This window comes from Micromonospora sp. NPDC020750, from assembly GCF_044334565.1.
Classification (GTDB): domain Bacteria; phylum Actinomycetota; class Actinomycetes; order Mycobacteriales; family Micromonosporaceae; genus Micromonospora.
Map to the genome: position 1 here is coordinate 1 of NZ_JBIRTH010000011.1, position 230,686 is coordinate 230,686.

The following is a 230,686-nucleotide window of genomic DNA, read 5'->3' on the forward strand; positions in this document are numbered from 1 at the left end:
GAGGAAGTTCGTCAGGTTGTCGTGTGACAGGACGACGCCTTTGGGGGTGCCGGTCGATCCTGACGTGTAGATGACGAACGCCGCCGCCGTGGCGTCCACCACCGGCAGGCCGACCGGTTCGCAGGCCTCCACGGTCGGCCAGTCGTTGTCGAGTGCGACGACTCGGACGCTGTCAGGTGCGGGGATGCGGGGGGCGACCTCACCGACGGTCAACACCACCCGCGCGCCGTGGTCGGCGAGGAGCATCCGCATCCGCTCGGCCGGCCACGACACGTCCATCGGCGTGTAAGCCGCGCCGGCCCGCAACACGGCCAGGGTGGCGACCAGGGTCCACATGCTGCGGTCCAACGCCAGTGACACCACATCACCGACACCGACACCGGCTGACCGCAGGTAGCGGGCCAGCACCCCCGACCGGCGTGCCAGTTCCCCGTACGTCAGCACCTCGCCGTCGGCGACACCCGCGACCGCGTCCGGCGTGCGGCGTGCCCACTCCAACACCAGTTCGTGGATCGGCTCGTTCGGCACCGGACGCACCGGACCCCGACCCCACGCGAGTAGCCGCTCCCGCTCGACCACACCCAACAACGGCAACCGAGACAGCGGAACACCCGGCTCCCGCACACCCGCCCCGGCCAACAACACAACCTGATCCACCAGGCCCCGCACCCACTCCGCCGAAAACCCCTCCACCGCATAATCCACCCGCAGCCCGGAGCCATCCAAGGCCACGGTCACCACCACATCAACATCCACCACCGCCGGCCCCACCTCAGCCACCGGACCATCCACCAAGCCCACCACCACCGGACCCACCACACCCGCACCCGCCACCGGCGCACCCCACGCCACCGGACCCGCCACCGGCGCGGCCCACGCCGCACCCACCCGAGACACCAACTCGGGGAACCCCGGATCACCCGCCACACCCACCCGCACCAACCCGCCACCCGGCAGACCCAGCGCCACCTCCTCCTGACCCGTATACCGGGCCAACACCCCAACCAGGCCCGCCACCACCACCACACCAACCGGCCCCACACCCGCCAGGTCGGGCAACTCCAGCGTCCGCGCCACCGACGCCGCCCGAGCCGGCCACACCAACGGCCGCCGTAGATCCCCGACCAGGTCAAGACCTTCGGCTGATCCGGCCGGTCCGATGTCAATCGCAGCGCCCACGGACTGAGCACCAGCGGACCCGACAGACATGATCAACCTCCGATCGAAAGGGGTGACCGGGAGGCGCGTGGCCGGAGCGGCCGGTCAGCCGATGTTCCGTTTGGCGGACGGCACGATGTGGCGCGATGAATGCCGCGCGGCGTCGAACGCCGCCACCACCCGTCCGGGTGGCCGACCGGGGCCTCTTCGCGGCGGGCCCCGTCGTGTCGGCGGTGCGGCACCTCCCGTTCCACTCGGGCGCCGCGCACCCACGTGCGTCCCACTCCGGTGCGGTGGAGGGGAACGACGACCCGACGGGGCCCGACCCTACGAAGCCCGGTGGAGCGTCGTACACCCCTAGATTCACACGTCGACCCCCTAGGGAGTCTGCGTCGGGCCGACGACCCTTCAGCTCAAAAATGTGCAAAGTAAGCTGACTGCGCACCCCAGATCAGCACTCGACGATCACGCGGTCGGTGACTGGTTAATCACACACCGGCTGTTGGTGTGCACCGCGCCAACGCAGCGCTGACCAAAAGCCAGCCGCGACCTGGTCGGTCCAGCCTGGAACCGCGCTGTTTTCGGTGCACGCGGCACGCCCGACTCTCGCGGCCGAGCGGCCTTCATCAGAACCGGGACGCCACCCGTTCGCCCGCGTTCTCCGCATGATCGTGGCGGCGGTGCTCCCAGGCTTCGTGCCATCCCGAGGCCCTCCATGGGCCGGCATGTCAGGAGATTCAATGTATACGCCTATCCAGGTACAGGTGTTCGCTCACGACGGGGTGGTCCTGGCCCGGCCACCAAGTCCGGTGACGACTGCCAGCAGCCGTTATCTGGCCGGCGCGGGCGCCGGCTTGGACAACGGGCTGGACATGATCACTGGCCTTCACCTCACCCTTCCGCACCAGGCGGCGGCCATCGCCAGCGCCGGCGCCTGCGCGGACAAGTCGCTACGGCTGCTCAGCCGGAGCGGTCTCAAGACGCCGAGCGACCTGCGTGAATTCCGCAACAGCGAGCAGGCGGTACAGCTCGCCCGGGAAGCCGCCGAGCGGGGCGAGCTGCTGGAGTTCCAGTTCCCCCCGCACGACCCACAGCTGCGGGCCGCGCCGGCCCGGGTCTCGCCGGACCTGCTGGCCCGACTCAACAACAAGACCGTCCTGGAGAGCCTGGTCGCACCGGAGTACCTGCCCCGCCGGCAGGTCGCCACCCCCGCGGAGGTGCGACGGATCGTGCAGCAGGACCGCCGGCCGGCGGTCATCAAACCGGCCGGTGCCGAGGTGTACAGCGGGATCGCGATCTTCACCAGACGGTTGCGCGACCGGCTCAACCGGTCACTGTTCAACCAACTGGAGCAGGTGAGCGATCAGTGGATCGTCGAGGAGGAGGTCCCCTTCCGGACAGTCTGGGGACTCCAGTTCGGCGTGACCGAGAGCGGATCGGTGGAATACTTCGGTGCGTCCGTGCACCTGCCGCAGCCCACCTCGACGTGGGTCGGTTGTGTGATGGACGACGACCAACCGCCGGCGGAGCTGATCGAAGCGCTGACCACAGGGGTCCGAAAGGCCAGTGCTCTCGGGTACCGGGGGTACTGCTCGTTCGACGCAGGGATCAGCCGGAACGACGAACTGCGGATCATCGACCCGAACTTTCGGGTCAGCGGAGCCACCTCGTCGCTGCTGCACCGCAGCTCGTTGCTGCGCCAGCATCCGTGTGCCATCACGACGTTCTTCTCCCTCGCGCCCGGTGTCGACGCCGAGCCGATCCTCGCCCCGTTCATCGATCGTGGGCAGCTCGTCGTGTTCATGCACTACGACCCGGCGGAGACGGACAACGGCCCGCACCCGGCGACCATCGTCGGCATGGTCGGCGCCTCGGACCGGTACGCCTGCGGCGTGCTGATCGCGCAGGTCCAACGAGCGCTGAACAGCTGACGGATCACCCCCGCACCGGGCCGCGCCGGTGGACCGGCGACGGCGGGGGTGTGCGCCTGCGGGTGTGGTTGTCGCTGCCCGGGCGACAACAACGCACCCGCAGGCGACGACAGAAAGGGTGCCGGTGCGCTACATCCCGGCGAGGGCGGCGCGGACGGCCGGTTCCGGGACGTCGGCGACCAGGTCGGGGCCGGCCGGCCCGTCCAGGACGAGGGACAGGCCGTCGGTGGCCTTCTTGTCCCGCCGCATCAGCGCGATCAGCTCGTCGTGGTCGACCCCGGCCGGCAGCGCGGTGTCGAGGCCGTAGCCGGCCACCACGTCGTGGTGCTCGGCCACCCGGTCGGCCCCGATCCGGCCGAGGACGCCGGCCAGCCGGCCCGCGAAGACCGTGCCGACGCCGACCGCCTCGCCGTGCCGCAGCGCGAAGTCGGTGGCCCGCTCCAGCGCGTGCCCGAGGGTGTGGCCGTAGTTGAGGATGTGCCGCAGCCCGGCGTCGCGCTCGTCGGCGGCCACCACCCGGGCCTTCAGCGCCACACAGGCGGCGATCTGCTCGGCCACGGGCCGGTCGCGCAGCTCGCCCGCGCCGATGAAGTGGGCCCGGGCGATCTCACCGTAGCCGTTGCGCAGTTCCCGCTCCGGCAGCGTCGTCAGGTGCTCGGTGTCGCAGAGCACGGCGCGCGGCTGCCAGTACACCCCGACCAGGTTCTTGCCCTCCGGCAGGTTCACCGCCGTCTTCCCGCCGACGCTGGCGTCCACCTGGGCGAGCAGCGAGGTCGGCAGGTGGATCACCGCGATCCCCCGGTGGTAGAGGCCGGCGGCCAGCCCGACCACGTCCGTGGTGGTGCCGCCGCCGCAGGACACCACCGCGTCGGCGCGGGTCAGCCCGAACTCGGCGAACGCCCGGCAGAGCTGCTCCACCGTGGCCAGGTTCTTGTCGTGCTCGCCGTCGCGGGCCGGCACCACGCGGTGCGGCACGCCCGGGTCGGGCGTCCACTGCGCCGGCCGGGCCGAGACCACCACGACCCGCCGCGCGCCGATCCGCGCCACCTCCGCCGGCAGCCGGTGGCGCACCCCGGGGCCGATCAGCACCGGGTACGCGCGTTCGCCGAGCGGCACGTTGATCCGGGTCGGCGCGGCGGCGTCGGGAGCGGGACGGCCGGTGTGGGTCGGGCGCATGCGGCTGCTGTCTCCTCTGGGGGCCGGCGGGCGGGGCGAACGGGGGGCGGGCGTCGGCGGCGTCGCCACAACCGTGCCGGCCAACGGGCGTTCCCGGACCATCGACAGCCGCAGCGCCAGCGCGGCCAGCGCGTCGACGTCCGGCCCGATGCCCCACCGCTCGTGGGTGAGCTGGGCGTGGTGCGCCAGCAGGAAGCCGGGCGGCGTCACCGGATGGTCCCGGTCGACCACGGCCGTCACCCGGTCCAGGTACTGCCGCCAGGCGGCGGCCACCTCCCCGGTCAGCGGCAGGTCACCGGCCGTCAGGGCGATCTTCTCCGCCCCGGCGTCCGCCTGCGCGGCCAGGTCCCGCCGCTGCGTGCCGGTGAGCAGCCGGCCACGGTCCTGCCAGTGCAGGAACAGGAAGGTCAGCCGGTCGGCCGCCGGCACCAGCCCGGTCAGGTGCCGCAGGTGCGCCACGGCCAGCGGCAACTCGACCCCGGCCAGCCAGGGGGCGTCCCCGCCGAGCAGGGCCAGGGCCAGGTCGCTGCCCGCGTGCGCTAGCGGGCCGCCCCGGGCGGCGTCGCGCACCGCGTACGGGTCGGCGCGGCAGGCGTCCCGGTCGGCCGCCGGCAGCCGCCGCCGTACCTCGTCGAGCCCGGCGCCGGTCGTGTGGAAGCCGAGGCTCAGCCGCGGCCCGGCCGGAGCGTCGACCCGGTCGAAGAACCAGTCCGCCCGCGGGTCGGCCCGGCGGGCGGCGGCGACCAGTTCGGCGACCACCGTCCCGAGCAGCTCGGACGTCCGCGCGTCCGGGCACCCGCCGGCCGGCACGGCCAGGTGGGTGAACAACCACGAGCGTTCCAACGACGGCACCTCGACTGACGGAGCACGGGCACGACGGTCTGCGGGGGTCGCCCCATCATCGGTCTGCGGCGCGTCCCGCCAGCGGATCGGCCCTGGAACTGGGGACGACTTAGGGGGCGACAGGGGTAGGTCGTCGGCAGGGTGCTCGGAAGACTTGGGCCGTTACGGCGAGCGAGGTCTACGCCGCGGACGAGGAGTCTCGCCGACGGACGGAATGTGGTGACATGCTTCGGAGCGACCTGGTCCAGCCGTTGCCCGATCTGCTGAGGGCCCACGCCGACAGGTTCGGGGACAAGGTCGCCTTCCGTGACGACCGCCGCGCGGTCGGGTACGCCGACCTGGAGGCGCGGACCCGTCGGCTCGCCGGGCACCTGGCGGCGGCCGGGGTCGGGCGCGGCGAGCGGGTGGCCTTCTGCCTCGGCAACCGGGTGGAGACGGTGGAGACGTGGCTCGCCGTCACCCGGGCCGCCGCGGTGGGCGTACCGCTGAACCCGCGCAGTACCGACGCCGAGCTGGCCCACCTGCTCGACGACTCCGGCGCGGTGCTGGTGGTCGTCGGCCCGGAGCACCTCGACCAGCTCGTACGGCTGCGCGCGGACCGCCCCGACCTGCGGGTCTGGGTCATCGGGGACGACCCGGCGCCCGACGGCGTCGCCGCCTGGCGGGACCTGGTCGACGCCGAGCCCGCCGTCGACGCCCGGGACGACCTGGGCCTCGACGAGGTCGCCTGGATGCTCTACACCTCCGGCACCACCGGCCGGCCCAAGGGCGTGCTGTCCACCCAGCGCACCTGCCTGTGGTCGGTCGCCTCCTGCTACGTGCCGATCCCCGGCCTGACCCCCGACGACCGGGTGGTGTGGCCGCTGCCGCTGTTCCACAGCCTCTCCCACATCGGCTGCGTGCTGAGCGTGACCGCCGTCGGGGCCACCGCCCGGCTCATCGACGGGTTCTCCGCCGACGACGTGCTGCGCGCCGTCGACTCCGACACGGCGACCGTGCTGGCCGGGGTGCCGGCCATGTACCACCACCTGGTCGCCGCCGCCCGGGGCACCGGTTTCCGGGCCCCGGCCCTGCGGATGTGCCTGGTGGGCGGGGCGATCACCACGGGCGCGCTGCGCCGGGCGTTCGACGAGGTGTTCGACGCGCCGCTGCTCGACGCGTACGGCAGCACCGAGACCTGCGGTTCGATCGCCATCACCCGGCCGGACTCGCCCCGGGTCGAGGGCTCCTGCGGGCAGCCCGTGCCCGGCGTCGAGGTGCGCCTGGTCAGCCCGCAGACCGGAGTGGACGTCCCGGTCGACGCCGAGGGCGAGGTGTGGGTACGCGGGCCGAGCGTGATGCTCGGGTACCACGGCCTGCCCGACGTGACCGCCGCCGCGCTGCGCGACGGCTGGTACCGCACCGGTGACCTGGCCCGCCGGGACGTCGACGGCAACCTGTTCGTCACCGGTCGGCACCAGGAGCTGATCATCCGGGGCGGGGAGAAGATCCACCCGTCGGAGGTGGAGGAGGCGCTGCGCTCGGTGCCCGGCGTCGCCGACGTGGCCGTCACCGGCCGGCCGCACGAGGTGCTCGGCGAGGTGCCGGTGGCGTTCGTCGTCCCCGGGCCGGAGGGCTTCGACCCCGCCGCCGGGTACGCGGCCTGCCGGGAGCGGCTCTCCTACTACAAGGTGCCCGACGAGCTGTACGAGATCGGCCAGGTGCCGCGCACCGCCTCCGGGAAGGTCACCCGGCGGCTGCTGCTGGACCGGCCGGCCCGGCTGCGCGCCGTCAACGGCAGCCACCACGACCCGCTGAGCACCGTGACCTGGCGACCGCTGGACCTGACCGCCGTGCCGCCGGCCGCTTCCGCCGCGACGGTGGACCCGGCTGCGGACCCGGCCGGCCCCGCGCCGGCACGCCGTTGGGCGGTCGTCGGCACGGGCGGCGAGGCGCTGGTCGAGCCGCTGCGTGCGGCGTCGGCGGGGGACCGGTTCGCCGCGTACCCCGACCTCGCCGCCCTGCGCCGGGACCCGGACGTGCCGGACGTGACGCTGCTGCTCGCCGACGCCGCCCCGGTGGACCTCGCCGACCCCGGCGCCGTGCTGGGCCTCGCCGACCGGCTGCGCGACCGGCTCGACGACGACCGGTCCGCCACCGCCCGGCTGGTGCTGCTGACCACCGGAGCAGTGGACGCGTCCACCCCGGAGCTGGCCGACGACCCGGACCTCGTCCCGGCCGCCGCCGTCGCCTGGGCGGTGGGCCGCTGCCTCCAGGCCGCGTACCCGGGCCGGGTCGTGCTGGTCGACGCCGACGCCCACTCGCTGGCCCTGCTGCCCGCCGCCGTGGACGCCGGCGCCGCGCAGGTGGCGCTGCGCGCCGGCGCGGCCCGGCACCCGGTCCTCGGGCCGGCCCCCGTGCGGATCCCCGCGCGGCCGGCGCGGGTCGTCGACCCGGCAGCCCCGGCCCTGGTCGCCGGGGCCGACACCCCGACCGGTGCGGCGCTGGCCCGGCACCTGGTCGGCGCGTACGGCGCCGGCCGGCTGGTGCTGCTGCCCGCCGGCTCCCCGGACGACGCCGCCCTGGTCGAGCTGGTCGCGGAGCTGACCGCGGCCGGCGCGACGGTCACCGTGCAGCGCCGCTCCGGCGCCGGCCGGCACCGGGCCGACGCCGCCGCGCCCCCCGCCGGCGACGAGCCGGTCGGCGCGGTCTTCCTCTGCCCGTCCGACGCCGACCTCGCGGACCCCGCCGGAACCGCGCGGCTGGTCGCCCTCGCCGAGGCGCTGGACGCCCACGCCCGGCACGCCGCCGTCACCGCGTTCACCGTCCTCGTCCCGGCGGCCCCGCTGCTCGGCGGAGCCGACCGGGAGCGGGCGGCGGCTGCCGTCGGCGCCCTGCACACCCTGGTCGCCCGCCGCCGCGCGGCCGGCCTGCCCGCCCGGATGGTCGGCACGGCGGCCGACCAGGACCGCGCGGCCAGCGCCACCGCCCGGATCGACCTCGCCGCGTTCGACGTCGCGCACGACGGCGACGACCTCGTCCTGCTCGCCCACCCGGCCGCCGCCGCGCACCCCGCCTGGCGGGGCCCCGCCGGGACCGACCCGGCCGACGAGCGGGACGCCGCCGAGCTGCGCCGCCGGGTAACCGCGCTGGCCACCGTGGAGGGCGACCGGCTCCTGCTCGGCCTGGTCCGCGCCGCCACCGCCGAGGTCGCCGGCCTGCCCGGTCCGGGCGCGGTCCGCCCGGGTCGGGCCTTCAAGGAACTCGGCTTCACCTCCGTCGGCGCGGTCGCGCTGCGCGACCGGCTGGCCCGCGCCACCGGGGTACGGCTCTCCGCCACCGCAGCCTTCGACCACCCGAGCCCGGACGCCCTCGCCCGGCACCTCGCCGCCCGGCTGCGCGGCGCCACCCCGGCAGCCGCCGCCCCGGGCGGACCGGCCGGCGGGGCCCCGTCGGACGACCCGGTGGTCGTCGTCGCAATGGCCTGCCGGCTGCCCGGCGGGGTCGCCTCCCCCGAGGAGCTGTGGGACCTCGTCGCCCAGGGCCGGGAGGGGCTCACCGGGTTCCCCGCCGAACGGGGCTGGGACCTCGCCCACCTGTTCTCCGACGACCCCGACCAGCCCGGCACCTCGTACGTGCGGGTCGGCGGGTTCCTGCCCGACGCGGCGGACTTCGACGCCGCCCTGTTCGCGATCAGCCCCCGCGAGGCGCTGGCGATGGACCCGCAGCAGCGGCTGCTGCTGGAGACCTCCTGGGAGCTGTTCGAGCGGGCCGGTATCGACCCCACCTCGCTGCGCGGCAGTGCCACCGGCGTCTTCGCCGGCGTCATGCATCACGACTACGCCGCCAACCTGCGCCAGGCCCCACCCGGCACCGAGGGGTACCTCGGCGTCGGCACCGCCGGCAGCGTGGTCACCGGTCGGGTCGCGTACGCGCTCGGGCTGGAGGGCCCCGCCGTCACCGTCGACACGGCCTGCTCGTCGTCGCTGGTGTCGCTGCACCTGGCCGCTCAGGCGCTGCGCGCCGGGGACTGCACCCTCGCGGTGGCCGGCGGCGTGGCGGTGATGGGCACCCCGCAGGCGTTCGTCGAGTTCAGCCGGCAGCGCGGGCTCGCCCCCGACGGCCGGTGCAAGGCGTTCGCCGAGGGCGCCGACGGCACCGGCTGGTCCGAGGGCGTCGCCGTGCTGCTGCTGGAACGCCTCTCCGACGCCCGCCGCAACGGGCACCCCGTCCTCGCCGTGCTGCGCGGCAGCGCGATCAACTCCGACGGCGCGTCCAACGGGCTCACCGCCCCCAACGGGCCCGCCCAGGAGCGGGTGATCCGCCGGGCGCTGGCCGCCGCCGGGCTCACCGCCGCCGACGTGGACGCCGTCGAGGCGCACGGCACCGGCACCCGACTCGGCGACCCGATCGAGGCGCAGGCGCTGCTCGCCACGTACGGCGCGGGCCGGGGCAACGCCGGTCCGCTGCGGCTGGGCTCGCTGAAGTCCAACCTCGGCCACACCCAGGCCGCCGCCGGCGCAGCCGGGGTGATCAAGATGGTGCTGGCCATGCGGCACGGGACACTGCCGGCCACCCTGCACGTGGACGCCCCGACGTCCGAGGTGGACTGGTCCGCCGGCGCGGTCGAGCTGCTCACCGAGGCCCGCCCCTGGCCGGCGGTGGACCGGCCCCGGCGGGCCGGCATCTCCTCGTTCGGCATCAGCGGCACCAACGCCCACGTCATCGTCGAGGCGCCCCCCGCCGACCCGGAGCCCACGCCCGCCGGCCGCTCGGCCGGGGAGCCCGCGCCCGCCGCGTGCTCGACCGGGGAGCCCTCGTCCGTCGCGCACCGGGCCGGGGAGCCCGCGCCGAGCGGCGCCGGGGACCGCCGCGGGCCGGTGCCGTGGCTGCTCTCCGGGGCCACCGGCGAGGCCCTGCGCGACCAGGCGGCCCGGCTGCTGGGCTGGCTCGACGGCCCCGGCGCGGACGCCGACCCGGCCGACGTCGGGCACGCCCTGGCCACCACCCGTGCCGCCCTGGAGCACCGGGCCGTGGTGCTGGCCGGCGACCCGGCGGCCACCCGGTCCGGGCTGACCGCGCTGACCCGGGGCGACGCGGACCCCGACACCGTCGGCGTGCTGACCGGCCGGGTAGTCGACGGCCAGCTCGGACTGCTCTTCGGCGGGCAGGGCGGCCAGCGCCCCGGCATGGGCCGGGGACTGCGCGCGACGTACCCGGTCTTCGCCGACGCGTTCGACGCGGCCTGCGCCGAACTCGACCGCGCCCTCGCCGGCCACGCCCCGCACCCCGTCGCGGACGTCACCCTCGCCGAGGCCGGCGGGGAACTGGCCGGCCTGCTCGACCAGACCCTGTACACCCAGCCGGCCCTGTTCGCGTTCGAGGTGGCGCTGTACCGGCTGCTGGAGTCCTGGGGCGTGCGCCCCGACGCGGTGCTCGGCCACTCCGTCGGCGAGCTGACCGCCGCGCACGTGGCCGGGGTGTTCTCCCTCGCCGACGCGGCGGCGCTGGTCGCCGCCCGGGCCCGGCTGATGCAGCAGCTCCCCGACGGGGGCGCGATGGTCGCCGTCGAGGCCGGGGAGGCCGAGGTGGCCCCCCACCTCACCGACCGGGTCGGGCTGGCCGCCGTCAACGGGCCGACCAGCGTGGTCCTCTCCGGTGACGCCGACGCCGTGCTGGCCGTCGCGGCCACCCTGCGCGCCGCCGGCCGGCGGACCAGCCGGCTGCGGGTGTCGCACGCGTTCCACTCGCCGCGCATGGAGCCGATGCTCGACGCGTTCCGCGCGGTGGCCGCCGGCCTCACCTACCGCACCCCGCACCTGCCGGTGGTGTCCAATCTGACCGGCGGGCCGGTCGACCCGGCCCGGCTCTGCTCGCCCGACTACTGGGTGGCGCACGTGCGCGGCACCGTCCGCTTCCTCGACGGGATGCGCGCCCTGCACCGGCAGGGGATCAGCACGTTCCTGGAGGTCGGGCCCGGCGGCGTGCTCACCGCCATGGCCCAGGACTGCCTCGCCGCCGACGCCGACGAGCTGGCCTTCGTCCCCGCCGTGCGGACCGTCGACGACGAGCCGGACGCGCTGCTGGCCGCCGTGGCGCGGCTGCACGTGCGCGGCGCCGCCGTGGACCTGGCCGCCCTCGCCGGCCCCGGCCCGCACCGCCGGGTCGAGCTGCCCACGTACGCCTTCCAGCGCCGGCACTACTGGCTGCCCTACTCGGCGGTGGCCGGCGGCCCGGCCGACGTCGGGCTGACCGACGCAGGGCACCCGCTGCTCGGCACGGTGCTGCCGGTCGCCGGCACCGGGCAGGTCGTCTGCACCGGCCGGATCGCCGCGGCCACCCACCCGTGGCTGGCCGCGCCCGCCGACGGCGTACCGCTGCTGCCCGCCACCGCCCTGCTGGACCTGCTCACCCACCTCGGCGAACTCCTCGACCTGCCCACCGTGGCGCGGCTGCGGATCCCCGAGCCGGTGCCGCTGCCCGCCGAGCTGACCGTCGACGTGCAGGTCATCGTCGCGGGGCCGGACGAGCACCTGCGTCGGGTGGCACGCTGCCACGTACGGGCCGCCGACGGCCAGCCGTGGCGGGAGGTCGCCGAGGCGGTGCTCGCCCCGGCGGACCCCGCCGCCGGCCCGGTCACCGCCGTACCGGCGTGGCCGCCCACCGGTGCCCGCCCCGTGGACCTGGACGCCCCGGAGCACCGGGCACTCGCCGGCGAGCTGGCCCGGGGCGCGTGGGTCGCCGCCGACCGGCTCTTCGTCGACGTACGCCTGCCCGAGGACGCCCGGGACTCCGACGCCGACCGGTACGGCGTGCACCCGCTGGTGCTGGACGCGGCCCTGCGGCTGCTCCCGCTCGCCGACTTCGCCACCGCCGGAGCGGACGCCGGAGCCGACGCGGGCGCGGGGGCCGCCGGTCCCGCCGCTCGGCCGATGGCCGTCGACTGGGCCGGGGTGCGCCTGCGCGCCACCGGAGCCCACGCGCTGCGGGTCTGCCTCGCCCCCGCCGGGGCGGACGCGGTCACCCTCAGTGCCGTCGACGACTCCGGGGCGTCGGTGCTCGACGTCGACCGGGTGGTGCTGCGCGTCGTGACGCCGCCGCCCGCCGACGGCCCGCCCCCGCCGGCCGCCCCCGCCGGCCTGTACGCCGTCGACCGGTTGCCCGCCGCCGCCCCGGCGACTCCGGTGCCCGCCTGGACCCTCGCCGATGGCAGCCCTCCGGACGGGCCGCTGCCGCCGGTGCTGGTGCTGCGGGTCGGCGACGGCGACCCGGGACGGCCGGTGCCCGACCGGGCGCACGCCGTCGGCCTCGACACCCTCGCCGTGCTGCGGCGCTGGCTGGACGACCCGCGCGCCGAGACCACCCGGCTCGCCCTCGCCGTGCGCGACGGCGACCCGGTGCACGCCCCGGTCGCCGGGCTGGTCCGGGTCGCCCAGGCCGAGCATCCCGACCGGTTCCTGCTGCTCAGCCTCGACGCGGGCGACGACGCGGCCGTCCGGGTGGCCCTGTCCGCCGGCCCCGACGAGCCCGAGGTGGCCGTCCGCGACGGCCGGGCCCTGCTGCCCCGGCTCCGCCCCGTCGAGCACCCCGCCGCCGGGCCCCTGCCGGCGCTGGCCGGTGGCACCGTGCTCGTCACCGGCGGCACCGGCGGCGTCGGCCGGCACGTCGCCACCCACCTCGCCACCGCGCACGGCGTCACCGAGCTGGTGCTGCTCAGCCGCGCCGGCCGGTACGCCGACTGGATGACCGCGCTCACCGACGCCGGGGTGACCGTCCGGGTGGTCGCCGCCGACGTCGCCGACCGAGCCGAGCTCGCCGAGGTGGTCGCCCCGCTCGCCGACCGCCTCGTGGCCGTCGTGCACGCCGCCGGGGTCACCGACGACGCCCTGCTCACCGGCCTCGACGCGGCCCGCTGGGAGCGGGTTCTGCGGTCCAAGGTGCACGGCGCGTGGCACCTGCACGAGTTGACCGCCGGCCTCGACCTGGCCGCGTTCGTGCTGTTCTCCTCGGCGTCGGCCACCTTCGGCAGCCCCGGCCAGGGCAACTACGCCGCCGGCAACGCGTTCCTCGACGCGCTCGCCGGGCACCGCCGCGCCCACGGCCTGCCCGCCACCGCCCTGGCCTGGGGCCTGTGGGCCGAGGAGGCCGGGATGGCCGGCCGGCTCACCCCCGCCGACCTGGCCCGCCTCGCCCGGGGCGGCACCCGCCCCCTGGACACCGCCGCCGGACTGGCCCTGTTCGACGCCGCCCTGCACTCCGACCGGCCCGCGCTGGTGCCGATCGGGCTGGACCTGGCCGCCGTCCGGGCCTCCGGGGAGGTGCCCGCCCTGCTGCGGGCGCTGCTGCCCCCGCCGCTCCGCCGCCGGGCCGTCAACGCCGACCCCGCCCCCGCGTCCGCCGCCGGGTTCGCCGACCGGCTGGCCGGGCTCGGCGAGCCGGAGCGGGCCGCGCTGCTGCTGGCTCTGGTCCGCGCCCGCAGCGCCACCGTCGTCGGGCACGCCGGCCCGGAGCAGGTCGAACCGCGCCGCCCGTTCAAGGAACTCGGCTTCGACTCGCTGATGGCCGTGGAGCTGAGCAACCGGCTCTCCGCCGTCACCGGCGTCCGGCTCGCCCCGCACGCCGTGTTCAACCACCCCACCCCGGAGCTGCTCGCCGCGCACCTGCACGCCCGGCTGCTCGGCACCGCCGCCACCGAGGTCGCCGACGCGAGCACCGTCGCCCTCGACGAACCCGTCGCGATCGTCGCCATGGCCTGCCGGTTCCCCGGCGGCATCGGCTCACCGGACGAGCTGTGGCGGCTGCTCGACGGCGGCGGCGACGTCATCGGCGACCTGCCCACCGACCGGGGCTGGCCCGACCTGTACGACCCCGTCCACGGCACCCCCGGGCGGACGTACGTGCGCTCCGGCGGATTCCTCACCGGCATCGCCGACTTCGACGCCGCGTTCTTCGGCATCAGCCCCCGCGAGGCCCTGGCCATGGACCCGCAGCACCGGCTGCTGCTGGAGACCTCCTGGGAGGCGCTGGAGGGCGCCGGCATCGACCCGGGGACGCTGCGCGGCAGCCGCACCGGCGTGTTCGCCGGCACCCACGGCCAGGACTACGCCGACCAGATCGCCCCGGGCGCCGTCGCCGACGACGGGGAGACCATCGCCGACGAGGGCCACCTGCTCACCGGCACCGCCGGCAGCGTGCTGTCCGGCCGGGTCGCGTACTCCCTCGGGCTGGAGGGACCGGCGGTCACCGTCGACACGGCCTGCTCGGCGTCCCTGGTGGCGTTGCACCTGGCCGCCCAGGCACTGCGCCAGGGCGACTGCGACCTGGCCCTGGCCGGTGGCGTGTCGGTGCTGTCCAGCCCGGCCGGGCTGACCGGGTTCAGCCGCCAGCGCGGCCTCGCCGCCGACGGCCGGTGCAAGCCGTTCGCCGAGGACGCCGACGGGTTCGGCATGTCCGAGGGCGTCGGGGTGCTGGTGGTGGAGCGCCTGTCCGACGCCCGCCGCCGGGGCCACCCCGTCCTCGCGCTGGTCCGCGGCACCGCGGTCAATCAGGACGGCGCGTCCAACGGGCTGACCGCCCCGAACGGGCCGTCCCAGGAACGGGTGATCCGGGCCGCGCTGGGCGCCGCCGGGCTCACCCCCGCCGACGTGGACGCCGTCGAGGCGCACGGCACCGGCACCGCGCTCGGCGACCCGATCGAGGCCGAGGCGATCCTCGCCACGTACGGCCAGCGTCCCGCCGACGCCCCGCCGCTGCTGCTCGGCTCCGTCAAGTCCAACCTCGGCCACACCCAGGCCGCGGCCGGCGTCGCCGGGGTGCTCAAGATGGTCCTCGCCATGCGCCACGGGCGGCTGCCCCGCACCCTGCACGCCGAGCGGCGCACGTCCCGCGTCGACTGGGACTCCGGGTCGGTGCAGCTGCTCACCGAGGCCCGCCCGTGGCCCCGCGCCGACCGGCCCGCCCGGGCCGGGGTGTCCTCGTTCGGCATCAGCGGCACCAACGCCCACGTCGTCGTCGAGGCCGTGCCCGCGCCGGAGCCGGTCGGGGCGTCGGAGTCCACCGCCGACCTGACCGGGGATCCCGGGGCGCTGCCGTGGCTGCTGTCCGCGCGTACCCCCGAGGCGCTGGCCGGGCAGGCCCGGCGGCTGCGGGACCACCTGGCCGGACGGCCCGACCAGCGCCCGCTCGACGTGGCCTGGTCGCTGGCCACCACCCGGGCCGCGTTCGACTCCCGGGCGGTGCTCGTCGGCGGGGACCCGGACCGGATCGCCGCCGCCCTCGACGCGCTCGCCGACGGCCGGCCCGCCCCCGAACTGGTCCGCGGCGAGGCCGGGACCACCGGCAGGGTTGTCTTCGTCTTCCCCGGCCAGGGCTCCCAGTGGCTCGGCATGGGGCTGGAGCTGCTCGACCAGGCCCCCGTGTTCGCCGAGCGGATGGCCGCCTGCGACGCCGCGCTGCGGCCGTACCTGAACTGGTCGCTGCTGGACGTGCTGCGCCAGGCCCCGGGCGCGCCGAGCCTCGACCAGGTCGACGTGGTGCAGCCGGCCCTGTTCGCGATGATGGTGTCGCTGGCCGAGCTGTGGCGCTCGTACGGCGTGCGACCCGACGCCGTGGTCGGCCACTCGCAGGGCGAGATCGCCGCCGCCTGCGTCGCCGGGGTGCTCTCGCTGCCCGACGCCGCCCGGGTGGTGGCGCTGCGCAGCCGCGCGATCCGGGCCCTGGCCGGGCACGGGGCAATGGCCTCCGTGGCGCTGCCCGCCGACGTGGTCCGCGAGCGGACCGCCCGGTACGGCGACCGGGTGGCGGTGGCCGCCGTCAACGGCCCGGCCGCCGTGGTGGTCTCCGGCGAGGAGGCCGCCGTGGAGGGGCTCCTCGCGGAACTGGCCGCCGAGCAGGCCCGGGTCCGCCGGATCGCCGTGGACTACGCCTCCCACTCCGCCCAGGTGGAGCGGATCCGCGACGAGCTGGCCGAGCTGCTGGCCGGCATCGCCCCCGGCCCGGCCGCCGTGCCGCTGTTCTCCACCACCGACCTGCGCTGGCTCGACGGCGAGGAGATGGGCCCCGACTACTGGTACCGCAACCTGCGCCAGCCGGTCGAGCTGCACCGGGCGGTGCTGGAGCTGGCCGCCCAGGGCCACGACACGTACGTCGAGTGCAGCCCCCACCCGGTGCTCACCGTGGGCATCTCCGAGACCCTCGCCGACGGCGACGGCCCAGCCCTGGTGGTCGGCTCGGTGCAGCGCGACCAGGGCGACCGGGGCCGGTTCCTGCTCTCGGTGGCCCAGCTCCACGTGCGCGGCGTCGGTGTGGACTGGCAGCCCGCCCTGGCCGGCGGCCGGCACGTCGACCTGCCCACGTACGCGTTCGCCCACCGCCGCTACTGGCCCCGGCCGAGCGCCGGCCCCGGCGACGTCGGCGCGGCCGGCCTGGACGCCGCCGGGCACCCGCTGCTCGGCGCGTCCGTGGCGCTGGCCGAGGCGAAGGGGCACCTGTTCACCGGCCGGCTCTCGGCCGCCGCCCAGCCCTGGCTGGCCGACCACCGGGTGCTGGACGCGGTGCTGGTGCCCGGCACCGGCCTGGTGGAACTCTGCCTGCGGGCCGGCGACGAGGTCGGCTGTCCCGTCCTCGACGAGCTGGTCATCGAGGCCCCGCTGGCCCTGCCGGCCGACGGTGCCACCCAGGTCCAGGTGGCCCTCGGCCCAGCCGACGACGACGGCCGCCGCCCGGCCACCCTGCACTCCCGGCCCGCCGGCGGGCCGGCCGACGCGCCGTGGACCCGGCACGCCAGCGCCACCCTGTCCGCCGACCGGACCGCCGGGTCGGACGCGGCGGGGGAGCTGGCCGAGTGGCCGCCGCCGCACGCCCGCCCCGTCGACCTGTCCGGCTTCTACGCCGGGCTGGCCGCCGACGGGTACGCGTACGGGCCGGCGTTCCAGGGGCTGCGCGCCGTGTGGACCAGCGGCGACGAGGTGTACGCCGACGTGGAGCTGCCCGCCGCGCAGCGTGCCGACGCCGACCGGTACGGCCTGCACCCGGCCCTGTTCGACGCCGCCCTGCACGCCGCGCACTTCGGCGGGCTCGCCGAGGCCGGTGCGGGACAGCTGCTGCTGCCGTTCGCCTGGAACGGCGTCACCCTGCACGCCTCCGGCGCCACCGCGCTGCGGGTCCGCCTGACCCAGGTCGCCCCGTACGCCGTCGCGCTGACCGTCGCCGACCCGACGGGCGCTCCGGTCGCCGACGTGGACGCCCTGACGATGCGGCCGATCGCCGCCGGCGAGCTGACCCGCACCGACGACCGGGCCACCCGGGACGCCCTGTTCCGCCTCGACTGGACCCCCCTGCCGCCCGCCGACGACGCCCCGCCGGTCACCGCCGTGGCGCTCACCGCCGGCTCCCCCGGCACCGAGGGCTTCGCCGGTCATGCCGGCACCGAGGGCTTCGCCGGTCATGCCGGCACCGAGGGCTTCGCCGGTCATGCCGGCACCGAGGGCTTCGCCGGGTGGGCCGGCCTTGACGGCTTCGCCGGATATCCCGGGCTGGACGCCCTCGCCGCCGCCGTCGACGCGGGCCTCGACCTGCCCTCGGCGGTCCTCGCGCCGCTGTCCACGGCACCCGCCGCGCCCGCGCCCGAGGCGGCCCGACACGCCACCGTCCGGGCCCTTGACCTGGTCCGGCGCTGGCTCACCGAGCCGCGCTGGGCGGCGGCCCGGCTGGTGCTGGTCACCCACGGAGCGGTCGCCGTGCACAGCACCGCCGAACTGGTCGATCCGGCCGCCGCCGCGGCGTGGGGCTTGGTCCGCTCGGCCCAGTCGGAGCACCCCGACCGGCTGGTGATCGTCGACGTCGACCGGGACGGGCTCGGGGCCGACCAGCTCGCCGCCGTGCTCGCGGCCGGCGAGCCGCAGGCGGCGCTGCGCGGCGGCGTCGGGTACGTCCCCCGGCTGGCGCGCGCCGGCTCGACGGGCGAACTGACCCCGCCCGCCGCGCCCGCCTGGCGGCTGGACGCGCCGGTGCGCGGCAGCCTGGAGAACCTCACCCTGGTCCCGACGGACGCCGCCGACGCCGTCCTCGGCCCTCTCGACGTGCGGGTCCGCGTCCGCGCCGCCGGCCTGAACTTCCGCGACGTGCTCAACGCGCTCGGGCTCTACCCGGGTGACGCCGGGCCGCTCGGTGGCGAGGGCGCGGGCGAGGTGGTCGAGGTGGGCGCCGAGGTCACCGACCTGCTCCCCGGCGACGCCGTGTTCGGGGTGTTCGTCGGCTGCTTCGGGCCGCTCGCCGTCACCGACCGCCGGCTGCTCGCCCCGATGCCGGCCGGCTGGTCGTACGTGCAGGCCGCCTCCGTGCCGGTGGTGTTCCTGACCGCGTACCACGGGCTGGTGAACCTGGCCGGGCTCCGCCCCGGCGAGTCCGTGCTGGTGCACGCCGCCGCCGGTGGGGTCGGCATGGCCGCCGTGCAGCTCGCCCGCCATCTCGGCGCCGAGGTGTACGCCACCGCCAGCCCCGCCAAGTGGGACGCGCTGCGCGCGCTCGGCCTCGACGACGACCACCTGGCGTCGTCGCGCACCCTCGACTTCGAGGCCCGGTTCCGCGCCGCCACCGGCGGCCGGGGCGTCGACGTGGTGCTGGACTCGCTGGCCCGCGAGTTCGTCGACGCGTCGCTGCGGCTGCTGCCGCGCGGCGGCCGGTTCGTCGAGATGGGCAAGACCGACATCCGCGACCCGCAGACGGTCGCGGCCGACCACCCGGGCGTCGACTACACGGCGTTCGACCTGACCCTGTCCGACCCCGACGAACTCCAGCGGATGCTCGTCGACCTGCTCGGGCTCTTCGAACAGGGCGCGCTCGCCCCGCTGCCCACCCAGGTCTGGGACGTGCGCCAGGCGCCGGAGGCGTTCCGGTACGTCAGCCAGGCGCGGCACGTCGGCAAGGTGGTGCTCACCACGCCCCGCCGGTGGGACCCCGACGGCACCGTGCTGCTCACCGGCGGCACCGGCACCCTGGGCCGGCTCGTCGCCCGCCGGCTCGTCGAGACCCACGGCGCGCGGCGGCTGCTGCTGGTCAGCCGGCGCGGCGCAGACGCGCCGGGTGCGGCCGACGCGGCCGACGAGCTGCGCGCGCTGGGCGCCGACGTCACCCTCGCCGCCGCCGACGTGGCCGACCGGGACAGCCTGGCCCGGGTGCTGGACGCGGTGCCGCCCCGGCACCCACTGACCGCCGTCGTGCACCTCGCCGGGGTGCTCGACGACGGGGTGGTCACCGCCCTCACCCCGCAACGCGTCGACACCGTCTTCGCGCCCAAGCTCGACGCCGCCTGGCACCTGCACGAACTCACCCGCCACCTCGACCTGGCCGGGTTCGTGCTGTTCTCCTCCGGGGCCGGGGTGTTCGGCGTGCCCGGCCAGGGCAACTACGCCGCCGCCAACGCGTTCCTCGACGCCCTCGCGCAGGCCCGCCGCGCCGCCGGACTGCCCGGCCGGTCGCTGGCCTGGGGACTGTGGGAAGAGGCCAGCGAGATGACCGCGAAGCTGGACCGCGCCGACCCCCGGATCACCGCCCGCGACGGGCAGCTCGCCATCCCCTCGGACCTGGGGATGGCCCTGTTCGACGCGGCGCTGCGGACGGCCGAGCCGGTGCTGGTGCCGACCCGCATCGACGTCGCCGCCCTCACCGAGCGGGTCGCCCGACCCCCGGCCCTGCTGCGCGGGCTGGTGCGGCGGGAGCGGCGCAGCGCCCGGTCGGCCACCCCGGCGACGGGCGGCCGGACCCTCGCCGACGAGCTGGCGGCGCTGCCCGCCGACGACCGCCCCGGCCTGCTCGTCGACCTGGTGCGCGAGCAGGCGGCGAGCGTGCTGGGGCACGGCAGCCGGGCGGCGGTCGCCCCCGACCGGGCGTTCAGCCAGATCGGCTTCGACTCGCTGACCGCCGTCGAGCTGCGCAACCGGCTCGGCGAGGCGAGCGGCCTGCGGCTGCCCGCCACGCTGATCTTCGACTATCCCGACCCGACCGCTCTGGCCGGCTACCTGCTCGCCCAGCTCGTCCCGGACAGCGGCCCGGCGCTGCCGCCGGTCCTCACCGACCTGGAGAACCTGGAACGGTCGCTGGCCGAGGCGACCCTGGAGGCAGAGCTGCACGCCCAGATCGGCTCCCGGCTGGAGGTGCTGATGGCCAAGTGGCGGACCATGCGCACCGGGCCGGGGGGAGACCTCGGCCCCGACCTGGACATCGACGGCGCCAGCGACGACGAGATCTTCGACCTCATCGACTCCGAACTCGGACTCTGACGACCGGCCGGCGGCCCGCCCGTTCCGCCGACCGGCCGGAGTCCCGCCCCGACACCCGACCCCCACGCGAGGAACCGATACCGATGCTGATGACCGACGTCCTGATCGTGGGCTACGGCCCGGTGGGCGAGATGCTCACGATCCTGCTGGCGCAGCGAGGTCTCACCGTCACGGCGGTCGAACGGTGGGAGACCCCGTACAACTTCCCGCGCGCCGTCTCCTACGACGGCGAGGCGAGCCGGATCCTGGCCGCCGCCGGGGTCGCCGCCCGCCTCGGCCCGGTCGTCGAGTCGTCCGGGGAGTACACGTTCCGCAACGGCTTCGGCCGGACCCTGCTGCACGTCAAGGTCGCCGGCGACGGGCCGATGGGCTGGCCCGACTCGGTCTCCTTCTACCAGCCCGGCCTGGAGGCGGTGCTCGCCGAGCGTGGCACGGAGCTGCCCGGGGTCACCGTGCTGCGCCCGTACGTGGTGACGGCGCTGACTGAGCACGACGACCGGGTCGAAGTCACCATCGACGGGCCGGAGGGCCCACAGGTCCGGGCGGCCCGCTGGGTGGTGGGCTGCGACGGCGCCAACAGCTTCGTCCGGGAACACCTCGGCAGCACCGTGACCGACCTCGGCTTCACCCACGACTGGCTGGTCTGCGACGTGGTGCCGAACGAGGCCCGCGAGTTCAAGCCCAACAACCTCCAGGTCTGCGACCCGGCCCGGCCCCGCACCGCCGTGTCCGCCGGCCCCGGGCACCGGCGGTGGGAGTTCATGCGGGTGCCCGGCGAGAGCCGGGAGGAGTTCGAGAGCGTCGACAGCGTCTGGCGGCTGCTCGGGCTCTTCGACATCACCCCGGACAACGCCACGCTGGAGCGGTACGGCGTCTACACCACCCAGGCGTGCTCCGCCGACCGGTGGCGCTCCGGCCGGACCCTCCTCGCCGGCGACGCGGCGCACGTCATGCCCCCGTTCATGGGGCAGGGGATGAGTTCCGGGTTCCGCGACGCGCTCAACCTCGCCTGGAAGCTGGACCTGGTGCACCGAGGGCTGTCCGACGAGGCGCTGCTCGACACGTACCAGCAGGAACGCTGCGCGCACGTGCAGCACGCCATCAAGATGTCGATGGACTCCGGAACGGTGATCTGCGAGACGGACCGCACCGCCGCGGCCGGCCGGGACTCGATCATGCTGGCCGAGCTGCGCCGCCGTACCACCCGCGCCCGGACCCGGTCCCTGCTGGAGGCCCTGGTCAGCGGCGTGCTGCACCGGCCGGACGGCTCCGTCGGCCCCGGCGCCGGCGAGCCGATGCCACAGGGCCACGTCGAGGTCGACGGCCGCGCCGGGCTCTTCGACGACGTCGTCGGCACCGGCTTCGCCCTGATCTGCGCCGAGGATCCCGCGGAACTGCTCGACGCTGACGCCCGGGCGTTCCTGGACTCCCTCGGCGCCCGGCTGGTGCGGGTCGTCCCCGCCGGCGCCCCCGCTCCCGCGGCCGGCGCCGGGACGACGGTCGAGGACCTCGATGACGTCTACCTGTCCCACCTGAAGCGGCACGACGCGGCAGCGGTGCTCGTCCGGCCCGACTTCTACGTCTTCGGCACGGCGGCCGACCCGGCCGCCGTGCCCGCTCTCGTCGACGACCTGCGTCAGCAGGTCCGACGCGGCTGATCGACAGCCGACCCATTCCGGAAGGAGCACCATGCTCGACAACCTGAAGATCGCGGCGAGGGCCATCCGAACCGTCTTCACCGCCGACCCCGTCACCCGGGTCCGGCGCTTCTACGAGATCCAGGCCCCCGACGTGGAGTTCGCGGCCCGCCGCACCCACTACATGAACGTCGGCTACTGGGAGGACGGTGTCACAGACATCGACGAGGCCGCCGAGGCGCTGGCCGGCAAGCTCGCCGACGCCGCCGGCCTGAAGCCGGACGACACCATCCTCGACGTCGGGTTCGGCTACGCCGACCAGGACTTCAGCTGGCTGCGCTCGGGCCGCGTCGGCAAGGTCGTCGGGCTCAACATCACCCCGCACCACATCGAGGCGGCCCAGCGCCGGGCGCAGGAGGAGGGGCTCGCCGACCGGACCGACTTCCGGCTGGGCAGCGCCACCGAGCTGCCGTTCCCCGACGCCACCTTCGACCGGGTCGTCGCCCTGGAGTCGGCCTTCCACTTCTACCCGCGCAGCGCGTTCTTCGCCGAGGCGCTGCGGGTGCTCAAGCCGGGCGGCGTCCTCGCCACCGCCGACATCATCCCGGTCAGCGAGAACGTGGTCCGGGCCGCCATCCAGTCGGGCCCGCTGAGCTTCGTCAAGTTCAGCATCCCCAAGGAGAACTGGCACGACCGCGAGACGTACGCCCAGCAGCTCGCCGACGCCGGCTTCGACCGGCCCGAGGTGCAGTCCATCAAGGACCACACCTGGGAGGGCTGGCGGCGCTACATGGCCGACCGGACCAACGACCCGGACTTCCAGGCCGCCGTCAAGCCGGCCGTGCGCAAGAGCATGGCCTCGCACTGGAAGAACCAGGACCTGATGAAGCGCGAGCTGGCCAACCTCGACTACGTGATCGCGGTCGCCCACAAGCGCTGAGCGCGCACCGGGCCGAGGGCCCGCCGACCGGTCGACGGTCGACGGGCCCTCGCCTGACTGAGCAGCATGAGGGCTGACGCCTGATGTCGGACAGCGCGGGTTGCTTCAGCGCACTCACCTGCCGCTGATCGCGCGGTCATGCCGAGAAGCTCGTGTCCAGTTGTGGTCAGGCTCGACGCTCGCCAAGAACCTTGCTGAACATCGCAAGGTAGCTGTCATGAGCCAGGGACAGTTCTCCAAGCGCATCTTCGGTGAACCACGCGATGGCATCGTGTTCGTCCGGCGCGACGTTGACCGGAGACCCCGTCCACGCTTCGATCAGCCAGATCTGCATGTCGAACGTGTCGGCACGAACTTCTTGCACGGGCGGACCCGACGGTGCCGAAATGTCGATGCCCAGCTCCTCTCGAAGCTCTCGAGCAAGTGCCGCGCCGGGCCGTTCCCCGGGCTCCACGTGCCCACCGGGCAGGTCCCAGACGTCGGGATACCAACGGCGCTGGGGAGATCGGTGACAAAGCAGTACTCGGTTGCCGTCCCGCAGCAACGCCGTGACGATGCGAGCCTTGGGAGAGTCTTCCGCGGAGAGCGACACGGGCGCATTCTGCCACCCCCGTAAGCCGACATTGTGCCGTGCCGAACGGCGGCCGACATACTGATCTGCCGCCGAGCGGGCGTCAGGGGCCGCACCTGCGAGACCGACAAGTCAGCCGACCGCTCGTGTCGATGTCCGCTAGTTGCTCCTGGGCGACGGTCTGGAATGCTTCGCCCATGCCTTCCTACCCGCCTACCTTCGCCGACCAGGTCGTCGCACAGCCAGCCCGTGTCCAGTTCGAGGCGTTCCTCGACGAGCACCGCGGCGCGCTCAATGGCTGCTTGGACGGGCTGACAGAGCAACAGGTGCGCCGACCGTTGGTGGCCTCCCGCACCACGCTGCTGGGTCTTGTTAAGCACGCGACTTTCGTCGAGAAGGTCTGGTTCAACGAAGCCGTCACGTGCCGGTCGCGTGCTGAGATCGGCATCCCTGCGACGTCGGACGAGTCGTTCATCCTCGATGACGACGACACAATTGCCACCGTCCAGCACGCACACCGCGAAGCCTGCGAAGCATCACGCCATGCGACGTCATTCCTGGGTCTGGACGACATCCTTCAGGGGCACCGGCGGGGCCCGCTTCCGCTGCGGTGGGTGTATCTCCACGTGCTGCGCGAGCTAGCCCAGCACTGCGGGCACGCAGACATCCTTCGAGAGCAACTCATCAACGAGTAGTGCGCGGACGTCCGCTCATGCCGCTGGCAACGCTCGGAGACGACCGGATTTGCCGATGTGCGTACGTCGGATGTCCGCTGGCAGTCATTGACGTGCTGGTCATAGGCTCGAAGGAGCGGAGCACCAGTTAACTGGGAAGTTCATGTGCACGTGCTCGACGACCCCGACGGTCTGTCACCAAGGGCTCAGGCGTTCCTGTGCCGCGCCGGGACCCGGCAGCCGGATCAGCCTCGACTGCTGACCGACCTTATGCAAGTGCCGGACCGGTCGGGACGGCTGATTGCGGCACCTCTTGAGTTGACCGTTAGGAGGGAAGGCTTCGCCGCTCGTTTCGGCGGGTTGCGCTACGACGTGCGCCGCAGCGTCCGCATTGGCGACGAGCGCCTCGACACCCTCCGCCGCTGGCAATTCGACCTGCTCGACATGGTTCGGGCGGAGCGCAGGGGATGGTCATTTGCGTGGTACGGCGAGCGCGTGTCGTCACCCGTGCTCTACCTCGCGCACACTGACGGCCGATTCGGGGTGAGCGCGGACGGTGCCTTCCTGGAGGTCTGTCCCTCGATCAATCACCTGATCGAGGGACACGCGCTCATGGACGAGCTGTACGACTGGGAGCCTGTGCCGCCCAGTTCGCTGGAGGCGTGGGTCCCCAGCGATATGACCAATGCACACCTTGGCGAGCTCCTCGCCGCACTGCCGCCTGTCCCAGAGACATCGGGACCGTGTGATCGATGGTGGCGCTCCGACGAAGTCGCTATCCGTCTGTTCCAGGGATGGACCGGTAGTCAACCGCGCCCCACCTGGGTCATGATCTGGAGCCGGAACGGCCAGATTTGATGAGCCGGCGACAGTACGCGCTTGATTCGACAGCGGACTTCCGCAACCCCGTCCGCTCACGCCGCTGGTCGGGGGTTCAGTCTGAGGAGCTGTCGCTGGAATGATGTTGCCGTGGCTGACCAGCGAGCAAGTGTCGAACTGCTGGGCAACGACGCCTTGGAGCAGTCGGCGGTGGTGGCCAACTGCACCATGAACCGCGAGCGGCAGCTGTCCGGGGTCAACAGCTACACCCGGGAGCTGGGGTTCAACCCTCTCGACGTTCTCGCCGCCGGTTTTGTCGGCGCCGGCCGGGCCGAACCTTCGGCAGCCGCCGGCTGGTTGGATCTGTGCTGTGGCACTGGTCGGGCGCTGATCCAGGCCGCCGGGGAGCTGCGCCTGGCAGGGCTGACCGAGCGGACAGTCCTCGTCGGGGTCGACCTGGTCGACGCCTTCGATCCCGTACCGGCACCGCCCCTGAACCTGGAGCTGATCTGCGCCTCCGTCGCCAACTGGGCACCAACGCGGACGTTCGACATGATCACCTGTCTGCACGGACTGCACTATCTCGGCGACAAGCTCGCCGTCCTGACCCGGGCGGCCGGCTGGCTAACTCCCACCGGCCGGCTCGTGGCCGACCTGGACCTGTCCAGCATCCGGCTTCCTGACGGGCGACCCGCGCCTCACCGCCCGACTCCGCGCCGCCGGGTTTCCTACAACCCCCGTCGCCGCCGGATCAGTTGCTGTGCCCGGAGGCCCTGGCTGAGCGGCTGCTATCGGGGATCTACGTGCCCGGCGCCAAGACCGGCATTCGGGCGGTCGCCGGATCCGCCGGGCACGATCACGGCGAGGACGACGTCCGCCCGCGCCCGTGTGGTGTCCGGCTGCGGCGCCTGTCCGCAGACGGGCGCCGCGGGTCAGGTAGCGCGATGGTGGCGGATAGCCGCCGGGCGGTCGCCTGCTTTCAGTGCGCTACCGCCGGGCGGCGGCGGCCCGCTGGCGTGCCGATTCGTACAGCACGACAGTCGCGGCGGTCGCCGCGTTCAGGGAGCTGGCGGACCCGAACATGGGGATCCGGACGAGCTGGTCGCATGCCTCGCGCCAGCCGGAGCTGAGGCCGGTGGTCTCGTTGCCGATCAACGTCAGGGTGGGTTGTGTGAAGTCGTACTCGGCGGCGTCCAGGATGCCGCGCTCATCGGTTCCCATGATGCCGATGCCGATGCCGTTGGCGCGGACGTCAGCGACCCAGGACAGAACGGCCTGGTGGGAGGGCACCCGGACCACAGGCAAGGCGAACAGCGAGCCGGTGCTCGCCCGGACCGCCTTCGGGTCGTACACGTCGGCGGCGTGGCCGGTGACGATGACGCCGCCGGCACCGAAGGCGTCCGCCGACCGAACGAGGGTCCCGATATTGCCGGGGCTGGTGGGCCGATCGAACACGACGGTGAGCATGGTCGGACCGACCGGGATACGGCGCAGGTTGTCCTCCGGCAGCGCGACCACGGCCAGCAGCTCTGGAACCGTGTCTGCCTTACCTCCCAGTTCGTGCATCAGTTCACGCGAGACGGCGAACTTCTCGGCCCGGACTGTGTCCAGGGCCTCGCATGCCCAGCCGGACAGCTGAGCGCTGGTGTCGTAGAGCAGCTCCCGGATCTGCCAGCCGTGTTCGACGGCCATGGTGATCGGACGCACGCCCTGCACGAGGAACTCGCCGCGTCGCTGCCGCTTGGTCCGATTGCCGAGGAGAGCTTTCCATTGCTGGAACCGCGCATTGCGGCCACTCACTCGCAGAACCACTACCAACCCCGCCTCCGTCGCACGTAGCCCGCCCATGCCCTGCCTGCCACACTTCACCGGTCTCGGGGCGCTGTGCTGGATGCCGGCCGGGATCCGCCACGTACGCCTTCTTCCGGCACCGCACTGACGACGGCAACCTCACCGGCGCCGCGCCTTGGACCTGACCCTGGCTCCCCGAGGTTCCCGACAAGACCTTCGGCCAGGCGCTCAGGAACGGACGGAGCAAGTCGCCCCGGCGCGGCGGTCGGTGCCGTCCCCGTCCGGACCGAGGGCGTCCTGTCCGAGGCCCCGACGGATCGCGATCTCTACGGGCGAGTACGCGCCGTCGGCCCGCTCCAGTTCGTACGGTGCGGCTGGCATCAGCGGCGGTTGGGCCATGAAGCGAGGCCGCGCTCCGTGGTGCGGTTGCGCCGCGTGCACCAGGAATGGATGGCACAGGAAGACGTCGCCCGGAGATCCGGTGGCGAGGGCGATCGGCCGGTGCTCGGACGCCGCCACCAGGTCGGGCGCAAGGGCCAGTCCGCTCGCTCCGTCCTCCCCGTACTTCTCCAGCACCTTCGGCACGTCGAGGTGTGAGCCGACCCGGATCCGGGTCGGGGCGTCCTTCTCACCGACCTCACTGAACAGGAACAGCATCAGCAGTGCCCGGCCCCGGGAGCGCACATTGGTGAAGTACCAGCTCTCGCCCTCCGGCAGATAGCTGCCCTCGATGTGCCAGCCCGCGTCGTCCGGCTCCTCTTCGTGCGGGAAGCGCAGCGGGAACGTGCCCAGCGAGTAGCGCGGCTCCCAGCGTCCCGCGCCGACGAGCAGGTCGTACGCGTGATGGAGGAACGGGGAGTTGGGAGCGGCGGCGAACGGCCCCTGCGCCATGCCGGGCACCCAGCGCACGGGCTGCGTCCACGTCGCTGGATCGTCCGGGTCGCAGCCCGTCTCCCGCCACAGCAGCCCCGCGCAGTCCGCTGCCACGCGCGGCGCGACGGCGCCCTCCAGCTTCACGAAGCCGTCGCGAAGAAAGCGGGATACCAAGGTCGTGTCATCCATGCCCCCATCGTGCGGCGGCGCCGGTCTCGATCACCCGACATTCTCCGCGCCGCTTTTGTCGGGTGCCCACCGGTGCGCTGCGACCAAGGTTGACGTCGGACGGGGCTTGACGATCTCGGCACTTCGTCTGACCGTCGAAGGGAGCGAACACGTGGACACCCGCATCGTCGACCATCCCGAGTTCCGGCTCGTGGGGCACGCGGCCCGCGTTCGGCTGGTCCGTCAAGGCATCAACCCGCACATCCAGCGGCACGTCACCGCACTGCCGAGGGAGGAGCACCTGCGCTTGAAGGCTCTCGGCAACACTGAGCCGAGCGGCCTGCTCGCGGTCAGCGACGACCTTGACCCCGACTACGCCGAGGGCAGCGAGCTGACCTACCTTCACGGGGTCGCCGTGTCCCCGGGTACGCCGGTCCCCGGCGGCCTCGACATCATCGAAGTTCCGGCCGGCAGATGGGTGGTCATCCGGACCACGGGGCCGCATCCGCAGACCCTGCAGAAGGCCTGGGCCACGGCCGCAGCCGCGTGGTTCCCGTCCAACCCGTGGCGTTTGCGGCCAGGTCCGGAAATCGTCGCGGTGTTTGAGCCTACGAACGACTTCAGCACCGCGACCTGTGAACTCTGGCTGCCCGTCGAACCGGCGTGACGATCTGGCGAGCATCCAGACAGCATCAGGGGTCCGGCCCGGCGGCCAACAGGATGGCCCGGCCGCGGCAAACGAGCGCGAAGATCCGGATCTGCCGCCGATTGGGCGTTGGCATTCGTTGATCAGGTCGGACGGGGTTGCCTAGCCGGTTGCAGACGGTGGGCCGACATGCCTTCGTCTGATGTGTCAGGATTCCGCTGTGGCAGTGATCGAGGTGGTCATGGGTGACATCACGCGGGAGAACGTGGACGTCATCGTCACCGCCGCGAATGAGTCCCTTCTGGGCGGCGGTGGTGTCGACGGCGCGGTCCACCGCGCTGCCGGACCTCGTCTGGCCCAGGCTGGGGGTGCGGTCGGCCCTTGTGATCCGGGTGACGCGATGGCGACCCCGGCGTTCGACCTCGACCCACCGGTGCGGCACGTCATCCACACCGTCGGGCCGGTCTGGGAAGGCGGCGGCCACGGTGAAGCCGAGGTTCTGGCCTCCTGCTACCGCAGGAGCCTGCAGATCGCCGATGAACTCGACGCCCGGATCGTGGCCTTCCCCGCGATCGCGACCGGCGTGTATGGGTTCCCTCCCGACCAGGCCGCCCGGATCGCCGTAGCGACGATCAGGTCCGCACCGACGAACGTTCAACGGGTACGACTCGTCGCATTCGACGAAGAAGCCCGAAAGCACCTACAGGCCGCGATGGCAGCCACAGGCTGAGCCGTCCGGATCTGCCGCGACCCGCGCTCTCGCCGAGCTACACAACCTCGTCGGCTGGGTGGCGCACGATCTCGACGATCACGACATGGCGCGCCGGCACCTCACCCAGAGCCTCGTCCTGGCCCGGTGGACTGCCTGCTGCCGCTGCTGGTTAACACGCTGTATCGCCTCGGGCGGGTCAGTCTGCACCAGGAGCAGCCGGCCGAAGCGCTTCAGCTGTTCGGCCTTGGGCAGCTCGCGGCGCAGCAAGTACCCGCCGTCGAGCAGCTCAGTAGCCAGCTGGACCGAACGTCGTGTGCTGGCCGGGGCCATCCACGGATACCGAGGCTTCGGTCAGTGGGCCGGAGTGGCCGCCAGGGCCGTCGAGATGGCCCGCAGCACCGCGGCCTGCTGGTCGGCCAGGAAGAAGTGGCCGCCGGGGTAGACCTTCAGGTCGAACGGGCCGGTGGTGTGGGTCGACCAGGCGCGGGCCTCGTCGACCGTGGTCTTCGGGTCGTTGTCGCCGGTGAAGGCGGTGATCGGGCAGCTCAGCGGTGGCCCGGGCCGGTAGGCGTACGTCTCGGCGGCCCGGTAGTCGCTGCGGATGGCCGGCAGCGCGGCGCGCAGCAGCTCCTGGTCGCCGAGGATGGCGGCGTTGGTGCCGCTCAGCTTGCGCACGTCCGCCAGCAGGCCCTCGTCGTTGAGCAGGTGCACCGTCTCGTCCCGGGGGCAGGACGGCGCGCGGCGGCCGGAGGCGAACAGGTGGGCGGCCGAACCGCCGTCCCGCTCGATCAGCCGGGCCAGCTCGAAGCCGACGCTCGCACCCATGCTGTGACCGAAGATCGCCACCGGCTCGTCGAGCCACGGCCGCAGCACGGAGTGAACCTCCCGGGCCAACTCGTGGATGTCGTCGATGCACTTCTCCTGGCGCCGGTCCTGCCGCCCCGGATACTGGATCGACAGCACCTCCACTGTGGGGGAGAGGCTGCGGGACACGGGGAAGTAGAAACTGGCCGAGCCGCCGGCGTGGGGCAGGCACACCAGCCGCCTGGTGCCGCTCGGCGCCGGGTGGAAGCGTCGCACCCACAGGCCGTTGTCGGTGTCTGGAGTGGTCATCCTTCTGTGGTCCTTCCGGCGGTGAGATCGCTGACCCGATCGGCACGGACCCGGTCGAGGCGACGCTAATGCGACGGACCGGGGCCGGCCACCCCTAGCTGCCGCTACGCACGGTTAGGGGTTGTCCCACCTTACGCGCACCCAATAACTTCTCCCCGCAGATGGGGATCCTCGTGGCTCTCGGCCGAGCGAGCCGAACGACAGATACAGGTGTCGCCTGAGAACGACTGCGCATTCGTACCGTCGCCTACGTCGAGGCTCCGCCGTGCATCGCGATGGGCTGGGTTGATGGACACCGAAGACAAGCTCCGGGAGTACCTGAAGAGAGTCACCGCCGATCTGCGGCGAACCCGGCAACGCCTACGCGATGTCGAGGCCGAGGCGCAGCAGCCGATCGCCATCGTCGGCATCGGGTGCCGGTTCCCCGGCGGGGTGCGCTCGGCCGAACAGCTCTGGGACCTCGTCGCCGCAGGCGGCGACGCGATCACCTCGTTTCCCGCCGACCGGGGCTGGGACCTCGGGACGCTGTACGACCCCGAGCGCTCCCGGCAGGGCACCTCCTCCGTCCGGGAGGGAGGCTTCCTCCCCGACGCCGCCGAGTTCGACGCCCGGCTGTTCGGGGTGTCGCCCCGCGAGGCCCTCGCGATGGACCCGCAGCAGCGCCTGCTGCTGGAGACGTCCTGGGAGGCCGTCGAGTCGGCGGGTATCGATCCCACCAGCCTCAAGGGCGGCCGGGTCGGCGTCTTCGCCGGCATGACCCACAGCGGGTACGCCCAGCCGCCCGACGCGCCGCCCGCCGGAGTGGTGGACTACCTCGGCCTCGGGAACGTGGGCAGCATCGCCTCCGGCCGGGTGGCGTACACGTTCGGCTTCGAGGGACCGGCGGTGACGCTCGACACCGCCTGCTCGTCCTCCCTCGTCGCGCTGCACCTCGCGGTGCGGGCGCTGCGTTCCGGGGAGTGCGACCTGGCGCTCGCCGGCGGCGTGACGGTCATGCCGACCCCGGCGGTGTTCGTCGACTTCTCCCGGCAGGGCAACCTCTCCCCGGTGGCCCGGTGCCGGGCCTTCGCCGAGGCCGCCGACGGCACGGCGCTCGCCGAGGGCGTCGGCGTACTGCTCGTGCAGCGGTTGTCGGACGCGCGGCGGGAGGGCCGGCGGATCCTCGCGGTGGTGCGGGCCACGGCCGTGAACCAGGACGGCGCGTCGAACGGGCTCACCGCGCCGAATGGTCCGTCGCAGCAGCGGGTGATCCGGCAGGCCCTCGACAGCGCAGGGCTGTCCCCGGGGGACGTGGATGTGGTGGAGGCGCACGGCACGGGCACCACGCTGGGTGACCCGATCGAGGCGCAGGCCCTGCTGGCGACGTACGGGCAGGGCCGGGACGTTCCGTTGTTGTTGGGGTCGGTGAAGTCGAACATCGGGCACACGCAGGCGGCGGCGGGTGTTGCGGGCATCATCAAGATGATCATGGCGATGCGGCACGGCGTGGTGCCGGCGTCGCTGCATGTCGACGAGCCGTCGTCGCACGTGGACTGGTCGTCGGGCGCGGTGGAGCTGGCGACCCGGGCGAGGCCGTGGCCGGGGGTGGACCGGCCGCGCCGGGCGGGGGTGTCGTCGTTCGGCATCTCCGGCACCAACGCGCACGTGATCCTCGAACAGCCCGAGGACGAGCCCGAGCCCGTGGAGGAGTCGGTCCCGCCGGCGCGGCCGGTTCCCGGGCTGCCGGTGCCGTGGGTGGTGTCGGGTCGTTCCGAGCTGGCGTTGGTGGGTCAGGCGGCGCGGTTGGCGTCGTTCGCGCGGAACCGCTCTGATCTGGTGGCGGTGGATGTGGCGTGGTCGTTGGTGTCGTCGCGGGCGGCGTTGGAGCACCGTGCGGTGGTGTGGGGCGCCGGTGTGGACGAGCTGGTGGCGGGGCTGGACGCGGTGGCGGCCGGTGGATCGGCGTCGGGTGTGGTGTCGTCGGGTCGTCGGGCGGTGTTGTTCACGGGTCAGGGTTCGCAGCGGGTGGGGATGGGTCGGGAGCTGTATGACCGGTTCCCGGTGTTCGCGGTGTCCTTCGACCGGGTGTGCGGGCTGATCGACGCCGAGCTGCCGGGCTCGTTGCGGGACGTGGTGTGGTCCGGCGGGCAGTCGGCCACGCTCGACCGGACGGTGTTCGCGCAGGCGGGGTTGTTCGCGGTGGAGGTGGCGTTGTGGGACCTGCTGCGGTCGTGGGGGGTGCGGGCTGATTTCTTTGCGGGGCATTCGGTCGGTGAGGTGACGGCGGCGTACGCGGCGGGGATGTTGTCGCTGGAGGACGCGTGTGTCCTGGTGGCGGCGCGGGGCCGGCTGATGCAGGCGCTGCCGGCCGGCGGGGGCATGCTCGCGGTGGGCGCGCCCGAGGAACGGGTGCGCGGGCTGATCGACGAGCTGGGCGCGGCCGTCGACGTGGCGGCGGTGAACGGCCCGGCGGCGGTGGTGGTGTCCGGCGCGCTCGACGAGGTCGAGACGGTGGCTGCGGCCTGCCGGGACCGGGAGTGGCGCACCAAGCCCCTCGCCGTGTCGCACGCGTTCCACTCCCGGCTGATGGAGCCGATGCTCGACGGGTTCGCGTCCGTGCTGGCCGGGCTGACCTGGCGGCCACCGGCCGTGCCGATCGTGTCGAACCTGACCGGCGTCGTGGCGGACCCGGCGGAGATCGCCGACCCCGGCTACTGGGTGCGTCACGTCCGGCAGCCGGTGCGGTTCGCCGACGCGGTCCGCTGCCTGCGGGAACAGGACGTCACGCTGTTCCTGGAGGTCGGCCCCGACTCCGTGCTCACCACGATGGCGCGGGACTGCGTCGAGGCGACGGACGACGTCCGGTTCGTCCCCACGATGCGGGCCGGGCGGCCCGAGGTCGACACGATGCTCGCCGCGCTGGCCGACCTGCACGTCGCGGGCGCGCCCGTCGACTGGGCCGCATACCTGACCGGGACGGGGGGCCGTCCCCGGCGGACCGAGTTGCCCACGTACGCCTTCGACCACCAGCGGTACTGGCTGAACACCACCGACCCCGCCGACGTCGGAGCACCCGGCCTCGGCGTACGCGCCGTGGACCACCCGCTGCTCGGCGCCGCCGTCACGGTGGCCGCCGACGACGCCCGGATCTTCGGCACGGAACTGTCCGCCCAGACCCACCCGTGGCTCACCGAACACGTCGTCTGGGACTCCGTGGTGGTCCCCGGCGCCGCCCTGGTCGAGCTGGCGATGCACGCCGGCGCCCGGGCCGGCTGCGACGCGCTGGACGAGCTGACCCTCGAAGCGCCGCTGGTCCTGCCCGAGCAGGGCGCCCGGGCCGTGCAGGTGCACCTCGGACCCGCCGACGACGAGGGTCGCCGGCCGGTCACCGTCCACTCCCGGGCCGCCGAGGACCCCGACGCGCAGTGGACCCGGCACGCCACCGGCTTCGTCGTCCCCGCGCCGCCGGACCGGGCCGACGACCCGTCGCCCTGGCCGCCGGCCGACGCCACGGGCGTCCCCGTCGACTCCGTGTACGCCGAGTTGTCCCGGCTCGGCGTCGAGTACGGCCCGCTGTTCCGGGGCCTCCGGTCGATCCGGCGCGCCGCCGACGAGGTGTACGCCGAGGTGGCGCTGCCCGACGGCACGGAGGTCACCGGATTCGGCGTACACCCGGCGCTGCTGGACGCCGCGCTGCACGTCGTCGGCCTGCTCGACGACGACCTCGACGCGACCGGGGTCCGGCTGCCGTTCGCCTGGACCGGCGTCACCCTCTCGGCGGTCGGCGCGACGGCCCTGCGGGTCCGCGCCCGCCGCAGCGGCGGCGGGGTGACCCTGACCCTCACCGACCCGTCCGGCGCCCGGGTCGCCCGCATCGCCTCGCTGGTGTCCCGCCCGGTCACCGCCGACCAGGTCCGCGCCGCCGGCCCGACCACCGACGCGCTGTTCGACCTCGCCTGGCGGGACGTCCCGCCGGCCGACGCCGCGCCGCGCCGGGCGGTGTTGCTCGGCGTCGGCACGACCGGCCCCGCCGGCCTGCCCCGGTACGGCCTCGGCGAACTGGCCGCGGCGGTGGCCGACGGCCGGCTCGACCCGGACCTGGTGCTGCTGCCCGCGTACCGGGACGACGCGCCCGCCCCGGTCCCGGCCGCCACCCGGGCCCTGCTGGCCGACGTGCTGGCCGCCGTGCAGGGCTGGCTCGCCGACGACCGCCTCGCCGACCGGCGGCTGGTCGTGCTGACCCGCGGCGCCGTCCCCGCCGGCGAACCCGGCCGGGTGACCGACCTCGCCGGCTCGGCGGTGTGGGGCCTGCTCCGCTCGGCGCAGGCCGAACACCCCGACCGCTTCGTCCTCGTCGACGTCGACGTCGACGTCCCGGTCGAGGTGCTGGCCCGCGCCGTGGCCACCGGCGAACCCCAGCTCGCCGCGCGCGGCGACCGGGTGCTGGTGCCCCGGCTCGCGCCCGCCGAGCTCGACCCGGCGCTGGGCGCCGAACTCCACCCCGACGGGACGGTCCTGGTCACCGGCGCGACCGGTGCCCTGGGCGGCCTGCTGGCCCGCCACCTCGTCGCCACCCACAAGGCGCGCCACCTGCTGCTGGTCGGCCGGCGGGGTCCCGCCGCGCCCGGCGCGGCGGAGCTGCTCGCCGACCTGGCCGGGATGGGCGCTCAGGCCCGGCTGGTGGCCGGCGACGTGGCCGACCGGGACACCCTCGCCGCGCTGCTCGCCGCCGTGCCCGCCGAGCACCCGCTCACCGGGGTGGTGCACGCCGCCGGGGTGCTCGACGACGCGGTGGTGTCCGCGTTGACCGCCGACCGGATCGCGACCGTGCTGTCCGCGAAGGCCGACGCCGCCTGGCACCTGCACGAGCTGACCCGGCACCTGGACCTGCCGGTGTTCGTGCTGTTCTCCTCGGTCGCCGGCACCCTCGGCGGCCCGGGGCAGGGCAACTACGCCGCCGCGAACGCGTTCCTCGACGGCCTCGCCCACCACCGTCGGGCCGCCGGTCTCGCCGCGACCTCCCTGGCCTGGGGGCTCTGGGCCGAGGCCAGCGGGATGACCGGGAACCTCGACGCCGCCCAGCGCCAGCGGCTCAGCCGCAACGGCCTCAACCCCCTCGGCACCGGCCAGGCGCTCGCCCTGTTCGACGCCGGCCTGCGCGGCGGCCGACCCCACCTGGTGCCCGCGCTGCTCGACGTCGCCGCGCTGCGCCGCCAGTCCGACACCGGCAACCTGCCCGCGCCGCTGCGGGGGCTGGTCCGCGCTCCCCGCCGGGCGACCGGCGCCACCGGCTCCGGCGGCACCGGGCCGTCCTTCGCCGAGCGGCTCGCCGGCACGCCCGACGCCGACCGCGGGCGGCTCGTCGAGGATCTGGTCAAGGGGCAGGTCATCGAGGTGCTCGGTTACCCGTCGTCGACCGTCATCCCGTCCGGGCAGACGTTCACCGGCCTCGGCTTCGACTCGCTCACCGCCGTCGAGCTGCGCAACCGGCTCACCGCCGCCACCGGCGTCCGGCTGCCCGCCAGCCTGATCTTCGACTGCCCCACCCCGGCGGCCCTGGCGGACTTCCTGCTCGCCGACGTCGCGCCGGCCGGCCCGGCGTCGACGCTGCTGGCCGAACTGGACCGGCTGGAGGCCGCGTTCGCCGCCGCCGGACCCGCCGACCTGGAACGGCTCGCCACCGACGAGGAGACCCGCACCGCCGTCGCGAACCGGCTCAAGGTCCTGGCCACCCGCTGGAGCGACGCCACCGGGGGACCCGGCGACGTCACCCAGGCCATCGACGACGCCTCGGACGACGAACTGTTCGACCTCATCGACCAGAAGTTCGGGCGCTCCTGACCACGAATCCGCCGCTTGCCCATTAGCGACAGGTGATCTACCGATGGCGAACGAAGCCAAGCTCCGCGAGTACCTCAAGCGCGTCACCGCTGACCTGCACGAGACCAGCGAGCGCCTGAGGGCCGCCGACGAGCAGAACCACGAGCCCATCGCGATCGTGGGGATGGCCTGTCGCTACCCGGGCGGGGTGCACAGCCCCGAGGCGCTGTGGCGGCTGGTCGAGGCCGGCGGGGACGCGGTGACGCCGTTCCCCGCCGACCGGGGCTGGGACGTGGAGAACCTCTACGACCCCGACCCGGAGGCGCACGGCAAGTCGTACACCCGCGAGGGCGGTTTCCTGCTCGACGCGGGTGAGTTCGACGCCGGCTTCTTCGGCATCTCGCCCCGCGAGGCCCTGGCGATGGACCCGCAGCAGCGGCTGCTGCTGGAGGTCGCCTGGGAGGCCGTCGAGCGGGCCGGCATCGCCGCCGAGTCCCTGAAGGGCAGCCGGACCGGCGTCTTCACCGGCGTCATGTACCACGACTACGTCTCCCGCCTCAACGGCGTGCCCGACGAGGTCGAGGCGTTCGTCGGCACCGGCAACCACGGCAGCGTCGTGTCCGGCCGGATCGCCTACACCTTCGGCTTCGAGGGCCCGGCCGTCACCGTCGACACCGCCTGCTCGTCGTCCCTGGTCGCCCTGCACCTCGCCGCGCAGGCGCTGCGCTCCGGCGAGTGCACCCTCGCCCTGGCCGGCGGCGTCACCGTGATGTCCAGCCCGGACACGTTCGTCGGCTTCAGCCGGCAGCGGGGCCTGTCCCCGGACGGCCGGTGCAAGTCCTTCTCCGCCACCGCCGACGGCACCGGATGGAGCGAGGGCGCCGGCCTGCTCCTGCTCGAACGGCTCTCCGAGGCCCGGCGCAACGGCCACCCCGTGCTCGCCGTGGTCCGCGGCACCGCCGTCAACCAGGACGGGGCCAGCAACGGCCTCACCGCCCCGCACGGCCCCTCCCAGCAGCGGGTGATCCGCCAGGCCCTCGCGAACGCCCGGCTCACCCCCGCCGACGTGGACGCCGTCGAGGCGCACGGCACCGGCACCCGGCTCGGCGACCCGATCGAGGCGCAGGCGGTCATCGCCACGTACGGCCGCGAGCGGCCCGCCGACCGGCCCCTGTGGCTCGGCTCGATCAAGTCCAACCTCGGGCACACCCAGGCCGCCGCCGGGGTCGCCGGCGTGATCAAGATGGTCATGGCGATGCGGCAGGGCGTCCTGCCCCGCAGCCTGCACCTCGACGAGCCGTCCCCGCACGTCGACTGGACGGCCGGCGCGGTCAGCCTGCTCCGCGAGGCCCAACCCTGGCCGACCGCCGCCCGCCCGGCGCGGGCCGGCGTCTCCTCCTTCGGGGTGAGCGGCACCAACGCCCACGTCATCGTCGAGGCCGCCCCCGTGGCGGAGTCACCAGCCGCCCCCGTGGCGGAGCCCTCGGCCGGTTCCGAGGCCGAGCCGCCGGCCGGCGACGTCACCGGCCCCGACCCGCTGCCCTGGGTCCTGTCCGCCCGCAGCGCCGCCGCGCTGACCGCCCAGGCGCGGCGGCTGCGGTCCTGGCTCGCCGAGCACCCCGACGTCCCGCCGGCCACGCTGGGCCGGGCCCTCGCCACCGGCCGGTCCGCCCTCGAACACCGGGCCGTGCTGCTCGGCGCCGACTCCGACGACCTCCTCGCCGAGCTGTCCGCGCTGGCCGACACCGTCCCCGCCGCCACCGTGCGGCGCGGCGTCGCCAGCCCCACCCGCCTCGCCGTGCTCTGCACCGGCCAGGGTGCCCAGCGCGTCGGCATGGGCCGCCGGCTGTACGCCGCGTTCCCCGCCTTCGCCGTTGCCTTCGACGCCGCGCGCACCGAACTGGACCGGCACCTCGACCGGCCCCTCGACGCCGTCCTCGACGGCCCCGCCGAGCTGCTCGACCGCACCGGGTACGCGCAGGCGGCCCTGTTCGCCGTCGAGGTGGCCGCCTACCGGCTCGTCGAGTCCTGGGGCGTCGTCCCGGACTTCCTCACCGGCCACTCCGTCGGCGAGGTCACCGCCGCGCACCTGGCCGGCGTGCTGTCCCTGCCCGACGCCGCCCGGCTGGTCGCCGCCCGGGGCGCCCTCATGCAGGCGTTGCCCTCCGGCGGGGCCATGGTGTCCGTACGGGCCGGCGAGGCGGAGCTGCGCGCCCACCTGGCCGCCGCGCCCGACGCGGCCGGGGCGGAACTGGCCGCCGTGAACGGCCCCGACTCCGTCGTCGTCTCCGGCGCCGAGGACGCGGTGCTCGCCGTCGCCGGGCACTTCGCCGCCCTGGGCCGGTCCACCCGGCGGCTGCGGGTCAGCCACGCGTTCCACTCCGCCCGGATGGACCCGATGCGCGACGCGTTCGCCGCCGTGCTCGGGCAGCTCACCTTCGCCGCGCCCCGGATCCCGGTGGTCTCCACCGTCACCGGCACGGTGCTCACCCCGGAGGAGATCTGCTCCCCGGCGTACTGGCTGCGCAACGTCCGCGACACCGTCCGGTTCGACGCCGCCGTGGCCACCCTGCGCGAACACGGCGTCGGCGCGTTCGTGGAGGTCGGCCCCGGCGGCGTACTGTCCGCTCTGGCCCAGGAGATCACCGGCGACGACCAGGCCGCGTACGCGCCGGTGCTGCGCGCAGACCAGGACGAGGCCGCCACCGCCCTCGCCGCCGCCGCGACCCTGTGGACCCGTGGCGTGCCGGTGCGCTGGACCGCCCTGTTCGCCGGCCCGGCCGCGCCGGTGGACCTGCCCACGTACGCGTTCCAGCGCGACCGCTACTGGCTGCTGCCGCTGCCGCAACCCGCCGACGTGACCGCCGCCGGGCTGACCCCCACCGGTCACCCGCTGCTCGGCGCGGTGTTCCGCTCGGCAGACGGCGACGAGGTCACCCTCACCGGCCGGCTGTCCGTCGAGACGAACCCCTGGTTGGCCGAGCACGCGGTGCGCGGCACCGTGCTGTTCCCCGGCACCGGCCTCGTCGAGCTGGCGCTGCGCGCCGGCGCTGAGGTCGGCGCCGACGTGCTCACCGAGCTGACCCTCCAGGCCCCGCTCACGCTCCCCGACACCGGCGGCGTCGACGTGCAGGTCGCCGTCGAACGCGCCGGCGACTCCGGCGACGCGTGGCAGGTCACCGTGCACGGCCGCCGGTCCGGCACCGACGACCTGTGGGTCCGGCACGCCACCGGCCTGCTCGCCCCGGCCGACGGCACGCCGGCCGCCGACGAACTGCCCGCCCCGGCCGACGGCACGGGGGCCGCCGACGGCCTGCGCACCCCGGTCGACGGCGCGCGGACCGGCCAGGGACTGGCCGACTGGCCGCCGGCCGGCGCGACGCCCCTGGACGTGGCCGAGCCGGCCGCGCGGGCCGCCGAGGCCGGCTTCGCCTACGGCCCGGCGTTCCAGGGGCTGCGCGCCGCCTGGCGGGTCGGCGCCGACGTGTACGCCGAGGTGGCGCTCCCCGAGCCGGCCGCCGGCGAGGCCGACGCGTACGGCCTGCACCCCGCCCTGCTCGACGCCGCCGTGCAGGCCGTCGGGCTGGGAATCGTCGAGGCCGGCGAGGCCCGGCTGCCGTTCACCTTCACCGACGTCACGGTGTACGCCCACGGCGCGGACACCCTGCGGGTCCGGCTCACCCCGACCGCCCCGGACACCGTCACCATGCTGGTCGCGGACGCCGCCGGCGTACCCGTCGCGCGGGTCGGCTCGCTGGCCCTGCGGCCCCTGCCGGCCGGCGACCTGACCCCCGCCGGGTCGCCGTGGCGCAACTCCCTGTTCCGCCTCGACTGGCCCCGGCACCCGCAGACCGGCGGTACCGCCGACGGCCCCGCCTGGGCGGTGCTCGGCGACCGCCCCGCGCCGCTGCCGGCCGGCGCCGCCGCCACCCGCCACCCCGACCTGGGCGCGCTCCTCGACGCCGGGGTGCCGGACGTCGTCCTGCTCCCGGTGACCGGCCCCGCCGACGCCGACGCGGCCGGGACGCACGAGCTGCTCGCCGACACCCTCGCCGTCCTTCAGGGCTGGCTGGCCGGGGACCGGCACACCGACGGCTCCCGGCTGGTGGTCCTGACCAGCGGGGCCGTCGCCGTGGACCACGACGGGGACATCGCCGACCCGGCCGCCGCCGCCGTGTGGGGCCTGGTGCGCTCCGCGCAGGCCGAACACCCCGGCCGGTTCCTGCTCGTCGACGTCGACGACGACGAACGGTCCGCGTCCGCCCTCGCCGGCCTGCTCCGCGGCGACGAGCCGCAGGTGGCGGTGCGTGCCGGGGAGGTCCGGGTGCCCCGCCTCGTGGCCGCCGACCCGGAACCGGCGGTTCCCGCGCCGGCACTCGACCCGGCCGGCACCGTCCTCGTCACCGGCGGCACCGGCGCGCTGGGCGCGCTGCTCGCCCGCCACCTGGTCACCCGGTACGGGGTCCGGCACCTGCTGCTCACCGGCCGGCGCGGCGCCGACGCCGCCGGCGTCGCGGAGCTGCTCGCCGACCTGGCCGACCTGGGCGCGACGGCCCGGGTCGAGGCGTGCGACGCGGCCGACCGCGCCGCCCTCGCCGCGCTTTTGGACGGGATCGACCCCGCCCACCCGCTGACCGGGATCGTGCACACCGCCGGGGTGCTGGCCGACCGCACCCTCACCTCGCTCACCCCCGACACCCTGGCGCAGGTGCTGCGGCCGAAGGTGGACGCCGTCCGGCACCTGCACGAGCTGACCGCCGGCCGGGACCTCGCCCTGTTCGTCACGTACTCCTCGGCCGCCGGGGTGACCGGCAGCCCCGGGCAGGCCAACTACGCCGCCGCCAACGCCTTCCTCGACGCCCTCGCCCACCGCCGGCGGGCCGCCGGCCTGCCCGCACTCTCCCTGGCCTGGGGGCCGTGGGCCGAGTCGGGTGGCGGCATGACCGCCGCCCTCGGCCGCGCCGAGACCGACCGGCTCGCCCGCTCCGGCGCCCGCCCCATCGCCCCGGCCGACGGCCTCGCCCTCTTCGACGCCGCCCTGCGCACCGGCCTGCCGGTCGCGGTCCCCGTGGCGTTGAACGGCCCGGCGCTGCGCACGCAGGCCGAGGCCGGCACCCTGCCCGTGGTGCTCCGTGGCCTGGTCCGTCCGCCCCGGCGGCGGGCCGCCCGGTCCGGTTCCGCCGAGCCGGTCACCCTGGCCGGGCGGCTGGCCGGGCTGGACCGCGCCGAGCGCGCCGCCGCCCTGCTGCGGCTCGTCCTGGACCAGGTCGCGGCGGTCCTCGGGTACGCCGACGCCGCCGCCGTCGAGGCCGGCCGCCCGTTCACCGAACTGGGGTTCGACTCGCTCACCGCCGTCGAGCTGCGCAACCGGCTCGGCGCGGAGACCGGACTGCGGCTCCCCGCGACCCTCGTGTTCGACCACCCCACCCCGCTCCGGCTCGCCGACCACCTGGACGCCGAGACCGGGGGCGGCGCCGACCCGCTGCCGGTGCTGCCCGGCACCGCCGCCACACCCGACGACCCGATCGCGATCATCGGCCTGAGCTGCCGGTTCCCCGGCGGCGTGCGCTCACCGGAACAGCTGTGGGACCTCCTCACCGCCGGCGGGGACGGCATCACCGACTTCCCGACCGACCGTGGCTGGGACCTCGGCGAGCTCTACGACCCGTCCGGCGCTCGCCGTGGCAGCAGCTACGCCCGGGAGGGCGGCTTCCTGGTCGACGCCGGTGACTTCGACGCCGGCCTGTTCAAGATCTCCCCGCACGAGGCGCTCGCCATGGACCCGCAGCAGCGACTGCTGCTGGAGACGTCCTGGGAGGCGATCGAGGACGCCAGGATCGACCCGCTCGCCCTGCGCGGTCGCCCGGTCGGGGTGTTCGCCGGCATGATGTACCACCACCACGCCTCCAGCCTGGTCGACGTCCCCGAGGCCCTCGACGGTTACCTCGGCGTCGGTACGGCCAGCAGCGTGCTGTCGGGTCGGGTGGCGTACTCGTTCGGTTTCGAGGGGCCGGCGGTGACGGTGGACACGGCGTGTTCGTCGTCGCTGGTGGCGTTGCACCTGGCGGTGCAGGCGCTGCGGTCCGGCGAGTGCGACCTGGCCCTGGCCGGCGGCGTGACCGTCATGGCCACCCCCGACACCTTCGTCGACTTCTCCCGCCAGCGCGGCATGGCCCCCGACGGGCGGTGTAAGTCCTTCGCTGAGGCGGCCGACGGGACGGGCTGGTCCGAGGGCGTCGGTGTGCTGCTCGTGCAGCGGTTGTCGGATGCGCGGCGGGATGGTCGTCGGGTTCTGGCGGTGGTGCGGGGTTCGGCGGTGAATCAGGACGGTGCGTCGAACGGTCTCACTGCGCCGAATGGTCCGTCGCAGCAGCGGGTGATCCGGCAGGCCCTTGCCAGTGCGGGGTTGTCGCCGGTGGATGTGGATGTGGTGGAGGCGCACGGTACGGGTACGACGTTGGGTGATCCGATCGAGGCGCAGGCTCTGCTGGCGACGTACGGGCAGGGTCGGGACGAGCCGTTGTTGTTGGGGTCGGTGAAGTCGAACATCGGTCACACGCAGGCGGCGGCGGGTGTTGCGGGCATCATCAAGATGGTCCTCGCCATGCGCGCGGGTGTCGTGCCGGCGTCGCTGCACGTGGACGAGCCGTCGTCGCACGTGGACTGGTCGGCGGGCGCGGTGACCCTGGTGACGGAACCATGCGGGTGGCCGGGCGCGGACCGGCCGCGCCGGGCGGCCGTGTCGTCGTTCGGCATCTCCGGCACGAACGCGCACGTCGTCCTGGAGCAGGGCGACGACGAGCCGGTCCCCGCGACCGCCGGGGACGCGCCCGTCGGTGTGCCGGTGCCGTGGGTGGTGTCGGGTCGCTCCGAGCGGGCCCTGCTGGGTCAGGCGGCGCGACTGGCGTCGTTCGCGCGCGGCCGGTCCGACCTGGCGGCGGCCGACGTGGCGTGGTCGTCGGTGTCGTCGCGGGCGGCGTTGGAGCACCGTGCGGTGGTGTGGGGTTCGGGTGTGGACGAGCTGGTGGCGGGCCTGGACACGGTGGCGGCCGGCGACGCGGCGTCGGGTGTGGTGTCGTCGGGTCGTCGGGCGGTGTTGTTCACCGGTCAGGGTTCGCAGCGGGTCGGGATGGGTCGGGAGTTGTACGACCGGTTCCCGGTGTTCGCGGAGTCCTTCGACCGGGTGTGCGAGCTGATCGACACCGAGTCCGACGGCGAGCTCCCGCCGCTGCGGGAGGTGGTGTTGGCGCCCTCCGCCGAGGCGGGTCTGTTGGACCGGACGGTGTTCGCGCAGGCAGGGCTGTTCGCCGTCGAGGTGGCGTTGTGGGACCTGCTGCGGTCGTGGGGCGTGCGGGCCGACTTCCTCGCGGGGCATTCGGTCGGTGAGGTGACGGCGGCGTACGCGGCGGGGATGTTGTCGCTGGAGGACGCGTGCGTTCTCGTGGCGGCGCGGGGCCGGCTGATGCAGGCCCTGCCGGCCGGCGGGGGAATGCTGGCGGTGGCCGCGCCCGAGGCCGAGGTGCTGGCCGCCCTGGAGGGGCTGGCCGACCGCGTCGGGATCGCCGCAGTCAACGGGCCCACGGCCGTCGTCGTCTCCGGAGCGGTCGAGGCGCTGGACGAGGTGGAACGAACCTGGCGCGAGCGGGGCGTGCGCACCCGCTGGCTGGCGGTGAGCCACGCGTTCCACAGCCCGTTGATGGAGCCGATGCTCGACGAGTTCGCCGCTGTGGTGGCGGGGTTGTCGTGGCGGGCTCCGGCTGTGCCGGTGGTGTCGAACGTGTCGGGGGCGGTGGCGGACCCCCTGGAAATCGCTGATCCGGCGTATTGGGTGCGGCATGTGCGGCAGCCGGTGCGGTTCGCCGACGGGGTGGGCGCCCTGCGGGCGGCCGGGGTGGACACGTTCCTGGAGGTGGGTCCGGACGCGGTTTTGACGGCGATGGTGGCCGATGTCGCCGCCGGTGACGGGGTGCGTCGGGTGGCGGCGTTGCGTCGGGACCGTCCGGAGGTGGAGTCGCTGCTGGCGGCGGTGGGGCAGTTGCACGCGGCCGGAGTGCCGGTGGACTGGGCCGCGTACCTCGCACAGGCGGGGGCGCGGCCGAGGGCCATCGACCTGCCCACCTACGCCTTCGACCACCAGCGCTACTGGCTCAACGCAGCCACCCGATCCCACCGCCCCGCCGGCACCCGGCGTACCGCCGAGGACGACGCCTTCTGGCGCGCCATCGACGCGGAGGACGTGGCAGCCCTCGCCGAGAGCCTGGCCGTCGACGCGGACACCCCGCTCGCCGAGGTGCTCCCGGCGCTGTCCACCTGGCGGCGGCGTCGGGAGACCGAGGCGACCCTCGACTCCTGGCGGTACCGGGTGGCCTGGCAGCCGGTCGTGGACGACCCCACCCGGCCCGAGGCCACGGACTTCCTGCTGGTCGTACCCGCCGACGCCGACCCGTCCGTGGGCGGCTGGGTGGCCGCGCTCGACCCCGCCCGGACCCGCACCGTTCAGGTCGAGGCCGGCTGCGACCGCAAGCGCCTCGCCCGGGACCTGACCGACGCACTGCCGGACCGGGACCGCGCCGGCACCGCCGTCCTGTCCCTCCTCGCGCTCGACGACCGGCCGTACGGGGAGACCGGGACCGTGCCCGCCGGCCTCGCCGGCACGGTCGTGCTCGCGCAGGCCCTCGGCGACGCCGGGGTGGCCGCCCGGCTCTGGATCGCCACCCGGGGCGCGGTCTCCGTCGGCTCCCGCGACCGGCACGTCGACCCCACCCAGGCGATGACGTGGGGCTTCGGCGGCGTGCTGCGCGCCGAGCACCCGCACCGCTGGGGCGGACTCGTGGACCTGCCCGAACGCCCCGACCGGGGTGCCGTCCGGACCCTCCGTACGCTGCTCGCCGGCCCCGGCGCGGAGGATCAGGTCGCCCTGCGCCCCGGCGGCTGCCACGCCCGCCGGCTCGTCCGGGCCACCTACGGCGACGGCGGCCCCCGCGACCCGTGGACGCCGCGCGGCACCGTGCTGATCACCGGAGGCACCGGTGCCCTCGGTGGCCACGTCGCCCGCGCCCTGGCCGCCGCCGGCGCCGAACACCTCCTGCTCGTCAGCCGCCGGGGCCCGCAGGCACCGGACGCCGGGGCACTCATCGACGAGCTGACCGCGCTCGGCAGCCGGGTCACCGTGGCGTCCTGCGACGTGGCCGACCGCGCCGCCCTCGCCGACCTGCTGCGATCGGTCCCCGACGACCTTCCCCTGACCGCCGTCGTGCACACCGCCGCCGGGCTCGACGACAACGTGATCGACGCGGTGACCGTCGACCAGATGGCCGCCGCGCTCCGGGCCAAGGTGACCGCCGCCACCAACCTCGACGAGCTGACCCGCGGCACGGACCTGTCGGCCTTCGTGCTCTTCTCCTCCCTCGCCGGCATCATGGGCGGGGCCGGCCAGGCCACCTACGCGCCGGGCAACGCCTTCCTCGACGCGCTGGCCCAGCGGCGCCGCGCCGAGGGACTCCCGGCGACCTCGCTCGCCTGGGGCCTCTGGGCCGACGGCGGGGTGAGCGCCGGTGAGTTCGAACAGCGCCTGGCCCGGGACGGATTCGGGGCCATGGCACCCCGGACCGCCGTCGAGGCCCTGCCCGCGGCGCTCGGGCGCGACGAGACGTACCTCGTGGTGGCCGACATCGACTGGGCCCGGGTGGCCGCCGCAGGCACCCGGCCCGACCCGCTCACCCGGGACCTGGTGGCCGAGGCCGCGCCGGCCGCGCTCGCCGCCGCCGGCCCGGCGCCGACGTCCGCGCTGCTCGCCCGGCTCGCGGCGATGTCCGGCACGGAGCAGGCGCACACACTGCGTGACCTGGTACGCGGCGAGGTCGCCGCCGTGCTCGGCCACGACTCCGCGGACCGGGTGGCACCCGACCGGGCGTTCCAGGACCTCGGCTTCACCTCCCTGGCCGCCGTGGAACTGCGCAACCGGCTGGACGCGGCCACCGGCCTCACGCTGTCCAGCACCCTGGCGTTCGACTACCCGAACCCGACCGCCCTCGCCGGTCACATCCACGCCGAACTGCTCGGCGGGCGGGCCCTGCCCGCACCGACCGTGGTCGGCGGCCCGGTCGTCGCCGACGACCCGATCGTCATCGTCGGCATGGGCTGTCGCTTCCCGGCCGGCGCCGGATCCCCGGCCGAGCTGTGGGACCTGCTGGTCGGCGGCGTCGACGCGATGTCGGAGTTCCCGACCAACCGGCACTGGGACCTGGCGTCCCTGCGTGACTCCGTTGAGTCGTCGTACGTCAGCCGGGGGGCGTTCCTGCACGGGGCGGGAGCGTTCGACGCGGAGTTCTTCGGCATCTCGCCGCGCGAGGCCCTCGCCATGGACCCGCAGCAGCGGCTGCTGCTGGAAACGTCGTGGGAGGCGTTCGAGGACGCCCGGATCGACCCGCTGGCCCTGCGTGGGGCCCGGGTCGGGGTGTTCGCCGGCACCAACGGCCAGGACTACGGGACCGTGGTGCGCCAGGCCGGTGAGGAGCTGACCGGGTACGGGGCCACGGGCGCTTCCGCCAGCGTGCTGTCGGGTCGGGTGTCGTACTCGTTCGGTTTCGAGGGGCCGGCGGTGACGGTGGACACGGCGTGCTCGTCGTCGCTGGTCGCGTTGCACCTCGCGGCCCAGGCGCTGCGGTCCGGCGAGTGCGACCTCGCGCTGGCCGGCGGCGTCACCGTCATGGCTACCCCGGGCGCGTTCATCGAGTTCTCCCGGCAGGGCGGGCTGTCGGCCGACGGGCGGTGCAAGGCGTTCGCCGAGGACGCGGACGGCACCGCGTGGGGCGAGGGCGTTGGCGTCCTCGTCGTGCAGCGGTTGTCGGATGCGCGGCGGGAGGGTCGGCGGGTTCTGGCGGTGGTGCGGGGTTCGGCGGTGAATCAGGACGGTGCGTCGAACGGGTTGACGGCGCCGAATGGTCCGTCGCAGCAGCGGGTGATCCGGCAGGCTCTCGCCAGTGCGGGGTTGTCGCCGGTGGATGTGGATGTGGTGGAGGCGCACGGTACGGGTACGACGTTGGGTGATCCGATCGAGGCGCAGGCTCTGCTGGCGACGTACGGGCAGGGTCGGGATGTGCCGTTGTTGTTGGGGTCGGTGAAGTCGAACATCGGGCACACGCAGGCGGCGGCGGGTGTCGCCGGGATCATCAAGATGGTCCTCGCCATGCGGGAGGGGGTCGTTCCGGCGACCCTGCACGTCGATGAGCCGTCGTCGCACATCGACTGGTCGGCGGGGACCGTCGAGCTGGCGACCGAGTCGCGGGGGTGGCCGGAGGTGGGCCGGCCACGTCGGGCGGGGGTGTCGTCGTTCGGCATCTCGGGGACGAACGCGCACGTGATCCTGGAGCAGCCGGAATCGGAGCCGGAGCCGCAGCCGCAGTCCGGGGTGGAGCCTGTTCCAGGGGTGGAGTCTGTGCCGGTGCCGTGGGTGGTGTCGGGTCGTTCGGGGAGGGCGTTGGTGGGTCAGGCGGCGCGGTTGGCGTCGTTCGTGCGGGGCCGCGCTGATCTGGCGGCGGTGGATGTGGCGTGGTCGTTGGTGTCGTCGCGGGCGGCGTTGGAGCACCGTGCGGTGGTGTGGGGTTCGGGTGTGGACGAGCTGGTGGCGGGCCTGGAGGCGGTGGCGGCCGGGGATGCGGCGTCGGGTGTGGTGTCGTCGGGTCGTCGGGCGGTGTTGTTCACGGGTCAGGGTTCGCAGCGGGTGGGGATGGGTCGGGAGTTGTATGACCGGTTCCCGGTGTTCGCGGAGTCCTTCGACCGGGTGTGCGGGCTGATCGATGCCGAGTTCGACGGCGGTCTCCCGTTGCGGGGGGTGGTTTTCGAGGCTTCCGTCGAGGCGGGTGTGTTGGATCGGACGGTGTTCGCGCAGGCGGGGTTGTTCGCGGTGGAGGTGGCGTTGTGGGACCTGCTGCGGTCGTGGGGGGTGCGGGCTGATTTCTTTGCGGGGCATTCGGTGGGTGAGGTGACGGCGGCGTATGCGGCGGGGATGTTGTCGCTGGAGGACGCGTGTGTCCTGGTGGCGGCGCGGGGCCGGTTGATGCAGGCCCTGCCGGCCGGTGGGGGCATGTTGGCGGTGGCCGCGCCCGAGGCTGAGGTGCTGGCCGTCCTGGAGGGACTGGCCGACCGGGTGGGGATCGCTGCGGTCAACGGGCCCACGGCCGTCGTCGTCTCGGGAGCGGTCGAGGCGCTGGATGAGGTGGAACGAACCTGGCGCGAGCGGGGCGTGCGCACCCGCCGGCTGGCGGTGAGCCACGCGTTCCACAGCCCGTTGATGGAGCCGATGCTCGACGAGTTCGCCGCTGTGGTGGCGGGGTTGTCGTGGCGGGCCCCGACCGTGCCGGTGGTGTCGAACGTGACCGGTGCTGTGGCGGACCCCCTGGAGCTGGTTGATCCGGTGTACTGGGTGCGGCATGTGCGGCAGCCGGTGCGGTTCGCCGACGGGGTAGCGGCGCTGCGGGCGGCCGGGGTGGACGTGTTCCTGGAGGTGGGGCCGGATGCGGTTTTGACGGCGATGGTCGCTGATGTCGCCGCCGGTGACGGGGTGCGTCGGGTGGCGGCGTTGCGTCGGGACCGTCCGGAGGTGGAGTCGCTGTTGGCGGCGGTGGGGCAGTTGCACGCGGCCGGAGTGCCGGTGGACTGGGCCGCGTACCTCGCACAGACGGGTGCCCGGCCGGGGATCGTCGACCTGCCCAGCTACGCCTTCGACCGCGCCTGGTACTGGGCCGAGCCGTCGGCGTCGACCGACCTCGCCACCCGCGACGACGCGCTCGACGGGCGGTTCTGGGCGGCGGTGGAATCGGGCGACCCGGCTCTGCTCGGCGACGAGCTGGGCGCGGGCGCGGACGAGCCGTTCGGCGCGGTGCTGCCGAAGCTCGCCCGGTGGCGTCGGGACGCCCAGCGCCGGTCGACGGTCGACTCGTGGCGGTACCACGTCGTGTGGCGGTCGCACGCGGTCGACGGCCGTACCACCGTGACGGGCACGTGGCTGGTGCCGATGCTGCCCGGCCAGGAGGACCACCCGGCCGTCGCCGCGCTGGCGGCCCGGGGCGCCCGGGTCGTACCCGTGGTGATCGACGGTGTGGACCGGGGCCGGATCGCGCGGCAGCTCGCCGGCGCGGTGCGGACCGGCGAACCCGTCGCCGGTCTGCTCTGCGTGATGTCCCTCGCCGGTGCCGGGGTGGCCGAGGCGCTGACCGTGGCCCAGGCGCTGACCGATGCCGGCGTCGAGGGTCGCCTGTGGTGGCTGACCAGCGGTGCGGTCTCGGTGGACGGCTCCGACGCCACGGCCCTCGACGCCACGGCCGGTGCCATCTGGGGGCTGGGTCGGGTGGTGGCGTTGGAGGAGCCGGCCCGTTGGGGTGGCCTGGTGGACGTGCCGGGTGTGGCGGACGGGCGGGTGTGGGACCGGTTGTGTGGGGTGTTGGCGGGTGGTGGTGAGGACCAGGTGGCGGTGCGGCCGTCGGGTGTGTTCGTGCGGCGGCTGGTGCGCGCCGGTGCCGGTGGCGGTGCCGGGGTGCGGTTGTCGGGGACGGTCCTGGTGACGGGCGGCACCGGTGCGCTGGGGCTGCGGGTGGCGCGGTGGGCGGTCGGTACCGGTGCGGAGCACGTGGTGCTGGTGTCCCGGCGGGGCGACGGCGCGCCGGGGGTCGCCGGTGTGGTGGAGGAACTGCGGGGGCTGGGCGCGCGGGTGTCGGTGGTGGGGTGTGACGTGGCCGACCGGGGGGCGGTGGCCGGGCTGCTGGCGGGCCTGGCGGAGGGTGGTGACCCGGTACGGGCGGTGGTGCACGCGGCGGGGGTGGCGCAGATGACCCCGTTGGGCGAGGTCGGTGCGGAGGAGCTGGGGGAGGTGCTGCGGGCCAAGGTGGACGGTGCGGTGGTGCTGGACGAGTTGCTGTCCGGTGCGGAGTTGGACGCGTTCGTGGTCTTCTCGTCGATCGCGGGGGTGTGGGGTTCGGCGGGTCAGGTGGCGTACGCCGCGGGGAACGCGTTCGTGGACGGCGTGGTGGCGTCCCGGCGGGCGCGGGGGCTGGTGGGTACGTCGGTGGCGTGGGGTCCGTGGGGCGAGGCCGGCATGGCGGTGGGCGAGGCTGGGGAGCAGCTGAGCCGGCGCGGTCTGCCGGCGATGGCGCCGGAGCTGGCGGTGGCGGGGTTGGAGCGGGCGTTGGAGGTGGGCGACGTGTCGGTGGTGGTGGCGGATGTGCGGTGGGACAGGTTCGCGTCGTCGTTCACCGCGCTGCGGCCGAGCCCGCTGCTCGCCGAGATCCCCGAGGCCCAGGCGGCGCTCGCGGCGGCCACCCCGACCGTTGCCGGCCCGACCGACCAGGCGTCCGCGCTGCGCGAGCGGCTCGTGGCCCTGCCGGCCACCGACGCCGAGGCGTTCCTGCTCGATCTCGTACGCTCCCAGGTCGCCTCGGTGCTCGGTCACGCCGGCGTGGAGTCCGTCCCGGCGGACCGGGCGTTCCAGCGCCTCGGGTTCGACTCGCTCACCGCGGTCGAGCTGCGCAACCGGCTGATCGCCGAGACCGGCCTGGCGCTGCCCAGCACCCTCGTCTTCGACCACCCGACGCCGGCGGCCCTGGTCGCTTTGCTCCGCGACACCCTGATCGGGGCGTCGGCCGACTCACCGGCCGAGATCCGCCCCGCCGCGTTGGACGACGACCCCATCGTCATCGTCGGCATGGGTTGCCGACTTCCCGGTGGCGTCGGCACGCCCGACGAGCTGTGGCAACTGCTCGCCGACGGCCGCGACGGCATCTCCGAGTTCCCGCTCGACCGGGGCTGGGACAACGTCCTGGGCAGCGGCATGTCCGACACGTCGTTCGCCCGCAGGGGTGGCTTCGTCTACGACGCGGGCGAGTTCGACGCCGAGTTCTTCGGCATCTCGCCGCGTGAGGCCCTCGCCATGGACCCGCAGCAGCGGCTGCTGCTGGAGACGTCCTGGGAGGCGATCGAGTCGGCGGGCATCGACCCGACCAGCCTCAAGGGTGGCGCAGTCGGCGTCTTCGCCGGAGCCAGCTTCCAGGGGTACGCGAGCGGCTCCGTCGGCCGCGCCCAGGAGGTCGGCGGTCACCTGCTCACCGGCAACGCGACCAGCGTGCTGTCGGGTCGGGTGTCGTACTCGTTCGGGTTCGAGGGCCCGGCGGTGACGGTGGACACGGCGTGCTCGTCGTCGCTGGTCGCGTTGCACCTCGCGGCCCAGGCGCTGCGGTCCGGCGAGTGCGACCTCGCGCTGGCCGGCGGCGTCTGCGTGATGGCCTCCCCGGCCACCTTCGCCGAGTTCTCGATCCAGGGCGGCCTCTCGGCCGACGGACGGTGCAGGTCCTTCGCCGAGGCGGCCGACGGGACGGGCTGGTCCGAGGGCGTCGGCGTCATCCTCGTGCAGCGGTTGTCGGATGCGCGGCGGGATGGTCGTCGGGTTCTTGCGGTGGTGCGGGGTTCGGCGGTGAATCAGGACGGTGCGTCGAACGGGTTGACGGCGCCGAATGGTCCGTCGCAGCAGCGGGTGATCCGGCAGGCCCTTGCCAGTGCGGGGTTGTCCCCGGCTGACGTGGATGTGGTGGAGGCGCACGGCACGGGCACCACGCTGGGTGATCCGATCGAGGCGCAGGCTCTGCTGGCGACGTACGGGCAGGGTCGAGATGTTCCGTTGTTGTTGGGGTCGGTGAAGTCGAACATCGGTCACACCCAGGCCGCCGCAGGTGTCGCGGGAATCATCAAGATGATCATGGCGATGCGGCACGGCGTGGTGCCGGCGTCGCTGCATGTCGACGTGCCGTCGTCGCACGTGGACTGGTCGTCGGGCGCGGTGGAGCTGGTGACGGAGTCGCGGGGGTGGCCGGGGGTGGGCCGGCCGCGTCGGGCAGGGGTGTCGTCGTTCGGCATCTCGGGGACGAACGCGCACGTCATCCTGGAACAGCCGGCTCCGGCTCCGGCTCCGTCTCCGGACCCGGACCCGGAGTCGGAGTCGGAGCCGGGGGTGGGGTCTGTCCCGGGGTTGCCGGTGCCATGGGTGGTGTCGGGTCGTTCGGAGCGGGCGTTGGTGGGTCAGGCGGCGCGGTTGGCGTCGTTCGTGCGGGGTCGCTCTGATCTGGTGGCGGTGGATGTGGCGTGGTCGTTGGTATCGTCGCGGGCGGCGTTGGAGCACCGTGCGGTGGTGTGGGGCTCCGGCGTGGACGAGCTGGTGGCGGGGCTGGACGCGGTAACGGCCGGTGGATCGGCGTCGGGTGTGGTGTCGTCGGGTCGCCGGGCGGTGTTGTTCACCGGTCAGGGTTCGCAGCGGGTGGGAATGGGTCGGGAGCTGTACGACCGGTTCCCGGTGTTCGCGGCGGCGCTGGACGAGGTGTGCGGGCACCTGGACGGGATGTTGCCGCAGCCCCTGATGTCGGTGGTGTTCGCCGAGCCGGGGTCCGCCGAGGCGGGTCTGTTGGATCGGACGGTGTTCGCGCAGGCGGGGTTGTTCGCCGTCGAGGTGGCATTGTGGGAGTTGTTGCGGTCGTGGGGGGTGCGGGCCGACTTCTTCGCGGGGCACTCGTTGGGTGAGGTGACGGCTGCGTACGCGGCGGGGGTGCTGTCGCTGGAGGACGCGTGTGTGCTGGTGGCGGCGCGGGGCCGGCTGATGCAGGCCCTGCCGGCCGGCGGGGTGATGGCGGCGGTCGCGGCGTCCGAGGCCGACGTGCGTCTGATCATCGAGGTGACCGGCGCGGCGGTGGACGTGGCGGCGGTGAACGGTCCGGCGGCGGTGGTCCTCTCCGGTGCGGCTGACGAGGTCGAACTCGTGGTGGACACCTGCCGGGCCCGTGGCTGGCGGACCAAGCCCCTGTCCGTGTCCCACGCGTTCCACTCCGGGTTGATGGAGCCGATGCTCGACGGGTTCCGTGCGGTGGTCGCGGGGCTGGACTGGCGGGTGCCGTCAGTGGCGGTGGTGTCGAACGTGTCGGGTGCGGTGGCGGATCCGTTGGAGGTGGCGGACCCCGAGTACTGGGTGCGGCATGTGCGGCGACCGGTGCGGTTCGCCGACGGGGTGACGGCGCTGCGGGCGGCCGGGGTGGACACGTTCCTGGAGGTGGGTCCGGACGCGGTGCTGACGGCGATGGTGGCCGAGGTCGCCGATGGCGAGGTGTGTCGGGTGGCGACGTTGCGGCGGGATCGCCCGGAGGTGGAGTGTCTGCTGGCGGCGGTGGGTCAGCTGCACGTGGCCGGGGTGTCGGTGGACTGGTCGGCCTACCTGGCGCAGGCGGGCGTCCGGCCACGAGCGGTGGACCTGCCCACCTACGCCTTCGACCGCCGGCGCTACTGGCTGGAGGACCCGGCGCCGGCACCCGCTTCCGCCCCCGCGAGCGGGCCGGCGGACGAGCAGTTCTGGGCGGCGGTCGAGTCCGGTGACCTCGGCGTGCTGGGCGAGGAACTGGCGGCCGGCGTGGACGGGTCCTCGGCGGCGCTGCTGCCGAAGCTCGCCCGGTGGCGTCGGGACGCGCAGCGGCGGTCGACGGTCGACTCGTGGCGCTACCGCGTCGAGTGGCGCACGGCTGCCGTGCCGGCCACCGGCACGCTCACCGGAACCTGGCTGGTGCTGACCGCGCCGGGGCAGGAGGACCACCCGGCCCTCGCCGCCCTGGCGGCCCGGGGGGCACGGGTCGCCCCCGTCCTGGTCGAGGGCGCGGACCGGGACGCGGTGGCGGGTCGGCTGAGCGATGCGGCCGGGCCCGACGGCAGGGTCGCCGGCGTGCTGTCCCTGCTGTCGCTGGCCGCCCCGGCGGGCCCGGACGATCTTCCGGCCGCCGCCGCCCTGTCTACGGCGCTGACGGCGGTCCAGGCGCTGACCGACTCCGGGATCGAGGGTCGGCTGTGGTGGCTGACCAGTGGCGCGGTGTCGGTGAGCGGGTCGGACGTGCTCGACGACGTCGAGGGCGCGGCGCTGTGGGGTCTTGGCCGGGTCGCGGGGCTGGAGCTGCCGGGGTCGTGGGGCGGCCTGGTGGATGTGCCGGGTGCGGCGGACGGATGGGTGTGGGACCGGCTGTCCGGGGTCCTGGCGAGCGGCGTGGAGGACCAGGTGGCGGTGCGGTCGTCGGGGGTGTTCGGCCGGCGGCTGGTACGGGCGGCCGTGGGTTCGGCTTCGAGCGGCGGCGTGCGGTTGTCGGGGACGGTGCTGGTGACCGGCGGCACGGGCGCGTTGGGTCTGCGGGTGGCGCAGTGGGCGGTGGGTGTGGGGGCGGAGCACGTGGTGCTGCTGTCGCGCAGCGGCGAGGGCGGGCTGGGTTCGGAAGGCGCAGGCGTGGTGGCGGGGTTGCGGGGGTCGGGCGCGCGGGTGTCGGTGATGCCCTGCGACGTGGCCGACCGGGCGGCGGTGGCCGGGTTGCTGGCGGGTCTGACGGAGAGTGGCGATCGGGTGCGGGCGGTGGTGCACGCGGCGGGGGTGGCGCAGATGGCCCCGTTGGGCGAGGTGGGGTTGGCGGACCTGGGGGAGGTGCTGCGGGCGAAGGTCGGCGGTGCGGTGGTGCTGGACGAGTTGCTGTCCGGTGCGGAGTTGGACGCGTTCGTGGTCTTCTCGTCGATCGCGGGGGTGTGGGGTTCGGCGGGTCAGGTGGGGTACGCGGCGGGGAACGCGTTCGTGGAGGGGCTGATGGTGTCCCGGCGGGCGCGGGGGTTGGTGGGCACGTCGGTGGCGTGGGGTCCGTGGGGCGAGGCGGGAATGGCGGTGGGCGCGGTCGGGGACGAGCTGTCCCGGCGCGGCCTGGTGGCGATGGCGCCGGAGCTGGCGGTGGTGGGGTTGGAGCGGGCGTTGGAGGTGGGTGACGTGTCGGTGGTGGTGGCGGATGTGCGGTGGGACAGGTTCGCGTCGTCGTTCACCGCGCTGCGGCCGAGCCCGCTGCTCGCCGAGATCCCCGAGGCGCAGCCCGCCCCGCAGGAGACGCCGTCCGCCGACGCCGACGGCGCCCCCTCGGCCCTGCGGGGGCGGCTGGCCGCCGCCTCGGCGTCCGAGCGCGACCGCATCCTGCTCGACCTGGTACGCGGCACCGCCGCGACGGTGCTCGGGCACGCCACGCCCGCCGCGATCAGGCCGGCTCGCGGCTTCCTCGAGCTGGGCTTCGACTCCCTCACCGCGGTCGAGCTGCGCAACCGGCTGACCGCCGAGACCGGCCTCGGCCTGCCCGCGACCCTGATCTTCGACCACCCCACCCCCGGGGCCCTCGCCGCGCACCTGCGTGCCGGGCTGGCGCCGGAGCAGCCGGCGCTGCCGATCGCCGCCGAGGTCGAACGGCTCGACCAGCTCCTCGGCGAGGCGCCGGCCGAGCAGGTCGACGAGGCGGTCATCGGCCGCCTGGAGAACATGCTGGCCAGGTGGCGGGCCCGCCGGCCCGCCCCCGCCGCCGTCCCCGCACCGGCGGCGGAGACCTCGGAGCAACTCGACACGGCCAGCCGGGAGGAGCTGTTCGACATCATCCAGCGGGAGTTCGGCAAGTCCTGAGAGCAGGGCCACGGACCAGAACCGCCCCGGGACGGCGGCGCGAGCGGACCGGCACGCCAGGCCGGCCCGGCGTCGCCCCGTGTCAGCCCTAGGGGTCCGACCTGCCGTCTAGGGGTGTGCCTGGCCGGGTCGGGCTTCGTAGGGTCGGAGCCCGTCAGGCCGTCTCGTCCTGCCTTGCCGGCGGCCGATCGGCACGAGTGGTGGGTGCGCGCGGTACCCGGGATGGACGGAGGTCCGGGTGGCCGGATCGGGCCTGCCTCAGTTGCTCGCCATCAGTGACCTGCACGTGGTCTACAAGGAGAACCGGGCCGTCGTCGAAGGGCTGCGGCCGGAGACCGACGACGACTGGCTGATCGTCGCCGGTGACGTCGGCGAGTTCGTCAGCGACATCGAGTGGGCGCTGGCCCTGCTCAGCCGCCGCTTCACCAAGGTGATCTGGGCACCGGGAAACCACGAGCTGTGGACGCCCCGCGACGACCCGAACCAGCTCCGGGGCGAGGCCCGCTACCGGCACCTGGTGCAGCTGTGCCGGGGCCTCGGCGTCGTCACCCCGGAGGATCCCTACCCGATCTGGGACCCGCAGGGCGATCCGGTGCTCGTCGCTCCGCTCTTCCTGCTGTACGACTACACCTTCCGGCCGCCCGGGACGTACACCAAGGAGCAGGCCCTCGAACGGGCCCACGAGGTCGGCGTGGTCTGCACCGACGAGATCCTGCTGCACCCCGACCCGTACCCGACGCGCGACGCGTGGTGCCGGGCCCGGCTGACCCACACCGAGCGGCGGCTCACCGAGGAGCGGAACGGGCTGCCCACCATTCTGGTCAACCACTTTCCCCTCGTCCGGGAACCCACCCGGATTCTGCGGTATCCGGAGTTCGCGCAATGGTGCGGCACCGAGGCCACGGCCGACTGGCACGTGCGCTTCGACGCCCGCGTGGCGGTGTACGGACACCTGCACATCCCGCGGACCACCTGGTACGACGGGGTCCGCTTCGAGGAGGTCTCGGTCGGCTATCCACGGGAGTGGCGGCGTCGCGCCACGCCGCCCGGACGGCTCCGCCAGATTCTGCCGCAGACCGTCCAACACCGCGTCTGACCGGCCCCGTTCGTATCGATCGTCGCGCTGCGACGACCACCGCGACGGCCCGTCAGGACCGCCCGATCAGGGGTCCGTTAGGGGTTGGGGGCGAGGTCGGCGCTCAGTACCGTCCACTCACGGTGGCGGGCATGGGTCGGCAGGGTGGTCGGCGCGGTGTCGCGGCGGGCGCTTGAACAGGTACCGGAAACAGAAACTGAAATTGAAATAGGAATTGCGTCCATGCGCCGAATGGTCATGTCTCCACCGAAATGTGCGCGGAGTCGGGCCGCCGGTGGTGGTGTGGTCAGCGAATCGGCAGATTCTGATCGATAGCAAGCTCTGGGCGGGTGGGTCATGGCGGACGAAGACAAGCTCCTCGAACACCTGAAGTGGGTGACCTCCGAGCTCCGCCTGGCGCGTCGGCGCCTGAGCGAGCTGGAGAACGAGGATTCGGAGCCGATCGCGATCGTCGGCATGGCCTGCCGGTTCCCCGGCGGGGTCGCCTCGCCCGAGGACCTGTGGGACCTGGTCGCCGGGGGCGTGGACGCCACCGGCACGTTCCCCGAGGATCGGGGCTGGGACCTGGACCGGCTGTACGACCCGGACCCGGACCACCAGGGCACCACCTACAGCAACCGGGGCGGCTTCCTGGCCGACGCCGGGCTGTTCGACCCGTCCCTGTTCGGGATCTCGCCGCGCGAGGCGCTGGCCATGGACCCGCAGCAGCGGCTCCTGCTGGAGGTGACCTGGGAGGTCTTCGAGCGGGCCGGCCTCGACACCGCGTCGCTGCGGGGCAGCCGCACCGGCGTCTTCGTCGGCACGGCCGGCCAGGACTACACCAGCGTCCTGCGGCAACTGCCCGAGGGCACCGAGGGGTACGTCCTCACCGGCACCGCGGCGAGCGTCATGTCGGGCCGGCTGGCGTACTCCTTCGGACTGGAGGGGCCGGCCGTCACGATCGACACCGCCTGCTCGTCCTCGCTCGTCGCCCTGCACCTGGCCGGCCAGGCGCTGCGCGACGGCGAGTGCTCCCTCGCGGTGGCCGGCGGCGTGACCGTGCTGGCCACCCCCGGCGCCTTCGTCGAGTTCTCCCGGCAGCGCGGGCTCGCCTCCGACGGCCGGTGCAAGGCGTTCTCGGCCGACGCCGACGGCACCGGCTGGTCCGAGGGCGTCGCCATGCTGCTCGTCGAGAAGCTCTCCGACGCCCGGCGCAACGGCCACCCCGTCCTCGCGGTGATCCGCGGCAGCGCCGTCAACCAGGACGGCGCCAGCAGTGGGCTGACCGCCCCGAACGGCCCCGCCCAGCAGCGGGTCATCCGGCAGGCCCTCGAAAACGCCCGGCTGACGCCGGCCGACATCGACGTCGTGGAGGCGCACGGCACCGGCACCCGGCTCGGCGACCCGATCGAGGCGCAGGCGCTGCTGGCCACGTACGGCCAGGGCCGGACGGCCGACCGCCCGCTGTGGCTGGGGTCCCTGAAGTCGAACATCGGCCACCCCCAGGCCGCCGCCGGCGCCGGCGGCGTCATCAAGATGGTGATGGCGATGCGGCACGGTGTGCTGCCGCCCACCCTGCACGTGGCGCAGCCGTCCCCGCACATCGACTGGTCGACGGGGGCGGTGTCCCTGCTCGACGCGGCCCGCCCGTGGGCCGGCGGCGAACACGTCCGGCGGGCGGCCGTGTCGTCCTTCGGCATGAGCGGCACCAACGCGCACCTCGTCCTGGAGCAGGCCCCGACCCCCGAGACGCCGGAGGACGCCCCCGCGCCGTCCCGCCGGCTCCCGGCCGCGCCGGTGCTGCTGTCCGCCGCGCACCCCGCCGCGCTCGCCGGTCAGGCCGGCCGCTGGGCCGCCTGGCTGGCCGCCGACGGGGACCTGCGCCCCCTGGACGTCGCCTGGTCGTCGGTCGCGTCCCGGTCGACCCTGGACAGCCGGGCCGTGCTGGCCGCGACCGACCGGGACGGCCTGCTGGCCGGGCTTCGCGCCGTGGCGGCGGGTGAGTCGTCGGGTGTGGCGGTCACCGGCACCGCCGGGGACCGGGGTCCGCTGGCGGTGTTGTTCTCCGGTCAGGGGGCGCAGCGGGCCGGGATGGGCCGCGAGTTGTATCACGGGTTCCCCGTGTTCGCGTCGGCCCTGGACGAGGTGTGTGGGCTGCTGGATGGGCTGTTGCCGCAGCCGTTGAGGCCGGTGCTGTTCGCGGCGGTGGGCAGCGTCGAGGCGGGCCTGTTGGATCAGACCGTGTTCACCCAGGCGGGTTTGTTCGCGGTCGAGGTGGCGTTGTTCCGGTTGGTGGAGTCGTTCGGTGTGGTGCCGGACTTCGTGGGTGGGCATTCGGTGGGTGAGATCACGGCCGCGTATGTGGCGGGGGTGTTGTCGCTGGCGGACGCGTGTGTGCTGGTGGCGGCTCGTGGCCGGTTGATGCAGGCGTTGCCGGCCGGTGGGGGAATGTTGGCGGTGGGCGCGTCCGAGGTGGACGTGGCGGAGAGCCTCGACGGCCTTGCCGGCCGGGTTGGTGTCGCGGCGGTGAACGGGCCGGCGTCTGTGGTGGTGTCCGGTGCGGTGGAGGCCCTCGACGGGATCGAGCGGACCTGGCGGGACCGGGGTGTCCGGACCCGCCGGTTGTCGGTGAGTCACGCGTTCCACAGTCCGTTGATGGAGCCGATGCTGGCCGAGTTCCGGTCGGTGTTGGCCGGGCTCACGTTCGCGGCGCCGCGGTTGCCGGTGGTGTCGAACGTGACCGGTGCGATCGCCGACGACGAGATCCGTACTCCGGGGTACTGGGCGCGGCATGTGCGGGAGGCGGTGCGGTTCGCTGACGGGGTCAGCGCGTTGCGTGATGCCGGGGTGGACACGTTCCTGGAGGTCGGGCCGCAGAGTGTCCTGACGGCGATGGCGGCTGATGTGTTGCCTGCTGGTGGGGACGTGTTGGCGGTGGCGGTGCAGCGTCGGGACCGGTCGGAGGCGCAGGGGCTGCTGGCGGCTCTGGGCGAGTTGCACGTGCACGGGGTGCCGGTGACGTGGCAGCCGTGGTTCGCCGGGGCCGGTGCGCGGCGGGTCGACCTGCCGACGTACGCGTTCCAGCGGGAGCGGTTCTGGCCCGACGCGGTGTCGTGGCAGGTCGGCGACGTGTCCGGCGCCGGGCTGGGTGTCGCGGGCCATCCGCTGCTCGGCGCGGCGGTGCGCCTCGCCGGGGACGACGAGGTGTTGTTGACGGGGCGGTTGTCGGCTGGCACTCATCCGTGGTTGGCGGAGCATGTGGTCGCTGGTTCGGTGGTGGTGCCGGGTACGGCGTTGGTGGAGTTGGCGGTGCGGGCCGGTGACGAGGTGGGCGCGTCGCGGGTGCGGGAGTTGACCGTCCTGACGCCGTTGGCGTTGCCGGCGTCGGCCGGGGTGCGGGTGCAGGTGCGCGTCGGCGCGGCCGATCCGTCCGGCTCCCGTTCGGTGACCGTGCACTCGCAGCCGGACGAGGAGGCCGACGGGGCCTGGGTCCGGCACGCCGAGGGTGCGCTGGAGCCGGTGTCGGCCGACGAGCCGGTGCTGGGGGAGTGGCCGCCGGTCGGTGCGGCCGAGGTGGATCTGACCGGGTGGTACGCGGCTCTGGCGGGGCATGGTCTGGCGTACGGGCCGGTGTTCCAGGGCCTGCGTCGGGCGTGGACGGCGGCCGGTGAGGCGTACGCGGAGGTGGTCCTGCCAGAGCAGGCGGCGGGCGACGCGGCGGCTTTCGGGGTGCACCCGGCGCTGCTGGACGCGGCGTTGCATCCGGTGGCGTCGCTGCTGGCCGGTGAGGGTGGCGGGGCGCGGGTGCCGTTCGCGTTCGAGGGCGTTCAGGTGCACGCCTCGGGTGCGCGGGCGCTGCGGGTCCGGCTGACCCGTGCGGGATCCGGCGTGCGCGTGGTGGCGGTGGACGAGTCCGGCGCGGCCGTGGTGTCGGTGGACTCGCTGGTGCTGCGGGAGATGACGGCGGTGGCCGCCCCGGGCGCGGCGGCGCGGTCGCTGTTCGAGGTGACGTGGCTGCCGGAGGAGATCATCCCGGCCGACGGCCTGTCCGGCTGGGCGCTGCTCGGGCCGTCGATCGCCGGGCTCGACCTGCCGGGCTTCGCCGACGTCGACGCGCTCGCCACGGCGCTCGCCGACGCGCGGGCCGGGTCCCCCCGGGCCCTGCTGTGGACGCCCGACGCGACCCCCGGCGTCGACGTGCCCGGCGCGGTGCGCGCGACCACGAACGACGCCCTGACCGTGGTGCGGTCCTGGCTCGCCGCCGACGCGCTCGCCGACGCGAAGCTCGTCGTGGTCACCCGGGGTGCGGTCGTCGCCCGGGACGAGGACCAGGTGACCGACCTGGCGGGTGCCGCCGTGTGGGGCCTGCTGCGCTCGGCGCAGTCGGAGCACCCCGACCGGATCGTCCTCGCCGACGTCGAGGGTCCGCTCGACCCGGCGACCCTCGCGGTGCTGGCCGGCGTCGTAGCCGACCCGACGGCGACCGGCGGTCAGCTCGCCGTCCGCGCCGACGGGACGTTCGTGCCCCGGCTGGTCCGGCCCACGGCCGACGAGCTGACCCCGCCGTCCGGGGCGTGGCACCTGGCCGCCGTCGCCCCGGGCACCCTCGACGGGGTCGCGCTGGTGCCGGCCGCCACCCCCGCCCCCCTCGACGCGGGGCAGGTGCGCATCGCGGTGCGGGCGGCCGGGGTGAACTTCCGGGATGTGTTGATCGCGTTGGGGATGTATCCGGATCCGTCGGCGGTGATGGGTAGTGAGGGTGCGGGTGTGGTGGTGGAGGTCGGTCCGGGGGTGACCGACCTGGCCCCCGGCGACCGGGTGATGGGCATGTTCGAGCTGGGCTTCGGCCCGCTCGCGGTCGCCCCCCGGGAGCGCCTCGCCCGGATGCCCGCCGGCTGGTCGTTCGCGCAGGCCGCCTCCGTGCCCCTCGTCTTCCTGACGGCGTGGTACGCGTTGCGGGATCTGGCGGGGTTGCGGGCGGGTGAGTCGGTGTTGGTCCACTCGGGTGCGGGTGGGGTCGGTATGGCGGCGATTCAGTTGGCGCGGCATCTGGGTGCGACGGTGTATGCGACGGCGAGTCCTGGTAAGTGGGGGGTGTTGCGGGGTCTGGGGGTGGATGCGGAGCGGATCGCGTCGTCGCGGACCACGGAGTTCGAGCGGGTGTTCGGTTCGGTGTCGGGTGGTGCCGGGGTGGATGTGGTGCTCGATGCCCTGGCGGGTGAGTTCGTCGACGCGTCGTTGCGGTTGCTGCCTCGTGGTGGCCGGTTCGTCGAGATGGGCAAGGCCGACGTCCGCGACCCGGAGGCGGTGGCGGCCGGATACCCGGGCGTCGCGTACCGGTCGTTCGACCTGAACGAGGCCGGCAGCGCCCGGATCGGCGAGATGCTGACGGAGTTGCTGGCGCTGTTCGAGCAGGGCGTGTTGCGTCCGTTGCCGGTGCGGGTGTGGGACGTGCGGCACGCCCGGCGGGCGTTGCGGCACATGAGTCAGGCCCGGCACGTGGGCAAGGTGGTGCTGCGCATCCCCGCCCCGATGGACCCGGACGGCACCACGCTGATCACCGGCGCGGGCGGAACGCTGGCCGGGGTGGTGGCCCGGCACCTCGTGGCCACCGGACAGTCCCGGAACCTGCTGCTCGCCTCCCGCCGGCACCCCGACGACGACGGTCGGGACGACTACGCCGCCCTGGTCCGCGAGCTGACCGACGCGGGCGCGCGGGTGTCCGCCGTCGCGGTCGACGTCAGCGACCCCGCGCAGGTCAGGGAGCTGATCGGCCGGGTCGACCCGGCGCGCCCGCTGACCGCGGTGGTGCACGCCGCCGGGGTGCTCGCCGACGCCACCGTCACCTCGCTCGACGAGCGGGCCGTCGCCACGGTGATGGCGCCGAAGGTCGACGCCGGGTGGGCGCTGCACGAGGCCACGGCCGACCTGGACCTTGCCGCGTTCGTGACGTTCTCCTCCCTCGCGGCCACCCTCGGCTCGCCCGGGCAGGGCAACTACGCGGCGGCGAACGCGTTCCTCGACGCCCTGGCCGGGCAACGCCGGCAGCGGGGCCTGGCCGCGACGAGCGTCGCCTGGGGCCTGTGGGCCACCACCAGCGGGATGACCGCGCACCTCGACGGCGACGACCAGCAGCGGCAGCGGCGGGTCGGGATGACCGGACTCTCCGCGACCGAGGGCGTCGAACTGTTCGACGCGGCCCTGCCGGTGGTGTCGCCGGTGGTCGTGGCGGCCCGGTTGCAGGTCACCGGCGACCCGTCACAGGTGCCGCCGCTGCTGCGGCAGCTCGTGCGCGCCGGCGGCCGGCGGCGGGCCGGCGGTGCCCCCACGGCGGGGGCCTCCTGGCGGGACCGGCTCGTCGGCCTGCCCGAGGCGGACGCCCGGCGGCTGCTGGTGGAGCTGGTCTGCGGGCAGGCCGCGGCCGTGCTGGGCCACGCCTCCGCACAGGCCGTGCCGGCCGCCCGCGCGTTCAAGGAACTGGGCTTCGACTCGCTCACCTCGGTGGAGCTGCGCAACCGGCTGGGCTCGGCGACCGGGCTGCGGCTGCCCGCCACGCTGGCTTTCGACCACCCCACCCCGGCCCGGCTCGCCGACTACCTGTTCGGGCAGCTCGGCCTCGCCGCGACCGACGCCGCCGTGGCCGTCCGCCCGGTCGGCGTCGGCGCGACCGACGAGCCGGTGGCGATCATCGGGATGGCCTGCCGCTACCCGGGCGGGGTGGCCAGCCCGGAGCAGTTGTGGCAGCTCGTCACCTCCGGCGCCGACGCGATCGGCGGGTTCCCCACCGACCGGGGCTGGGACCTGGACCGCCTGTACGACACCGGCAGCACCGTCACCGACCAGGGCGGCTTCCTCTACGACGCCGCCGACTTCGACGCCGGCTTCTTCAACATCAGCCCCCGTGAGGCCCTCGCCATGGACCCCCAGCAGCGGCTGCTGCTGGAGACCGCCTGGGAGGCATTCGAGTACGCCGGTGTCGACCCCGACGGCGTGACCGGCACCGCCACCGGCGTCTTCGTCGGTGCGGCCTCCTCCGGCTACGCCACGGGCGGGAACGAGGATCTGGACGGCCTCGAGGGGCACCTGCTGACCGGCACGGCCGGCAGCGTCGCCTCCGGACGGGTCTCCTACACCTTCGGGTTGGAGGGCCCCGCCGTCACCGTCGACACCGCCTGCTCGTCGTCCCTGGTCGCCCTGCACCTCGCCGCCCAGGCGCTGCGTGGCGGCGAGTGCGACCTGGCGCTGGCCGGCGGCGTCGCCCTGATGGCGCTGCCGGGCATGTTCTCGGAGTTCTCCCGCCAGGGCGGCCTGGCCCCCGACGGCCGGTGCAAGGCGTTCGCCGCGTCCGCCGACGGCACCGGCTGGTCCGAGGGCGTGGGCATGCTGCTCGTGGAGCGGCTGTCGGACGCCCGGCGCAACGGGCACCGGGTGCTGGCGGTGCTGCGCGGCAGCGCCGTGAACCAGGACGGCGCGTCCAACGGCCTCACCGCGCCGAACGGGCCGTCGCAGCAGCGGGTGATCCGGCAGGCCCTGGCCAACGCCCGGCTCGGCGCCTCCGACGTGGACGCCGTCGAGGCGCACGGGACCGGCACCATGCTGGGCGACCCGATCGAGGCGCAGGCGCTGCTGGCCACGTACGGGCAGGACCGGCCGGTGGACCGGCCGCTGTTCCTCGGGTCGATCAAGTCGAACATCGGGCACTCCCAGGCCGCGGCCGGGGTGGCCGGCGTGATCAAGATGATCATGGCAATCCGGCACGGTCTGCTGCCGTCCACCCTGCACGTGGACCAGCCGTCCCCGCACGTCGACTGGGACTCCGGCGCGGTGGCGCTGCTCACCGCGCCGCGGCCGTGGCCCGCCGTCGACCGGCCCCGCCGCGCCGCCGTGTCCTCGTTCGGGATCAGCGGCACCAACGTGCACACCATCATCGAGCAGGCGCCCGACGACAGCGCCCCCGCCGCCCGGCCGACCCCCGCCCCGGAGCGGCCCGGCCTGGCCGGCCCGACCGGCGTGCCCCTGACGGTGTCCGGGCGCAGCCCGCAGGCCCTGCGGGAGCAGGCCTCCCGGATCCGTGGGCAGTTGGCCGAGGACGCCGACCTGACCCTCGCCGACCTGGGGCTCTCCCTCGCCACCCGACGGGCCCACCACCCGTACCGGGCGGTCGTGGTCGCCGCTGACCGGGAAGCCGCCCTCGCCGAGCTGGCCGCGCTCGCCGGCTCCGAGGCCGCGCCGACCCCCGTCGACGGCACGCCGAAGGTCGCCTACGTCTTCCCCGGCCAGGGCTCGCAGTGGGTCGGGATGGCGCTGGACCTGCTGGAGTCGTCCCCGGCCTTCCGGGAGCGGATGCGGCAGTGCGCCGAGGAGCTGTCCCGGCTGGTGGACTGGTCACTGGAGGACGTGCTGCGGCAGGCGCCCGGCGCGCCGCCGCTGGACCGGGTCGACGTGGTCCAGCCCGCCCTGTTCTCCGTCATGGTGTCCCTCGCGCGGCTGTGGAAGGCGTGCGGGATCGCCCCGGACGCCGTCGTCGGCCACTCGCAGGGCGAGATCGCCGCCGCGTGCGCCGCCGGCGCCCTCACCCTCCCGGACGCGATGCGGCTGGTCGTGGCGCGCAGCCGCGGCCTGCTGGCGATCTCGGGCCGGGGCGGCATGCTCTCCGTGCCCCTGTCGGCCGCCGACACCGAGCAGCTCATCGCGCCGTGGGCGGACACCCTGTCGATCGCCGCCATCAACGGCGCCGCCGTGACCGTCGTCTCCGGCGCCGCGGAGTCCGTCGACGCGCTGCTCGCGCACTGCGCCGAGCGCGACCTGCGGGCCCGGCGGATCGCCGTCGACTACGCCTCGCACAGCGCGCACGTCGAGGCGGTCCGCGACGACCTGTCGGCCGCGCTCGGCGCCGTCGACGCCGAGCCGACCGCCGTGTCCTTCTACTCGACGGTGACCGGCGACCTCATCGACACCGCCCAGCTCGACGCCGACTACTGGTACCGCAACCTGCGCGAACCGGTCCGGCTCGCGCCGGTGGTCGACCGGCTGATCGCCGAGGGCTTCCGGGTCTTCGTGGAGGTCAGTCCCCACCCGGTGCTCAAGGTGGTGGTCCAGGACGCGCTCGACCGGGCCGCCGACCCGGCCGGCCCCGGCGTGGTGGTGGGCTCCCTGCGCCGCGACGAGAGCGGCCCCGCGCAGATGCTGTCTGGCCTGGCGGAGCTGTACGTCGCGGGCGTCGGCGTCGACTGGGCGAGGGTGTACGCCGGGTCCGGCGCCGCCCCGGTCGACCTGCCCACGTACCCGTTCCAGCGGGAGCGGTTCTGGCCGGCGGTGGACCGCTCGTTCGGCGGTGACGTCTCCGGCGCGGGACTCGGCGCGGCCGGCCACGGCCTGCTCGGCGCGGCGGTGCGCCTCGCCGGCGGCGACGAGGTGTTGTTGACGGGGCGGTTGTCGGCTGGCACTCATCCGTGGTTGGCGGAGCATGTGGTCGCTGGTTCGGTGGTGGTGCCGGGTACGGCGTTGGTGGAGTTGGCGGTGCGGGCCGGTGACGAGGTGGGCGCGTCGCGGGTGCGGGAGTTGACCGTCCTGACGCCGTTGGCGTTGCCGGCGTCGGCCGGGGTGCGGGTGCAGGTGCGCGTCGGCGCGGCCGGCCCGTCCGGCGCCCGGCTGGTGACCGTGCACTCGCAGCCGGAGGAGGACGACGACGCGGGCTGGGTCCGGCACGCGGAGGGCGTCCTGGAGGCCGCCTCCCCGGACGAGCCCGGCGTGGGCGACTGGCCGCCGGTCGGTGCGGCCGAGGTGGATCTGACCGGGTGGTACGCGGCTCTGGCGGGGCATGGTCTGGCGTACGGGCCGGTGTTCCAGGGCCTGCGTCGGGCGTGGACCGCGGCCGGTGAGGCGTACGCGGAGGTGGTCCTGCCGGAACACGCGGCGGGCGACGCGGCGGCTTTCGGGGTGCACCCGGCGCTGCTCGACGCCGCCCTGCACCCGATCGGCCTGCTGCTGACCGAGGGCTCCGGTGGGCCGCGGGTGCCGTTCGCGTTCGAGGGCGTGCAGGTGCACGCGTCGGGCGCCTCGGTGCTGCGGGTCCGGCTGACCCGGGCGGGCAGCGGTGTGCGGTTGGTCGCGGTCGACGGCACGGGCGCCCCGGTCGTGTCGGTGGACTCGCTCGTGCTGCGGGAGATGACCGGGGTCGCGGCCTCGGGCGCCGCGGCCCGGTCGTTGTTCGAGGTGAGCTGGCAGGCCGAGGACGTCACCCCCGCCACCGACCCCACCGGCCGGGTGCTGCTGGGCGACGCGGCCGGGACCACCGGGCCGGGAGTGGCCGGATACCCCACCGTGGCCGACCTGGCCGCGGCCATGGCCGCCGGAACGGACGGCCGGCCGCGCGTGCTGCTCCTGCCGGTGACGATCCCGCAGCCGGCGGACGCCGACGTGCCGGCGGCCGTGCGGACGGCCACGGCGCACGTGCTCGGCGTGCTCCAGTCCTGGCTGGCTGCCGGGGAACTGGCGGACACCCGGCTCGTCGTGGTGACCCGGGGCGCCGTGGCGGCCGTCCCCGCCGACGAGCTGCGCGACCCGGTGGGCGCGGCGGTGTGGGGCATGCTGCGCTCGGCGCAGTCGGAGCACCCCGACCGGATCGTCCTCGCCGACGTCGACCGGGACCTCTCACCCGAGCTGTGGGACCTGCTGGCCGGCGTCGCCGAGGATCCGTCGCCCACGGGCGGGCAGGTCGCGGTGCGCGGCGGCGAGGTCCGCTCCCCGCGCCTGACCCGCACCGGCGCCTCGGCCGGCGACGACCTGACCCCGCCGGACGGGCTGTGGCACCTCGCTGCGACCGCCCCCGGCACCCTCGACGGGATCAGTCTCACGCCGGCCACCCCCGCCCCCCTCGACGCGGGGCAGGTGCGCATCGCGGTGCGGGCGGCCGGGGTGAACTTCCGGGATGTGTTGATCGCGTTGGGGATGTATCCGGATCCGTCGGCGGTGATGGGTAGTGAGGGTGCGGGTGTGGTGGTGGAGGTCGGTCCGGGGGTGACCGGCCTGGCCCCCGGCGACCGGGTGATGGGCATGTTCGAACCCGCCTTCGGCCCCCAGGTCACCGCCACGCGGGAACTGGTCGCGAGGATTCCGGCCGGCTGGACCTTCGCCGAGGCGGCGTCCGTGCCGGTGGTGTTCCTGACGGCGTGGTACGCGTTGCGGGATCTGGCGGGGTTGCGGGCGGGTGAGTCGGTGTTGGTCCACTCGGGTGCGGGTGGGGTTGGTATGGCGGCGATTCAGTTGGCGCGGCATTTGGGTGCGACGGTGTATGCGACGGCGAGTCCTGGTAAGTGGGGGGTGTTGCGGGGTCTGGGGGTGGATGCGGAGCGGATCGCGTCGTCGCGGACCACGGAGTTCGAGCGGGTGTTCGGTTCGGTGTCGGGTGGTGCCGGGGTGGATGTGGTGCTCGACGCCCTGGCGGGTGAGTTCGTCGACGCGTCGTTGCGGTTGCTGCCTCGTGGTGGCCGGTTCGTCGAGATGGGCAAGACCGACATCCGCGACCCCCGCCAGGTCGCCGAGCGCCACCCTGGCGTGACCTACCGGGCGTTCGACCTCAACGAGGCCGGGCACGCCCGCATCAGCGAGATGCTGGCCGAGTTGCTGGCGCTGTTCGAGCAGGGCGTGTTGCGCCCGCTGCCGGTGCGGGTGTGGGACGTCCAGCACGCCCGGCGGGCGTTGCGGCACATGAGTCAGGCCCGGCACGTGGGCAAGGTGGTGCTGCGCATCCCCACCCCGATGGACCCGGACGGCACCACGCTGATCACCGGCGCCGGCGGCGCACTGGCCGGGGTGTTCGCCCGGCATCTGGTGACCACCGGCCAGTCCCGGCACCTGCTGCTCGCCTCCCGCCGCGGCCCCGAGGCCTACCGCGACCTGGTGGCGGAGCTGACCCGCCACGGCGCCCACGTCACCACCGCCACCGCCGACGTCGCCGACCCCGACCAGGTCGCCGGCCTGCTGGCGCAGGTGGACCCGGCGCACCCGCTGACCGCCGTGGTGCACACCGCCGGCGTGATCGCGGACGCCACCATCGGCTCCCTCGACGAGCAGGCCCTCGACGCGGTGCTGACCCCGAAGGTCGACGCCGGCTGGGCGCTGCACCGGGCCACCCGCGACGCCGACCTGGCCACCTTCGCGATGTTCTCCTCGGTGGCGGCCACCCTCGGCTCGCCCGGGCAGGGCAACTACGCGGCGGCGAACGGGTTCCTCGACGCCCTCGCCCGCCTCCGCCAGCAGCAGGGGCTGCCCGCCACGAGCCTCGCCTGGGGACTGTGGGACACCGCCAGCGCGATGACCGCCCACCTCGGCGGCAACGCCCACCGCCGGGCGATCCGGGCCACCAGCGCCCCGCTGACCGAGGTCGAGGGCACCGCCCTGTTCGACCTGGCCCGGCAGTACGGCGGCGTGCACCTCGTACTCATGAACCTGCCGCCGGCCACGGCCCGGCCGACGGCCGGCGCGGTGCCCGGCATGCTGCGCGAGCTGGTCCGCCCCACCGGCCCCGTCCGGCGGACCGCCGGGCAGGGGCTTGCCGACACCGCCTCGGAACGCGGGCGGCTGGCCACGCTCAGCTCCGCGCAGCGGCGCAGCCACCTGCTCGACCTGGTCGCCGCGAGCGTGGCCGCCGTGCTGGGGCACCGCTCCGCCGACCGCGTCGACGCCCAGCGCGGCTTCAAGGAGCTGGGCTTCGACTCGCTGACCTCGGTGGAACTGCGCAACCGGCTGGCCACCGCCACCGGGCTGCGGCTGCCCGCCACCGTGGCGTTCGACTACCCCACCCCGGTCGTCCTCGCCGACTTCCTCGACCGGGAGCTCGGCGGCGTCGAGGCGCCCGCCGCCGGCAAGGCAGCCGGCGCGGCCACCGCCCTCGACGAGCCCATCGCGATCATCGGCATGGCCTGCCGGTTCCCCGGCGACGTGCAGACCCCCGAGCAGCTCTGGGACCTGGTCACGGCCGGGGCCGACGTCATCGCGCCGTTCCCCACCGACCGCGGCTGGGATCCGGACGACCTGCGCACCGGCGACGACGGCAACGGCCCCCGCCAGGGCGGCTTCCTGCACGACGCGGCCGAGTTCGACGCCGGCTTCTTCGGGATCTCCCCCCGGGAGGCGCTGGCCATGGACCCGCAGCAGCGGCTGCTGCTGGAGACCTCCTGGGAGGCCTTCGAGCGGGCGGGCATCGACCCCCACACGGCCCGGGGCAGCAGCACCGGCGTCTACGTCGGGCTCATCTACCACGACTACGCGTCCCAGGCCGCCGACACCACCGACGAGCTGGACGGCTACGTCGGCAACGGCAGCGCCGGCAGCGTCGCATCGGGCCGGATCTCGTACCTGTTCGGCCTGGAGGGCCCCGCCGTCACCGTCGACACCGCCTGCTCCTCCTCGCTGGTCGCCCTGCACCTGGCCACCCAGGCGCTGCGCCAGGACGAGTGCCGGCTCGCGCTCGCCGGCGGCGTCAGCGTGATGTCCACCCCCGGCATGCTCACCGAGTTCTCCCGGCAGCGCGGCCTCTCGCCCGACGGCCGGTGCAAGGCCTTCGGCGCGGGCGCCGACGGCACCGGCTTCGCCGAGGGCATCGGCATGCTGCTGCTGGAACGCCTCTCCGACGCACAGCGCAACGGGCACCGCGTCCTCGCCGTGGTCCGGGGCAGCGCGGTCAACCAGGACGGCGCGAGCAGCGGCCTGACCGCCCCGAACGGCCCCGCCCAGCAGCGGGTGATCCGGCAGGCCCTGGCCAACGCCCGCCTCACGGCGGCGGACGTGGACGCCGTCGAGGCGCACGGCACCGGCACCCCCCTCGGCGACCCGATCGAGGCACAGGCGCTGCTGGCCACGTACGGCCAGGACCGGCCCGCCGACCGGCCGCTGCTGCTCGGCTCGATCAAGTCCAACATCGGGCACGCGCAGGCCGCCGCCGGTGTCGCCGGTGTGATCAAGATGGTGCTGGCGATGCGGCACGGGCTGCTGCCGTCGACCCTGCACGTCGACGAGCCGTCCCCGCACATCGACTGGGACGCCGGGGCGGTGGAACTGCTCACCGAGACCCGCCGCTGGCCGGCCCTGGACCGGCCCCGCCGCGCCGCCGTGTCCTCCTTCGGGATCAGCGGCACCAACGCGCACACCATCATCGAGCAGGCGCCGGCGGCGGCCCCCGCGACCACCCCGGCGGTGGTCGGGGAGGTCCCCGGCGGCCTTGTACCCTGCGTCCTGTCGGCGCGCGGCGACGCCGCCCTGCGCGGGCAGGCCCGCCGGCTGCACGGCCTGGCGGCCGACCGGTCGGACCTGACCGTCGCCGGGATCGGTCGGGCGCTGGCCACCGGCCGGTCCGTCTTCGAACACCGCGCCGTCCTGCTGGCAGCCGACCGGGGCGGCCTGCTGTCCGCCCTGGACGCGTTCGCCGACGGGCAGCCCACGCCCGCCGTCGTCCAGGGCACCGCCCGGGGCGGGCGCACCGCCGTCGTCTTCTCCGGCCAGGGCGCGCAGCGCGCCGGCATGGGCCGGGAGCTGTACGCCGCGTACCCCGTCTTCGCCGCCGCGCTGGACGAGGCGTGCGCCCATCTCGACCCGCACCTGCCCCGCCCGCTGCGGGACGTGCTGAACGCCCCGGCGGGCTCGGCCGACGCCGAGCTGCTGGACCAGACCGCCTTCACCCAGGCCGGCCTGTTCGCCGTCGAGGTGGCCCTGTTCCGCCTCGTCGAGTCGTACGGGATCGTGCCGGACTTCGTCGCCGGCCACTCGATCGGCGAGGTGACCGCCGCGTACGTGGCCGGGGTGCTCTCCCTCGACGACGCGTGCGCCCTGGTGGGCGCGCGGGGCCGGCTGATGCAGGCCCTACCGGCCGGCGGCGGGATGCTCGCCGTCGCCGCCGACGAGGCGGCGGTCACCGGGGACCTGGCCGGCCTGACCGACCGCGTCGGGATCGCGGCGGTCAACGGGCCGACCGCGGTGGTGGTCTCCGGGGTGCTCGACGCGTTGGACGCCCTGGAGCGGACGTGGTCCGCCCGGGGGATGCGCACCCGCCGGCTGCGGGTCAGCCACGCCTTCCACAGCCCCCTGGTGGAACCGATGCTGGCCGAGTTCCGGGCGGTCCTCGACGGGCTGACCTTCCGCCCGCCGCTGCTGCCGGTGGTCTCCAACCTCACCGGCGGGATCGCCGACGCCGAGGAGATCGGCACCCCCGACTACTGGGTGCGGCACGTCCGGGAGGCCGTCCGCTTCGCCGACGGCGTCGCCTGCCTGCGGCAGCGCAACGTCGGCATGTTCCTCGAAATCGGCCCGGACGCGGTCCTCGCCGGCATGGTCCGCACCTGCCTGCCGGACGACGACTCGGTCGCGGTCGTCGCGGCGCTGCGCCCCGGCCGGCCGGAACCCGTCTCGCTGCTGCACGCGCTGGCGGAACTGCACGTCCACGGCGTGCCCGTGACCTGGTCCGCCCTGCTGCCGGGCGCAAACCCCGTCGACCTGCCGACGTACGCGTTCCAGCGGCAGCGGTACTGGCCCAACGTCGGCCGGCTGCGCGCCGGTGACGTGGCCGGCGCGGGCCTCGGCGCGGCCGGGCACGGGCTGCTCGGCGCCGCCGTCGACCTGGCCGGCGACGGCGAGGTCGTGCTGACCGGCCGGCTGGCGCTCGCCACCCGGCCGTGGCTCGCCGACCACGCGGTGTCGGGCGCGGTGCTGCTGCCGGGCACCGCGCTGGTGGAACTCGCGGTGCGGGCCGGCGACGAGGTGGGCGCGTCCCGGGTACGGGAGCTGACCATCGCCGCGCCGCTGGTGCTGCCGCCCTCCGGCGGCGTGCGCATCCAGGTCCGGGTGTCGGCGCCGGGGTACGCGCCGCAGCGCACCGTCACCATCCACTCCCGACCCGATGACGCCCCCGACGCGGGCTGGACCCGGCACGCCGACGGGGTGCTGGAACCGGCGTCCGCCGCCGAGCCGGGCGTCGGCCCGTGGCCGCCCGTGGGCGCCGACGAGGTCGACCTGACCGGCTGGTACGACGCGTTCGCCGAGCGCGGCCTGGCGTACGGGCCGGCGTTCCAGGGGCTGCGCCGGGTCTGGACGGGCGGCGGCGAGGTCTTCGCCGAGGTAGCCCTGCCCGACGACGCGGCCGGCGACGTCGCGCGGTTCGGCGTGCACCCGGCGCTGCTGGACGCCGCCCTGCACCCCGTCGCCCTGCTGTTCGAGGAGTCCGCCGCGCCCCGGGTGCCGTTCGCGTTCTCCGGTGTGCAGGTGCACGCCTCGGGCGCGCGGGTGCTGCGGGTGCGGCTGACCCGCGAGGGCACCGGCGTGCGGCTGGTCGCCGGTGACGAGGCCGGCACGCCGGTGGTGTCCGTGGACTCGCTGACCCTGCGGGAGCTGATCGGCCGGGCCGCCCCGGCCGTGGCAGCCCGGTCGCTGTTCGAGGTCGCCTGGCGGGCCGCCGAGGTCGTCCCGGCCGACGTACCGGCTTGGGTGACCCTCGGCGAGCCTCGGGACGTCGCCACCGGGCGCGCCCACCGGACCGTCGCCGACCTGCTCGCCGCGCTCGACGGCGGCACCGAGACGCCCGCCCTGCTGCTGCTCCCGGCCACCGCCCCGCAGGATGGTGCGGTGCCCGACGCGGTCGGGGCCCTCGCCTCGACGGTACTGGCGGAGCTGCGGTCCTGGCTGGCCGCCGACGCCCTGGCGGACTCGAAGCTGGTGGTGGTGACCCGGGGCGCGGTGGCGGCCCGGGACGGCGACGCCGTGGCCGATCTGGCGGGTGCGGCGGTGTGGGGCCTGCTGCGGTCGGCGCAGTCCGAGCATCCCGGCCGGATCGTGCTGGCCGACGTCGACGGCGACGTCGACGCGGGTCTGGTGGCCGTCCTGGCGCGGGTCGCCGAGGACGCCGCGGGCGCTCAGGTGGCCCTCCGCGCGGGCCGGGTGTTCGTGCCACGGCTGGTGCGCGCGTCGGGGCCGTCGTCGCACGCCCCGATCGTGGCGGACGCCGGCGCAGTCCTGGTGACCGGCGGCACCGGCGCGCTGGGCGCCCTCGTCGCGGAGCATCTGGTCCGGGCACACGGGCTCCGGGCGCTGGTGCTGGCGTCCCGGCGGGGCCCGGCGGCCGCCGGCGCCGACGAGCTGGTCGAACGGCTGGCCGGGCTGGGCGCGTCCGCCCGGGTGGTGGCGTGCGACGTCACCGACCGGGCGCAGGTGGCCGGGCTGGTCGCGGACGTCACCTCGACGGGCCGACTGGCGGGCGTCGTCCACCTGGCCGGTGTGCTCGACGACGGCCTCGTCGAGGGGCTGACGGCCGACCAACTCGCGGGCGTCCTGGCGCCGAAGGTGTCGGCGGGCTGGCACCTGCACGAGGCGACGGCCGATCTGGACCTGGACCTGTTCGTGCTGTTCTCCTCGATCGCGGGGGTGCTCGGCTCGCCCGGCCAGGCGGCGTACGCGGCGGGCAACGCGTTCCTGGACGCCCTGGCGGCGCACCGCGGGCAGGCCGGTCTGCCGGCGGTCAGCCTCGCGTGGGGGATGTGGGACACGGCCGGGATGGCGGCGTCCCTCGGCGGCGTCGACCGGGCCCGGTCGGAGCGGGCCGGCCTGACCGCGATGAGCGCCGACACCGGCCTGGCGCTGTTCGACGCGGCGCTGGCCGTGGACCGGCCGACCCTGGTGCCGGCGGTGATCGACGTGCCCGCGCTGCGGGCCGCCGCCGCCGGCGGCGTGGTGCCGCCGATGCTGCGGGCGCTGGTCGGCACGACCACGACGCGCCGCCAGGCGGGACAGGGCGGCGACAGCCTGGCCGGCCGGCTCGCCCGGCTCACCGAGGACGAGGGTCGGGCGCAGGTCGCCCTGCTCGTCCGGGGCCTGGCCGCGCAGGTGCTGGGGCACGACGGTGTGGAGGCGGTGCCGGCGGACCGGGCCTTCCGGGACCTCGGATTCGACTCGCTGAGCGCGGTCGAGCTGCGCAACCGGGTCAACGCCGCGACGGGACTGCGCCTCGGCTCGACCCTGGTCTTCGACTACCCCACCCCGCAGGCGCTGGCTGAGCACGTGCTCGCCGACCTGCTGGGTACCGAGGTCGTCGAGGTTGGGCCGGATCTGCCGGTGACGGTCGGCGGCGACGAGCCGATCGCGATCGTGGGCATGGCGTGCCGGTACCCGGGCGGGGTGGAGACGCCCGAGCAGCTGTGGGCGTTGCTGGCCGGCGGCGGCGAGGGGATCGGGGAGTTCCCCGCGGACCGGGGTTGGGACCTGGAGTCGTTGTTCGACGCGGACCCGGACCGGCCGGGCACCTCGTACACCCGGCACGGCGGCTTCCTGTACGGGGCGGGGGAGTTCGATCCGGCCTTCTTCGGGATCAGCCCGCGTGAGGCCCTGGCGATGGATCCGCAGCAGCGTCTGCTGTTGGAGGCGTCGTGGGAGTCGTTGGAGTCGGCCGGGGTGGATCCGCAGCGGGTTCGGGGCAGTCGGACCGGTGTGTTCGCGGGCGTGATGTACCACGACTACGCCTCCGTGCTGATGGATGTGCCGGGCGAGGTCGAGGGGTACATCGGCACCGGCAACTCCGGCAGCGTCCTCTCGGGTCGGGTGGCGTACACGTTCGGCTTGGAGGGGCCGGCCGTCACCGTGGACACGGCGTGTTCGTCGTCGTTGGTGGCGTTGCATCTGGCGGTTCAGGCGTTGCGGTCTGGTGAGTGTGATCTGGCTCTTGCTGGTGGTGTGACGGTGATGGCAACGCCGGGGACGTTCATCGAGTTCTCGCGTCAGCGTGGTCTGTCGCAGGACGGTCGGTGCAAGTCGTTCGCGGCGTCGGCCGATGGCACGGGCTGGTCGGAGGGCGTCGGGGTTCTGCTGGTGCAGCGGCTGTCGGACGCGCAGCGTGAGGGTCGGAACATTCTGGCCGTCGTCAGGGGTACGGCGGTGAATCAGGACGGTGCGTCGAATGGGTTGACGGCGCCGAATGGTCCGTCGCAGCAGCGGGTGATCCGGCAGGCGCTGGCCAACGCCCGGCTCAGCTCGCAGCAGGTCGACGTGGTGGAGGCGCACGGCACGGGCACCACGCTGGGCGATCCGATCGAGGCGCAGGCGCTGCTCGCCACCTATGGGCAGGACCGGCAGGCGGATCGGCCGTTGCTTCTCGGGTCGGTGAAGTCGAACATCGGTCACACGCAGGCCGCGGCCGGGGTGGCCGGTGTGATCAAGATGATCATGGCGATGCGGCACGGTGTGGTGCCGGCGACGTTGCACGTCGACGAGCCGTCCCCGCACATCGACTGGACGGCGGGTGCGGTCACCCTGGCCACCGAGGCGACGCCGTGGCCGGCGGTGAACCGGCCCCGTCGGGCGGCCGTCTCCTCGTTCGGGATCTCGGGCACCAACGCGCACGTCATCATCGAGCAGCCGCCCGCCGAGGCGATCGAGGGCGGGACGGTCGGCGACGCCTTGCCTCCGTTGGTGCCGGTGCTGCTGTCGGCGCGCACCGACGTGGCGCTGGCCGCGCAGGCGGACCGGTGGACCCGGTGGCTCTCCGCCGACCAGGGCCTCGGGGCCGTCGAGGTCGCCTGGTCCTCGGTCACCACCCGACCGGCCCTGACCCGCCGGGCCGTCGTCGTCGCGGCGCACCGCGACGACCTGCTGGCGGGGCTGACCGCCCTCGCCGGCGGTGAGCCGTCCGGCGCGGTGGTCACCGGCTCCGCTGTCGAACGCGGACCGCTGGCGGTGCTGTTCTCCGGCCAGGGCGCGCAGCGCGCCGGGATGGGCCGCGAGTTGTACGACGGATTCCCCGTCTTCGCGTCGGCGCTGAACGAGGTGTGCGCCGAGTTGGACGGGTTGCTGCCAGGTCCGTTGAAGCCGGTGCTGTTCGCCGAGCCGGGCACGTCGGACGCCGATCTCCTCGATCAGACCGTGTTCACGCAGGCGGGTTTGTTCGCGGTCGAGGTGGCGTTGTTCCGGTTGGTGGAGTCGTTCGGTGTGGTGCCGGACTTCGTGGGCGGTCATTCGGTGGGTGAGATCACGGCCGCGTACGTGGCGGGGGTGTTGTCGCTGGCGGACGCGTGTGTGCTGGTGGCGGCGCGTGGTCGCCTGATGCAGGCGTTGCCGGCCGGTGGCGGGATGTTGGCGGTGGGCGCGTCAGAGGTGGACGTGGCGGAGAGCCTGGACGGTCTCGCCGGCCGGGTCGGTGTCGCGGCGGTGAACGGGCCGGCGTCGGTGGTGGTCTCGGGCGAGATCGCCGCCTTGGACGGGTTGGCGGAGTTGTGGCGGGGCCGGGGGGTGCGGACTCGTCGGTTGTCGGTGAGTCACGCGTTCCACAGTCCGTTGATGGAGCCGATGCTGGCCGAGTTCCGGTCGGTGTTGGCCGGGCTCACGTTCGCGGCGCCGCGGTTGCCGGTGGTGTCGAACCTGACCGGTGCGATCGCCGACGACGAGATCCGTACCCCGGGGTACTGGGTGCGGCATGTGCGGGAGGCGGTGCGGTTCGCTGACGGGGTCGCCGCGTTGCGTGATGCCGGGGTGGACACGTTCCTGGAGGTCGGGCCGCAGAGTGTCCTGACGGCGATGGCGGCTGATGTGTTGCCTGCTGGTGGGGACGTGTTGGCGGTGGCGGTGCAGCGTCGGGACCGGTCGGAGGCGCAGGGGCTGCTGGCGGCTCTGGGCGAGTTGCACGTGCACGGGGTGCCGGTGACGTGGCAGCCGTGGTTCGCCGGGGCCGGTGCGCGGCGGGTCGACCTGCCGACGTACGCGTTCCAGCGGGAGCGGTACTGGCCCGAGCCCGCCCGCCCGGCCCGCCGGCCGGTCGGCGACGGCGGCGACGCCGAGTTCTGGACGGCCGTGGAGAGCGGCGACCTCACCGCCCTCGCGACCCAGTTCGGCGCCGGCGGTGACCTCGACGCCCTCGCCCCGGCCCTGCCGGTGCTGTCGACGTGGCACCGGGCCCGCCGGCAACGCGTCCTGGTCGACGGCTGGTCGTACCGGATCATGTGGAAGCGGACCGACCTCGCCGCCATCCCGGCGGGCACCTGGCTGCTGGTGTCGCCGCAGGACGACGACCCGGTCACCGGCGCGCGGACCGAGGAGGCCGCCAAGGCCCTGGCCTCGGCCGGCGCCGACGTGCTCCGGCTGACCGTCGACCCCGCCCGCACCGACCGGGACGACCTCGCGCGGCAGCTCGCCGAGACGCTGGCCGACCGGCCGGTCACCGGCGTGCTCTCCCTGCTCGGCCTCCGCGACCAGCCGCACCCGGACAGCCCGGCCGTGCCCGTCGGCACGGCGGCCACCCTGCTGCTGCTCCAGGGGCTGCACGACACCGGTACGAAGACCCGGCTGTGGTGCCTGACCCAGGGCGCGGTCGGCACCGGGGACGGCGACGCGGTCCGGCGGGTCGCCCAGAGTGGACTGTGGGGCCTCGGGCTGGTCGCCGGACTGGAACACCCGCACCTGTGGGGCGGCCTCATGGACCTGCCCGACGACGTCGACCCCGCCGGCTGGGACCGGCTGGTCCGGGTGGTCGCCGGCGCCGGGGACGAGGACCAGATCGCCGTACGGCCCACCGGCGTTTTCGTCCGGCGGCTCGCGCGGGCGGCAGCCTCCGCCCCGGCCGCCGGGGAACGCTGGCAGCCGTCGGGCACGGTGCTGATCACCGGCGGAACGGGGGCGCTCGGCACCCACGTGGCCCGCTGGGCGGTCACCAACGGCGCCGCGCACGTGGTGCTGACCAGCCGCCGCGGCGAGCGGGCCGCGGGTGCCGGTGAGCTGCGGGAGGAACTGGCCGCGCACGGCGCCCGGGTCTCGATCGTGGCGTGCGACGTCGCCGAGCGGGACCAGGTCGCGGCCCTGCTGGCGACCCTGGACGAGGACCCGGCGCCGCTGACGGCGGTGGTGCACGCCGCCGGGGCCGGCGATGTCGGCCTGCTCGCCGAGACCGACCTCGCCGGCTTCGCCGCCGTCCTCGCCGGAAAGGTGGCCGGCGCGGTGCACCTGGACGACCTGCTCGGCGACCGGCCGCTGGACGCGTTCGTGCTGTTCTCCTCGATCGCCGGGGTGTGGGGCAGCGGCGGGCAGGGCGCCTACGCGGCGGGCAACGCGTTCCTCGACGCGCTGGCCGACCAGCGGCGGGCCCGGGGCCTCGCGGCGACGTCGGTGGCGTGGGGGCCGTGGGCCGACGGTGGCATGGCCGGCGTCGAGGCCCAGCAGGCCCTGGCCCGGCGCGGCCTCGGCGCGATGGCGCCGGACGACGCCGTGCACGCCATGCGGTACGCCGTCGGCCAGCCCCGACCCGCCCTGACCGTGGCCGACGTCGACTGGGCGGTGTTCGCCCCCGCGTACGCCTCGGCCCGCCCCCGGCCGTTGCTCGACGACCTCGCCGAGGCCCGGGAGGCGCTGCGCGCCCCCGCCGACGAGCAGCCGGGCGGTGCCGCCGACGGGCTCCGGGAGCACCTGCGCACCCTGCCCCGCGCCGAGCAGCTCCGGCACCTGGTCGACCTGGTCCGCACCCACGCCTCGGCGGTGCTCGGTCACCCGGGCACGGACCGGGTCAAGCCCCGGCTGGCGTTCAAGGAGCTCGGGTTCGACTCGCTGACCGCGGTGGAGCTGCGCAACCGGCTCACCGCCGCGAGCGGGCTGCCGCTGCCGGCGACCCTCGTCTTCGACTACCCGAACCCCACCACCCTCGCGGAGCACCTGCTCGACGGGCTGCTCCCCGAGGCACGGCGGTCGGACGGCCCGGACCCGTCGGAGTCGACGGTCCGCCAGGCCCTCGCGACCATCCCGCTGGCCCGGCTCCGGGACGCGGGCCTGCTGGAACTGCTGCTGAACCTCACCGACGCCGAGACCGACGCCGCCGAGTCCACCGACGAGAGCATCGACCTCATCGACGAGATGGACGCCGACACCCTCGTCAAGCTGGCGCTTGACGGATCCGATTCCTGACCGTTGTCCCCAGTACGGAGCTTGTGATGTCTACGTCCGCAGACAAGGTCGTCGAGGCGCTCCGCGCCTCGCTCAAGGAGACGGGCCGCCTCCGTCAGCTCAACCAGCAGCTCACCGCCGCCGCGCGCGAACCGATCGCGATCGTGGCGATGTCCTGCCGCTACCCCGGGGGCGTCTCCACCCCGGAGCAGCTGTGGGACCTGGTCGCGTCGGGCAGCGACGCCGTCGGCGGCTTCCCCACCGACCGGGGCTGGGACCTGGACAACCTGTACGACGCCGACGCCGACCGGGCGGGCCGCTCCACCACCCGCGAGGGCGGCTTCCTCTACGACGCGGCCGAGTTCGACGCCGGCTTCTTCGGCATCTCGCCCCGCGAGGCGGTCGCCATGGACCCCCAGCAGCGGCTGCTGCTGGAGACGTCGTGGGAGGCGTTCGAATACGCGGGAATCGCGCCCGCGTCCATGCGCGGCCAGAAGGTCGGCGTCTTCGTCGGCACCGCTGCCAACGGGTACGGGATGGGCCCGCAGACCGAGATGGAGGGCACCGACGAGGGCTACCTGCTGACCGGCACGGCCACGAGCGTCGTCTCCGGCCGGATCGCGTACGCCCTCGGCCTGGAGGGGCCGGCGGTCACCGTCGACACCGCCTGCTCGTCGTCGCTGGTGGCCCTGCACCTCGCCGCCCAGGCCCTGCGCCAGGGCGACTTCGACCTCGCCCTGGCCGGCGGCGTGTGCATCATGGCCACCCCCAGCCCGTTCGTCGGCTTCTCCCGGCAACGCGGCCTGGCCCCGGACGGCCGGTGCAAGTCCTTCGCCGCCGCCGCCGACGGCACCGGCTGGGCGGAGGGCGTCGGCCTGCTGCTGGTGGAGCGGCTGTCGGACGCCCAGCGCAAGGGGCACCGCGTGCTGGCCGTGATCCGGGGCAGCGCCGTCAACCAGGACGGCGCGTCGAACGGGCTCACCGCCCCGAACGGCCCCGCCCAGCAGCGGGTGATCCGGCAGGCCCTGGCCAACGCCCGGCTCACCACCGCCGACGTGGACGCCGTCGAGGCGCACGGCACCGGCACCGTCCTCGGCGACCCGATCGAGGCGCAGGCCGTGCTGGCCACGTACGGGCAGGACCGGCCCGCCGACCGGCCGCTGCTGCTCGGCTCGATCAAGTCGAATTTCGGGCACAGCCAGTCGGCCGCGGGCGTCGCCGGGATCATCAAGATGGTGATGGCGATGCGGCACGGCGTCGTCCCGTCGACCCTGCACGTGGACTCCCCGACGCCGAAGGTCGACTGGTCGGCGGGCGCCGTGTCGCTGGTGACCGAGGCGCGGCCCTGGCCGGCGACCGGACGGCCCCGGCGGGCCGCCGTCTCGTCCTTCGGCATCTCCGGGACCAACGCGCACACCATCATCGAGGAACCCCCCGCCCCGGAAGCCGACGCCGACGCCCCGGAACCGGCCGCCACCCTCCCGGTGGTGCCGGTGCTGCTGTCCGCCCGCTCCGACGCCGCGCTCGCCGGCCAGGCCGGCCGCTGGGCCAGGTGGCTGGCGGCCGACGGGGACCTGCGTCCCCTGGACGTCGGCTGGTCGTCGGCGGTGTCGCGGTCGGCGCTGGACAGCCGGGCCGTGCTGACCGCGACCGACCGGGACGAGCTGCTGGCCGGGCTGCGTGCCCTGGCCTCGGGGCAGTCGTCGGGTGCGGTGGTGGCGGGTCGGGCGGCGGACCGGGGTCCGCTGGCGGTGCTGTTCTCCGGCCAGGGGGCGCAGCGCGCCGGGATGGGCCGGGAGTTGTACGACGGGTTCCCCGTGTTCGCGTCGGCCCTGGACGAGGTGTGTGGGCTGCTGGATGGGCTGTTGCCGCAGCCGTTGAAGCCGGTGCTGTTCGCGGTGGAGGGCACGGTCGAGGCGGGCCTGCTGGATCAGACCGTATTCACCCAGGCCGGTCTGTTCGCGGTCGAGGTGGCGTTGTTCCGGCTGGTCGAGTCGTTCGGTGTGGTGCCGGACTTCGTGGGCGGTCATTCGGTCGGTGAGATCACGGCCGCGCACGTCGCCGGGGTGTTGTCCCTGCCCGACGCGTGTGTTCTGGTGGCGGCTCGTGGCCGGTTGATGCAGGCGTTGCCGGCCGGTGGGGGAATGTTGGCGGTGGGCGCGTCCGAGGTGGACGTGGCGGAGAGCCTCGACGGCCTTGCCGGCCGGGTTGGTGTCGCGGCGGTGAACGGGCCGGCGTCTGTGGTGGTGTCCGGTGCGGTGGAGGCCCTCGACGGGATCGAGCGGACCTGGCGGGACCGGGGCGTCCGGACCCGCCGGTTGTCGGTGAGTCACGCGTTCCACAGTCCGTTGATGGAGCCGATGCTCGACGAGTTCCGGTCTGTGCTGGCCGGGCTCACGTTCGCCGCGCCCCGGCTGCCGGTGGTGTCGAACGTGACCGGCGCGCTGGCCGTCGGCGACGAGTTGCGCACCCCGCAGTACTGGGTGCGACACGTCCGGGAGGCCGTGCGGTTCGCCGACGGGATCACCGCGCTCCGCGCCGCCGGGGTCGACACGTTCCTGGAGATCGGGCCCCGCAGCGTCCTCACCGCGATGACCCAGGACGTCCTCGGCCCGCAGCCGGTCGACCCGGCCGCCGACGACGCGACCCCGGTCGTCGCGGTTCCCCTGCTGCGGGCCGACCGTCCCGAGCCCCGGGCGCTGCTCGCCGCCCTCGCCGAACTGCACGTCAACGGCGCGGCCGTCGACTGGCCCACGATGTACGCCGACACGGGCGCGACCACGGTCGGCCTGCCCACGTACGCGTTCCAGCGGCAGCGTTACTGGCCGGAGCAGCTTCCGGCCTCCGTCACCGGCCCGGTCAGCCCCGACGTCCTCGACGTCGAGTTCTGGTCCGCGGTGGAACGCTCCGACGTGGCGGCGCTGGCCGCGCAGCTCGGCGACGACGGCGCGGACGTCCTCGCCCCGGCGCTGCCGGTCCTGTCGTCCTGGCGCCGGGCGCGGCTGCGCGACGCCGTCGTCGACGGCTGGTCGTACCGGGTGGTGTGGAAGCGCGCGGCGACGCCCGCCGCCGCCGCGCCGATCGGCGACTGGCTGCTGCTCGAACCGGCCGGCGACCCGGCGGTGGCGCAGTGGGCCGACGCGCTGACGGCGGCGCTCCGCGCCGTCGGCGGGACGGTCCACCGCCTGCCGGTGGACCCGCTGACCGGCCGGGACGAGCTGGCGGCCTGGCTGGCCGCGCTGCCGGCGGACCGCCGGTTCGCGGCGGCGGTCTCCCTGCTCGGCCTGCTGGACCGGCCGCACCCCGGCCACCCGGCGGTGTCGACCGGCACCGCCGCGACGGCGACCCTGATGCAGGCCCTGCACGACGCCGACGTCACGCTGCCGGTGTGGACCCTCACCCAGGGCGCGGTCGGCACCGGCGACGCCGACGGCGTCCGCAGCGTCGCCCAGGGCGGACTGTGGGGCCTGGCCCGGGTAGCCGGGCTGGAACACCCCCAGCTCTGGGGCGGCCTGGCCGACCTGCCGGAGCGCCCCGACGCGGCCGGCTGGGACCGGCTCGTGGGCGTGCTGGCCGGGGCCGGCGACGAGGACCAGATCGCCGTACGCCCCTCCGGCGTCTTCGTGCGCCGGCTGGTCCGCGCCGACCCCGCCGGCGTGGGAACCGTCGAACGCTGGCAGCCCTCCGGGACGGTGCTGATCACCGGCGGCACCGGGGCGCTCGGCGCCCACGTGGCCCGCTGGGTGGCGGCCAACGGCGCCGCGCACGTCGTGCTGACCAGCCGCCGTGGCGAGCGGGCGCCGGGCGCGGCGGAGCTGCGGGACGAACTGGCCGGGCTCGGCGCGCGGGTGTCGCTGGTCGCCTGCGACGCGGCCGACCGGGCGCAGGTCGAGGCGGTGCTGCGCGACATCGACGCGGACGACGCCCCGCTGACGGCGGTCGTGCACGCCGCCGGCGTGGGTCAGCTCGCCAGGCTGGTGGACACCGACCTGGCCGCGCTCGCCGCCGTCCTCGATGGCAAGATCGCCGGCGCGGTCCACCTGGACGAGCTGCTGGGCGACCGGCCGCTGGACGCGTTCGTGCTGTTCTCCTCGATCGCCGGGATCTGGGGCAGCGGCGGCCAGGCCGCCTACGCCGCCGGCAACGCCTTCCTGGACGCGCTCGCGGAGCGGCGGCGCGCCCGCGGTCTCGCCGCCACGGCGGTCGCCTGGGGCCCCTGGGCGGACGGCGGCATGGCCAGCGGGGAGGGCCAGGAACTGCTGGCCCGGCGCGGCCTCACCGCGATGTCCCCGGCCCAGGCCGTGTACGCCCTGCGCAGCGCCGTCGGCCGGTCCGCGCCGTCGCTGACCGTGGCGGACGTCGACTGGTCCCTGTTCACCCCGGCGTTCGCCGCCGCGCGGCCCCGGCCGCTGCTCGACGACATCGCCGAGGCCCGGGACGCCCTGCGGGCCACCGACGAGGAGCCGGCCGACGGGGCCGGCGGCGGCCTGCGGCAGCAACTGCTCACCCTGCCCCGCGCTGAGCAGGACCGGCACCTCACCGACCTGGTCCGCACGGTCGCCGCCACCGTGCTCGGGCACACCGGCCCGGAGCTGGTCAAGGCGAACCGGGCGTTCAAGGAGCTGGGCTTCGACTCGCTGACCGCGGTGGAGCTGCGCAACCGGCTCAGCGCCGCCACCGGCCTCTCCCTGCCCACCACCCTCGTCTTCGACTACCCGAACCCGGCCACCCTCGCCGACCACCTGTCGTCCGCGCTGCGCCTGCACGAGGTCGACACCGTGACCACCTGGGGCCCCGCCGGGCCGGTCGACGACGACCCGATCGTCATCGTGGGCATGAGCTGCCGGTACCCCGGCGGCGTGAGCAGCCCCGGCGAGCTGTGGGACCTCGTCGCCACCGGCCGCGACGGCATCAGCGGGTTCCCCGAGGACCGCAACTGGGACATCGCCCGGCTGCTGGCCGTCGACGCCGAGGGCCGGCCGGTGTCGCACACCCGCGAGGGTGGCTTCGTCCCCGGCGCCACCGCCTTCGACCCGGGCTTCTTCGGCATCTCGCCGCGCGAGGCCCTGGCCATGGACCCGCAGCAGCGGCTGCTGCTGGAGGCGTCCTGGGAGGCCCTGGAGCAGGCGGGCGTCGACCCGGACCGGCTGCGCGGCAGCCGTACCGGCGTCTTCGTCGGCGCCTCCCCGTCGGGCTACGGCACCACCGACACCCCGGAGGAGCTGGCCGGCTACCAGCTCACCGGGGGAGCGCACAGCGTCATCTCCGGCCGGGTCTCCTACACCCTCGGTCTGGAGGGGCCTGCGGTCACCATCGACACCGCCTGCTCGTCGTCGCTGGTGGCGGTGCACCTCGCCGCCCAGGCGCTGCGCGGCGGCGAGTGCGATCTGGCCCTGGCCGGCGGCGTGACCGTCATGGTCACCCCCGGCGCGTTCGTGGAGTTCTCCCGGCAGGGTGGCCTCGCCCCCGACGGGCGGTGCAAGTCCTTCGCCGCGTCCGCCGACGGCACCGGCTGGTCCGAGGGCGTCGGCGTCCTGCTGGTCCAGCGCCTGTCCGACGCGCGACGGGACGGCCGGCAGGTGCTCGCCGTGCTCGCCGGCAGCGCCGTCAACCAGGACGGCGCGTCCAACGGCCTCACCGCGCCGAACGGCCCCGCGCAGCAGCGGGTCATCCGGGCCGCGCTGGCCAACGCCCGGCTCACCGTCGCCGACGTGGACGCCGTCGAGGCGCACGGCACCGGCACCACGCTGGGTGACCCGATTGAGGCGCAGGCCGTGCTGGCCACGTACGGCCAGGACCGGCCGGCGGACCGGCCGCTGTTCCTCGGGTCGATCAAGTCGAACATCGGGCACGCGCAGGCCGCCGCCGGGGTCGCCGGCATCATCAAGATGATCATGGCGATGCGGCACGGGCTGCTCCCGTCGACCCTGCACCTCGACGAGCCCACCCCGCACGTGGACTGGTCGGCCGGCGCCGTGTCGCTGCTGACCGAGGCGCGCCCCTGGCCCGAGGTGGACCGCCCCCGCCGGGCCGCCGTGTCCTCGTTCGGCATCAGCGGCACCAACGTCCACCTGATCCTCGAACAGCCCCCCGCCCCGCCGGCCGGGGACGAGGCGGACGCCGAGCAGCCGACCCCCGTCGCCGCGCGGTCGCTGGCCCCGGTGCTCCTGTCCGCCCGCGACAGCGCGGCGCTGGCGGCCCAGGCGGACCGCTGGGCGGCCTGGCTCACGGCCGACGAGGACAGTAGCCCGCTCGACGTGGCACTCTCCTCGGTGGTGTCCCGCGCGACGCTGGACGAGCGCGCGGTGATCGCCGCGACCGATCGGGACGACCTGATCGCTGCGCTGATCGCTCTCGCCGCCGGGGACCCCTCCGGCGCGGTGGTCACCGGCACCGCCGGCCAGCGGGGCCAGCTCGCGCTGCTGTTCTCCGGTCAGGGCGCGCAGCGCGCCGGCATGGGCCGGCACCTGTACGCCGAATTCCCCGTGTTCGCCGCCGCGTTGGACGAGGTGTGCGGGCACCTGGACCCGTTGTTGCCGCGTCCGCTTCGTGAGGTGCTGCACGCCGCCGAGGGTTCGGTGGAGGCGAGTCTCCTCGACCAGACCGTGTTCACCCAGGCGGGTCTGTTCGCCGTCGAGGTGGCGTTGTTCCGGTTGGTGGAGTCGTTCGGGGTGGTGCCGGACTTCGTGGCGGGTCACTCGGTCGGTGAGATCACGGCCGCGTACGTCGCCGGGGTGCTGTCCCTGGCGGACGCGTGTGTCCTGGTGGCGGCGCGCGGTCGGTTGATGCAGGCGTTGCCGACCGGCGGCGGGATGCTCGCCGTCGCCGCAGCCGAGGCGGATGTCCTGTCCAGCTTGGACGGGTTCACCGACCGGGTCGGTGTTGCGGCTGTGAATGGTCCGTCGGCTGTCGTCGTGTCCGGGGCGGTCGACGCTCTCGACGAGCTGGAGCAGGCGTGGCGGGGCCGGGGTGTGCGGACGCGCCGGTTGACGGTGAGTCATGCGTTCCACAGTCCGTTGATGGAGCCGATGCTGGCCGAGTTCCGTACGGTGCTGGCCGGGCTCACGTTTGCCGCGCCGTTGCTGCCGGTGGTGTCGAACCTGACCGGCGGGCTGGCCGAGGGCGACGAGCTGCGTACTCCGGGGTACTGGGTGCGGCACGTGCGGGAGGCGGTCCGGTTCGCCGACGGGGTCACCGCGCTACGCAGCGCCGGGGTGGACACGTTCCTGGAAATCGGCCCGCAGAGCGTGCTGACCGCGATGGCCGGCGACGTCCTGCCCGGTGACGACGGTGTGTTGGCCGTCGCCGCCCAGCGCCGGGACCGGCCGGAGGGTCACGCGCTGCTGGCCGCCCTGGCGGAGCTGCACGTGCACGGCGTGCCGGTGACCTGGACCCAGTGGTTCACCGACACTGGCGCAACCCGGGTCGAGCTGCCGACGTACGCGTTCCAGCACCAGCGGTACTGGCTGTCGCCCGTCGGGCAGGCGGCCGACGTGTCCGGCGCGGGCCTCGGCGTGGCCCGTCACCCGCTGCTCGGCGCGACGGTGTCGGTGGCCGGCGAGGACATGGTGGTGCTGACCGGCCGGCTGTCGCTGTCGTCCCACCCTTGGCTGGGCGACCACGTCGTCTCCGGTGCCGTGGTGGTGCCGGGCACCGCCCTGCTCGACCTCGTCGTCCGGGCCGGCGACGAGGTGGGCGCGTCCCGCGTCCGCGATCTCACCGTGCTCGCCCCGCTGGTGCTGCCCGCCGGCGGCGGCGGAATGCGGGTACAGGTCCGGGTCGGCCCGGTCGACGCGACGGGCGCCCGGCCGGTAACCGTGCACTCCCAGTCCGAGGAGGACCCGGAGGCCGGCTGGACCCGGCACGCCGACGGCGTCGTCGGCCTCCCCACCGCCGAGGAGCCCACCGTGGGCGCCTGGCCCCCGGCCGGCGCGGCCGAGGTGGACCTCACCGGCTGGTACCCGGCCGTCGCCGGGCACGGGCTCGCCTACGGGCCGGTCTTCCAGGGCCTGCGGCGCGCGTGGACCGCCGACGGCACGGTGTACGCCGAGGTGACCCTCCCCGACACGGTGGTCGGGGACCCGGCCGGATTCGGCGTGCACCCGGCGCTGCTGGACGCCGCGCTGCACCCCGTCGGGCTGTTGCCCGCCGAGGCCACGGGCGACGGCCCCCGGGTGCCGTTCTCCTTCGAGGGGGTGCAGGTCCACACGATCGGCGCGCGGACCCTCCGGGTGCGCCTGACCGCGAGCGGGTCCTCGGTGCGGCTGGTCGCCGTCGACGAGGCCGGCACGCCGGTGGTGTCGGTGGACTCCCTGACGCTGCGCGAGATGACCGCGGCGAGCACGCCGAACCAGGCGAACCGCTCGCTGTTCGAGGTGTCGTGGCAGCCGGAGCAGGTCGCCCCGGCCGACGCCGGGTACGGCTGGGCGGTGCTCGGCGGCGACGCCACCGACGGCGCGGCGGCGTACCCGGACGTGGCGGCCGTGGTCGAGGCGGTGACGGGCGCGACGGCCCCCGCCCCGGCGGCGCTGCTGCTGCCCGTGCACACGGCGACCGAGACCGATGCGGCCGAGGCCGACGTGCCAGACGCCGACGTGCCCGAGGCCGGCGTGCCCGAGGCGGTGCGCGCCGCGACCGGGGCCGTGCTGCGCGAGGCGCAGGGGTGGCTGGCCGCCGACGCCCTCGCGGACTGCCGCCTGGTCGTCGTCACCCGTGGGGCGGTCGCCGCCCACCCCGACGACCGGGTCACCGACGTGGCGGGGGCCGCCGTCTGGGGCCTGCTGCGGTCCGCGCAGTCGGAACACCCCGGCCGGATCGTGCTGGCCGACCTCGAACCCGACGCCGACCTCGGCCCGGAGCTGCTGGCCCTGCTGGCCGGATTCGCCGCCGACCCAGGGGCAGGCGGGCAGCTCGCGGTGCGCGCCGGCACGGCGTACGTCCCACGGCTGGCCCGCGCGGCCGGCGGTGCGCAGGCCGCGCCGGTGGTCGGCGCGGGCACCGTCCTGGTGACCGGCGGAACCGGCTCGCTGGGCGCCCTGGTGGCCGAGCACCTCGTCACGGCGTACGGGGTGCGGTCGCTGGTGCTGGCCTCCCGCCAGGGCCCGGCGGCCCCGGGCGCGGCCGACCTGGCGGAGCGGCTGACCGGCCTCGGCGCCGCCGTCCAGATCGCCACGGCCGACGTGACCGACCGGACGCAGGTCGACGCGCTGGTCCGCCGGATCACCGCCGACGGCCGGCTGGCCGGCGTGGTGCACACCGCTGGCGTCCTCGACGACGGCGTCGTCACCGGGATCACCGCCGACCGGCTGGCGGACGTGCTGGCGCCCAAGGTCACCGCGGGCTGGTGGCTGCACGAGGCGACGGCGGAGCTGGATCTCGACCTGTTCGTGCTGTTCTCGTCCATCGCCGGCGTGCTCGGTTCCCCCGGCCAGGCCGCGTACGCCGCAGGCAACGCCTTCCTGGACGCCCTCGCCCAGCTCCGCGCCCAGCGGGGCCTGCCGGCGGTGAGCCTCGCATGGGGCATGTGGGACACCGACGGCATGGCCAGCTCGATCAACGACACCGACCGGGCCCGGGTCAGCCGTGCCGGCCTCACCCCGATGACCGCCCCCGTCGGCCTCGGGCTGTGGGACGCCGCGCTGGCCCACGGGGGTGCCGCGCTGGTGCCGGCCGTGGTCGACCTGCCGGCCATGCGGGCGCAGACCACCGCCGGGCGGGTGCCGCCGATGCTGCGGACCCTGATCGGCTCGACCGCCAGCCGGCGGCGACCCGCCGCCGGAGGCTGGGCCGACCGGCTCGCCGGCCTCGACCCGCAGGAGGCGCGCACCCAGGTCGCCCTGCTCGTCCGGGGCCTGATCGCGCAGGTCCTCGGGCACAGCGGCGCCGACCAGGTGCCCGCCGACCGGGCGTTCCGGGAGCTGGGCTTCGACTCGCTGACCGCCGTGGAGCTGCGGAACCGGATCAACACCGCGACCGGGCTACGGCTGACCTCTACCCTCGTCTTCGACTATCCGACCCCCGGCGCGCTGTCGGACCACCTCTACGAGCAGCTGTCCGGGCAGGTCGCCGAGCAGCGCGACGCCGTGGCGAACACGAACGTCGACGAGCCGATCGCGATCGTGGGCATGGCCTGCCGGTACCCGGGCGGCGTGACGAGCCCCGAGCAGCTCTGGCAGCTCGTCGCCACCGGCGCCGACGGGATCGGGGAGTTCCCGGCCGACCGGGGCTGGGAGCTCGACCGGATCTTCCACCCCGACCCGGACAACCCCGGGACGTCGTACACCCGGCACGGCGGGTTCCTGTACGGGGCGGCCGAGTTCGACCCGGCCTTCTTCGGCATCAGCCCGCGCGAGGCGGTCGCGATGGATCCGCAGCAGCGTCTGTTGTTGGAGGCGTCGTGGGAGACGTTCGAGTCCGCCGGGCTGGACCCCGTGCGGTTGCGGGGCAGCCGGACGGGCGTGTTCGCCGGCCTGATGTACCACGACTACGCCTCGCAGGTGCAGGAGCTGCCCGAGGGGGTGGGCGGCTACATCGGCACCGGCACGTCGGGCAGTGTGCTGTCGGGTCGGGTGGCGTACACGTTCGGCCTGGAGGGGCCGGCGGTGACGGTGGATACGGCGTGTTCGTCGTCGCTGGTGGCGTTGCACTTGGCGGTGCAGGCGTTGCGGTCGGGTGAGTGTGATCTGGCGTTGGCCGGTGGTGTGACGGTGATGGCGACGCCGGGGACGTTCATCGAGTTCTCGCGTCAGCGTGGTCTGTCGCAGGACGGTCGGTGTAAGTCGTTCGCAGCGTCGGCCGATGGCACGGGCTGGTCGGAGGGCGTCGGGGTTCTGCTGGTGCAGCGGCTGTCGGACGCCCGGCGGGACGGCCGGCGGATCCTGGCCGTCGTCAGGGGTACGGCGGTGAACCAGGACGGTGCGTCGAACGGGCTCACCGCGCCGAATGGTCCGTCGCAGCAGCGGGTGATCCGGCAGGCGTTGGCCAACGCGCGCCTGACGACGGTCGATGTGGACGCGGTGGAGGCGCACGGCACCGGCACCACGCTGGGTGACCCGATCGAGGCGCAGGCGCTGCTGGCGACGTACGGGCAGGACCGGCCGGTAGACAGTCCGCTCTGGCTGGGGTCGATCAAGTCGAACATCGGTCACACGCAGGCCGCCGCCGGGGTGGCCGGTGTGATCAAGATGATCATGGCGATGCGGCACGGGACGATGCCACGCACCCTGCACGTGGACGAGCCGTCGCCGCACATCGACTGGTCAGCGGGCGCGGTCGAGCTGCTCACCGAGGCCCGCGAGTGGCCCGCCCCGGGCCGGCCGCGCCGCGCCGCCGTCTCCTCCTTCGGGGTCAGCGGCACGAACGCCCACGTGATCATCGAGCAGCCGCCCACCGAGACCCGGACGGAACCGGCGGACGACGCCGTACCGCCGCTGGTGCCGGTGCTGCTCTCGGCCCGGACCGAGGCAGCCGTGGCGGCCCAGGCCGACCGCTGGGCCCACTGGCTCGCCGCCGACGAGGCCCCGCGCCCGGCGGACGTCGCCTGGTCCTCGCTGGTCAGCCGGTCGACGCTGGAGCACCGCGCGATGGTCGCGGCCACCGACCGGGACGAGCTGCTGGCCGGGCTGCGCGCCCTCGCCGCCGGCTCGCCGGCCGGTGGGGTCGTCACCGGTACGGGTGCGGCGCGCGGCCCCCTCGCCGTGCTCTACTCCGGCCAGGGCGCGCAGCGTGCCGGGATGGGTCGGGAGTTGGCGGAGGCGTTCCCCGTGTTCGCCGCCGCGTTGGACGAGGTGTGTGGGCACCTGGACCCGTTGTTGCCGCGTCCGCTTCGTGAGGTGCTGTTCGCCGCCGAGGGCTCGGTGGAGGCGGAGCTGCTGGATCAGACCGTGTTCACGCAGGCGGGTCTGTTCGCGGTCGAGGTGGCGTTGTTCAGGCTCGTGGAGTCGTTCGGGGTGGTGCCGGACTTCGTGGCCGGGCATTCGGTCGGTGAGATCACGGCCGCGTACGTGGCGGGGGTGTTGTCGCTGGCGGACGCGTGTGTCCTGGTGGCGGCGCGTGGTCGCCTGATGCAGGCGCTGCCGGCCGGCGGCGGGATGCTGGCCGTCAACGCGTCCGAGGCCGACGTGACGTCCAGCCTGGACGGTCACACCGACCGGCTCGGGATCGCGGCCGTGAACGGCCCGTCCGCCGTGGTGGTCTCCGGTGCCGTCGACGCCCTCGACGAGCTGGAGCAGGTCTGGACGGACCGGGGCGTACGCACCCGCCGGCTCGCCGTCAGCCACGCGTTCCACAGCCCGCTGATGGAACCGATGCTCGACGACTTCCGGACTGCCCTGGAGGCGCTGACGTTCCGCGCGCCGCTGCTGCCGGTGGTGTCGAACCTGACCGGGGCGGTCGTCGACCCGCAGGAGATCACCCGCCCGGACTACTGGGTGCGGCACGTCCGCGCAGCCGTCCGGTACGCCGACGGGATCACCGCCCTGCGCGACGCCGGGGTGGACACGTTCCTGGAGGTCGGCCCGCAGAGCGTGCTGACCGCCATGAACGCCGAACTGCTGCCCGAGGGAACGCTGACGCTCGCGACGCAGCGACGGGACCGTCCCGCCCCGCAGGCGCTGCTGCACGCGCTGGCGGAGTTGCACGTCAACGGCGTGCCGGTGACCTGGCAGCAGTGGTACGCCGAGTCCCGCCCGACGCTGGTCGACCTGCCCACGTACGCCTTCGAGCACGAGCGGTACTGGCTCGGCGCAGGCCGCCCGCGCGCCGGGGACGTCTCCGGCGCAGGGCTGGGCGTCGCCGGGCACCCGCTGCTCGGCGCGGCCGTGTCGGTGGCCGGCGAGGACATGGTGGTGCTGACCGGTCGGTTGTCGGTGTCGACGCACGCCTGGTTGGCCGATCATGTGGTCGCCGGTGTGGTGGTGGTGCCGGGTACGGCGTTGGTGGAGTTGGCGGTGCGGGCCGGTGACGAGGTGGGTGCGTCGCGGGTGCGGGAGTTGACCGTGGCGGCGCCGTTGGTGTTGCCCGCGTCGGGTGGGGTTCGGGTGCAGGTGCGCGTCGGCGCGTCCGACGCCTCCGGCTCCCGGGCCGTGACGGTGCACTCCCAGACCGAGGGCGACCCGGAGGCGGAGTGGGTCCGGCACGCCGAGGGCGTGCTCGAAGCGACCGGCGCGGCGGAGCCGGGCATCGGCGCGTGGCCGCCGGCCGGCGCAGACGAGGTGGACCTGACCGACTGGTACGGCGTGCTCGCCACCCACGGCCTGGCGTACGGGCCGGTGTTCCAGGGGTTGCGGCGGGCGTGGGCTTCCGGCGGTGAGGTGTTCGCCGAGGTGGCGTTGCCGGACGAGGTGGCGGGGGAGGCGGCGGCGTTCGGGCTGCACCCGGCGCTGCTGGACGCGGCCCTGCACCCGGTCGGGTTGCTGCTGGCCGGTGAGGCCGGTGGCCCCCGGGTGCCGTTCGCGTTCTCCGGTGTGCAGGTGCACGCCTCGGGGGCATCGGTGCTGCGGGTACGACTGACCCGCGAGGGCTCCGGCGTGCGGCTGGTCGCGGTGGACTCCTCGGGTGCGGCTGTGGTGTCGGTGGACTCGCTGGTGCTGCGGGAGATGACCGGGGTGGTCGCTCCGAACCCGGCGGCGCGGTCGTTGTTCGAGGTGGCGTGGCAGGCGGAGGAGGCTGTCTCCGTCGGCGACGCGGCCGGTTGGGCGCTGCTGGTGGCGCCGACGGGGCAGCTCCACAGTGTCGGCTATGAGGGTGCTGTCGGGCTGGCCGGCGATGAGGGTGCTGCCGGGCTGGCCGGTGAGTTGGTGGTCCGGGGTGGGCTGGTGGCGTACCCGGATGTGGCTGCGGTGGTGGATGCGGTCGCGGCGGGTGCGGCGGTGCCGCCCGCGCTGGTGCTGCCGGTGCCTGCCGGTGCCCCTGGCATGGCAGTGCCGGAGTCGGTGCGCGAGGTGACGTCCGGCGTGCTGTCGTCCGTGCGGTCGTGGTTGGCCGCGGATGCTCTGGCGGGTTCGAGGCTGGTGGTGGTGACCCGGGGTGCGGTGGCGGCTCGGGATGGTGACGAGGTGACGGACCTGGCGGGCGCTGCGGTGTGGGGTCTGCTGCGGTCGGCGCAGTCGGAGCACCCCGGTCGGATCGTGCTGGCCGATGTCGACGATGACGTGGACGCGGGCGTGGTGGCCGTCCTGGCGCGGGTCGCCGAGGACGCCGCGGGTGCCCAGGTGGCCGTTCGGGCTGGTCGGGTGTTCGTGCCGCGTCTGGTGCGGGCGTCGTCGTCGGATTCCTCGCTTGTGGTGGGTGAGGGTTCGGTGCTGGTGACCGGCGGCACCGGCTCGCTGGGCGCGCTGGTGGCCGAGCACCTGGTCCGGGCCCACGGGGTGCGGTCGTTGGTGCTGGTGTCGCGGCGGGGCCCTGACGCTGCGGGTGCGGCCGAGCTGGTGGAGCGGCTGGCAGGTCTGGGTGCTGCCGCCCGGGTGGTGGCGTGTGACGTGACGGACCGGGAGCAGGTGTTCGGGCTGGTCGGTGAGGTCGTCGCGGCGGGTCGGTTGGCGGGTGTGGTGCACACGGCTGGCGTGCTCGACGACGGTGTGGTGTCGGGGATCAGCGCGGAGCGGTTGGCGGGTGTGTTGGCGCCGAAGGTGTCGGCGGGTTGGTTCCTGCACGAGGCGACGGCCGACCTCGATCTGGATCTGTTCGTGCTGTTCTCGTCCATTGCTGGGGTGTTGGGTTCGCCGGGTCAGGCGGCGTATGCGGCGGGCAACGGGTTCCTGGACGCCCTTGCGGTGTATCGGCGGCAGGGGGGTCTGCCGGCGGTGTCGTTGGCGTGGGGGATGTGGGACACGGCGGGTATGGCGGCGTCGATCGGTGAGGTGGATCGGGTGCGGTCGGCGCGGTCGGGTCTGCCGCCGATGAGTGCCGAGACTGGTCTTGAGTTGTTTGATGCGGCGGTGGTGGCGGGGCGTTCGGTGTTGGTGCCGGCGGTGGTTGATGTGTCGGCGTTGCGGGCTGCGTTGTCGGGTGGTGTGGTGCCGCCGATGCTGCGGGCGCTGGTCGGCACGACCAACACGCGCCGCCAGGCGGGACAGGGCGGCGACTGGGCCAACCAGTTGGCGAGCCTGACCCCCGAGGAGGCCCGCACCCAGATCGACGTGCTGATCCGGGGTCTCGTCGCACAGGTGCTCGGGCATGGTGGGGCGGAGTCGGTGCCGGCCGACCGGGCGTTCCGGGAACTCGGGTTCGACTCGTTGACGGCGGTGGACCTGCGGAACCGGTTGAACGCGGCGACGGGGCTGCGGTTGGCGTCGACGCTGGTGTTCGACTACCCCACCCCGGCGGTGCTCGCCGACCACCTCTACGAGCTGGTCTCCGGTCAGATCACCGCCCGGCGGTCGGCGGTGGTGACCGCGGGCACTGACGAGCCGATCGCGATCGTGGGCATGGCGTGCCGGTACCCGGGCGGGGTGGAGACGCCGGAGCAGTTGTGGACCCTGCTGTCCGCCGGAGGCGACGGCATCTCCGAGTTCCCGACCGACCGCGGCTGGGACCTCGACGGCCTCTTCGACCCGGACCCGGACCGCAGCGGCACCTCGTACACCCGGCACGGCGGGTTCCTGCACGGCGCGGCGGACTTCGACCCGGCCTTCTTCGGCATCAGCCCCCGCGAGGCGATCGCCATGGACCCGCAGCAGCGTCTGCTGTTGGAGGCGTCGTGGGAGACGTTCGAGTCGGCGGGGGTGGACCCGCAGTGGTTGCGGGGCAGCCGGACCGGCGTCTTCGCGGGCGTCATGTACCACGACTACGCCTCCCGGTTGGAGGACCTTCCGCCGGACGCCGAGGGCTACGTCGGGACCGGCACGTCGGGCAGTGTGCTGTCGGGTCGGGTGGCGTACACGTTCGGCCTGGAGGGGCCGGCCGTCACCGTGGACACGGCGTGTTCGTCGTCGCTGGTTGCCCTGCACCTGGCGGCGCAGGCGTTGCGCTCCGGCGAGTGTGATCTGGCTCTTGCGGGTGGTGTGACGGTGATGGCGACGCCGGGGACGTTCATCGAGTTCTCGCGTCAGCGTGGTCTGTCGCAGGACGGGCGGTGCAAGTCTTTCGCCGGGTCGGCCGACGGCACGGGCTGGTCGGAGGGCGTCGGTGTGCTGCTGGTGCAGCGGCTGTCGGATGCGCAGCGTGAGGGGCGGCGGATCCTGGCGGTGGTGCGGGGCACGGCGGTGAACCAGGACGGTGCGTCGAACGGGTTGACGGCGCCGAATGGTCCGTCGCAGCAGCGGGTGATCCGGCAGGCGCTGGCCAACGCCCGGCTCACGCCGGCCGACGTGGACGCGGTGGAGGCGCACGGCACGGGCACGACGCTGGGCGACCCGATCGAGGCGCAGGCCCTGTTGGCGACGTATGGGCAGGACCGGTCCGAGGGTCGGCCGCTTCTTCTCGGGTCGGTGAAGTCGAACATCGGTCACACGCAGGCCGCGGCGGGTGTGGCGGGCATCATCAAGATGATCATGGCGATGCGGCACGGCCTCGTCCCGGCGACCCTGCATGTGGATGAGCCGTCTCCGCACATCGACTGGACGGCGGGTGCGGTGGCCCTGGCCACGGAGGCGACGCCGTGGCCGGCGGTGAACCGGCCGCGTCGGGCCGCCGTCTCCTCGTTCGGGATCTCGGGCACGAACGCGCATGTGATCATCGAGCAGCCTGCGGTGATTGAGGGTGTGGTTGTCGGTCGGGTGGTGCCGTCGGTGGTGCCGGTGGTGTTGTCGGGGCGTACGGATGGTGCGTTGGCGGCGCAGGCGGGCCGGTGGGCGCGTTGGCTGTCGGCCGACGAGGCCCTGCGTCCGGTGGACGTGGCCTGGTCATCGATCACCACCCGGCCCGCCCTGGATCACCGTGCCGTGGTCACGGCCACCGGCCGCGACGACCTGATCACGGCGCTGACCGCTCTCGCCGCCGGTGACCCCTCCGGCACGGTGGTCACCGGCGCAGCCGACCAGCGCGGTCAGTTGGCCCTGCTCTTCTCGGGTCAGGGCGCGCAGCGCGCCGGGATGGGTCGGGAGTTGGCGGAGGCGTTCCCCGGGTTCGCCGCCGCGTTGGACGAGGTGGCTGGGCACCTGGACCCGTTGTTGCCCCGGCCGCTTCGTGAGGTGCTGTTCGCCGCCGAGGGTTCGGTGGAGGCCGATCTCCTGGATCAGACCGTGTTCACTCAGGCGGGTCTGTTCGCGGTCGAGGTGGCGTTGTTCCGCCTCGTGGAGTCGTTCGGTGTGGTGCCGGACTTCGTGGCCGGGCATTCGGTCGGTGAGATCACGGCCGCGTACGTGGCGGGGGTGTTGTCGCTGGCGGACGCGTGTGTCCTGGTGGCGGCGCGGGGTCGGTTGATGCAGGCGTTGCCGGTCGGCGGCGGGATGTTGGCGGTGGCTGCGTCGGAGGTCGAGGTGCTGTCGACGCTGGACGGGTTCACCGACCGGGTCGGTGTCGCGGCTGTGAACGGTCCGTCGGCCGTGGTGGTGTCCGGTGCGGTCGACGCCCTCGACGAGGTCGAGCAGGCGTGGCGGGGCCGGGGTGTGCGTACCCGCCGGTTGACGGTGAGTCATGCGTTCCACAGCCCGTTGATGGAGCCGATGCTCGACGAGTTCCGTACGGTGCTGGCCGGGTTGACCTTCGCCGCGCCGCTCCTGCCGGTGGTGTCGAACCTGACCGGTGCGTTGGCCGACGGCGACGAGCTGCGTACCCCGGACTATTGGGTGCGGCACGTGCGGGAGGCGGTTCGGTTCGCCGACGGGGTTACCGCCCTGAAGACCGCCGGGGTGGACACGTTCCTGGAGATCGGGCCGCAGAGCGTGCTGACCGCGATGGCCGCAGACGTCCTGCCGGCCGACGACGGCGTGTTGGCCGTCGCCGCCCAGCGCCGGGACCGGCCCGAGACCCACATTCTGCTCGCCGCCCTGGCCGAGCTGCACGTGCACGGCGTGCCGGTGAACTGGGCGCAGTGGTTCGCCGACACCGGCGCGACCCGGGTCGACCTGCCCACGTACGCGTTCCAGCGGGAGCGGTACTGGCCGGCGGCCGGCCGCCCGAGGTCCGGTGACGTCTCCCGGGCCGGTCTGGGCGACGCCGAACACCCGATGCTGGGCGCGGCGGTGGACCTGGCCGGCGACGACGAAATGGTGCTGACCGGCCGGCTGTCGCTGGCCACCCACCCGTGGCTGGCGGACCACGCGGTCTCCGGCGTGACGCTCGTCCCCGGCGCCGCCCTCGTCGAACTGGCGGTACGCGCCGGCGACGAGGTCGGCCTCTCCCGGCTGCGGGAGCTGAGCGTGGCCGCCCCGCTGATGGTCCCCGACTCCGGCGGCGTGCGGATCCAGGTACGGGTCGACGGGTCCGCCGGCTCCCCGGAGCGCGCCGTGGCCATCTACTCGCGCCGCGACGACGACGCCGAGGCGGGCTGGACCCGGCACGCGGACGGCGTGCTCGAAGCCTCCTCCCCGGAGGAGCCGGGCATCGGGGCGTGGCCGCCGGCCGGCGCGTCCGAGGTGGACCTGACCGACTGGTACGCAGCCCTGGCCGGGCACGGCCTGGCGTACGGGCCGATGTTCCAGGGCCTGCGACGCGCCTGGACGGCCGACGGTGCGGCGTACGCCGAGGTGGCCCTGCCGGACGACGCGGCGGGCGACGCGGCGCGTTTCGGCGTCCACCCGGCGCTGCTGGACGCCGCCCTGCACCCGATCGCGCTGCTGCTTTCCGGCGCGGCGTCGGACGGCCCCCGGGTGCCGTTCGCGTTCTCCGGCGTGCAGGTGCACGCCTCGGGGGCGCGGGTGCTGCGGGTGCGGCTGACCCGTGAGGGTTCCGGGGTGCGGCTGGTCGCGGTGGACTCCTCGGGTGCGGCTGTGGTGTCGGTGGACTCGTTGGTGCTGCGGGAGATGAGCGGGGTGGTCGCTCCGAACCCGGCCACCCGGTCGTTGTTCGAGGTGGTGTGGCAGGCGGAGGAGGTCGTTTCCGCTGGTGATGCGGCCGGGTGGGCGCTGCTGGTAGCGCAGCCGGGGCAGCTCCACAGTGTCGGCGGCGAGGGTGTTGTCGGGCTGGTCGGCGGTGAGGGTGTTGTCGGGTTGGCCGGCGATGAGGGTGTTGTCGGGCTGGCCGGTGGGTTGGTGGTCCGGGGTGGGCTGGCGTCGTATCCGGATGTGGCTGCGGTGGTGGATGTGGTTGCGGCGGGTGCGGCGGTGCCGGCGGCGTTGGTGTTGCCGGTGTCCGCTGGTGTCCCTGGCGTGGCGGTTCCCGACGTGGTGCGGGCGGTGACGTCCGGCGTGTTGTCGGTGGTGCGGTCGTGGCTGGCTGCCGATGCCCTCGCGGAGTCGCGGCTGGTGGTGGTGACCCGGGGCGCGGTGGCGGCTCGGGATGGTGACGAGGTGACGGACCTGGCAGGCGCTGCGGTGTGGGGCCTGCTGCGGTCGGCGCAGTCGGAACACCCTGGCCGGATCGTCCTCGCGGACCTGGAAGCCGGCGACGTGGAACCCGGGCTGCTCGCCACGCTCGCCGGTGCCACGGGCACGGGTGCCCAGGTTGCCGTTCGGGCGGGTCGGGTGTTCGTGCCGCGTCTGGTGCGGGCGTCGTTGTCGGAGTTCTCAGCGTCGGGGTCCTCGGCGTCGGAGTCCTCGCTCGTGGTGGGTGAGGGTTCGGTGCTGGTGACCGGTGGCACGGGTGCGCTGGGCGCGTTGGTGGCGGAGCACCTGGTGGTGGCGCACGGGGTGCGGTCGTTGGTGTTGGTGTCGCGGCGTGGTCCTGATGCTGCGGGTGCGGCTGAGTTGGTGGGGCGGCTGGTCGGGTTGGGTGCGTCGGCTCGGGTGGTGGCGTGTGATGTGACGGACCGGGAGCAGGTGTCCGGGCTGGTCGCCGAGGTCGCTTCGGTGGGTCGGTTGGCGGGTGTGGTGCACACGGCCGGCGTGCTGGACGACGGGGTCGTCGAGACGCTGACGGCGGAGCGGTTGGCGGGGGTGTTGGCGCCGAAGGTGTCGGCGGGTTGGTTCCTGCACGAGGCCACCGCCGGGCTGGACCTGGACCTGTTCGTGTTGTTCTCGTCCATTGCCGGGGTGTTGGGTTCGCCTGGTCAGGCGGCGTATGCGGGGGGGAATGCATTCCTGGACGCCCTCGCGGTGCACCGGCGGCAGGTGGGTCTGCCTGCGGTCAGCTTGGCGTGGGGGATGTGGGACACGGCGGGTATGGCGGCGTCGATCGGTGAGGTGGATCGGGTGCGGTCGGCGCGGTCGGGTCTGCCGCCGATGAGTGCCGAGACTGGTCTTGAGTTGTTCGACGCGGCGATGGCCGTGGGGCGGCCGGTGTTGGTGCCGATGGTGGTCGACGTGCCGGCGTTGCGGGCTGCTGCTGCCGGTGGTGTGGTGCCGCCGATGCTGCGGGCGTTGGTCGGCACTACGGCGACGCGCCGCCAGGCGGGACAGGGCGGCGACGGTTGGGCCGGACGGCTCGCCGGGCTCACCGAGGACGAGGGCCTGGCCCAGGTCGCCCTGCTCGTCCGGGGCTTGGTCGCGCAGGTGCTCGGGCATGGTGGGGCGGAGTCGGTGCCGGCCGAACGGGCGTTCCGGGAACTCGGGTTCGACTCGTTGACGGCGGTGGACCTGCGGAACCGGTTGAACGCGGCGACGGGGCTGCGGTTGGCGTCGACGCTGGTGTTCGACTACCCCACCCCGGCCGTGCTCGCCGACCACCTGTGGTCCGAGCTGGCCGGCGTACGCCGGTCAACGGCACAGCCGACGGTCAGCGCGGTCGCCGGTACCGACGAGCCGATCGCCATCGTTGGCATGGCCTGCCGGTACCCGGGTGGGGTCGACAGCCCCGACCAACTGTGGGAGCTGCTGGCCGGTGGCGGGGACGGAATCTCGGAGTTCCCGGCGGACCGGGGCTGGGACCTGGAGTCGCTGTTCGACCCGGATCCGAACAGCAGCGGCACCTCGTACACCCGGCACGGCGGCTTCCTGTACGGGGCGGGGGAGTTCGATCCGGCCTTCTTCGGAATCTCACCGCGTGAGGCCCTGGCGATGGACCCGCAGCAGCGGCTGCTGCTGGAGGCGTCGTGGGAGACGTTCGAGTCGGCCGGGGTGGATCCGCAGTGGCTGCGGGGCAGCCGGACCGGCGTGTTCGCGGGTGTGATGTACCACGACTACGCGTCGCGGCTGATGGACATCCCCGGCGAGGTCGAAGGCTACGTCGGGACCGGCACGTCGGGCAGTGTCCTGTCGGGTCGGGTGGCGTACACGTTCGGCCTGGAGGGGCCGGCGGTGACGGTGGATACGGCGTGTTCGTCGTCGTTGGTGGCGTTGCATCTGGCGGTTCAGGCGTTGCGTAGTGGTGAGTGTGATTTGGCGTTGGCCGGTGGTGTGACGGTGATGGCGACGCCGGGGACGTTCATCGAGTTCTCGCGTCAGCGTGGCTTGTCGCAGGACGGTCGGTGTAAGTCGTTCGCTGCTGCCGCCGATGGCACGGGCTGGTCGGAGGGCGTGGGCGTGCTGCTGGTGCAGCGGCTCTCCGACGCGCAGCGGGAGGGTCGGAACATCCTGGCGGTGGTGCGGGGCACCGCCGTCAACCAGGACGGTGCGTCGAATGGGCTTACCGCGCCGAATGGTCCGTCGCAGCAGCGGGTGATCCGGCAGGCGTTGGCCAACGCGCGTCTGACGACGGTCGATGTGGACGCGGTGGAGGCGCACGGCACCGGCACCACGCTGGGTGACCCGATCGAGGCGCAGGCCCTGCTCGCCACGTACGGGCAGGACCGGCCGGTAGACAGTCCGCTCTGGCTGGGGTCGATCAAATCGAACATCGGTCACACGCAGGCTGCGGCTGGTGTGGCGGGCATCATCAAGATGATCATGGCGATGCGGCACGGCGTTGTCCCGGCGACGTTGCACGTCGACGAGCCGTCTCCGCACATCGACTGGACGGCGGGTGCGGTCACCCTGGCCACGGAGGCGACGCCGTGGCCGGCGGTGAACCGGCCGCGTCGGGCGGCTGTCTCCTCGTTCGGGATCTCGGGTACGAACGCGCATGTGATCATCGAGCAGCCGTCCGCCCCGGTGATCGAGGGTGTGGTTGTCGGTGGGGTGGTGCCGTCGGTGGTGCCGGTGGTGTTGTCGGGGCGTACGGATGGTGCGTTGGCGGCGCAGGCGGGCCGGTGGGCGCGTTGGCTGTCGGCCGACGCGGCTGTGCGTCCGGTGGATGTGGCCTGGTCGTCGATCACCACCCGACCCGCCCTGGAACAGCGGGCGATCCTCCTCGTGAACGACCGGGACGACCTGCTGTCCGCCCTTCGGGCCCTCGACGCGGGCGAGCCCTCCGGCGCGGTCGTCACGGGTGCCGCCACCGAGCGGGGCCGGCTGGCGCTGCTGTTCTCGGGCCAGGGCGCGCAGCGCGCCGGCATGGGCCGGGAGTTGGCGGAGGCGTTCCCCGTGTTCGCCGCCGCGCTCGACGAGGTGTGCGCCGAACTGGACGGCCGGCTGCCGCGTCCCCTTCGCGAGGCGCTGAACGCCGCACCGGGGTCCGAGGCGGCGGGCCTGCTGGACCAGACCGTGTTCACCCAGGCGGGCCTGTTCGCCGTCGAGGTGGCGTTGTTCCGCCTTGTCGAGTCGTTCGGCGTGGTGCCGGACTTCGTGGCGGGTCACTCGGTCGGTGAGATCACGGCCGCGCACGTGGCCGGGGTCCTGTCCCTGGCGGACGCGTGCGCCCTGGTGGCGGCCCGTGGTCGGTTGATGCAGGCGTTGCCGGCCGGCGGCGGGATGTTGGCGGTGGCCGCGTCGGAGGCTGAGGTGCTGCCGACGCTGGAAGGGCTGACCGACCGGGTCGGCATCGCAGCCGTGAACGGTCCGTCGGCCGTCGTCGTCTCCGGGGCGGTCGACGCCCTCGACGAGCTGGAGCAGGCGTGGCGGGGCCGGGGTGTGCGGACGCGCCGGTTGACGGTGAGTCATGCGTTCCACAGTCCGTTGATGGAGCCGATGCTCGACGAGTTCCGTACCGTGCTGGCCGGGTTGACCTTCTCCGCCCCGTTGCTGCCGGTGGTGTCGAACGTGACCGGTGCGCTGGCCGACGGCGATGAGCTGTGCACGCCGGAGTATTGGGTGCGGCACGTGCGGGAGGCGGTCCGGTTCGCCGACGGGGTCACCGCCCTGCGGGCGGCCGGGGTGGACACGTTCCTGGAACTCGGCCCGCAGAGCGTGCTGACCGCTATGGCCGCCGACGTCCTGCCGGCGGGTGACGGTGTGTTGGCCGTCGCCGCCCAGCGCAAAGATCGGCCGGAGGGTCACGCGCTGCTGGCCGCCCTGGCGGAGCTGCACGTGCACGGCGTGCCGGTGACCTGGACCCAGTGGTTCACCGACAGCGGAGCGCAGCGCGTCGACCTACCGACGTACGCGTTCCAGCACCAGCGGTACTGGCCCGAGGCCGCGCCCCGGCCGCTGACCGTCGAGGACGGACGCGACGCCGAATTCTGGGCCGCCGTCGAGCGCGGCGACCTCACCGCCCTGGCCAGCCAGCTTGGCGACGACGCCGCCGTGGACGCCCTCACCCCGGCCCTGCCCGTGCTGTCGCAGTGGCGTCGGACCCGGAACCGGGACACCGCGCTGGACGGGTGGTCGTACCGGGTCGACTGGGAGCCGGTCCGGCCGGCCCCGGCGACCGGACTGTCCGGGCGGTGGCTGGTCGTCACCGTCGGCAGCGGCGCCGACGCGGGCGTGGCGAAGACGCTGACCGGGGCCGGCGCCCGCGTCGACACCCTGACCGTGCCGCCGGCCCAGACCCGGGCCGAGCTGGCCGGGCGGCTGCGCCGCATCGGCGACGAGGGCTGGGCGGGGGTGCTGTGCGTCCTGCCCCGGCAGGACCGGCCGCTCCCGCACGCGCCCGGGGTCCCCGCCGGCACGGCGGTGCTGCTCACCCTCACCCAGGCGCTGACCGACACGGGCCTGCCCGGCCGGGTGTGGGCGCTCAGCCGGGCCGCCCTGCCGGTCTCGGCCGCGGAGCGGGCCGGCGACGTCTGGGCGGCGCTCGCCTGGGGCCTCGGCCGGGCCGTCGCCCTGGAACAGCCGGACCGCTGGGGCGGGCTGGTGGACCTGCCCGCCCGCGCCGACCGCGGCACCCGCGCCGCCCTCGTCGCGGTGCTCACCGACGGCACCCTCGACCAGGTGGCGGTGCGCCGCAACGGAGTCTTCGCCCGCCGCCTCGTGCCCGCCGTCCCGCCCGTCGGGCCGGGCTGGCGGCCGTCGGGCACGGTGCTGGTCACCGGCGGCACCGGCGCGCTGGGCCGGCACGCCGCCCGGTGGCTGCTCGCCAACGGGGCGGCCGAGGTGGTTCTTGCCTCCCGGCGCGGCCCCGACGCCCCCGGCGCCGGCGAGCTGGTCGGCGACCTCGCCGGCCTCGGCACGGTGCGGGTGGTCGCCTGCGACGTGGCCGACGCCGAGGCCGTCGCCGCGCTCGTCGGCGGCCTGCCGGACCTCACCGCCGTCGTGCACACCGCCGGCGCGTCCGGCGGCACCACCCCGGCGTACGGGCTGACCGACGGCGAGCTGTCGGAGACCCTGGCCGGCAAGGTGCTCGGGGCCGTGCACCTGGACACCGCCTGCTGGGGCCGGGACCTCGACGCGTTCGTCGTGTTCTCCTCCGTCGCCGGCGTCTGGGGCGGCGGCGGCCAGGCCGGGTACTCGGCCGGCAACGCCCTGCTCGACGCGCTCGTCGCCGCCCGCCGGGCCGCCGGCCTGCCAGCCACCGCCCTCGCGTACGGGCCGTGGGCGTCCGACGGCATGGCGGCCGGGGAGACCGCCGACGGCCTGCGTCGCCGAGGGTTCGCCCCGCTCGCGCCCGAGGCCGCCGTGGCGGCGCTGGGCCGGTGGGTCAACGCCCCGGAGGCGGCGCCGGTGATCGCGGACGTGGACTGGTCCCGGTTCGTCGCCGCGTTCACCGCGGCGCGACCGAGTGGCCTCTTCGACCGGGTCGCCCCGGCCGGCGTCGAACAGCCGGAGCCGCAGCCCGAGGAGACCGGCGTCACCGCCGCGCTGCGGTCCCGGCTCGCCGGGCTGCCGGCAACCGGCCAGGAGACGCTGCTGGTCGACCTCGTCCGGGCGGAGGCGGCGGCGGTCCTCGGCCACGGCTCCACCGACCAGGTGCCGGCCGGCCGCGCCTTCCGGGAGCTCGGCTTCGACTCCCTTGCGGCCGTGCAGCTACGGGACCGGCTCGGCCGGGTCACCGGGCTGACCCTGCCGTCGACCGTGGTCTTCGACCACCCGTCGGCGCTGGAGCTGGCCCGCTTCCTGCGTACCGGACTGGTGGCCGGCGCGGCCGACGGCCCGGCGGCCGGCGTCACCGTGGTCCGGCCGGCGGCCGACGAGCCGATCGCGATCGTGTCGATGGCCTGCCGCTTCCCCGGCGGGGTGTCCTCCCCGCAGGAGCTGTGGCGGCTGCTGGCCGACGGGACGGACGCGGTGACGCCGATGCCCACCGACCGGGGCTGGGACCTGGACTCCCTGTTCGACAGCGACCCGGATCAGGTCGGCACCAGCTACACCCGCAGCGGCGGCTTCCTGACCGACGTGGCCGGGTTCGACGCCGCGTTCTTCGGCATCAACCCGCGCGAGGCCCTGGCCATGGACCCGCAGCAGCGGCTGCTGCTGCACGCCACCTGGGAGGTGTTCGAGTCCGCCGGCATCGACCCGCAGCGGGTACGGGGCACCGCCACCGGCGTGTTCATGGGCACCAACGGCCAGGACTACGCCACCCTGCTGCTCGGCGCCCGGTCCCAGGTGGAGGGCTACCAGGCCACCGGCAACGGCGCTTCCGTCGTCTCCGGCCGGCTGGCGTACTCGTTCGGCCTGCACGGGCCGGCCGTCACCGTCGACACGGCCTGCTCGTCGGCGCTGGTCGCCCTGCACCTGGCCGCCCAGGCGCTGCGCTCCGGCGAGTGCGACATGGCCCTGGCCGGTGGCGTGACGGTGATGTCGACGCCGGGGGCGTTCCTGGAGTTCTCCCGGCAGCGCGGCCTCGCCGAGGACGGCCGGGTGAAGGCGTTCGCCGCCGGCGCGGACGGCACCGGCTGGGGCGAGGGCGTCGGCGTCCTGCTGCTGCAACGGCTCTCCGACGCGCAGCGGGACGGCAACCGGATCCTCGCCGTGGTGCGCGGCAGCGCGGTCAACCAGGACGGCGCCAGCAACGGCCTGACCGCCCCGAACGGGCCGGCGCAGCAGCGGGTGATCCGGCAGGCGCTGGACGTCGCCGGACTGACGCCCGGCGACGTCGACGCCGTCGAGGCGCACGGCACCGGCACCACCCTCGGCGACCCGATCGAGGCGCAGGCGCTGCTGGCCACGTACGGGCACCAGCGGCCGGCGGACCGGCCGCTGTGGCTGGGCTCGGTGAAGTCGAACATCGGGCACACCCAGGCCGCGGCGGGCGCCGCCAGCCTGATCAAGATGGTGCTCGCCCTCCAGCACGAGCTGCTGCCGGCGACGCTGCACGTCGACGCGCCGACCCCGCACGTGGACTGGTCCTCGGGCGCGCTGGCGCTGCTCACCGAGGCCCGGCCCTGGACCGGGGCCGACCGGCTCCGCCGGGCCGGAGTCTCCTCGTTCGGGATCAGCGGCACCAACGCCCACGTCATCATCGAGGAGGCGCCCGCGCCGCAGCCGGCCATCGGCCCGGACCGGGGGACCGACCCCGCCGCCACGGACGGGCACCGGGTCGACCCGGAGCCGGCCGCGGGCCCGACGCCCCTGTTCTCCGGGGCGGACCCGGCCGGGCTGCGCGACCAGGCTGGCCGCTCGGCGGACCCGACGCCGCTGCCGTGGCTGCTCTCCGGCGCGGACCCCGCCGGGCTGCGCGACCAGGCGGGCCGGCTGGCCGACCTGGTGGCGACCGGTGCGGGCGACCCCGGCCGGATCGCCTGGGGCCTCGCGGCGGGACGGGCCCACCTCGGCCACCGCGCGGTCGTCGTCGCGGCCGACGGGCCGGCCCGGTCGGCGGCGCTGCGGGCTCTGGCCGCCGGCGAGCCGCATCCCGCGCTCACCACGGCCCGGCGCCGCTCCGGCGGCCTCGCCGTGCTCTTCTCCGGCCAGGGCGCGCAGCGCGCCGGCATGGGCCGGGAACTGTACGCCACGTTCGGGGTGTTCGCGGCGGCGCTGGACGAGGTGTGCGGGCTGCTGGACGGCCTGCTGCAGCAGCCGCTGAAGCCGGTCCTGTTCGCCGAGCCGGGCACCGCCGGGGCGGAGCTGCTGGATCGGACCGTGTTCACCCAGGCGGGTCTGTTCGCCGTCGAGGTGGCGCTGTTCCGGTTGGTCGAGTCGTTCGGCGTGGTCCCCGGCCAGGTGGCCGGTCACTCGATCGGCGAGATCACCGCCGCCCACGTGGCCGGCGTGCTGTCCCTGGCCGACGCGTGCGCCCTGGTGGCGGCGCGCGGTCGGCTGATGCAGGCGCTGCCGGCCGGCGGCGGGATGCTGGCCGTCAACGCGCCGGAGGCCGAGGTGCTGCCGACGCTGGACGGGCTGACCGACCGGGTCGGGATCGCGGCCGTCAACGGCCCCATCTCGGTGGTCGTCTCCGGGGCGGTCGACGCCCTCGACGAGGTCGATCAGGTGTGGCGGGGCCGGGGCGTTCGCACCCGCCGGCTGACGGTGAGTCACGCGTTCCACAGTCCGCTGATGGAGCCGATGCTCGACGAGTTCCGGGCGGTGTTGGCGGGGTTGACGTTCGCCGCCCCGTTGCTGCCGGTGGTGTCGAACCTGACCGGTGCGCTGGCCGAGGGCGACGAGCTGCGCACCCCGGAGTACTGGGTGCGGCACGTGCGGGAGGCCGTCCGGTTCGCCGACGGTGTCACGGCTCTGCGGGCGGCCGGGGTGGACACGTTCCTGGAACTCGGGCCGCAGGGCGTGCTGACCGCGCTCACCGCCGGCCTGCTGCCCACGGACTCCGACGGGACGGCCGTGGCGGCCCTGCGGGCCGGCGCGGACGAGCCGGCCGCCCTGCTCACCGCCCTCGCCGCCCTGCACGCCGGCGGGCGGGACGTGGACTGGGCGGCGGTGCTCGACCCGCTGGCCGGCCCCCGCCCGACCCCCCGCGACCTGCCCGACCTGCCCACGTACGCGTTCCAGCCGCAGCGCTACTGGCCGACGCTGACCGTGGCACCGGCCCCGGCCGCCGACCCGGTGGACGACGAGTTCTGGCGGGCGGTCACCGACGGCGACCTCGGCCGGCTCGGCATCGACCCGGACCAGCCGATGCGCCAGGTGCTGCCGGAACTCGACTCGTGGCGGCGACGCCAGCACCGGGACGGCACCCTCGACGGGTGGCGGTACCGGGTCACCTGGCGGCGGCGGCCGATGGCCGTCGGCGACCCGGGCACCTGGTTGGTGGTGACCCCCCGGCAGCAGGACCCGGGCGGAGTCGTGGCCGCGCTCACCGCAGCCGGGGCGACCGTGCACGTGCTGCCGGTCGATCCTGCCACGGTCACCCGCGACGCCCTCGCCGCCGACCTCGACCGGCTCGGCGCGGAGCACCTGCCGACGGGGCTGCTGTCCCTGCTGGCGCTGGACGACGCCCCGCACCCCGAGCAGACGGCCCTGCCGACCGGCCTCGCGGCGAATCTGCTGCTGGTGCAGGCGCACACCCTGCGGCCCGGCCCGGCCGTGCCGTTGTGGCTGGCCACCACCGGCGCCGTCGCCGTCGACGACGAGCCCGTCGCGCGTCCCACGCAGGCGACCACCTGGGGTCTCGGCCTGGTCGCGGCGCTGGAACACCCGAGGCACCTCGGGGGCGTCGTGGACCTGCCCGGCAACCCGGACGAGGCGGCGTACGCGGCGCTGGTCACCGCGCTCACCAACGTCGAGGGGGAGGACCAGCTCGCGGTACGGGGGACGGGGGTGCACACCCGACGCCTCGTGCGGGACACCACCCGTGCGGCGGACACCGGCCGGGGCTACACCCCGCACGGGACCGTCGTGCTCACCGGCGGGGCGGGCGAACTGGCCCGGCACACCGGCGCGTGGCTCGCCCGACAGGGCGCCGAGGTGCTGCCGCTGGAGGAGCCGGCGGCGGGCAAGCTCACCGACCTGATGGAGCAGCTCGCCGCCGAGAGCCGGCCGGTCACCGGGCTGGTGCACGTCCCGGCGGAGACCGGGTCGGTGCCGCTGGCCGAGCTCACCGTCGCGGCCCTGGCCGCGGACCTCGTCGCGACCGTGGGCGACGTCCCCCGGTACGCCGACGAGCTGGCCCACCGGCCGGTCGACGCCTTCGTGCTGTGCACCTCCACCTCGGGGGTGTGGGGCGCGGGCGGCCGGACCGGCCAGGCGGCCGGCGACGCGCTGCTGCACGCGCTCGCGGCGAACCGCCGACACGCCGGGCTGCCGGCCACCGACGTGGCATGGGGGCCGTGGCAGGACGACCCGGCGTCGCCGGAGCTGGAGCAGCTGCGCCGGCGCGGGCTGCCGGGGCTGTCGCCGGAGCTGGCCGTCGAGGCTCTCGCCCGGGCGGTCCGCGACGAGTCGACAGTCGTGGTGGCGGACGTGCGCTGGGAACGGTTCGTGCCGACGTTCGCCGCCATGCGCCCGTGTCCGCTGCTGACCGAGATCCCCGAGGCGCGCGAGGCGCTGCCCACCGACGACGCCCGCCAGCCGGCGGACGACGAGGCGGCGGCCGCGCTGCGGGACCGGCTGCGCCCGCTCGGCGCGGGGGAGCGCGAGACGATCCTCGTCGACCTGGTGTGCGCGCAGGCGTCCAGCGTGCTGGGCCACACCGACGGAGGGGGGCTGGAACCCGACCGCGCGTTCCGGGAGGTCGGATTCGACTCGATGACGGCCGTGGAGCTGCGCAACCGGCTCCGTGCCGCCAGCGGGGTGCAACTGCCCCCCAGCGTGGTGTTCGACTACCCGACCCCGGCGGCGCTGGCCCGGCACCTGCGCGACCAGCTCGTCGACGACGGCACCGTGACGGCCGCGCCGCTGCTGGCCGAGCTGGAGCGAATGGACGCCGTCTTCGCGGCCGACGCGCCGGACCGGCTGACCAGGCAGAAGCTGATGGTCCAGTTGCAGGCGTTCGTCGCCCGGTGGGGCGACGAACGGCCGCCGGTCGAGGAGAAGCCGGTCACGCAGACCCTGGACGACGCGACGGATGCCGAGATCTTCGACTTCATCCGCCGCGAACTCGGCGGCCCCGGCGGTGAGGTGCCTTTCGGCGAGACGCGTTGAGTACGGAGAGCAGCCCGTGGCGGGAACGGACAGCGCGACTCGCGTGTACCCGGCGGCGCTGGCGTGCGCGCCGGGTCCCGGGCGATGTAGGCAGGCCCGCGAGGTCGGCCATGGCGATGAGCAGTTCGTGCCGAGCCGGCGGCGAGCGTGGGGGAGTCGTCCGAGGTGCCCCGGTCTGTTAGGGCCGGTTTCGAAGTCTGCCTACCTCGGCTTGGCGCGCGGGGCTCGCCGGGGCCCGCCCGCTGCGGGCTGTCAGGTCTGCCCCCTGGGCGGAGAACCCCTGACATGGTCCTGGTCCGTACCGAACGGTTTTTGCGCGCCCACCGGTCCGGCGCCGGTTCCCGGGAGGCCGACCGACCCCGGAACTGGTAGATCTTGGAAACAAACGGCCCCTCCAGGGGCCGAAATCTTCCAAGATTTACCCGATCTCCGCTCATCGCCGCAACGGCGACCGGTTTTGGTGGCGGCAGTCGCGCTCGCCTGCTGCCAGGGCACGCTGCCGGGCGTCTCCCGCACTTCGACACACGCTCTGCGTGGGTGCGCTGGGGGCACCTCCAGGCGCGGGCGCAGCATCGTGGGCGGCCCCGGCCGGCGAATGACTCCTGGATCGCGGCCTGCTGCCTCGTCGACCGGCTACCGCTGGCGACCTAAACGGCAAGGACTACGCCGACTTCGCCGAGTACGACGGCCTCCGGCTCTTCGACGTCTCCAAGCTTCCGGCAACACCCTCCGACGCGGCTGTCCGGCATCGTGCGGCTTCCCGCCCCCGGCTCCTCGGGCCGGGGCGGCTTGGCGTGGCACCGGTCTTCCGCGGCCTGGTCCTCGTACCCGGTGGCAAGCCGCGAAGCGGCGCGGCAGCCGAACGCCCTGACATCGACGGCGACCGGCCACTTTGGCGCTCGTCATGGCCTGATCTGCTGCTCACGACCATGCCGACGCCTGGCGCGAGAATCAAGGACCCAACGGGTGACCATGAGGGCCGACGAGGCCAGTAACAGCACGGCGGCGATCCACCGGGCCGGAGTGCGCCAAGTGCTGGGAGTGACCTCCGTGAGGTTTCCTAGCCCCAGGAGCATGTAGAAGCCCCCGCACGCTGCCCCTGCGGCCCACAGCCGGGGGTAATGCACGGTCCGCCTGAACAGCCGAACCGTTGAAGCGCGCCGGGTGTGGATGACCGTCCAGGCAGCGCACCCCACCAGGGCGACAGCGGCGCTGGCGAGCAGGATGTCCACGGCCGTTACGTCCGCCCCGTAGGTCGTCACGGGCAACACGGTAGCGGCAGCACACAGCTACCGGCTCCGGACACTTGGACAGCCGTCGTTCGGTGCGGCGGGCTGCGGCGCCTGATGCCGGCCGGAGACCGCCGCACCGGAGCCCGCCGGTGCGCCGCGCGTGCGCGGCGCTCTTGATCCTGATGAGGCGTGCCATGCCATCGTGTTCCTCCGTCGACTGATGCGCGACACGCGTGCGCAACTGATCTGCGCCAACCTCAGCGCGCTGATCGCGTTAGATCCAAATGCCGGAACACGGCGACTTCAGGCATCATCTCTGGGTGGATGCCAGCGAGGCCAGGGTCGTCCTGGTTGATGATCTCCGTTCCTTCGTGGATGGCCGCAGTGCGGAAGTGGCCCGAAGCAGTGCGGCTGGGGTTCAGCTCCTCGACCGGTACCGGGGACAGCGGTTGGACGAGTTGTGGCTGGACCATGACCTGGGCGGGGACGACACGATCTGGCCGGTCGTGGAGGTGCTGGAACGGGCCGCCTTCGAGGATCGCCGGTTCGACATCGGTGTCGTCTACGTCCACTCCGCCAACCCGGCCGGTGCCACGAAGGTCGCCCAGGTTTTGCGGCATTGGGGATACCAGGTCCACGTCGCGTCGGGCTCGACGGACGTCGGCTATCTCGACGGGACCGCCAGCGCGAGCTGACCGGCTGCAAAGCGCCAGAGCGACACAGGGCAGCCGACCGCGCGACTCGCGGCAAATGCAGATAGCCGACTATCGCGGGACTCGGCGCCCGAAGGAGGCGTGCTGGCCAGTTGGCTCTTGAGGGCATGCCGCCGAGTTGCAACACTTACTCGCTATGAGTGCTAAGGGGCACGGGCGCCCGCGTCAGCCGAGCGATGAGGTCGCGGAACGACGCGAGCGACGCGACGTGCGGATTCGCGCGGAACGGATCGAACTCGCGATGGCGGAGATGGACGACAAACCGCCGACCGACGACATCGAGTTCGGGCCCGGCCGCGATACGCGTGTACGGCGCGGAGGACTGCCTGGCCTCGGTCGAGGTCGGTGAACCGCCCGCCGGGCCACTCTGGGTGAACTCCGATCGGGCCATCGTTGTGGACGACTCGATCACGGCATTCCTGGCCCTTCGGCAACGCACCAGCTCGCTGGGACGCCGTGCAGCGATCGGATTGCGGCAGATGAGTGCGGCCTTGTCTCGTCGTAATAGGTTCGCTGCGGACCAGGCCAGAGCGGGACAATGTATGGATGGCAGGATTGCGCGATGAGGCGCTGCAGGACGAGGTCCACTGGTTCTCTGTCCGATGCGTCTTCCGCGTGGAAGCTGACCCGACGAGCCAGTTGTACGAGGAGCGGCTGACACTATGGCGAGCCCAGAGTTTCGATCAAGCGATTGCCTTGGCGGAGGACGAAGGGCTCAGGTACGCGGCCGAGCAAGCCGGCATGGACTTTGTGGGACTTGCTCAGGCGTTTCGGCTGTTCGATGAGCCGGGGCACGGGGCGGAGGTCTTCTCAATGGTCCGGGCGAGCGAGCTGGAGCCGCCGGCATACCTGACAAGGTTCTTCGATACCGGCGAGGAGAGACAGAGCGACATCGTTCCCGGTGCGTGACGGGGCGGCGAACCAGCCCGAGCACGATCGCGACGCTCTCGCGCCCGGTCAGCGGCATGAGAGGATCTTGCGACGGCGGCCATCCTGTCGCCCCTAGCTTGCTGGATCTGTCGCACATCACCCGGCGGAGCTGCGACGCACATCAGTCGGCGGATCACACGTGCCATGCCATCGCTACTTCCAGCGGTAGTGATCTAGGCGGAAGCAATCCTGCGGCCGGCTCCGACTCCAGGCTGCTGCTCCTCCTGGCATGGATGACCAGCGACGAGTGATCAAGACGACTCCCGGGTTCCTCGCCAATCTGCCCTCGTATCGTGCTTGATGTCCGTAATCTGCATCGCCTGTCCCGGGTGCGGGATTGCCGACACCCTGAACTGTCACCTAGCCTCCCGTTAGGCAAGGCAACCCTTACTTGACCTGCCTCGACCCGGGCGTGCTGCTGCGCCTGCCACCCCCGTGATTCGGAGCCGATCGATGCCCGTGACCATCGAGCCCTTCGCCGATCGGCGAGGGGCCGCCAGCTCGGCAGCGGCGGCCGTCCTGCGTGGTGAACAGCTGGTGCTGCGCTACGGAAAGACGGCGGTGGTTCACGGCGTCTCGGTGGTGCTGGCGCCCGGTCGCGTGACGGCGCTGGTCGGGCCGAACGGCAGCGGAAAGTCGACGCTGCTGCGAGCCCTTGCCCGGTTGCATCGGGTGGATGGCGGCGAGGTGCTGCTCGGCCACCGTGACGGGCAGCCGGAGCGCGCGGTGTCGCTGCTCAGCGTGCGTCAGTTCGCGCGGGAGGTCACGCTGTTCACACAGTCGCGTCAGGCCCCCCACGGGCTCACGGTGCACGAGGTCGTCTCGTTCGGGCGCCATCCGCACCGGCGCCGCTTCGCCGGCCCGTCCCTGGCGGACCGGAAGGCGGTCGGGCGCGCGATGGAAGTCACCGGCGTGCAGGACATGGCCGGTCGGCCGGTCGGCGAGCTCTCCGGTGGCGAGATGCAGCGCGTGTGGCTGGCCGCCTGCCTGGCTCAGGAGACCGGCGTCGTGCTCCTCGACGAGCCGACGAACCATCTGGACCTGCGCTACCAGATCGAGACGCTCGACCTGGTCCGGGATCTCGTCGACGAGCACGGCGTCGCCGTCGGCGTCGTGCTGCACGATCTCGACCACGCCGCGCGCGTCGCGGACACGCTGGTCCTCATGCGCGCCGGGCGCATCCACGCCGCGGGCGACCCGCTCGAGGTGCTCACCGCCGAGCACATCGGCGAGGTCTACGACCTGCGCGTGGAGGTCGAGGTCGACCCACGCACCGGCCGCCTTCGCATCGACCCGGTCGGGCGGCATCCCGCACGGAACCGGAACGTCAACCCAGGAGAAGAACTCGCATGATCCTTGGCACCCGCCTCGCGGCCAGCGCCGCGACGCTCACCGCGATCGCCGTGACGGTCACGGCCTGCGGCACCACGAAGGTCGACGAACCCGCCGCCGGCAGCCCGACCGCCCCCTCGTCGCAGACGTGCGCCGACGACAGAACGACAACATCGACCGGCCCGGTGTCGCTGACCGACGGCGTCGGCCGCAAGGTCGAGCTCGCCAAGCCCGCCCAGCGGATCGCGGTGCTGGAATGGCAGCAGACCGAGGACGTGCTCACGCTGTGCCTCACTCCGGTCGCGGCCGCCGACACGAAGGGGTACGCCACCTATGTGAAGGCGGAGCCGCTTCCGGCGAGTGTCGTCAACACCGGCGAGCGCGGCGAGCCCGACCTCGACGCGCTGTACGCCACGAACCCCGATCTCATCATCGTGGAGGCGTTCAAGGCCGACGATGAGCAGATCACCAAGCTCGAGAAGCGCGGTGTCCCCGTACTCGCCACGGTCGGGGCCGACGCCTCAGGCCAGATCGAGAACATGAAGAAGGTGTTCTCGATGATCGGTCAGGCCACCGGCCGCACCGAGCGCGCCGATCTGGTGTTGCGGCAGTTCGACGAACACCTCGCCGCAGCCAAGAAGACGGCCGAGGCCGCGAACGTCAAGTCCAAGGACTTCCTGTTCTTCGACGGCTGGATCGAAGGCGGCAACGTCGTCATCCGCCCGTACGGCAAGGGTGCCCTGTTCACCGAGCTCGGCGAGCAGCTCGGCCTGACTCCGGCCTGGACCGACAAGATCAACGCGGCCTACGGCAGTGGCGGCGTCGACCCCTCGTACGGTCTCGCGCAGACCGACATCGAGGGACTCATCGCCGTCGGGAGCGCGAACCTGTTCTACTCCGACGACGACACCCCGGACAGCTACGTCAAGGAACTGCGCAAGAGCTCGATCTGGACCGCGCTGCCGGCCGTGAAGGAGGGCCGGGCGTACCCGTTCCCCGCGGGCGTCTGGGGAGCCGGCGGGCCGAAGTCGAACGAGGAAGCGATCGACGCCTACGTGAAGATCCTGACCGGGAAGTGAGCGACACTCCCGCGCCGCGGCCGCTGCCCGGCGTCGGGCTCGGTCGCGGCGCGAGCGGGGCGGCCGTCCTGGCCGTCCTGCTCGTCGCAGTCGTCGTGATCGGGCTGTGGCACGTGACGCAGGGCACCTCCGGGGTGGGCTTCTGGGACCTGCTGCGCCATCTCCTCGGGGCGCGCGAGGACGTCGGCGGCGTACCGGTCACCGACGTGCTGACCGGGTCCCGCCTGCCTCGCATGCTCGCCGGGATCGCGGTCGGCGTGGCGCTCGGCGTGGGCGGGGCGCTGCTCCAGTCGGTCACCCGCAACGCGCTGGCCGCCCCGGACACGCTCGCCGTCACCGCCGGGTCCTACTTCGCGCTGTGCGCGGTCGCCGCGTTCGGTCTCGCGGTGCCGTTGTGGGCCTCGGGCGCCGTGGCCTTCGGCGGTGGTCTGCTGGCCGCAGGACTCGTGCTCGGCCTCGTCGGCACCGCTTCGGGCACCGGGTCGACGCGGCTGATCCTGGCCGGCTCGGCGGTCGCGATGGCTCTCGACGCGGCCAGCGCCATGCTGCTGATCCTGTTCAAGGAGAGCACCACCGGGCTGTACGCCTGGGGCAGCGGCTCGCTCGCACAGCTGAACATCGACGCCGCCATGCGCGCCGTCCCGGTCATCGTCGTCGTGCTCGCCATCGCCGTGCTGCTGGCCCGGCGACTCGACGTGCTCGGCCTCGGCGACGACACGGCCGCCTCGCTCGGCGTGCCGATCCGCTCGACCCGGGTCGTCGCGGTGCTCTGTGCCGTCCTGCTGACGGCCATCTCGGTGACGCTGGCCGGTCCCATCGCCTTCGTCGGCCTCGCCGCGCCGGTCGTGGTGCGCCTCGCGGCCAACCGCATCGGTGTGCTGAGCCGGCACGTTTTCCTGATCCCGGCCTGCGGACTGGTCGGGGCACTTCTGGTGCTGCTCGCGGACGACGTGCTCCGGGCGGTTCTCGGCGCCCAGGCGGCCGCCTCGATTCCCACCGGAATCCCGACGTCGTTGCTCGGTGCCGTAGTCATCGTGATCCTCGCGCTCCGGCTCCGCGATTCGGGAGCGGCGCGAGATGCGCCCCGGGCCCACGCCGCCACCCGCTCGCGCCGCCGCTTCCTCACCGTTGTGGTCGTCGCGGCCGGTCTGCTCGTCGCGGCGGCGCTGGTTGGCCTGCTGGCCGGCAGCCTGTGGCTACGCGCCGGCGATATCGCGCTCTGGCTCCAGGGCTCCGCGCCGGACCTGATCGGCCGGGCACTCGACGACCGCGCCCCCCGGGTCGCGGCGGCCGTCGTCGCCGGCGCGGCGCTCGCGCTGGCCGGCACCGTCGTGCAGGGAACGGTACGCAATCCGCTGGCCGAGCCGGGCGTGCTCGGTATCACCGCCGGTGCCGGCCTCGGCGCGGTGATCGTGGTGACCTCGGGCGCGGCCGGCGGACGTCCCGCGCTCATCGTCACGGCCGTCGCGATGGGACTCGACACCTTCGCGCTCATCGCCCTGCTGGCGTGGCGCGGAGGGCTCCTCCCCGACCGTTTCCTGCTCATCGGCATCGGCTGCGGCTACGCGCTCAGCGACATCAGCACCTTCCTGCTCCTGCGTGCCGACCCGTGGGACACGCCGCAGATCCTCACCTGGCTCTCGGGCACGACCTACGGGCGGTCCTTCGCCGACGTGCTGCCGGTCGCGCTCGTGCTTGCCCTCGCGACCCCCGTGGTGCTGGGAATGCGCCGCCAACTCGACCTCCTGGCGATCGACGAGGACACCCCGCGGATCTTCGGCGTCCGCCGGGAAGGCGCACGCCTCTCCCTGCTGACGGTCGCGGCGGTCGTGGCGGCGGTGAGCGTGATCGCGGTCGGCGTGGTCGGCTTCGTCGGGCTCGTCGCTCCCCACATCGCCCGTGGCCTCGTCGGTGTGCGGCACGGGCGCATCATCCCGGTCGCCATGCTGCTCGGCGGCCTGCTCGTCTGCGTCGCCGACGCCCTCGGCCGTACGCTCATCGCCCCCTCGCAGATCCCCGCCGGGCTCATGATGGCCCTTGTCGGAGCACCCTATTTCGTCTGGCTGCTGCGTCGCTCACGCGGCTGATGGGCGGCCTGCCGCACAAAGGTACGGATGAGCGCGCCGACCAACTCAGGACGCTCGGCGACGAGGCCATGCGTGGTGCCCGGCACGATGCACAACTGCGCGCCGGGAATCGACGCGGCGATGAGCAGACTGTGGCCGGGCGGGATCGTGTCCCGGTCGCCCGACATCACGAGCACCGGCGCCGCGATCCGGGCGAGTTCGGCCGGGTCGATGCGCGGCTCGCTCCGCCAGAGGCGGAAGAGCTTGGCGAGTACGACGTCCGCATGCTCCGGCCCGTCCGGCGACAGCCGTTCGTAGTGCAGCCGCTCGACGTCCGGTCCTGGCTCCCTTTCGAGCGCGTCGAGCACGGGGCACGCTGCATCCGTGAACGCCGACGGGTCGAGGTTCGCGCTGATGGCGGTCAGCGAGCGCACCCGCGCCGGGTGGTCGAGGGCGAGCAGCAGCCCGATGATCGCGCCGTCGCTGTAGCCGACGATGTGCGCCGATTCGAGGTCGACGGCATCGAGGTAGGCCAGGGTGTCGGCGACCCCGCGCGCGTACCCGTACTCCCCGTCGATGTCGGCCGACCGGCCGTGCCCGGGACGCTCGAAGGCGTACACCCGGTGATCCGGCACGAGCGCGTCGGACTGCGCCCGCATCGACTCAAGGGAGCAGAAGCCACCGTGCAGCAGCAGGACGGGATCGCCCTCGCCGGCGACTTCCGAATACAGGTCGACATCGCCGATCCGGAGGTAGCCCATCTGCTCTGTCACCATTTCCCGAGTTCTGAATCCGGCACAGCTCAGCGCCTGCGCGGCACCGCGCTCGGCGGCGTAGGTCAGGTGGGTGGCGACCAGGCGCGGTGAAAGCCATGGTCAGAGTACGCCTCCCGTGCAGCGCTGCCCGGCGGCCGGGCCGGGTGGCGATCAGATCTCCGCTCAGTCCCGGCAGGAACTAACTTCTATCGTCTACAGCCTTCGGGCCAAGCCGTCGAGTACCGCCACTAGTTAGGGAATCGACAGGTCCCGCGCCGCGCTCACCACCGTCTCTGCGGACCGCCTCGCCGACGCCGCACTGACCGGACAACCCTCCCTGGCTCGCACCACCCGGAACCGGAGTAGCGGACCCCTCGCTTGAAGGTTTTGGGGGCTTTGTTCAGCATGGTCCGTCCCACCCCGCGACCTCGGGTGACTGTCCGCGCTCGGCTGCGGGCAGGGCCCGGCAAGTCGTGAGGGTCTCCGGCTTGGCAGGCCCCTGGGGATGCGCGCGCTGCCGACACCATCGGCCCCTGCCGGGTCGGCCTGCCCTGCGTTGGTCCCTATGGAGCTGCCCCGTTTGTGCGGTCGGTGGAGTGGGTGCATGGACGGGGCAGCTCCATAGGGGCCGAAGGGCAGGTCCCCGACCGGGTGTGGGCGATCGTCTGCCCGGTGCACGGAGCGGCATGGGGCGGCGTAGCGGCGGCCTCCCGGGCATTTGCGCGAGTCGTGGAACAGTTGAGGTTCGACGGAACCGAGGCCCCGGGCCCCGCGCGGCGCACCACTACCAGGAGCGCCATTTCCGACGGCACGACTGACCGCGCGGGAGATCTTGGTAAAAATTGGCCCCCGGAGGGGCCAATTCCTTCCATGATCTCCGGTCATCCTGAGGTACGGAACGGGATTCCCGGAAGGTGGATGAACTTCGGGCGGGATCGGACACCTCGCGACTTTACCGAGGCCCTGGGGCTGCGGGCGGCTGCTCTGTCCCGACCTGTTGCTGTCAACGCCGGTGGTGGAAGTTCGCCTGCGCGGCCCGGCTGATCGCCGTCACTCAGGAGGTGAATACCCGATCGGTCCGTCTTTTGGAAGCCCTGGGCATGGCGAGGGTCGACGCGTTCGAGGAGTTCGGCGCGCGTCAGGTGATGCACGCGATCGACCGTCCGGGGGCAACTTCCCGGGTATGGGCAGATGGTGGGCGGGCTGGTGTCGGGCGGCCGGGCGGCGACGAGAAGCAGCAGCTCAGCGCAGTTGACTGAGCTAAACCATCTCCGTCCGTACCCGCTGCGGGCCGTCCGGCACACCCCGCTGCGGCTACTCAGCCTCTGCCGCAAAAACGCCCTTGCCCTGCTTGCCGTACACCAAGCCGCGATCGTGCAGCAGACCGAATGCTCGGTTTACCGTTGCAAGCGAAACGTGGTGCTTGTCTGCGAGTTCGGCGGTGGAGGGCAGCTTCTCGTGTGCCTTCAGCTCTCCGGACTTAATCTGCCCGGCGATGCCGTCAGCGATGCGGCGGTAGTCAGCCTGCTCGTATGGGCACGAACAGAAGTCTAGGCCCGCAAGGTCGTGTGGAGGGTTCCACCGTCCTGACGATAGAGGAGACGGTGAATCGCTGGGCGCCGGCTCGGCTGCGGTCTGCTGGTGGCTACCCCGCCACGTACTGAAGTACGCCCGCGACAGAACCAACGACTGCGACGACCAAGGGTCTGCTTCGGCAAGGTGCTGCCTTCGATGTAGTCGCCGCGTTGAATGGCGTACAGATCAACCCCGGGCCGCCCTTGTCGGGTGACCCGGGGTCTCTTGTTGTGCTGGTCAGCCGACCGGCCCGATCTCCTTGGCCAGGTTGACGAACGACTGCCAGTTGTCCGGCGTGAAGTCGAGGGTGCCGCCTTCGCGGTCCTTCGTGTCCCGGACCAGGACGATGCCCGGCAAATTGTCGGCGACCTCGACGCACGAACCGCCGTTGGAGCCGCTGCGGCTGCTCTTATGCCACTTGGCGTCGGTCATGTCCATGTCTGCGCTGCTTCCTTGATCAGATTCAGTGACTGCTTACGGGAGAACGCTTCGCCCCTGATTGCCTCCCACGTCTGCTGGAGGTTAACAAGGTCCTCCGCTTGGTCTACCACCTGCGCTCGCACCTGGTGATCGAGGTGCGCGACCACCGAGCCGTCGCCCAGGGTGCCCAGGATGAATCCACCCTGTAGGCCAGGGTAGAGCCCAGCGTCTTCACCCACCACGAGGATCTGTACGTGTGGCAGCTCGGCCATCTCAGCCAGGTGGGCGAGCTGCTCCTTCATCGCGGCGGGGTGACTCTTCATGGGCCGGCGCAGCACCATCACGTCGATGACGGCGACGAGCTGCACGGGCTTGATGCTGAAGAGGATGGCGCTTCGTTCGGACCTCGACGCTACGCGCTCCTCGATCTCGTTCGGAGCCAGGAGATTATGAGCCAGCGTGGCTCGCGCGTACGCCTCGGTTTGGAGCAAGCCGGGCACCCAGGCGTGCTCAAACCACCGCAGCGCGACTGCCTCGCGTTCCCAGTCGACCCATTTTCTCAGCCACTGTGGCTCGCGTCGCTTCAGGACATCAGGCCATAGGTCATTTATGTCCCGGCCCAGGATTGCCGCCACCGCCACACGTCGACGCGGTTGCGGCACACGTCCCGGAGAGATCCAACGCGCTGCGGTCTTCGGATCTACCCCCGTCTGAGCTGCGAGACTCTCTGCCGTCTCGCCGGCCTCGGTCATGGCCGCTTGAAGTGTCTGGTTCATCCCGCCTCCAACATGGACGTCCCGAACAATCCTGAGCATAAGGCAACGTCGTGTACTGATCCCGTCGCTGTCGGCAAGGTGTCGGGTAGGCGGGCCCCCCGTTGGAGGGTGTGGATAGCTCGCCGGACCCTGCCCACCCGCTCCGGGTCGTGACAGCGGCCGGGCCGCCCAGCCATCTCGACAGCGCAGGACGGAGGCACATGGAGCCCAGCACAGACGAACCCGCCGAGCCGGTCGTGGGCGGGCCTTCTATCCAAGTCGGCGGCACCCGCGAGGGCGGCGCGGTCTACCAGTCCCGCCGGAACCTGCTGACCCCGGCCGACGTCCGGTGGCAGGAGTTCCCGCTGACCAGGTTCGGTTGCCGTGGCCTCGACCCGGAGGCAGTCGGCAAGTTCCTCCGCCGGGTAGAGGCTGACCTGGACACCCTCTACCAGGAAGTCATCGCCGCTCGGGACGAGGCCCGCCGCCACCACCGCGACGCCGCGATCGAGCTGCGAGCAGAGCGCCGGCGTCCCCGCGAGTCGTGGGCGCAGCGGCCCCGCAGTGAGTACCGGCGTCCGCCCATGTGGCCGTCGTACTCGCCCCGCCGGCAGGGTTGCCACCGCCCGCCGGGGGACGGAGGCGGCGATGGCTGACTACCCCGCGATCCACGGCCCGTCCAGACCGGACTGGAACTGCCTCGTCTGCGGGGCCCCCTGGCCCTGCCTGACCCGCAAGCGCCAGCTCAAGGAGCTGTGTCAGTGCAACATTCGCACGCTCGTCCGCTACATGACCGCGTACCTGCCGGACGCCCACACGGAAATCACCGGCATGAGCACCACCGATATCACCGAACGCTTCGTCGGGTGGTGCGGCAGACCGTTGGAGATGTGGGCGGTCCAGGAGCACCCGGCCGACTCGGAAGATCAAGAACGGCACCGACGCTACCTACCCAATCAGAAGGCAGGGAGATATGGACGCCACGGACAACGGCCCGGCCCAGAGCCGGAGTGAGCAGGCCGAGGACGCCGAACGGGAGGCCGCGAGGCAACGCCTACTCAAGCAGGCCGAGGCGGACCGGATCCCGGCGGACGAAACAACCAGGGCGGTGCCCGACCGGCGGTGGCGTCGTGACCACCCATGACCTGCCGATAGGACGCCGAATCGCCCGGCTACGGGCCCGGCGGCGGATGACCCAACAGATGCTCGCCGACCGGCTCGGCAAGTCGAAGAGCTGGGTCGACAAGGTCGAACGCGGTGTCCGTGCCCTCGACCGGTTCACGGTCATCCAGGACCTCGCCGCCGTGCTCCGCGTCGACCCGGTGGCGCTGCTCGGCCGCGACGCCCTACCGTCGCAGGCCGCCCGCGCCGCCGTGTACGGCGTCGACGGGGTACGGGCTGCCCTCGCCCGCTACGACACCGCGCTGGGGAGCGGGCCGCAGGTGCGGGCGGCACCGCCGGCCGGCGAACTGGGCCGGCGGGTACGGCACGCCTGGCTGACATACCAGCACGCCGACTACCCGCAACTACTGCGGATGCTGCCGGAGCTGCTCGGCGCAGCCCAACACACCCACGCCGCCCACGCCCACACCAGCGGCGGCGGGAACGGAGACGGGGCGGCGGAGTCGCTGGTGCAGGCGTATCGGATCACGTCATCGGTGTTGGTGAAGCTCGGCGAGGGCGACCTCGGTTGGCTGGCCGCCGACCGGGCCATGTCCGTGGCCACCGGCGACCCGCTGTTGGTGGCGGCGGCCACCGTGCCGCTGGGGCAGGCGCTGCGCGCCCTCGACCGCCCCCGGCCGGCCCTGTCGGTCACGATCGCCGCCGCGCACCGCACCGCCCCCAAGGTGTGGCGCGACGGCCCGCCACGGGACCTGGCGCTGCGCGGGACGCTGCTGATCCAGGCCGCCCTGGCCGCCGCCGGATTCGGCGACGAGCGCAGCGCACGGGAACTGGTCGACCAGGCGGCCCGGATCGCCGACGAGATCGGCGAGGGCCACGACCGGCACTGGACCAGCTTCGGGCCCACGGCGGTGGAGCTGGCCCGGGTGGCTGCCGCCGTCGAGCTGGGTGCCGGCGGCGAGGCGGTGGTACTGCACGAGAAGGTCGTCGGCGCGGACGACTGGCGACGGTTACCGGCCGAGCACCGGGCGGCGTACCTGCTCGACGCCACCCGCGCGTACCTCCGGGTCGGCGACCCCCTCGCCGCCGGACGCGCGCTGGTCGACGCGGACCGGACCGCACCGGCCGAGGTCCGGTTGCGGCCGGTGGCCCGTACGCTGCTCACCGACCTGACGCGCCATGGACCGGTCCCGGCGGACGTAGCCCGGCTCGCCACGGCCCTCGGCATCGGGTGATGACCGCCCGGCCCCTCCTCCTTCACCGGCCGGGCCGGACAGTGGTCTGTGAGAGGAACACTTCGTCGCTCCGTGCTCAAAACATTGTGCGAATGGCTTACCGCACGACGTCACGCATCGTTACGCGGAATGGTTCAATGTGCCGCAGTGGAAAAGGTCGGCGGGGGCGCGGTGTCGACGAGATCGGCGAAGCCGGCCGGGGCGGGTGTCGCACCCGCCCACCCGTCGGCCGACGGGCACCGGCCGGTGCCCGTCCGAGGGGCGCTTCGTCCCAGCCTGCGGCCCTGCTCCTAGGGGCAGCGCTAGGGGCCCGCTAGGGGTTGGCAGCGCTGTCCGGGGCCAAATACCTTCCTCCGGTAAGTAGGACCTGGTGTGCGCTGCAGCGCTGTCTGTCTGGCAATTCGTGGTCGGCTTTATGGGCTCTGGTCTTCGCGGCTTGAGGCGTCTGTGGACGGTATTGGGTCGCCTGGTTCTTCCGGCCCGAATAGGTGGCGGCAATGGCGAACGAAGATACGCTACGGGAATACCTGAAATGGGTGACGGCGGACCTTCACCAGACCAGGAGGAAGCTCGGCGAGCTTGAGGCTGCCAACCGTGAGCCGATCGCGATCGTCGGCATGTCCTGCCGCTTCCCCGGCGGGGTGCGCTCCCCGGAGGACCTGTGGGAGCTCGTCGCCTCGGGCGGGGACGCCATCTCCGGGTTCCCCGCCGACCGGGGCTGGGACCTGACCCGGCTGTTCCACCCCGACCCAGACCACCCCGGCACGTCGTACGCCTCCGAGGGCGGCTTCCTCGACTCGGCCACCGACTTCGACGCCGGCTTCTTCGGCATCTCCCCGCGCGAAGCCCTCGCCATGGACCCCCAGCAGCGGCTGCTGCTGGAGACGTCGTGGGAGGCGTTCGAGCACGCCGGCATCGACCCGTCCGCGCTGCGCGGCCACCAGGTCGGCGTCTTCGCCAGCACCACCGGTCAGGACTACGTGGGACTGCTCCAACCGCCGCCGCCCGGCACCGAGGGGTACGTCCTCACCGGCACGGCGGCGAGCGTGGTGTCCGGCCGGATCTCGTACGCCCTCGGCATCGAGGGCCCCGCCGTCACCGTCGACACCGCCTGCTCCTCGTCGCTGGTCGCCCTGCACCTCGCCTGCCAGGCCCTGCGCCAGGGGGAGTGCAGCCTGGCGCTGGCCGGCGGCGCCACCATCATGTCCACCCCGTCCGCCTTCATCGGCTTCAGCCGGCAGCGCGGCCTCGCCGCCGACGGGCGGGTCAAGTCCTTCGCCGCCGCCGCCGACGGCACCGGATGGGGCGAGGGCGTCGGCCTGCTGCTCGTCGAACGGCTCTCCGACGCCCGCCGGCACGGGCACCCCGTGCTGGCCGTGGTCCGGGGCAGCGCCGTCAACCAGGACGGCGCGTCCAACGGGCTCACCGCCCCCAACGGCCCGTCCCAGCAGCGCGTCGTCCTCCAGGCCCTGGCCAGCGCCCGCCTCTCGCCCGAGCAGGTCGACGTGGTGGAGGCGCACGGCACCGGCACCACCCTCGGCGACCCGATCGAGGCGCAGGCGCTGCTCGCCACGTACGGGCAGGGCCGGCCGGCGGACCGTCCGCTGTGGCTCGGCTCGGTGAAGTCGAACATCGGCCACACCCAGGCCGCCGCCGGCGTCGCCGGGGTGATCAAGATGGTGATGGCGTTGCGGCACGAGACGGTGCCGGCGACGCTGCACGTCGACGAGCCGACCCCCAACGTGGACTGGACGGCCGGCGCGGTGTCGCTGGTGACCCGGGCCCAGCCGTGGGCCGCCGGGGAGCAGCCGCGCCGGGCCGGCGTGTCGTCGTTCGGGATGAGCGGCACCAACGCCCACGTGATCATCGAGGAGGCGCCGGCCGAGGCCGCCCCCGGGCCGGCGGAGTCCGGCGCGGACGGCGACGCCGGGCGCGACGCGGCCAGCACGGCCGGGGCCGCCACCTCTGGGGCCGGGGCGGACATGTCGGCCGGCACGGACACGTCGGCCGGCGGCGGGCCCGCGCCGGTCGTCGGCGCCGGCCTCGTGCCGGTGCTGCTCTCCGCCCGCGACGCGGCGGCCCTCACCGCGCAGGCCACCCGCTGGGCCGACCAGTTCGAGGCCTGCCCCGAACTCCGGCTGCCCGACGTGGGCTGGTCGTCGGCCACCACCCGGGCCCGGCTGGAGCACCGGGCCGTGCTGTTCGCCGCCGACCGCGCCGAACTGCTCGCCGGGCTGCGCGCGCTCGCCGCCGGGGACGACGCCCCCGGGCTGGTCACCGGGGCCGGGCCGCGCGGCGGCCAGCTCGCGTTCCTCTTCTCCGGGCAGGGCGCGCAGCGCTGCGGCATGGGCCGCGACCTGGCCGACGCCTTCCCGGTGTTCGCCCGCGCGCTGGCCGAGGTCTGCGCCGAGCTGGACCGCCACCTGCCCCGACCGCTGGCCCCGGTGATCTTCGCGCCCGAGGGCGGCGAGGCCGCCGCGCTGCTCAACCAGACCCTGTTCACCCAGGCCGGGCTCTTCGCCGTCGAGGTGGCGCTGTTCCGGCTCCTGGAGAGCTGGGGGGTCGTGCCGGACGTCCTGCTCGGCCACTCGATCGGCGAGCTGTCGGCGGCCCACGTCGCCGGCGTGCTGACCCTGCCGGACGCCGCCGCCGTCGTCGCCGCCCGGGGCCGGCTGATGCAGGCCCTGCCGGCCGGCGGCGCGATGCTGTCGGTCCAGCTCCCCGCCGAGGCGGTCCGGGCCGCCCTGACCGGCCTCGACGACCGGGTCGCCGTCGCCGCCGTGAACGGCCCCGCCTCGGTGGTGGTCTCCGGTGCCGCCGACGTCGTGGAGGAACTCGAACGCCGCTGGGCCGACCAGGGGGTACGGACCAAGCCGCTGCGGGTCAGCCACGCCTTCCACAGCCCGCTGATGGAACCGATGCTCGACGAGTTCGCCGCCGTGCTGCGCGGGGTCGAGCTGCACCCGCCGACGCTGCCGATCGTGTCGAACCTGACCGGCGAGGTCGTCGACCCCGACGCCGTGCGCACCCCCGAATACTGGGTGCGGCACGTGCGGGAGGCCGTCCGGTTCGCCGACGGGGTGGACCGGCTGTGCGCCATGGGCGTGCGCACCTTCCTGGAGATGGGCCCGAGCGGGGTGCTCACCGCGCTCACCCGCGACATCCTCGCCGCCACCGGCCGGGACGAGGACCGGGCCGCGACCGCCCTGCTGCGCCGCGACCGCGCCGAGCCCGGCTCCGCGTTCGCCGCCCTCGCCGAGCTGCACGGCGGCGGGGTCGACGTGGACTGGGCCGCGCTGTTCGCGGGCGTCGACGTCGCGCGGGTGCCGCTGCCCGGGTACGCGTTCCGCCGCCAGCGGTTCTGGCCCGAGCCGCCGCCGGCCGCCGTCGCGGCCACCGACTCCGGCGACGACGACGGGTTCTGGGCTGCCCTGGAGGGCGCCGACGCCGAGACCCTGGGCGGCGAGCTGGGCGTCGACCCCGACGACGACTCCGTGCGTACCCTGCTGCCGGCCCTGCCGGTGCTCAGCTCCTGGCGGCGGTCCCGCCGGGAGCGGTCGCTGGCCGACGAGTGGTCGTACCAGGTGACCTGGAAGCCCGTGCCGGTTGCCGACCGGGACGCGCCCACCGGCCGCTGGCTGGTCGTGCTGCCCGCCGCCGACGCCCCCGCCTGGGCCGACGGGCTGGCCGGGCTGCTGCCCGACGCCGAGCCGCTCACCGTCGGCGGGGCCGACCTGGACCGGGCGGCGCTGGCCGCCCGGCTGCGGGAGGCCGCCGACGAACGGCCCGTCGACGGCGTGCTGCTCGTCGTCGCCGGCCAGGACCGGCTGCTGCCGGAGCACCCGGGCGTCACCCTCGCCGCCGCCACCGCCCTCGCGCTGGTCCAGGCCCTGACCGACCTCGACCTGGTGACGCGCCTGTGGTGCGTCACCAGCGGCGCGGTCGCCGCGGCCCCCGCCGACCAGGTCGAGCACCCGCTGCAGAACCAGGTCTGGGGCCTCGGCCGCGCCGCCGCCGTCGAGCAGCCGCACCGCTGGGGCGGCCTGGTCGACCTGCCGTCCACCGTGGACGACGCCGTCGCCCGCCGGCTGGCCGCCGTGCTCGCCGATGGCGGCGAGGACCAGGTGGCCGTCCGCTCGGGCGGCGTCTGGGCCCGCCGGCTCGTGCCGGCCCCCGCCGCCGTGGACGACGCGCCCGCCGTCGACTGGAGCGGCGGCACCGTCCTGGTCACCGGCGGTACCGGCGGGCTCGGCGGCCACGTCACCCGCTGGCTGCTGGACCGCGGCGCCCGGCAGGTGGTGCTGGCCAGCCGTCGGGGCGCCGCCGCCCCCGCCATGGCCGACCTGCTCGAACGGTACGGCGCGGACGGGCGGGTCACCGCCGCCACCTGCGACGTGACCGACCGGTCGTCGGTGGCCGCGCTGCTGGACTCGCTGCCCGGGCTGACCGCCGTCGTGCACGCCGCCGGCACCGACCAGCTCACCCCGCTGACCGACACCACCCTCGACGAGTTCTCCCACGTCGTCGCCGGCAAGGTGCTCGGCGCACTGCACCTCGACGACTGCCTCGCCGACCGTCCCCTCGCCGCGTTCGTGCTCTTCTCCTCCATCTCCGGGGTGTGGGGCAGCGCCGGCCAGTGCGCGTACGGGGCCGGAAACTCGCTGCTGGACGCCCTCGCGGTCAACCGGCGCGGCCGGGGGCTGCCGGCCACCGCCGTGTCCTGGACCGCCTGGGGCGGCGAGGGCGGCATGGCCGCCGAGAACGTGGCCACCGCGCAGCTCAACCGGATGGGCCTGCCCCCGATCGACCCGGACCGGGCGCTCGTCGCGCTGGACCGGGCGACCCGCCGGCCCATCGGATGCGTCACCGTCGCCGACGTCGACTGGGCCCGGTTCCACCCGGCGTTCACCGTGGCCCGGCCCAGCCCGCTGCTCGGCGACCTGCCCCAGGTGCGGGCCCTGCTCGACGCCGAGGAGTCCGCCACGCCCGCGCCGGGCGCCGTCGCCGAACCCCTGCGCCACCTGGCCGGCCTCTCCGCCGCCGACCAGGAACGCGACCTGCTGCGGCTGGTCAACGAGCAGACCGCCGCCGTCCTCGGCCACGCCACCTCCGACGAGCTGCGCGGACGCCCGTTCAAGGACCTCGGCTTCGACTCGCTGACCGCCGTGGACTTCCGGGGCCGGATGAACACGGCCACCGGCCTGCGCCTGCCCACCACCCTCGTCTTCGACTACCCCACCCCCGCCGAGTTGGCCGCGCACCTGCGCGAGCTGGTCTTCGGGGGCGACGCGGCCGACGCGGGGCAGACCACCGTCGTGCACGCCGACGAGCCCGTGGCGATCGTCGGCATGGCCTGCCGGTACCCGGGCGGCGTCGGCGGGCCGGCGGAGTTCTGGCGGCTCGTCGCCGACGGCGTCGACGCCGTGTCGGCGTTCCCCACCGACCGGGGCTGGGAGATCCCCGAGGGCCTCGACGGCGCACAGGCCCCGGCCGGCGGCTTCCTCTACGACGTGCCCGACTTCGACCCCGCGTTCTTCGAGATCTCGCCCCGCGAGGCGCTGGCCATGGACCCGCAGCAGCGGCTCACCCTGGAGGCGTCCTGGGAGGCGCTGGAGGGGGCCGGGGTCGACCCCGCCGCGCTGCGCGGCACCCGTACCGGCGTCTTCGTCGGCGCTTCCACCTCCGGGTACGGCACCGGGCTGACCGAGGTCCCCGAGGGCGTCGAGGGGTACCTGATGACCGGGGCCGCGCACAGCGTGATCTCCGGCCGGGTCGCGTACACCCTCGGACTGGAGGGGCCGGCGGTCACCGTCGACACCGCCTGCTCGTCGTCGCTGGTGGCGCTGCACCTGGCCGGGGCGGCGCTGCGCCGGGGCGAGTGTGACCTGGCGCTGGCCGGCGGCGTGGCCGTGATGGCCACCCCCACCGCGTTCCAGGAGTTCTCCCGGCAGGGCGGGCTGGCCGCCGACGGCCGGTGCAAGTCGTTCGCCGCGTCCGCCGACGGCACCGGCTGGTCCGAGGGCGTCGGCATGCTGCTGGTGCAGCGCCTCTCCGACGCCCGCCGCGAGGGCCGGCGCATCCTCGCCGTGGTCCGCGGATCCGCCGTCAACTCCGACGGCGCGTCCAACGGGCTGACCGCCCCGAACGGGCCGTCCCAGCAGCGGGTGATCCGGCAGGCCCTGGCCAGCGCCCGGCTCACCACCGCCGACGTGGACGTCGTCGAGGCGCACGGCACCGGCACCGTCCTGGGCGACCCGATCGAGGCGCAGGCCCTGCTGGCCACGTACGGCCAGGGCCGCGACGGCGGCGAGCCGCTGCTGCTGGGCTCGGTGAAGTCGAACATCGGGCACTCCCAGGCCGCCGCCGGGGTGGCCGGCGTGATCAAGATGGTGCTGGCGATGCGGGAGGGGCTCGTCCCGGCGTCCCTGCACGCCGACGAGCCGTCGCCGCACATCGACTGGTCGTCCGGGGCGGTGGAGCTGGTCACCCGGGCCCGCCCCTGGCCGGCCGTGGACCGGCCCCGCCGGGCCGCCGTGTCGTCGTTCGGGATCTCCGGCACCAACGCCCACGTGCTCGTCGAGCTGCCCGCCGCCGACGACGCGGTTCCCGTGTCCGCGCCCGACCCCGGCCTGCTCGCCGCCGGCACGGTGGTGTGGCCGCTGTCGGCGCGCTCCACGGCCGCCCTGGCCGCGCAGGCCACCCGGCTGGCCCGGCACGTGCGGGAGCACCCCGGGCTCGACCCGGCGGCGGTGGCCTGGTCGCTGGCCACCACCCGGTCGGCGTTCGACCGGCGGGCGGCGGTGCTCGGCGCGGGCTCCCCGGACCTGCTGGCCGGCCTGCACGCGCTCGCCGCCGGCACCCCGGCCGGCAACCTGCTCACCGGCGCCGTCACCGGCCACGGGGCGGGCCCCGTGTTCGTCCTCCCGGACGCCCGCGCCGCCCTCGACGCGGTGGCCGGGCTGGTCGGCCGGTGCCCCGCCCTCGACGACGCGCTCGCCGAGTGCGGCCCCGCCCTCGCCCCCTGGCTGGACGTCGACCCGGCCGCCCTGCTGACCGGCGCGGACCGGTCCTGGGTGGACCGGCCGGAGCTGGCCCAGCCCGTGGCCTTCGCCGTCGGCGTCGCCCTGGCCGCCGTGTGGCGGCACGCCGGGGTCACCCCGGCCGCCGTGCTCGGTCACGCCGACGGCGAGGTCACCGCCGCCTGCGTGGCCGGCGTGCTCTCCCTGCCCGACGCGGCCCGCGTGGTCGCCCTGCGGGCCCGGGCCGTCGCGGACCGGACCGACGACGACGACCCGACCGACGACGACCCGACCGATGCCGTCGCCGACCGCCTCCGCTCCGAGCTGACCGGCCTCGCCCCGCAGCCGGGCACCGCCCGCCTGCTGTCGACCGTGACCGGGGGCTGGGCCGACCCGGCGTCCCTGGACGCCGGCCACTGGGCCGACGGGGTCCGCCGGCCGGGATCCCTCGACGCCGCCGTGCGGGCCGCCGTCGCCGCCGGTCACGTCACCTTCGTGGCGCTGTCGCCCGACCCGGCGTCGGCCGCCGAGCTGACCGGGGCGCTCGCTGCGGCCGGCGTCCCCGGTCAGGTGCTGGACACCCTGCGCGGGGACGGCGACGCGCCGACCCGGCTGCTGGCCGCCCTCGCCGTCGCCCACACCGTCGGGCTGCCGGTCGACCACCGCCGGATCCTCGCCGGAGCCGACCCGGTAGACCTGCCCACGTACGCGTTCGAGCGGCACCGGTTCTGGCTGGAACGCACCGGCGCCCACCGGGCCGTCCTGCCCGCCGTCGGCCTCGACGTCGTCGACCACCCGCTGCTCAGCGCCGTCGCCGAACTGCCCGGCGACGAGGGGCTGCTGTTCACCGGCCGGATCTCCCTGACCGCCCAGCCATGGCTGGCCGACCACGCGGTGCTGGGCACCGTGCTCCTGCCCGGCACCGCGCTGGTCGAGCTGGCATCCTGGACGGGCCGGCACGCCGACGCCGCCTCGGTGGCCGAACTGAACCTGGAAGCGCCCCTGGCGATCCCCGCCGAGGGCGGCGTCGACCTGCGGGTCCGGGTCGGCCCGGCCGACGACACCGGGCACCGACCGGTCTCCGTGCACACCCGACCCGACGACGCCACCGACGGATCCCGGCAGTGGCAGCGGCACGCCTCCGGCCTGCTCGCCGCCACCGAGGACCCGGCCGCCGCCCCGGCGGCCGTATGGCCGCCCGCCGACGCCGAGCCGATCGCCCTCGACGGGCTCTACACCCGCCTCGCCGAGCAGGGCTACCACTACGGCCCGGTGTTCCGGTCCCTGCGCGCCGCGTGGCGCTCCGGCACCGACATCCTCGCCGAGGTGGCCCTGGACGCCGACGCGGCGACCGACACCACCGCCTTCTCGGTGCACCCCGCTCTGCTGGACGCGGCGCTGCACGCCATCGGCGCCAGCGTCGCCGGCCCCGGCCCCGACGGTGCCGCCCCGCCGCCCGCGACGGGCGGCCCCGACATCCGGCCCGGCCTGCCGTTCGCCTGGACCGGCGTGACGATCCGGCCCACCCGAGCCCGGGAGCTGCGGATCCGGCTCACCGCCACCGGTTCCGGGGCGGTCGCGTTGACGGTCACCGACACCGGCGCGACGCCGGTCGCCTCCGTCACCGGCCTCGTCCTGCGGCCCATCTCCGGCGAGCAGCTCAGCGCGGCCCGCCGCGCCGCCACCCGGTCCCTGCACCGCCTCGACTGGGTCACCCCCGACGCGGTCCGCGCCGACAACCCGTACCGGCTGGTCGCCCTGGGCGACGACTGGCCCGCCGCCGACCGGTCCCCGGACCTCGCCGCCCTGGTCGCCGGGGTGCGCGCCGGCGCGGCCGTCCCCGACGCGGTGGTCGTCACCTGCGGCGGGCCGGACCCGGGCGAACCGGACCCGGCCCGGCTGGCCCACCGGGTCAGCCACCGCACCCTCGCGCTCGCCCAGCAGTGGCTCGCCGAGGACACCCTCGCCACCGCCCGGCTGGTGGTGGTCACCCGCGGCGCCGTCCGGGTCGACGCGGGCGACCAGATCGCCGACCTGCCCGCCGCCACCGCGTGGGGGCTGCTGCGCAGCGCCCAGTCGGAGAACCCCGACCGGATCGTGCTGGTCGACGTCAACGTCGATGTCGATGCCGACCGGGCAGCCGCCGACCTGCTGCCTGCGGCGCTCGCCACCGGCGAGCCGCAGCTCGCGGTGCGCGCCGGCCAGCTCCGCGTCCCCCGGCTGACCCGGCTCGGCCCGCCGCCCGCCGACCGGCCCGACCCCGACCTGGCCGCCGGCACCGTCCTGGTGACCGGCGCGACCGGCGCGCTGGGCCGGCTGGTGGCCCGCCGGCTGGCCGACCGGCACGGGGTACGCCACCTGCTGCTGGTCAGCCGCACCGGCGGGGACGCCCCCGGCGTGGCGACGCTCGTCGCCGAACTCGCCGAGCTGGGCACGGCCGCCCGGGTGGCCGCCTGCGACGTCACCGACCGCGACGCGCTGGCCCTGCTGATCGACCAACTCCCCGCCGACCGGCCGCTCAGCGGCGTGGTGCACGCGGCCGGAGTGCTCGACGACGGCATCCTCGGCGCACTCACCCCGGACCGGTTCGACGCCGTGCTCCGGCCCAAGGTCGACGCCGCCTGGCACCTGCACGAGCTGACCGAGAAGCTGGACCTGGCCGCGTTCGTGCTGTTCTCCTCCGCCGCCGGCCTGTTCGGCGGCCCCGGGCAGGCCAACCACGCCGCCGCCAACTGCTTCCTCGACGCGCTCGCCCAGCACCGGCACGACCGGGGGCTGCCCGCCACGTCCATGGCCTGGGGGCCGTGGGCCAACGACACCGGCGACGGGCAGCCGGGGCACGTCGACGAGGACCGGATGAACCGGGGCGGCTTCGTCCCGCTCGCCGCCGAGGAGGGCATGGATCTGTTCAGCGAGGCGCTGCGGTTCGCCGACCCCGTCGTCGTACCGGTCAACCTCGACCTCGCCCTGATCGGCCGGCACGGGCCCGCCGCGGTGCCGCCGGTGCTGCGGTCGCTGGTCCGCCCGGCGACCACGGGCGCGGCCCGCGCCGCCGAGCGCGACCCGGCGGCGGCGCTGCGCGACACCCTCGCCGCCACCGCCGAGGCCGACCGCGACCAGGTGCTGTCCGACCTGGTCCGCACGCACGCCGCCGCCGTCCTCGGGTACGCCTCGATCCGGTCCATCGACGCCGAACGCGGCTTCGTCGAACTCGGCTTCGACTCGCTCACCGCCGTCGAGTTCCGCAACCGCCTCAACGCGGCCACCGGCCTGCGCCTGCCGTCCACGCTGATCTACGACCGGCCCACCACGGCGGCCCTCGTCGAGCACCTGCGGGGCGCGCTGCTGGCCGAGCGGAGCACGTCCGCGCTGACGGTGCTCGGCGAGCTGAACAAGCTGGAGCACGTCATGCGGACCGTGGCGGACGGCGACGCCGACCGGGTCGCCGTCGGCGACCGGCTGCGCGAACTGCTCTCCCTGTGGACCTACACCGGCTCCGGTGCCCAGGACGCCACCGGCGACGACGAGAGCCTGTCCTCGGCGTCCGCCGAGGAGATCTTCAGCTTCCTGGACGAAGAACTCGGCTCGGCCTGATCCGGCATGTTCCGCACCCCGATTCCCGATACGGAGTGGCCCGATGCCCACTGAGGCTGAGTTCCTCGACTACCTCCGGCGTGCGACCGCCGACCTGCGCGACGCCCGTCGGCGGGTGCGTGAGGTGGAGGCCAAGGACCGCGAGCCGATGGCCGTCATCGGGATGGCGTGCCGGTTCCCGGGCGGGGTGTCCAGCCCGGCGGAGCTATGGGACCTGGTCGACTCCGGCGGCGACGGGGTCGGGGACTTCCCCACCGACCGGGGCTGGGACCTGGAGCGGCTGTTCCACGTCGACCCGGACAACCCGGGCACCTCGTACACCAGCCAGGGCGGGTTCCTCTACGACGCGGCGCAGTTCGACCCGGGCTTCTTCGGCATCAGCCCCCGCGAGGCGCTGGCCATGGACCCGCACCAGCGGCTGCTGCTGGAGACCTCCTGGGAGGCGATCGAGCACGCCGACCTCGACCCGCAGCGGCTGCGCGGCAGCCGCACCGGCGTCTTCGCCGGGGTGATGTACCACGACTACGCGTCCCGGGTGCTGGACCTGCCCGACGGCGTCGAGGGGTACATCGGCACCGGCAACTCCGGCAGCGTCGTCTCCGGCCGGGTGGCGTACACCTTCGGGTGGGAGGGGCCGGCGGTCACCGTCGACACCGCCTGCTCGTCGTCGCTGGTGGCGGTGCACCTCGCCGTTCAGGCGCTGCGCCAGCGCGACTGCGACTTCGCGCTGGCCGGCGGCGTGACCGTGATGTCCACCCCGGGCACCTTCGCCGACTTCTCCCGGCAGCGCGGCCTCGCCTCGGACGGGCGGTGCAAGTCGTTCGCCGCCGCGGCCGACGGGACCGGCTGGTCCGAGGGCGTCGGCGTGCTGCTGCTCCAGCGGCTCTCCGACGCCCGCCGCGACGGCCGCCGGATCCTCGCCGTCGTGCGCGGCAGCGCCGTGAACCAGGACGGCGCGTCCAGCGGCCTCACCGCCCCCAACGGCCCCTCCCAGGAGCGGGTGATCCGGCAGGCCCTGGCCAACGCCCGGCTCTCCCCGGCGGACGTGGACGTGGTCGAGGCGCACGGCACCGGCACCACCCTCGGCGACCCGATCGAGGCGCAGGCGCTGCTCGCCACGTACGGGCAGGACCGGGGTGAAGGCGGGCCGCTCTGGCTCGGCTCGATCAAGTCGAACCTCGGCCACACCCAGGCGGCGGCGGGCGCCGCCGGCCTGATCAAGATGATCGAGGCGATCCGGCACGGCTCGATGCCGCGCACCCTGCACGTCGACGAGCCGTCCCCGCACATCGACTGGACCGCCGGCCAGGTCTCGCTGCTGACCGAGGCCCGCCCGTGGCCGGCGTCCGACCGGCCGCGCCGGGCCGCCGTGTCGTCCTTCGGCATCAGCGGTACGAACGCCCACGTCATCCTGGAGCAGGCCCCGGCCGACGACGCCCCGCCCGCCGACGCCGCCCCGGCCGGCGGGCCGGTGGCGCTGCCGCTGGCCCCGGTGCTGCTCTCCGCCCGCACCGCCGAGGCGCTCGCCGGGCAGGCCGCCCGGTGGGCCGACCACCTCGCCGCCGCCGACGGCGTAGCCGAAGTCGCCGTGACCCCCGCACCCGGCGTCGCCGTCGCCCCCGCAGCCCGCGGCCGAGGCGTCGCCCCCCGACCGGTGGACGTCGCCGTCTCCTCGATCAGCCGCTCCGGCCTCGAACACCGGGCCGTCGTCCTGGCCGAGGGCCCCGCCGACCTGATCGCCGGGCTGCGCGCCCTCGCCGACGGGGAGCCGGACGGCACCGTCACCACCGGGTCGGCGTCCCCGCGCGGCCGGGTGGCGTTCCTCTTCTCCGGCCAGGGCGCCCAGCGCCCCGGCATGGGTCGCGAGCTGGCCGCCGCGTTCCCGGTGTTCGCCGCCGCCCTGGACGAGGCGTGCGGGCACCTGGACCCGCTGCTGCCGCGCCCGCTGCGGGAGGTCATGTTCGCCTCGCCGGGCACGCCCGAGGCGGAGCTGCTGGACCAGACCGTGTTCACCCAGGCCGGCCTGTTCGCCGTCGAGGTGGCCCTGTTCCGCCTCGTTGAGTCGTTCGGCCTCACCCCGGACTTCGTCGCCGGGCACTCCATCGGGGAGATCGCCGCCGCGCACGTCGCCGGGGTGTTCTCCCTGGCCGACGCGTGCGCCCTGGTGGCGGCGCGGGGTCGGCTCATGCAGGCGCTGCCCGCCGGCGGCGGCATGCTCGCGGTGGGCGCCGACGAGGCCGCGGTCGCCGCGAGCCTGGCTGGGCTGGCCGACCGCCTCGACGTCGCCGCCGTGAACGGCCCCACCGCCGTCGTGGTCGCCGGGGACGTCGACGCCCTCGACGAACTCCAGCGGGTGTGGTCCGAGCGGGGAGCCCCGACCCGCCGACTGCGGGTCAGCCACGCCTTCCACAGCGTCCGGATGGACCCGATGCTGGCGGAGTTCGCGGCCGTCGCGGACACGCTGACCTACCACCCGCCGACGATCCCGGTGGTGTCCAACCTGACCGGCCGGCTCGCCGAGCCGGAGCAGCTCCGCGACCCCCGGTACTGGGTGCGGCACGTCCGGGGCGCCGTGCGTTTCGCCGACGCCGTCAACAGTCTGCACGCCGAGGAGGTCGGCACCTACCTGGAGCTGGGCCCGGGCGGCGTGCTCACCGCCATGGCGCAGGGCTGCCTCGCCGACCGGCCCGGCGACGAGCCCGCGCCCCTGCTGGTCGCGGTGTCCCGGCACGACCGGCCCGAGCCGCAGGCCGCCCTGGAGGCCCTCGCCCAGCTGCACGTCCACGGCCTGGCCGTCGACTGGACCCGCCTCCTCGCCGGCGGCGGCGAGCGGGTCGACCTGCCCACGTACGCCTTCGAGCACAAGCGGTACTGGCTGGAGCCCGCCGGCCGGTGGACGGACGTCTCCGGGGCCGGCCTCGGCGCGGCCGGGCATCCGCTGCTCGCCGCCGCCGTGTCGGTGGCCGGCGAGGACATGGTGGTGCTGACCGGTCGGTTGTCGGTGTCGACGCACGGGTGGTTGGCCGATCATGTGGTTGCCGGTTCGGTGGTGGTGCCGGGTACGGCGTTGGTGGAGTTGGCGGTGCGGGCCGGTGACGAGGTGGGTGCGTCGCGGGTGCGGGAGTTGACGGTGGCGGCGCCGTTGGTGTTGCCCGCGTCGGGTGGGGTGCGGGTGCAGGTGCGCGTCGGCGCGGCCGACGCGTCCGGCCTGCGGTCGGTGACCGTGCACTCCCAGCCGGAGGAGGACGCCGACCCCGAGTGGGTCCGGCACGCCGAGGGCACGCTGGAGCCGGTGTCGGCCGACGAACCGGTGCTGGCCGAATGGCCGCCGGCCGGCGCGTCCGAGGTGGACCTCGCCGGCTGGTATCCGACCGTGGCGGAGCGGGGTCTGGCGTACGGGCCGGTGTTCCAGGGCCTGCGGCGGCTCTGGACGGCCGGGGGCGAGGTGTTCGCCGAAGTGGCCCTGCCTGAACAGGCGGCGGGCGACGCGGCGGCGTTCGGGGTGCACCCGGCGCTGTCGGACGCCGCCCTGCACCCGATCGCGCTGCTGTTCGAGGAGTCGACCGCGCCCCGGGTGCCGTTCGCGTTCTCCGGCGTGCAGGTGCACGCCTCGGGGGCGTCGCTGCTGCGGGTGCGGCTGACCCGCGAGGGCTCCGGGGTACGGCTGGTCGCAGTGGACTCCTCGGGCGCGGCCGTCGTCTCCGTCGACTCGCTCGTGCTGCGGGAGATGACCGGGGTGACCGCCCCGAACCCGGCCGCCCGGTCGTTGTTCGAGGTGGCGTGGCGGGCGGAGGAGGTCGTTTCCGCCGGCGATGCGGCCGGGTGGGCGCTGCTGGTAGCGCAGCCGGGGCAGCTCCACAGTGTCGGCGGCGAGGGTGTTGCCGGGCTGGCCGGCGGCGAGGGTGTTGCCGGGCTGGTCGGCGGTGAGGGTGCTGCCGGGCTGGCCGGTGAGCTGGCGGTCCGGGGCGGGCTGGTCTCGTACCCGGATGTGGCCGCGGTGGTGGACGCGGTCGCGGCGGGTACGGCGGTGCCGCCCGCGTTGGTGCTGCCGGTGCCCGCCGGTGCCCCCGGCGCGGCGGTCCCCGACGCGGTGCGGGCGGTCACGTCCGGCGTGCTGGCCGTCGTGCGGTCCTGGCTGGCCGCCGATGCCCTCGCGGAGTCGAGACTGGTCGTGGTGACCCGGGGTGCGGTGGCGGCTCGGGACGGCGACGTGATGACGGACCTGGCGGGTGCGGCGGTGTGGGGCCTGCTGCGGTCGGCGCAGTCGGAGCATCCGGGTCGGATCGTCCTCGCGGATGTCGACGCCGACGCGGATACGGCGGTGCTGGGCCTGCTCGCCCGGGTGGCGGACGAACCGCTCGCCACCGGCGGCCAGGTCGCGGTCCGGGCCGGCGAGGTCCTCGCTCCGCGCCTGGTACGCGCGTCCGTGCCGGACCCGTCACCCGTGGTGGGTGAGGGCACGGTGCTGGTGACCGGCGGCACCGGCTCGCTGGGCGCCCTCGTCGCGGAGCACCTGGTGGTGGCGCACGGGGTGCGGTCGTTGGTGCTGGTGTCGCGTCGTGGCCCTGACGCTGCAGGAGCGGCCGAGTTGGTGGGGCGGTTGGCGGGGCTGGGAGCGTCGGCTCGGGTGGTGGCGTGTGATGTGACGGACCGGGAGCAGGTGTTCGGGCTGGTCGCCGAGGTCGTTTCGGTGGGCCGGTTGGCGGGTGTGGTGCACACGGCAGGCGTGCTCGACGACGGTGTGGTGTCGGGGATCAGTGCGGAGCGGTTGGCGGGGGTGTTGGCGCCGAAGGTGTCGGCGGGTTGGTGGCTGCACGAGGCGACGGCGGGTCTGGACCTGGATCTGTTCGTGTTGTTCTCGTCGGTGGCCGGGGTGTTGGGTTCGCCTGGTCAGGCGGCGTACGCGGCCGGCAACGCGTTCCTGGACGCCCTCGCGGTGCACCGGCGGCAGGCGGGCCTGCCGGCGGTGTCGCTGGCGTGGGGCATGTGGGACACCCCCGGGATGGCGGCGTCCCTCGGCGAGGCCGAGCGGACCCGGTCGACGACCAGGGGTAGCCTCGCCGCGATGAGCGCCGGGACCGGCCTGGCGCTGTTCGACGCGGCGGTCGCGGGGGACCGGGCGGCCCTCGTGCCGGCCGTGATCGACGTGGCCGCCCTGCGGGCCTCGGCCGGCACCGGCATGGTGCCGCCGATGCTGCGCACCCTGGTCGGGGTGACCACCACCCGCCGCCAGGCGGGACAGGGGGCCACCTGGGCGACCCGAATCGCCGGCCTGGCCCCCGAGGAGGCCCGCGCCCAGATCGACGTGCTGATCCGGGGTCTCGTCGCACAGGTGCTCGGGCATGGTGGGGCGGAGTCGGTGCCGGCCGACCGGGCGTTCCGGGAACTCGGGTTCGACTCGCTGACGGCGGTGGACCTGCGCAACCGGGTGAACGGGGCCAGCGGCCTGCGGCTGCCCTCGACGCTGGTGTTCGACTACCCGACCCCGCAGGCGCTGGCCGCCCACGTACATGACGAACTTGCCGGGGCCCGCAGTGCCGTCGCCGCGTCAAGCGCGCGGACGACCGGCACCGGCCTCGACGAGCCGATCGCGATCGTGGGCATGGCGTGCCGGTACCCGGGCGGGGTGGAGACGCCGGAGCAGCTGTGGGCGTTGCTGGCCGGGGGAGGGGACGGGATCGGGGAGTTCCCGGCAGACCGGGGCTGGGACCTGGAGACACTGTTCGACCCTGACCCGGACCGGCCGGGCAGCTCCTACACCCGGCACGGCGGGTTCCTGTACGGGGCGGCCGAGTTCGATCCCGGCTTCTTCGGCATCAGCCCGCGTGAGGCGTTGGCGATGGATCCGCAGCAGCGGTTGCTGTTGGAGGCGTCGTGGGAGTCGTTCGAGTCGGCGGGCGTCGACCCACAGCGGGTTCGGGGCAGTCGGACCGGTGTGTTCGCGGGCGTGATGTACCACGACTACGCCTCCGTGCTGATGGATGTGCCGGGCGAGGTCGAGGGGTACATCGGCACCGGCAACTCCGGCAGCGTCCTCTCGGGTCGGGTGGCCTACACGTTCGGCCTGGAGGGGCCGGCGGTGACGGTGGATACCGCCTGCTCGTCGTCGTTGGTGGCGTTGCACCTGGCGGTTCAGGCGTTGCGGTCGGGTGAGTGTGATCTGGCTCTTGCTGGTGGTGTGACGGTGATGGCGACGCCGGGGACGTTCATCGAGTTCTCGCGTCAGCGTGGTCTGTCGCAGGACGGTCGGTGTAAGTCGTTCGCTGCTGCCGCCGATGGCACGGGCTGGTCGGAGGGCGTCGGCGTGCTGCTGGTGCAGCGGCTGTCGGACGCGCAGCGTGAGGGTCGGAACATCCTGGCCGTCGTCAGGGGTACGGCGGTGAATCAGGACGGTGCGTCGAACGGGCTCACCGCGCCGAATGGTCCGTCGCAGCAGCGGGTGATCCGGCAGGCGTTGGCCAACGCGCGCCTGGCGACGACTGATGTGGACGCGGTGGAGGCGCACGGCACGGGCACGACGTTGGGCGATCCGATCGAGGCGCAGGCGTTGCTCGCCACCTATGGGCAGGACCGGCAGGCGGATCGGCCGTTGCTGCTCGGGTCGGTGAAGTCGAACATCGGTCACACCCAGGCTGCGGCGGGTGTGGCGGGCATCATCAAGATGATCATGGCGATGCGGCACGGTGTGGTGCCGGCGACGTTGCATGTCGACGAGCCGTCTCCGCACATCGACTGGACGGCGGGTGCGGTCACCCTGGCCACCGAGGCGACGCCGTGGCCGGCGGTGAACCGGCCGCGTCGGGCTGCCGTCTCCTCGTTCGGGATCTCTGGCACCAACGCGCACGTCATCATCGAGCAGCCGTCCGCCCCCGTCGTCGAGGGCAGGAGGGTCGCGGCACCGCGTACCGGCGTCGTACCCCTCGTGCTGTCCGCTGCCGACGGCCCGGCGCTGCGGGAACAGGCTGCCCGGCTGCGCGAGCACCTGGCGGCGCACCCGGAGATCGAGCCGGTGGACGTCGCGCACGCCCTGGTCACCACCCGGGCCGCGTTCCCGCACCGCGCCGTGCTGCTCGGCCGGGACACCGCCGGCCTGCTGCGGGCGCTGGACGCGTTCCGGCTCGGCGAGGACGCCCCGACGGCGGTCACCGGCGCGGCGCTGCGCGGCGCAGACCCCGTCCTCGTCCTACCCGGCGACGCGGAGCAGCGGGCCGGCGCGGTGACCGACCTGCTGGACCGGTCGATCGTCTTCGCCGAATCCGTCGCCGAGTGCGAGGTGGCCCTCGCCCCCTGGGTCGACTGGTCGCTCACCGCCGTGCTGCGCGGCACCGACGACGCCCCGTCGCCGACCCGCCCCGGGGTGGCGGAGCCCACCCGGTGGGCCGTGACGGTTGCGCTGGCCCGGCTGTGGCGTTCCCTCGGCGTACGACCCGCCGCCGTGCTCGGACACGGTGCGGGCGAGGTCGCGGCGGCCTGCGTGGCCGGGGCGCTGTCGCTGGCGGACGCCGCGAAGGTGATCGCCCTCGGCAGCAGGCCCCCGGCCGCCGACGGCCCCGCCGATCCGGCCGACCCGACGGCCGAACTGGCCGGGATCACCCTCCGGGCGGCCGAGGTGCCGGTGCACTCCGCGTCCACCGGGGGACAGGTCGACACCGCAGGCCTCGACGCCGCCGACTGGTACCGGGGCCTGCGCGCCGACGCCGACAACGAGGGCGTCGTGCGGGCCCTGCTCGACGCGGGACATCAGGTCTTCCTGGAGGTGGCCCCGGGCCCGGTGCTCGCCGCCGTCCTCCGGCGCACCGTGGCCGACGCCGGGCACGACGCCGTCGTGGTGGACGCCGGCGCCGCCCCCGGCTGGCCGGAACTCGTCACCGCCCTCGCCGAGCTGCACGTGCACGGCGTGCCCGTGGACTGGGCGGCGATCCTCGGCGCCCGCACCGGCCCGGCCGTGGAGCTGCCCACCTACGCCTTCCAGCGGCAGCGGTACTGGCCGCAGGCCGCGACCCCGACCGGCACGGCCGGTGGGGACGACACGGACCGGCAGTTCTGGGCGGCCGTGGAACAGGCCGACCCGCGGGCGCTGGCCGCCGCCATGCGGATCGACGAGGCGGACGCCCGGTCCCTCGACCCGGCGCTGCCGCTGCTCTCGGACTGGCGGCGTCGCCGCCACGACGAGTCCACCGTGGACGCCTGGCGGTACCGGGTGACCTGGAAGCCGCTGCCCACCCCCGCCGACGCGGTCCTGTCCGGCCGTTGGCTGCTGGTGGTGCCGGCCGCGCGGGCCGACCATCCGCTGGTCGCCGCCGCCGACACGGCCCTCGCCGAGGGCGGCGCGGACGTCGTCCAGGTCCCCGTGGCCGACCCGGACCGGGCGGCGCTGGCCGACCAGCTCGGGCGGGCCACCGGGGACGCCGCGCCGGTCGGCGGAGTGCTCTCCCTGCTCGCGCTCGACGACGACCCGCACCCGGAGCAGCCCGTGCTGCCCGCCGGCCTCGCCGGCACGGTCGCCCTCGTCCAGGCCCTCGGCGACGCCGGAATCGACGCCCCGCTGTGGTGCGCCAGCACCGGAGCCGTCTGCACCGGCCGGGCGGACCCGCTCGACCGCCCCGGCCAGGCGACTGTCTGGGGCCTCGGCCGGGTGGTCGCCCTGGAACACCCCGACCGTTGGGGCGGCCTGGTGGACCTGCCCGCCGAGCTGGACCCGCGGGACCGGGCCCGGCTCGTGGCGGTGCTGGCCGGCGTCGACGCAGAGGACCAGCTCGCGCTGCGCCCGTCCGGGGTGTTCGCCCGCCGGCTCGTCCGGGCCCGCTCCGACCGCGCCCCGGCCGACGGCTGGCGTCCCCGGGGCGGCACCGTCCTGGTCACCGGCGGCCTCGGCTCGATCGGCGCGCAGGTGGCCCGCTGGCTGGCCCGGGAGGGCGCAGCCCGGCTGGTGCTGACCGGCCGCCAGGGCCCGGCCACCCCCGGTGCCGCCGAGCTGGCGGCGGAACTCGGCGCGGCCGGTGCCGCCGTCACCGTCGCCGCCTGCGACGTCGCCGACGCCGAGGCGTTGCGGGCGCTCGCCGTCGAACTAGCCGCGCAGGGCGTCCGCGTCGACGCCGTGTTCCACACCGCCGGGGTGGCCCACGCCGGACCCGTCGCGGCCCTCGGCCCGGCGGAGCTGGCGGATGCCCTGCGGGCCAAGGTGTCCGGCGCGGTGCACCTCGACGAGGTGTTCGGCGACGACCTGACGGCGTTCGTGCTGTTCTCCTCCGGCGCGGGCGTCTGGGGCGGCGGGCACCAGGGCGGCTACGCCGCCGGCAACGCGTTCCTCGACGCGTTCGCCGAGGACCGCCGCCGCCGGGGCCGGCCGGGCACCGCCGTCGCCTGGGGCGCCTGGGACGGCGGCGGCATGGTCGACGCCGAGGGCGCCGCGGACCAGATGTTCCGCTCCGGCGTCCGGGCGATGCGCCCCGACCTCGCGGTGTCCGTGCTGGCCGACGCGCTCGCCCACGACGAGACCACGCTCACCGTCGCGGACATCGCCTGGGACCGCTTCCTGCACACCTACACGCTGGCCCGCCCCCGGCCGCTGATCGGGGACGTGCCGGAGGTGGCGCGGCTGCTCGCCGCCGCCCCGGCCGGCGACGCCCCGGCCGCCCACTCGCCGCTACGCGCCCGCCTCGCCGGGCTCGCCGCGCCGGACCGCCGCCGGGTCCTGCTGGACCTGGTCCGGGTGCACGCCGCGGCGGTGCTCCGGCTGCCGTCGGCGGAGGCCCTCGCCGCGGACCGGTCGTTCCGGGAGATCGGCTTCGACTCGCTCAGCGCCGTCGAGATGCGCAACCGGCTCGCCGAGGCCGTCGGTGAGACCCTGCCGGCGACGCTGGTGTTCGACCGCCCGACGCCCGGCGCGTTGGCCGACCACCTGGCCGACCGGCTCACCGGCGACGACACCCCGGCGGTCGCGCCCGTGCGGGCCGCCACCGCCCTCGACGAGCCGATCGCCGTCGTCTCGATGAGCTGCCGGTTCCCCGGCGGGGTCGCCAGCCCCGAGGACCTGTGGCGGCTGGTCAGCGAGGGCCGCGACGGCATCGCCGAGTTCCCCGCCGACCGGGGCTGGGACCTGGACGCCATCTACCACCCCGACCCGGACCGGCCCGGTACCTCATACGTGCGGGAGGGCGGCTTCCTCGCCGACGCCACCGGCTTCGACGCCGCCCTGTTCGGCATCTCCCCGCGCGAGGCGCTGGTGATGGACCCGCAGCAGCGGCTGCTGCTGGAGAGTGCCTGGGAGCTGTTCGAGCGGTCCGGCACCGCCCCCGCCGACCTGCGGGAGACCGGCACCGGCGTGTTCGTCGGCACCAACGGGCAGGACTACGCGACCCTGCTGCTCGCCGCGCGGGTCGAGACCGAGGGCTACCAGGCCACCGGCAACGCCGCCGCCGTCATCAGCGGCCGGCTGGCGTACCACTTCGGGTTGCAGGGCCCCGCCGTCAGCGTCGACACCGCCTGCTCGTCCTCCCTGGTGGCGCTGCACCTGGCCTGCCAGTCGCTGCGGCAGGGCGAGTGTGACCTCGCCGTCGCCGGCGGCGTCACGGTGATGGCCACCCCCGGCCCGTTCCTGGAGTTCGCCCGCCAGCGAGGGCTGGCCCTCGACGGCCGGTGCAAGTCGTTCGCCGGGGCCGCCGACGGCACCGGCTGGGGCGAGGGCGTCGGCCTGGTGCTGCTCCAGCGCCTCTCCGACGCCCAGCGCGACGGCCGCCGCATCCTCGCCGTGGTCCGCGGCTCCGCGATGAACCAGGACGGCGCCAGCAACGGGCTGACCGCGCCCAACGGCCCCGCCCAGGAGCGGGTCATCCGGCAGGCCCTGGCCAACGCCCGGCTCGCCGGCGCCGACGTGGACGTCGTCGACGGGCACGGCACCGGCACCCGGCTCGGCGACCCGATCGAGGCGCAGGCGCTGCTCGCCACGTACGGGCGGGACCGGCCGGCGGACCGGCCGCTGTGGCTCGGCTCGGTGAAGTCGAACATCGGTCACACCCAGGCCGCCGCCGGCGTCTCCGGGGTGATCAAGATGATCATGGCGATGCGGCACGACCTGCTGCCGCCCACGCTGCACGTGGACGAGCCCTCCCCGCACGTCGACTGGTCCGCCGGCGCGGTCGCCCTGCTCACCGAGCCGCAGCCGTGGCCAGCGGTGGACCGGCCCCGCCGCGCCGGCGTGTCGTCGTTCGGGGTCAGCGGCACCAACGTGCACGTCATCCTCGAACAGGCCCCCGCCGAACCGCCCGCGCCCACCGCCCGGCCCGCCGCCGGGCCGCCGGTGCTGCCCTGGGTCGTCACCGCCGACGGCGCGGAGAGCCTGCGCGACCAGGCCGCCCGGCTCGCCGACTGGCTGCCGGGGCACCCCGCCCCCGACGCTGACGTCGCCCGGGGACTGGCCACCGGCCGCTCCCCGCTGCGGCACCGCGCGGTGCTGCTCGCCGCCGACCGGGACGCCGCCCTCGCCGGGCTGCGCGCCCTCGCCGCCGGGCAGGACCACCCCGGCCTCACCCGGGGCGTCGCCGAGACCGGCGGGGCCCTCGCGGTGCTGTTCTCCGGGCAGGGCGCCCAGCACGCCGGGATGGGCCGCCGGCTGTACGACACCTTCGACGTCTTCGCCCGCGCCGTGGACGAGGCGTGCCAGCACCTCGACGCGTACCTGCCCCGGCCGCTGCGCCCGGTCCTGAACGCCCAGCCCGGCACCGCCGACGCCGACCTGCTCGACCAGACCGTGTTCACCCAGGCCGGGCTGTTCGCCGTCGAGGTGGCGCTGTACCGCCTCCTCGAACACTGGGGGATCCGACCCGACTTCGTGGCCGGCCACTCCGTCGGCGAGATCGTCGCCGCGCACGTCGCCGGGGTGCTGACCCTGCCGGACGCCTGCGCGCTCGTCGGCAACCGGGGCCGGCTCATGCAGGCGCTGCCCGCCGGCGGCGGCATGCTCGCCGTCGCGGCGGCCGAGGTCGACGTCGCCCAGGCCCTCACCGGGTACGCCGGTCGGGTGGCCGTGGCCGCCGTCAACGGGCCGGCCGCCGTCGTCGTGGCCGGGGAACTCGACGCGCTGACCGAGCTGGCCGACCACTTCACCGCCCTCGGCGTGCGGACCAAGCGGCTGCGGGTCAGCCACGCCTTCCACAGCCCGCTGATGGAGCCGATGCTCGCCGAGTTCGCGGCCGTCGTCGCGACCCTCGCGTACGCCCCGCCGGCCGTGCCCGTCGTGTCGAACCTGACCGGCACGGTCGTCGACGCCGACGAGCTGTGCAGCCCCGACTACTGGGTCCGGCACGTCCGGGAGGCCGTCCGGTTCGCCGACACCGTCACCCACCTGCACTCCCACGGGGTGACCCGGTTCCTGGAGGTCGGCCCCGACACGGTGCTCACCGCCCTGACCGCCGACGCGCTCCCCGCCGACGCGCCGGTCACCGTCACCGGCGTGCAGCGGCCCGGCCAGGACGAGGTGTCCACCCTGCTCGGCGCCCTCGCCCGGCTGCACTGCCAGGGCACCGCCGTGCGCTGGCCGGCGCTGCTGCCCGGCACCGGCCCGGTGGACCTGCCCACGTACGCGTTCGCGCACCAACGGTTCTGGCCCACCCTGCACGCCGCCCCGGCCGACGCCCCCGGCCCGGCCGGCGACGACACCGACTCCGCGTTCTGGCGGGCCGTGGTGGACGGCGACGGCGACGCGCTCGCCGGCCGGCTCGGCGTGGACCCGGACCGGCCACTGCGCGACCTGCTGCCGGACCTCGCCGCCTGGCGTCGCCAGCAGCGGGAGGACACCCTGGTCGACGGCTGGCGGTACCGGGTTACCTGGCGGCCCCAGCCGCTCGCCGCCGGGGCCGCCGGCGGCGACTGGACGCTGGTGCACACCGCCGCCGGCCAGGACGTCGCCGACCGGCTCGCCGCGCTCGTCGCCGCCCGCGGCGGCACCCCCCGGCTGCTCCCCGTCGACCCGGACACGGCCGACCGCGCCACCCTCGCCGGGCTGCTCGACGGCGTACCGCCGACCCGGGTCGTCTCCCTGCTCGCCCTCGACGAGCGGCCCCACCCCGACCGGCCGGCCGTACCCGTCGGCCTGACCGCGAACCTCGCCCTGATCCAGGCCGTCACCGACGCACTGCCCCCGACGCCGCTGTGGCTGCTCACCCGGCAGGCCGTCGGCACCGGCGCCGACGACCCGGTCGCCAACCCCGCCCAGGCCACCACCTGGGGGCTCGGCCTGGTCGCCGCGCTGGAACACCCCCGGCACTGGGGTGGCCTGCTGGACCTGCCGGCCGGCCTGGACGACGCCGCCGCCGAGCACGTCCTCGCGGCGCTGACCGGCGCCGGAGGCGAGGACCAGATCGCCGTCCGCCCCGCCGGGGCGTACCTGCGGCGGCTCGCCCGCGCGCCGCGCCCCGAGCGGACGGGCGGCCCCGGCTGGCAGCCGCCCGGCACCGTCCTGGTCACCGGCGGCACCGGAGCCGTCGGCCGGTACGCCGCCGGGTGGCTCGCCCGGCACGGCGCGCGCCGGCTGCTGCTGGTCAGCCGGCGCGGCCCCGACGCCCCCGGCGCCGACGAGGCGGTGGCGGAGCTGGCCGCGCTCGGCGCGCAGGCCCGCGTCCTGGCCTGCGACCTGGCCGACCGGGACGCGGTCGCGGCCCTCGTGGCCGGCCTGCGCGCCGAAGGCGAGACCGTGCAGGCGCTGGTGCACGCCGCCGGGGTGGGCCGGCTCAACCCGATCGCCGTGGTCAGCGGGGCGGAACTCGCCGACGTGGTGTCCGGCAAGATCGCCGGCGCCCGGCACCTCGACGAACTCCTCGACCCCGGGCCGCTGGAACTGGTCGTGCACTTCTCGTCCATCGCGGCCGTCTGGGGCGTCGGCGACCACGGCGCGTACGCCGCCGGCAACGCCTTCCTGGACGCGTTCGCGCAGTCCCGGCCCGCCTCCGGCGCCCGGGTGCTGTCCGTCAACTGGGGGCCGTGGGCCGGCGGCGGCATGGTGACCGACGCGCACGCCGCCGCGATGAGCCGGCGCGGGGTGTCCCTGCTCGACCGGGAGCCGGCGATGGCCGCCCTGCGCGCCGGCATCGAGGGCGACGACGCCGTCCTCACCGTCGCCGACGTCGACTGGGACCGGTTCGCGCCCGTCTTCGCCTCCGCCCGCCCCCGCCCGCTGATCGGCGACCTCGCCGAGGTGGCCGCCCAGGCCGCCGCCGACCGGGCGGACGCCTCCGACGGCGACCAGGTCGCCACCGAACTGCGTAAGCGGCTCGGCGAGCTGACCCAGGCCGAACAGAACCGGGTGCTGGTCGACCTGATCCGCACCGCCGCCGGCGAGGTCATCGGCCACGACAGCCCGTACGCGGTGGAGAGCACCCGGCCCTTCCGGGACCTCGGCTTCGACTCGCTGACCGCCGTGGAGCTGCGCGGGAAGCTGGCCCGGCTGACCGGGCTGAACCCGCCCAGCTCGGTGGTCTTCGACTACCCGACCCCGCTGGCCCTGGCCGAACACCTGCGGTCCGAACTGCTCAGCGAGGCGTCGGTGGAGGCGCTGCCGACCCTGGCCGAACTCGACCAGTTGGAGAGCGCCCTGGCCCGGCGCGACCCGGACGACACCGGCCGGGTCCGGATCACCCTGCGGCTGCACCACCTCCTCGAACGGCTCGGCGCCGCCGAGCCGCCCCGGGAGGAGACCGCCGAGGTCGCGGACCGGCTGCGGGTGGCCAGCAACCAGGAGCTGTTCGACCTCATCGACCAGGACCTCGGGCTGTCCTGACCCGCCCGGCACGGACCTGTGGGTGTCACGAGAAAGCGAGAAGTCATGGCGGACGAAGAGCGGCTGCGCGAATACCTGACGCGGGTCGTCGCCGAGCTGCAGCAGACCCGCCAACGGCTGCGCGAGGTCACCGCCGAGGAGTCCGAGCCGGTGGCGATCGTCGCGATGAGCTGCCGCTACCCGGGCGGCATCGCCTCGCCGGAGGACCTGTGGTCGTTCGTCTCCACCGGCGGGGACGCCATCGGCGGCTTCCCCACCGACCGGGGCTGGGACCTGGACCGCCTCCAACACCCCGACCCCGACCGGCCCGGCACCTCGACCACCAGCTCCGGCGGGTTCCTGCACGACGCGGGGAAGTTCGACGCCGCCCTGTTCGGCGTCTCCCCCCGCGAGGCCGTCGCCATGGACCCCCAGCAGCGGCTGCTGCTGGAGGTCACCTGGGAGCTGTTCGAACGGGCCGGCATCGCCCCGCTGTCCCTGCGCGGCAGCCGCTCCGGCGTGTTCGTCGGCACCTCCGGCCAGGACTACGCCGCCGTGCTGCACCGCGCCCCCGGCGTCGAGGGGTACGTGCTCACCGGCACCGCCGCCAGCGTCGTCTCCGGGCGGCTGGCGTACACGTTCGGCCTCGAGGGCCCCACGATCACCGTGGACACCGCCTGCTCGTCGGCGTCCGTCGCCATCCACCTCGCCTGCCAGGCGCTGCGCCAGCGCGAGTGCGGCCTCGCCCTGGCCGGCGGCGCGACCGTGCTGGCCACCCCCGGCCCGTTCGTCGAGTTCTCCCGGCAGCGCGGGCTGGCCGCCGACGGTCGGTGCAAGTCGTTCGCCGGGGCCGCCGACGGCACCGGCTGGTCCGAGGGCGTCGGCATGCTGCTGCTGGAACGCCTCAGCGACGCCCGCCGCAACGGCCACCCCGTCCTCGCGGTGATCCGGGGCTCCGCCGTCAACCAGGACGGCGCGTCCAACGGGCTCACCGCCCCCAACGGGCCCTCCCAGCAGCGGGTGATCGGCCAGGCCCTGGCCGGCGCGCGACTGTCCACGGCCGACGTGGACGTGGTCGAGGCGCACGGCACCGGCACCGTCCTCGGCGACCCGATCGAGGCGCAGGCGCTGCTGGCCACGTACGGGCAGGAGCGGGGTGACGCCGCGCCCCTGCTGCTCGGCTCGATCAAGTCGAACATCGGCCACACCCAGGCCGCCGCCGGCATCGCCGGGGTGATCAAGATGGTGCTGGCCATGCGGCACGGGACCGTGCCCGCCACCCTGCACGTCGACGAGCCCACCCCGCACGTCGACTGGTCCGCCGGCGCGGTCACCCTGGTCACCGAGGCGACCCGGTGGCCGGCCGTGGACCGGCCCCGCCGGGCGGCCGTGTCCTCGTTCGGGATGTCCGGCACCAACACCCACCTCATCCTCGAACAGCCCGAGGAGCCCGCCGCCACCGACGAGCGGCCCGAACCGCCCGGCCCCGCGCCGGTGCTGCTCACCGGCCGTACCCGCACCGGGCTGCGCCGCCAGGCCGAGCGCTGGGCCGCCCACCTCGCCGCCGACGCCGGCCCGCGCCCCGCCGACGTCGCCTGGACCTCGGCGGTGTCCCGGTCCCCCCTGGAGCACCGCGCGGTCGTCCTCGCCGACGACTCCGCCGGCCTGCTCACCGCCCTGACCGCCCTCGCCGACGACCGGCCCGCCCCCGGCCTGGTCACCGGCGCCGCCGCCGACCGTGGCGCCGTCGCGTTCCTGTACTCCGGCCAGGGCGCCCAGCGCGCCGGCATGGGCCGCGAGCTGGCCGAGGCGTACCCCGTCTTCGCGGCGGCGCTCGACGAGGCCTGCGCCCACCTCGACCCGCACCTGCCCCGGCCGCTGAAGCCCGTCCTGAACGCTCCGCCCGGCACCGACGACGCGGCGCTGCTCGACCAGACCGTGTTCACCCAGGCCGGGCTCTTCGCCGTCGAGGTGGCGCTGCACCGGCTGCTCGGCTCCTGGGGGCTGGCCCCCGACCTGGTCGCCGGGCACTCGATCGGTGAGATCACCGCCGCCCACGTGGCCGGCGTGCTCACCCTCGCCGACGCCGCCGCCCTGGTCGCGGCCCGGGGCCGGCTCATGCAGGCCCTCCCGGCCGGCGGGGCGATGCTCGCCGTCGCCGCCGCCGAGGCCGACGTCGCCGCCTCCCTGGAGGGGCTGACCGACCGGGTCGCCGTCGCCGCCGTCAACGGGCCCGCCTCCGTCGTCGTCTCCGGCGCCGGCCCGGCCGTCGACGGGCTGGCCGAACTCTGGACCGGGCGGGGGGTGAAGGTCCGCCGGCTGCGGGTCAGCCACGCCTTCCACAGCCCCCTGATGGAGCCGATGCTCGCCGAGTTCGCCGCCGTCGCCGCGCGCCTCGACCTGCGCGCCCCCACCCTGCCGATCGTGTCCAACCTGACCGGCGAGCTGGCCGACCCGGCTCAGCTGCGCACCCCCGGGTACTGGGTGCGGCACGTCCGCGAGGCCGTCCGGTTCGCCGACGGCGTCCGCGCCCTGCGGGCCCACGGCGTCGGCACGTTCGTCGAGATCGGCCCCGACGCCGTCCTCACCGCCGCCGTCGAGGAGACGCTCGCCGCCGTCGAGGCGGCCCCCGACGCCGTACCCGCCGTGGTCGTGCCGGTGCTGCGCCGGGACCGCCCACAACGCCGCGCCCTGCTCGGCGCGCTCGCCCGGCTGCACGTCGCCGGCACGCCCGTGGCCTGGGCGGACCTGCTCGCCGACCGGCCCGGTCGCCTCGTCGGCCTACCCACCTACCCGTTCGAGCAGCAGCACTACTGGGTGCCGGCCGAGGAACCGGCCGACCCGGCCGCCACCGCGACCGGGCTGCTCGACCGGCGCTTCTGGGACGCCGTCGAACGGGCCGACCTGGACGCCCTGCGCGACACCCTGGCCGTCAACGACGACGAGGCCGCCGCCGAGTCCCTGCGCACCCTACTGCCCGTCCTCGCCGACTGGCGGCGGCAGCGGCAGGAACACTCGCTGCTCGACGGCTGGCGCTACCGGGCCGACTGGCAGGTCACCGCCGAACCGGCCGCCGGCCGGCTCACCGGCTCCTGGCTGCTCGCCCTGCCCGCCGGCGCGGACGACGACCCGGCCGTCCGGACCGTCCGGGCCGCGCTCGCCGCCGCCGGAGCCGAACCGCTGCCGCTGACCGTCGCCCCCGACGCCGACCGGGCCGCCCTCGCCGCCGCCCTCGCCGGCGCCGACGTCGCCGGGGTGGTCTCCCTGCTCACCTGGGAACCGCCGACCGCCGCCCGGGCCGCCCTGCCCGGCCTGCCCGCCACCCTCACCCTCGTCCAGGCGCTCGGCGACGCCGGTATCGACGCCCCGCTGTGGCTGGTCACCCGGGGGGCCGTCGCCGCCGCCTCGTACGACCGGCTCGCCGACCCCACGCAGGCCGCGATCTGGGGCCTCGGCCGGGTCGTCGGCGTCGAGGCCCCGCACCGCTGGGGCGGCCTGGTCGACCTGCCGACCCAACCCGACGACCGCGCCGCCGGCCGGCTCGCCGCGATCCTCACCGGCGCGGGCGGCGAAGACCAGCTCGCCGTACGCGGCCCCGGCGTCTTCGCCCGCCGCCTGGTCCGCGCCGCCGTCGGCGACCGCCCCCCGGTACGCCGGTTCACGCCCACCGGCACCGCGCTGATCACCGGCGGCACCGGCGGGCTCGGCGCCCGCGCCGCCCGCTGGCTCGCCGCCGCCGGCGCCGGACACGTGGTGCTGGCCAGCCGGCGCGGACCCGCCGCCCCCGGCGCCGCCGAGCTGGAGGCCGAGCTGACCGCCCTCGGCACCCGGGTCACCGTGGCCGCCTGCGACATCGCCGACCGCGCCGCCCTCGCCGGCCTGCTCGACCGGATCGAGGCCGACGGCCCGCCCGTCCGCGTCGTCGTGCACACCGCCGGCATCGCCCAGGCCACCCCGCTGGCCGCCATCACCCCGGCCGAACTGGCCGAGGTGACCGCAGGCAAGACCGCCGGGGCCACCCACCTGCACGACCTGCTCGCCGACCGGGAGCTCGACGCCTTCCTCGTCTACTCGTCCATCGCCGCGACCTGGGGCAGCGCCGGGCAGGCCGGCTACGCGGCCGGCAACGCGTACCTCGACGCGCTCGTGCAGCAGCGGCGCGCCGACGGCCGGGCCGGCACCGCCGTCGCCTGGGGCCCGTGGGCCGACGGCGGCATGCACGACGCCGACTCCGACCAGGGGCTGCGCCGCCGTGGCCTGCCCGCGATGGACCCCGCCGTGGCGATGGGCGCCCTGCAACAGGCCCTCGACCACGACGACGTCGCCGTCACCGTCGCCGACGTCGACTGGTCCCGCTTCGCCCCCGCGTACGCGTCGGCGCGGCGACGGCCGCTGCTCGACGGCGTACCGGAGGCGCGGGCCGCCCTCGACGGCGGCGCGCCCGTCGACGACGGCGACGAGGGCCCTGCGGCGACCCTGCGCCGCCGGCTGACCGGGCTGACCGCCGCCCGGCGCGAGGAGACCGTCACCGACCTGGTCCGGGAACTGGCCGCCGACGTTCTCGGCCACGACGGCGGGGCCGCCGCCGTCCCGGCCGGCACGGCGTTCCGGGACCTCGGCTTCGACTCGCTGACCGCTGTGGAACTGCGCAACCGGCTGGTGGCCGCCACCGGGCAGGCGCTGCCCACCACCCTCGTCTTCGACCATCCCACCCCGGTCGTGCTGGCCCGCCACCTGCTCACCGGCCTGTTCGGCGTCGCCGACGCGCCGGCCCCGACCGCCGCCGCCACCACCGTGGACGACGACGAGCCGATCGCCATCGTCGCCATGTCCTGCCGCTACCCGGGCGGGGCCGACGATCCGGACCGGTTGTGGCGGCTCGTCGCCGACGGCGTCGACGCCATCGGCGACTTCCCCACCAACCGCGGCTGGGACCTCGACCGCCTCTACGACCCCGACCCGGCGCACCCCGGCACCACGTACTCCGACCAGGGCGGCTTCCTGTACGACGCGGCGGACTTCGATGCGGCCTTCTTCGGCATCTCGCCCCGGGAAGCCTCCGCGATGGATCCGCAGCAGCGGTTGTTGTTGGAGGCGTCGTGGGAGGTGGTGGAGCGGGCAGGGGTTGATCCGGGGGGGTTGCGGGGTTCGCGAACAGGGGTGTTCGTGGGGACGAATGGTCAGGACTATGGGGCCCTGTTGATGGTTTCTGCGGATGAGGTGGAGGGGTTCGCGGGGACGGGGAATGCGGCGAGTGTGGTGTCGGGTCGGGTGGCGTATGCGTTGGGGTTGGAGGGGCCGGCGGTGTCGGTGGACACGGCGTGTTCGTCGTCCCTCGTGGCGTTGCACCTGGCGGTGCAGGCCCTGCGGCGCGGCGAGTGCGACCTCGCCCTGGCCGGCGGCGTCACCGTGATGACCACCCCCGGCACGTTCGCCGAGTTCTCCCGCCAGCGGGCCCTCGCCGCCGACGGCCGCTGCAAGCCGTTCGCGGAGGCGGCCGACGGCACCGGCTGGGGTGAGGGCGTCGGCGTGCTGCTGGTGGAGCGGCTGTCCGACGCCCGCCGCAACGGGCATCACGTGCTGGCGATCGTGCGCGGCAGCGCGGTCAACTCCGACGGCGCGTCCAACGGCCTCACCGCGCCGAACGGCCCGTCGCAGCAGCGGGTGGTCCGGCAGGCCCTCGCGTCGGCGGGGCTGTCCACGGCGGACGTGGACGTGGTGGAGGCGCACGGCACCGGTACGACGCTGGGCGACCCGATCGAGGCGCAGGCGCTGCTGGCCACTTACGGCCAGGAGCGGGGCGACGCCGCGCCGCTGCTGCTCGGGTCCATCAAGTCGAACATCGGCCACACCCAGGCCGCTGCCGGCGTCGCCGGAATCATCAAGATGGTGCAGGCGATGCGCCACGGGACCGTACCCGCGACGCTGCACGTCGACGCGCCGTCGTCGCACATCGACTGGACGGCCGGGGCGGTCGCCCTCGTCACCGAGACCACGCCATGGCCGGAGACGGGCCGGGCGCGGCGGGCGGCGGTGTCGTCGTTCGGCATGTCCGGCACCAACGCGCACATCATCATCGAGCAGGCCGACGAGCCCGCCGACCCGGACGTCGTCGCCGTGGCCCCGGGCCTGGTCGGCGCGGACGTGACGGTGTGGCCGGTGTCGGCCCGGTCCGGGGCGGCCCTCGCCGGTCAGGCCGCACGCCTCGCCGCACACCTCCGGGGACGCGGTGAACTCGACGCCGCCGCCGTGGCGTGGTCCCTCGCCACGACCCGGTCCACGTTCGACCGTCGGTCGTCGGTCGTCGGGTCGACCGTCGAGGAGCTGCTGGCGGGCCTGGACGCACTCGCGGGCGGCCTGCCGGCCGCCGGCGTGGTGACGGGTGTGGCCGCGTCGCACGGCGCGGGTCCGGTGTTCGTGTTCCCGGGTCAGGGTGCGCAGTCGGCGCGGATGGCGGCGGGTCTGGTCGGTCGGACGCCGGTGTTCGACGCGCGGTTGGCGGAGTGCCAGCGTGCGTTGGCCCCGTTCCTCGATGTGGATCTCGTCGCGGTGTTGACGGGTGGGGACGAGTCGTGGTTGGACCGGGTCGAGGTGGTGCAGCCGGTGCTGTGGGCCGTCGGCATCGCCCTGGCGGCCGTCTGGCAGCGCGCGGGTGTGGTCCCGGCGGCGGTGATCGGGCATTCGCAGGGTGAGATCGGCGCTGCCTGCGTGGCCGGGATTCTGTCCCTGGACGATGCGGCGAAGACGGTGGCGTTGCGTTCGCGTGCTCTGGCGGTGTTGCGGGGTACGGGGGCGATGGCGTCGGTGGACCTGTCCGCGCAGGCGGTCGCCGAGCGGCTGCCGGCCTTCCCGGGTGTGGGCGTCGCGGCGGTGAACGGCCCGGCCACGGTGGTGGTGTCCGGCCCGCCGCAGCCGGTGGCGGACCTTGTGCAGGCGTGTACCGATGACGGCATCCGGGCCCGGTTGATTCCGGTGGACTATGCGTCGCATTCGGTGTCGGTGCAGGAGGTCGCCGAGCGGTTGCGCGCCGACCTGGCCGGCGTGACTCCGCGGGCCGGCGATGTCCGGTTGGTGTCGACGTTGACCGGGGACTGGGTGGACCCGGTTTCCATGGGCGCGGACTACTGGTACGACAACCTGCGGCAGACCGTGCAGTTCGACGCCGCGATCCGGGTGGCGATCGCCGCCGGTCACCGCGCCTTCGTGGAGATCAGCCCGCACCCCGTGCTGACGATGCCGGTGACGGCGATCCTCGACGACACCGGTACCACCGGGCACACCCTGGGCAGCCTGCGTCGGGGCGACGACGACGCGACCCGGTTGCTGACGAACCTGGCGACCGCGCACGCCATCGGCCTGCCCGTCGACCTCACGAAGGTCCTCGCCGCCACGGCGACCGTCGACCTGCCCACCTACGCCTTCGACCGGGACCGGTACTGGCTGGACCCGCCCGCCCACCGGGTTCGGGACGTCGGCTCCGCCGGCCTCCAGGACGCCGGCCACCCGCTGCTCAGCGCGGCGATCCCCGTCGCCGAGGACCAGACGGTGGTGCTCACCGGCCGGCTGTCGGTGCGTACCCACCCGTGGCTGGCCGACCACGCCGTCGGCGGGGCGGTGATCGTCCCCGGCACCGGCGTCGTCGACATGGTGGTCCGGGCCGGCGACGAGGTCGACGCCGGACACGTGGGCGACCTGACGCTGATCAGCCCACTCGTGCTCCCGCCCGGCGGCGCCGTGCAGGTGCAGGTGCGCGTCGGCGCGCCGAGCGACGCCGGCGAGCGGGTCGTCACCGTGCACTCCCGGCCCGAGGACGACGGCTCCGGCGAGTGGACCCGGCACGCCGAGGGCCTGCTGCTCCCGCAGCTTCCCGCCCCGGTGGTCGTCGCGGGGCAGTGGCCTCCGGCCGACGCGGTCGAGGTCGACGCCGACCTCGACGCCTGGTACGCGCGGATGGCCGAGGGGGGTCTCGGCTACGGCCCCGCCTTCCGGGGCCTGCGCCGGGTGTGGCGCGGCGCCGACGAGGTCTACGCCGAGGTGGCGCTGCCCGACTCCGCCGCTGCCGAGGCGTCCCGGTTCGGGCTGCACCCGGCCCTGTTCGACGCGGCCCTACAGGCCAGCGGGCTCACCGCCCTACTGGGCGAGGACGCCGCCGCCGGCACCGGCTGGATGCCGTTCGCCTTCCGGGCCGTCGGCCTGCACGCCCACGGCGCGACCCGGCTGCGGGTGCGGATGCGGTCGCTGGGCCCGGACACCGTCGCGGTCACCCTCGCCGACACCGCCGGCCAGCCGGTCGCCACCGTCGAGTCGCTGACCTTCCGCCCGGTCGCCGCCGGCCGCGCCGACGAGGCCGCCGCGCTGCGCCGCAACGCGCTGTTCCACCTGGACTGGATGCCGCTGCCGCCCGCCGACGCGACGGCGGGGACGACCCGCTGGGCGCTGCTCGGCGACGACACCCCCGGCCTCGGCGGCGCGCTGACCGCCGCCGGGCATCCCGTCGACGGCCACCCCGACCTGGCGGCGCTGGTCGCCGCGATCGAGCGCTCCGGGGACGTACCCGACGTGGTGGTCGACCTGGGGGCCGACGCGGACCCGGCGCGGGCGGCCGAGGCCGCGCACGACGCCGCCCGGGGCGCCCTCGCGCTGGTGCAGGCGTGGCTCGGCGAGCCCCGGCTGGAGCAGTCCCGGCTGGTCCTGCACACCGCCGGCGCGGTCGGCGCGGCCCCCGGCGAGGCCCCCCGCGACCTGGCCGGCGCCGCCGTGTGGGGGCTGGTCCGGTCGGCCCAGTCCGAGCACCCGGGTCGGTTCACGCTGCTCGACACCGACGGCGCCGCCGCCTCCCTCGTGGCCGTCCCGGCGGCCGTCGCCTCCGGCGTGCCGCAGCTCGCCGTCCGCGACGGCGCGCCGCTGGCGCCCCGGCTGGTCCGGGCCCGCGACGCCGGGGCGCTGCCGCTGCCCGCCGACGGCACGCCGTGGCGGCTCGACGTCACCGAGAAGGGCACGCTGGAAAACCTGGCCCTGCTGCCCGCCCCGGCGCAGGGTGACCTGCCGGCCGGCCACGTCCTCGTCGCGATGCGCGCCTCCGGCCTGAACTTCCGCGACGTGGTGCTGGCCCTCGGCATGGTCCCCGACCAGGAGGTGCTGGGCAACGAGGGGGCCGGCGTGGTGCTCGACGTCGGGCCGGGGGTCACCGACCTCACCCCGGGCGACCGGGTGATGGGCATCTTCTCCGGGTCGTTCTCCTCCGTCGCGGCCACCGACCGCCGCCTGCTCACCCGCATCCCCGACGACTGGTCGTACGCCGAGGCCGCCGCCGTGCCCGTGGTGTTCCTGACCGCCTGGTACGGCCTGGTCGAGCTGGCCCGGCTGGCGGCGGGGGAGTCCGTGTTGGTGCACGCCGCGGCCGGCGGCGTCGGGATGGCCGCCGTGCAGATCGCCCGCCACCTCGGCGCGGAGGTCTACGGCACGGCCAGCCCCGGCAAGTGGCCGGCGCTGCGCGCCACCGGCCTCGACGACGCGCACCTCGCCTCCTCCCGCACCCTCGACTTCGCCGAGGAGTTCCGCGACCGCACCGGTGGGCGGGGCGTCGACGTGGTGCTCAACGCGCTCAGCGGCGAGTTCGTCGACGCGTCCCTGCGGCTGCTCGGCCCCGGCGGCCGGTTCGTCGAGATGGGCAAGACCGACAAGCGGGACCCGCAGCGGGTCGCCGAGGCCCACCCCGGCGTCGACTACCAGGTCTTCGACCTCATCGAGGCCGGGCCGGACGCCATCGGCCGGATGCTCGGCGAGCTGATGGCGCTCTTCGGCACCGGCGCGCTGCGCCCGCTGCCCCGGCGCACCTGGGACGTGCGGCGGGCCCCGGAGGCGTTCCGCTTCCTGAGCCAGGCCCGGCAGGTCGGCAAGCTCGCCCTGAGCATCCCGCAGCCGCCCCGGCTCGACGGCACGGTCCTGGTCTCCGGTGCCACCGGCACCCTCGGCGCGCTGCTCTGCCGGCACCTGGTCACCGCGCACGACGCCCGGCAGCTCCTCCTGGTCAGCCGGCGCGGCCCCGACGCCGAGGGTGCCGACGAGCTGCTGGCCGACCTCAAGGCGCTCGGCGCGGACGTGTCGATCGTCGCCGCCGACCTGGCCGACCCGGACGCCGTCGCCGACGTGCTGTCCATGGTGGACGCCCGGCAGCCGCTGCGGGCCGTCGTGCACGCCGCCGGGGTTCTCGACGACGCCACCGTCGAGTCGCTCACCCCCGACCGGCTCGACGCGGTGCTGCGGCCGAAGGTCGACGCGGCCTGGAACCTGCACCGGGCCACCCTCGGCCACGAACTGACCGCGTTCGTGCTGTTCTCCGCCGCCGCAGGCGTGTTCGGCGGCCCGGGGCAGGGCAACTACGCCGCCGGCAACGCGTTCCTCGACGCCCTCGCCGAGCACCGCCGGGCCCTCGGCCTGCCGGCCGTGGCCCTCGCCTGGGGCCGGTGGGCGCAGGCCAGCGGCATGACCGGGCACCTCGACGCCGCCGACATCCGCCGGCTCGACCGGGGCGGCATGGCCGCCCTGTCCAACGACGAGGCCCTCGCCCTGTTCGACGCCGGCTGGCGGTCCGAACGCCCCGTCCTCATGCCGGCGAAGATCAGCACCGGGGTGGCGGCGCCGGGCGCGCCCGTCCACCCGCTGCTGGCCGGCCTGGTCCGCGCCGCCGGCCGCCGGGCCGCCGCCGGTGAGGCCGCCGACGGGCAGGCGTTCGCCGCGACCCTGGCCGGCCTCTCCGACGACAAGCGGGTACGCGCCCTGCGCGACCTGGTGCTGTCACACGTGGCCGTGGTCCTCGGCCACGGCGACCCGGCCGGCATCGAGCCGACCCGCGCGTTCCGGGAACTCGGCTTCGACTCGCTCACCGCGGTCGAGCTGCGCAACCGGCTCGGCGCGGCCACCGGGCTGCGACTGCCCGCGACGCTGGTCTTCGACAACCCGACGCCGGCGGCGCTCGCCGCGCACCTCGCCGGGCAGTTCGCCCCGGCCGGCGCGGCGGACACCTCGGCGGTGGCCGGGCGGGAACTCGACCGCCTCGAGGCGGCGCTCGCCGGCCTCGACCCGGCCGACGACGAGTTCCGCCGGATCACCGACCGGCTGCACGGCCTGCTGGACCGGCTGGCCGAGCGGCAGTCGGAGGCGGACGGCGACGACGACCTGGAGTCGGCCACCGCCGAGAACATCTTCGACCTGATCGACCGCGAGCTGGAGACGTCGTGACCAGCCGCAACGACCACGGCATGCCGAGTGAGGTGGGTCCACGGTGAGCAACGAGGACGAGAAGTACGTCGAGTACCTGAAGCGTACGACCTCGGAGCTGCGGCGCACCCGGCGGCGGCTGCGCGAGCTGGAGGACCGGGCGCAGGAGCCCATCGCCATCGTGGCGATGAGCTGCCGCTACCCCGGCGGTGTCTCCTCACCGGAGCAGCTCTGGGACCTCGTCCGCGACGGCGGGGACGGCATCGGCCCGTTCCCCGCCGACCGGGGCTGGGACCTCGACCGGCTGTTCCACCCCGACCCCGACCACCCGGGCACCAGCTACGTGTCCGAGGGCGGCTTCGTCTACGACGCCGCCGACTTCGACGCCGACGTGTTCGGCATCTCGCCCCGCGAGGCCGTCGCCATGGACCCGCAGCAGCGGCTGCTGCTGGAGACGTCCTGGGAGGCGTTCGAGCGGGCCGGGCTGCCGCTGCCGGCGGTGCGGGGCAGCCGCACCGGCGTGTTCGTCGGGGCCGCGTCGCACGGCTACGACGGGATGATGGCCCAGGCCCAGGCCGAGAACGGCGAGGGGCACCTGCTCACCGGCAACGCCACCAGTGTCATCTCCGGCCGGGTCGCGTACACCCTCGGCCTGGAAGGGCCGGCGGTCACCGTCGACACCGCCTGCTCGTCGTCGCTGGTCGCCGTGCACCTCGCCGCGCAGGCGCTGCGCAACGGCGACTGCGAGCTGGCCCTCGCCGGCGGCGTGACGGTCATGCCCACCCCGGCGGTCTTCGTCGGCTTCTCCCGGCAGCGTGGCCTCGCCGCCGACGGCCGGTGCAAGGCGTTCGCCGCCGGCGCGGACGGCACCTCCTGGTCCGAGGGCATCGGCATGCTGCTGCTCGCCCGCCTCTCCGACGCCCAACGCCACGGGTACCCGGTCCTCGCCGTGGTCCGGGGCAGCGCCGTCAACCAGGACGGCGCGTCCAACGGGCTGAGCGCCCCGCACGGCCCCTCCCAGGTGCGCGTCATCCGGCAGGCCCTGGCCAACGCCCGGCTCACCCCCGAGCAGGTCGACGTCGTCGAGGCGCATGGCACCGGCACCCGGCTCGGCGACCCGATCGAGGCGCAGGCGCTGCTGGCCACGTACGGGCAGGACCGGGGCGACGCCGCGCCGCTGCTGCTCGGCTCGGTCAAGTCGAACATCGGCCACACCCAGGCCGCCGCCGGCGTCGCCGGGCTGATCAAGATGGTGCTGGCCATCCGGCACGGGATCGTCCCGCCGACCCTGCACGTCGACCAGCCGTCCCCGCACATCGACTGGACCGCCGGGGCCGTCAGCCTCGCCACCGAGGCGACCCCGTGGCCGGCCGTGGACCGGCCCCGCCGGGCGGCCGTGTCGTCGTTCGGGGTGTCCGGCACCAACGCGCACACCATCGTCGAGCAGGCCCCCGCCCCGGAGGCGGGCGAGGACGCCCCGGCCCCGACGGCCGGCCGTCCGGTCGTACCGGTGCTGCTGTCGGCCCGGTCGGAGGCCGCGCTCGCCGCGCAGGCCGGCCGCTGGGCGGTGTGGCTCGACGCCGACGCCGACCTTCGTCCCCTCGACGTCGCCCACTCGTCGGTCGCCTCCCGGTCCCCCCTGGACACCCGCGCCGTCGTCGCCGCCACCGGCCGGGACGACCTGCTCGCCGGGCTGCGGGCCCTCGCCGCCGGCTCGCCGGCCGGCACCGTGCTCACCGGTACGGGCTCGACCCGCGGCCAGCTCGCGGTCCTCTTCTCCGGCCAGGGCGCGCAGCGCGCCGGCATGGGCCGGGAGCTGTACGAGACCTTCCCCGTGTTCGCCGCCGCCCTGGACGAGGCGTGCGGGCACCTGGACCGGGCCCTGCCGCGCCCCCTGCGGGAGGCGCTGTTCGCCGCCGACGGCACCCCCGAGGCTGCCCTGCTGGACCAGACCGTGTTCACCCAGGCCGGCCTGTTCGCCGTCGAGCTGGCCCTGTTCCGGCTCGTGGAGTCGTTCGGGATCGCGCCGGACTTCGTCGGCGGCCACTCGATCGGCGAGATCACGGCCGCCCACGTGGCCGGGGTGCTCTCCCTCGAACACGCCTGCGCGCTGGTCGCCGCCCGGGGCCGGCTGATGCAGGCCCTGCCGGCCGGCGGCGGGATGCTCGCCGTCGCCGCGCCGGAGGCCGACGTCCTGCCGACGCTGGACGGGCTGACCGACCGGGTCGGGATCGCCGCCGTCAACGGGCCGGCCTCGGTCGTGGTGTCCGGCGACGTCGACGCCCTCGACGAGGTCGAGCGGACCTGGCGGGACCGGGGTGCCCGCACCCGCCGGCTCGCCGTCAGCCACGCCTTCCACAGCCCGCTCATGGAGCCGATGCTGGCCCGGTTCCGGGCGGTGCTCGACAAGCTGACGTTCGCCGCCCCGCTGCTGCCGGTGGTGTCGAACCTGACCGGCGCGCTCGCCGACCCCGACGAGATCCGCACGGCCGACCACTGGGTGCGGCACGTCCGGGAGGCCGTCCGGTACGCCGACGGGGTGACCGCGCTACGCGCCGCCGGCGTGGACACGTTCCTGGAGGTCGGGCCGCGCAGCGTGCTCACCGCGATGACCGCCGACGCGCTGTCCGGCGACACCGGCGTCCTCGCCGTCGCCGCCCAGCGCGCCGACCGGCCCGAGGCCGCCGGCCTGCTCGCCGCCCTCGGCGAGCTGCACGTCCACGGCGTCCCCGTCACCTGGCAGCCGTGGTTCGCCGACACCGGCGCGACCCGGGTCGACCTGCCCACGTACGCGTTCCAGCACCAGCGCTACTGGCCCGAGTTCGCCCCCGCCGCCGGCCAGGCGGGGCCGGCCGACGGCACCGAGGGCGACTTCTGGGCGGCCGTGGAACGCGGCGACCTGCCCGCCGTGGCGTCCCACCTCGCCGTGCAGGACGACCCGTCCGCCGTCGAGGCCCTGGCCCCGGCCGTGCCGGTCCTGTCGTCCTGGCGCAAGGCCCGCCTCCGCGACGCCGCCCTGAACGCCTGGTCGTACCGCACCGACTGGCACCCCGTCCGCCCCACCCGGGCCCCGGCCCTGACAACCCGCTGGCTGATCATCACCGCCACCCCCGCCGATCTTGCAGTTGCGGCCCCCGATACGGACGTTACGCGGCCTTCGTCGGGGCCCGAAGTGCAAGATCGCGTGGAGGGGGCGGGGGTCGCAGGCGTGCTTGGGGGCGCGGGGGCGCGCGTTGACCGGCTCGTGGTGCCCGTTGGGGTTGGTCGTGGAGAGTTGGGCGAGGCGCTGCGGCAGTACGGCGAGTCGGGGTGGGCCGGGGTGGTGTGCGTGCTGCCCGAGGGGGACACGGGCCTGCCGGACGCCCCCGCCGTGCCGGCCGGCACCGCGCTGCTGCTCGCCCTCGTCCAGGCCCTCGCCGACACCGGCCTGCCCGGCCGGCTCTGGTGCGTCACCCGGGGCGCGGTGTCCGTCGGCGGAGGCGAGCAGGTCACCGACCCGGCGTCGGCCGCGGCCTGGGGGCTCGGCCGGGTCGTCGCCCTGGAGCAGCCCGATCGCTGGGGCGGCCTGATCGACCTACCCGCCCGCCCGACCCGGCCTGCCGACGGCACCCGGCCCGGTGGGGTCGACCCGAGCGGCGGGACCGCCGACCGCCTCGACCGGGCCACCGGGGACGCGCTGCTCGCCGTCCTCGCCGACGCCGGCCACGACCAGGTGGCGATCCGCCCGCAGGGCACCTTCGGCCGCCGGCTCGTGCCCGCCGTCCCGCCCGCCGGGCCGGGCTGGCGGCCGTCGGGCACGGTGCTGGTCACCGGCGGCACCGGCGCGCTGGGCCGGCACACCGCCCGGTGGCTGCTCGCCAACGGGGCGGCCGAGGTGGTCCTCGCCTCCCGGCGCGGCCCCGACGCCCCCGGCGCCGCCGAGCTGACCGGGGAGCTGGCCGAGCTGGGCGCCGCCCGGATCGTCGCCTGCGACGTCACCGATGCCGACGCCGTCACCGCGCTGGTCGGCGGCCTGCCGGACCTCACCGCCGTCGTGCACACCGCCGGGGTCGTCGACGACGGCGTCCTCGACGGCCTCGACCCGGCCCGGATGCAGACCGTCCTCGACGGCAAGGTCCGCGCCGCCCGGGTGCTGCACGAGGCCACCGCCGGCCGGGACCTCGACGCGTTCGTGCTCTTCTCCTCCCTCGCCGGGGTCGTCGGCAGCGCCGGCCAGGGCAACTACGCGGCGGCCAACGCCTACCTCGACGCGTTCGCGGCCTGGCGACGCGGCCAGGGGCTGCCCGCCACCGCGCTCGCCTGGGGCGCCTGGGCCTCCGACGGGATGGCCGCGGCCACCGCCGCGCTGACCGCCCGGCTCACCCGGGGCGGCGTCAACCCGCTGCCCGCCGCCGAGGCGGTCACCGCACTCGGCCGCCTCGTCAACGCCGCCGAGCCGGCCCTCACCGTCGCCGACGTCGACTGGGGACGCCTCGCCGCCGCCTGGGGCCGGGCCACCCCGCTGATCGCCGCCCTGCCCGGGGTGCCCGCCGCGCCCGCCGGCCCCGTCCGCGCCGTGGTCGTCGGCCGGTCCCTGCCGCAGCTCACCGAGCTGGTCCGCACCCAGGCCGCCGTGGTGCTCGGCTACCCGGCCGGCCAGCCCCTGCCCGACCGCACCTTCCGCGACCTCGGCTTCGACTCGCTCACCGCCGTGGAGCTGCGCAACCGGCTCACCGCCGAGACGGGCACGGCCCTGCCCGCCACCCTCGTCTTCGACCACCCGACCGTCGCCGAGCTGGCCGCCCACCTGCACGACCGCACCGCCGGCCACACGCCCGGCGAGGTGGTCGCCGACGGCACCGACCTGCACCGCGAGCCGATCGCCATCGTCGCGATGAGCTGCCGCTTCCCCGGCGGGGTGTCCTCGCCCGAGCAGCTGTGGGACCTGGTCTCCGGCGGCACCGACGCGATGACCCTGATGCCCGGCGAGCGCGGCTGGAACGTCGCCGAGCTGTACCACCCCGACCCCGAACACCTCGGCACCAGCTACGTCCGCGAGGGCGGCTTCGTCGCCGGGGCCGGCGAGTTCGACCCCGCCTTCTTCGGCATCAGCCCCCGCGAGGCCCTGGCCATGGACCCGCAGCAGCGGCTGCTGCTGGAGACCACCTGGGAGGCGTTCGAGCGGGCCCGGATCGACCCGACCGCGCTGCGCGGCAGCCGCACCGGCGTGTACGTCGGCACCAACGGCCAGGACTACGGCTCGCTGCTGATGGCCGCCGGGGGCGTCGACGAGAACTACCTCGCCACCGGCACCTCCGCCAGCGTCATCTCCGGCCGTTTGGCGTACTCCTTCGGGCTGCACGGCCCCGCCGTCACCGTCGACACCGCCTGCTCGTCGTCGCTGGTCGCCATGCACCTCGCCGCGCAGGCCCTCCAGGCGGGGGAGTGCGACCTGGCCCTGGCCGGCGGCGCCACCGTGATGGCCACCCCCGGCATCTTCGTCGGCTTCTCCCGGCAGCGCGGGCTGGCCGCCGACGGCCGGTGCAAGCCGTTCGCCGGGGCCGCCGATGGCACCGGCTGGGGCGAGGGCGTCGGCCTGCTGGTCCTGCAGCGGCTCTCCGACGCCCGCCGCGACGGCAACCCGGTCCTCGCCATCGTGCGGGGCAGCGCCGTCAACCAGGACGGCGCGTCCAACGGGCTCACCGCCCCCAACGGCCCCGCCCAGCAGCGGGTCATCCGGCAGGCCCTGGCCAACGCCCGGCTCACCGCCGACCAGGTCGACGCCGTCGAGGCGCACGGCACCGGCACCACCCTCGGTGACCCGATCGAGGCGCAGGCGCTCATCGCCACGTACGGCCACGACCGCCCCGCCGACCGGCCGCTCTGGCTCGGCTCGATCAAGTCGAACATCGGCCACACCCAGGCCGCCGCCGGCGTCGCCGGGGTGATCAAGATGGTGCTCGCCATGCGGCACGGGGTGCTGCCCCCCACCCTGCACGTCGACGAGCCCACCCCGCACGTCGACTGGTCCGCCGGCAGCGTCGAGCTGCTCACCGCCGCCCGTCCCTGGGAGCCGGCCGACGGCGTCCGCCGCGCCGGGATCTCCTCGTTCGGCATCAGCGGCACCAACGTGCACACCATCCTCGAACAGGCCCCCGCCGAGGAGCCCGCCCCGACCGCCGACGGGCCGACCGGGGAGCTGCCCTGGGTGCTGTCCGGGCGCACCCCCGCCGCCCTCGCCGCCCGCGCCCGCGACCTGACCGCCCACCTCGGCACTGTCGACGACGCCGCGCTCGCCGACGTCGGCTGGTCGCTGGTGGACACCCGGGCCGCCCAGGACCACCGGGCCGTCGTCTTCGCCGCCGACCGGGACGGCCTGACCACCGCGCTGGGCGCGCTCGCCGACGGGCGGACCGCCCCGGAGACCGTCACCCGGGGAGCCGGCACGCCGGGCGAGGTCGCCTTCGTCTTCCCCGGCCAGGGCTCCCAGTGGGTCGGCATGGCCGCCGAGCTGCTCGACACCGCCGGAGTCTTCGCCGAGAAGTTCGCCGCCTGCGCCGAGGCACTGCGTCCGTACGTCGACTGGTCGCCGACCGACGTGGTGCGCGGCGCGCCCGACGCCCCCTCCCTGGACCGGGTCGACGTCGTCCAGCCCACCCTGTTCGCGGTCGGCGTCTCCCTCGCCGCGCTCTGGGAGTCGTACGGGGTCCGCCCGACCGCCGTGGTCGGGCACTCGCAGGGCGAGATCGCCGCCGCGCACGTCGCCGGCGCCCTCACCCTCGACGACGCGGCGGCCGTGGTCGCCCTGCGCAGCCGGATCATCGCCGGCATCGCCGGGGACGGCGGGATGGTCTCCGTCGCCACCACCGCCGACGAGGCCACCGGCGCCATCGCCCGCTGGGACGGCCGGATCGCCCTCGCCGCCGTCAACGGGCCCACCTCCGTCGTCGTCTCCGGCGACAGCGCCGCCCTCGACGAGCTGGTCGCCCACTACGAGGCCCGCGAGGTGCGGGTCCGCCGGATCCCCGTCGACTACGCCTCGCACTCCGCCCACGTCGAGCCGCTGCGCGACCAGCTCCGGGAACTGCTCGCCGGGCTGACCCCGCGCACCAGCGAGATCCGGTTCCGGTCCACCGTCACCGGCGACTGGCTCGACACCGCCGGCCTCGACGCCGACTACTGGTACCGCAACCTGCGGCAGACCGTCCGCTTCGACGACGCCGTGCGCAGCCTCGTCGCCGCCGGCTACCAGACCTTCATCGAGGTGAGCGCCCACCCGGTGCTCACCATGGCCGTGCAGGAGAGCGTCGAGCTGGCCGCCGCCGACCCGGGCGCGGTCACCGTCACCGGCACGCTGCGCCGCAACGAGGGCGGCCTCGGCCGGTTCCTCCGCGCCGCGGCCGAGGTCTACACCGGGGGTACGACCGTCGACTGGCGGCCCGCGTTCGCCGGGCTCGCCGCGCACCGCCGCGACCTGCCCACGTACCCCTTCCAGCGGCAGCTCTACTGGCCGCAGCCGGCCCCGGCGTCCGCCCCGGCCGCCGGCCCGGTCGAGGTCGACGAGGTCGACGCCCGGTTCTGGGCCGCGGTCGAGGCCGAGGACCTGAGCGCCCTCACCGCCGAACTCGCCGCCGACGCGACCGAGGCCGTGCCCGAGGCGGCCGTCGCCGACGTGCTGCCCGCCCTCGCCGCCTGGCGTCGCCGGCACCGCGACCAGGCCATGGTGGACTCCTGGCGGTACCGCGACGCCTGGCTGCCCGTCGCCGCCGACGGGCCCGGCGAGCCCACCGCCACCGGCACCTGGTGGCTGGTCACCGGGCCCGACGACGCCGACGCGGCGCAGGCCGCGTTCTGCCGGGACGCCCTCGACCGGCGCGGCGGGACCGTCGTACCCCTGACCCTGGACGCCGAGCGGACGGACCGCGCCACCCTCGCCGAACGGCTGCGCGACCTCGCAGCGGCGGGACCGGTCGCCGGGATCGTGTCGCTGCTCGCGCTCGACGAGACGCCCGCCCCGGCGCACCCGTCCGCGCCGGTCGGCTTCGCCGGCACGGTCACCCTGACCCAGGCCCTCGGCGACGCCGGCATCCGCGCCCCGCTGTGGACGCTCACCTGCGGAGCCGTCTCCACCGACCCCGCCGACCCGCTGCCGCACCCCGTGCAGCAGCTCGCCTGGGGCTTCGGCCGGGTTGCCGCCCTGGAACACCCCGACCGCTGGGGCGGCCTCGTCGACCTCCCCGACGAGCTGGACGACGCCGCCGGTCGGCGGCTGGTCCGCGTCCTCACCGGCGGCGACGGCGAGGACCAGGTGGCCCTGCGCCGGGTCGGCGCGTTCGGCCGACGGCTGCTGCGCGCCCCGCTCGGCGACGCCCCCGCCACCCGGACCTGGCGGCCCTCCGGCACCGCCCTGGTCACCGGCGGCACCGGCGCCCTCGGCGGGCACATGGCCCGCTGGCTCGCCGCCAACGGCGCGTCCCACCTGGTGCTGCTCAGCCGGCGCGGCCGGCAGGCCGAGGGGATCGCCGAGCTGGAGGCCGAGCTGGTCGGCCTGGGCGCCCGGGTCACCGTGGCCGCCTGCGACGCCGCCGACCGCGACGCGCTCGCCGCCGTCATCGCCGACGTGCCCGCCGAGCACCCACTGACCACCGTCGTGCACACCGCCGCCGTCCTCGACGACTCCGTGATCAACTCGCTCACCCTGGAACAGGTCGACTACGCGCTGAGCGCCAAGGTCAACGCCGCGCTCAACCTGCACGAGCTGACCCGCGACCTCGACCTCGACGCGTTCATCCTGTTCTCCTCGATGGCCGGGACCGTCGGCAGCTCCGGCGTCGGCAACTACGCCCCCGGCAATGCGTTCCTCAACGCCCTCGCCGAGCACCGGCGCGGCCTCGGCCTTCCCGCCACCTCCATCGGCTGGGGCGCGTGGGGCGGCGGCGGCATGGCCGAGGGCGACTTCGGTCGGATGCTGCACCGCCACGGCGCGCCCGAGATGCATCCCCGGCTAGCCGTCGCCGCGCTGCACCAGGCAGTCGAGCACGACGAGACCTTCCTGACCATCTCCAACATCGCGTGGGACCGGTTCTACGTCGCGTTCACCGCCACCCGGCCCGGGCCGCTGATCGCCGAGATCCCCGAGGCGCAGCAGCTCCAGGCCACCAAGGGCCTCGTCGAGGCGAAGGAGGCGGAGGAGACCGGCCCGGCCGGGGCGTTCACCCGGCTGAGCGCCGCCGAGCGCCAGCAGGCGCTGCTCGACCTGGTCCGCGACCAGGCCGCCACCGTCCTCAAGTACGACGGCGGCCAGGCCGTCGACCCGCACCACGCGTTCCGGGACCTCGGCTTCGACTCGGTGACCGCCGTGGAGCTGCGCAACCGGCTCGCCACCGCCACCGGGCTGCGCCTGCCGGTGACCCTGGTCTTCGACTACCCCACCGCCACCGCGCTCGCCCGGCACCTGCACGAGGAACTGGGTGGTGGGGCCGAGGCTCCGGCGGAGACCGCCACCGTGACGCTCAGCGACGACGAGCCGGTGGCGATCGTCGCCATGTCCTGCCGGTTCCCCGGCGGCGCCACCGACCCGGAGCGGTTCTGGCAGATGCTGCACGCCGGCCGGGACGCCGTCTCCGACCTGCCCGGCGACCGGGGCTGGGACGTCGAGCGCCTGTACGACCCCGACCCCTATTCCACCGGCACCTCCTACGTCCGCAGCGGCGCCTTCCTGTACGAGGTGGCGGACTTCGATGCGGCCTTCTTCGGCATCTCGCCTCGTGAGGCGTTGGCGATGGATCCGCAGCAGCGGTTGTTGTTGGAGGCGTCGTGGGAGGTGGTGGAGCGGGCAGGGGTTGATCCGGGGGGGTTGCGGGGTTCGCGAACAGGGGTGTTCGTGGGGACGAATGGTCAGGACTATGGGGCCCTGTTGATGGTTTCTGCGGATGAGGTGGAGGGGTTCGCGGGGACGGGGAATGCGGCGAGTGTGGTGTCGGGTCGGGTGGCGTATGCGTTGGGGTTGGAGGGGCCGGCGGTGTCGGTGGACACGGCGTGTTCGTCGTCCCTCGTGGCGTTGCACCTGGCGGTGCAGGCCCTGCGGCGCGGCGAGTGTGACCTGGCGTTCGCGGGTGGTGTGACGGTGATGGCCACGCCGGGGTTGTTCGTGGAGTTCTCGCGGCAGCGGGGGCTGGCCGCCGATGGGCGGTGCAAGGCGTTCGCGGCGGGCGCGGACGGCACGGGCTGGGGTGAGGGCGTCGGTGTGCTGCTGGTGGAGCGGCTGTCCGACGCGCGGCGGAACGGGCACCGGGTCCTGGCGATCGTGCGGGGGAGCGCGGTCAACCAGGACGGTGCCAGCAATGGGCTGACGGCGCCGAACGGTCCCTCGCAGCAGCGGGTGATTCGGCAGGCCCTCGCGTCGGCGGGGCTGTCCACGGCGGACGTGGACGTGGTGGAGGCGCACGGCACCGGCACGACGCTGGGCGACCCGATCGAGGCGCAGGCGCTGCTGGCCACCTACGGACAGGGCCGGGACGAGCCGCTGCTGCTGGGCTCGGTGAAGTCGAACATCGGCCACACCCAGGCGGCGGCCGGGGTGGCCGGCGTGATCAAGATGGTGCTGGCCATGCAGGAGGGTGTCGTCCCGGCGACCCTGCACGTCGACGAGCCCTCCCCGCACATCGACTGGACGTCGGGCGCGGTGGAGTTGGCGACCGAGGCCACGCCGTGGCCCGAGACGGGCCGGACGCGGCGGGCGGCGGTGTCGTCGTTCGGCATCTCCGGCACCAACGCGCACGTGATCATCGAGCTGCCCGATGACGAGCCGGTCGGGCCGGTCGCCGTTCCCACGAGTGCTCCGGGGCTGGTCGCCTCGGGCGTGACAGTGTGGCCGGTGTCGGCCCGGTCCAGGGCCGCCCTCGCCGGCCAGGCCGCCCGCCTGGCCCGGTACGTCCGGGAGCACGACGGCGTCGAGCCGGCCGGAGTGGCGTGGTCCCTGGCCACGACCCGGTCGACGTTCGACCACCGGGCGACGGTCGTCGGTTCGAGCGTCGAGGAGTTGCTGTCCGGCCTGGACGCCCTGGGCGCGGGTACGCCTGCGGGGACGGCCGTCACGGGTGTGGCCGCGTCGCACGGCGCGGGTCCGGTGTTCGTGTTCCCGGGTCAGGGTGCGCAGTCGGCGCGGATGGCGGCGGGTCTGGTCGGCCAAACGCCGGTGTTCGACGCGCGGTTGGCGGAGTGCCAGCGCGCCCTGGCCCCGTACCTCGATGTGGATCTCGTCTCGGTCCTGACCGGTGGGGACGAGTCGTGGTTGGACCGGGTCGAGGTGGTGCAGCCGGTGCTGTGGGCCGTCGGCGTCGCCCTGGCGGCGGTGTGGCGGCAAGTGGGCGTCACCCCGCAGGCGGTGATCGGTCACTCGCAGGGTGAGATCGGTGCGGCGTGTGTGGCGGGGATCCTGTCCCTGGACGACGCGGCAAGGACGGTTGCTCTGCGTTCGCGTGCTCTGGCGGTGTTGCGGGGTACGGGGGCGATGGCGTCGGTGGACCTGTCCGCGCAGGCGGTCGCCGAGCGGCTGCCGGGCTTCCCGGGGGTCGGGGTGGCGGCGGTCAACGGGCCCGGGACGGTGGTCGTCTCCGGTCCGCCGCAGCCGGTGGCGGACCTTGTGCAGGCGTGTACCGATGACGGCATCCGGGCCCGGTTGATTCCGGTGGACTACGCGTCGCATTCGGCGTCGGTGCAGGACGTCGCGGAGCAGTTGCGCGCGGACTTGGCCGATGTGAACCCGCAGGCTGGTGACGTCCGGTTGGTGTCGACGTTGACCGGGGACTGGGTCGATCCGACCTCCATGGGCGCGCAGTACTGGTACGACAACCTGCGGCGGACGGTGCAGTTCGACGCCGCCGTGCGGGTGGCGATCGCGGCGGGGCACTCCACGTTCGTGGAGATCAGTCCGCATCCGGTGTTGACGATGCCGGTGACGGCGATCCTGGACGACGCCGGCACGGCTGGGCACACCCTGGGCAGCCTGCGTCGGGGTGACGACGACGCGACCCGGTTGCTGACGAACCTGGCGACCGCGCATGCCATCGGCCTGTCCGTCGACCTGACGAACGTGCTCGCGGAGACCGACGTGGTGCCGCTGCCCACCTACGCCTTCGACCGGGACCGGTTCTGGCCGACCGCCATCGCCGGGCAGCCCGGTCAGGACGACGCGCCCAACGGCGTCGACTCCGCGTTCTGGGCCGCCGTCGAGCGGGAGGATCTCCCCGCGCTCGCGGAACTCACCGCGCAGAGCGCCGCCGAATCCCTCGAACGGCTGGGCGCGGCCCTGCCGGTGCTCGCCTCCTGGCGGCGGCAGCAGCGGGAACGCTCCACCCTCGACGACTGGCGCTACCGCAGCGTCTGGCAGCCGTACACCGGGACGCCCGTCAGTTTCGTTCCCGGCGCCTGGTGGGTCGTCGCCGACGAGCGGCACGCTGCCGACGGCGAGACGGCGGTCGCCGAGCTGACCCGCCGGGGCGCCGACGCCCGGCTGGTGCTGCTGCCCGAGCGGCTGGCCGACCGGGCCGCCGTCGCCGAGCACCTGACCGCCGCCACCCGCACCACCGACGGGGACACCGCCCCGGCGCACGGTGTCCTGTCGCTGCTCGCCCTCGCCGACGGCGCGGTCGACGACACCCAGCCGGTGCCGCCGTTCCTCGCCCGCTCGCTGGCCCTGATCCAGGCCCTCGGCGACCTCGACGTGTCCGCGCCGCTGTGGTGCGTCACCCGGGGCGCCGCCGGCGCCACCCGGGGCGGGACCGTCGACCGGCCGGAGCAGTCGCTGCTCTGGGGCCTCGGCCGGGCCGTCGCCCTGGAACACCCCGAGCGCTGGGGCGGCCTGGTCGACGTGCCGGCCACCCTCGACGACCACGGCTGGGACCTGCTCTGCGCCGCCCTCGCCGGCCTCGACGGCGAGGACCAGCTCGCGCTCGACGGGGCCACCGTCCTCGTCCGCCGGCTGGTCCGGGCCCCCGCCGGAGCCCCCGCCGCCGACGCGCCCGACCACCCGGGCACCACGCTGGTCACCGGCGGCACCGGCGCGCTCGGCGCGGAGGTGGCCCGCTGGCTGGCCGCCCGGGGCGCCGAGCACCTGCTGCTGGTCAGCCGCCGGGGCGCGGACGCGCCGGGCGCCGCCGAGCTGGCCCGGGAGCTGACCGACGCGGGCACCCGGGTCACCGTCGCGGCCTGCGACGTGGCCGACCGGGCGGCACTGGCGAAGCTGCTCGACGACGTGCCCGCCGACGCGCCGCTGACCGGCGTCGTGCACGCGGCGGGCGTCCTCGACGACGGGGTCCTGGACGGCCTCACCGCCGACCGGATCGCCACCGTGCTGCGGCCCAAGGTGCTCGGCGCGCTGCACCTGCACGAGCTGACCGTCGGCCGGGACCTGCGCACGTTCGTGCTGTTCTCCGCGATGGCGGGCCAGCTCGGCGCCGCCGGCCAGGGCAGCTACGCCGCCGCGAACGCGTACCTCGACGCCCTCGCCGAGCAGCGGCACCGGCAGGGGCTGCCGGCCACCTCGATCGCCTGGGGCCCCTGGGCGGCCGGCGGGATGGCCGCCGCCGACCCGGCCGTGGAGGAACGTCGCCGCCGCACGGGCGTGGCCCGCCTCGACACCGCGCCCGCCCTCGCCGCGCTGGAGCGGTGCGTGGCGCGGCGCGAACCGGCCACGCTGGTCGCCGCCATCGACTGGGCCCGGTACGTGCCGGGGTTCGTCGCCGTCCGGCCCAGCCCACTGCTCAGGGGCGTCGCCGAGGCGCAGCGGGCCGTCACCGAGCGGGCCGACGACTCCGGGGCGTCCCCCGAGTCGCTGGCCGCCCTGCTCGCCGGGCAGACCGACGCCGAGCGGCGCAAGACCCTGCTGGAACTGGTACGCGGCCAGGCCGCCGCCGTGCTCGGGCACGCCTCGATGGACGCCGTCGAGCCGGACCGGGCCTTCCGGGAGCTCGGCTTCGACTCGCTGACCGCGGTGGAGCTGCGCAACCGGTTGTCCGCGACGACCGGCGTCCGGCTGCCCGCCACGGTGGTCTTCGACTACCCGACCGCCGCCGGGCTCGCCGAGTACGTCCGGGCGGCGATCGTCGACGGCGGGGTGGTCGGTGTCGCGCCGGTCTTCGGCGAACTGGACAGGTTGGAAGCGGCGCTCACCGGCTCGGCGCCGGACCGTAGCGCCCGGATTCGGATCACCGAGCGGCTGCGGGCGCTGCTCGCCTCCCTCAACGAGGACGACGCTCCGGCGGGCGGCGGCGGGGACACCGTCACCGAGAAGCTCCAGGACGCCACGCCGGACGAGGTCTTCGACTTCATCGACCGGGAGCTGGGGGTGTCCTGACGTGATTGCTGCTGCGTCGACGGGTCAACACAAGGGGTGCGCGGTCCATGGCTGACGAGGCGAAGCTTCTCGACTACCTCAAGCGGGTCACCGCCGACCTGCACCAGGTGCGGCAACGCCTGCGCGAGGTGGAGGCCGGCGAGCAGGAACCGGTCGCCATCGTCTCCATGAGCTGCCGCTTCCCCGGCGGCGTGCGGACGCCGGAGGACCTGTGGGAGGTCGTCGCGTCCGGCCGGGACGTGATCACCGACTTCCCGTCCGACCGGGGCTGGGACCTCGGCTCACTGTACGACGCCGACCCCGGGCGGGTCGGCACCTCGTACACCCGGCAGGGCGGCTTCGTGCCCGAGCTGGCCGACTTCGACCCGGGCTTCTTCGCCATCTCCCCCCGGGAGGCCCTGGCGATGGACCCGCAGCAGCGGTGGCTGCTGGAGGCATCCTGGGAGGTCCTGGAGCGGGCCGGCATCGACCCGCACTCGCTGCGCGGCAGCCGCACCGGGGTCTTCGCCGGCAGCACCGGCCAGGACTACGGCGGCGTGCTGATGGGCGCCGCGCAGGGCCTGGAAGGCCACCTGATGACCGGCAACGCCGGCAGCGTCGTCTCCGGCCGGATCTCCTACACCTTCGGGCTGGAGGGCCCGGCGGTCACCATCGACACCGCCTGCTCGTCGTCCCTGGTCGCGCTGCACCTCGCCGGTCAGGCGTTGCGCCAGCGGGAGTGCACCCTGGCCATCGTCGCCGGGGTCACCGCCATGTGCACGCCGGCGGCCTTCGTCGAGTTCTCCCGACAGGGCGGCCTCGCCGAGGACGGCCGGTGCAAGGCGTTCGCCGCCGCCGCCGACGGCACCTCCTGGTCCGAGGGCGTCGGCGTGCTGCTGCTGGAGCGGCTGTCGGACGCCCAGCGCAACGGCCACCCGATTCTCGCCGTGGTGCGGGGCAGCGCCGTCAACCAGGACGGCGCGTCCAACGGCCTGAGCGCCCCCAACGGGCCGTCCCAGCAGCGGGTGATCCAGCAGGCCCTGGCCAACGCCGGCCTCGCCGCCGGCGGCGTGGACGTGGTCGAGGCGCACGGCACCGGCACCCGGCTCGGCGACCCGATCGAGGCGCAGGCACTACTGGCCACGTACGGGCAGGACCGGGGCGACTCGGGCCCGCTGCTGCTCGGCTCGGTGAAGTCGAACCTCGGGCACACCCAGGCCGCCGCCGGCGTCGCCGGGGTGATCAAGATGGTGCTGGCGATGCGGCACGGCATCGTCCCGCCCACCCTGCACGTGGACGCCCCGACCCCCGAGGTGGACTGGGACGCCGGCGCCGTCGAGCTGGTCACCGAGGTCACGCCGTGGCCGGCGGTGGACCGGCCGCGCCGTTCCGCGGTGTCGTCGTTCGGGGTGTCCGGCACCAACGCGCACATCATCGTCGAGCAGGCCCCCGCCGTCGAGGCCGCGCCGGCCGCCGCCGCGCCGACCGTCGAACGGCCGGTCGTGCCGGTGCCGGTGTCGGCCCGGGACGCCGCCGCGCTCGCCGCGCAGGCCGGCCGGTGGGCCGCCTGGCTGGACGCCGACCCCGACCTGAGCCCGCTCGACGTGGCCTTCTCGTCGGTCACCTCGCGATCCGCCCTGGACAGCCGCGCCGTGGTGCCGGCGACCGGCCGCGACGACCTGATCGCCGGGCTGCGGGCGCTGGCGGCGGGGGATCCGTCGGGCACGGTGGTCGCGGGTCAGGCGGCCGACCGGGGGACGCTCGCGGTGCTGTTCTCCGGCCAGGGCGCGCAACGCGCCGGCATGGGACGGGAGTTGTACGGGTACTTCCCAGGGTTCGCCACCGTGCTGGACGAGGTGTGCGCCGGGCTGGACCCGCTGTTGCCGCAGCCGCTGAAGCCGGTGCTGTTCGCCGAGGTGGGCACCGCCGAGGCGGGCCTGCTGGACCGGACCGTGTTCACCCAGGCCGGCCTGTTCGCCGTCGAGGTGGCCCTGTTCCGGCTGATCGAGTCGTTCGGGATCGCGCCGGACCTGGTCGGCGGCCACTCGATCGGTGAGATCACCGCCGCCCACGTGGCCGGCGTGCTGTCCCTGGCGGACGCGTGTGCCCTGGTGGCGGCGCGGGGCCGGCTGATGCAGGCGCTGCCGGCCGGCGGCGGGATGCTGGCCGTGGCCGCGCCGGAGGCGGACGTGGCGGCCAGCCTGGACGGACTGACCGACCGGGTCGGCATCGCGGCCGTGAACGGCCCGTCGGCCGTCGTGGTGTCCGGCGCGGTCGACGCCCTCGACGAGTTGGAGCAGGCGTGGCGGGACCGGGGTGCCCGGACCCGCCGGTTGACCGTCAGCCACGCGTTCCACAGCCCGCTGATGGAGCCGATGCTCGCCGAGTTCCGGGCCGTCCTGGGCACCCTGAGCTTCGCCGCGCCGACGCTGCCGGTGGTGTCGAACCTGACCGGCGCGCTCGCCGACGCCGAGGAGATCCGCACCCCCGAGTACTGGGTGCGGCACGTCCGCGAGGCCGTCCGGTTCGCCGACGGGGTCACCGCCCTGCGGGCGGCCGGCGCGGGCACGTTCCTGGAGGTCGGCCCGCAGAGCGTGCTGACCGCCATGGCCGCCGACGTGCTGCCCGGCGACGACGGCGTGCTGGCCGTCGCCGCCCAGCGCCGGGACCGGCCCGAGACCCACGCCCTGCTCGCCGCGCTGGCCGAGCTGCACGTGCACGGCGTCCCCGTCACCTGGCAGCCGTGGTTCGCCGAGACCGGCGCGCGGCGGGTCGACCTGCCGACGTACGCGTTCCAGCACCAGCGGTACTGGCCCGAGGCCGGGGCCGGGTGGACCGGCGACATCACCGCCGTCGGCCTGCGCCCCGCCCAGCACCCCCTGCTCGGCGCCGCCGTCGGCGTCGCGCACGCCGAGGGCTTCCTGTTCACCGGGCGGCTGGCCCGGCGCACCCACCCATGGATCTCCGATCACGTCGTCTTCGACACCGTGCTGCTGCCCGGCACCGGCTTCGTCGAGCTGGCCCTCCAGGCCGGCGCGCACGTCGGCGCCGACCACGTCCGCGAGCTGACCCTGGAGTCGCCGCTGATCCTGCCGGAGACCGGCGGCGTCGACATCCAGCTCTGGATCGGCCCGGCCGACGAGACCGGCTGCCGGACCGTCTCCCTGCACTCCGCCGCGGACGGCGAGCCCGCCGAGGGCACCGGCGAGCGACCCTGGACCCGCAACGCCAGCGGCGTGCTGGCCGGCGGACCGGCGACCCCGGGCGGCCTGCAGGGCTGGTCCGACCTGACCGCCTGGCCGCCCCCCGGCGCCACCGAGGTCGGCACCGACGACCTGTACCTGAACCTCGCCGCCCAGGGCTACGACTACGGCCCGTCCTTCATCGCGCTGCGCTCCGCTTGGCGGCGCGGCGACGACCTGTTCGCCGAGCTGGCCCTGCCCGAGGCCCCGGCCGCCGAGGCCGGCGGGTACGGCCTGCACCCGGCCCTGCTCGACGCGGCCCTGCACACGCTCGGCCTCACCACCCCCGCCGGCGAGCCGTCCGGCGCGGACATGCCCCCCGGGTACGGCCGGCTGCCGTTCTCCTGGAACGACGTCGCCCTGCACGCGGCCGGCGCGGCGGCGGCCCGGGTCCGCGTCTCGCACACCGGCACCGACAGCGTCTCCCTGCTGCTCGCCGACGTCACCGGCGCCCCGATCATCTCCGTCGGCTCCCTCGTGCTGCGGCCCGTCTCCGCCGACCAGCTCCGGGTCGCCGGGGGTGGCGGCACCGAGTCGCTGTTCCGGATCGAGTGGGCCCCGCTCGCCCTGCCCGCCGGCCCGTCCACCGCCGGCTGGGCGGTCGTCGGCGACGCCGCCGGGCTCGCCGACGCCGTCGCCGCCACCGGTACGGCCGTCGCGGCGCACCCCGACCTGACCGCCCTGGCCGCCGCGCTCGACGAGGGCGCGGACGCGCCCGGCGTGCTGGTCGTGCCGTTCCTCGACCCGCCCGCGTCGACCGACGTGCCCCGGGCCGTCGCCGAGGTGACCCACCGGGCCCTCGCCGTGCTCCAGCGGTTCCTCGCCGACGACCGGTACGCCGACTCCCGGCTGGTCGTGCTCACCCGGGGCGCCGTCGCCACCGACGCCGACGCCGACCTGACCGACCTGGCCGGCCCCGCCGTCATCGGCCTGCTCCGCTCCGCCCAGTCGGAGAACCCCGACCGGTTCGTGCTGGTCGACGTCGACGACGCGACCGGCTCGGCCGCCGCCCTGGTCTCGGCCGTGGGCACCGACGAGCCGCAGGTCGTGATCCGTTCCGGCGTGGCCGCCGGGGCCCGGCTCACCCGCGTTCCGGCCCTCGCGGAGCCGCCCGCCGCCCCGTTCGACGGCGACGGGACCGTGCTGATCACCGGCGCCACCGGCACCCTCGGCCAGCTCATGAGCCGGCACCTGGTGACCGTGCACGGCGTCCGGCACCTGATCCTCACCAGCCGGCGCGGTCTGGCCGCCGAAGGCGTCGCCGAGCTCCGCGCCGAGCTGGCGGCGCTGGGCGCGACCGTCACCGTCGCCGCCTGCGACGTCGCCGACCGGGACGCGGTCGCGGCGCTGCTCGCCGGCATCCCGGCGGAGCACCCGCTCACCGCCGTCATCCACGCCGCCGGGGTACGCGACGACGGCGTCATCTCCTCGCTCACCCCCGAGCGGATGGACGGCGTGCTGCGGCCCAAGGTCGACGCTGCCTGGAACCTGCACGAGCTGACCGCCGACCTCGACCTGAAGGCATTCGTCTCGTACTCGTCCCTCGCGGCCACCGCCGGCGGCCCCGGCCAGGGCAACTACGCCGCCGCCAACGCGTTCCTCGACGGGCTGGCCCACCACCGCAAGGCGCACGGTCTCGCCGCCCTCACCCTCGCCTGGGGCCTGTGGGCCGACCGCAGCGGCATGACCACCGAGCTGGACGACGTCCACCTCAACCGGATCTCCCGCTCCGGCGTCGCCGCCATGGAGGCCGAGGAGGGCCTGGCCCTCTTCGACGCCGCCTGCCGCACCCCCGACGCCGCGCTCGTCCCGGCCCGCCTCGACCTCGCCGCGATGAAGGCGCAGTTCGCGGGCGGAGCCATTCCGCCGCTGTACCGGGCGCTGATCCGCACCCCCGCCCGCGCCGCCGCCGCGAGCACCGGCGCGTCCCTGGTCCAGCAGCTCGCCGCCCTCGGCGACGCCGACCGGGTCGCCGCGCTCGTCGAGATCGTCCGGGGCCAGGCCGCCGCCGTGCTCGGCTACCCCGACCCGGCCGCGATCGAGCCGCGCCGGGCGTTCAGCGAGTTCGGCTTCGACTCGCTCACCGCCGTGGAGATGCGCAACCGGCTCAACAACGCGTTCGGCATGCGGCTGCCGGCCACCCTCGTCTTCGACTACCCGAGCCCGCACGACCTGGCCGTCCACCTCGGTACGGAGATCGCCGGCACCCCCGTGCCGGTCCGGCCCACGACCGCGACCGTGGCCGTCGGCGACGACGAGCCCCTCGCCATCATCGGCATGGCCTGCCGGCTGCCCGGCGGGGTGTGGTCGCCCGACGACCTGTGGCGGCTCGTCGCCGACGGCGTCGACGCGATCACCGACCTGCCCACCGACCGGGGCTGGGACCTCGACACCCTCTACAGCCCCGACCCGGACGCCAGCGGCACCTTCTACGCCCGGGGCGGCGGCTTCCTGGGTGGCGTCGACCGGTTCGACCCCGGCTTCTTCGGCATCAGCCCCCGCGAGGCGCTGGCCATGGACCCGCAGCAGCGGCTGCTGCTGGAGACCACCTGGGAGTCCTTCGAGTCCGCCGGGATCGACCCGGCCACCGTGCGGGGTAGCAGCACCGGCGTGTTCGTCGGCACCAGTGGCCAGGACTACGGTTCGCTGCTGGCGTACTCGCCGGAGGCCGCCGAGGGCTACATGTTGACCGGAATGACCAGCAGCGTCATCTCCGGCCGGGTGGCGTACACGTTCGGGCTGGAGGGGCCGGCCGTCTCCCTCGACACCGCCTGCTCGTCGTCCCTGGTCGCCCTGCACTGGGCCGGCCAGGCGCTGCGCCGCGGCGAGTGCGACATGGCCCTCGCCGGTGGCGTGATGGTGATGGCCACCCCGACGGCGTTCGTCGAGTTCTCCCGGCAGCGCGGCCTCGCCACCGACGGCCGGTGCAAGTCGTTCGCCGCGTCGGCGGACGGGACCGGCTGGTCCGAGGGCGTCGGCATGCTCCTCGTGCAGCGGCTCTCCGACGCCCGCCGCCAGGGCCGTCAGGTCCTCGCCGTCGTCCGCTCCTCCGCCGTCAACTCCGACGGCGCGTCGAACGGGCTCACCGCCCCGAACGGCCCCTCGCAGCAGCGGGTGATCCGGCAGGCCCTCGCCACCGCCGGGCTCACCACCGCCGACGTGGACGTGGTCGAGGCGCACGGCACCGGCACGACGCTCGGCGACCCGATCGAGGCGCAGGCGCTGCTGGCCACGTACGGGCAGGACCGGCCCGCCGACCGGCCGCTGCTGCTCGGCTCGATCAAGTCCAACATCGGCCACGCCCAGGCCGCCGCCGGCGTCGCCGGGGTGATCAAGGTCGTGCAGGCCATCCGGCACGGGATGGTGCCCGCCACCCTGCACGTCGACGAGCCGTCCCCGCACATCGACTGGGCGGCGGGCGCCGTCTCGCTGGTCACCGAGGCCACCCCGTGGCCGGCCGTGGACCGGCCGCGCCGGGCGGCGGTGTCGTCGTTCGGCATCTCCGGCACCAACGCGCACGTGATCATCGAGCAGGCCGACGACGAGCCGGCCGCCGCCCCCGCCATGGCCCCGGGGCTGGTCGCCTCGGGCGTGACGGTGTGGCCGGTGTCGGCCCGGTCCAGGGCCGCCCTCGCCGGTCAGGCCGCCCGGTTGGCGTCGTACGTGCGGGAGCGTGACGGTCTCGACCCGGCGGCGGTGGGCTGGTCCCTGGCGGCGAGCCGGTCGACGTTCGACCAGCGGGCCGCCGTGGTCGGGTCGAGCGCCGACGAGCTGCTGGCTGGCCTGGACGCACTTGCGGCGGGTGCGCCGGCCGGCAATGCGGTCACGGGTTCGGCTTCCGGTCCCGGCGCGGGTCCGGTGTTCGTGTTCCCGGGTCAGGGTGCGCAGTCGGCGCGGATGGCGGCGGGTCTGGTCGGCCAAACGCCGGTGTTCGACGCGCGGCTGGCGGAGTGCCAGCGTGCCCTGGCCCCGTACCTCGATGTGGATCTCGTCTCGGTCCTGACCGGTGGGGACGAGTCGTGGTTGGACCGGGTCGAGGTGGTGCAGCCGGTGCTGTGGGCCGTCGGCGTCGCCCTGGCTGCGGTGTGGCGGCAGGCGGGCGTCACCCCGCAGGCGGTGATCGGTCACTCGCAGGGTGAGATCGGTGCGGCGTGTGTGGCGGGGATCCTGTCCCTGGACGACGCGGCGAGGACCGTCGCCCTGCGTTCGCGGGCCCTCGCCGTGCTGCGCGGCACCGGGGCGATGGCGTCGGTGGATCTGTCCGCCGACGCGGTGACCGAACGGCTGGGCGCGTTCCCCGGTGTGGGTGTCGCGGCGGTGAACGGTCCGGGCACGGTGGTCGTGTCGGGTCCGCCGCAGCCGGTGGCGGATCTGGTGCAGGCGTGTACCGACGAGGGGCTGCGGGCCCGGTTGATTCCGGTGGACTACGCGTCGCATTCGGCGTCGGTGCAGGAGGTCGCCGAGCAGTTGCGGGCGGATTTGGCCGATGTGTCCCCGCAGGCCGGTCACACCCGGCTGGTGTCGACGTTGACCGGGGACTGGGTGGATCCGGCGTCGATGACGGCGGACTACTGGTATGACAACCTGCGGCGGACGGTGCAGTTCGACGCCGCCGTGCGGGTGGCGATCGCGGCGGGGCACTCCACGTTCGTGGAGATCAGCCCGCACCCCGTGTTGACCATGCCGGTGACGGCGATCCTCGACGACACCGGAACCACCGGGCACACCCTGGGCAGCCTGCGCCGGGGCGACGACGACGCGACCCGGTTGCTGACGAACCTGGCGACCGGGCACGCCATCGGCCTGCCCGTCGACCTGACGAACGTGCTCGCGGAGACCGACGTGGTGCCGCTGCCCACCTACGCCTTCGAGCACCAGCGGTTCTGGGTGGACCCGCCCGTGCACCGGGCCCAGGACGTCGCCTCCGCCGGCCTCCAGGACGCCGGGCACCCGCTGCTCAGCGCCACCCTCACCTTCCCCGACAGCGAGCGGATGGTGTTCACCGGGCGGCTGTCGGTGCGTACCCACCCGTGGCTCGGCGAGCACCGGGTGATGAACAACATCCTGCTGCCCGGCACCGCGTTCGTGGAGCTGGCGACGTACGCCGGCGAGCAGGCCGGCTGCCCGACGGTGGAGGAGCTGACCCTGCTCGCCCCGCTGGTCCTGCCCGAACTGGGCTCCCTGCAGGTGCAGCTCTCGGTCGGCGAGCGCGACGACGACGGCCGGCGCGGCGTGCAGCTCTACTCCCGGCCCTACCGGGACGGCTCGGACGAGATCCTCGCCGACGTGGCCTGGACCTGCCACGCCACCGGCCTGCTCGCCCCGCAGCCGGCCGATGCGCCCGCCTTCGACCTGGGGGTGTGGCCGCCGCCCGGCGCGACCCGCGTCGAGGCCGACGACTTCTACTCCGGCATCGAGGCGACCGTCTTCGGGTACGGCCCGGCGTTCCGCGGCCTGCGCGCCGCCTGGACCCGCGGCGACGAGGTCTTCGCCGAGGTGGAACTGCCCGCCGACCACCATGCCGAGGCCGGCCGGTTCGGCGTGCACCCGGCGCTGCTCGACGGCGCGTTGCAGGCCATGTCCATCGGCGGCTTCCTCGGCCGGATGGGTGACGGCGCCGACGCCACCGCGCCCCGGCTGCCGTTCGCCTGGACCGGGGTCTCCCTGCTCGCCGCCGGGGCCACCGCCCTGCGGGTACGCGTCGCCGCGGCCGGCGAGGTCGGGGTGGCCTTCCAGGTGGCCGACGCCACCGGCGCGCCGGTGCTGCACGTCGACTCGCTGATCATGCGGCGGGTCTCCGGCGACTCCCTCGGCGCGGCCCGCTCCGGCCGGCACGAGTCGCTGTTCCAGGTGGACTGGCCGGCGCTGCCGGTGCCCACCGGACCGGTCCCGGCGGCCACCCGCTGGGTGGTGCTCGGCGGCGACGACCTCGCCCTCAGCGCCGCCTGCGAGTCGGCGGGCGCGCGGGTGCGCGCTGACATCGACCTGGACTCCCTCGGCGACCTGCTCGCCGGGGGTGAGCCCGCGCCGGAGGCGGTCGTCGTTCCGGTCGGCGGCCCCGCCGACGACGACGCGGACCCGGCCCTCGCCGCGCAGGCGCGGGCCACGACGCACCGTACCCTCGCGGCGTTGCGGACCTGGCTCGCCGACGACCGGTTCGCCGGGTCCAGGCTCGTGCTGGTCACCCGCGACGCGGTCGCGGCGGGGGAGCAGCCGGCGGTCAACCTGCGCCAGGCCCCCGTGTGGGGCCTGCTGCGCACCGCCCAGCTCGAACACCCCGACCGGTTGCAGCTCGTCGACCTCGACGACGAGCCGGACAGCCGGGCCGCCCTGGCCGCCGCGATCGCCTCCGGTGAGCCGCAGCTCGCCGTACGGGCCGGACAGGTCCGCACCCCGCGCCTCGGGCGGGTCCCGGCCGGGACGGAGCCGCTGCCCGGCGGCATCGACCCCGACGGCACCGTGCTGATCACCGGCGGCACCGGCGTGCTCGGCCGGATCCTGGCCCGGCACCTCGCCACCACCCACGGCGTGCGGCACCTGCTGCTCGCCGGCCGGCGCGGCGCGGCGGCCGAGGGGATCGCCGACCTGGTCGCCGAACTCGCCGACCACGGTACGGAGGTGACCGTCGCCGCCTGCGACGCCGCCGACCCGGACGCCCTGGCGGCGCTGCTCGCCGGGGTGCCCGCCGCGCACCCGCTGACCGCCGTGGTGCACGCCGCCGGCGTCCTCGACGACGGCGTGCTGGAGTCGATGACCCCCGACCGCGTCGACGCGGTGGCCGTGCCGAAGATCGACGCGGCCTGGCACCTGCACCGGCTCACCGAAGGGCTGGGCCTCGCGGCGTTCGTGCTGTTCTCCTCGGCGGCGGCCACCCTGGGCAGCGCCGGCCAGTCCAACTACGCGGCGGCGAACGCGTTCCTCGACGCCCTCGCCGCGCACCGGCGGGCCCGGGGGCTCGCCGGCATCTCCCTCGCGTGGGGCCTGTGGGAGCAGGCCAGCGGCATGACCGGCCACCTCGCCGACGCCGACGTGCGGCGCATCACCGAGCAGGGCGCCGCCGGCCTGGCCACCGCGCAGGCGCTGGACCTGTTCGACGCCGCCTGGCGGCTGGACGCGGCGGCGGTCGTACCGATGCGGCTGGACGTCGGGACGCTGCGGGGTCAGGCGGAGTCCGGCGCCCTCGCGCCGATGCTCCGCGCCCTGGTCCGGGTGCCGCTGCGCCGCTCCGTCGACGCCACCGGCGCCCGTGCCGGCGGGGTGTCGCTCGGCCAGCGGCTCGCCGGACTGGCCGGCCCGGAGCGGCTGAAGGTGGTGCTCGACGTGGTCCGGGCCAACATCGCCGCCGTCCTCGGCCACGCCGGCGCCGACGCGGTCGACCCCGGCCGGCTCTTCACCGACCTGGGCTTCGACTCGCTCACCGCCGTGGACCTGCGCAACCGGCTCAACGCCCTGTCCGGGCTGCGGCTGCCGGCGACGCTGGTCTTCGACTACCCGACGCCGACCGCGCTGGCCGAGAAGCTGACCAGCGAGATCGCCGCCGACTCCGCGCCCTCCACCCAGCCCATCTTCCAGGGCATCGACACCGTGGAGAGCCTGCTCAACTCCATCCCGCTCGACCCGGTGGCCCGGGACCGGTTCACCGCCCGGATGCAGGACCTGCTCGCCAAGGCGTCCGACCTGGCCGTCGGGCCCGCCGCCGAGGACCGGCCCGACCTCGACTCGGCCAGCGACGACGAGATCTTCGACTTCATCAGCAAAGAGTTTGGAATCTCCTGAGATGACCGACTTCCGGATCGAGGCAGGTGTGACCCGATGAGCGACGACAAGCTGCGGTACTTCCTCAAGCGGGTCACCGCCGACCTGCACGACACCAGGCGCAAGCTGCAGACCGTCGAGGCGCGCGACCAGGAGCCCCTGGCCATCGTCTCGATGAGCTGCCGCTTCCCCGGTGGCGTCCGGACGCCGGAGGACCTGTGGGACCTCGTCGCCGACGGCCGGGACGCCCTCACCGAGTTCCCGGGCGACCGGGGCTGGGACCTGGAGTCGCTCTACGACCCCGACCCGAACAAGCCGGGCAAGAGCTACACCCGGGTCGGCGGGTTCCTCGACGGTGCCGGTGACTTCGACCCGACCCTGTTCGGCATCTCGCCGCGCGAGGCCCTTGCCATGGACCCGCAGCAGCGGCTGCTGCTGGAGACGTCCTGGGAGGCCGTCGAGCGGGCCGGCATCGACCCGTTGTCGCTGCGCGGCAGTTCCACCGGCGTCTTCGTCGGGCTGAGCACCTCCAACTACGGCATCGGGCTGCCGAACGTGCCCGAGGGCGTCGACATGTACCTCGGCACCGGCAACACCACCAGCGTGGCGTCCGGCCGGATCTCGTTCACCCTCGGCCTCAACGGCCCGGCCGTCACGGTGGACACCGCCTGCTCGTCGTCGCTGGTCGCCCTGCACCTCGCCGTGAACGCGCTGCGCCGCGGCGAGTGTGACCTCGCCATCGCCGGCGGCGTCACCGTGATGGCCACCCCCGGCGTCTTCGTCGTCTTCTCCCGGCAGCGCGGCATGTCCGTCGACGGCCGGTGCAAGGCGTTCGCGGCGGGCGCCGACGGCACCGGCTGGGGCGAGGGCGGCGGGGTGCTCGTCGTGGAGCGGCTCGCCGACGCCGAGCGCAACGGCCACCCGGTGCTCGCCGTGATCCGGGGCAGCGCCCTCAACCAGGACGGCGCGTCCAACGGGCTCACCGCCCCGAACGGACCCTCGCAGCAGCGGGTCATCCGGCAGGCCCTGGCCAACGCCCGGCTCGGCACCGCCGACGTTGACATGGTGGAGGCACACGGCACCGGCACCACCCTCGGCGACCCGATCGAGGCCCAGGCGCTCATCGCCACGTACGGGCAGGACCGCCCCGCCGACCGGCCGCTGTGGCTCGGCTCGGTGAAGTCGAACATCGGCCACACCCAGAGCGCCGCCGGCGTCGCCGGGCTGGTCAAGATGGTGATGGCGCTGCGCAACGGCGTCATGCCGGAGACCCTGCACGTCGACGAGCCGTCCCAGCACGTGGACTGGACTGCCGGGGCGGTGTCGCTGCTCACCGAGTCGAAGCCGTGGCCGGAGCTGGACCGCCCCCGTCGCGGCGGCGTCTCCTCGTTCGGGGTGAGCGGCACCAACGCGCACGTGATCCTGGAGGAGTACCGGCCCCGCGTCGCCGGCCCGGACACCGTCGACGGGGAGGCGGCCGTCGAGGCAACCGCCGTCGAGCCCGCGTACCGGCCCGGCCTGATCGGCTCCGACGTGACGATCTGGCCGGTGTCGGCCCGGTCGAAGGCAGCCCTCGCCGGCCAGGCCGCCCGGCTCGCGCGGCACGTGCGCGACCACGGCGACCTCGCCCCGGCGGCGGTCGGCTGGGCCCTGGCCACCACCCGGTCCACGTTCGACCACCGCGCCGCAGTGGTCGGCGCGGACGCCGAGGAGCTGCTGGCCGGGCTGGACGCACTGGCCGCCGGCGAGCCGGCCGGCAACCTCGTCACCGGCACGGTCACCGGCACCGGCGCCGGCCCCGTGTTCGTCTTCCCCGGCCAGGGCGCCCAGTCGGCGCGGATGGCCGCCGGCCTCGTCGGCCGGGCCCCCGTGTTCGACGCGCGGCTCGCCGAGTGCCAGCGGGCCCTCGCCCCCTACCTGGACGTGGATCTCGTCGCGGTCCTCACCGGCGAGGACGAGTCGTGGTTGGACCGGGTCGAGGTCGTGCAGCCGGTGCTGTGGGCCGTCGGCATCGCCCTCGCCGCCGTCTGGCGCGCGGCCGGCGTCGTCCCGGACGCCGTGGTCGGCCACTCGCAGGGTGAGATCGGCGCGGCGTGTGTCGCCGGGATCCTGTCCCTGGACGACGCGGCGAGGACGGTTGCCCTGCGTTCGCGTGCCCTGGCCGTGTTGCGGGGTACGGGGGCGATGGCGTCGGTGGACCTGTCCGCCGACGCGGTGACCGCCCGCCTCGCGCAGTTCCCGGGTGTCGGGGTCGCGGCCGTGAACGGCCCGGCCACGGTGGTCGTCTCCGGTCCGCCGCAGCCGGTGGCGGACCTCGTCCAGGCGTGTACCGACGAGGGGCTGCGGGCCCGGTTGATTCCGGTGGACTACGCGTCGCACTCGGCGTCGGTGCAGGAGGTCGCCGAGCAGCTCCGCACGGATTTGGCCGACGTGACCCCGCAGGCCGGTCACACCCGCCTCGTGTCCACGTTGACCGGGGACTGGGTGGATCCGGCGTCGATGACGGCGGACTACTGGTATGACAACCTGCGGCGGACGGTGCAGTTCGACGCCGCCGTGCGGGTGGCGATCGCGGCGGGGCACTCCACGTTCGTGGAGATCAGCCCGCACCCCGTGTTGACCATGCCGGTGACGGCGATCCTCGACGACACCGGCACCACCGGGCACACCCTGGGCAGCCTGCGCCGGGGCGACGACGACGCGACCCGGTTGCTGACGAACCTGGCCACCGCGCACGCCATCGGCCTGCCCGTCGACCTCACGAACGTGCTCCCCGGTACCGACGCGGCACCGCTGCCCACGTACGCCTTCGACTACCAGCGGTTCTGGCTGGACGGCAGCGGCGGCCCCGACCTGGAGAGCCTGCTCCAGGCGGCGGCCGACCCGAGCGACGCCAGTTTCTGGGCCGCCGTGGAACGCGGCGACCTCACCGCCCTCGCCGAGACCATCGCCACCGAGGACACCCCGGTGGACCGGGCATTCGACGCGTTGCTCCCGGCCCTGCCGCTGCTCACCTCGTGGCGTCGGCAGCGACGCAGGCAGTCCGACATCGACAGCTGGCGCTACCAGGACACCTGGAAGCCGCTGCCCGGCGTCGCCAACCGGGGCATGACCGGCACCTGGGTCGTCGTCATGCCGACCGGCGACATCGTCGAGCCCTGGCAGGACGCCTGCGTCGAGGCGCTCACCGGGGCCGGCGCGACCCTCGTCCCGGTGCCCGTCTCCACCCCCGACGTCGACCGCGACCTGCTCGGCAAGCTGCTGCGGGAGGCGCTCGACGCCGCGCCGGGCGGCGACGGCGAGGCCGTCGAGGTGGCCGGCGTGGTCTCGCTGCTCGCCTTCGACGAACTGGTCCACCCGCTGTACCCGTCCGTGCCGGGCGGCTTCGCCGCCACCGTCGCGCTGTTCCAGGCCCTCGGCGACATCGGCCTGCGTGCCCCGATGTGGAGCATCACCTCCGGCGCCGCGTCCGTCGGCCGAGCCGACCTGCTGCGCTCCCCGGTGCAGTCGCTGGTCTGGGGCTTCGGCCGGGTCGCCGCGCTGGAGCACCCGCAGCGCTGGGGTGGCCTCGTGGACCTTCCCGAGGCCGTCGACGAGCGCTCCGCCGGCCTGCTGGTCGCGGCCCTCACCACCGCCGGGGAGGAGGACCAGATCGCGGTACGCCCCGGCAGCGTCCTCGCCCGCCGGCTCACCCGGGTCCCGCTCGGCGACAGCCAGCCCGCGAACCCGTGGCAGCCGTTCGGCACGGCGCTGGTCACCGGCGGCACCGGCGCGCTCGGCGGGCACGCCGCCCGCTGGCTGGCCCGCAGCGGCGTGGAGAACATCCTCGTCGTCAGCCGGCGGGGCATGGCCGCGCCGGGCGCGCAGCAGCTCGTCGACGACCTCACCGAGCTGGGCGCCCAGGCCGCCGTGGTCGAGTGCGACGCCTCCGACCGGGACGCGCTGGCCGACCTGATCGACGCGATCCCCGCCGAGTACCCGCTCACCACGGTCGTGCACGCCTCCGCCGTGCTGGACGACGCGATGATCAACGACATCCGGCCGGAGCAGATCGAGCGGGTGCTCCAGGCCAAGGTCGACGTCGCGTACAACCTGCACGAGCTGACCCTCGACCTGGACCTGTCCGCGTTCATCATGTTCTCGTCCTTCGCGGGCAGCGTGGCCAGCTCCGGCGTCGGCAACTACGCCCCGAGCAACGCGTTCCTCGACGCGCTCGCCCAGCACCGGCGCGGCCTCGGCCTGCCCGCCACCTCCATCGCCTGGGGCGCCTGGGCCGGCGGCGGCATGGCAGACGGGCCGCTCGGCGAGCTGCTGCACCGGCACGGCGTACCCGAGATGACCCCCGAGGCGGCCATCGCCGCGCTGCACCAGGCCGTGGACCACAGCGAGGGGTTCCTCACCATCGCCGACATCGCCTGGGAGCGGTTCGCAGTCGCGTTCACCGCCACCCGGCCGGGTCCGCTGATCGGCGACCTGCCGGACGTCCGCCGGCTCGCCACGGCCGAGACGGTCGCCGGCGTGGAGGCCGGTGACGGCCCGGAGACGTTGCAGGACCGGCTCGCCGGGCTGCCCGCCGCCGAGCGGCTCGCCGTGCTGCTCGGCCTGGTGCGCAGCCAGGTCGCCGCCGTGCTCAACTACGCGTCCGCCGAGTCGGTGGACGAGCACCGGGCGTTCCGGGAGCTGGGCTTCGACTCCGTCACCGCCGTCGAGCTGCGCAACCGCCTCGGCTCGGCCACCGGGGTGGCCCTGCCGGTCACCCTGGTTTTCGACTACCCGACCCCGACGACGCTGGCGGAGTACCTGTTCGCCGAGGTCGCCCACGACGACGTGGTCACCCCGACGGCCCTCCTCGACGACCTCGACCGGATCGCCGACAGCCTCGACGTGGTGGCGCGCGACGAGGCGGCGCGGGTGCGGGCCACCGTACGGCTCCAGGCGATGCTCACCCGGCTCGGCCAGGCCAGCGGCGGCGACAACATCGGCCGGCACCTCGACGACGCCACCGACGACGAACTGTTCGCGATGGTGGACAAGGACCTCGGCATTTCCTGACCTCGCTCCGGCTCTCTCCCGTCCCTCCCGAGGAAGCGGCACCCCGATGGCCAATGAAGACAAGCTCCGCGACTACCTCAAGCGGGTCATGGCTGATCTCCACGACACCCGCCGCCGACTCAGCGAGGTCCAGTCCCAGGAACTGGAGCCGGTGGCGATCGTGGCGATGAGCTGCCGGCTGCCCGGCGGGGTGCGCAACCCCGACGAGCTGTGGGAGCTGCTGCGGGACGGCCGGGACGCTGTCGCCCCCTTCCCCGCCGATCGGGGCTGGGACCTGGATCGGCTCTACCACCCCGACCCCGACAACCCGGGCACCTCGTACGCCCGGGAGGGCGGGTTCATCGACGGTGCCGGGGACTTCGACTCCGCCTTCTTCGGCATCTCGCCCCGTGAGGCGCTCACCATGGACCCGCAGCAGCGGCTGCTGCTGGAGACGTCCTGGGAGGCGGTCGAGGCCGCCGGGATCGACCCGGCCACCCTGCGCGGCAGCCGGACCGGGGTGTTCGTCGGCACCAACGGGCAGGACTACGGCACCCTGCTGATGATGTCGCCCGACGGCGACGAGGGGCACTCGATGACCGGGGGCGCGGCGGCCGTCGCGTCCGGCCGGGTGTCGTACACCCTCGGGCTGGAGGGTCCGGCGGTCTCCATCGACACGGCCTGCTCGTCGTCGCTGGTGGCGCTGCACCTCGCGGTGCAGGCGCTCCGGGCGGGGGAGTGCGACCTGGCCCTGGCCGGCGGGGTGACCGTGATGGCCACCCCCGGCCTCTTCATCGGCTCCAGCCGGCAGCGCGCACTTTCCCCGGACGGGCGGTGCCGGTCCTTCGCCGCCGCCGCCGACGGCGCCGGGTTCTCCGAGGGCGTCGGCTGGCTGATGGTCGAGCGGCTGTCGGACGCCCGCCGCAACGGCCATTCCGTCCTCGCGGTGGTCCGGGGCTCCGCCGTCAACCAGGACGGCGCGTCCAACGGGCTGACCGCGCCGAACGGGCCGGCGCAGCAGCGGGTGATCAGCCAGGCCCTCGCCTCGGCCCGGCTGTCCACGGCCGACGTGGACGTGGTCGAGGCGCACGGCACGGGCACCAAGCTGGGCGACCCGATCGAGGCGCAGGCGCTGCTGGCCACGTACGGGCAGGACCGGGGCGACACCGGTCCGTTGCTGCTCGGCTCGGTGAAGTCGAACATCGGCCACGCCCAGGCCGCGGCCGGCGTCGCCGGGGTGATCAAGATGGTGCTGGCCATGCGGCACGGGATCGTGCCGGCCACCCTGCACGTCGACGAGCCGTCCCCGCACATCGACTGGACGGCCGGCGCGGTGGAGCTGACCACCGAGGCGCGGCCGTGGCCCGAGACGGGCCGGGTCCGGCGGGCCGCCGTCTCCTCGTTCGGCATCTCCGGCACCAACGCGCACGTGATCATCGAGCAGGCCGACGACGAGCCGGTCGAGCTTCTCGCCGTCCCCACGAGTGCGCCGGGCCTGGTCGACGCGGGCGTGACGGTGTGGCCGGTGTCGGCCCGGTCCAGGGCCGCCCTCGCCGGCCAGGCCGCCCGGTTGGCGTCGTACGTGCGGGAGCGTGACGGTCTCGACCCGGCGGCGGTGGGCTGGTCCCTGACGGCGACCCGGTCGACGTTCGACCACCGGGCCGCCGTGGTCGGTTCTACCGTCGACGAGCTGCTGGCCGGCCTGGACGCCCTGGGCGCGGGTGCGCCGGCCGGCAACGTGGTCTCCGGCGCGGCGGCGGCTCCGGGCGCGGGTCCGGTGTTCGTGTTCCCGGGTCAGGGTGCGCAGTCGGCGCGGATGGCGGCGGGTCTGGTCGGTCGGACGCCGGTGTTCGACGCGCGGCTGGCGGAGTGCCAGCGTGCCCTGGCCCCGTTCCTCGACGTGGATCTCGTCGCGGTGTTGACGGGTGGGGACGAGTCGTGGTTGGACCGGGTCGAGGTGGTGCAGCCGGTGCTGTGGGCCGTCGGCGTCGCCCTGGCTGCGGTGTGGCGGCAGGCGGGCGTCACCCCGCAGGCGGTGATCGGTCACTCGCAGGGTGAGATCGGTGCGGCGTGTGTGGCGGGGATCCTGTCCCTGGACGACGCGGCGAGGACCGTCGCCCTGCGTTCGCGGGCCCTCGCCGTGCTGCGCGGCACCGGGGCGATGGCGTCGGTGGATCTGTCCGCCGACGCGGTGACCGCCCGCCTCGCGCAGTTCCCCGGGGTGGGCGTCGCGGCCGTGAACGGCCCGGCCACGGTGGTCGTGTCGGGTCCGCCGCAGCCGGTGGCCGACCTTGTGCAGGCGTGTACCGACGAGGGGCTGCGGGCCCGGTTGATTCCGGTGGACTACGCGTCGCACTCGGCGTCGGTGCAGGAGGTCGCCGAGCAGCTCCGTACGGATCTGGCCGACGTGACCCCGCAGGCTGGTGACGTCCGGCTGGTGTCCACGTTGACCGGGGACTGGGTGGATCCGGCGTCGATGACAGCGGACTACTGGTACGACAACCTGCGGCAGACCGTGCAGTTCGACGCCGCCGTGCGGGTGGCGATCGCCGCCGGCCACAGCACGTTCGTGGAGATCAGCCCGCACCCGGTGTTGACGATGCCGGTCACGGCGATCCTCGACGACACCGGAACCACCGGACACACCCTGGGCAGCCTGCGCCGGGGCGACGACGACGCGACCCGGCTGTTGACGAACCTGGCGACCGCGCACGCCATCGGCCTGCCCGTCGACCTCACGAACGTTCTTGCCGCCACGGCCACCGTCGACCTGCCCACGTACGCCTTCGACCACCACCGGTACTGGCCCGCGCCGTCCCTGTTCCTCGCCCGCGCCGACGACGAGCCGGACATCGACCGGTGGCGCTACCGGGTCACCTGGGACGCCCTGCCCGACCTGCCGCTGGACCGGCTCGCCGGCACCTGGCTGGTCCCGGTTCCCGGCGGGCTGGGCGAGGACCCGCTGGTCCAGGACGTGCTCTCCGCGCTCGGCAGTGTCGGCGTGGACGCCGTACCCGTCGAGGTGGACACCACCGCCGACGCGGCGGCGCTGGCCGACCTGCTGCGCGACGCGCTGCCCGACGAGGGCCCCGCCTCGGTGCTGTCGCTGCTCGGCCTCGACGAGCGGGCGCACCCCGAACACCCCGCCACCACGCTGGGCGTCACCGGGACGGCCCTGCTCGTGCAGGCGCTCGGATCGCTCGACGTCGAGGCTCCACTGTGGTGCGCCACCCGGCGGGCCGTCGTCGTCGACGCCGAGGACCCGGCGCCGAGCCCGGCCGCCGCCGCCGTCTGGGGCCTCGGCCGCGCGGTCGCCCTCGAACACCCCGGCCGCTGGGCCGGCCTGGTCGACCTGCCGGACGTCCTCGACCCCTGGACGGGGGTGCGGCTCTGCGCGGCGCTCGGCGACAACGGCGGCGAGGACCAACTCGCCGTCCGCGACTCCGGGGTCTTCGCCCGCCGGCTCACCCGGATCACCGAGCCCGAGCCGACCGCGTCCGGCGAGCCGGCGGACGACGGCTGGCGGATGCGCGACACCGTGCTGATCACCGGTGGCACCGGCGGTCTGGGCGGGCACCTGGCCCGCTGGGCGGCCCGCTCCGGCGCCACGCACGTCCTGCTGGCCAGCCGGCGCGGCCCGGACGCCCCGGGCGCCGCCGAGCTGGAGGCGGAGCTGACCGACCTCGGCGTACGGGTCACCGTCGCGGCCTGCGACGTGACCGACCGGGCGCAGCTCGCCGACCTGCTGGCCACCGTCGACGGGGACGCCCCGGTGAGCGCCGTGCTGCACACCGCCGCCGTCCTCGACGACGGCATCGTGGACACCGCCACCCCACAGCGCCTGCACACCGTCGCCGCCCCCAAGTGCGCCGCCGCCGTCCACCTGGACGAGCTGACCCGCGACCTGGACCTGGACGCCTTCGTGCTGTTCTCCTCGGTCGCCGGCACCACCGGCAACGCCGGGCAGGGCGCGTACGGGGCCGCGAACGCCTTCCTCGACGCCCTCGCCGAGCGGCGCCGGGCCGAGGGCCTTCCCGCCCTTTCGGTGGCCTGGGGGGCGTGGAGCGGCGCCGGCCTGCCCGCCGACAACGAGCGCGCCCAGCAGCGGCTGCGCCGGGGCGGCATGGTCGGCATGGACCCCGCCCTGGCCGTCGAGGCCCTGGCCCGGGCGCTGCGCCGGGGCGAGACCAGCACGCTGATCGCCGACATCGACTGGGGTCGGTTCGCCCCCGCTTTCACCCTGGTCCGGCCCAGCCCGCTGATCGGCGACCTCGCCGAGGTGCGCGAGGCGGCCCGGGAGATCACGTCGCAGGCCACGGAGGAGGAGTCGGCAGACTCGTCCGGGGCGCTGGCCCGCCGGCTCGCCGTGCTCACCCCGGCGGAGCGCGTCGAGGCGCTGCTGGAACTGGTCCGCCAGTGCGCGGCGACCGCGCTGGGCTACGGTGCGGCCGACGACATCCCGGCCACCCGGCCCTTCCGGGACCTGGGCCTGGACTCGCTGACCGCGGTGGACATGCGCAACTTCCTGGCCTCCGCCACCGACCTGCGGCTGCCGGCGACGCTCGCCTTCGACTACCCGAACCCGACGGTGCTCGCCGCGCACCTGGACGAGCTGCTCACCGGGGTCGTCCCGGCCGTGACCGCCCCCGCCGCACCCGCCGTGGCCGTCGACGACGACCCGATCGCCATCGTGGCGATGAGCTGCCGTCTGCCCGGCGGGGCGGACGACCCGGAGCGGCTGTGGCAGCTCCTCGCCGCCGGCGGCGACGCGATCGGCGAGTTCCCCACCGACCGGGGCTGGGACCTCGACCGGCTGTTCGACTCCGACCCGGAGAACGAGGGCACCAGCTACGCCCGGGAGGGCGGCTTCGTCGCCGGGGTCGCCGACTTCGACGCCGGCTTCTTCGGCATCAGCCCCCGCGAGGCCCTGGCCATGGACCCGCAGCAGCGGCTGCTGCTGGAGGCGTCCTGGGAGGCGATCGAGCGGGCCGGGATCGACCCGCAGGCGCTGCGCGGCAGCCCCACCGGCGTCTTCGTCGGCACCAACTACCAGGACTACCGGAACCTGATGTACAGCGCCGAGGGCGCCGAGGGACACCTGATGACCGGCAACGCCGGCAGCGTGCTCTCCGGCCGGGTGTCGTACACCCTCGGGCTGGAAGGGCCCGCCGTCTCGGTGGACACCGCCTGCTCCTCGTCGCTGGTCGCGCTGCACTGGGCCTGCCAGGCGCTGCGCCAGGCGGAGTGCTCCCTCGCCCTCGTCAGCGGCGTCACCGTGATGTCCACCCCCGGGGTGTTCGTCGGCTTCAGCCGGCAGCGGGGCCTGGCCCCGGACAGCCGGGTCAAGGCGTTCGCCTCCGCCGCCGACGGCACGAGCTGGGGCGAGGGCCTCGGCGTGCTGCTCGTCGAGCGGCTCTCCGACGCCCAGCGCAACGGCCACCCCGTGCTCGCGGTGATCCGGGGCAGCGCCGTCAACCAGGACGGCGCGTCCAACGGCCTCACCGCCCCGAACGGGCCCTCGCAGCAGCGGGTGATCCGGCAGGCCCTGGCCAACGCCGGCCTCACCCCGGCCGAGGTGGACGCCGTCGAGGCGCACGGCACCGGCACCAAGCTCGGCGACCCGATCGAGGCGCAGGCCCTGCTCGCCACGTACGGGCGGGACCGGCCGGCCGACCAGCCGCTCTGGCTCGGCTCGATCAAGTCCAACATCGGGCACACCCAGGCCGCCGCCGGGGTCGCCGGCATCATCAAGATGGTCCTGGCCCTGCGGTACGGCTACCTGCCGCAGACCCTGCACGTCGACGAGCCGACCGACCAGGTGGACTGGAGCGTCGGCGCGGTCGAGCTGCTCGACGAGGGCCGGACCTGGCCGGTCACCGGCCGCCCCCGGCGGGCCGCCGTCTCCTCCTTCGGGATCAGCGGCACCAACGCGCACACCATCCTGGAACAGGCCCCGGAGCTGCCCGTACCGGCCGAGCCGGCCGGGGACCCGGGCCGGCTGCCGGTGGTGCCGGTGCTGCTGTCGGCACGCACCGCGTCCGCGCTGGCCGCACAGGCCGGTCCGTGGGCCGACCAGGTCACCGGGCCGGAGGCGCCGCCGATGGTCGACGTCGGCTGGTCGTCCGTGGTGTCCCGGGCCGCCCTGGAACACCGGGCCGTCGTCCTCGCCACCGACCGGATCGCGCTACGCACCGGGCTGCGTGCCCTCGGCTCCGGCGAGGAGTCGCCGCTGGTGGTCACCGGCGCGGTCGCGCCCCGGCCGAAGGTGGCGTACCTGTTCTCCGGGCAGGGCGCGCAGCGGGCCGGGATGGGCCGCGAGCTGGCCGCCGCGTTCCCGGCCTTCGCCGCCGCCCTCGACGAGGTCTGCGCCGCCCTCGACCCGCACCTGCCGGGACCGCTGCGGCCGGTGCTGAACGCCTCGCCCGGTACCGCCGACGCGGAGCTGCTGGACCGCACCGAGTACACCCAGCCGGCGCTGTTCGCCGTCGAGGTGGCGCTGTTCCGGCTGCTGCGGGCATGGGGCATGCGCCCCGACGCGGTCGCCGGGCACTCCATCGGCGAGTTCGCCGCCGCCCACGCCGCCGGGCTGCTCAGCCTGACCGAGGCCGCCGAGCTGGTCGCCGCCCGGGGCCGGCTCATGCAGGCGCTGCCGGCCGGCGGGGCGATGCTCGCGGTCGCCGCCGCCGAGGCCGACGTGCTGGCCTCGCTCGGCGACCGCGCCGACCGGGTCTCCGTCGCCGCCGTCAACGGCCCCGCCGCCGTGGTGCTGTCCGGGGCCGGCGACGCCGTCGAGGAGCTGGCCGCCGAGTGGTCGGCCCGAGGCGTACGCATCCGGCGGCTGACCGTCAGCCACGCCTTCCACAGCCCGCTGATGGACCCGGTGCTCGACGACCTCGCCGTCGTCGCCGCAAGGCTGGAGCAGCGGACCCCGACCGTGCCGATGGTCTCCACGGTCACCGGCGCGGTGGTCGACCCGGCGGAGCTGGCCAGCCCGGCGTACTGGGTGCGACACGCCCGCGACGCCGTGCGTTTCGCCGACGCCGTCACGGCCCTGCGGGCCCAGGGCTGCACCGGGTACGTCGAGATCGGCCCGGACGGGGTGCTCACCGCCCTCACCCAGGCAGTCCTCGCCGAGGATGCCCCGGCCGGCGGTCGGGCCCCGCTGGTCGTGCCGACGCTGCGCCGGGACCGGCCGGAGCCAACCGCCCTGCTGCGGGCCGTCGCCGCGCTGCACACCCACGGCGTCTCCCCGGACTGGTCCGCCCTGTACGAGGGCACCGGCGCCCAGCCGATGGACCTGCCCACGTACGTGTTCGACCGGCAGCGCTACTGGCCGGAGCCACCGGACTGGGCCGCCCTCGTTGCCGCCGAGGACGACAGCACCGAGGTCGAGCGCCGGTTCTGGGCGGCGGTCGAGGCCGAGGACTTCGATTCGCTGACCCGCGAGCTGGACGTGGACCGCGACCAGCCGTTCGGGGCGGTGCTGCCGGCCCTGTCCGCGTGGCGGCGGCGCGGCCGGGAACGCTCGCTCGTGGACGGTGCCCGGTACCGGGCGGTCTGGGAGCCGCTGGCCGGCACGCCGACGGAGCAGGACGCCGGCCCCTGGCTGGTGCTGCTGCCCGCCGACCGGGCCGACGACCCGGATCTGAACGCCTGCACCTGGACCCTCGGCGGCGACGTGACGACCGTGCCCGTCGACACCGCCGCCGACCCCGACGAGCTGGGCGGCCAGCTCGCCGACGTGCTCGGCGAGGCGCTCGCCGCGGCCGACGGGACGCTGTCGATCCTGTCCTTCCTCGGCCTGGACGACGCCCCGCACGCCGAGCACCCGGTGCTGCCCCGCGGCCTCGCCGCGACCGTGCAGCTCCTCCAGGAGCTCACCGACACCGTCGCGGCGGCCCGGCTGTGGTGCGTCACCCAGGGCGCGGTCGGCGTCGGCGACGGCGACGTGCCGGTCAACCCCCGCCAGGCGATGCTGTGGGGGCTGGGCCGGGTGGCCGCGCTGGAGCAGCCCGCCCGCTGGGCCGGGCTGGTCGACCTGCCCGCCACCCTGGAGAGCTGGACGGCGATGCGGTTCGGCGGCATCCTCACCGGCGGTGTGGGGGAGGACCAGCTCGCCGTCCGCGACTCCGGGGTGCTGGTCCGCCGGCTCGCCCCGGCCGTCACCGCCGGGGAGCCCGCGCCGTGGCAACCCCGGGGCACCGTGCTGATCACCGGCGGTACCGGGGCGCTCGGCGGGCACGTGGCCCGCTGGGCGGCCGGCGCCGGCGCAGAGCGGGTGGTGCTGACCAGCCGACGCGGTGCCGACACCCCCGGCACGGCCGAACTGCTCGCCGAGCTGGACGCCCTCGGCGTCTCCGCCCGGGTGGCGCGGTGCGACGCCGCCGACCGGGCCGCCATGACCGACCTCGTCGCCGAGCTGCGGCGGGAGGGCCCGCCGCTGCGCGCGGTGCTGCACGCCGCCGGGGTCAGCGAGGTGGTGCCGCTGGCCGACACCACCCTGGAGGACCTCGCGTACGTCATCGCCCCGAAACTGGCCGGTGCCGAGCTGCTCGACGAGTTGCTCGACGGCGTCGAGCTGGACGCGTTCGTGCTCTTCTCGTCGATCGCGGCGGTGTGGGGCAGCGGCGGGCAGGGCGCGTACGCCGCCGGCAACGCGTACCTGGACGCGCTGGCCGAGCAGCGGCGCGGCCGGGGCCTGCCGGCCACCTCGGTGGCGTGGGGGCCGTGGACCGAGTCGGGCATGTTCGTCGACGACGCGCCGGAACAGCTGCGCCGCCGTGGCCTGCGGGTGATGCCGCCGGGCGTGGCGATGGCCGGCCTGCGGCACGCCCTCGCCGCCGGGGACGTCACCGTCACCGTCGTCGACGTCGACTGGGCCACCTTCCAGCCGTTGTTCACCGCGCTGCGGCCCAGCCCGCTGCTGGCCGACCTGCCGGCCGTGCGTGCCCTGACGGAGACCGTCGCCGACGGCCCCGCCCCGGCCGCGCCGGCCACCCGGGACCTGCTCGCCGGGATGCGCGCGCTGCCCGGCGAGGAACGGCGGGCGGCACTGCTGGAGATGGTGCGGGTGGACGCGGCGAAGGTGCTCGGCCACTCCTCCGCCGACGTGATCGAGACCGACCGGGGCTTCCTCGACCTCGGCTTCGACTCGCTGACCGCCGTGGAACTGCGCAACCTGCTCACCGCGGCGACCGGGCACGAGCTGCCCACCACGGTCGTCTTCGACTACCCGACCCCGGCCGGCCTGGCCGACCACCTCTACGAGGAGCTCTTCCCCGACGCGGGGGCGGCGGCCGGCGACGACGGCGACGAGGAGTCCGTCCGCCGGGTGCTGGCCGCGATCCCGCTGGACCAGCTACGCCAGGCCGGGCTGCTCGACCAGCTGCTCCAGCTGGCCCGCGCGGCCGGGCCGGTCGCGGGCGCGCCGGTGGTCGTCCCGGCCGCGCCGGAGGCCGAAATCCGCGAACTGGACGTCGCCGGTCTGGTCCGGATGGCCCTGGAAGGCTCCGACTCGTGACCCGGCTGGCCGCAAGGAGCCCCCGATGAGCGTCTCACTGGACGAGGTCGTCAGCGCGCTGCGCGCGTCCCTGCTCGACAACCAGAAGCTCAAGCAGCAGAACCAGCAGCTCGCCGCCACGCTCACCGAACCGGTGGCGATCATCGGGATGAGCTGCCGGTTCCCCGGCGGCGTGCGCTCGCCGGAGCAGCTCTGGGACCTGGTCGCCGCCGGGGCCGACGCGATGGCGCCGTTCCCCGACGACCGGGGGTGGAACCTCGACGCCCTGTACAACACCGACCCGGACAGCCGGGGCACCTCGTACGTGCGGGAGGGCGGGTTCCTCTACTCCGCCGGCGACTTCGACCCCGCGTTCTTCGGCATCAGCCCCCGCGAGGCGCTGGCCATGGACCCGCAGCAGCGGCTGCTGCTGGAGGCCGCGTGGGAGGCGTTCGAGCGGGCCGGGATCGACCCGACCACGCTGCGCGGCGCGCCCACCGGCGTGTACGCGGCGACCAGCAGCCAGGGCGACTACGCGGCCCTGCTGTCCGGGGTCGGCGGCGGCGTCGAGGGGTACCTCGGCACCGGCAGCGCCGCCGCCGTGGCCAGCGGCCGGATCTCGTACGCCCTCGGGCTGGAGGGCCCGGCGGTCACCGTGGACACCGCCTGCTCGTCATCGCTGGTCGCGCTGCACCTGGCCTGCCAGGCCCTGCGGCTGGGCGAGTGCACCCTGGCGCTGGCCGGCGGGGTGTCGGTGATGGCCACCCCGACGGTCTTCGTGGAGTTCTCCCGCCAGCGTGGGCTGTCCACCGACGGGCGGTGCAAGTCGTTCGCCGCCGCCGCCGACGGCACCGGCTGGTCCGAGGGGGTCGGCATGCTGCTCGTCGAGCGGCTCTCCGACGCCCGCCGAAACGGCCACCGGGTCCTCGCCGTGGTGCGCGGCAGCGCGGTCAACCAGGACGGGGCCAGCAGCGGGCTCACCGCCCCCAACGGCCCCTCCCAGCGTCGGGTGATCAAGCAGGCGCTGGCCAACGCCGGGCTGACCGCCGACCAGGTCGACGTGGTGGAGGCGCACGGCACCGGCACCACCCTCGGCGACCCGATCGAGGCGCAGGCGCTGCTCGCCACGTACGGCCGGGACCGGCCGGCGGACCGGCCGCTGCTGCTCGGCTCGGTGAAGTCGAACATCGGCCACACCCAGGCCGCCGCCGGGGTCGCCGGCATCATCAAGATGGTCCACGCCATGCGGCACGGGACGCTGCCGTCCACGCTGCACGTCGACCGCCCCACCCCGCACGTCGACTGGTCCGCCGGGGCGGTGTCCCTGCTCACCGAGGCGGTCCCGTGGCCGGAGACCGGGCAGCCGCGCCGCGCCGGGGTGTCCGCGTTCGGGGTCAGCGGCACCAACGCGCACACCATCATCGAGCAGCCCGACCCCGCCGACGTGCCGCCGCCCCGTCCCGCCGGGGCACCTGCCCCGCCGGCGCCGTGGATCGTCTCCGCCCGTTCCGCGCCGGCCCTCGCGGGGCAGGCCCGCCGGCTGCTGGACCACCTGGCCGCCCACCCCGACCTGACCCCGGCCGACGTGGCGTACTCGCTGGTCACCACCCGGGCGGCGCTGCCGCACCGGGCGGCCGTGACCGGCGCGGACGGCGACGCGCTGCGGGCCGGCCTGCGGGCCGTCGCCGAGGACCGGCCCGCCGCGGGCGTGACCCGTGGGGTGGCCCGCCCGGCCGGCAAGCTCGCCTTCCTCTTCACCGGCCAGGGCGCGCAGCGCCCCGGAATGGGTGCCGAGCTGCACCGCCGGTTCCCGGTCTTTGCCGCAGCCTTCGACGAGGTGGCCGCCGAACTCGACCGGCACCTGACCCGCCCGCTGCGCGAGGTCGTCTTCGCCGACCCCGGCTCGCCCGAGGCGGCCCTGCTGGACCGCACCGAGTTCACCCAGCCGGCGCTGTTCGCGTACGAGGTGGCCGCGTACCGGCTGGTCACCGCGTGGGGGCTGCGCCCGCAGCAGCTGCTCGGGCACTCCGTCGGCGAGCTGGCCGCGGCGCACGTCGCCGGGGTGCTGTCGCTGGCCGACGCGGCGACCCTGGTGGCCGCCCGGGGACGGCTGATGCAGGCCCTGCCCGACGGCGGGGCGATGCTGGCGGTCCGGGCGTCCGAGGCGGAGGTGGCGCCGCAGCTCGGCGACCGGGTCGCCCTGGCCGCCGTGAACGGCCCCGCGTCGGTGGTGCTCTCCGGCGACGCCGACGCCGTGCTCGCGGCCGGCGAGAGCCTCGCCGCGCAGGGCAGGCGGACCCGCCGGCTGCGGGTCAGTCACGCGTTCCACTCCGCCCGGATGGACGCCATGCTCGCCGACTTCCGGGTGGTCGCCGAGAAGGTCACCTGGCATCCGCCGAGGCTGCCGGTCGTCTCCGACCGCACCGGCGACGTGCTCACCGCCGAGCAGGCCACCGACCCCGGCTACTGGGTCGACCACGTGCGGGACACGGTGCGCTTCCACGCCGGCATCGCCACCCTGGCCGCCGCCGGGGTGGGCACCTTCCTGGAGCTGGGCCCGGACGGCGCGCTCACCGCGCTGGGCCGGGAGTGCCTGCCCGACGTCGACCCGGCGGCCTTCGTGCCGGTGGCCCGCCGGGACCAGCCGGAGGCGGCCGGGCTGCTCGCCGCCCTCGCCGCCGTGGACCTGCGGGGTACCGCGGTGGACTGGCCCGCCCTGTTCACCGGCGCCGACGCCGCCCGCGTCGACCTGCCCACCTACGCCTTCCACCATGAGCGGTACTGGCCGGAGCCGCCCGGGTTCCGCCTCGTCCCGCCCCCGGCGGCGGACGCCGTGGACGGGGACTTCTGGGCCGCCGTCGAGGCCGACGAGCCGGCCGCGCTGGCCGCCGTCCTCGGCCTCGGCGGCGACCGGCGGGACGCCCTGGCCGAGCTGCTGCCCGTTCTCGGGGCGTACCGGGGCCGGCAGCGCCGGCGTACGGAGCTGGACGGCCTGCGGTACCGGGCCGGCTGGGCGCGGATCGCCCCGCCGACCGCCGTCGCCCCGCCGGCCGGTCCCTGTCTGGTGGTCGCCCCGACCGGCGTGGACGCGGACCCGGTGCTGGCCGCGCTGCGCGCCGAGGGCCTGTCGCCGGTGCTGGTGCCCGTGGGCGACGACCCCGGCGACCTCGTGCTGCCCGCCGGGGACGCCCCGTCGGTCGTGGTGTCGCTGCTGGCGGCGGGCGACCCGGCCGGCACCGTCGCTTCGGCGGCGGGCGACCTGGCCGGCACCGTCGCTTCGGCGGCGGGCGACCTGGCCGGCACCGTCGCGCTGGCCGGCACCGCCGCGCTGGTCCGGGTCCTGGGCGCGGCCGACGGCGGCGCGCCGGTGTGGTGCGTGACCCGGGGAGCCGTCGCCGTCGACCCGGACGATCCCGCGCCGGGCGTCGCCGGGGCGTACGTCTGGGGCCTGGGCCGGGTGCTCGCGCTGGAGATGCCACGGCTGTGGGGCGGCCTGGTAGACCTGCCGGCGGAGCCGGACGACGCCGCCCTCGCGGCGCTGGCCCGGCTCGTCGCGGCCGGGAGCGACGAGGACCAGCTCGCGGTCCGGCCCGCCGGGGTGTACGCGCGGCGACTGGAACCCGCCCCGACGGGCCCGGCCGCCGCCGACGAGGACTGGCATCCCAGGGGAGCGGTGCTGGTCGACGGCGCGGCCGGCGTGCGGGGCCCGCACGTGCTGCGCTGGCTCGCCGACCGGGGCGCGCGGCACCTGGTCCTCACCGGGGCGGCCCTGCCCGCCGAGGCGGCAACCGGGCTGACCGGGCGGGGCGTCGAGGTCACCCCGGTGGACGATCCCGCGGCGCTGCCTGGCCTGCTGGACCGGCTCGCCGCCGACGGCCACCCGGTCCGCACGGTCGTCCACGTGGCCGACGCCGGCGGGGCGGGCGAGCCGGTCGCCGGCCTGGACCCGGCGGAGCTGGCCGTCGCCGTCGCCGCCCGCGTCGCCGCCGTGGAGCTGCTCGACTCCGCCTGCGCCGACCGGCCCGTCGACGAGTTCGTGGTCTTCACCTCCACCGCCGCGACCTGGGGCGGCGGTGGCGCGGCGGTCACGGCCGCCGCCGGCGCGGGCCTGGAGGCGCTGGCCGCCCGCCGCCGGGCCGCCGGCCGGCCGACCACCGTGCTGGCCTGGGTGCCGTGGGCTGACGAGGTCGCCGAGCCGGAGCAGCTACGTCGCCGGGGCGTCCGGCCGCTCGACGCCGAGCTGGCCGTCGCCGCGTTGCAGCAGGCCGTGGGCCGGGGCGACGACCAGCTCGCCGTCGCCGACATCGACTGGCCCGCGTTCGTGCCGGCCTTCACCGCGGTACGGCCCAGCCCGCTGCTGCGCGGCGTTCCCGAGGCGACGGCCGCCGCCGCGGCGGACGGGTCGGCCGGGGGCGACGCCGGCGACCCCGCCCGGGCGCTGCTGACCCGACTAACCGGCAGCACCGCCGCGGACCGGGAGCGGATCCTGCTGGACCTGGTCCGGGCGCGGGTGGCCACGGTGCTCGGGCACGCCTCGCCCGGGGCGATCGAGGCCGACCGGGACTTCCTGGAACTCGGCTTCGACTCGCTGACCGCCCTCGAACTGCGCGACGCGTTGCGTCAGGAGACCGGCGCGGAGCTGTCCGCCACCCTGCTGTTCGACCACCCCACCCCGACGGCGCTGGCCCGGCACCTGCTCGGCCAGCTCCTCGGCGCGGGCGCGGCCGGCGACGCGGCGACCGGAGCGGGCGACGGCGGCGGGGTGGGCGGCGGCGGGCTGCTCGGCGGGCTGTTCAACCAGCCCAAGGCTCGCGAGGACTCCGCCGGGTACGCCGAGCTGCTGGTCAAGCTCGCCCAGTTCCGGCCGTCCTTCACCGACCCCGGGCAGCTCTCCCGGCCGGCCGGGATCCTTCGGCTGGCCGAGGGCGGCGCCGGTGCGCCGCTGGTCTTCTGCTGCACCATGTCGCTGCTCTCCGGCGCGCACGAGTACGCCCGGCTCGCGTCCGGCTTCCGCGGCCTGCGCGACGTCTGGGCGCTGCCCAACCCCGGGTTCGGGGCGGGCGAGGAGCTGCCCGCCGACCTGGACGCCCTGCTGCGGGTGCACGCTGACACGGTGCTGCGCGCCATCGGCGACGGCCCGTACGTGCTGGGCGGGCACTCCGGCGGCGCGATGGTCGCCAACGTGCTCGCACGCGAGCTGGACCGCCAGGGCCGGCCGCCGGCCGCCGTGGTGCTGATGGACACCTACCCGGCCGACAGCGAGGTGCTCGGCGGCTGGGTGCCGGAGCTGCTCGACGGGATGACCGAGCGGGACAGCGCGTACACCCCGATGGACGACTGGCGGACCACCGCGTGGGCCGGGTACCTGCCGTTGTTCCTGGACTGGCAGCCCGCCCCGATGACGTCGGCGACCCTGCTGGTGCGGGCCAGCGAGCCGCTGGGGAAGTGGACGGGGGAGGCCGACGGCTGGCGGTCCCGGTGGCCGTACCCGCACGAGGCGGTGGACGCGGCCGGCGACCACTTCAGCATGGTCGCCGACCGGGGCCCGCAGCTGGCCGCGAGCCTGCAGGGGTGGCTGGCCGGGCATGGCCTGTGAGGGCCCGCGCCCCTGCGATCCCCCTAGCGCCCCCTATTCAAAGATCCGTATCTGTCCCATAGATGACCTGGACGGGAGCATGACGACGTGGACGAGGCAGTGGTGGTCACGGAGCTGGTCAAGCAGTACCAGCCCAACATGCCACCGGCGGTGGACGGACTGAGTTTCACCGTCGCCGCTGGTGAGGTCTTCGGTCTGCTCGGGCCGAACGGCGCGGGCAAGACGACGACGATCGGGGTGCTGACCACACGGGTGCGAGCCACCTCGGGTCGGGCCACCGTCTGCGGCGCGGACGTGATCGGCGCGCCGGCCGTGGCCCGGCAGTTGCTGGCGGTCGTGCCGCAGCGGGTGAACCTGGACCGGGCGTTGACCGTCCGGCAGAACCTGGTGTTCCACGCGGCGTACCACCGCGTGCCGCGGGCCGAGCGCAACCGGCGGGCGGACGAGCTGCTGGAGCAGATGGGCCTCACGGAGATGGCCAAGCTTCGCACCGACTTCCTCTCCGGCGGTCTGGCGCAGCGCACGATGATCGCGCGGGCGCTGATGCACTCGCCCCGGGTGCTCTTCCTCGACGAGCCCTCCAGCGGCCTCGACCCGCAGTCGCGGCTTTTCGTGCACGACCGGATCGCCGAGCTGAAGCAGCAGGGGGTGACCGTGGTGGTCACCACCCACGACATGGACGAGGCGGAGAAGCTCTGCGACCGGGTCGGCATCATCGACCACGGCAAGCTGCTCACTCTGGACACCCCCGCCGCGCTGACCCGCACCCTGCCGGGCAGCAGCACGCTGACCCTGGTGGTCGGTGCCGGCGCGCCGGCCGAGGAGGTGCAGGCCGCGCTCGGCAACATCGCGGACGTGGAGCGGGTGGAGCAGCTGCGCGGTGGCGCGGGCGGCGGCATGCCGGCGTTCCCCGGGATGCCGCCCATGCCCATGCCCGCCGCGCCGGCCGACCCGGACGCCACCCTGTCCTTCCGGGTCTACACCGGCACCCAGCCGGCCCACGCCGTGCCGATGGCGCTGAAGATCCTCGGCGACCTGAACTGTGAGGTCCGCGACCTCAGCATCGGCCAGCCCAGCCTGGAAGACGTCTTCATCCACCTGACCGGAAGGGAACTTCGGTGAGCGTCACCGCACCCGCCGCCCCGTCCGCGCCGACGCAGGCGTTCACGGCGCCTCGTTCCGTGCGCTGGCTGGACCAGCTCGCCACGTTCCGCGCGGTGCTCGCGCGCGACCTGTTCGTCACCGGCCGCGAGCTGGGCGCGTTCCTGGCCCAGGTCTTCATCCAGCCGCTGTTCATGTTGCTGATCTTCGGCAAGGTGCTCGGCGAGCTGGGGTACGCCAGCAACGACTTCGCCAACGTCCTGCTGCCCGGCGTCATCGCGCTGAACGCCTTCCTGATCGGCCTGGAGAACACCGCGCTGCCGCTGGTGATGGACTTCTCCTTCACCAGGGAGATCGAGGACCGGCTGCTCTCCCCGCTGTCGATCCCCCTGGTCGCCTTCGAGAAGATCATCTTCGGGGCCATCCGCGGCACGATCGCCGGCCTGGTGCTGATCCCGATCGGCATGCTCATGCTGGGGGTCACCTGGCCCGTGCTGACGGCGCTCAAGGTGATCGTGGTGCTGGCGGCCGGCGCGCTGGTCGGCGCGGCGCTCGGTCTCACGTTCGGCACCCTGGTCCCGCCGCACCGGATCCAGATCATGTTCACCGTGATCATGACGCCGCTGATGTTCACCGGCGCCACCCAGTTCCCGCTGCGGGCCCTGGACTCCCTGCCCTGGTTCCAGGTGATCTGCACGCTCAACCCGCTGACCTACGTCAGCGAGGCCACCCGGTCGCTGGTCGCCCCGCCCGGTGTCGAGTCGGTGCCGCTCTGGCTGGACCTGATCGTCCTCGCCGGCGTGTTCGTCGTCGCCACCGCGATCGGGACCCGCGGCTTCCTGCGCCGGTCCATGGACTGACCGCGTTACGCGAGAAGGGCGCCGTGGTGGGAGACCACCCGGCGCCCTTCTCGCGTCCCGGTCAGGACGCCGCGCCCTGCGCCTCCTCGGCCAGCGGCTCCGCGAACGCGATGAGCCGGGCCGGCAGGTCGGTGCGCCGCTTGACGTCCAGCTTCCGGTAGACCCGGGTCAGGTGCTGCTCGACGGTGCTCACCGTGATGAACAGCTTGCTGGAGATCTGCCGGTTGGTGTGCCCCTGGGCAGCCAGCGCGGCGACCCGTCGCTCGGCCTCGCTCAGGCCGTCGTCCGGTTCCTGCGGCTCGGTGCTCGCCTGGTACGCCGGCAGCCCGCCGCCCGGCTCCCGCCGGATCAACCGTTGGGCCAGCACCGACGCCCCGCAGTCCTGGGCCAGCTGGTACGCCCGGCGGACCAGCAGCCGGGCCCGGGCGGAGTCGCCGGCCCGTTGCAGGGTCTGCCCGGTGTCGCCGAGGGCCCGGACGAGCTCCAGCCGGTCCCCGCAGGACTGCAGCAGGTTCACCGCCTCGGAGAGCAGCTTGCGCCGGTGGTCCGGGGCGGCGGTCGTGGCGAGCAGCCGCAGCGACCGCCCCCGGGTCCGGTCGTCGACCCCGTGGGCGATCCGCAGCTGCTCCTGCAACAGTTGGGTGGCCTGCGTCTTGTTGCCGACGCTGAGCTGCACCCGGGCCAGCTCCAGCCGCCACGGCGCCAGCCCGGCGACGTCGACGCCCCAGGCGCGTACCAGCTCGCCGCACCGGCGCAGGTCGGTGATCGCCGCGTGCGGCCGGCCCATGGCCAGGTGGTGGCGGCCCCGGGCGGCCAGGTAGTGCACACCCAGCGGGGTGCGGAGCATGCCGGCCGGCATGGGGTGGGCCAGCCACCGGTCGGCCTCGGCGAACCGGCCCGCCTCGGTCGCGCAGCCGATCAGCGTGGCCAGCGGGCCGGCGATCGCCACCCCCCACGCCGGGGCGGGCAGGTCCACCAACGCCGTCCGGGCCTGGTGCTCCGCGCCCGGCAGGTCACCCAGGCGCAGCGCCGCCTCGGCCCGCGCCGCCCGCACGATCGCCCGCCACACCGGGGCGTGCCGTGCCGCCGGTCGGTTGAGCAGCACGTCCCCCCAGACCGCCACCCGGTCGGCCCGGCCCGCCCAGAGCAGTGCCAGCAGCGGGGCGGTGAGCAGGCCCAGCGACCCGTCGTCGGTGTGGTGCCGTTGCAGCAGCTGCTCGGCGGTGGCCACGGTGTCGTTCTCGGCGGTCGGCATCAGCGCCGTGCCGAGCACGGTCACCGCCTGCAACTGCGGACTGATCGTCGTCGGCGCGGTCGCCGCCCGGCTCCAGGTGCTCGGGGTCTCCCGGACGGTGGCCAGGTGGTCGGGGTAGGAGAGGGAGACCAGCAGCTGCATCGCCCGCAGCCGGCTGGCGGTGCCGGTGGCGGTGCCGTGGTCGTCGTCGGGGGAGAAGCCGCTGACCGCCTCGGTGGCCTCGTCCACCCGGCCCTGCCAGAGCAGGTACGGCACGGTGGACAGGGCCGCGGTGGTGGACCACCCGGCAGCCCGGGCGGCCTGCACCAGCTCGGTCAGGTGCCCGTTGACGGTCAGCGGGTTGACCTGCCAGCGGGCGTTGACCAGCATCGCGGTGTTGGTGCTGCGCTGCTGCTCGTCCACCTCTGCGCGGCCGAGCAGGCGCAGGCAGGCGGCGGCGAGGTCGGGGCGGCCCGAGGCCAGCGCCTGCCCGGCGGCGTCGGAGAGCACCGGCACCGACCAGGCGCCGTCCGCCCAACCGGCGGCGACCAGGTGCTCGGCGATCACCCCCGGCTCGGCGCCGTGCTCGTGCAGCACCTCGGCGGCGCGCTGGTGCAGGGCCCGACGCTCCTCGGGGGACATGTCGGCCAGGATCGAGCGCAGGATACGCGGGTGACGCAGCTGGTCGATCTCCATCAGCCCGGACGTGCGCAGCACCCGCACCGCCGGCACGGCGGACTCGGGCACCACGTCGAGGAGGTGACCGAGCAGCTCCGTCGGGGCCGGGCGGTTCAGCACCGCCAACGCCTGGGCGACCCGCCGCACCCCCGGCTCGTGCCGGTAGAGGCAGCCGAGCACGGCCTGGTCGAACCCGTCGCCGTCGGCCGGCTCGGGGGTGGCGTCGTCGGCCGATTCGGCCCGGCCCCGCTCGTCGAGCAGGGCCCGGGTGAGCAGCGGATTGCCGCCGGTCATGCTGAACAGGCTCTCGGCCGCCTCCCGGGCCTGCGCGTCCTCGGTGTCGTCGCCGATCATCCGGGCGATGGCGTCGACGGTCAGCGGCGGCAGGCTGATCCGGGAGAAGTACGGCTGGCTGAGCAGCTCCGCCCGGAACAGCGGGTGCGACGGGCGCAGCGTCGACGCCTCGGCGAGCACGATCATGATCCGTGCGTGCCGCAGCCGACGGGTGACGTAGAGCAGGCAGTGCAGCGAGGCCGGGTCCGCGTGGTGCACGTCGTCGACGGTGAGGACCAGCGGCCCGGACCTGGTCAGGTCGAGCAGCGCGGTGAACAGGCCGTGCAGCAGCGGTGCCCAGACCTGTTCCTCGGAGGCGACCCCCTCGGCCGCCTCACCGCCGGGCTCCGGCAGCGGTACGGCGAAGGCGGCGTCCCGCATGAGCTTCTCCACCCGGTCGGCCGACTCCTGATCCAGCCGCGCGCTGTGGAACAGCTGCCCCAGCACCCCTAGGCGGAGTCCGCGTTCCGCCCGCGAACCGGCCGCGTTGAGCACCCGCCCCCCGGCGGCCACCACCCACTCGTCGAGCGTCTCCAGCAGACTCGTCTTGCCGCTTCCCACTGCGCCCGTCACCAGCGCCACGTGTCCACGTTGCTGCTCCTCGCAGGCGCGGAACGCCCTCCGGAGCAATGCGATCTGTTCGTCCCGCTGCACCAGAACCACTCGTGTCAGCCTCTCTCATATGTGGTGCCGAACCGGGTTACCGGTGCTGACCGACACCACCCCTCCCGAGCCGAACGGCAGACCTCACCGCTCCCACCCGGTGCCGGGTAGGGGTGAGGCACACCGGGCCGCCGTGCCGGGTGGACCTGTGATCTTCCTGCCGGACCGCGCTCCCCAGCGGGCGGTCCGGAATTCTCAGGCGAGTCTGGCACCGGGTCGGGTGTGCGACAACGGCCTTGAGACCCCATCGTTCCCGCCCGAAACCTACGGATCTCATTCGCCGATAGGGGTTGCGCAAGGGGCAGGAGGGGAGTGCCCGACCGGGGACGGAATCGAATGGGACACGGTGGACAGTCCGCGACGGCACCGTGGCTCGATGTTGTCACAACGCCGTCGCCGACGCCTGTCCAGCACGCCCACATACGAACGGCAGGGGTCGGCGGGGGATGGAGAAGAGGAGACGGGCAGAGGGCTAGCGCTCCGGGTCGCCCGGGGTCGACGGCGCGTCGCCGTGCCCCGTCGGGGCCGGGCCGGGGCGGCCCAGGCGCAGCCGGACGGCGAGGTCGCTGCGGGAGTTGACGTCGAGCTTGCGGTAGATCCGGGTCAGTCGCTGCTCGATGGTGCTGACCGTGAGGAAGAGCCTCTCGGCGATCTCCCGGTTGGTGTGGCCCCGTGCGGCCAGCGCGGCCACCCGCGACTCCGCGTCGCTGAGGCCGTCGACCACCACCGCCACGTCGGGGGCGACCTCGCCGGACCCGGCGGCCCCGGTGGCGACGCTGGGCCGCAGCAGCGGGATGCCGCACTCCTGGGCCAGGGTGTGGGCCGCGCGGATGGCGTTGCGCGCCTGCCGCAGGTCGCCGAGCTCCTGGTAGACGTGGCCGAGGTCGACGAGGCTGTGGGCGAGTTCCGCCCGGTCCCCGCACTGGCGCAGCAGCCGGACGGCGGCGCGCAGGTGCTGGATCCGGTCCGGCCCTTCCCCCGTCGAGGCCAGGACGCGCAACGCGAACCCCCGGTACCGCACGTGGGTGGGCCGCAGCCGGGTGAGCTCCTCGCGGACCAGCTTCTCGGCCCGTTCGCGGCGGCCCATCCGCAGCAGCGCCCGGGCCGACTCGGTCCGCCAGGGAACGAGGGCGGGCAGGTCCAGCCGCCAGGACGTCATCAGCTGACCGCAGAGCTGGAAGTCGGCGAGGGCTGCCTCCGGGCTCCCCGTGGCCAGGGCGTACAGGCCGCGCGCGTGCAGGTAGTGCAGCCCGAACGGTGTCTCGAACATCGCCTGCGGCACCGGGACCTGGAGGCACCCGGCCGCGGCGTCGAGTTCCTCCATGAGGGTGAGGACCCGCAGCCGGACGGCGAGCGGTACCCCGATCACCACGCCCCAGCCCTTGTGGGAGAGCTGGGTCAGCGCGGTGTCGGCGAGGTCCCGGGCCCGGCTCAGGTCACCGAGGCGCTCGGCGACCACCGCCTTCACGGCGGCGATCATCGCCGCCGGGGTGGGCAGCCGGTGCGCCGCCCGGGTGTCGCCCAGCTTCTCGGACCAGTCGCCGGCCAGCTCCAGCCGGTCGGCGTAGACCGTCGCGACGAGCGCACAGACGGCGGTCCACATGTTGCGCTCGTCGTCGAGGCCGATGGTGGACAGCACCCGTTCGGCGTCCTCGACCACGCCGACGTCGCCCTGTTCGAGCACGGTGGTCAGCATGGTCACGCCGTGGAGCCGCCGCTTGACCTTGGCCAGGGTCAGCGGGTCCCGGACGGACGGCGAGGGCATCGGCCGGCTGGCCGCTACCCCGGGGTAGAGGGTGGCCAGCCACCCCTTGGTGATCACCAGTGCCGCGGCGGAGCTCGGGTCGGCGCTGTCGGCGCGTTCGCCGAGGTGGTGGACGAGCTCGACGGCCTTGTCGATCTGGCCGTGCCAGAGCAGGAACTGGATGGGGCCGGCGGCCTGCCGGCTGCTCAGGTGCCCCGCCCGAACTGCGGAGGCGACGCCGAGCAGGTGGGGTACCGCGGCCTGCGGGTCCAGCATCCACTCGGCCCGGGCGAGGGCCGAGCGGATGCTGGCCCGCAGGCAGGCGTCGGCGCAGTCGCGGTTGGCCCGCCGCAGGTAGCGCAGGGCGGTGCCGGCTTCGCCGTCGAGCAGCGCCTGCTCGCCGGCGTCCAGCAGGGTCTGGGCCATCCACGGCTCGCCCAGCTCCTCGGTCCTGACCAGATGGCGCGCGATGCGCTCCGGCGCGGTGCCGTCCTCGTGCAGCAGGCAGGCGGCCTCCCGGTGCAGCCGGGCGCGTTCCTCGGCCGTCATCCCGTCGAGCACGGCCTGGACCACCGCCGGATGTCGCAGCCCGTCCGCGGTGACCAGGCCGCCGCTGGTCGGCCCGTCGATCGCCCGCAGCGCCGACTCGGCGCGGACGTCGACGAGGTGGGACAGCAGGCTCCCGTGCAGCGGCTCCCCGGTCACCGCGAGCGCCCGGGCGGCCTTGAGCACCAGGTGCTCGCAGCGGTAGAGGCAGCTCAGCACGGCCTCCCGGAACGCCTCGCCCACGACTGGCCGGTCCGGGCGTTGCCCGGTGGCGGCCAGGTGGTCGTCGCTGAGCGCCCGCACCAGCAGCGGGTTGCCGGCGGTGATCTCGTGGCACTCGTCGGCGATACGGCGGGCGGCGGGCGCGCCGAGCCGGGCGGCGAGGAGTTGGTACGTCCCGTCGGCGGTGAGCAGGGGCAGCCGGATGCGGTGCAGCCGCGCGGGTTGCAGCAGCTCGGCGTACACCTCGGGATGCCACGGCCGGGTGCGGGGCGACTCGGTGAGCACGATCAGCACGGGGAGGCCGGCGATCCGCCTCGCCGCGTAGTCCAGACAGCGCAGTGAGGGTATGTCGGCGTGGTGGGCGTCGTCGACCGCGATGACCAGGGGTACCCGGCCGGCCAGCTCCACCAGCGCGCTGCCGAGCGCGGCGGTGGTCAGGGCGGGGCCCTCCAGGTCCCGGTCATCGGTGTCGCCCCAGGCGAGGGCGCCCCGGTCGATCAGCCGGCCGAGGCGGTCGCGGTCGCCGTCGCCCAGCGGCGCGGCCCGGACGAGCTGACGGATGACCTCCAGCGGGACGGTGCGCTCGGCGCGGGACGCGCCGGCGGCGAGGAAGCGGACGCCGGACCCGGCGACCTGCCGGGCGAACGCCTGTAGCAGCGTGGTCTTGCCCCCGCCGACGGGGCCCGTCAGGACGGTCAACGGCCGGTCGTCGGCCAGCCGGCCGGCCGGCCTGAGCCGGTCGGCGAGCCGGTGCTCCAGGAAGGCGAGCTGGCTGCTCCGTTCGGTCAACACCATGGTCGTGGCCTCGGAAGGAGCGCGGGGTGCGCCGACACCGGGTGCGCCATCTTCCCAGGGCTGCCGAGGGGCCTGACGAAATCGGAGACCGGCAATTTTCGACCCATTCCCAGATAGGCGAATATAGACGACCGTCTCATTTAGGAGACATGCCATCGATTAACTTGACTGCATGGCGCCTCTGAATCGTGGCCCCACCAGCTTCATCGGCAATTTCCGCCCCCTCGGGGCTTGTCCCCCGCTATCGACCGCCGTGCATGGTGGAGTATGTCAGCCCCGGAATTGGGCGGCAAGCCGGAAGTTGTAAAGGATAGGCAAACATCGGTTCGGTGCCGACGGGGTGGCGCCTGCCCTGACGCGCCCTCCGCAACGGAAAGTCGTCAGCCGAATTCATAACGTGATGCGGTTCGCGGAGCGGGCCGCTCGCGGGCGCTTTCGGCACTTGCCGGGAATTGGCGGGGGAGGTGTCGCGGCGTTCGGCGCCGGTGCCCGCGCCGCCGTCGCGGGTGCTCGGGCGGTGCGTCCGGCACCCCGCCCGTCGGGCGTCGTGTCGGGCGCAGGCGGCCCGCGCGAGCGGCGGCTCCGGAATCCGCGTTTCGTGCCCAGGGTGGCCGGTCGCGGCCCGGGCCCGGTTGGCCCGTCCGGTGCCGGGTCGTCGCCGTGTGTGAAGAAGGCGCAGCTCAGAGCCCCGATCGCGTGGCCCGGCGCCGACGGGTCGGGCTGAAGGCTGGTGCCCGCCGGGCCAGGGTGTACCGCTGGCGGACTCCGGCGTCGGGCCCCCGGGTGGGTGGGGCTGGCGGCGGACCGGAAGCACCCCCCGGGTCGGGGCTTCCGGTGCGCCTCCCGGTTGCCGAGCGGTCGGTGCCCCGTCGGCAAAAGTTAAAAGAATTCGCCTTTCGCTGCTGTCGCGCCCGCCCCGCGGGTGTGCGCCGGTCGCCGGCCGGCCCGCGTTCGAGGGCGTCGCTAACGGCGGATGAAACGGGAGGATCCGCATCGGCGGCATCGCCGCACTCCTGCCCGATTCGAACCTTTAACAGCGGATAGGCGAGATAGACGTTAATTAAGACATATGTGGCCTCAATGGTTGTCCGTGCGCCGCCTTCGCGCGGTTGCCACAGTGGCGCCCGGTGCATTCAAACGGCGGCTCGACATCAATATTGCGAAGGCCGTCCTGAATCAGATCCCAATTCTACTGCAATGGCCGTCGCCAATTATTTCACACCCCGTCCGGACCGAGCTTCCTCGAATGGGTGTCCCGGCCGAATGTGCCGCCGCGGCGCCTTCGCCCCGCTGCCGCCCCGCCGTCGCCCCACGCCCGTCCTGCCCCTGTCTTGCCGTCGCACTCCGAGCCGGCGCGGATCGCGTCCTACCTGGCCCGTCGGCCCGTCACGCCCCGGCAGCCCGCCCGCCAGCAGCGCCGCGGGCCCGCGCGGCTAGGGGTTGTGCCAAGCGAATGGGCAGCCTAATTTCGGAGCACCCGCGCGGACGGCGGGGAAGGCCGGATATGGGCTGCACGCACCCATGACGCGAAGGGTTCTGTGGCCGTGATGTCCCAGCCACTGCCGAGACTCCACCACGTCCCCGACAGGGGTTAACGGAGATGACACTGCTGCCGGCACTGTGCGGTCACGGTACCGACCGGGCCGACGCGGTCAGGGTCGCCGGGCGGACCCTCTCCAGCGAAGCGCTGCTCGGCTGCGTGAACGCGGTCGCCGACCGGATCCGGGGTGCCGGCGCGGTCGCCGTCGATGCGACCCCCAGCCTGGAGGCGGTGGTCGGGATGGTCGGCGCCGTACGCGCGGGCGTGTCGCTGGTGCCCGTGCCGCCCGGCGCCGACGAGCGGGAGCGCAGTCGCATCCTGCGCGAGGCCGGGGTGACCGTGGTCCTCGGCCGGGACCGCCCCGGCAGCCTCGGCCTGCCGGTTGTTCCGGTCGACCTGCGGCAGCGATCCTGGACCCGGCAGCCCGAGCCGGAGCCGGGCGCCGACGCGGTGATCCTCTACACCGGAGGCACCAGCGGGCCGCCGCGCGGCGTGCGCATCTCCCGCCGGGCCATCGCCGTCGGCCTGGACCTGCTGGCCGACGCGTGGCGCTGGACCGGGGACGACGTCCTGGTCCAGGGCGCCCCGCTGTTCCGGGCGTACGGCCTGGTGGTCGGGCTGCTCGGCGCGCTGAGGGTGGGCAGCCGCTTCGTCCACCTCGACCGGGAGGCCATCGCCGGCCCGGCCGGCACCCTGTACCTGGCGGTGCCCGGGCAGTGGGCGAGGATCGCCCGGAACCGTCACTGGGCGCACACCCTCGCCGGAGCCCGGCTCCTGGTCTCCGGGGACGCCCCGCTCGTACCCGCCGTGACCGAACGCCTCCGGCTGCTCACCTCGCACTCGCTCCTCCAGGGCTACGGCACCACCGAGACCCTCATCGCGCTGGCCGGGCGGGTGGACGCCCCGCCGGCCGTCGGCGCCGTCGGCGCGCCCCTGCCGGGGGTCCAGGTCCGGGTCCTGGGCCGGGACAACCTGCCGGTGCCCACCGACGGCGAGTCGGTCGGCGAGCTGAGCATCCGGGGGCCGACGCTGTTCAGTGGATACGTCGACCGGCGCGGGCAGCGCACCGGCACCGACGGGTGGCACGCCACCGGCGACCTCGCGACCGTGGCGGCGGACGGATCACACCGGATCATCGGACAGCGCCGCACGGACGTCGTGCACGGTCCCGTCCGCGTGTACGCCGGCCAGGTCGAGGAGGTGCTGCTGAGTCATCCGGGGGTCCACGACGCAGCCGTGGTCGGTATCCCGCACCCGGTCCTGGGCGAGCAGGTCACCGCGTACGTCGTCGCCGCCGACGGGCTCACCGCCCAGGTGCTCATCGACCACGTCGGGCGGTACCTGTCGGCCTGCCAGCGGCCCCGTCGGGTGCACTTCGTCGACGAGCTGCCGCGCAGCGTGCAGGGTCGGATCAGGAAGTCGCTGCTGATCGCCGCAGGCTGAACGCGCCCGAGCCCCGGCCGGTGCGCCGGAGCGTCAGCCCTCCACCCAGCCGTGCCGTCGGGCCAGCGCCAGCATCCGGGCGCGTACCGCCACGATCTGCGCGCCCGTCAGGTCCGGCACGGCGGTCAGCAGGGCCTCCGTGGTCTCCGCGAAGAAGGCCCGCTCGGAGAGCACGTCGCACAGGCCCTCCTCGTCCTCCGCGCCCGCCGGGAGCTCCCGGGCGCGCACGGCACCGGCCGTGGCGCTCCGGTCAGCGCCGGGGGCGGGGCCGATCACCCGCACCGTGAGCGCCTTCGGGCCACGGTCGCTCTCCACCGCCTCGTACTCCACCGGCACGCCGGGCACCATCGTCCACTTGTCGCCATCGACGGTGTTCGCGTGGACGAACACGTCGTCACCGCCGTCGTCCGGGGCGATGAACCCGTAACCCCGCACCTCGTCGAACCGCACCACTTTGCCTCTGAGCATCGCTTTCCCGCATCCGTCCGACCACTCCGCACGCTCCGGCCACCCGGGGGCCGGCATGCCACAGACTGGCAGGCGCCCTGGGCGGCGGGCACCCGTACTTTACCCCTATCGACCACCCGGGGGGCGGCGCGGCGACCCGGCGCACCTACCATCGGCGGGTGATCGAGCAGATCCTGCCCCCCTCCGTGGCCGTGGCCGAGTCCTTCGAGGATCCCGCCGGACTGACCCTGTTCCCCGAGGAGGAGGCGCTCGTCGCGAACTCGGTGCAGAAGCGGCGCCGGGAGTTCACCACCGTGCGGCACTGCGCCCGCCGGGCGCTCGGTGAGCTGGGCGTCGAGCCGGTGCCGATCGTCTCCGGCGCGCGGGGCGCCCCGATCTGGCCGGCCGGGATCGTCGGCAGCATGACCCACTGCGACGGCTACCGGGCGGCCGTCCTCGGCCGGGCGGCGGCGTTCGCCACCCTCGGGGTGGACGCGGAGCCGCACGCGCCGCTGCCCGAGGGGGTGCTCGACGCGATCGCCCTGCCGGCCGAGCGGACCCGCACGGCCGCGCTGGCCGCCGCCCGTCCCACGGTCTGCTGGGACCGCCTGCTGTTCAGCGCCAAGGAGTCGGTGTACAAGGCGTGGTTCCCGCTCACCGGCCGGTGGCTGGACTTCGCCGAGGCGGACATCGTCGTCGACCCGGCCGGGACCTTCGTGGCCGAGCTGCTGGTGCCCGGCCCGGTGCTGGGCGGCGTGCCGGTGAGCGCCTTCACCGGCCGGTTCCTGGTGGGCCGGGGCCTGGTGCTCACCGCGATCAGCATCCCGACGCCCACCGCCTGAACGGAGTCGACCGGCGGCCGGTCAGTCGGCCGTCAGCCTCGTCTTCTGCACCTTGCCCAGGGCGTTGCGGGGCAGCGCGTCGACGAACCGCACCTCGCGGGGGCGCTTGTGCGCGGACAGTTGGCGGGCCACGAAGTCGATCAGCTCGGGCCCGTCCACCCCGTCACCCACCACGTACGCCGTGACCTGCTGGCCCAGGTCCGGGTGCGGGGTGCCGACCACGGCGGCCTCCCGGACGCCGGGGTGCGCCAGCAGGGCGTCCTCCACCTCGCCCGCGCCGATCCGGTAGCCGCCGCTCTTGATCAGGTCGGTGGCGGCCCGGCCGACGATCCGGTGCCAGCCGTCCGGGTCGACGGTGGCCACGTCCCCGGTGCGGAACCAGCCGTCCGGGGTGCGGGTCGCCGCGTCGGCGTCCGGCCGGTTGAGGTACCCGTCGAAGAGGGTGGGCCCGCACACCTGGAGCTCGCCCATCGCCGCGCCGTCGGCGGGCAGCGCCGCGCCGTGCTCGTCGACCACCCGGGTACGCACGCCGGGCAGCGGCACGCCGACCGTTCCCGGCCGGCGGGGCCCGTCGGCGCGGGCGCTGACCGTGATCAGCGTTTCGGTCATCCCGTACCGCTCGACCACCCGGTGGCCGGTGAGCGTGGCGAGGTCGGCGAAGACCGCCGCCGGCAGGGCCGCGCTGCCCGAGACGAGCAGCCGCGCCGGGCGCAACGCCCGCGCCGCGTCGGGGTCGGCGGCGATCCGGGACCACACGGTGGGCACGCCGAAGTAGACGGAGCCGGCCGCCGCCGCGTACCGGTCGGGGCGGGGGCGGCCGACGTGGTGCAGCCGGCTGCCCAGCCTCAGCGGGCCGAGCACGCCGAGCACGAGCCCGTGCACGTGGAACAGCGGCAGGCCGTGCACCAGCAGGTCGTCCGGGGTCCAGGACCAGGCGTCGGCGAGGCCGTCCAGGCAGGCGGCGACCGCCCTCCGGGAGATCACCGCGCCCTTCGGGGCCCCGGTCGTGCCGCTGGTGTAGAGGATCAGCGCGGTGCCGGCGGGGTCCGGCTCCGGGTGGACGGTGTCCGACCCACGGGTCAGGTCGACCGGGACCACCGGCGGGCCGGCGCCGCCGACCGGCTGCGGGCCGTCCGCCGGGACGAGCAGCGTCGCCGCGCCCGAGTCGCGCAGGATGTGCTCGCGCTCCATCGGCCCGGCGTCCGGCGGCACCGGTACGACCGCCGCGCCGGCGGTCAACGCGCCCACCACCGCGACCACCGTCTCCAGGGTGGCGGTGGCCTCGACGGCCACCCGGTCGACGCCGCGCAGCTCGTCGGCGACCGCCGCGGCCCCGCGGCGCAGCTCGACCCAGGACACCGCCCGGTCGTCGACCCGGACCGCGCCCGGGCGCTCGTCGTCGGACTCTGCCAACCAACGCAGCAACGTCATGCCCTGCGCCCCTCTCCAGCGGCTCGGATCCGGCGCCGCCCGGCGCGCCGGGAGTCGACGCCACGCCGGACCGTCGCCGGCCCGCCGGCCCGGCCGGATCGCCGGTAGGGTTCGCGTGGGCGTCGGCGGGGTGCGCGTCGTCGCCGGAGGCCCGGCACGGCGGGTCCCGGGACGAACCGACCGTAGTCGGGGCGCCCCCGGCCCGGCCACCCCTACCGGCCGCCGCCGGCCGTGTCGTCGACGTCCCTCAGGAGGTGCCGCCGGTGACCGGTGAGGCGGGAGGCCGGCGGGACGCGTCCGGCCCGGTCCGGGCGGTCGTGTTCGACCTCGACGGCGTGCTGGTGGACAGCCTGGCCGTGGCCCGGGAGGCGTTCGCCCTCGCGTACGCCGAGGTGGTCGGCGACGGGGTGGCGCCGGTCGAGGAGTACTGCCGGCACCCGGGCCGGTACCTGCCCGAGGTGCTGGAGCTGCTGGGTCTGCCGGCGGCGATGGCCGGCCCGTTCGTCCGGGAGAGCAGCCGGCTGGCGCACCGGGTGACGCCGGTCGACGGGGTGGTCGAGCTGCTGGGCGTCCTGCGTGGGCGAGGGCTGGGCCTGGCTGTGGCCACCGGCCGCAGCGGGAAGCGGGCCCGGGACCTGCTCGGTGGGCTCGGCATGCTGCCGCTGGTCGACCACGTCGTCGGCGCGGACGAGGTGCCCCGGCCGAAGCCGGCCCCGGACATCGTGCGGCGGGCGCTGGAGCTCCTCGGGGTGCGCCCCGGCGAGGCGGTGCTGCTCGGCGACGCGCCCGCCGACCTGGTCAGCGCCCGGGCCGCAGGGGTGGTGGCGGTCGCCGCGTTGTGGGGTGAGTCGGACCGGGAGGTCCTGCTCGCCGCAGGCCCCGACGCCGTGTTGGCCCGCCCGGCGGATCTGCTGCCGCTCTGCCCGCCACCCGGTCCCGGGTCGCCCACCGCCCGGCCCGACCCGGCGACAGGCACGCGCGGTGACCGGCGGGCACCCCTGTCGGGCCGGTCGGCCCCGGATGACACCCCGGTTCGTCAGCCGATGGGTTGATTCGTGATTCAGATCCCCGGATGATGTCCGGCGTCGGTCGCCGCCGCGCGGACCGATTCCGCGTACCGCAACACGCCGCGATCCCAGAGGGTCCCGCCCTCCCGACGGCAACCCGCACGTGACGGAGGACGACGCCAATGCCGGTCATCGAGGTGGAGCACCTGCACAAGCGGTACGGGGAGAAGGTGGCCGTCGACGACGTGTCCTTCACCGTCGAGCAGGGCGAGATCTTCGGCGTGCTCGGGCCGAACGGGGCGGGCAAGACGACCACCGTCGAATGTGTGCAGGGGCTGCGCCGCGCCGACGGCGGCTCCGTGCGGGTGCTCGGACTGGATCCGATCCGGGACCGCACCGAGGTGCGCCAGCGCGTCGGCGCCCAGTTGCAGGAGAGCCAGCTCCCCGACAAGCTGCGGGTCCGCGAGGCGCTGGATCTCTACCGCTCCTTCTACCGCCAGAAGGCCGACATCGACGAGCTACTCGCCGACCTGGGCCTGGCCGAACAGCGCAACACCGCCTTCCACAAGCTCTCCGGTGGGCAGAAGCAGCGGCTCTCGGTGGCCCTGGCGCTGGTCGGGCGCCCCGAGGTGGCCATCCTCGACGAGCTGACCACCGGCCTGGACCCGCAGGGCCGGCGGGACACCTGGGACCTGGTCGAGCGGATCCGCGACCGGGGCGTCACCGTCGTGCTGGTCACCCACTTCATGGAGGAGGCGGAGCGGCTCTGCGACCGGCTGGCCATCATCGACACCGGCCGCATCGTCGCCATCGACACCCCCTCCGGCCTGCTCACCCGCGTCGGCACCGAGCACCGGGTGCACTTCCGCCCGCTCGACGGGCTGGACGACTCGTTGCTCGCCGCCCTGCCCGAGGTGACCGGGGTCAGCCGCAGCGGCGACGAGGTGACCGTGACCGGCCCGGAGGAGGTGCTCCAGTCGGTGCTCGCGGCGCTGACGGAGCACAAGGTCCGGTACGCCGCCCTCCGGGTCGAGCAGCCCACCCTGGACGACGCCTTCGTCTCGCTCACCGGTCGCCGCGCCGGCCGGGCCGCCGCCCCCCAGAAGCCGACCGACAAGAGGCCCTCGTGAACGCCCTGACCAAGCTCATCGCCGTCGAGATGAAGCTGTTCGTACGCGAACCGGTGTCGCTGTTCTTCGTCTTCGTGCTGCCGATCGGCCTGATGCTCGTCTTCGGGCTGCCCCAGCGGGGATCGTCCACCCAGGGCACCGGGCAGCACGGCGAGCTGACCTTCCTGCCGGCGCTGGCCCTGGCCCTCACCATCGGCATGCTGGCGCTGTTCACCCTGCCGATGGCGCTGGGCGTCTACCGCGAGCGGCGGGTGCTGCGCCGGCTCGCCACCACCCCGGTCCACCCGGCAATGCTGCTGGTAGCGCAGGTCGTGGTGAACCTGGTGATGGGGGTGGCCGGCGCGGTGGTCACCGCGATCGGCGTACGGTTCCTGCTCGACCAATCGTCCCCGGCGAACATGCCCGGCTTCGTGCTGGCCTTCCTGCTCGGCGTGGCGTGCCTGTTCGCCATCGGCCTGCTCATCGCGGCGCTCGCGCCGTCGGCCCGGGCGGCGCAGTCCATCGGTCCGGCGCTGTTCTTCCCGCTGCTCTTCCTCGCCGGTGCCTGGCTGCCCCGCGACCAGATGCCGACGGTGCTGGCCCGCATCGCCGACTACTCGCCGCTGGGGGCCACGGTGGACACTCTCGCCGCCTCGTGGGCCGGTGACAGCCCGGCGCTGTCGCAGCTCCTCGTCCTGGCGGCCACCGCGGTGCTCGGATCCGTGCTGGCCACCCGCTTCTTCCGCTGGGAGTGACGAGCGTCCGGCGGGCTGCCGGAAGCGAAGCGAGGGCCCTTCCCGCCCGGGTGGCGGGGAGGGCCCGTCCCGTCTGCGCCGATCCGAATGCCGTTCGCCCTAGGGGTTGTTAAGGGTGTTCGGGTATTGTGACCTGAATTACATTCAACCTGAACGAGGCCGGTCACCGGGGCGCGGGAGGGCGTTCTCCCGCCACCCGTTCCGTGTCCGCGGAACGGGGTGTCGCCCCCGCCGGTGACCCGCGCCGCACCGACGACTCACGCGTCCGGGGCGGAGCGACAAGCGACGGAGGTCGTGCGATGACAGATTCTTCCGATTCCGCCACCGTTGTCAGGGCAGCGGACCGGATCGTCAACGATGACGACCGGAGCGCCTGGTCGGCGCGGGTGCCGATCGGCGGGGACGCCGCCAGCATCATCGACGTGGTGTTGGAGGGCGGCCCGACCAATCTCCCCGCCGAGCAGCGCAGCCACCGGATCTCCCCGGCGGAGGACAAGATCAAGGTAAGCCACTACGGCGGGTACGAGCACTTCGAGCGGGACACCGTCAGGGTCGCCGACGAGCTGCCCGTGGTCTTCCGCTGGACCGGCCGCACCAGGATCGCCGAGTAGTCGAAGGCAGCGCCGGGCGGTCGTCGGCGCCACGCGCACCGGTGGCGCCGGCGGCGGCCGGGCGGGGTCCGGCCGCCGCCGCCCCGACCGGGCCCCGGCTCAGGCCCGGTCGGGGGAGAGCCGGTGGGTGAGCGCGGTGTGCCGCCGGCCGGTGCCCGCGGTACGCACCGCGATGGCGAGTGCCTTGCGCGACCCGGCCAGCACCACCAGCTTCCGGGCCCGGGTGACCGCGGTGTAGAGCAGATTCCGTTGCAGCATCGTGTACGCGCTCATGGTCACCGGCACCACCACCGCGGGATACTCGCTGCCCTGCGACCGGTGCACCGTGATGGCGTACGCGTGCTGCAACTCGTCGAGCTCGTGGAACTCGTATCCCACGTCCTCGTCCTCGTCGGTGCGCACGGTCAGCGTCTGGTCGTCCAGGTCCAGGGCGGTGACCACCCCCACCGTGCCGTTGAACACCCCGGCGGCGCCCTTGTCGTAGTTGTTGCGGACCTGGATCACCTTGTCGCCGATCCGGAACACCCGGCCGCCGTGGCGCCGCTCCGGGGCGCCGTCGCGGTGCGGGGCGATCGCCTGCTGCAACAGGGTGTTCAGGTTGCCGGCGCCGGCCGGGCCGCGCAGCATCGGGGTGAGCACCTGCACGTCGCGGGGGCGCAGGCCGAACCGGCCCGGGATCCGCCGGGCCACGATGTCGACCACCTGCTCGGCGGTGACCTCCGGTTCGTCGCTGGGGAACAGGAAGAAGTCGGGGTGCTCACCGAACACCGGGGACTGGCCGGCGTTGATCCGGTGCGCGTTGGCAACCACCCCGGACTCCTGCGCCTGCCGGAAGATGCGGGTGAGGCGGACCCGGGGCACGGTGTCGGCGGCCAGCACGTCGCGCAGCACCTCGCCGGCGCCGACCGAGGGCAACTGGTCGACGTCGCCGACGAGCAGCAGGTGCGCGCCGGGCGGGACCGCCTTGACCAGCTTGTTGGCGAGGATCAGGTCGAGCATGGACGCCTCGTCGACCACCATCAGGTCGGCGTCGATCGGGTTGTCCCGGTCGAAGGTGGCGTCCCCGCCGGGGCGGAGCTGGAGCAGCCGGTGCACGGTGGTGGCCGGGTGGCCGGTCAGCTCGGTGAGCCGCTTCGCCGCCCGGCCGGTGGGCGCGGCCAGCACGATCTTCGCCTTCTTCGCCGCGGCCAGCTCGATGATCGACCGCACGGTGAACGACTTGCCGCAGCCGGGACCGCCGGTCAGCACGGCCACCCGGGAGGTCAGCGCCAGCCGTACCGCCTGCTCCTGTTCCGTCGCCAGTTCAGCCCCCGTGCGGGCCCGCAGCCAGGCCAGCGCCCTGGGCCAGTCCACGTCGGCGAAGGCCGGCATCCGGCCCACCGGGTCGCGTAGCAGCCGGACCAGGCTCGCCGCGAGGGCCGACTCGGCCCGGTGGAAGGGCACCAGGTAGACCGCCGGGATGACGGCGCCCTCGTTGCTGCGGTTCGGCACCGCCTCGCGGACCACGCCGTCCTCGGTGGCCACCAGGTCGGCCAGGCCGGCGGCGACCAGCTCCGCCGGCACCTCCAGGATCGCGGCGGCGTCGGCGACCAGGTTCGGCTCGGGCAGGTAGCAGTGCCCGCCGTCGGCGGCCTCGGAGAGGGTGTAACGGATGCCGGCGCGCACCCGCTGAGGGCTGTCGTGCGGGATGCCCACGGCCTTGGCGATGCTGTCGGCCGTCCGGAACCCGATGCCCCACACGTCGGCGGCCAGCCGGTACGGGTCGTCGCGCACCACCGCGATCGACGAGTCGCCGTACTGCTTGAAGATGCGCACGGCGTGCGAGGTGGAGACGCCGACGCCCTGGAGGAAGATCATCACCTCTTTGATGGCCTTCTGCTCCTGCCACGCCGCGCCGATCGCCGCGGTGCGCTTCCTGCCGAGGCCGTGCACCTCGACCAGCCGGCCGGGTTCCTCCTCGATGACCCGCAGGGTGTCCACGCCGAAGGCGGCCACGATCCGGGCCGCCATCTTCGGGCCGATCCCCTTGATCAGCCCCGAGCCCAGGTAGCGCTCGATGCCCTGCACCGTCGCGGGCAGCACGGTGGTGCAGTGCTGCACCTCGAACTGCCGCCCGTAGCGCGGGTGCGAACCCCACCGGCCGACCAGCCGCAGCCGCTCCCCGGGCTGCGCGCCGGGCAGCGGGCCGACGACGGTGAGCAAATCGTCGCCGGAGCGGTCGGTGGCGACCCGGGCGATGGTGTACCCGGTCTCCTCGTTGGTGTAGGTGACGCGTTCCAGCACCGCCTCGAGCACGCTGCCCCGCACCGGGGCGGCCGCGGTGTCGGCGGTCGGCGCGGACGGGTTGGCGGACATCGTGACGATGATGGCAGACCTCCCGTCCGGGGCGCCGTGGCGGCCCGGGGGCGGTCACCCCGTATCCGGTGAGCGGCGAGGTGGGGCGGACCGCCCCGGGAAGGCACCTGACGTTGTTCCGCGAGTCCTGGCCCTCGCCGCCGGTGGCGCTCGCCGCGACCGGCGACCCGGACGCGGCTACGCTGGCTGGGATCAGACCGGCCAGCGGGCGCCGCCCGCACGTCGCCGGTCCGGGCGACCGCCCGGGGCGACGGGAGGACCGATGGACGCTGACCACGGGGGTCGTACCGCCGCCCCGGTGGATCCCACCCGGAAGGCCCGGCTCGCGTCCCGGCTCGGCGGGACGGTGGCCGCCCGCTGGTTCGAGGCGCTCTACGAGACCCCGCTGCTGTTCGCCGCCATCCTCGACGACGCCGGCCGGGTGCTCGACGCCAACCAGCCCGTCGTCGAGGGCTGCGGCCTGGAGCGCGCCGAGGTGCTGGGCCGGCCGTTCTGGGCGTGCGGCTGGTGGACCCCGGACCCGGAGCTGAGCGCCCGGCTGCGCGGCTGGTGCGAAGCCGTGCTCCGCACCGGCGAGCCGTTGCGGACGCGGAGTCACTTCTTCCTCGGCGACGGCACCCGGCGCCTGGTCGACCTGGTGCTCTTCCGGGTCGGCGACGACGACGGGGCCGGCTACCTCATGGCGACGGGCCTGGACGTCACCGACGCGCTGGCCGCCCAGCGGGAGCGCGAGCACCGGGTCGACGTGCAGGCGGACGCCCTGCACCAGGTGGCCGTGGCCCGGCAGCGGGCGATCGAGACGGTGCGGCGCGCCGAGTGGCGCGCCGAGGAGCGGCTGCGTCGGCTGGTCGTGGTGGCCCTGGAACTGCTCGGCGCGGAGACGGTGGCGGACCTCACCACCATTGTCGTGGACCATGCCGTGCCGGTGCTCGGGGCCGACGGCGGCGCGCTGGTCGTCCGGCAGGGGACCGACCGGCTGCGCGTCGTGGTCGGCGAACGACTCGGGCGGCAGGTGCGGGCCGGCGGCGACCTGCCGTACGACAGCCCGCTGCCGGCCGCCCACACCGCCCGCACCGGGGAACTCCTGCTGCTGCCCGACCGGGCGGCCGGGCTGGCGTTCACCCCCCAGATGGCCGAGGTCTACCGGACCACGGAGCGCGACGCCTGGGCGTTCCTGCCGCTGCGCGTCGGCGCCGGGCTGCTCGGCACGCTGGCGGTCTCCTGGCGGGACGAGCGGGAGTTCGCCTCCGACGAGATCGCCGTGCTGGAGGCGTTCGCGGCGCAGACCGCCCAGGCGCTGGACCGCATCCAGCACCTGCGGGCCCGCCGGGAGAGCGCCCTGGCCGCGCAGCGGCTCTCCGAGGCGTTGCAGTACAGCCTGCTCACCCAACCGCCGACCGCGGCGCTGCTCGACATCGCGGTGCGCTACCAGCCGGCAGCGCACGAGGCGAAGGTCGGCGGCGACTGGTACGACGCCTTCGAGACCGCCGACGGGGCGACCGTGCTGGTCGTCGGCGACGTCACCGGGCACGACCGGGAGGCGGTCGCCGCGATGGGCCAGATCCGCAACCTGCTGCGGGGCCTCGGCTACGACAGCGGCGACGGCCCGGCGGTGCTGCTCGGCCGCCTCGACCGGGCGATGCGCGGCCTGCGGGTCGGCGCGCTGGCCACGGCGGTGCTGGGCCGGGTGGAGCACGACCCGGAAGACCCGCCCGGAATGCGCCGGCTGCGCTGGTCCAACGCCGGCCACCCACCGCCGTTGCTGCGCGGGCCCGACGGGTCGGTCCGGGTGCTCGCCGCCCATGACCTGCTGCTCGGCGTCGACCCGGACGCGAACCGCCGCGAGCTGGTCGTCGAGCTGGCCGAGGGCAGCACCCTGGTGCTGTACACCGACGGGCTGGTCGAGCGGCGCGACGGCGTGCTCGACGACGGGATCGAGGTGCTGGCCCGCCGGCTCGCCGAGATCGGCGACCGCCCCGCCGAGGAGGTCTGTGACCTGCTGCTCCGGGTTGCCCCGCCCAACCACGAGGACGACATCGCACTGCTGGTGATGGGCCTGCGGCCGACCGCGCCGGTCAGGGCAGCGGCCGGCAGACGCCCCGGGCGTGGTCGGTGATCGCCGCGCCGACCACGGTCGCCTCCAGCGGCAGCACCTCCAGGCAGCGCCGCACCGCGGCGGACAGCAGGGCGTTGGGTACCCGCATGGACAGTGTGCAGTGCGGCACCCAGCGCCCCGGCCGGTAGTGTTCGACCAGTCCGACGCCGGCGGCGGCGAGCCGGTCGTGCACGAGCGCGTGGTGGGCCAGCAGCTCGGCGTTGGGGGCCGGCCCGAGCCACAGCACCCGCCCGACGAACTGCCCGGCGTGCTGGAACGTCAGCCGCAGCGGCGCCGCCACCACCGTGCCGACGAGGGCCGCGGCGACCTGCTCCGGGTCCAGCCGCGGGGCCACCGCCAGCGACACGTGCGGCCGGTGCCGCTGCTCCAGCAGGGAACGCATGCTCTGCACCCCCTCGGACTCCAGCGCGTCCCACAGCACCCGGATGCGCCGGGTGGCGTCGGTGTCCAGATACAGCTCCAGTGCCGCGACCACGCCGATCACCCTAGGGCCCGAGGTTTGCCGGCCCGCTGACGCGGTACTGCTTCGGGAAAGTCCAGTGTCGAGGAGGACCGGGTGGACGTGAGTGATGTGCTGTCCGAGGCATACGGCCGGCTGCCCGGGCTGGTCCGCGGCGCCGTCGACGGCCTGTCGTCGGAGCAACTGCGCCGGGCGCCGGCGACCGGCGCGAACCCGGTGGGCTGGCTGGTGTGGCACCTGACCCGGATCCAGGACCACCACGTCGCCGACCTGCTCGACGCGGAGCAGGTGTGGGTCACCGGGGGCTGGGCGGGCCGGTTCGGGCTGCCCGCCGACCCGGACGACGTCGGCTTCGGGCACACCCCGGAGCAGGTCGCCACCGTCCGGCCGGAGAACGCCCAGGCGCTGCTCGACTACTTCGACGCGGTCGCCCAGCGGACCCGGGGGCTCCTCGCCGGGCTGCGGCCGGCGGACCTGGACCGGGTGGTCGACGAGGCGTGGGACCCGCCGGTGACCCTCGGGGTCCGGCTGGTCAGCGTCATCGAGGACGACCTGCAGCACGTCGGTCAGGCCGCGTACGTGCGCGGCCTGCTCGGGGCGGACTGACCGGGCGGGGCCGTGCGTCGTGCGCGACCCCGCCGCCGGTCACGGCACGATGACGGCGCGGCCCTCCAGGGACCCGTCCCGCATCTGCCGGTACGCGTCGACCGCGTCGTCCAGCCCGAACGTGGTGACCTTCGGCTTGATCAGCCCGCGCGCGCCGAGGTTGAGCACCTCGATCAGCTCGGGCCGGCTGCCCCAGTACGTGCTCTGGATGCTGACCTCGTAGGGCACGGAGAAGAACGAGACCGACAGCGTGCCGCCGCCGATGCCGACGATGGTGAGGTCCCCGACGGTGCGGGCGGCGGCCGCGCCGAGCGCCAACGTGGCATCCGCGCCGACGAAGTCCAGGACCACGTCCGCGCCCCGGCCGCCCGGGGTGGCCTTCCTGATCTCCTCGGCGGTCCGGTCGCCGGAGCGCAGCGTCAGGTCGGCCCCGTACTCCTCGGCGAGCTTCAGCGCGTCGGCGCGGGTGTCCACCGCGATCACCCGGGCCGCCGTGGTGGCCTTGAGGATCTGCACGCCGACGTGCCCGAGACCACCGACGCCGATCACCACGGCGGTGCTGTCCGGCGGCAGCTTGTGCCACGATCGCCGGATGGCGTGGTACGGGGTGAGACCGGCGTCGGTCAGCGGCGCCGCCTCCACCGGGTCGAGGCCATCGGGCAGCGGCACGATGTGCCGGGCGTCCGGGACCAGCTCGTACTCGGCCATGCCGCCGTCCAGGCCGAGCCCGCCGCCCCCGCCCGGCACGGGCGCCCCGGCCGGGTTCTCGCAGTACGGGTCCACGCCGACCCGGCAGCGGGCGCAGGTGCCGCAGCCCCACGGGCCGTAGACGGCCACCGGCTGGCCGACCTCCAGGCCGGTCACCCCGGCGCCGAGGGCGTGCACCCAGCCCGCGTTCTCGTGGCCGAGGGTGAACGGCGGGTTCCAGGGGACCGCTCCGGCCTCGAAATCGTGCATCAGGTGCAGGTCGGAGTGGCAGGCGCCGGCGCCGCCGATCTTCACCACCACCTGGCCCGGGCCCGGCGTGGGTTCGGGCACCTCGACCAGTTCGGGTTCGGACTTCCACCTCGGCAACCGCAGCGCGCGCATCCGTGCCTCCCGTTTCTCCGCGTCGGGCATCTCCCCGGTGACCTGCCCTTTCAGCGCCCGAACAAACGGGCGGCGGCCACGAGAGCCGCCGCCCGTCCGGCCGGGTCGGCAACCTTACAGTCCGCCGCCTCGCCTCCCCTTCGGTGCGAGACTCCGCCTCAGGCAACGTCGGTGAAGGAGAAGCCATGTCAGACCCGAACGCGCAGACCAGAGGCTCCGACGAGCGGTTCGACCGGGTCGGCGAGACCCTCTCGGAGGCGGTGACGCGGGCGGCGTCCGTGCTGGAGGAGGAGCTGGCCGGGGGCGTCGACAGCGCCCGGCGGCTCACCGAGCGGCTCACCGCGGACCGCCGGGTCGACCCGGCGGCGTTCGACGAGGTCGTGGGGCGGGTCCGTAAGGACACCCACGCCCTGATCGACATGGTGGTCGGCCAGCTTCCCACCCCGGCCTCCGGCGACGACCTCACCCGCCGGTACGCGGCGGACGCCCACGACGCGCTGGACAGCCTCCTCGACCTCGCCCGACTCACCCCCGAGTTCGCCAACGGGCTGCTCGACCGGGTCTCCGCCAGCACCCGCCGGGCCGAGGGAGACCCGGTGGCCGCCCCCGGCGCCGAGCCGGGCGCGCCCACCGACGGCCGCTGAGCCGGTGACCGCCACCGTGACCGACGGCCCGGTCGACACGCTGCTCGCGCGCTACCGGGCCCGCACCATGGCCACCCTGCTGGCCGAACTGCCCACCGGCGGCCCCCGGTATCTGTACGACCTGGTGGCCGACTACCCCGGCCGGTCGGGCAAGGGGCTGCGGGCGGCGCTGTGCGTGGCGACCTGCCGCGCGTTCGGCGGCACCGACGACGACACCGTGGTGAACGTCGCCGCCACCGTCGAGCTGTTCCACAACGCCTTCCTCATCCACGACGACATCCAGGACGGCAGCGAGCAGCGTCGGGGCGCCCCCACCCTGTCGGCCCGCTACGGGGTTCCGGTGGCGCTGAACGTCGGCAACATGACGAACCTGCTCGCCCTGGAGCGACTGCTGGCCAACCGGGACATCCTCGGCTCCGGCACGACCTGGGAACTGGTCGAGCAGACCCGGTTGATGCTGCGCCACTCCCTGGAGGGGCAGGCCATCGAGGTCGGCTGGATCCGGGACAACGCCTGCGACCTCACCGCGGACGACTACTACCGGATGTGCCTGAAGAAGACCTCCTGGTACACGTGCGTGTATCCGTGCCGCACCGGCATCCTGGCCATCGGCGACGGCCGGCCCGGGATGGACCGGCTGGACCGGTACGGCTGGTTCCTCGGCGCGGCCTTCCAGATCCAGGACGACGTGCTCAACCTCGTCGGTGACTACGCCCGATACGGCAAGGAGATCTCCGGCGACCTGTGGGAGGGCAAGCGGACGCTGATCCTGATCGACTTCCTCGACCGGTGCACCCCGGCCGAGCGGGAGCGGACGGTGCGCTTCCTCGGTGCCGCCCGCTCCGCCCGGACCGCCGTGGAGGTGCGCTGGCTGCACCGCCGGCTGCTCGCGTACGACAGCGTGGTGGCGGCCCAGGGACAGGCCCGGGACCTGGCCGACGCCGCGCGCACAGAGGCCGCGGCGGCGCTGGGCGAGCGGGCCGACTCCGAGGACGGCCGATTCCTGCTCGCCCTCGCCGACTACGTCGTCGACCGGTCCCGGTGAGCCCGG

Annotated in this window: 58 protein-coding genes and 1 pseudogene; 42 read left to right on the top strand and 17 right to left on the bottom strand. The window is 75.0% G+C overall.

Annotated features, from left to right (window positions below):
- A partial coding sequence (locus tag ACH4T9_RS27895; RefSeq protein ID WP_396674163.1) for an AMP-binding protein occupies window positions 1-1,077 on the bottom strand: 1,077 nt, incomplete at its 3' end.
- Between the two features lie 821 nt (window positions 1,078-1,898).
- Between ACH4T9_RS27895 and ACH4T9_RS27900 the strand changes: the two genes are divergently transcribed.
- A complete protein-coding gene (locus ACH4T9_RS27900; protein ID WP_396674162.1) occupies window positions 1,899-3,089 on the top strand; it encodes an ATP-grasp domain-containing protein in 1,191 nt (396 codons plus the stop codon).
- Window positions 3,090-3,218: 129 nt separating this feature from the next.
- Here ACH4T9_RS27900 and ACH4T9_RS27905 read toward each other — a convergent pair whose 3' ends face one another.
- On the bottom strand, window positions 3,219-4,265 hold the full coding sequence (locus ACH4T9_RS27905; RefSeq protein ID WP_396674170.1) for a 3-dehydroquinate synthase family protein: 1,047 nt from the start codon (window positions 4,263-4,265) through the stop codon (window positions 3,219-3,221).
- Between the two features lie 1,067 nt (window positions 4,266-5,332).
- Between ACH4T9_RS27905 and ACH4T9_RS27910 the strand changes: the two genes are divergently transcribed.
- The 3 genes from ACH4T9_RS27910 to ACH4T9_RS27920 all read left to right on the top strand — a co-directional run bounded on the left by ACH4T9_RS27910 (window position 5,333) and on the right by ACH4T9_RS27920 (window position 22,942).
- On the top strand, window positions 5,333-20,365 hold the full coding sequence (locus tag ACH4T9_RS27910; protein ID WP_396674161.1) for an SDR family NAD(P)-dependent oxidoreductase: 15,033 nt from the start codon (window positions 5,333-5,335) through the stop codon (window positions 20,363-20,365).
- An 83-nt stretch (window positions 20,366-20,448) separates the two neighbouring features.
- Window positions 20,449-22,023, top strand: a complete 1,575-nt coding sequence (locus ACH4T9_RS27915; protein ID WP_396674160.1) for a bifunctional 3-(3-hydroxy-phenyl)propionate/3-hydroxycinnamic acid hydroxylase — start codon at window positions 20,449-20,451, stop codon at window positions 22,021-22,023.
- 31 nt (window positions 22,024-22,054) lie between these two features.
- Window positions 22,055-22,942 carry an SAM-dependent methyltransferase gene (locus tag ACH4T9_RS27920; protein ID WP_396674159.1) on the top strand — a complete coding sequence of 296 codons (888 nt, stop codon included), beginning with the start codon at window positions 22,055-22,057 and terminating at the stop codon, window positions 22,940-22,942.
- Between the two features lie 166 nt (window positions 22,943-23,108).
- Here the strand turns inward: ACH4T9_RS27920 and ACH4T9_RS27925 are convergent, their stop codons facing one another.
- On the bottom strand, window positions 23,109-23,534 hold the full coding sequence (locus tag ACH4T9_RS27925; protein ID WP_396674158.1) for an NUDIX domain-containing protein: 426 nt from the start codon (window positions 23,532-23,534) through the stop codon (window positions 23,109-23,111).
- A 176-nt stretch (window positions 23,535-23,710) separates the two neighbouring features.
- On the opposite strand from ACH4T9_RS27925, the gene ACH4T9_RS27930 reads away from it, so the two are divergent.
- The 3 genes and pseudogenes from ACH4T9_RS27930 to ACH4T9_RS27940 all read left to right on the top strand — a co-directional run.
- Window positions 23,711-24,208, top strand: coding sequence for a DinB family protein (locus tag ACH4T9_RS27930; RefSeq protein WP_396674157.1), 498 nt, complete (start codon window positions 23,711-23,713; stop codon window positions 24,206-24,208).
- A 144-nt stretch (window positions 24,209-24,352) separates the two neighbouring features.
- Window positions 24,353-25,045 (top strand): hypothetical protein, encoded by a 693-nt coding sequence (locus ACH4T9_RS27935; RefSeq protein ID WP_396686869.1) that lies wholly within the window; start codon window positions 24,353-24,355, stop codon window positions 25,043-25,045.
- Between the two features lie 189 nt (window positions 25,046-25,234).
- Window positions 25,235-25,663: pseudogene (locus ACH4T9_RS27940) on the top strand (class I SAM-dependent methyltransferase); the annotation flags it as partial.
- Window positions 25,664-25,993: 330 nt separating this feature from the next.
- On the opposite strand, the gene ACH4T9_RS27945 reads toward ACH4T9_RS27940, so the two are convergent.
- A complete protein-coding gene (locus tag ACH4T9_RS27945) occupies window positions 25,994-26,824 on the bottom strand; it encodes a TrmH family RNA methyltransferase (RefSeq protein ID WP_396674169.1) in 831 nt (276 codons plus the stop codon).
- Window positions 26,825-27,025: 201 nt separating this feature from the next.
- Window positions 27,026-27,859: a phytanoyl-CoA dioxygenase family protein gene (locus ACH4T9_RS27950; protein WP_396674155.1), complete on the bottom strand. Its 834-nt coding sequence runs from the start codon at window positions 27,857-27,859 to the stop codon at window positions 27,026-27,028.
- 151 nt (window positions 27,860-28,010) lie between these two features.
- On the opposite strand from ACH4T9_RS27950, the gene ACH4T9_RS27955 reads away from it, so the two are divergent.
- Together ACH4T9_RS27955 and ACH4T9_RS27960 are read left to right on the top strand one after the other, a co-directional pair.
- On the top strand, window positions 28,011-28,505 hold the full coding sequence (locus ACH4T9_RS27955; RefSeq protein ID WP_396674154.1) for a GyrI-like domain-containing protein: 495 nt from the start codon (window positions 28,011-28,013) through the stop codon (window positions 28,503-28,505).
- 199 nt (window positions 28,506-28,704) lie between these two features.
- Window positions 28,705-29,214: an O-acetyl-ADP-ribose deacetylase gene (locus ACH4T9_RS27960; RefSeq protein WP_387026061.1), complete on the top strand. Its 510-nt coding sequence runs from the start codon at window positions 28,705-28,707 to the stop codon at window positions 29,212-29,214.
- Window positions 29,215-29,547: 333 nt separating this feature from the next.
- Here the strand turns inward: ACH4T9_RS27960 and ACH4T9_RS27965 are convergent, their stop codons facing one another.
- The gene (locus ACH4T9_RS27965) at window positions 29,548-30,309 is read right to left on the bottom strand and encodes a thioesterase II family protein (RefSeq protein WP_396674153.1); all 762 of its coding nucleotides are present in this window, start codon (window positions 30,307-30,309) and stop codon (window positions 29,548-29,550) included.
- Window positions 30,310-30,594: 285 nt separating this feature from the next.
- On the opposite strand from ACH4T9_RS27965, the gene ACH4T9_RS27970 reads away from it, so the two are divergent.
- The 10 genes from ACH4T9_RS27970 to ACH4T9_RS28015 all read left to right on the top strand — a co-directional run bounded on the left by ACH4T9_RS27970 (window position 30,595) and on the right by ACH4T9_RS28015 (window position 117,141).
- On the top strand, window positions 30,595-36,129 hold the full coding sequence (locus ACH4T9_RS27970; protein WP_396674152.1) for a type I polyketide synthase: 5,535 nt from the start codon (window positions 30,595-30,597) through the stop codon (window positions 36,127-36,129).
- Between the two features lie 43 nt (window positions 36,130-36,172).
- Complete coding sequence (locus ACH4T9_RS27975) at window positions 36,173-55,594, top strand: type I polyketide synthase (protein WP_396674151.1); 19,422 nt, start codon at window positions 36,173-36,175, stop codon at window positions 55,592-55,594.
- A gap of 238 nt (window positions 55,595-55,832) precedes the next feature.
- A complete protein-coding gene (locus ACH4T9_RS27980; RefSeq protein WP_396674150.1) occupies window positions 55,833-56,690 on the top strand; it encodes a metallophosphoesterase family protein in 858 nt (285 codons plus the stop codon).
- Window positions 56,691-57,026: 336 nt separating this feature from the next.
- Window positions 57,027-79,586, top strand: a complete 22,560-nt coding sequence (locus ACH4T9_RS27985; RefSeq protein WP_396674149.1) for a type I polyketide synthase — start codon at window positions 57,027-57,029, stop codon at window positions 79,584-79,586.
- Window positions 79,587-79,612: 26 nt separating this feature from the next.
- Window positions 79,613-109,768: a type I polyketide synthase gene (locus ACH4T9_RS27990; RefSeq protein ID WP_396674148.1), complete on the top strand. Its 30,156-nt coding sequence runs from the start codon at window positions 79,613-79,615 to the stop codon at window positions 109,766-109,768.
- 1,516 nt (window positions 109,769-111,284) lie between these two features.
- Window positions 111,285-111,695 (top strand): cyclic-phosphate processing receiver domain-containing protein, encoded by a 411-nt coding sequence (locus ACH4T9_RS27995; RefSeq protein WP_396686870.1) that lies wholly within the window; start codon window positions 111,285-111,287, stop codon window positions 111,693-111,695.
- 564 nt (window positions 111,696-112,259) lie between these two features.
- Entirely contained in the window at window positions 112,260-112,622 is a 363-nt protein-coding gene (locus ACH4T9_RS28000) for a hypothetical protein (protein WP_396674146.1), read from the top strand.
- 474 nt (window positions 112,623-113,096) lie between these two features.
- Window positions 113,097-113,996, top strand: coding sequence for an ABC transporter ATP-binding protein (locus ACH4T9_RS28005; protein ID WP_396674145.1), 900 nt, complete (start codon window positions 113,097-113,099; stop codon window positions 113,994-113,996).
- The gene (locus ACH4T9_RS28010; RefSeq protein WP_396674144.1) at window positions 113,993-115,054 is read left to right on the top strand and encodes an ABC transporter substrate-binding protein; all 1,062 of its coding nucleotides are present in this window, start codon (window positions 113,993-113,995) and stop codon (window positions 115,052-115,054) included. The genes ACH4T9_RS28005 and ACH4T9_RS28010 overlap by 4 nt, the downstream gene beginning before the upstream one ends.
- Window positions 115,051-117,141: an iron ABC transporter permease gene (locus tag ACH4T9_RS28015; RefSeq protein WP_396674143.1), complete on the top strand. Its 2,091-nt coding sequence runs from the start codon at window positions 115,051-115,053 to the stop codon at window positions 117,139-117,141. The genes ACH4T9_RS28010 and ACH4T9_RS28015 overlap by 4 nt, the downstream gene beginning before the upstream one ends.
- Here ACH4T9_RS28015 and ACH4T9_RS28020 read toward each other — a convergent pair.
- The 4 genes from ACH4T9_RS28020 to ACH4T9_RS28035 all read right to left on the bottom strand — a co-directional run bounded on the left by ACH4T9_RS28020 (window position 117,105) and on the right by ACH4T9_RS28035 (window position 120,646).
- Window positions 117,105-117,881 (bottom strand): alpha/beta fold hydrolase, encoded by a 777-nt coding sequence (locus ACH4T9_RS28020; RefSeq protein ID WP_396674142.1) that lies wholly within the window; start codon window positions 117,879-117,881, stop codon window positions 117,105-117,107. The genes ACH4T9_RS28015 and ACH4T9_RS28020 overlap by 37 nt on opposite strands.
- 1,308 nt (window positions 117,882-119,189) lie before the next feature.
- Window positions 119,190-119,561 carry a GntR family transcriptional regulator gene (locus tag ACH4T9_RS28025; protein WP_396674141.1) on the bottom strand — a complete coding sequence of 124 codons (372 nt, stop codon included), beginning with the start codon at window positions 119,559-119,561 and terminating at the stop codon, window positions 119,190-119,192.
- 126 nt (window positions 119,562-119,687) lie between these two features.
- On the bottom strand, window positions 119,688-119,882 hold the full coding sequence (locus ACH4T9_RS28030) for a DUF397 domain-containing protein (protein ID WP_396674168.1): 195 nt from the start codon (window positions 119,880-119,882) through the stop codon (window positions 119,688-119,690).
- Window positions 119,879-120,646 carry a Scr1 family TA system antitoxin-like transcriptional regulator gene (locus tag ACH4T9_RS28035; protein WP_396674140.1) on the bottom strand — a complete coding sequence of 256 codons (768 nt, stop codon included), beginning with the start codon at window positions 120,644-120,646 and terminating at the stop codon, window positions 119,879-119,881. The genes ACH4T9_RS28030 and ACH4T9_RS28035 overlap by 4 nt, the downstream gene beginning before the upstream one ends.
- A 200-nt stretch (window positions 120,647-120,846) precedes the next feature.
- Here ACH4T9_RS28035 and ACH4T9_RS28040 point away from each other — a divergent pair, with 200 nt between their 5' ends.
- The 13 genes from ACH4T9_RS28040 to ACH4T9_RS28100 all read left to right on the top strand — a co-directional run bounded on the left by ACH4T9_RS28040 (window position 120,847) and on the right by ACH4T9_RS28100 (window position 206,965).
- Window positions 120,847-121,281 carry a DivIVA domain-containing protein gene (locus ACH4T9_RS28040; protein WP_396674139.1) on the top strand — a complete coding sequence of 145 codons (435 nt, stop codon included), beginning with the start codon at window positions 120,847-120,849 and terminating at the stop codon, window positions 121,279-121,281.
- Complete coding sequence (locus ACH4T9_RS28045; RefSeq protein ID WP_396674138.1) at window positions 121,274-121,639, top strand: hypothetical protein; 366 nt, start codon at window positions 121,274-121,276, stop codon at window positions 121,637-121,639. Before ACH4T9_RS28040 ends, ACH4T9_RS28045 begins: the two co-directional genes overlap by 8 nt.
- A gap of 116 nt (window positions 121,640-121,755) precedes the next feature.
- Window positions 121,756-122,982, top strand: coding sequence for a helix-turn-helix domain-containing protein (locus ACH4T9_RS28050; protein ID WP_396674137.1), 1,227 nt, complete (start codon window positions 121,756-121,758; stop codon window positions 122,980-122,982).
- Window positions 122,983-123,479: 497 nt separating this feature from the next.
- Entirely contained in the window at window positions 123,480-133,595 is a 10,116-nt protein-coding gene (locus tag ACH4T9_RS28055; protein ID WP_396674136.1) for a type I polyketide synthase, read from the top strand.
- A gap of 28 nt (window positions 133,596-133,623) precedes the next feature.
- Complete coding sequence (locus ACH4T9_RS28060) at window positions 133,624-148,368, top strand: type I polyketide synthase (protein WP_396674167.1); 14,745 nt, start codon at window positions 133,624-133,626, stop codon at window positions 148,366-148,368.
- Between the two features lie 45 nt (window positions 148,369-148,413).
- Window positions 148,414-159,588, top strand: a complete 11,175-nt coding sequence (locus ACH4T9_RS28065; protein WP_396674135.1) for a type I polyketide synthase — start codon at window positions 148,414-148,416, stop codon at window positions 159,586-159,588.
- A gap of 43 nt (window positions 159,589-159,631) precedes the next feature.
- Entirely contained in the window at window positions 159,632-173,902 is a 14,271-nt protein-coding gene (locus ACH4T9_RS28070) for a type I polyketide synthase (protein WP_396674134.1), read from the top strand.
- A gap of 47 nt (window positions 173,903-173,949) precedes the next feature.
- Window positions 173,950-184,899: an SDR family NAD(P)-dependent oxidoreductase gene (locus ACH4T9_RS28075; RefSeq protein ID WP_396674133.1), complete on the top strand. Its 10,950-nt coding sequence runs from the start codon at window positions 173,950-173,952 to the stop codon at window positions 184,897-184,899.
- A gap of 51 nt (window positions 184,900-184,950) precedes the next feature.
- Entirely contained in the window at window positions 184,951-189,930 is a 4,980-nt protein-coding gene (locus ACH4T9_RS28080) for a type I polyketide synthase (protein ID WP_396674166.1), read from the top strand.
- A 46-nt stretch (window positions 189,931-189,976) separates the two neighbouring features.
- On the top strand, window positions 189,977-199,429 hold the full coding sequence (locus ACH4T9_RS28085; RefSeq protein WP_396674132.1) for a type I polyketide synthase: 9,453 nt from the start codon (window positions 189,977-189,979) through the stop codon (window positions 199,427-199,429).
- Window positions 199,430-199,454: 25 nt separating this feature from the next.
- On the top strand, window positions 199,455-205,004 hold the full coding sequence (locus ACH4T9_RS28090) for a type I polyketide synthase (protein ID WP_396674131.1): 5,550 nt from the start codon (window positions 199,455-199,457) through the stop codon (window positions 205,002-205,004).
- Window positions 205,005-205,091: 87 nt separating this feature from the next.
- Window positions 205,092-206,126 carry an ABC transporter ATP-binding protein gene (locus tag ACH4T9_RS28095; RefSeq protein WP_396674130.1) on the top strand — a complete coding sequence of 345 codons (1,035 nt, stop codon included), beginning with the start codon at window positions 205,092-205,094 and terminating at the stop codon, window positions 206,124-206,126.
- The gene (locus ACH4T9_RS28100; protein ID WP_396674129.1) at window positions 206,123-206,965 is read left to right on the top strand and encodes an ABC transporter permease; all 843 of its coding nucleotides are present in this window, start codon (window positions 206,123-206,125) and stop codon (window positions 206,963-206,965) included. The genes ACH4T9_RS28095 and ACH4T9_RS28100 overlap by 4 nt, the downstream gene beginning before the upstream one ends.
- 61 nt (window positions 206,966-207,026) lie before the next feature.
- Here ACH4T9_RS28100 and ACH4T9_RS28105 read toward each other — a convergent pair whose 3' ends face one another.
- Entirely contained in the window at window positions 207,027-209,873 is a 2,847-nt protein-coding gene (locus ACH4T9_RS28105) for an ATP-binding protein (RefSeq protein WP_396674128.1), read from the bottom strand.
- 472 nt (window positions 209,874-210,345) lie between these two features.
- Window positions 210,346-213,180: an AAA family ATPase gene (locus ACH4T9_RS28110; protein ID WP_396674127.1), complete on the bottom strand. Its 2,835-nt coding sequence runs from the start codon at window positions 213,178-213,180 to the stop codon at window positions 210,346-210,348.
- 1,600 nt (window positions 213,181-214,780) lie between these two features.
- Here ACH4T9_RS28110 and ACH4T9_RS28115 point away from each other — a divergent pair.
- The gene (locus ACH4T9_RS28115) at window positions 214,781-216,163 is read left to right on the top strand and encodes an AMP-binding protein (RefSeq protein WP_396674126.1); all 1,383 of its coding nucleotides are present in this window, start codon (window positions 214,781-214,783) and stop codon (window positions 216,161-216,163) included.
- Window positions 216,164-216,196: 33 nt separating this feature from the next.
- On the opposite strand, the gene ACH4T9_RS28120 is transcribed toward ACH4T9_RS28115, so the two are convergent.
- Window positions 216,197-216,631 carry a cold-shock protein gene (locus ACH4T9_RS28120; protein WP_396674125.1) on the bottom strand — a complete coding sequence of 145 codons (435 nt, stop codon included), beginning with the start codon at window positions 216,629-216,631 and terminating at the stop codon, window positions 216,197-216,199.
- A gap of 158 nt (window positions 216,632-216,789) precedes the next feature.
- Between ACH4T9_RS28120 and ACH4T9_RS28125 the strand changes: the two genes are divergently transcribed.
- Window positions 216,790-217,452: a 4'-phosphopantetheinyl transferase gene (locus ACH4T9_RS28125; RefSeq protein WP_396674124.1), complete on the top strand. Its 663-nt coding sequence runs from the start codon at window positions 216,790-216,792 to the stop codon at window positions 217,450-217,452.
- Window positions 217,453-217,473: 21 nt separating this feature from the next.
- On the opposite strand, the gene ACH4T9_RS28130 is transcribed toward ACH4T9_RS28125, so the two are convergent.
- Entirely contained in the window at window positions 217,474-218,883 is a 1,410-nt protein-coding gene (locus ACH4T9_RS28130; protein WP_396674123.1) for an acyl-CoA synthetase, read from the bottom strand.
- A 263-nt stretch (window positions 218,884-219,146) separates the two neighbouring features.
- Here ACH4T9_RS28130 and ACH4T9_RS28135 point away from each other — a divergent pair, with 263 nt between their 5' ends.
- The 4 genes from ACH4T9_RS28135 (at window position 219,147) to ACH4T9_RS28150 (ending at window position 222,365) form a co-directional block, all read left to right on the top strand.
- Window positions 219,147-219,935: an HAD-IA family hydrolase gene (locus ACH4T9_RS28135; protein WP_396674122.1), complete on the top strand. Its 789-nt coding sequence runs from the start codon at window positions 219,147-219,149 to the stop codon at window positions 219,933-219,935.
- A gap of 137 nt (window positions 219,936-220,072) precedes the next feature.
- Complete coding sequence (locus ACH4T9_RS28140) at window positions 220,073-221,020, top strand: ATP-binding cassette domain-containing protein (RefSeq protein ID WP_396674121.1); 948 nt, start codon at window positions 220,073-220,075, stop codon at window positions 221,018-221,020.
- Window positions 221,017-221,754: an ABC transporter permease gene (locus ACH4T9_RS28145; RefSeq protein ID WP_396674120.1), complete on the top strand. Its 738-nt coding sequence runs from the start codon at window positions 221,017-221,019 to the stop codon at window positions 221,752-221,754. The genes ACH4T9_RS28140 and ACH4T9_RS28145 overlap by 4 nt, the downstream gene beginning before the upstream one ends.
- Window positions 221,755-222,053: 299 nt before the next feature.
- Entirely contained in the window at window positions 222,054-222,365 is a 312-nt protein-coding gene (locus ACH4T9_RS28150) for a DUF5988 family protein (protein ID WP_396674119.1), read from the top strand.
- Between the two features lie 99 nt (window positions 222,366-222,464).
- Here ACH4T9_RS28150 and ACH4T9_RS28155 read toward each other — a convergent pair whose 3' ends face one another.
- Complete coding sequence (locus ACH4T9_RS28155) at window positions 222,465-224,720, bottom strand: ATP-dependent RecD-like DNA helicase (RefSeq protein ID WP_396674118.1); 2,256 nt, start codon at window positions 224,718-224,720, stop codon at window positions 222,465-222,467.
- Between the two features lie 262 nt (window positions 224,721-224,982).
- On the opposite strand from ACH4T9_RS28155, the gene ACH4T9_RS28160 reads away from it, so the two are divergent.
- Complete coding sequence (locus tag ACH4T9_RS28160; RefSeq protein WP_396674117.1) at window positions 224,983-226,836, top strand: SpoIIE family protein phosphatase; 1,854 nt, start codon at window positions 224,983-224,985, stop codon at window positions 226,834-226,836.
- On the opposite strand, the gene ACH4T9_RS28165 is transcribed toward ACH4T9_RS28160, so the two are convergent.
- Window positions 226,796-227,311 carry a 2'-5' RNA ligase family protein gene (locus ACH4T9_RS28165; protein ID WP_396674116.1) on the bottom strand — a complete coding sequence of 172 codons (516 nt, stop codon included), beginning with the start codon at window positions 227,309-227,311 and terminating at the stop codon, window positions 226,796-226,798. The two genes, ACH4T9_RS28160 and ACH4T9_RS28165, sit on opposite strands and share 41 nt — an antisense overlap.
- 81 nt (window positions 227,312-227,392) lie before the next feature.
- On the opposite strand from ACH4T9_RS28165, the gene ACH4T9_RS28170 reads away from it, so the two are divergent.
- Window positions 227,393-227,902 (top strand): DUF664 domain-containing protein, encoded by a 510-nt coding sequence (locus ACH4T9_RS28170; RefSeq protein ID WP_396674115.1) that lies wholly within the window; start codon window positions 227,393-227,395, stop codon window positions 227,900-227,902.
- Between the two features lie 39 nt (window positions 227,903-227,941).
- Here ACH4T9_RS28170 and ACH4T9_RS28175 read toward each other — a convergent pair whose 3' ends face one another.
- Window positions 227,942-228,991 (bottom strand): NAD(P)-dependent alcohol dehydrogenase, encoded by a 1,050-nt coding sequence (locus ACH4T9_RS28175; protein ID WP_396674114.1) that lies wholly within the window; start codon window positions 228,989-228,991, stop codon window positions 227,942-227,944.
- 185 nt (window positions 228,992-229,176) lie between these two features.
- Here ACH4T9_RS28175 and ACH4T9_RS28180 point away from each other — a divergent pair, with 185 nt between their 5' ends.
- Together ACH4T9_RS28180 and ACH4T9_RS28185 are read left to right on the top strand one after the other, a co-directional pair.
- Complete coding sequence (locus ACH4T9_RS28180; RefSeq protein ID WP_396674113.1) at window positions 229,177-229,635, top strand: hypothetical protein; 459 nt, start codon at window positions 229,177-229,179, stop codon at window positions 229,633-229,635.
- Between the two features lie 4 nt (window positions 229,636-229,639).
- Window positions 229,640-230,680: a polyprenyl synthetase family protein gene (locus ACH4T9_RS28185; protein ID WP_396674112.1), complete on the top strand. Its 1,041-nt coding sequence runs from the start codon at window positions 229,640-229,642 to the stop codon at window positions 230,678-230,680.
- Window positions 230,681-230,686 lie beyond the last annotated feature (6 nt).

Coding starts and splice junctions, on each gene's coding strand:
- ACH4T9_RS28075 (WP_396674133.1), top strand. CDS start 173,950: ATGGCTGACGAGGCGAAGCTTCTCGACTACCTCAAGCGGGTCACCGCC.
- ACH4T9_RS27950 (WP_396674155.1), bottom strand. CDS start 27,859: ATGGATGACACGACCTTGGTATCCCGCTTTCTTCGCGACGGCTTCGTG.
- ACH4T9_RS28175 (WP_396674114.1), bottom strand. CDS start 228,991: ATGCGCGCGCTGCGGTTGCCGAGGTGGAAGTCCGAACCCGAACTGGTC.
- ACH4T9_RS28150 (WP_396674119.1), top strand. CDS start 222,054: ATGACAGATTCTTCCGATTCCGCCACCGTTGTCAGGGCAGCGGACCGG.
- ACH4T9_RS27975 (WP_396674151.1), top strand. CDS start 36,173: ATGGCGAACGAAGCCAAGCTCCGCGAGTACCTCAAGCGCGTCACCGCT.
- ACH4T9_RS28065 (WP_396674135.1), top strand. CDS start 148,414: ATGGCGGACGAAGAGCGGCTGCGCGAATACCTGACGCGGGTCGTCGCC.
- ACH4T9_RS28155 (WP_396674118.1), bottom strand. CDS start 224,720: ATGTCCGCCAACCCGTCCGCGCCGACCGCCGACACCGCGGCCGCCCCG.
- ACH4T9_RS28035 (WP_396674140.1), bottom strand. CDS start 120,646: ATGAACCAGACACTTCAAGCGGCCATGACCGAGGCCGGCGAGACGGCA.
- ACH4T9_RS28000 (WP_396674146.1), top strand. CDS start 112,260: ATGGCAGGATTGCGCGATGAGGCGCTGCAGGACGAGGTCCACTGGTTC.
- ACH4T9_RS27985 (WP_396674149.1), top strand. CDS start 57,027: ATGGCGGACGAAGACAAGCTCCTCGAACACCTGAAGTGGGTGACCTCC.
- ACH4T9_RS28055 (WP_396674136.1), top strand. CDS start 123,480: ATGGCGAACGAAGATACGCTACGGGAATACCTGAAATGGGTGACGGCG.
- ACH4T9_RS27910 (WP_396674161.1), top strand. CDS start 5,333: ATGCTTCGGAGCGACCTGGTCCAGCCGTTGCCCGATCTGCTGAGGGCC.
- ACH4T9_RS28005 (WP_396674145.1), top strand. CDS start 113,097: ATGCCCGTGACCATCGAGCCCTTCGCCGATCGGCGAGGGGCCGCCAGC.
- ACH4T9_RS28180 (WP_396674113.1), top strand. CDS start 229,177: ATGTCAGACCCGAACGCGCAGACCAGAGGCTCCGACGAGCGGTTCGAC.
- ACH4T9_RS27920 (WP_396674159.1), top strand. CDS start 22,055: ATGCTCGACAACCTGAAGATCGCGGCGAGGGCCATCCGAACCGTCTTC.
- ACH4T9_RS28115 (WP_396674126.1), top strand. CDS start 214,781: ATGACACTGCTGCCGGCACTGTGCGGTCACGGTACCGACCGGGCCGAC.
- ACH4T9_RS28090 (WP_396674131.1), top strand. CDS start 199,455: ATGAGCGTCTCACTGGACGAGGTCGTCAGCGCGCTGCGCGCGTCCCTG.
- ACH4T9_RS27930 (WP_396674157.1), top strand. CDS start 23,711: ATGCCTTCCTACCCGCCTACCTTCGCCGACCAGGTCGTCGCACAGCCA.
- ACH4T9_RS28120 (WP_396674125.1), bottom strand. CDS start 216,631: ATGCTCAGAGGCAAAGTGGTGCGGTTCGACGAGGTGCGGGGTTACGGG.
- ACH4T9_RS28085 (WP_396674132.1), top strand. CDS start 189,977: ATGGCCAATGAAGACAAGCTCCGCGACTACCTCAAGCGGGTCATGGCT.
- ACH4T9_RS27995 (WP_396686870.1), top strand. CDS start 111,285: ATGCCGGAACACGGCGACTTCAGGCATCATCTCTGGGTGGATGCCAGC.
- ACH4T9_RS28045 (WP_396674138.1), top strand. CDS start 121,274: ATGGCTGACTACCCCGCGATCCACGGCCCGTCCAGACCGGACTGGAAC.
- ACH4T9_RS28130 (WP_396674123.1), bottom strand. CDS start 218,883: ATGACGTTGCTGCGTTGGTTGGCAGAGTCCGACGACGAGCGCCCGGGC.
- ACH4T9_RS27990 (WP_396674148.1), top strand. CDS start 79,613: ATGTCTACGTCCGCAGACAAGGTCGTCGAGGCGCTCCGCGCCTCGCTC.
- ACH4T9_RS28140 (WP_396674121.1), top strand. CDS start 220,073: ATGCCGGTCATCGAGGTGGAGCACCTGCACAAGCGGTACGGGGAGAAG.
- ACH4T9_RS28030 (WP_396674168.1), bottom strand. CDS start 119,882: ATGACCGACGCCAAGTGGCATAAGAGCAGCCGCAGCGGCTCCAACGGC.
- ACH4T9_RS27905 (WP_396674170.1), bottom strand. CDS start 4,265: ATGCGCCCGACCCACACCGGCCGTCCCGCTCCCGACGCCGCCGCGCCG.
- ACH4T9_RS28040 (WP_396674139.1), top strand. CDS start 120,847: ATGGAGCCCAGCACAGACGAACCCGCCGAGCCGGTCGTGGGCGGGCCT.
- ACH4T9_RS28010 (WP_396674144.1), top strand. CDS start 113,993: ATGATCCTTGGCACCCGCCTCGCGGCCAGCGCCGCGACGCTCACCGCG.
- ACH4T9_RS28160 (WP_396674117.1), top strand. CDS start 224,983: ATGGACGCTGACCACGGGGGTCGTACCGCCGCCCCGGTGGATCCCACC.
- ACH4T9_RS27965 (WP_396674153.1), bottom strand. CDS start 30,309: ATGACCACTCCAGACACCGACAACGGCCTGTGGGTGCGACGCTTCCAC.
- ACH4T9_RS28020 (WP_396674142.1), bottom strand. CDS start 117,881: ATGGGCTACCTCCGGATCGGCGATGTCGACCTGTATTCGGAAGTCGCC.
- ACH4T9_RS28110 (WP_396674127.1), bottom strand. CDS start 213,180: ATGGTGTTGACCGAACGGAGCAGCCAGCTCGCCTTCCTGGAGCACCGG.
- ACH4T9_RS27900 (WP_396674162.1), top strand. CDS start 1,899: ATGTATACGCCTATCCAGGTACAGGTGTTCGCTCACGACGGGGTGGTC.
- ACH4T9_RS27915 (WP_396674160.1), top strand. CDS start 20,449: ATGCTGATGACCGACGTCCTGATCGTGGGCTACGGCCCGGTGGGCGAG.